We start from the raw sequence: 221188 nt of genomic DNA on the forward strand, positions 1-221188 counted from the left end.
GCAACCGCTCATGCATCTGGTCATGGCCGACATCGACGGCGATCACGTGCTCTGCGCCGCGTTCCAGCAGGACCTGGGTGAAACCACCGGTCGATGCGCCGACATCGAGACAGGTGAGCCCTTCCGGATCGAGGTCGAAATGGTCGAGCGCTGCAATCAGTTTCAACGCTGCGCGCGACACATAGGTGCTCGCCGGATCGTCGACGACGATCTCGGCCTCCGACGACACGGTCTGCGCCGGCTTGGTAACGATCTTGCCGTCGACCTTCACGGTACCGCGAGCAATCGCATCGCGCGCCCGCGAGCGGCTGTCGAAAAGGTTGAGCGTGACCAGCAACTGGTCGAGACGGACGGATGATGAATTGGACATGGCGGCAGTCAATGCCTGCGGAACGCTTGCAATGCAAGCGTTTCATGTAGCTCCAGTCCCTCATGCGCGCACTCGGGGTGTCCACTGTCCTTGGTCATGCCGCAGGGTCAGGTCTGGGCGCCGTCACGGCTTTTGTAAATATTTGCAAACGTACGAAGAAACTAAAACGAAACGTTTCTGCGGCATGTTCCAGTGACATGAATGCCGATATGAGATCGGCATGTAGGGATGGGTGTATGTCCGATAGTTTGCCATGTCATCGCACGGCGCCCGACGCCACGACGCAAGCTGATGCAGCTCTTTCCCTTCCATCGACCTCCGAACGCTTCAACCGGCTGCAGGAACTCTTCGACAAGTCGTTCAAGGCGGCACGCGTGGGGATCTGGGAATGCACCCTGCCGGACGAAAAGCTGACCTGGACGGATACTGTCTACGAACTCTTCGGCCTGCAGCCGCAAATGCCTCTCGTCAGAGAGGCGACCGTGGCGCTCTATACACCGGAATCGCGCCGGAAGCTGACGGAGATCCGCAGCGCCACCATCCGGAGCGGCGAAGGCTTCACGCTGGACGCTGAAATCATTACCGCCAAGGGCGATCTTCGCTGGATCCGGATCACCGCAATCGTCGAACGCGATAATGGCGTGCCGGTCCGTCTGTTCGGAATGAAGCAGGATATCACCGCCGAAAAGACCCTGTTCGATCAACTGCGCCGTATGGCGGAAACGGATTCGGTGACGGGCCTCGCATCGCGGACGAAATTCGAGATGGCGCTGGACGAACTGGTGGGGGCAGGTCCGTCGCCGCAGAAGGCGCTGTTGCTCATCGACCTCGACAACTTCAAGACCGTCAACGACACGCTCGGCCATCAGGCAGGCGACGAGTGCCTGAGGAGTGCCGGCGAGCGGCTTTCGCAGGCGCTGCCGCATGCCAGCCTGATCGGCCGTCTTGGCGGCGACGAATTCGCCATCATCCATGAATGCGCCTCGCCGCAGGCCTTGCATGACATTGGCCAGCGCGTCGTCGACAGACTGGAATGGTGGGTCTCTTCACCGGAGAACAGGATCAAGGTGAGCGCCTCGATCGGCGCCACGATGATCGTACCCGGCCGGCAGGCAAAGGACATCTTCGCCGAAGCGGACAAGGCTCTCTATGCGGCGAAGGCATGCGGCAAGAACAGCTTCAGGCTGCCGCCCGTTCCGGATCCACAGGTCGCAGATCCGCTGGCCGGCGATCCGATAGCATGCGTGGCCTGACCTGACCTGCCAGGAGGGAACAGGTTCCCTTAACCCGCAGCACCCACGCCCACGGCCGTCTTTCCGAGCGCGCCGAACACGGTCTTGACGATACCGGCGCGGTCGAGACCGGCCTTGGCATACATGACGTCAGGGCCTGCCTGTTCCATCCAGATATCCGGCAATACCATAGAGCGCACCTTCAGCCCGTGGTCGAGCAGGCCTTCATGGCTGAGGAACTGCAGCACATGGCTGCCGAAGCCGCCGACCGCACCCTCTTCGATGGTGATCAGCACCTCGTGGTGGCGGGCAAGCTGGCGGATCAGGTCATGGTCGAGCGGCTTGGCGAAGCGCGCATCGGCAACGGTGGTCGAAAGCCCGGCAGCATCGAGATCTTCGGCCGCAAGCAGACATTCCTTCAGTCGCGTGCCGAAGGAAAGCAGCGCCACCTTGGCACCCTGCCTGACGATCCGGCCCTTGCCGATCTCAAGGATCTCGCCGCGTTCCGGCAGCTCGACGCCCACACCTTCGCCGCGCGGATAGCGGAACGAGATCGGGCCGTCGTCATAGGCGACGGCGGTCCGCACCATATGCTTCAACTCCGCCTCGTCGGCGGCAGCCATCACCACCATGTTCGGCAGCGTGGCAAGGAATGTGGTGTCGAACGAACCGGCATGTGTCGGCCCGTCGGCACCGACGAAACCGGCGCGGTCGATCGGGAAGCGGACCGGAAGGCCCTGGATCGCCACGTCATGCACGACCTGGTCGTAACCACGCTGCAGGAAGGTGGAATAGATGGCGCAGAACGGCTTGAAGCCTTCCGCGGCAAGACCGGCTGCAAAGGTTACCGCATGCTGTTCGGCAATGCCGACATCGAACGTGCGTGCCGGATAGACGCTCTGCAGCTTGCCGAGGCCGGTGCCGTCGGGCATGGCGGCGGTGATGCCGACGATCTTCTCGTCGAAGCCGGCTTCCTGCACCAGCGCGTCGCCGAACACGTTCGTATAGGAGGGTGCGTTCGGCTTGGCCTTGGCCTGCGCTCCGGTGATGACGTCGAACTTGTTGACCCCGTGATACTTGTCGGCTGCCGCTTCCGCCGGCGGATAGCCCTTGCCCTTCTGGGTGACGACATGGATCAGCACCGGACCATGGGCATTGTCGCGCACATTGCGCAGCACCGGCAGGAGATGCTCGAACGAATGGCCGTCGATCGGCCCGATATGATAGAAGCCGAGTTCCTCGAACATCGTGCCGCCGGTCACGTAACCGCGCGCATGGCCAACCGCGCGGGTGATCGCCCGGTCGATCGAGCGGCCGAGATAACCCGTCAGCTTCTTGCCCATCTCGCGCACGCCCATATAGGCCCGGCCCGAGGCGAGACGCGCCAGATAGGCGCTCATGGCGCCGGTCGGCGGTGCGATCGACATGTCGTTGTCGTTCAGGATGACGATCAGCCGCGCATCGAGAGCCCCAGCATTGTTAAGTGCTTCGAACGCCATGCCGGCCGACATCGAGCCGTCGCCGATCACCGAGATGACATTGCGCTTCTTGCCGGCCAGCTCCGCGCCGACCGCCATGCCGAGACCGGCGGAAATCGAGGTCGAGGAATGCGCAGCACCAAAGGGATCATATTCGCTTTCCGCCCGGCGGGTGAAGCCGGACAGCCCATCCTCCTGGCGCAGCGTGCGGATGCGGTCGCGCCGGCCGGTCAGGATCTTGTGCGGGTAACATTGATGACCGACATCGAAGATCAGCCGGTCGTCGGGCGTGTTGAAAACCTTGTGGATGGCGATCGTCAGCTCGACCACGCCAAGCCCGGCACCCAGATGTCCGCCCGTCTTCGACACGGCATCGATCATCTCGTCGCGCACTTCGCGGGCAAGCTTGGGCAGGTCGCGGTCATCGACCTTTCGAAGATCTGCGGGAAGCTTGACGGTGTCGAGCAGCGGCGTCACGGGCAGGGAAGTCACGGAGGCTGGCTTTCTCTTCTTGTTTTCTGAAGGCTGGGTCTTCAGCCTGAGGACGCTTCGTCTCGAAAGATGAGCAGTAAACCGACTTTTTCAAGTTTTCTAAGGCAAGGTTTCTAATCGATTTTAGCTGGCGGGCAAGGGGGAAGGCAAAGGAACGAACTCCTCTTCGTCGCCCGGAACGATGTCGAATCGCCCCGTCCGCCATTCTTCCTTGGCCTTTTCGATCCGCTCCTTGGAGGACGAAACGAAGTTCCACCAGATATAGCGCTTCGAATTCAGGGCAGCGCCGCCGAACAGCATGACATGGCAGCCGAGTGGTCCGGCTTGCAGAGTTATCTCGTCTCCCGTGCGAAAAACGAGAAGCTGGTCAGGCGCAAACCGGTCACCCGACACCTCGAGCTCGCCGGCAAGGATATAGAGTGCCTGTTCCTCATGGCTGGCGGAAAAGGGAAAGCGCTTTCCCGGCTCTAGCCGAAGATCGACATAGAGCGTGTCGGTAAAGGTTGGCACGGGGGATACGAGCCCGCCGAACGAACCGATCACCACCCGGCCATGGGCACCTTCCCATTCGATCTCGGGCATTTGTTCCTTGCCCGTATGGGCAAAGCTCGGATCGATCTCCTCCTTCTCGTCCGGCAAGGCCAGCCAGGTCTGCAGTCCGGACATCGACAGGGGATGGCCCCTCAGGTTTTCCGGCGTCCGCTCCGAATGGGTAATGCCGCGCCCGGCCGTCATCAGGTTGATGTCGCCCGGCTTGATCACCAGTTCGGTGCCGAGACTGTCGCGATGCTTGATCTCGCCGTCGAACAGGTAGGTGACGGTGGAAAGCCCGATATGCGGATGCGGCTTCACGTCCAACGCCTCGTCGGGCCTGAGAATCGCAGGGCCCATCCGGTCGAAGAAGATGAACGGTCCGACCAGCCGCCGCTTGCGGCTGGGCAGCGCGCGTCGCACGGAAAATCCGCCGATATCGGAGGAGCGCGGAATGATCAGGTTCTCGATTGCATCACAGGCAAACGCATCGCCGGGTGCGGGATCGGTTCCGGGAAAAAACGACATGGGGCCTCGCTTAAAGCGTTTCCTGATCTTCTGGATATCTGGCGAGAAAGGTTTCGAGTTCAACGATGAGGGGAGGGAGGCGGTCGGTGATCGTTTTCCAGATGGTCTCATCCAGAATATCTGCGTAATCGTGCCTCAGCATGTTGCCGAGACCCCGCATGGCGGGCCAGTTATGAGTGGGGAATAGCTCCTGCGCAATTGGACCAAGCTTCACGCTGGCTTCCGAAACACGCGCAAAGCAGCGTTCGCACGTATCTCGCGTGATCTGGCTATCCAGATATGCCGCGAGATCCATCTCATGAGTGTATTCGAGAATGGCCTGGCCGTTCTCGACGATGTCACGAAGTCTGGTCAGAGGGCGCTTAGTAGGCAATGGCGCGATCTCGCTCAACGTTTCGGCGAAAGCGCTCCTTGCGCATTGGCTCCGGAACGATGTCCACACTGCTCGCGCCTGTTATGTGGCTGATCAGGCTGCGAAGATCTTCGACCGTCGTAACATAGTCCCAGCCCGATTGGATGACCGGATCGGAAAACTTCACCAGCACGTCGAGGTCTGAGTCATCTGTCGCCTCGCCACGCGCCACCGAGCCAAAGATCGACACCTGCTCCGCGCCCGCGGCGCGCAGTTCGCTCTCATGCTCTCTCAGCCTGGCGATGACCTGATCCTTGTCCATGTCGATAATATAGGAAGGAACAGTGTGACAGTCGAGTGAAACTCGCGACAACAATCCAGGGTTTAGTCTGCCGCGGGACGATGATTACTCCCCGTCGAGCGGTTCCACGCCCTGCACCTTGCCGGCGCGGTCGAGGCGTATCTTTTCGATCCGGTTTTCGGCGGCGTTGAGCAGCTTCTCGCAATGCTTCTTCAGGGCTTCGCCGCGCTCGTAGATGGCAATGCTTTCGTCCAGCGCCACGTCGCCGCGTTCCAGCCGCGCCACGATGCTTTCGAGTTCCGCCACGGCCTTCTCGAAGGAATAACCGCTCACATCGGCCACGGACTGGTTCGTCGCGGTGGTTTCGGTCATGTCCTTCATCCTCTCATCAGTCTTGCGATATGCATGCCGGCGGATTCTGCCAGCCCTTCCAGATCATAGCCGCCCTCGAGCAGGCTGACGACCCGGTCGCTTCCGTATTTCCCAGCAATTTCCATCAGCCGCCCCGTCGCCCAGTCGAAATCGTCGCCGACAAGGTTGATCTGCGCTAGCGGATCGCGGTGATGCGCGTCGAAACCCGCCGAGATGATGATCAGGTCCGGCCGGAAGTCGTGAAGCCGCGGCAGCACGCGATCCTTGAACGCATCGCGAAAATGGTCGCTGCCGTCATTGGGCGAAAGCGGCGCGTTGACGACGGTGTTCTTTGCTCCCGTTTCGTTCTTGGCGCCGGTACCCGGATACAGCGGCATCTGATGGGTGGAACAGAACAGGACCGAAGCATCGTCCCAGAATATGTCCTGCGTGCCGTTGCCGTGATGCACGTCCCAATCGACGATCGCGACACGCTCGACGCCATGTACCTGCTGCGCGTGGCGCGCGGCGATCGCGGCATTGTTGAACAGGCAGAACCCCATCGCCCTGGATTTTTCCGCATGGTGGCCGGGTGGGCGTGCGGCGACGAAGGCATTGTCCGCCTTGCCGGTCATCACATCGTCGACGGCGGCCATCGCCCCGCCGATCGCCGTCAGCGCCACCTGCAGGCTTTTTTGCCCGACATAGGTGTCGGCCTCGATCTGCCGGATCGTGTCTTCCTCGGGGATCTCGCGCATCACCTTGCGCAGGTGTTCTTCCGGATGCACCAGAAGCACGGCATCCTCGTTGGCCTGCGGCGCCTCTTTGCGGGCGAGATCTGCAAAATTCGGATGTTCCAGCGCGATCGCCAGCGAGCGCAGCCGGTCGGGCCGCTCCGGATGGCCTTCCGGTGCCGGATGGTCGAGGAAGATCTGGTGTTCGTAAAGGCGGGTGGTCATCAAACGGTCCCCGGCGGTCTTGCTGCCCACGACATGGCGCATCCGCGGCATTTTTTCAAGCGATTGCCCTTGCCCTCGGGCCTGTTTGGCCGGAAAGAATAGCAGCTCGAAAAACGACTGTTCAGAGGCTTTAAGTGGTCAGGGATACGATCAAGGCGTCGGATTTTCGCGTTGCATTCCGCGACGTCGACATGAACGGCCAGATGTTTCGCTCGGTCTATATCGACCGTGCCGAGGAGGCCGTTGCCGCCTTCTGGCGCCGCCGCAAGGGACGTGACGAGGATCCGATCTTCATCACCGGCAAGGTTGCCGGCACGTTTCACCTGCCGCTCAAGATCGGCGATATCGTCCACACCCATGTCGGCGTCAGCAAGATCGGCGGCAAGTCGGCGGGCTTTCTGGTCCGCATGACCCGCGGGGACGAACAGGTGGCCGAGGTCGAGATCGTCTGGGTGGCGACCGACAGGGAAACGGGCACATCCGTCGCCCTGCCGGAAGAACTTCGCGACTGGCTCTATTCGTTCCTCGACTGAGATTTAAGCCCGTTGCGGCAACAGCGGATAGCCGACCATGACGGCGCGGCCGGCAAGGGCTGCGATCAGCGACTTCAGCACGTCGCCGGGAATGAAGGCCAGCGATCCGAGGAAGGCCTTGCTGAAGCCGATGCCGGAGACCACCGCCAGATAGACGATGCCGCAGGCATAAAGCACGAGAACTCCGCCGAACAGCGCGGCAACGAAGAAGTTGACCGTCTGGACGAAGCCGGGCTGCCCGCGGCTGACCAGCAGTTGCGACAGGTAGCCGGTGGCCAGCGCCGCCAGCACCCAGCCGATCAGGTAGCCGGTGGTCGGTGCCATGAACACGGCAAGTCCGCCGCGTCCGCCAGAAAGTACCGGCAGGCCGATTGCGGCCAGAACGAGTACCAAGAGCACGGCAACCGCGCCGCGTCTTGCCCCGAGCACGACACCGGCCAGCATGACGCCGAGCGACTGGGCGGTGATCGGTACCGGGATGAAGCCCAGCATGATCGGCGGAACAAGCCCGAGGGCCACGATGATGGCGGCGAAGAGTGCGGCAAGCACGAGGTCGCGGGTGGCCATGTTTTTGATTCCCTATTCTGATCGTTTGTTAGTTTTGGCGGCGGATGCCGCGAGCGTCAATGGCCGAGGCGATCTCGTCCGCATGGCGCAAGGTGTTGATAATCAAAGGAACGATGATCGACAAGGGCCTGGGCTTCAACCCACGGGCGTGATGCGCGTCGCGGATGGCCTCGTATCGGCCGACGATCTCCGGCACGAAACGGATGACGAGGCCAATCGACAGCCCCACATCCGCAGCCCTGACGAGCCCCAGCCGTTCCAGCGGCATGGCGGCCCTGGTGAACACCGCGATGAACTCGCCGGTTGTGGTCGTCGCCGTGACGAGACTGGCAAAAAGCGCGAGCCCGGACAGCCGGAACAATGCCTCGAACCCTTCTGCAAGGCTGCCGAAGGCCGCCGTAAACAGGGCAACGACAAGAACGATCAGCGCATAGCTGCGCATCCGGCGCCAGATCTCGGCCATCGAGATACGCAGCAACGCATGGCCGACAAGGCCGATCGCCGCCGCAACGCCGAGCACGAGCGGCATGTGGAGGGTGAACAGGCAAAGGCTGATCACAGCCAATCCCAGGAGCTTCACCCATGCCGGCAACCGGTGGAGAAGGCTGTCGCCCTCGACATGCAGCGAGCGCATCATGCCGGCGCCTCGTGCCGGGCCCGGTAGAGCGAGATCACCTCCGCCGGTGTGCCGTCTGCCACGATCCGCCCGGCATCGAACATCAGCACCCGGTCGAACCCGGAAATCAGCTCAAGGTCATGGGTGATGACGATCACATCCTCGGGCAGCGAACGGATCGTCTGCGCCACGAGATTGCGGTTCCTGATGTCGAGCTGGTTGGTCGGCTCGTCCATGACGAGGATCTTCGGCTCCGTGACGAGAACCGAGGAAAGCGCGGAGAGCTGCAGTTCGCCGCCGGAAAGTTCGTGCGCCCTGCGATCGCGAAGATGTCGGATGCCGAGCCGGTCGAGCACCGCGTCCACCGCTGCCGCCACCTCTGCCTTCGAGAGTTTGCGCGATCTGAGCCCGAGCGCGATGTCTTCCGACAGGATCGGCAGGATGATCTGGTTCTGCGGGTTCTGGAAGATGAAGCCGGACTGTCCGCGCGCCGCATCCTCGGCCGTCACCGTATCGAAGCCGTTGACCGTCACCTTGCCGTTCGTCGGCTTGACGAGGCCGTTGATCATCCGCGCGAACGTGGTCTTGCCGGACCCGTTGAGCCCGATGATGCCGATGCGCCGCTCGCTGAGGGTCACCGTCAACGGATGAATGACGGTGCGCCCTTCGAAGCGAACCTCGACGTTGTCATAACGAATGTCCAAACCGGGTCCCCGCAATTCGACTGGCTCTATAGACCGAAATCGAGGATGAGGAAATTCGGAACAAAAAAAGAACATTGCAAAGACCTCAGGAAGGCCATAGTCTCCCTCAATGGCTATTCTGATCGACAATGAACAGGCGCGGCGCATTTTCCTCGAACGGCAGCAGCTTTCGGCCCCGCCCGGCCGGGCGCTCGCCAAGGCCGGCCTTTTGCAGTTGATCGATGATCTGGGCTTCGTCCAGGTGGATAGTATCGCGACCGTCGAGCGCGCCCATCACATGATCCTGTTCTCCCGCAATCAGACTTACAGGCGCGAACACCTGACGACTCTGCTGGAAAAGGACGGCGAGCTTTTCGAGCACTGGACGCATGATGCCTCGATCATCCCGGCACGGCTTTTCCGCTACTGGAAACATCGCTTTCGCCGGCGCGAGCCTTTGCTTGCCGAGCGCTGGCGCAAATGGCATGGCGAAGGCTTCGATTCCGCCTTCGACGAGACCTTTCGCCATATCGCCGAAAACGGTGCCATCATGTCCCGTGACATGAAGGTGGAAGATCACAAGTCAGGCGGCTGGTGGAACTGGCATCCCAACAAGACGGCGCTCGAATATTACTGGCACACCGGCAAGCTTTCGATCGCCGGCCGGGTGAATTTCCAGAAGATCTACGACCTGACCGAACGCGTCATTGCTACCCACCATCATGAGCCGGAGGTCAGTCATGACGAATTCGTCGATTGGGCCTGCCGCAGTGCCATGACGAAGCTCGGCTTTGCCACATCCGGCGAGCTTGCGGCCTTCTGGGATATCGTCACGCCGGAAGAGGCGAAGGCCTGGGTGGCCGGCCATCGCGACGAACTGAGCGAGATCGTCATCGAAACTGCCGATGGCAGTCGTCCGCGCGCCTCCTTCGCTTTTATCGGCTTTCCCGACCATCTTGGCGATATTCCCGATCCGCCGGCCCGCATCCGCGTGCTGAGCCCTTTCGATCCGCTGCTGAGAAACCGCGACCGTGCCGAACGCCTGTTCAACTTCTTCTATCGCATCGAGGTCTTCGTGCCCGAGCCGAAACGGCAATACGGCTATTACGTCTTCCCGCTTCTCGAAGGCGACCGCATGATCGGCCGCATCGACATGAAGGCGGATCGCAAGGCGGGCATCCTCGACGTCAAGCGGCTCTGGCTGGAAAAAGGCGTGCGCCCCTCCGCCGGGCGACTGGAAAAGCTCGACGCGGAATTGCAGCGGGTGGGCAGGTTCGCAGGCGTGGAAAAGGTGGTCTATCAGCAGGGCTGGCGGGGGGAGTAAACATGGAATTTCCTGATGTCAAATCATGTTTGCATTGACATTTTCACTTGGAATATGTACGGATATCCGTACGCTTGATTTATCCGAGGCAACGGAATGGCACATGTTCGTTTGACGGAGTTCCGCCAGAATATAGCAACCCACTATGAGGCAGTTCTCACATCCCGTGCTCCTTTGCTCGTCACTCGGCAGGGATCTGAAGGTCTGGTTGTGTTGGCGGAACGAGAATATGAGAGCATGCAGGAAACATTGCATCTGCTCTCGACCCCAGCAAATGCCAGCCGCCTGCGCGAAAGCCTCGAGCAGCTTGCCAGTGGGGACGTGATCGAGAGTGATCCGACGCTCTGACATGAAGCTCGTTTGGACGCCCAATTCCTGGGAGGAATACGAGTTTTGGCAGAAAACCGACATGCAGATGGTCGAAAAAATCAACGACCTGATCAGGAATGCCAAGAGAACACCGTTTCAAGGGCTCGGCAAGCCTGAGCCACTTAAGGGTGACCTGGCCGGTTTTTGGTCTAGGCGCATCTCAGGCGAACATCGATTTGTCTACCGCGTTGCGGGCTCGGCGAACGCTCAACAGATAGAAATCATCCAGTGCCGCTTCCATTACCGAAAATGGTAGCTACCTTCGCCACACCAGGAACACGGTAGACAGCGCCGGCAGGTCGAGCGTCACCGAGAACGGCTTCCCATGTGCCGGAACCCGCTCACCCCAGGCTTCCGCCTGCCCGAAATTCGATCCGCCATAGACCGCCGCGTCGGTGTTCAGCACCACCTGCCAACGGCCTTCCTCCGGCACGCCGACCCGGTAGCCGTGGCGCGGCACCGGCGTCATGTTCGACATGACCAGCACATGCGTTGATCGGTCCTGCGACGAACGCAGCATGCCATAGACCGAGTTTTCCGCATCGTCCGCCACCGCCCATTGAAAGCCTTCCGGGTGAAGGTCGCCGAACTGCAGCGCCGGCTCGGCCGCGTAAAGCCGGTTCAGATCGCGGATCAGCAACTGGACGCCGGCATGTTCCGGCCGGTCGAGCAGATCCCAGACCACCGATCCGTCATGGTTCCACTCGCCCTCCTGTGCGATCTCCTGTCCCATGAACAGGAGCTTCTTGCCGGGATGCCCCCACATGAAACCGTAATAGGCCCTGAGATTGGCGAGCTTCTGCCAGCTGTCGCCCGGCATCTTGCCGAGCATCGAGCCTTTGCCATGCACCACCTCGTCATGGGAGATCGGCAGCATGAAGCGCTCCGAATAGGCATAGATCATCCCGAAGGTCATGCCGCCATGGTGATATTTGCGATAGACCGGATCATCGGAAATGTAATGCAGCGTGTCATGCATCCATCCCATGTTCCATTTGAAATCGAAGCCGAGCCCGCCGTCTTCCGGCCGCTTCGTCACCCCCGGCCATGCGGTGGATTCTTCCGCCACGGTGAAGGCATGCGGGCAGCGGTCATGGATGATGCTGTTCAGGTGCTTGAAGAACTCGACGGATTCGAAATTCTCCCGCCCGCCATACTGGTTGGGGATCCATTCGCCTTCGTTGCGGCTGTAGTCGCGATAAAGCATCGAGGCCACCGCATCGACGCGCAGTGCATCCACATGGAAATGCTCGAGCCATTCCAGTGCCGAGGCGATGATGAAGCCCTTCACCTCGTTGCGGCCGAGATTGTATATCAGCGTGTTCCAGTCCTTGTGGAACCCCTCGCGCGGGTCTTCATGCTCGTAGAGCGCCGTGCCGTCGAAACGGGCAAGCCCCCACACATCGGTCGGGAAATGCGCCGGCACCCAGTCGAGGATGACGCCGATACCGACCTGGTGGCAGCGGTCGACGAAATAGGCGAAATCCTCCGGCGTGCCGTAGCGCCCGGTGGGCGCAAACAGGCCGAGCGGCTGGTAACCCCAGGAACCGCCGAACGGATGCTCCATGATCGGCAGCATTTCGATATGGGTGAAGCCGAGCGATTGCGCATAGGGGATCAGCCTCTGGCTGAGTTCCACCCAGTCGAGCGACCGGTTGCTCTCCTCGGAAATGCGCACCCAGGAGCCGAGATGCACCTCATAGACTGACATCGCGCCATCACGGCTGCGGTCCTGCGCCTGCTTCTCCATCCAGTCGCCGTCATGCCAGCGAAATGGCTTTGACGATGCGACGATCGAGGCGGTAGACGGTGCGGCCTCCGAAGACCGCGCCACCGGGTCGGCGCGCTGCGGCAGAAGGTTTCCGTGGCTGTCGAGCAGCTCGAACTTGTAGCGCTCGCCATGGGTGAGGCGGGGAATGAACAATTCCCAGATGCCCGCCTGAGGGCGAAGCCGCATCGGGTTGCGCCGCCCGTCCCAGGCATTGAAGTCGCCGACGACGGACACGCGCCTGGCATTTGGCGCCCAGACGGAAAACCGCACGCCCTCCACCCCGTCCACCTCCATCGGGATCGCGCCGAGCGTGCGGCCGAGCTCGTAATGGGTGCCCTGGCCGATCAGGTGCAGGTCGAGTTCGCCGAGAAGCGGGCCGAAGCTATAGGGATCTTCCGTCTCCTGCACCGCATCCGGCCATTCGATCCGCAGGCGATAGGGAGAAGGACTGCCGACGAGGCCGGCGAAGATGCCCGCCTCATGGATCGGCTCCAGCTCCGCCATCACGCGGCCGGTCTCGCTTTCGATCACCGAGACGGACAATGCACCCGGCAGAAGCGCGCGCACCACGGTGAGGTCGCCATATTGGTGTCGCCCGAGAATGGAGAACGGGTCGCCATGCCGTCCTTCGGCCAGCGCCTGCAGCCCTTCCTGCACCATTCCTGTCATCAGCTCTGCGCGTTCATATCTCATCGGTCAGTCTCCAGGAGTCGGGAGGCGATCGCCGAAAAACCGGCAAGCGGAAGCGGCAGCCAATGCGGGCGGCTGCGCACCTCATAGGCCACTTCGTAAGCCGCCTTTTCGAGCAGGAAGAGATCGAGCACCCGGTCGCGGTTCTCGTTCGACTGCATCAGCGGATCGGACTTTTCGACGGCGGTAAAGTAGGCGCCAAGGAAGGCGGCTTCCGCCAGTTCGGTAAAGCGCGTCGTCAACTGGCGATGGCGAATATCGTCCACCTCGCTCACCACTTCGCGGTCCATGTCGGCAGCGGCTGCCAGATAGCTCAGCGACCTGAGCAGCCCGGCAACATCGCGCAGCGGATTGGTCTTTGCCCGCCGCTCGCCAAGCGTCTTGGTCGGCTCGCCCTCGAAGTCGATGATATAGGCGTCGCTTTCCGCAACCAGGATCTGGCCGAGATGGAAATCGCCGTGATGGCGCGTCTTCAACGTACCACCGGTCGCCTCGGTCAGCCGGCTGGCAAGCGCCATCAGCTCGTCGCGGCGGGTAATCAGCGATCTGGCGATCTCCGCCATCTCGCCCTCCAGCCCCGGCAGCGTGCCTTCGAGAATGGTGAGGCTCTGGCCGATCTGGTCGGCGACCGCCCGACGTGCGGCTGCGACATCCTCCTTCGTGCCCCATTCGGGGCTGAAGGCCTCGTCATCGGTATTTTCGGCGAGCGCAACATGCAATTCGCCGAGCCGCGTTCCGATCGTTGCGGCAAAGTCGACGAGTGGCTTGAAATGCTCGTCGGCATCACCGTTTTCGAGGCCGGTGACGACGATCTCGTCGATCGAGCGACGCAGGTGACCCAGCATCCAGTTCCAGGCGTCACCCTGGTTGCGGATCGCCTTCTGCACGATGATCAGCGTGTGCCGCGTGCCATCCGGCCCGGTACGCGCAACCTCGCCGAGAAGCTGCGCCGTGTTGCGGTATCCGACCTTGGTAAGGTGCCGCGTCATCTCCACTTCCGGGTGGATGCCGGGGAAGATGTGGCGGATCAGCTTGACCATGGCGAGGTCGCCGACGATCAGCGAACTGTTCGACTGCTCGGCCGAAAGCCAGTGCACCGGCAGGTCGTCGGTGATGTCGAGCTTGTCGAGATGGTCGGTGCCGATGAATTCCAGGGCACCCGTCCGTCCGGTAATCACCGCCCGCTCCGACAGGCCGCGCAGGATGGCATGGGCAAAGCTCTCATGCGCGAACCCGTCGGTGAGGAAGCCGACGCGCCGACCTTGCCTTAGCCGCGCCATGGCAAGCTGCTGGGCAAGCGCCGTCGGAAAACTGTCGTCCCAGGAAACGGCAAGCGGCAGCAGGTAGCTGTCCATGCGCCCGGCAATATCCGCCTCCAGTTCCCCAAGCAGGATGTTGTTGGCAAAGGGCAGCGGCGTTGCCGAGACGAGCGAGGCATGGTTCAGGATCTGCCCCTTGGAGCCGAACCAGCGCCTCATGGTCAGATAACCGGGCAGCACCTCGCTCGACATCGTCTCGGCGAGCTTCGGCTGGTCGATCAGCTCCTGCAGGTCGCGGCGCACCACCATGGTCACCATGTCCTGCACCTGTTCCGGCGGTGCCTTGCGCCAGCTCGGGCCATCGGATTCCTGCGACAGCTGGAACCAGAAGAATCCGTAGGGCGGCAGCGTCAGGAGATAGGTCAATTGACCGACCGGCGGGAAGGGCGACATGCCGGTGAGCTCGATCGGCACCGATCCCTCGAACTGCGAAAGATCGAGCTCCACCGCCTGCGGCAGGCGCGAGAGATTGGCGACGCAAAGGATCGTCTCCCCGTCATGCTCGCGCAGATAGGCCATGATCTTGCGGTTGCCGGGGGTGAGAAATCTAAGCGAGCCACGACCGAAAGCCGGGTGCCGGTTGCGCAGCGCCAGCATCCGCCGGGTCCAGTTCAACAGCGAATGCGCATCCGCCCCCTGCGCCTCGACATTGACGGCCTCATAACCGTAGAGCGGGTCCATCACCGGCGGCAGCACGAGGCGGGCCGGGTCGCCCTTGGAAAACCCGCCATTGCGGTCCGGCGACCATTGCATCGGCGTGCGCACCCCGTCGCGGTCGCCGAGATAGATATTGTCGCCCATGCCGATCTCGTCGCCGTAATAGATCACCGGCGTGCCGGGCATGGAAAGGAGCAGCGCGTTCATCAGCTCGATCCGCCGCCGGTCGCGCTCCATCAGGGGCGCAAGACGTCTGCGGATACCGAGATTGATGCGGGCGCGACGGTCTGCGGCATAGGTGTTCCACAGATAGTCGCGTTCCTCGTCGGTCACCATTTCCAGCGTCAGCTCGTCATGGTTTCGAAGGAAGATCGCCCATTGGCAGTTTTCCGGGATTTCAGGCGTCTGGCGCATGATGTCGGTGATCGGGAACCGGTCTTCCTTGGCGATCGCCATATACATGCGCGGCATCAGCGGGAAATGGAACGCCATGTTGCATTCGTCGCCATCGCCGAAATATTCGCGCGTATCCTCCGGCCACTGGTTGGCCTCGGCAAGCAGCATCTTGCCGGGATGGCTTTCGTCCAGCGCCGCACGGATGCGCTTCAGGATATCGTGCGTCTCGGCAAGGTTCTCGTTATTCGTGCCCTCCCGCTCGATGAGATAGGGAATGGCGTCGAGCCGGAACCCGTCTATCCCGGTATCGGCCCAGTAGCGCATCACCTCGAGTAGCTCGTCCAGCACCGCCGGGTTGTCGAAATTGAGATCCGGCTGGTGCGAATAGAAGCGGTGCCAGTAATAGGCGCCGGCCACCGGATCCCAGGTCCAGTTCGACTTTTCCGTATCGAGGAAGATGATCCGGGTTTCGGGAAACTTCTGGTCGGTGTCGGACCAGACATAGAAATCCCGCTCGGGCGAACCCGCCGGTGCCTGCCGCGCCCGCTGGAACCACGGATGCTGGTCGGACGTGTGGTTGATGACAAGCTCGATGATCACCCGGATCCCGCGTTCATGGGCGGCATCGACGAAGGCGCGAAAATCCTCCATCGTGCCGTAGTCGGGGCTCACATTGCCGTAGTCCGCAATGTCATAGCCGTCGTCGCGCCGTGGCGAGGGGAAGAACGGCAGGAGCCAGATCGCATTGGCGCCGAGCGAGGCGATGTGGTCGAGCTTTTCCGTCAGCCCCCTGAAGTCGCCGATGCCGTCGCCGTTCGAATCGTGAAACGACTTCACATGCAGCTGGTAGATGATCGCATCCTTGTACCAGAGCGGATCGTTCGCCTCCGCCTGCGGCTGCTCGATCACCTCGGACAAGCTGTTGGTCATGAAATCCACGGCGCATTCCTCCCTTATCTGACGCGCCATATGGCGAACGGCAGTCCTGCCTGCGGATCGAGCCGCAGGCGCTGGATCTTTCCTGTCCAGGTGAACCGGTTGCCGGCGATCAGGTCTTCCAGTTGAAGTGAAGCGTGGTCGGAGAGGTTCCACGACCAGAGCGGAATTTCGACATCCGCCTCATGTGCATTGTATGGATCGAGATTGACGGCGATCAGCAGCACGTTTTCGCGTCCGGCACTCGCCTTCTCGAAGAACATGATGTTGTCGTTCCACGCGGTCAGAAGCTGCAGGCCGAGATGCGAATGCAGTGCCGGGTTCTCGCGGCGGATGCGGTTCAAAAACGCGATCTCGCCCTTGATATTGCCGGGCCGGTCGTAATCCCAGGCGCGGATCTCGTATTTCTCCGAATCCGCATATTCCTTGCGCTTCAAATCCGGCCGGCCTTCGCACAGCTCGAAACCGTTATAGACGCCCCAGAGGCCGGACAGCGTTGCGGCGAGAGCGGCGCGGATCAGATAGGCCGGACGCGGCGCGTTCTGCAGAAAGTCCGGGTTGATGTCGTGGGTGTTGACGAAGAAATGCGGCCGGAAGAACTCCTTCGGCTCTTCGGTGGTGATCTCGCGCATATATTGCTCGAGCTCCCACTTGGCATTGCGCCAGGTGAAATAGGTATAGGACTGCGAGAAGCCGACCTTGGCGAGCCGGTACATCACCTTCGGCTTGGTGAAGGCTTCCGACAGGAACACCACGTCGGGATGGCGCGAACGGATATCGGCAATCAGCCATTCCCAGAAGGGAAACGGCTTGGTGTGCGGATTGTCTACGCGGAACAGCCTGACCCCGTGATCGACCCACTTCTGCACCACGTCGCGCAGCTCGGTCCAAAGCGACGGCACGGCCTCGCAGGCGTAGAAATCGACATTGACGATGTCTTCGTATTTCTTCGGCGGGTTTTCCGCATAACGGATCGTCCCGTCCGGCCGCCACTCGAACCAGCCCGGGTGCGATTTGAGCCACGGGTGATCCGGCGAGGCCTGGATGGCGAGATCGAGCGCGATCTCCAGCCCGTGATCGGCCGCGGCATCCACCAGCCGGCGAAAGTCGTCGAACGTGCCGAGCTGCGGATGAATATCGGCATGTCCGCCTTCCGTCGATCCGATCGCATAGGGGCTGCCGGGATCGTCCGGACCGGGCGTCAGCGTGTTGTTCTTGCCCTTGCGGTTGGTCTTGCCGATCGGGTGGATCGGCGGGAAATAGAGGACGTCGAAACCCATCTCGCGAATGGCCGGTAGCCTTGCGATCACATCGTCGAACGTGCCGTGGCGGTTCTGGTCGCCGCTCTGCGACCGCGGAAAGATCTGGTACCAGCTGGCAAAACTCGCCGCCGTCCGCTCTGCATCCACGGGAATGATCTGCGAGCGCACCCGATGCGGCCGCCGATCGGCCCTGGCCATCAGCGTCGCCGTTTCCGGCAGAAGTAGGGTCTGGGTCCGCTGCCTGTCCTCTTCGGAGGTCAGCCGGTCGAACAGGTTTTGCAGCTTGGGCTTCAGCTCGCCGCTCGCATGATCCAGCGCGTCTAGCACCAGATTGATGCCCTCCTGGATCTCGAGCCTCAGGTCGAGCCCTGCCTCATGCTTCTTGGTGAACTCGTAGCGAAAAATCTGGAACGGGTTCCGCCATCCCTCGACGGCAAATTCGTGCCGCCCCATCCGCTTCAGCACGAACTCCGCCTGCCAGCGGTCGTTGGTGACGAGTTGCATCGGCGCTTCCTGCCAGTCCTCGTCATCGGCGCAGCGATAGATGAGCGCGGCGGAGAGCGGATCGTGACCGTCGCCGAAAATATCGGCCTCGACCTTCAACACGTCGCCGACGACGCGCTTCACCACGAAACGCCCGTTGTCGACTGAGGGCGTGATCTTCTCGATCGCCAGCCGCGGCGTAGCTGCGGCCTCGCCTGCAGCCGGCACCGGCACGGCATCGACGATCGGTTCCGACACATAGCCTTCGAAGATGCGGATCTCGCCAGGCTTGAGCCTCAGTTTCGCATCGAAGACCGCGCTTTCGTCCTCCGGTGCGATCAGCGGCAGGAAAGGGGAGGCAGCCACGCGCAGCAGATTGAAGGGCGCCGGAGCCGTCTTGCGCAGATCGCGGTTGAGAAGCACGACGCGCATCTTTTCTGACGCACGGCTATCCTCCTCGTCGGTCTGGAACAGCCCGACGACAGGCCCCTGGCTCGCCGAAACCAGCTTCAGCGGGCGGCGGGCAAACCCTGCGGCGCTCTTGTTGGTCTGGGCGGTGATCTCGCGGATATCCGCCGAGAGATCGTAGGAACTCTGGTCTTTGAGCCCGCGCAATCCCGAGCCGTCGCCATAAAGCGGATCGAGCGGCAGCGATATGCCATATTCAAACCCCATCGGGATCATCAGTCCGCTCGTAAAGGTCGAGGCGAGCTTGAGCGAACGGATCGCCTTGCGCTTGAGGATCTCGCAGCCATCCGTGCCATGCGCGATGCGCCTGCCGAACGGCGCCTCGGGAAAGGCGATCTGATAACCGAGATCGCGCTGGATCTGGTATTCGTCCATGATCCAGCGCTCCTCCATGTCCCACCAGGCAAGAGAGGAGAAACTGCCGTCCATGCCGGTCCCGGCAAGCGCCCTGCGCGCGGCAAACGGGCTGCCCGGTGTCCAGGCGACGAATATCGTATCCGGCTTGGCGCGCCTTGTATGGGCAATCATGTCATGCCAGACCTCCGATGCGACACGGCCGATGCCGAGGCAGCGGAAGCCGGCGACACCAGCGCCCGCAAATGCTTCAAGCCGGCCGCGCCAGCTGTCGATCTGCCGCGTCTCGGCGAGGAAATCGATCCTGCGGCCCCCATTTTGCTGCGGCTTCAGCCTCGGATCGGCGGCAATGGCGGTTTCGTGGGCGTCATCGACGGCAACCTGATCGATGACGAGGTCGAGCATGAATTTCAGCTCATGCCTGCCGGCTGCCGCAACCAGCGCCGCAATCGCCTCGACCGGATCGCGGCCGAGGCCAAGCGCGGGATCGAGGCGATCGAAATCCGCCGCCGTGAACACGCTCGTACCCTTGCCCCGATGAAACAGCGGCCCCGAGAGCACGGTATCGAAGCCGAGGTCGCGGGCATGGCCGAACATCTCCTCCCATGCAGTGATGCCGGCAAGCGCGAGCGGATGCACGTAATAGATCTGCGGTGGCAGGTCTGTCAGCGGAATTCGGGATACAAATTGCGGGCGCGTGTTCATCGGTCCTGCCTGCCTTTGAGGTTTGGGGCACTCGATCGGAGCCACGAAGTCCCTCGACTAACTGCGATCCGGCATGGCTGGTTCCGATAAAATTGTCTTGATCGGCCGCGCTTTGCGCTCACTGCTGCCGGATATCGAGCCGAACATGTTGAAGCGAAAGAGCAATCAAGGGTTGCTTTGATCCGGCCCTTCCAGCGCATTTTCGTCTCTGCCGCCGCAAAGCGTCCTTTCGCCACGCAGGTTTGTCCGATGCGGATAATCTTCCCGCTTCGCAAAACGCCGCCGATCCGGTTAAGTCATCCCGGTCGATTTCCAGAGGAGGAATGAGCATGGCGAAATTGCAGGTGGCGATGATCGGTCTCGGCATGGCGGCGGGCCACCACGCCCGCGCATTGCTCGATCTTGCCGATCAGGTCGAATGCGTCGCGGCCTATAGCCAGACCGAGGCACGCCGCCAGGCCTTTGCCGCGCAATACCCGATCCCGGTCGTCGACAGTCTGGAGGCGATCTTCGCCAATCCGGCAATCGATGCGGTGCTGATCCTGACGCCGCCCTCCAGCCATCTGGAACTGGTCGAGCGTGCGGTGGCGGCCGGCAAGCATATCCTTCTCGAAAAGCCGCTCGACATCAGCCTCGAGCGCGCCGAGGCGATCGTCAACCTTGCCGAAGAGGCCGGCGTGAAGCTCGGTGTTGTGCTGCAGAACCGCTTCCGGCCCGCAGCGCTGGCACTCGACCTTCTCGTCCTGACCGGCCGCCTCGGATCGCTGGTCGAGGCATCCGCCGCCATCCGCAACTGGCGGCCGCAGAGCTATTACGATGTCGAGGGCAGGGGAACGCGCGCAAGGGACGGCGGCGGGGTGCTGCTCACCCAGGGCATTCACACGATCGACCTGCTGCTGAGCTATGCCGGCACGCCGAAGGACGTCGCCTCCTTCGTCCGCACCACGCCGATCCACAGGATGGAGACCGAGGATCTGGTCACCGCCGCATTCTCCTATGAAAGCGGCGCGATCGGCACGCTCAACGCGACGACCGCGGCCTATCCGGGCCTGCCGGATCGCATCGAACTGATCGGCACGCAAGGCACGGCCGTGCTTTCCGGCGATACGCTGGATGCTTCCTTCATCGATGGCACGGTGGCGCAGGTGGGCGGCGAGACGAGCATCGGCAGCGGCGCCGACCCGATGGCCTTCGGTCACGACATGCATCGCGCCCTGATCGGCAATTTTCTCGCCTCAGTCAGGGGTGAGGACACTTTGCGCGTCACCGGCGGCGATGCCTTGCGCGCCCAGCGCTTCATCGAGCAGATCTTGATTGCAAGCCGCTGAACCGGCTTACAAACCGGCCGCCTTGCGCAACTCCTCGGCCATGCGGCTTCGCCAGTCCTTGCCCGAGGCCTTGAACCTGTCGAGCACGTCGGGATCGAGCCGCAGCGTCACCGCAACCTTCGGTGCCTCGATCTTCGGCCGGCCGCGCGCGGCAATCGCCTTCTCCATCTCTGCTGCCATTTCCGGGAAGACCTCGCGGAACGGGCGCATGCTTGCCAGTTTCGCGTCCGTCAAAGGCGGATTGTCCTGATCCTCTTCGGCAGCCTGATGGATTCGCGCCTCTTCTTCGTCGGTAATATCGGGGAAACGGGATTCAGTCTTCGGCATAGCGTTTCCTTTCTTTCCGGCTGGCGCGCCGTGCGCTGATGATCGAAATGGCCTCGCGACCCATCATCGAAAAGACGACCGTCGTCAGATCACCGCCCATCGGTCCGATCGCCGTATATCGCGGTCGTCCATCCGCAGCCGAATAACTGGGTTCGATCAATGCTTCCAAAAAGTCGAAGTCCGAAGCCACCACGGCAAAATCCAGGCCGTGCAGCCGGATGTTCCTCTGACGCTTTATCTCATCCCAGACAAACTTGACCATTATTCGTACACGAAAAATCGCCGCCCGACAACGAGCGACGATCCGATGAAACGAAGATGGTTACAATCCCGCGATTGTAGGGGTCAGCAGATGACCGTTTCGGCGATCCGGATGCCGAAGCCTTCAAGCCCGACATAGTGGCGTTCGCTGCGGGTCAGGAGCTTGATCGAGGTGACGCCGAGATCTTTGAGGATCTGCGCGCCGAGCCCGATTTCCAGCCATTCGCTTTCGCGTGCCTGGGCTTCCGCATGAGCTTCCTGGCCCTGGCGCACCTTGCGGCCGGTATCCGTCTGGCCAACGCCGACCGAGCCCTCGCGCAGATAGATGATGACGCCGCGGCCTTCCTTCTCGATGACCTTCATGTAGCGCTCGACGGAGCGCTCGGCACCGAACACGTCCTGTGCGACGTTTTCCAGATGCAGGCGGACCGGAATATCGACGCCATCGCGGATATCGCCGAAGATCACGGCGACATGCTGCATCGGGTCCCAGGGCAGCGAATAGGCGACAGCCTTGGCCTTGCCGTTCGCCGTGGCGACGTCGAAGGACGAAATCACCTCGATCAGCGTTTCCTTGCGCTGACGATAGGCGATCAGGTCGGCAACCGATACCTGTTTCAGGCCATGCTTGGCGGCAAACTCGGTAACCTGCTGGCCGCGCGTGACCGTACCGTCGTCATTGACGAGTTCGCAGATCACCCCGATCGGCGGCAGGTTGGCAAGCTTGCAGAGATCGACAGCGGCTTCCGTATGGCCGGAGCGCATCAGCACGCCGCCCTCGCGCGCGATCAGCGGGAAGATATGGCCTGGACGGACGAAGTCGGCCGGGCCGACATTCGGATTGGCGAGATTGCGAACCGTCAGCGTCCGGTCCTCGGCCGAAATGCCGGTCGTCGTGCCATGCTTGAAATCGACAGTCACGGTAAAGGCCGTCGTGTGGGCGCTGTCGTTCTCGGCCACCATGGCATTGAGGTTCAGCCGCTTGGCCTCGCCGCGCGGCATCGGTGCGCAGACGATACCCGACGTGTGGCGCACGATGAAGGCCATCTTGTCGGGCGTGCAATGGACTGCGGCGACGATCAGGTCGCCCTCGTTCTCGCGGTCGTCATCATCGGTGACGACGACGATTTCGCCGGCTTCGAAGGCGCGGATGGCGTCGACGACGCGTTTCTGATCGTATGCCATGAAAGTATTCCTAGAGGTTCATATCGGCCGTCTGACGCCCGGTCTGGGCACGGTCTCGGAGGTAATGATCGGCGATCGCGCATGCGACCATGGCTTCACCAATGGGGACTGCACGAATGCCCACGCACGGGTCGTGGCGGCCCTTGGTGCGGACATCGACATTGTGGCCGTCGGCATCGATCGACCGCCGCTCGGTCAGGATCGAGGAGGTCGGCTTGATGGCGAAACGTGCAATGATCGCTTCGCCGGTGGAAATCCCGCCAAGGATGCCGCCGGCATGGTTGGACAGGAAGATCGGCTTTCCGTCATTGCCCATCCGCATCTCGTCGGCATTTTCCTCGCCGGTCAGTTCCGCCGAGGCAAAACCTTCGCCGATCTCGACGCCCTTGACCGCATTGATCGACATCAGCAGCGAGGCGATATCCTGGTCGAGCTTGCCATAGATCGGTGCGCCAAGACCGGCGGGAACGCCTTCGGCAATGACTTCGACGACCGCGCCGATCGAGGACCCGGCCTTGCGGATGCCGTCGAGATACTCTTCCCAGACGGGAACCATAGCCGCATCCGGGCAGAAAAACGGGTTCTGGTCGACCTGCGCCCAGTCCCAGTTGCTGCGGTTGATCTTGTGCTTGCCGATCTGCACCAGCGCGCCGCGAACCTTGACGCCGGGAACGACGAGCCGGGCGATTCCGCCTGCCGCAACGCGCGCCGCCGTCTCGCGGGCCGAGGACCGTCCGCCGCCGCGATAGTCGCGGATCCCGTATTTGACGTCATAGGTATAGTCGGCATGTCCGGGGCGGTAGCTGCGGGCAATCTCGCCGTAATCCTTGGAGCGCTGGTCGGTATTCTCGATCAGCATCGAAATCGGCGTGCCGGTCGAGATCATCGTCTCGCCGTCCTCGTCGAACATCACGCCGGAAAGCACCTTGACGATATCGTCCTCGCGCCGCTGGGTGACGAAGCGAGACTGGCCGGGCTTGCGCTTGTCCATCCAGGCCTGAAGTTGCGCCAGTGTGAAGCGAAGGCCGGGAGGGCAGCCGTCGACGACGCAGCCGAGTGCAGGCCCATGGCTCTCGCCCCAGGTCGTAACGCGGAAAAGGTGACCGAACGTGTTGTGGGACATCAATGCTGCCTGACTGCTGGTTCGCCGCAATCCCTGGAAATGGCGACGCACGGATTTTGAGTGTCGCAGCGTCTTCGTGCACCATAGGTGGAATATGGCATCGCAGGCGTTGGGAACACCGTTTTTATGAGGGCTTTCATAGGCAAAAGGCCGCCTTCGGACAAGCTTTTCTTGCGCCCTTGCGGTACGGCGGCAGTGAACAGTCCGGTCAGTCGAACGCGATCATGCTGCCGGCTGCTTCCAGCCCTTGCGGGCGGCCTCCGCCAGCTGCTCGAAGGGCAGCGGCCGGGCGAAGGCATAACCCTGCAAAACGTCGCAGCCCAGCTCGCGCAGCAGGCGCGCATGGTCGAAGGTCTCGACCCCTTCTGCCACCGTCTCGACGCCGAGCGAGCGGGCGATATCGACGATCGATCGCACCAACGCCCGCTCCTGGGGAGCCCCAAGGATAGGCTGCACGAGCTGCTTGTCGATCTTCAGTCGCTTCGGCCGCAGTTTGAGCAGGCTGACGATCGACGTGTGCCCGGTGCCGAAATCGTCGATTTCAACGTCGATGCCGAGTTCCTTGATCTTTTCCAGATTGTCGACGACGCTGGTGTCGCTGTCGTCGAGAAATATCGATTCCACCAGTTCGAAGGCGATCTCGCCGGGAGATATCTGCAGGCCGCGCAGCATCTCGATCAGGTTCGTGTCGTGCAGTCGCTTGGCCGAGACATTGACCGAGACGCGGGGAATGACGATGCCCTGCGCCGTCCAGCGCATCTTGTCCTTCAGCGCCGTCTCCAGCACGATCTGGTCCAGTGTCGCCGAAACGTTGATATCGTCGGCGATCTTGAGGAAATGGTCGGGTGTCAGGATGCCACGGCGCGGATGGTTCCAGCGGATCAGCGCCTCGACGCCGGTCAGGATATTGGTTTCGGCGCAGACCTGCGGCTGGTACCAGGCGACGAATTCGTGGTTGTCGATGGCGCTCAGAAGCTCGTCGGCCGTGCGCTTGTGGTCGATGATCTCGGCATGCAGGTTCTGGGTGAAGAACTCGCTGCGATTTCGTCCCAGCCCCTTGGCCCGGTAGAGGGCGAGGTCGGCATTGACGAGAATGCGGCGCGCATCGACATGGAAGCCATTGGCCTCCGCAATGCCGATGGAAACGCCGCAGCGACAGGAGAAGCCCTCGAAGTCGACCGGCAGACGGAAGTCGGAAATGATCCGTTCGGCAAGCCTGGCAAGCTCCGCCTGGCTTGAGCGGCCATGGACGAGAATGACGAACTCGTCGCCGCCGATGCGGGCCACCAGGTCGCCGTCCTCGACATTCTGCGTCAGGATGCGTGAGGCGTGCACGAGCATCGCATCGCCCGCGGCATGCCCCAGCGTGTCGTTGATCTGCTTGAAGCGATCGAGATCGAGATGCAGCAGCGCGAATTTCTGCCGCCCGCCCGCCCGGCTCAGCGCATCGAGTTCGAGGTCGAGCTTGCGACGGTTGGCAAGCAGGGTCAGCGGGTCGTGCAGCGCGTTGTGCTCGATCCGGCTCTTGGCAAGTTCCAGCTCGCTGTTCTTGGCATCCGCTTCGGTCTTTGCCTTTTGCAGTTCGACCGTCAGGATGGCATCCTTGGTGACGTCGAAGGCCAGGCCGATCAGCTTCTTCGAGCCGTCTTTGCTGATATGCAACTGTCCGACGGAGCGAATGTAGCGGGTCGAACCGTCCGGCTGCGGCACGCGCACCACCAGCGCCTCGCGCGTGTTTCCGCCAAGATAGGTTCTCGACGCATTGATCGCGATCGGCCGGTCTTCGGGTAGGATCAGGTTGAGCCAGCGCTCCTGGGTCATGATGCCGTTGGTGAACGGTACTCCGTAGAGCTGGCACATGCGGGCATCCCAGGTTTCCACTCCGAGTGCCGGCGAATATTCCCAGATGCCGCAGCCATAGGAGGCGAGCGCGAGATCCAGTCGGCTGGACAATTCTTCGAGTTCCCGCTCGCGGTTGGACAACTCGTCCAGCGCCAGTTCAAGCTCCGCATTCTTGACGTCGGCATCCGTCTTGGCGTCGCGCAGGGTCTGCGCCATCAGCATGTCCGCGGTCGCATCCCAGACGATGCCGGTCATGCGCTGGCTGCCGTCGATATTCTCGTAGCGCGCGCCGGCCGATCTTAGGTGGCGGACGGTGCCGTCGGACAAGGCAACCCGATATGTCTCGCTGCAGGGCTCGTAGAGCTGCGCCCAGCGCAGCAGGTGTGCTTCCGCCTTTGCCCGGTCCTCGGGCATCACGAGACCCAGCAGGTCCTTGAGTTTCTGCATCTCCTGGCGGGAACTGGCCCCATGCAGCGCCCTTGCGCGCCGGTCGAGAAACAGCTGCACACCATCGCCGGCCACTTCCCATATGCCGATATTGGAAGCATCCATGGCAAGATTGAAGCGCTGGGACAGGTCGACGAGGTTTGCCTCGCGCATCTTGAGTTCGGCGATATTGCGATTGCGCTCCGACAGGAGCCCTGTCGCAACCAGGATCGGCCCGATCACGCCAAGAGCGCCGAGCGCCAGCAGAAGTCGAAAATTGCGCTGATTGGAGGGTGTCACCTCCCAGCCATTTTTCGGCGCCATCGCCAGCTCCCAGCGGGATCCGGCTACATCGATCGTCTTCGTCAGCGCCGATTTTCCATCGACGCCATCGTCGCCGAGAAAGGGCAGATATTCCGGCCTGGAGGCATCCCTGAGCGAAAAATTCGTCCAGCTCAGATCGGTCAGGTTCTCTTTCGGCCGGTCGCCGTCGAGCATCATTCCTGCGGCCCGCAGCAGGGCGGTCTTGTCGATGATCACGGCAAGCGCGTCACGGGTCGTGAGTGAACCGCCGTCTTCCGGCTTCATCGGAACGATGAGAGTGATGTGATTCTCCTGCGAGCCCGTCAGCAGGAACGGCTCGCTCATCCGCGCCGCCTTGCCGAGATCGGTGCGCAGGTGCTCGATGTTGAACGGACTTGGTTCGCCGGGTTTCAGCAGCCCCGTCGGGGTCTGGATCTGCGAGATCTGAAGCCCCGGCGCGATGGCAACGGCAGAAAAATGCCCATGGCTCTCGAATATCAGGCCGATCAGCTGGCGCAGGTGATCCGGCGAAATATTCGTTTCGTGGAACAGCTCGTGAGCCAGGATCTCGGTATCCTTGATGTCGCCTTTCAGATGCCACGCCAGCCTGTGCGACATGGAGGATGCGGTGTTTTCCACATTTTCCCGCAGTGCAGCCCGGCTCGCATCCGTATTGCGGCGGTCGAGATTGAAGGCGATTGCAACGATGCAAAGAGAGATTGAAAGGGCTATCAGCAGTGAGATCGGGTTGGGTGCAATGATACTCTGCCAGCTTAGGCGGTGCGGCGGCCTGAATTTCACTGTGTTGATGCCCGTCGTTAACTATCTTGAACGTCGAAATATTATGATTGTGTCGAGTTAATTTATCATTTCGCGAATTTCCGGACGTGGCCGCGCGGAAATCCATTGTTTAATACTATGTAAATCATGGCCTGTGCTGCATCGGAACAGGAAATTAAGGTATTGTATGAACATCCGTTAATAATAAAGCCCTGATTTGAGCGTAAAATGCCACGATCGCGGGCAATTTTTGCCACATTCGCGGGGCCATATTTGCATCGAAACGAAACACACCGGACCTCGGCAAAGGCCTCTACAATGCGCATGATCATCGCCACCCTGCTCGCAACCGCCAGCATCTTCTCCCCGCTCAACAGCTGGGCGCAGAGTGCCGACGTGGAAGCGACGATCAAGGCCGTTGACACCAAGGCGCTCTGCCTGACGCTCGACGACGGCAAGACCTACAAGGTTTCCGAGGAATTCAACTTCGAAGGCTTGAAGGCCGGCGTCAAGGTTCTGGTGTTCTACACCATGGTCGACGGAAGCCGCCTGGTCGACGATATCGAGATCGTCTGACGCATGTCCCGGCTATTGGGATGGCCGGTGCTGTTTGCGCGAACGCGACGGCCCGTTCAGATCCAGCCTATAGTCCCGGCCTCTGTATCGATGCGTACGATCCGGTCCTGATGGATCGGCATGGTGGAGGCTTCTTCCTCATCGACATTGCCGACGATGCGGAAAAGCGAGCGCACCACCCCGCCATGGCTGACGGCGACCGTCGGTTCCTTCACGGAAGAAAGCCATGCGCCGATCCGCCATGAGAGAATTTCATAGCTTTCTGCCTCCGCACCGGGCGGAATGAAGCTCCATTTGTTTTTGGAGCGCTCGCGCAACCGTTCGGGCTCGACCTTCTTGATCTCGGCCGTCGTATAGCCTTCCCAGTCGCCGAAGGAGAGCTCCTTCAGGCGGTCCTCGGTGCGGTATTCTTCAGGGGGAAGTCCCATCGCCGCGCGCACCCGTTCCATCGTCTCGCGGGTGCGCCCGAGCGGGCTTGCAACGAAATCGAACCCCTCTGCGGGGCCGAGGAGGGCGCCGAGCGCCTCTCCGTTGCTGGTTGCCTGGCCGCGGCCGATCGCATTGATCGGAATATCGCGCTGGCCCTGCAGCCGGCCTTCTGCATTCCAGTCCGTCTGGCCGTGGCGGATCACATAGATGAGCACGGCAAGCCTTCCTGCTTAGTCCTTGATGACGGAAATGTCGGGAGCGTCGACGGCCTTCATGCCGATCGTGTGATACCCGCTATCGGCGTGATGCACTTCGCCGGTCACCGAGCGCGACAGGTCGGACAGCATGTAAAGGCCGACATCACCAACCTCTTCGATGGTCACGGTACGACGCAGCGGCGCGTTATACTCGTTCCACTTGAGGATATAGCGGAAGTCGCCGATGCCGGACGCGGCAAGCGTCTTGATCGGGCCGGCCGAAATCGCGTTGACGCGGATGTTCTTCGGGCCGAGGTCGACGGCGAGATATTTGACGCTCGCTTCGAGTGCTGCCTTGGCAACGCCCATGACGTTGTAGTTCGGCATCACCTTTTCCGCACCGTAATAGGTCAGCGTGAGCATCGAACCGCCATCGGTCATCAGCTTTTCGGCGCGACGGGCAACCGAAGTGAAGGAGAAGACCGAGATCTGCATCGTCTTGGCGAAGTTTTCAGCCGAGGTGTCGACGTAACGGCCGGTCAGCTCGTCCTTGTCGGAAAAGCCGATGGCGTGAACGATGAAGTCGATCTTGCCCCAGTGCTTTTCGATGTTTTCGAAAACCTCGTCGATGGTTGATTCGTCGCTGACGTCGCAGTGACCGGCCATGAAGGCGCCGAGTTCGGCAGCCAGCGGCTCTACCCGCTTCTTCAGGGCGTCGCCCTGGTAGGTGAAGGCCACTTCACCGCCATTGTCGACGATGGCCTTGGCAATGCCCCATGCGATAGAGCGATTGTTCGCGACGCCCATGATAAGCCCGCGCTTGCCTGCCATAAGGCCGGATGCCTGAACCATTGTGTAATCCCTGACACGAAAAAATGAATGCTGCCTATGGCATAGGCCGCATCAGGGTTCAAGCTTCCGACAGATCATCAACTGTTAAGACCGCGTAACAAAGGGTGCGCGGCTGGGGATGACGTCATCCAGCCGTCATCTTTGCTTGGCCCAAACAGTCGACTACAAGTAGAGCCCGTCGCGCATCAGCCGCATCAGGTCGGTCACCTTGGCGTCCGGCGTATCCACCAGCACGATCCGCAGTTCCACCACCAGATCGCCGCGGCCGCCGGCATTGTCATGGAGGCCGAGCCCCTCGATCCTCACGGTCTTGTCGGAACCGGACCAACTGGGGATTTCGACCGTGCGGGGACCGGTCGGGGTCTCGACCCTGGCCTCGCCGCCGAGAACGGCGTCCTGGAGAGAGATCGGCAATATGGTGTGAATGTCGAACCCATGTACCGTGAAACGGTCGTCCTGGGCGGCCTTGAGCGTCACCACCAGGTCGCCCTGCTTCAGGCTCGCAAACTTGGTTCCCTGACTGGCAAGCCGGATCTGCTGCCCGTCTGATGCGCCCCGTTCGAGCGGCACGCGTACCTCGCGATCATCCGGAAGCTTCACCGTGACCGGCCTCAGGGCCAGGAATTCGGCAATGGTGATCCTTGCCTCGACCAGGAGATCAGGCGCCTTTTCCGGAACCGGTGCGGTTCCGCGCCAGCGCTTGACCAGGTTGCTGATCAGGTCGACCGCCATCATCGGCAGTGGCGAGCGGGCTTCCGCCGGGGCCTCGTCCTTGGGCGCAGCCTCGCCGCCCTTCTGCTCTGATGCAGCGTCCGGCTGATCCTTGGCATGGTCCTTGGCGCGCTCGCGCGCTTCCGGGCTGCCGCCGAAAATCCGCTCTATCGTGGCTTCCGGGCTCTCGCCCGGCTTCTTGCCGGCTTGCGGGCCCGCCTGGCCGCTTCCCGTCTGACTGCTTCCCGTCTTGGCAGCGCCGCCCTTGGCCGCCTGGGCCTGCGGCTGCGCCTGGGTCTTGGCCGCCAGCGCGGCCTGTGCCTTCGCCAGTTCCTCCATCACCTTTTCAGCCCTGGCCTTGGCCGCCTTGGCGCGCTCGGCATCCTCGCGCTGCTGCATGATCGTCTGGTGCATGTCGGCCGCACGGTCGTAGCGCTTGCGGCGCTCGGGATCCTTTAGCAGCTCATAGGCCTGCCCCACCTCGGCGAACCGGTCGGTCGCGTTCGGGTCGTCCCGGTTCTGGTCGGGATGGATCGTCTTGGCCTTGGTTCGCCAGGCCGCCTTTATTTCGTCCGCGTCGGCGTTCCGTTTGACGCCGAGAATGGAATAGGGATCGCGCATTGTGAGACCACCGGTTACGCTTCTTGCGGTGGGTACGGCAAAATCGCGCCCCCCCGATACTCGACACAATCACGGGCAACGCAGCGCCATCATGCGCCGCTCGCTGCTCCGATTTTTCTCGGATAGGGAGAGTAGGGGTGCAGTCCTGAATCAGTGGTTACAATCGGCCTGGGCGCCGAAGGCATAGTAAAGAGAGGGTAAATACGGTGTTTGCTTCGGGCACACATTGACGTGACCGCTGACGCCGTGGCGCTGACATGGCAATCCTGCCGGCCGATCAGGCAGGCGGGGTCAGGTGGGCCGGTGAAACGTTTGGGTCAGCCTTGCTTGTCGAAGGCAGTGAGCATCCAGTCGCCGCTGCCTGTCATGCAGGCCTGGCCGGCGAAGACCGCGATTCCCTCGTAGGAATGACGTGTGGTCCTGAAGGCGCGGCAGGTATGGCCCTGATCATTGTCTTCGCGGATCACGGAGACGACGCCGGCGCTGCCGGTGGCGGTATTGGCCCAGGGAAGGGGGGTATCGCCCATCTTGTTGAGATCGGCCGATGTCACGGCGTTGCGCACCGTCGCCTCGTCGGAAATGCTGGTGTCGGACTGCTGCTTGACCGGAATGGTGCCGGTGGAAATCGAGCGGTCCACCTTGTCGGTGCTGCCGAACATGTCGAGGCTGCTCGTGCATCCGCCGAGCGACAGCGCGAAAGTGGCGAGGCAAATTGCAGCGCCGCTCTTGCGGCACCAGCCCTTTGTCATGTCGGTCCACTTTGATATCACTGTCACCCTAATGTCCTGTCCGGTGAATAGTCTCGGGCATGTTCGAGCAGATTGGGAGCATTTAAGTCAATATGTCTTCAAGTGAGTTAACAACAGGTGACTTCACCGAAGAATCCGAGCCCTTCGCCCTCTTCGCCCGGTGGTTGAAGGATGCCGAAGCCTCCGAGCCTAACGATCCGAACGCCGTTGCGGTTGCAACGGTCGATGAACATGGTCTTCCCAATGTGCGGATGGTCCTGCTGAAGGGGTTCGACGAGCACGGTTTCGTCTTCTACACGAATTTCGAAAGCCAGAAAGGCCAGGAAATTCTCGGGCAGAAGAAGGCGGCCATGGTGTTTCACTGGAAATCGCTGCGTCGCCAGGTGCGCCTGCGCGGCCCGGTCGAAGTGGTCAGCGATGCCGAAGCCGATGCATACTACGCCTCGCGCCCGCGCGGCAGCCGCATCGGCGCCTGGGCGTCGAAACAGTCCCGCCCGCTCGAAGGCCGTTTCGCGCTTGAGAAGTCCGTGGCCGAATATACGGCGCGCTATGCCATCGGCGAAATTCCCCGCCCGCCGCACTGGTCCGGCTTCCGCATTCGCCCGACATCGATCGAATTCTGGCACGACCGCCAGTTCCGCCTGCACGACCGCATCGAGTTCCGCCGCGAGGATCCGGCAGGTTCATGGCAGAAGGTGCGCATGTATCCGTAAGCCGTTTCTGCTGAAAAAGCCTATCGTTTCAGTGCGAACGGAAGCCCCGAGGCAAGGGCCGCGACATAGCGGCTCTTCTGGTAATACCCGTTAAGCGAGACGCGCGGCAGGGCGGTCAGCCGGGACAGATCGGCCGCGGTCAGCATTCCCGGTTGTGTCGTCAGCCCGATCACAAAACCGAGATCGGTCGCCGTTTTGAACTCCCGCGGGCCGATCGCGTCACGGCTGCCATAGGGATAGGCGATTGCGGTCGGTCGTTTGCCGGTGAGATTCGCCAGCCATTCGGCCGAGCGGCGCATCTCGTCTTCCGCCTCCTCGGCACTCAGCCGGCAGAGTTTCCTGTGGGTAACGGTATGCGCCCCGAGGGTCACCAGCGGATGTTCGCCAAACCGCTTGAGCTCTTCCGGCCCCATGATCAGTTCGGTGGTCATCGACAGCGGATCGATGCCGTAACCCTTGGCGAATTCGCAGAGCGTTTGCGTGGCCTGCGCCTCGTTGTTGCGCCAGACATAGCTCGAAAACCGGAAGAACGTATCGAGCTGCTGCACCGGATTGCGCAGTTCCAGCACTTCCATGCCTCGGCCGAAATCGAAGCGGACCTGCTTTTCCTGTCGCAGAAGCCGGCCGATGATTTCCCACCAGAGCGGCTGGCTATGTTCCGAAAGCCCCTGTGCGATGAACACGGTGAAGGGCACGCCGTGCTTTTCGAAGACGGGCAGCGCGTGGTCGGCATTGTTCCGGTAGCCGTCATCGAGCGTGAAGGCGGCGAAGGGCCGCTCCGTCGGTCTGGCGAGCCGCTCGGGCACATCCGACAGCGCCACGAAATCGTAGCCGAGCGATTTCAATTCGCGGATCGCGGTATCGAGGAATTCCGGGGTCACTTCCAGATGCCGGTTCGGCCCGATGATCGAGGCCGATTCCGGCCGTACGTGATGCATGGTGAAGATGACGCCGGCCCCGCGCGCGGTCTTCATAAACCCTGCGCGGGTCGCGATGGCGGACGCCTCCAGCCCGGCGCCGATCAGCCAGCGCTTCAGGTTGCGACGCCAGATCGCTTTCGCTCGTTCCTTCATTGTTTCGATAGTCACCCCTGCCTGTCGATACCCAAGGGTAACGCGGGCCGGGTTAAGCCTTGTTGAACATCACGCCGATCAGGGGTTGTTCACGGCCGCAGGCCATCGAGCAGCGGCATGCCGACGATGGCGGCGGCCCCGATCAAAGTGAAGCAGATCCGCCGGAATGTCGTCTCGCTGGCAAGCCCGAACATGTGCGAGCCGAGCGTCAGGCCGATGCCATAAGCCGGTCCGGCGATGATCGCGATCAGCAGCACTTCGAGCGTCAGGATGCCGGTGACGATGTAGGATGTCGCCGAAAGCACCGTGCCGAGCGCGAAATAGAGAACGAGATTGGCGCGCACCGTGCCGCGCTCGATCGCGCCACCCAGCCAGTAGGCGACGATCGGCGGCCCCGACATCTGGGCCGCCCCGCCGAACAGGCCCGCAAGCGCGCCGACGCAGACGGTCAGCCATGTCTTCGGCCGGCCGTGATAGCGCCATCCGGACATCAGGAAGAGGAGCAGGCAAAGCACGACAAGCGAAATGATCCACCGCAGCGTGATCGACGGCAGAAGCGAAAGCACCGCCGTTCCCGCCGGCACGCCGACGACGGCGCCTGCCAGCATGGTGAAAACCTCGCGCCGGTTCGCCCTGCGCCATCCTTCCGGCACCATGCCGAGCGTCATCACCCCGTCGATGACGAGAAGCAGCGCCGAGGCGATGGCAGGGCTCGTCACCGCACTGGCGAGCGGCACGAAGATCAACGCGCCGCCGAAGCCGGAAAATCCACGTGCAAGCCCGGCGATCACTGCTGCGCAGAACACGAAGACGAGTTCGCCGATCGAGTGGCCTGGAAGCCAGGTGGCGAGAAAGGCGGAGATCGGATCGGGGGATGTCATGGGACTGCAGTCTGCGGGGTGAGGGGCGGTGCCGCAGGTGGCAATCTTTTGGTGTGGGAGTCAAGCGGCGTCGCGGGTCTCAGCAGGGATAACGTATGCGAATAAGACCCCTCCCAACCATGCCGGGGTTGAGCCACGGGTCTCAACCCGTCCTTCGGACCCCCACAAGGGGGAGGGCTTAACCCAGCCGCTCCGCCGAGGCCTGACTGAGGCCGGCGGGTGCCACGGGTCTTCTCCCCCCTTGTGGGGGAGATGGCCGGCAGGCCAGAGGGGGACTTTGGTCGCCGGAGTTGTTGTCGGTACATTTCGACCTGTCGCTGAAGAGTGAAAACCTTCGATCAGCCTCTCAAACCGCCCGTCTATAGAATTTCGTATCCACCGCCATCCGCGGAAAGCTTTCCGGCAGGTCGTCGGCCGGGATCTCGCTAAACCCGTTCTTTTCATAGAACCGGTGGGCGGCGAGAAATTTGGCGGTCGTGCCGAGCAGGATCGTCTTCAGTCCCGCATCGGCCGCATGAACAAACAGCGCGTCGAGCAGCCGGGCGGCGACGCCGAATTCCCTGCCACGCACCTCTGCCGCAACGAACATCTTGCGCAGTGCCGCCTCGTCATGGCCGATATCCTTCAGCGAAATCGTGCCGACGATCGCGCCGTCCTTTTCCGCCACCCAGAACCCACCCCTGGCGCTCTGGTAGAAGTCGGGGATCGACGCGAGATCCGGTTGGTCGGCAGCCGTGATCGCGACGCCGAACTCCTCCTGCTGGATCGGCAGGATGACGCCGAAAATGCCCTCTTCGTCGCCGGGCACGAACGAGCGGATGACGATGTCGCTCATCTGACTTACGCCTTCGTGCCGCCGACGGTGACCTGGTCCATCCTCAGATGCGGCTGGCCGACGCCGACAGGCACCCACTGGCCCGCCTTGCCGCAATTGCCGATGCCGGTATCGAGCTTCATGTCATTGCCGACCATCGACACGCGCTTCATCGCATCCGGCCCGTTGCCGATCAGCATGGCGCCCTTGATTGCCGGGCCGACTTTGCCGTTCTCGATCAGATAGGCCTCGGTGCAGCCGAACACGAACTTGCCCGAGGTGATATCCACCTGGCCGCCGCCGAAAGAGACGGCATAGATGCCCTTCTTCACCGAAGAGATGATCTCTTCCGGCGTCTTCGTCCCGCCGAGCATGTAGGTATTGGTCATCCGCGGCATCGGCACCGACGAATAGCCCTGGCGGCGGCCGTTGCCGGTCGGCTTCATGCCCATCAGCCGGGCATTCTGCCGGTCCTGCATGTAGCCGACGAGACGGCCGTTCTCGATCAACACGTTATAGGCCGAAGGCGTGCCCTCGTCGTCGACGGTGATCGAACCGCGGCGGTTGTCGATCGTCCCGTCATCGACGACGGTGACGCCGGGAGCAGCGACCATTTCGCCGAGAAGGCCGGCAAAGGCCGAGGTTTTCTTGCGGTTGAAATCGCCTTCCAGCCCATGGCCGACCGCTTCATGCAGCATCACGCCCGGCCAGCCGGAGGAGAGCACCACATCCATCGTACCCGCCGGCGCCTCGATCGCCTCGAGATTGACCAGCGCCTGGCGCAGCGCCTCGTCGGCGCCCGTCTTCCAGTTGCCGTCGGCGATGAAATCACCGAAGCCGATCCGCCCGCCGGTGCCGAATGTGCCGCTTTCCTGCCGGTCGCCTTCGCCGACGATGACGGAAATGTTGAGCCGCGTCATCGGGCGGATGTCCTGCACCCGGTGGCCGTCGGCGCGCAGGATGTCGACCACCTGCCAGCTTGCGGCGATCGACACCGTCACCTGCCGTACTTTCGGGTCCTTGTCGCGCAGATAGGCGTCCACCTCGGCAAGCAGCTTGGCCTTGGCCTCGAAGCTCGGTTGGCCGATCGGGTTCTCGTCGCCGTAATATTTCTTGTTGGTCCCCTGAGGGGCGGCCGCATAGGAGCCGGAATAGCCGGCGGTCACCGCACGTACGGCATCGGAGGCGCGCTGCAATGCGGCGGCGCTGAGGTCGCCCGCATGCGCATATCCGACCGCTTCGCCCGCAACCGCGCGCAGGCCAAAACCCTGGTCGGTATTGAACGAGCCGCCCTTCAGGCGTCCGTTGTCGAAGGTCAGCGATTCCGCCTGCGCATGCTCGACATAGAGTTCCCCGTCATCGGCGCCGGCAAGCGCTTGCGCCACGATGGCGCGCAGCTTTTCCTCGTCGCTGTCGAACAGGCTCAAGAGATCGGTGTTCATGAAAAGGCTCCTTGCCCACAGGCGGATGAAGGGCGGCCGTTTGCCCAAGCCTGGATATGTTGAAAACCGATGTAGGTCCGCAGCCGGGTCGGCGCAAGCCTGTCTTGTGTCGGTTATGCCCGTGGCGGCGTCGGCGCGGGGCCGAGGATCGGGTCGTGCATGTTCTCCTGCTTCGGCCGCGCCCGCAGATAGGCCTTGACCGGTTCCGGCATGGTTGCGCTGGGCAGCGTGGAAAATTCATTGTCCTCGGTGAAGATCATGAAGGCGCTCGGGCGCTCCCACACCTCGGTCACGTCGCTCCAGGCAATCTTCGCGCCGCCGAGCTCGGAGACGATGTCGATGCCGCCCGCATCGATGGTCATGTCGGCCTTCGGATCTGCCAGGCTCTTGTAACGGTTGAACGTGCCGTTCCAGCGGTTGCGCCAGACGACGGCCACGAAGATGAACGGGATCACGCCGAGAATGAGCGCGACGCCCGCCATCAGGGCGCTCTCGCCGGTCGCGAAGAGAACGATGGCAAACACCACCATCAGCCCGGAGATGATCCACATCATCTTCTGGTCGACCACGGTGCGACGCCAGACGAAGGTCTTTATCGCATCCCGAACCATGTCGTCGTTATAGCGGGCGGTGAAGTGGTGGCGGCCCTTGAGGTCCATTATCCTGTCGTCTTTCTGATGCGCGGCGTTGATCAGGGAAGCGCGTCGTAGCCTTCGCCGAAGCCGTTGAGTTCGACCGGAATGCCGACCCTGTCCTGATCGGAGGATTCACGCAGCGCGAACACGGCATTCTTGCCGGCCCTCAGAATGCGCATCAACTCGTCGTCGATATCCACTTCCACATAGCAGCCCTCGGAGAAGCAGCGGGTGAAATAGGCACGTCCGATATTGTTGTTGTCGACGTAAAGCTCCATGCCGTCCTTCAGAAGCACGCCGAGCGGCGCCAGGATGCGCAGGATGCGCGCCTTGCGGTCGGCCGTCTTCAGGACGACGACGGAAAGACCGACTTCCGGCCGGTCCTCGGCAATCACGTTCTGCATCAGCGCGCATTGCTCGGCATTGGCACCGGCAGGCTTGTCGCAGATCACCGACCAGGCGCCGTGGGTCTCCTTGATATTGCCGGGCTGCTGGGCCGAAGGCGACGGGCCGGGTTCGGCGCCGGGCGTCGGGGCGGGCGCCTGCAGTGCCGGTCCTTTCGGGGCAGCACCCGTCGCTGGCGCCTTCGGGGCAGCCTGCGGCACAGGCTGGGCCAAGGCCGGGGATACCGCGCCAAGCGCGAGGAAGGCGATCAGGCTTGCGCCGATGAGGGAGGGACGACCCATGGAGACCTCTGGTAAGAATCACTGGCGGCTATTGTTGTCGCCCGCCGGGCGAATGGAAAGCCTTGCCGACTTTTTGAGCGGAGTACGGCGAAAGTAGGACCCTGTTCAAGTCACAAGACGGGGTAGGACCTTAAAATCTGGTGGAATTTGCCCGGCGAAAAGGCTTATCCTCAGGTTTGAGGACGACTCTCTGGAGGGGGAGGACGTTCTTGGGAGGAAAAGGGTGCGCAACCGCAAGTCGGCACGCCTGTTTGATGCGCAAAATGCCGCAGGGGCATTTGTCGCAAGGCGTTGCGGATATAAGCAAACTGTGGTTGAACCCAACATACAGCTTGGAGAATGCGTAAGATTTGATCTGGATCACACGCATGGGGAGAAAGTTGGTGATGAACAGGGCTTATGCAGTGATGATGTCTATCATCTGTCGGCTCGCGGCCCCGCTTGCGGGGCTGGTGGGCGTTTCGGTCGCAGCGTCGGCAGCTTGGGCCGACCAGCCGCATGCCTGGCAGCTTGACCTTCAGGCGCCGGCAACCGAGATCATGCACCAGATCCGCTGGTTCGAGCACTACACGCTCTGGTTTATCGTTCCCGTCACGCTTTTCGTGCTGGCGCTGTTGATCGTCGTGGCGGTGAAATTCCGCGCGGCGCGCAATCCGAACCCGTCGCGGGTGAGCCACAATGCGATCATCGAGGTGGTCTGGACCTTGGCGCCGGTGCTGATCCTGTTTCTGCTCGCCATCCCGTCCTTCAATCTCCTGAACGCTCAGCTCGAGATCCCCAAGACCGACATGACGGTCAAGGCCACCGCCACCCAATGGCAGTGGAACTATGAATATGAGGGCTCGGGCAAGGGGGACAACGCGCAGCCGGTCGCCTTCGACAGCTATCTGTTGAAGGATCAGGACCGCGCCGCCGCCGGCAAGGAAGACAGGGCGGTCTATCCCCGCCTTCTCGCCGTCGACAACGAGATGGTCATCCCGGTCGGCAAGACCGTACGCCTTCTCGTGACCTCGGCTCCGACCGACGTGATCCATGCCTTCGCCATGCCCGCCTTCGGCGTCAAGATCGACGCCGTGCCGGGCCGGCTCAATGAAACCTGGTTCCGCGCCGAGCGCGAGGGCCTTTATTACGGACAGTGTTCCGAGCTCTGTGGCAAGGACCACGCCTTCATGCCGATCGCCATCCGGGTCGTCCCGCAAGAAAAATACGATGCTTGGCTCACCGCCGCGGCCAATGACCTGCCGGGTGCCTACAAGGCGCTTCTCGCCTCCACCGACAGCAACATCGCCGACGACCTGCGTGTCGCGGCAAACGACGTCAAGTAAGGGGAGGCGAGGACAATGGCTGACATGACCAACGACGATCATTCCCACGCCCGCGACACCCACGGTTCGGGGCATGGCGATGCCCATGCCCATGGGGATCATCACCACAAGCCGGGCTTTGCCGCCCGCTGGCTGTTTTCCACCAACCATAAAGATATCGGCACGCTCTACCTGATCTTCGCGATCATGGCCGGAGTCGTCGGCGGCCTCCTGTCGGTTGCCATGCGCATGGAGCTGCAGGAACCCGGCATCCAGATCTTCCACGGCCTGGCAGCCATGGTCTATGGTTTCGAGGGCGATGCCGCCATCGATGGCGGCAAGCACATGTTCAACGTGTTCACCACCGCCCACGCGCTGATCATGATCTTCTTCATGGTCATGCCGGCCATGATCGGCGGTTTTGCCAACTGGATGGTGCCGATCATGATCGGCGCCCCCGACATGGCTTTCCCGCGCCTGAACAACATTTCCTTCTGGCTGATCGTCCCGGCCTTCTTCCTGCTGATCCTGTCGATGTTCGTCGAAGGCCCGGCCGGTGCCTATGGCGTGGGCGGCGGCTGGACCATGTATCCGCCGCTGTCGACCACCGGCCAGCCGGGGCCGGCGGTGGATCTGGCGATCTTCTCGCTGCATATCGCCGGCGCCTCGTCGATCCTGGGCGCGATCAACTTCATCACCACCATCCTCAACATGCGCGCACCGGGCATGACGCTGCACAAGATGCCGCTGTTTGCCTGGTCGGTTCTGGTGACGGCCTTCCTTCTGCTCCTGTCGCTGCCGGTTCTTGCAGGTGCGATCACCATGGCGCTGACCGACCGCAATTTCGGCACCACCTTCTTCTCGCCAGAAGGCGGCGGTGACCCGATCCTCTACCAGCACCTGTTCTGGTTCTTCGGCCACCCGGAAGTCTATATCCTCATCCTGCCCGGCTTCGGCATCATCAGCCACATCGTCTCGACCTTCTCGAAAAAGCCGATCTTCGGCTATCTCGGCATGGCCTATGCGATGGTGGCGATCGGTGCCGTCGGCTTCGTCGTCTGGGCGCACCATATGTATACGGTCGGCCTGTCGCTCGATGCGCAGCGCTATTTCGTCTTCGCCACCATGGTCATCGCGGTGCCGACCGGCATCAAGATCTTTTCCTGGATCGCCACCATGTGGGGCGGCTCGATCACCTTCGCGACGCCGATGATCTGGGCAATCGGCTTCATCTTCCTGTTCACCGTCGGTGGCGTCACCGGCGTGCAGCTTGCCAATGCCGGCCTAGACCGTTCGCTGCACGACACCTATTACGTGGTCGCCCACTTCCACTACGTTCTGTCGCTCGGCGCCGTCTTCGCCATCTTTGCCGCCTGGTATTACTGGTTCCCGAAGATGTTCGGCTACATGTATAACGAGAAGATCGGCAAGCTGCACTTCTGGGTCATGTTCGTCGGCGTCAATCTGGTGTTCTTCCCGCAGCACTTCCTCGGCCTCGCCGGCATGCCGCGCCGCTACATCGATTACCCCGATGCCTTTGCCGGATGGAATTACGTGTCCTCAATCGGCTCCTATATATCATTCGTAGGTGTACTCATCTTCCTGTTTGGCGTATGGGAGGCCTTCGCCAAGAAGCGGGTTGCCGGTGATAACCCCTGGGGCGAAGGTGCGACGACGCTGGAATGGCAATTGTCGTCACCTCCGCCCTATCACCAGTGGGAACAGCTTCCCCGCATCAAATGAGAATTTGGCCGAGTGTCTGGGAGGAGCCCGGCATGTCGTCAGGATTTAAGTTGAAATGACCGTCATCGACTCGACCAGCGTGCTTGGCAACGAGGAAGGAAAACTCCTCTCCGAGGCGGATGCGCGCGACTATTTTGCGCTCTTAAAGCCGCGGGTCATGTCGCTGGTGGTCTTCACCGCGCTGGTCGGCCTGATTCTGGCACCGGGCCATATCAATCCGGCGCTGGCGATCATCTCGATCCTCTGTATCGCAGTCGGCGCCGGCGCATCCGGCGCGCTCAATATGTGGTACGACGCCGATATCGATGCGGTGATGACCCGCACCGCCAAGCGTCCCATCCCTGCCGGCCGGGTGGAGCCGCGCGAGGCGCTCGCCTTCGGCGTGACGCTGTCTGCCTTCTCGGTCGTTATCCTCGGCCTTGCGGTCAACTGGTTCGCCGCCGGCCTGCTCGCCTTCACCATCTTCTTCTATGCCGTCATCTACACGATGTGGCTGAAGCGCTCGACGCCGCAGAACATCGTCATCGGCGGTGCCGCCGGCGCTTTCCCGCCCATGCTCGGCTGGGCCTGCGTCACCGGCGACGTGTCACTGAACAGCACCATCCTGTTCATGATCACCTTCCTCTGGACCCCGCCTCATTTCTGGGCGCTGGCCCTGTTCAAGATGCGCGATTACGGTTCGGTCGGCGTGCCGATGATGCCGAATGTCGTCGGCGAACGCTCCACCAAGCGGCAGATGTTCCTCTATACGCTGCTGATGGCCGCCATCACCGTAGCGCCGACCTTTACCGGTCTGGCGAGCATCGGCTACGGCATCTTTGCCGCCGTCCTCAATGCCGTCTTCATCTACTATTCCATCCTCGTCCTTCGCATGCCCGATGGTGACGAGAAGATGGTGCCGGCCAAGAAGATGTTCTTCTATTCGATCTTCTATCTCTTCGCGATCTTCTCGGGCCTGCTGTTCGATCATGTCGCTGCCGATCTCGCCCACATCGTCGGGGGGCTCATGTGATCGACACGATCAAGCTCAGCGAGGCACAGAAGAAGTCGCGGCGAAACCGCAATGTCGCGCTCGGCCTTGTTCTCGCAGGGCTTTGCGTCCTTTTCTACGTGATCACGCTGGTCAAGGTGGGCGGGTTCTGGAACTAGGATTTTGCATATAGACTGACAATTTCAGCCGGATGGAGCTTGGGGAGGAGCGACATGGCAGGCGAGGTTCGAAGCGGCAATGACGGGCAGGGCGCACCTTCTCCGGTAAGGCGCGTCAGCAATGCCTCGATCTTCCTTGGCTGTGCGGTCTTCGTCGCCGGCATGGTCGGCGCGGCCTATGCTTCGGTGCCGCTCTACCGTCTCTTCTGTCAGGTCACCGGCTATAACGGCACCACCCAGCGCGTCGAGCAATATTCCACCAGAGTGCTGAACCGCACCATTGACGTCACTTTCGACGCCAACATATCGAGCGGGCTGAACTGGGATTTCCGCCCGGCCAGATCGGTCGAGCCGAAGATCGGCGAGACGGTGCAGGTGGAATTTACCGCCACCAACCATTCGCCGACCGCGACCACCGGCCAGGCGGTCTTCAACGTCACGCCCATGGAAGCCGGCGCCTATTTCAACAAGGTGCAATGTTTCTGCTTCACCGAGCAGACGCTGCAGCCGGGCCAGACCGTCTCCATGCCCGTCGTCTTCTATGTCGATCCGGAGATCGTCAAGGCGGAAGAGACGAAGAACATCAAGACCATCACGCTCTCCTATTCCTTCTATCCGAGCGAGCCGGCAAGGCCGGTGGCTGCGGCAAAGGCAGGGCAGGGAGCTGACGGCAAGCTTTGAGAGGCGCGTGCCGGAAGGGTTCCGGGACGTGGAGGAGAGGCATTCATCGGGGAGTTCGACATGGCAGACGCGCATCAGAAGAATCACGACTACCACATCATCGATCCGAGCCCCTGGCCGATCCTGGCGGCGATCGGCGCCTTCGTCATCACCTTCGGTGGCGTCGGCTACATGCGCTACATCAAGGGCAGCGAGTTCCACATATTCGGCCTCAACCTTGCAACGCCCTGGCTGTTCTTCATTGGTCTCGCCATCATCGTCTATGTAATGATCGGCTGGTGGACCGATACGGTCAAGGAAGGCCATGCGGGCCACCACACCCGTGTCGTGTCGCTGCATCTGCGCTACGGCATGATCATGTTCATCGCCTCGGAAGTGATGTTCTTCGTCGCCTGGTTCTGGGCCTTTTTCGATGCGAGCCTGTACCCCTCGGAAGCCATTCAGGCCGCCCGCGTTGCAGCAGTCGGCGGGCAATGGCCGCCCAAGGGCATCGAGGTCCTCGATCCCTGGCACCTGCCGCTCTACAATACCGTGATCCTGCTACTGTCGGGCACATGCGTGACCTGGGCGCACCACGCGCTGCTGCACAACGACCGCAAGGGACTGGTGACCGGCCTGTCGCTGACGGTCGCGTTGGGCGTCCTCTTCACTTCGGTCCAGGCCTATGAATACGCCCATGCTCCCTTCGAGTTCGCCAACTCGATCTATGGTGCCACCTTCTTCATGGCCACCGGCTTCCATGGCTTCCATGTGCTGATCGGCACCATCTTCCTCTTGGTCTGTCTGATCCGCGCCATCAATGGCGGCTTCACCCCCGAACGCCATTTCGGCTTCGAGGCCGCCGCCTGGTACTGGCATTTCGTCGATGTGGTCTGGCTCTTCCTCTTCTTCTCCATCTATATCTGGGGTGGCTGGGGCGCACCGCTGGCGCATATGTGATGGTAGACACCATGAATACATGGTAGGCGGACGCGCTCACGTGCCTGCCTTTGTCGTTTGTGATCGACCGCTGGGCCGCGGTGAAATGGAGAGTGCCCGCCCATGCGATGGATTGCCCTCGCGCTGACGATCTTCTGGTCTGCCGGCCTGGCTTTGGCTCAGCCGGTCGCTACCCGGGTTCTAGTGCTGAAAAGCGAGCGAAGGATGGAGATTCTGAGCGGCGGTACCATCGTCAAGACCTATCCGATCGCACTCGGTGGCTCGCCGGTAGGGCATAAAGAAAAGGAAGGTGACGGCCGTACTCCAGAGGGCAACTATGTTCTCGACTGGCGAAATGCCAGAAGCGGCTATCATCTCTCCATGCACGTGTCCTATCCCGGTCCGTCAGATACCGCACGCGCACGCGCTGCCGGGGAGGATCCGGGTGGCATGATCATGATCCACGGCCAGCGGAACTATTTCGGGTGGCTCGGCTCGCTGACCCAGTGGTTCGATTGGACCGATGGCTGTATTGCTGTGACCAATCCGGAAATGGATGAGATATGGGCGCTTGTCCCGGATGGGACGCCGATCGAGATCCGGCCATGAGCGCGTCAATGCAGTCGGCCCGCGGACGTGGAGCGCGGATTGTGACGGCGCTGCTCGTCCTTGCCGCTCTCGCCATCCTCCTCTCCCTCGGCACCTGGCAGGTGGAGCGTCTGCACTGGAAGGAAGGTCTGCTGGCCGATATTGCTGAGCGCCGTGCCGCAGCCCCGGTACCGCTATCGGAGATTGAGCGGAAAGCCGCGGCGGGCGACGACATCGAATATCGTCGAGTGACTCTCTCCGGCACCTTCGACCACGCGAAGGAACGGCATTTCTTCGCCACCTTCGAGGGGCAGACCGGGTTTTACGTCTATACGCCGCTGGCGCTGTCCGATGGACGCGTGGCCTTCGTCAATCGCGGCTTCGTGCCCTACGAGATGAAGGATGCGGCCACCCGACCAGCAGGCGAAGTGACGGGCGAGCAGACGATCACCGGCTATGCCCGCGCAAGACTGCCCGGCAAGCCTTCCATGCTGGTGCCGGATAACGACCTGAAGAAGAACATCTTCTACTGGAAGGATCTCGATGCGATGGTGACAAGCGACGGTCTCGATCCGTCCCGTGTCCTGCCCTTCTTCGTCGATGCCGATGCTAGGTTGAAAAATCCCGGTGGCTGGCCAAGGGGCGGCGTCACCCAGTTCGATCTTCCCAACAATCATCTGCAATATGCCATCACCTGGTATGGGCTGGCCTTGGCACTTGTGGCGGTCGTCTCTGGCATGTGGTGGCGGGGGCGCAGGCCGGGCACGGCACACGGATAACGACATTTTCTGTTGGCGCCTTCATGCCCGCTCGCCTATATGAGGCTCAGGACATCTTAACGACAGCGGACACGGAATGAATATCCAGGTCACCAAACCGGCTCTCACGATCAGGCTTTGCGGCCCGCGCGGCTTCTGTGCCGGCGTTGACCGGGCGATCCAGATCGTCGTGCTGGCGTTGAAACAATATGGTGCGCCGGTCTATGTCCGCCACGAGATCGTCCATAACCGCTACGTCGTGGAAGGCCTGGAAGCCAAGGGCGCCGTCTTCGTCGAGGAGTTGAACGAGATTCCCGCGGAACATCGCGAGCAGCCGGTCGTCTTCTCCGCCCATGGCGTGCCGAAATCGGTGCCGGAAGATGCGCAGGCGCGCAACCTCTTCTATCTCGATGCGACCTGCCCGCTGGTCTCCAAGGTCCACAAGCAGGCCATGCGCCACCAGCGCCTCGGCCGCCATGTGGTGCTGATCGGCCATGCCGGCCATCCGGAAGTCATCGGCACGATGGGACAATTGCCGGAAGGCACGGTATCGCTGGTCGATACGATCGCCGATGCCGAAGCCTATATGCCGGAAGATCCCGACAATCTCGGCTACGTGACGCAGACGACGCTCTCGGTCGACGATACGGCGGGCGTCATCGCCAAGCTGCAGGAGCGTTTCCCGAACCTTCAGGCACCGGCCGCCGACAGCATCTGCTACGCCACCACCAATCGCCAGGAAGCGGTCAAGGAAGCGGCCCCCGGCTGCGATCTCTTCATCGTCGTCGGCGCGCCCAACTCGTCCAATTCCAAGCGCCTTGTCGAAGTGGCGCTGAGGGCTGGCGCCAAGCGCTCGCTTCTGGTGCAGCGCGCTTCCGAACTGAACTGGGACGAGATCGGCACTATCCGCACACTTGGCCTTTCCGCCGGTGCCTCCGCGCCGGAGGTGATCGTCGACGAGATCATCGAGGCCTTCAAGCAGCGCTTCGCAGCCGAGATCGAACTGGCGATCACCGCCGAAGAGACGGAAAACTTCCTCGTCAACCGCGAGCTTCGCTCCGTGCCGCTGACCGTCGAGGACATGGCCTGGGTCAATGGGCGACGCCCGGTCGGCGTAGCCGACGAAACGATCCAGTGAATCGTTTCGAGGGAGGAGCGCCCGGAGCGTAAGCGCAGGGCCGGCGTCGGTTGCAACACGCGCCGAGGCAATAAAGCCTCTAGCGAATAAGTGCCGCCGCACATCCATTATGCGGGACATTCTCCTTCCCACAAGATGCCCCACAAGGCAGATGGGGTTACACTCCCGCCAGATGATTCTGTCCTTCTCTCGACTGTGAGACCGCCTTGGCCGTTTATACCGATATCACCGAAACCGACCTCAAGCGCTTCCTTGCCGAATATGATGTCGGCGAGCTGACCTCCTACAAGGGGATCGCCGAAGGCGTCGAGAACACCAATTTCCTGCTGCACACGACCAGGGACCCGCTGATCCTGACGCTCTATGAGAAGCGGGTGGAAAAGTCGGACCTGCCGTTCTTCCTCGGTCTGATGCAGCATCTTTCCGAACGCGGCCTGTCCTGCCCGCTGCCTCTGCCGCGCCGCGATGGCGAATTGCTCGGCGAGCTTTCCGGCCGCCCCGCCGCATTGATTTCCTTCCTCGAAGGCATGTGGCTGAGAAAGCCCGAGGCACGCCATTGCCGCGAAGTGGGCAAGGCGCTCGCCGAAATGCACCTCGCCGGCGAGGGATTTGGCATCCCCCGGCCGAATGCCCTGTCGCTCGAAGGCTGGAAGCTCCTGTGGAAGAAGTCCGCCGACCGTGCCGACGAGGTCGAGACCGGCCTCGAAGACGAAGTGTCCGCCGATCTGGCCTTCCTCGAAGCCCATTGGCCGAAGAACCTGCCGGCCGGCGTCATTCATGCCGATCTCTTCCAGGACAATGTCTTCTTCCTCGGCGACGATCTGTCGGGCCTGATCGACTTCTATTTCGCCTGCAACGATCTCTATGCCTATGACGTCGCGATCTGCCTCAATGCCTGGTGCTTCGAGAAGGATGTCTCCTACAATGTCACCAAGGGCTCGGCTCTGCTGGAAGGTTATTGCTCCGTTCGCCCGTTGACGGATGCCGAGCGTGATGCGCTTCCCGTCCTCTCACGCGGCGCCGCCCTGCGCTTCTTCCTCACCCGTCTTTATGACTGGCTGACCACGCCGGAAGGTGCGCTTGTGGTCAAGAAGGACCCGCTCGAATACTTGAAGCGGGTGCGTTTCCACCGCCAGATTACGCACGCCAGCGAATATGCACCGTCGATCATGGAGGCTGCACCATGAAGCAGGTCGAGATCTTTACCGATGGTGCCTGCTCCGGCAATCCGGGCCCAGGTGGCTGGGGTGCCATCCTGCGCTACGGCGATACCACCAAGGAGCTCAACGGCGGCGAGGCGGAAACCACCAATAACCGCATGGAGCTGCTCGCGGCCATTACCGCGCTCAACGCACTGAAGTCCCCCTGCGAAGTCGATCTTCACACAGACAGCAAATACGTCATGGACGGCATTTCGAAATGGATCTTCGGCTGGAAGAAGAACGGCTGGAAGACCGCCGACAAGAAGCCGGTCAAGAATGGCGAGCTTTGGCAGCAGCTCGATGCCGCAAACCAGCGCCACAAGGTCAAATGGCACTGGGTCAAGGGCCATGCCGGCCATCCGGAAAACGAACGGGCCGATGAACTCGCCCGTCTCGGCATGGCGCCGTTCAAGAAGCCCAATCTGGGGCGTTCCCTTCTGGTAAAATAGGCGCGATCAACAGATCGCTGATCGCGCCATATCGTCTGGAGGTTTAGTGACGGCGCGGGCCGTGACCGAAACCGCCGCGATGCGGGGCAAAGCGCGGGCCACCGTGGTGGTGATGGCCGCCGGACATAGCGGCTCCGCCAATCACACCGGCCGCAAGGCCGAGAACGCCAAGCGCAATCGCCGCATCGGCAGCCGAATTATCGTCATCCACGCGACCGACCAGCTGGTCGTCGCTGCGGCGACGGATCGGCGGCAGCGGCTTCGGCCGGGAGGCGAGCCAGCTCGGATATACGGTGGCCGAATCGTTGCGCAACCGGGCAAGCTGGTCATAGGAAAGATAGCCGCTCACCGGCGCCGAAATCACCGTCTGCCACTGCGAGATGGCGGTGCGGCTGCGCGGGCCCATCACGCCGTCCGTGCCTCCGGTATTGAAGCCGAGCGATGTCAGTCGGCCCTGGACTTCGCGTCGCGTGGTCACATCCGAAAGCATCACCGCTTCCTCGGCCGGCGTGCCGACGGTGAATTCCGGCTCTTCCGGCGCGGGCGGGGCGCTTTCCTGCTGCGGTGCCTGACCTGCCTGCTGCGTGTCCATCTTGTCGTCGGCGGTGGAAAGCTTGACGATCCGCGCCTGTGCGATAGAGGCGAACTTGCCGGTCGGATAGGCCGTCAGATAGCCCTGATATTCCTCGACCGTGTTGCCGGCGGCTGCCGCCTGCCAGACGGCAAATTCCTGCTGCCACGGGTCCTGCGCACCGGCCTGGGGGGCAACGGGGGCAACGGCTGCCGGCGCAACCACCACCGGTGCAACGGCAACCGGCGCGACTGCGACCGGGGCGGCTGGTGCGACCTGCGCGGCTGGGGCAGCAGCGACAGGGGCCGATGCTGCCGGAGCAGCAGGGGCTGCTGCTGGCGGCGTCGCAGCTGCGGGAGCGGCCTCCTGCGCCAGTACCGGCCCGGCTGCGATCGATGCGCTCACGACGCTGGCAATCAGAAGCCTCGCATAATGTTTGGTTGTCATGTCATGGACCTTCTTGTGTGTGCCCGACTGTCTTGATGTGGCCGATGCCGGCGACGTGGGGCGATCTGGATGGGACGCGAATGCTGGAAGAGAGAAAGAATGAAGCGCTGGCTCAGTCGCCGATGGCGGTATAGTAGCCGTTGAGATTGCGGCCGCAGGCCTTGGCCGGAATGCCGTTGAGATAGATGCCGCCGTCCGGCGTCGATACCACGAACACTTTCATGTCTGCCTTCATGGTGCCTGCTAGCCCGTTGGGCGTATCCTGCAATGTGCCGCTGACGGTGCAGGTCTTCTTGGAATAGTCGAGCCGATCGGCAACGATGACGGACACGGTCGTGCGGTTGGTGATCTCCACCGCACATTGGACGGCACCGTCGCAGCTGCCGCCGTAGTCTCCCGAAAGATCACGGGCCTGCGCGATGGCCGGGGCCATCAGGGCAGTAAGGGCAAGTAATTTTAAATAAGGCAATCTCGGTCTCTTTGGCTATTATGATGACACCGTGATGCCTCAATTCGCCCTAATCCTGCCTTAATTCATTTGGTAAATGCAAGCTAAAATAATCAGCCGGCATGCGATTTACTTGCAGAAATACTTTCTAAACTGGACGAATTCGGCGTTATTGGTGCGATATGGGCCGGTTTCGCCTCGGTTTTTGCGTCCACCGAAACAATCGCACATCGGCGAGAAATATGGCGGAGGTTGCACTTCGAGCCCCAGTTATTATTGTGCCGCAAGGCAGAAAACCGAGGTTTGAATTTCAATGATCCTTCATTGCGTCTTCGTCCGTTTCAAATCCGCGCTGCAGGCGGCGGAAAAGCAGGAACTCTACGAGGCCATTGCCGGCCTGAAGACCGTCGTTCCGGGTATTCTCGATCTCAAGGCAGGCCCGAATGTGTCGGCTGAAGGTCTGAACGGCGGCTTTCTCGACGGTTTCATCGTCACGTTTGAAAGCCCGGAGGCACGCGATGCCTATATCGCCGCGCCCGGCCATATCGCCGTCGCCGAACGCATCGTCGCGGCGGCCGAAGGTGGCCTGTCAGGCCTGATCGTCTACGATCTCGCGGCCTGACATGTCGTCCCCACTCCCGTGACATGCAGGGGAGTGGGGAAAAGGTTCAAAGCTGTTGAAGCTTCAAAGCTGTTGAAGCATCGCGTCGGCGGCCGAAACGGTGGCCTGGCCGGGGCTTTCCTCGATATTGAGCGATTTCACCACGCCGTTCTCGACCAGCATCGAGTAACGCTTGGAGCGCAGGCCGAGACCGCCGGCGGACAGATCGATGTCGAGGCCGACGGCTTTGGTGAAGGCGCCATCCCAATCGGCGAGGAAATGGATCTTGCCCATCGCGCCCGATTGCTGGGCCCAGGCGCCCATCACGTGCCAGTCGTTGACGGCAACCACCGCGATGTCGTCGACACCCTTGGCGAGAAGCGCATCCCGGTTTTCGATATAGCCCGGCAGGTGGTTCAGCGTGCAGGTTGGCGTAAACGCGCCCGGCACGGCAAACAGCACGACCTTCTTGTTGGCGAAAAGCTCGCCCGTGGTGATTTCCACCGGGCCATCCGCCGTTTTTTCCTTGAACTTTGCCTCGGGAAGCGTGTCGCCCACTGCAATCGTCATTCTCGTCTCTCCCACCATCGCAATCGCCCACGCGATTGCCTGCCCGGCACTATAGGGGTGACAGATGACAAGACAAGGATATCTGCATGCCGCGCAAAAGTGTGACGCGGTTTTGCGGTGAACGGCATGCGCAGCAAAGCTATGCCGCGCAAAAGTGTGAAGCGGTTTTGCGGGCTGACGACAGGTCGATGGGGCAGGTGGCTTCACTCGAAGGCGAGCGATGTCTCCATCGATCGCGCTCCGGCGACCACGAGAATACCCCAGCGCTTGCCCTTCATGTCGTAGCCCTTGGGAAGGTCGCCGACCGGCATGTCGATCTGGTAGCTGTCGCCGTCGCGCTCGCCCGCAGCATCGCCGAACAGCACATGGCCATCCGGCCCGGTGACGATCACCTGGGGCTTCTTCGTTGCATTCTGCGGCAGCCGCAGCCGAAGCCGCAACGTGTCGCCATCCGCCGAGACCGAGTAATGGGTGACGGCGAAATCGTCCGACGGGGCTTCCGGCAGCTTGGCCTCCGCATCGTTGATGATCATCGCCTCGGCAAATGACGTGCCGGCATCGGCCCTCAGCGACAGCGAGAAATCCGCCTGGAAGGGAATGCAGATATTGCGGCAAAGCCCGATGAACGCGGAAGCTGTCAATGTCGCCGGCTTGCTGAGGTCGTTCACCTTGAGTTCGAAGGGAAAGGTCACCGGCCCGCCATAGCCCACGTCGCGAACCGGTCCGTTGTCGATGCGGCGCGGCGTCGGATAGGACATGCGCGTCAGGCTGACCCCGGCCGTGTCGGCAAACTCGATATGCGGGGGAATACCGGCATCGCCCGGTTCCTTCCAATAGGTGATCCAGCCGGCCTTCGGCTCGATCTGCAATGCCCCGCGCACCACGCCGCGATTATCGGGCGTCAGCGCGACGATCCGCATCCGCCCGCCCTCGTTATTCGCCCAGTCGCTCGTTTCCGCCCGCGCAGCATGGCCATGCGTAAGAAAGGCGGTCATCAGCAGCGTGACGGAAGTCAGGTGGCGCAGGGCAGGGGCGATCGATGTCATGCAACGGGATTTAGCCCAGGCTGAAATGGCTGGCCACCCATCTGGGGTGAAATACGATCATTTTCGCTTGAATGCATTTTCGGTTGAATGATGGAGGGGACTGCTCCATCTTGACTAAAGATCGTCCGCGGCGGCGCCCCTGGGCACCCCTTGGAGCGCGTCCCTTTGGGTACCTGCGCGGACCGGGCTCAACAGCACTGGAGGCACGATGGGATTCACGGCACTGAGAGACAAGCGCGAACGCGGCTTTCTGGACGGCCAGTTCCTGATCGCCATGCCCGGCGTCCAGGATGGCAATTTTGCGCGTACCGTTGTCTATATCTGCGCCCATTCTCCCGCCGGTGCCATGGGCTTCATCATCAACCGACTGCAGGACCTGTCGTTTACCGACGTGGTCGACCATCTGAAACTGCTTGAGGGCGAGCATCGCGAGGTCATTCCCGATAGCGCCCGGCATTTTCCCGTGCTTTACGGTGGCCCGGTCGAGCCCGGTCGCGGTTTCGTGCTGCATTCGGACGACTTTTCCTGCGACTCCTCCATTCCCGTCAGCGACGAGATATCGCTGACCGCGACCCTCGATATCCTGCGGGCGATTGCCAGGGGAGAAGGCCCGGCGCGCGCCACGATGCTGCTCGGCTATGCCGGCTGGGGCGCCGGGCAACTGGAGGCGGAAATGGGCAATAACGGCTGGCTGAATTGCCCGCCGCAGGATGACCTGATCTTCGACCCGATGGTCGATACGAAATATGAGCGCGCCCTCGCCACTATGGGGGTCACGCCGGAAATGCTGTCCACCGAGGCGGGCCACGCCTGAAGTTTTTCGGGAACGATACTGCTTCGGCACCGTTCTATACCTGCAGGACGCAAGCAAAGCGTTTCAAGGTATAAAGGAGAACGAGTATGGGTAGCACCAGCGACAAGATGGCCGGCAAGGGCAATGAAATCGCAGGCAAGGTCAAGCAGGCTGCAGGCGATATGACCGATAACCCCAAGCTCAAGGCCAAGGGCAACGCCCAGGAAGCCAAGGGTCATGCCCAGCAGGCAAAGGGTAAGATCAAGGAAGCCGGCAAGGAATTCGTCGACCGCCTCTGAGGTCGCGAATGATGGCCTGGCGTGAGCGTCGGGCCTGGAATCTCCAGTCAGTCAGGAAACCTGTTTCGGCTTTGCCGGAGCAGGTTTTCTCTATGTGCCTTCCCGATGAGCTCAAACCCGGATCGATCCATGCGCCTTTACGACTGCGACCACTGCGGCCAGACCATCCATTTCGACAACAGGAACTGCGTCAATTGCGGATACCGGGTCGCCTTCGTGCCGGAGGCGCTGTCCATGCAGGCTTTGCAGCCGAGCGAGGCGGACGATACGTGGTCCCTGTTTGCAAGCCCCGACCACAAGGTTCGCCCATGCGCAAATGCTGCCATGGATATCTGCAACTGGACGGTTTTGGCCGATGACCCGAACACGTTCTGCCCCGCCTGCCGGCACAACCGCCTTGTCCCCGATGCCTCGACGGAAGAGGGGCTGAGGCAATGGCGCCGCATCAGCCAGGCGCAGCGCCATCTCTTCTATTCGCTGCTGAAATGGGATCTGCCGCGCATCAACCGCGACGAGGATCCGGTCGGCGGCCTCGTCTTCGATTTCCTCGTCGACGAGGTCCAGCCGGACGGCACGGTGAAGGCGGCCATGACCGGCCACGAAAACGGCCTGATCGCCATCCGTGCCGCGGAGGCAGACGACGCCACGCGGGAGCAGATCCGGGTCTCGATGAACGAACCCTATCGCACCATGCTCGGCCATTTCCGCCACGAGACCGGGCATTATATCTGGGACAAGATGGTCCGCGACGGCGGCAAACTCCATGCCTTCCGCGCGGTCTTCGGGGACGAGACGGTCGATTACGGCGAGGCGCTGCGCCGCAATTACGAGGAAGGCCCGCCGCCGAACTGGCAGGAATTCTTCATCTCCACCTATGCCAGTTCCCACCCCTGGGAAGACTTCGCCGAGAGCTTCGCCCACTATATCCACATCGTCGATACGCTTGAGACGGCACGCGCTTACGGCATGTCGATCGATCCGCGCAGCCATGAGGAACTGGCCGCCGAGATCGACTTCAACCCCTATGCGGCACGCGATGCCGAACAGCTTGTCTCCGCCTGGATCCCGTTCTCGCTGGCGATCAACAGCATCCACCGCTCGATGGGCGTGCCGGACCTCTACCCGTTCATCCTGACGCCGGCGGTCACCGCCAAGCTGCAGTTCATCCATGATCTGGTGCAGCGGCGGTAGAGGCGGCAAAGACCCCTCCCAACCCTCCCCACAAGGGGGAGGGCTTAACCCCGCCGCTCCGTCGGACCACAATTGTGGCAGGGAGCGGGCCACGGGTTTTCTCCCCCCTTGTGGGGGAGATGGCCGGCAGGCCAGAGAGGGTCTTTTTTTGGGGGCCTCAAGCCCGCTTCGTCAGCGGAAACCGTTCCTTCAGCAACCGCAGCATAGCCTCGCTCGAAGCCGGCGGGCCGAAGAGATAGCTCTGGCCGAAATGGCAGCCCATCTTGGCAAGTTCCATCGCGTCCTCGTCGGTCTGGATGCCCTCGGCAACCACAGACATGTCGAGCCCGCGCACCATGGCGACCACCGAGCGGAGCAGGATCGCGCCCTTTTCGCTCATGTCGCCGACGAGGTTCTTGTCGAGCTTGATCAGGTCGAACGGAAACTGGGTAAGGTGTGAAAGCGAGGAATAGCCGGTGCCGAAATCGTCGAGCGCCAGGCTCAGCCCCGTCTCCTTGATCTTCGCCAGAACCAGCCTTGCCTGTTCCGGGTTCTCCATCATCATGCTTTCGGTCAGTTCCAGCATCAACTGGGCCGGATTGACCTCCGTCTTGGCAAGCAGCGCCCTGACGTCGTTGTAGAGATCGGCATTGAGCAGCTGTGCGCTCGACAGGTTGACCGAAACGAAGATCGGCACCTCGCCGGTCTGTTCCTGCCATGAGGCGAGATCGGCTGCCGCCCGTTCCAGCGCGAACACGCCGAGCGGCCCGATGAGATCGGACATTTCCGCAATCGGGATGAACTCCGCCGGTGGTATGCTGCCGCGCTTGGGATGATCCCACCGCATCAGCGCCTCGAAACCGGCAATCTCGCCATCCTTCAGCCGGATGATCGGCTGGTAGGCAAGCGACAGCTCCTTGCGTTCGATTGCCCGGCGCAGGTCGGTTTCGATCTGCAGCCGGTCTGTGCCGGAGGTGCGGAAGATCGGCCGGAACGGCTCCACCTTGTTGCCGCCGCCGCGCTTTGCCCGGTACATCGCAAGCTCGGCATCGGCGAGCAGGCCGGCAGCGCTTTCCTGCTGGTCGACGAAGGAGGCAAGCCCGATCGAGGCGGTCAGCACGATCTCGCGTGAAGCATAATTGATCGGCACCATGATCGCCTGCGACACCGCATCGGCGAAATCGGCGATCTTGGCCGGGTCGCGCTCGGACACTAGAATGAGGCCGAACTGGTCGCCGGCAAGCCGCGCCAGCGTATCCTGCGGCTTCAACAGGCGGCGCAGGCGGCGCGTCAGCGCGATCAGCATGTTGTCGCCGGCCGCGATGCCGAGGCTGTCATTGACCTGCTTGTAGCGGTCGATATCGATCGCCATCACCGTCGGGCGCACGCTGTCGCCGCTTGCGGCAAGCGTCAGCACGCCCTGCAGGCGGTCGAGGAAGACCTGCCGGTTGGGAAGACCGGTCAGGTTGTCGTGCAGCGCATCCTGAAGCAGCCGTTCGACAGAATTCTTCTGGTCGGTCACGTCGATGATCGTGCCGACGCAGCGGATGATCTCGCCGTTCGAGCCGAGCACCGGCCGGGCGCGGATCTGCAGCCAGTGGAAATGCCCGTCTTCGGCGCGGATACGGAATTCGTGATGCAGCCGTCCGCGGCGATGTTCGAGAAGTACGTCGAGCGTCGCGCGGAACCGGTCGCGGTCGTCGGGATGAAGCCGCGGCACCCAGTTGCGCACCGGTCCGTGCATGGCGCCGGATTCCAGCCCGAGCCGTCCGGAAATATCCGGCGTGGTGATCACCCGGTCGCGCGCCACGTCCCAGTCCCAGACGGTATCGCCCGAACCCGTCAGCGCCAGCGACTGGCGTTCGAGATCCGAGAACAGGCCCTGCTGGTAGGCGCCGCCGGCAAAGGCGTGCTGCATGACGGTAAAGCCGATCAGCAGCACGATCAGCACCAGGCCGCCGCCGAGTGCCGGCTGGATGATGTCGTTGTCGAGCTTGCCCGTCACCGTCAGCCAGCCGCCGAACAGCCAGACGAGGATCAGCGTCCAGGTCGGCACCAGCAATATCGCTCGGTCATAGCGGTTGAAGCCGAGATAGATGATCAAGAGGATGCCGACGGTACCGGTGAGCGCGAAGGAGAGCCGCGCGATGCCGGCCGCGACCGAAGGATCGTAAACCGCGACCCCGCCGAGCAACAGAAGCCCGACGACCCAGGCAAGCGTCGCATAGCCGAGATGCACGTGCCAGCGGTTGAGGTTCAGATAGGTGAACAGGAAGATGACCAGCGACGAGGCAAGCGCCACTTCCGCGCCCGCGCGCCATATGCGCTGGTCGCTGGAGGTGATGGTGATCAGCTTGTCGAGAAAGCCGAAGTCGACGCAGATATAGGCAAGCACTGCCCAGGCGAGGGCCGCCGCCGCCGGCAGCATCGACGTGCCCTTGACGACGAAGAGAATGGTGAGGAATACCGCAAGCAGGCCAGCAATGCCGAGCACGATGCCGCGATAGAGTGTGAAGGCGTTGACCGTGTCCTTGTAGGCATCGGGCTGCCACAGATAGATCTGCGGCAGGGAAGGCGTCGCAAGCTCGGCAACGAAGGTGATCGTCGCACCCGGATTGAGGGTGATGCGGAACACGTCGGCATCCGGGCTTGCCACCCGGTCGAGCGCAAAGCCTTCCGACGGCGTGATGGAGATGATGCGCTGCGAACCGAGATCCGGCCAGAACACTTTCGAGCCGACGAGACGGAAATGCGGTGCCACGATGACCCGCTCGAGCTGCTCTTCCGAGACGTTGGATAGCGCAAACACCGCCCAGTCGCCCTGGTGGGTGGGAGAGCTGGCGCGCACTTCGATACGCCGGCGGATGCCGTCCGCACCGGCGGCGGTGGACACCTGGAAGGCCTCGCCCTGGTTGGTATAGATGTCGGTCGTCGCCGTCAGGTCGAGCGCCGTGTCGTCGCGGGAAATCTTCACCGGCTCCGCAGCACGTGCGGCTCCAAGCCCGACCGAAAATAGGGCCAGCATGGCGATGAGCAGGAATTTCAGGCCGCAGGCCCGGTACGCAATACGCAAATCTTCGGTCATGGCTTCATCATTTTCCCGAATTCGCCGTCTTCCGGCAACCGGGAAAACATCATGTGGTCGCGCCACTCGCCATTGATTTTGAGATATTTCCGCAAAAGACCTTCCCGCTCGAAGCCGGCCTTTTCCAAAAGCCGGATACTCTTCCAATTGTCCGGAATACAGGCTGCCTCGATCCGGTGCAACTGAAGTCCGCCGTAGATATAGGGGATTGCCACTCTCAATGCGGCCAACATATGGCCTTGGCCCGCATGTTTTTCGCCCATCCAGTATCCGATCATGCAGCTTTGCGCCGCACCGCGCCTGATATAGCCGATCGTCAGCCCGCCAAGCAGGGCCATATCATCCTTGCGAAACAATAGCATGGGGATGGCAAGCCCGGCCGCGCATTCCTGCGTGCTGCGCAGCACACGGGCCCGAAACGAGGCTTCCGTCAATTCGTCGCCGCGCCATGTCGGCTCCCATGGCTGCAGGAAGCCGCGGCTTTCCGAGCGCAGCCTGTACCACGCCTTGTAATCGGAATTATGCGGCAGCCGGAGCAGGTGCCCCGGCCCGGACAGCTCCGGCGTGTCCGCCTGACGGGACAGGAACCGAAACACCGACCTTGCCATTCGTCTCCCGCTCCCGCGCCCCTATTGCCGGATCAGCCGGCCGCTTTTGTCTTGATGACGGGGGAAGAAAGGGCCGTGGCGATTTCCGACATGGGCGCGAGCTTCTCGATCGGCCCGACGGCCGAAAGCGTCGGCACGGTGTCGAAGAACAGCCGGCCGGCAAGGTCGGTCAGCCGCTCGGTGGTAATCCCGGTCAGCCGTTCCATCATCTCTTCGTTCGGGATCGGGCGTCCGTAGAGCATCATCTGCCGGGCAATCTGGCCGGCGCGTGCGGCCGGGCTTTCCTGGCCCATCAGAAGCTGGGCGCGGATCTGCGCCCGCGCGCGGTCGATTTCCACCTGATGGATGGTTTCCGACGACTTGTGCAGTTCGTCGATGATGACCGGGATCAGCTTCGGCAGGTCGTCACTGCCGGTAGCCGCATGGATGCCGAAAATGCCGGTATCGGAAAAGCCCCAATGGAAGGCATAGACCGAATAGCAGAGCCCGCGATGCTCGCGCACTTCCTGGAACAGGCGCGACGACATGCCCCCGCCGAGAATGTTGGCGAGGATCTGCGAACAGTAGAAGTCGCGCATGTGATAGGCCTTGCCCTCGAACCCGAGCAGGACCTGAGTATCCATGAGGTCGCGTTCCTCGCGCACGTCGCCGCCGATATAGCGGGCCGGGTCGAAGACCGGAGGAGCGCTCGGTGTCGTCGGCAGGCCGGCAAAGCGTTCCTCGACCTGTTTGCAGAAGGTCTGATGATCGACGGCGCCGGCGGCCACGATGAACATCCGGTCGGTCGTGTAATTGCGCGAGAGATAGTTGCGGATCTGCGGCGGCGTGAAACTCATCACCCGTTCCGGCGTGCCCAGAATGGCGCGTCCGATCGTCTGGCCGCGATAGGCGATCTCGGAGAACTTGTCGAACACGACGTCGTCCGGCGTGTCGTTGGCAGCGCCGATCTCCTGCAGGATGACGTTCTTCTCGCGCCGCAGTTCTTCCTCGTCAAATGCGGATTCGGTCAGGATGTCGGCGAGAATGTCGACCGCGAGCGGAACATGGTCCTTCAGCACGCGGGCATAATAGGAGGTCGTCTCGGTCGAGGTGGCGGCGTTCAACTCGCCGCCGACATCCTCGATCTCTTCGGCAATGTCGCGGGCGCTGCGTCGCGCGGTGCCCTTGAACGCCATGTGCTCCAGGAGATGGGCAATGCCATGCTCCTCCTCGGTCTCGTTGCGAGAGCCTGATTTGATCCACACGCCGAGAGCCACGCTTTCCAGATGCGGCATGCTTTCGGTGACGACAGTAAGCCCGGAGGGGAGCCGGGTAATCTCTACATTCATATCAGAACTCTCTGGCGCCGTCGTTACTTGGCCCGGGTGCGGTCGCCGATGAAGGTCTCTACCGCCTTGAAGTCCGGTTCAAGAATGTCGAAGCGCTCCTCCCTTTGCATAAGATCAGACAACCATGATGGAAGTGCCGGATCAATTCCGCAAGCGGATTTTACCGCAGCCGGGAATTTGGCCGGATGCGCGGTCGAAAGCGTCACCATCGGGCTGCCGGCGCGGGCATTCTTTGCGGCGACGAACACGCCGGTCGCCGTATGCGGATCGATCAGGTAGCCGGTGGCGGCAAGCGTGTCGCGGATCGTGGCGGCAACCTGTTTTTCGGTCGCCCGCCCGGCGCGGAACTCGCGCTTGATCGCCTTCAAGGCCTTTTCCTTGATGTCGAAGGAACCGGATTGCTTCAGTCCGTCCATCGAGCGGCGCACGGCGGCATCGTCGCGCTCATAGGCTTCGAACAGAAGACGCTCGAAATTCGACGAGATCTGGATGTCCATCGACGGCGAGGTCGTCGCCTTGACGCCCTTCATCTCGTAGCGACCGGTCTTCAGCGTGCGGGCGAGAATGTCGTTGTCATTGGTGGCGATGACGAGCCGGTCGATCGGCAGTCCCATCTTCTTGGCGACATAGCCGGCAAAGATATCACCGAAATTGCCGGTCGGCACGGTGAACGACACCTTGCGATCGGGGCTGCCGAGCGAGATGGCGGAGGTGAAGTAATAGACGACCTGGGCCATGATACGCGCCCAGTTGATCGAGTTGACGCCCGAAAGCTTCACCCTGTCGCGGAAGGCGGCATCGTTGAACATCTCTTTGACGATGTTCTGGCAGTCGTCGAAATTGCCTTCGATGGCGATTGCATGCACGTTGGATGCGGTGGACGAGGTCATCTGCCGCTGCTGCACCGGCGAGACCTTGCCATGCGGGAAGAAGATGAAGATGTCGGTACGCTCGCGGCCGGCAAACGCGTCGATCGCAGCACCGCCCGTATCGCCCGATGTCGCGCCGACGATCGTCGCCCGTTCACCGCGCTCGGCGAGCACATGGTCCATCAGCCGCGCCAGCAGCTGCATCGCCACGTCCTTGAAGGCGAGCGTCGTGCCGTGGAAGAGCTCGAGGATGAAATCGTTCGGCCCGACCTGCACCAAGGGCACCACGGCCGGATGGCGGAACGTGGCATAGGCTTCATCGATCATCGACTTCAATTTGTCGTCAGCGATCTCGCCGTCGACGAAGCGCGAGAGGATCGCAAACGCGATATCCTGGTAGCTCTTGCCACGCAGCGCACGGACTTCTTTCTTCGACAGGGACGGCCATTTGCGCGGGACATACAGCCCGCCATCCTTTGCAAGGCCCGCCATGAGTGCATCACGAAAGCCGAGAGCGGGTGCGGTGCCCCGGGTAGAAATGTATTCCACGACGTTGAATCCCTGATCGATTTTTGTTCCGACCGCTGATATAGACTATCGAAATCGGCGGTGAAAGACCGGAATACGAAGGGTCGGTACCGTCTTCGATAACGAGGCTGCAAAGGGTTGAGTAACGTGGTTGGCAAGTTCTCTCGCGGTGTTTTGGCGGTATCTCTCGCAGTCCTTCTGGCAGGCTGCAACTCTGCTTCGCGGGGGCTTGATATGAGTGCCAACGCATCGTCCGCAGGCGCTCAGCCCGTAACTCCGGTGGTTCAGGCCTATTGCCCGCAGGTCGTCATGCTCGAGCAGGACGCCGTCTACCGCGTCTATGCCAAGGGCGGCCAGGACGATCCGACCAAGCTCCTCTACCAGGCATCCTTCGGCGACATGACCCGCCAGTGCACGGCAAACGAAACGACCATGACGATCAATGTCGTTGCCCAGGGCCGAATCGTTCAGGGCCCGGCAGGCACGCCCGGACCGGTCACCCTGCCGGTGACCGTCGACGTCGTCGATGGCGACAATGTCATCACCTCCCGCAAGGTCGCCTTCCCGGTCACCATGGAGGCCGGCGGCTCGCAGTTCATGTTCTCCAATGCTGACGTGCAGATCCCCAACGCTGCCGGTGGCGCGTCCCGCTTCACCCGTGTCCGCCTCGGCTTCGACAACGGCCCCGCCAAGGGTTCTGCCAAGCCGGCTGCCAAGAAGCTCAAGCGCGGCTGATTACGGCATAACCGACAGACTGACGGAAAATTGCGTGCGTTCCGCCCTCGGGACGCACGGCTTTAATCCTCCCTTAACCATAATTCCTTAACTCATATTAGCAGATCATTAAGGGCGCTTCGCGCCTAATCGGGTCTGGTGAGGTGGGAATGTCGGCTCGAGCGATTTCGGCAGGCGCAAGGCGGCGCCTCAAGCTCTGCACGGCGATCGTTTCGGTCGCCTGGCTGCTGCCCTTTGCTGCCTCCGCACAATCCGCCTGGACCGGCACCTCGGACAATGATTTTTCCAACAGCGCCAACTGGACGCCAACGGCGCCGGGCACGGGCGACGCCACCTCGATAAGCACCGGCACGCCGACCGTGTCGTCCGATGCGACCGTCGGCAGCGTCGATGTGAGCGGCGGCACCCTGCATGTCGATGGAGGCCTGACCGCTTCGGGCGGCACGACGCTCTCCGATCCCGGCCGCATCGAGATTTCGACAAGCGGCACGCTGTCCTCGAATGTCGAGATGATCGGCGGCAATCTCGCCAATTCCGGCACGCTGGACGGCAGCCTCAACATGACCGGCGGCGAAACCGTCAATGACGGCACGATCACCGGCAAGACGACGGTCGACGACGGCAAGCTCACCAACAATTTTGTCGTGACCGACGTCGATGTCGCCGCCGCGGCCGAATTCGTCAACAATTCCGCCGCGACCGCCGGCGCCGTGACCAATGCCGGGACGGCCTCGAATGCCGGCACGATCGCCACGCTCACCAATACCGGCGGCACCTTCACCAACAATGACGGCGGCACGATCACCGGCGATACGGTGATCACCGGCGGCACGGTGAACAACAATTTCGTCGTTACCGATGTCGATGTTGCTGCGGCGGCAATCTTCGTCAACAATTCGGGCGCGACCGCCGGCGACGTGACCAATGCCGGCACCTCGTCCAACGCCGGCACGATCGCCACGCTGACCAATACCGGCGGCACCTTCACCAACAATGACGGCGGCACCGTCACCGGCGATACGGTCATCACCGGTGGTACGGTCACCAACAATTTCGTGGTGACCGATGTCGACGTGATGGCGGCGGCGATGTTCGTCAACAATACCGGTGCGACCGCAGGCGACGTCACCAATGCCGGCAACAGTTCCAATGCCGGCACGATCGCCTCTCTGACCAATACGGGCGGCACCTTCACCAACAATGACGGCGGCACCGTCACCGGCGATACGGTCGTGACCGGCGGCACCGTGGTCAACAACTTCACCGTCACCGACGTGGATGTCGCGGCCGCTGCCAGCTTCGTCAACAATACGGGCGCAACGGCCGGCGACGTGACCAACGCCGGCACGAGTTCCAACGCCGGCACCGTCGCCTCGCTGACCAATACTGGCGGCACGTTTACCAATTCCGGCACGGTCACCGGCGATACGATCGTGACCGGCGGCACCGTCACCAACAATTTCACCGTCACCGATGTGGATGTCGCGGCAGCCGCTGCCTTCGTCAACAATTCGGGGGCGACGGCGGGCAATGTCGTCAATGCCGGTACGTCTTCCAACGCCGGCACCGTTGCCTCGCTCACCAATACCGGCGGCACCTTCTCAAACACTGGCACGATCACCGGCGATGCGACGTTGACCGGCGGCACGCTGGTCAACGACGGTTCGATCGGCGGCGCGCTCGATATCGGCGATGACGGTATGCTTGCCGGCTCGGGCGATCTCGGTGGCCTCGTCGTCGGCTCAGGCGGCACGCTTTCGCCCGGACCGGGCATCGCCACGGTGGCCGTCAATGGCAATGTCACCTTCGAAAAGGGCTCGACCTATCAGGTCGACGCGGATGCGACGGGAGCCTCCGATCGCGTCGATGCATCCGGCACGGTGACAATCGATGGCGGCACGGTCTCGGTTCTGGCCGGTGCCGGCACCTATGCGCTCGATACCACCTACACGATCCTGACCGGCGGCAGCGTCACCGGTGTCTTCGACGACGTGAACTCCGATCTCGCCTTCCTGTCGCCGATCCTCACTTATGATCCAACCTCGGTGACGCTCGATCTCTATCGCAACGACGTCAATTTCGCCGACGTGGCCGAAACCCGCAACACGCGTGCGACCGCCAATGCGGTCCAGTCGCTCGCCACCGACAATTCCGTCTTCCTCGGTGTGCTGCCGCTGACCGCCGCCGGCGCCCGCGATGCCTTTTCGCAATTGAGCGGCGAGCTGCACGCCTCGCTGAAAAGCCAGCTCATGCAGCAGGCAAGCCTTGCCCGCGAGGCTGTCATCGACCGCATGAAGGGCGATGTCCCGGTCAGGCAACAGGATGGCGGTCCTTCCTTCTGGATGACCGGCATCGCCGCCACCGACCGGATCGATGGCGATGGCAATGCGGCGGGCATGGACAGCCATGTGGCCGGCCTGTTCGCCGGTGTCGATGGCGACGTTGCAGATCACTGGAAGCTCGGCGGCATGCTCGGCTACACCAATGCCTCGGGCGGCCTCGACGCCGATTGGGACAGCTATCACGCCGGCCTCTATGCCGCCGCCGATTGGGGCGCGTTCAACTTCACCGGCGGGGCGATCTATTCCAAGAACGAGATCCGCACGACGAGAAACATCGCCTTCGGCACCTTCGAGGATGAGCTGGAATCAAATTATGCCAGCGCCACCCGACAGGTCTTTGCCGATCTCGGCTGGCGCCGGAAGGCCGGCCCGGTCACGCTCGAACCGTTTGCAAATCTCGCTTACGTCAATCTCGATACGGATGGCTTCCGCGAGAAGGGCGGGGCGGCGGCACTCTCGTCGAATGGCGGCACGGACGACGTGACGCTGACGACGCTCGGCCTGCGCTGGGCGGCCGATATCGGCAATCAGGATCTGCCGGCAAGCTTCTCCGGCATGCTCGGCTGGCGCCACGCGATCGGCGATCTGACACCGTCGTCGCAAATGGCATTCTCGACCGGCAGCCCGTTCTTCATTGAGGGCGTGTCGCTGCCGCGCGATACGGCGGTCGTCGAGGCGTCTCTTTCGGCGCAGGTGACCAAGGCCGCGCGGCTGAAGCTTACCTATTCAGGCGAATTCGCCAAATCCTTCGCAAGCCATGCTGCGAAGGCGAGCCTCATTGTCGATTTCTGAGGTTCAGAGCATGTCGCGCAAAAGTGTAAAGCGGTTTTGCGGCAACGACATGCGATAAAACAGAGGTTTAGATCGCTTCGGCCCACTCGCCGAGGGCGGCGACGACGGCCGGCAGGTCGTGCATGCGCGAGATTACCGTTTCGGCACCGGCATCGGTCAGCCGGTCGGCATGGCTCGGATAGGTATGCGATGCGCCGGTAAAGCCGACCACCCGCATGCCGGCAGCCCTTGCGCCGTGAATGCCATGGGTCGAATCCTCTATGACGAGGCAGCGCGACGGGTCGACGCCGAACTGCGCGGCGCCATGCAGGAAGATATCCGGCTTCGGCTTGACCCGGTCCGGCCCGAGATCCTTGGCCGAATAGATATGCGGCGCGAAATAGGGTTTGAGGCCGACTTTGGTCAGCATCATGTCGAGCCGCTTGCTCGAAGAATTGGAGCAGATGCAGCGCTGCGTCGTCAGGCGGGCGAGTGCGAACTTCACCCCGTCGATGACCTTCACGTCGCGTTCGAGCCGGGCATCGAGCAGCTTTTCCGACTTGTCGAGCAACGAGGCCGAAAGCGGAATATCGGCTTCCTTCTCGACGGCGAGCAGAATGTCCTTCCAGGTCAGCCCGGCAAAGCGCTCGCCCATTTCCTCGGCGCTGATCGGATAACCGGCTTCCGTCAACAGCCGCGATTCGACCTGCGCCGCGATGATTTCGGAATCGACGAGCACGCCGTCGCAATCGAAGATGATGAGGTCGAAACCGCTCATGGTGGTACCCTTTTAAGACGTCAGCCGCCTTCTATCGGAAGCAAGGGTGAAGCTCAACCGGGTGCAACCGCATGGCAGGGGCGAACAATATGGGAGGCTGGATGGGAGGCTATATGGGAGGCTGCGGCCCTCAGGCGTCGAGCGGAAACTGCAGCAGGAATTGCCGCTCGCCTTCGGGCGTGAAGATCACCGCCCGGCTGTTGTCGCTTCGCCGTGCCCAGCCCCTGTCGAACATATGGACAAGCAGCGCCTTGCCGAGCACGCCGGCGAGATGCGACCGCCTTTCGCTCCAGTCGAGGCAGGATTTGCACAGCGGCCGGCGGCTGGAGGTGAGAGAGGTCAGGTCGATGCCGAAGGCTTGCAATTGCTCGCGCCCCCTTGCCGTCAGCGACAGGTTGTCGCCATCCGTCTCGATCTCCCCGCGGCAGACGAAACTGTCGAGCATCCGCACGCCATAATCGCCGGCAAGGTGATCGTAGCAGACCCGTGCCTTCCTCAGCGCCGGGTCCTTTGGGCCCGGTCGGTAGCGCAGATGCCCGCGGCTCGCGGCAAATCCCATGATGGTTTCGACCAGTGCGCCGGTTGCCGCGTCGGCAAGGGTGAAATAGCGATGCCGCCCCTGTTTGCGCTGGGTAATCAGCCCGCCATCCTCCAGCTTGGAAAGATGCGCGCTCGCCGTCGGCAGCGTCACGCCTGCCGCCTGCGACAGCTCGGTGGCCGTCAGCGCCTTGCCGCCGATCAGCGCCGTCAGCATGTTGGCGCGGGCAGGATCGCCGATCAGCGTGCCGATGCGGGCTATGTCTGGTCCTTCTTTCATGCCGCGCAGTCTCGCACATCTTTAAGCTTCATACTTCGACCGTAGTCGAAGCATTCCGGCCGGGCAACATGACAGAAGGAGCGGGTCACGAGGACATAAGAGAGGAAAGACCCATGATCACCTGCTTCATCCGCTACGAGATCGACCCGTTCAAGAAGGACAAGTTTGCCGATTATGCCCGCGCCTGGGGCCAGTCGATTCCGCGCAACGGCGCCGATCTCATCGGCTATTTCGGTCCGCATGAAGGCTCGGCCACGACAGCTTACGGCGTCTACAATATCGAAAGCCTCGCGGCCTACGAGGCCTATCGCGCCAGGCTTTCCGCCGATCCGCTCGGCCGCGAGAACTATGAATTTTCCAGGCGCGAGCGCTTCATCCTCAGGGAGGACCGCATCTTTCTGAAGAACCTGTCTCTGCCCCACGGGGCGCAAGCGGGGGAAATCATCAAGCCATGATCGCGGTCATCTTCGAAGTCGTCCCCTATATGGGCGAGCGGCACCGTTACCTCGATCTCGCCGGCGACCTGCGCTCCGAACTGGAAAAGATCGACGGCTTCATCTCGATCGAGCGGTTCGAAAGCCTGACCATGCGCGGCAAGCTCCTGTCGCTCTCCTTCTGGCGCGACGAGGAGGCGGTCAGGGCGTGGCGCAATATCGAGGCACATCGCGCCGCGCAGCAGGCCGGTCGCAACGGCGTTTTTGCCGACTATAGGCTGCGCATCGGCCATGTCCTGCGCGACTACGGCATGTTCGAGCGCGACGAGACGCCGAAGGATAGCAGGGCTATCCATGGCCCCGGCGAAGCTCAGCTGCTGTAGCGCGTCTCGGCGAGGTCTATCTCGCGAATGAGCTTGCGGGCGATTTCTTCCGAGACCTTGCGGGCACGGCTCAGCCGGAAGATCTCGTCGCGCTCCGCCCTCAGCGCCGCAAGCCTCAGCCGTTTGTCGACCTCTTCCATGCGCCGTACTTCTTCGGCCTCGTCGCCGACCTTGGAGCGGCCGTCGATGCGCTCGCGGTAAAGCTCCATCAGCCGCGTCCCGACCTGGCCATAGAGGTCGGCATCGGTGCGGCCCTCGCTCATCGCGTGCTGCAGTTTCTCGATCATCCGGATCGCAGCCTCGGCAGAGGCGATCCGGGCGGTATCTTCTTCCTGGTGATGATCGGGTTCCGGCGGCAACTGCAGGTGCTTTAACAGGAAGGGCAGGCCGACGCTGGCGGCGATGAGCGAGAAGATGATCACGCCGGCAGCAAGGAAGATCGCCAGATCGCGGGCGGGGAAGGGGGTCACGCCATCGTCGAGGAAGAAAGGCAGCGTCAGAACACCGGCAAGGGTGATGGCGCCGCGCACGCCGGCGAGCGAAGTGGCGACAAGCAGCTTCCAGTGCGGCTTGCGGATATGCTGGCCGCGCCTCGCGGCACGGAACATGGTGAAATGCAGCGACACCCACACCCAGGCAAAGCGCAGAAGCGCAAGCGCGACATTGATGGCGATCACGTAGAAGATCAGCCACAGCGGATCCATGTGGCCGGTTTCCGTCACCACGCGCGCAGCACCCGAAACGATGCCCGGCAACTGTTCGCCAAGCAGCACGAACATCGTGCCGTTGAGTGCAAACTGCACCGTGTCCCAAACCGCATTGCGCCGCACGCGGGTGATCGCCAGCGCCTTGCCGCGCAATTCGCCATAGCTCATCGCGATACCCGCGGCCACCGCCGCGAGAATGCCGGAGCAATGGAGATGCTCGGCGATCAGATAGGCACCGAAAGGAATGAGCAGGCTGATCAGGATCTGCGAGCCCGGTTCCTCGCCGAGCTTGCGTGAAACGATGTCCTTGATCCGCACCACGAGCCAGGTACAGCCGGCGCCGATCACGATCCCGCCGACCGACACCCACAGGAACGTGCCCACCGCATCCGAGAGCGAGAAGCTGCCGCTGACGGCTGCGGCTACGGCAAACCGCATGCAGACGAGGCCCGATGCATCGTTGAGCAGCGATTCCCCTTCGAGAATGTGCATCAGCCGCGGCGGGATCGTCACGCGCTGGGCGATCGCCGAAACCGCCACCGGGTCGGTCGGCGAAACGATCGCCGCCAGCGCAAAGGCCACCGCCAGCGGCATGGCCGGGATCATCCAGTGGATGAGAAAGCCGACCCCGATCACCGTGAACACGACAAGCCCGAGCGCCAGTTCCAGAATCACCGCCTTGTCGCGGAAAAGCCCTTCCTTGGGGATGCGCCAGCCATCGAGAAACAGAAGCGGCGGCAGGAACAGCAGGAAGAATATATCCGGCTGCAATTCGACACCGCCGCCGGTGACGGCTGCGATCGCGGCACCGAGTGCGATCTGGATCAGAGGCATCGGAATGGCAAGCGGCAGCAGGCGTGAAATGGTACCGCTCAGGATGACGGCGAGCAGCATGACGAGCCCGATGGTGATGCTATCCAAGTCCTCAAATACCTCTTCCGTTCGCAATGTTTCCTTGAATAGGAAGCGAATGCGGGAGATGCAAGGCAAAGGGGCGGGAAAAGCGCGGGAGCGCGGCTTAGGTGCGAACCGAGATGATCAAGCTATGGTCTGGCGATCGTCATCATCCGTTCAATTGCCGATTTCAGTTGAGGCAGATCGTGCTGGATGGCGTCCCAGATCACGTCGCTGGCGATTCGATGATATTCGTGGCGCAATACGTTTCCCATGCCGCGGATCGAACTCCATGGGATGTTTCGCTCGGTATCAAGCAACTCCACTGGGATGTGCCGGCTTGCTTCCGAAATGATCTCGATAGCCCGCTGGATTCCCAGAAAGACCATGAATTCAGCCTCGATTTCCTCTCTGGTCCTTTGTTTTGCCGTTTCCTCAATCCTTGAAATGACATCGAGAATTTCAAGCAGAACGATCCTTGCATCGCGCGCCATCAGAATATCCGTATCGCTGAATTTTCGATCCGGTCCTTAAGCAGAGGATGCAGGCTGTCGCGGGTGGTCAGATCCACGTCGGCCGAAAGTTCCTCTTCGAGGAAAAGCTTTATTCCAACGAGATCGAACAGCGAGAATTTCTTCGTCCCATCATAATCGATGAACAGGTCGAGGTCGCTTTCGGCGCCTGCCTCGTCGCGGGCCACCGAGCCGAAAAGGTAAAGCGACGTCGCGCCGAGCGCCCTGATGGCGTCGGCCTGTTGCGTCAGCTTTTCGATCGCCTCGGTCCGTCTCATGCCTGCAACTCTAGCGCATTGCAGGCAAAAGCGGAATCGGTTTCGCCAAATCGCCAGCCATGCCGGCCTACGCGGCCAACCCGCTGGAACATTTTCCACAAATCGAACGCCGGCTTCAGCTTTTGGTAACCAGAATGAGTAACCATAACAGTCAGTAAATTCGTTTTATGTATAGCGTAGCGAGTGTGAAATGGCTGCTGTTCTTCCGCTGGCCGACCTGAGAAAACAGGTTCGTCCGGACGCATGGGTTAACTCCATCATCAAGGGTGATTGCGTCGCAGCTCTCGAAGCGCTCCCGGACCATTCGGTCGACGCGATCTTTGCCGATCCGCCATACAATCTCCAGCTCGGCGGCACGCTGCACCGCCCTGACCATTCGGTCGTCGATGCCGTCGATGACGCCTGGGACCAGTTCGCCTCGTTCGAAATGTACGATGCCTTCACCCGCGCTTGGCTGCTTGCCTGCCGCCGCGTCCTGAAGCCGAACGGCACGATCTGGGTCATCGGTTCTTATCACAACATCTTCCGCGTCGGCGCGATCATGCAGGACCTGAATTTCTGGCTCTTGAACGACATCGTCTGGCGCAAGGTCAACCCGATGCCGAACTTCAAGGGCCGCCGGTTCCAGAACGCCCATGAGACGATGATCTGGGCAAGCCGCGATGCCAAGGCCAAGGGCTATACGTTCAATTACGATGCGCTGAAGGCCTCCAACGACGACGTGCAGATGCGCTCCGACTGGCTGTTCCCGATCTGCTCGGGCGGCGAGCGGCTGAAGGGCGACGACGGCAAGAAGGTTCATCCGACCCAGAAGCCGGAAGCCCTGCTCGCCCGCGTCATCATGGCCTCCACCAGGCCGGGCGATATCATCCTCGACCCGTTCTTCGGTTCCGGCACGACCGGCGCCGTCGCAAAACGCCTCGGCCGCAACTTCGTCGGCATCGAGCGCGAGCAGGATTATATCGAGGCGGCGTCGGCTCGCATCGAGGCGGTCGAACCGCTCGGCAAGGCCGAGCTGACGGTCATGACCGGCAAGAAGGCCGAACCGCGCGTCGCCTTCAACGTTCTGATCGAGGCGGGCCTGTTGAAGCCCGGCCAGGTCCTGACCGACGCACGCCGTCGCTACAGCGCAATCATCCGCGCCGACGGCACGCTTTCCTCCGGTGGCGATGCGGGTTCGATCCATCGCCTCGGTGCCAAGGTGCAGGGCTTTGATGCCTGCAACGGATGGACATTCTGGCACTTCGACGACGGCCAGAGCCTGCGTCCCATCGATGAACTGCGCGTCGTCATCCGCAACGATCTGGCCAAACTCGACTGAGCCACCAGTCACACCGGATCGACCAATTCCTCTTCCGGTTTTGTACCTCTAGTCCCGGAAGGGGATCATCGGCGCCCGGGTGGCTGTACCCGGGCGCCATTTCTTTTTCTGCCGCCTCTCTTATCAGAAGAAGCGCGTCCGCCTGAGCCGAACGCGATCGGCAAGCAGCATGCGTGCGCTTGAGAGGTAGATGCCGCTCTCCATCACGCTGATCTTCACCGGCCCGTCCGCCTCGAATGTTTCCACGGTCGTGTCCGTCACTGCGCCGTCGAGATAGCTGGTCATGACGAAGAACTGCAGTCCGGCGCGCGACACCGTCACCGTCTTGCGCAACCCGTCCTCCATCTCGAAGGCGAAGCTCTCCTCGAAATCGTCTGACGGCGTTTCGAATACGTTTGCGATCCTGTCGGGATGCTGCATGGAAGGCTGCTCGAAGAACACAGTTTGCCTTATTCGCAAAGACCGCTTGCGGTTGCGGGTGAGCGGATTAAGCTGAACGTGTAAGCGCTCTTGGAATGGTGAAATCACACTGAGATTAGTAAAATGATTTTCACCTGTAAACTGATTTCTACTCAGAGTTACCTCTAGATGAAGATTCCACTTTCGGACGAAATTGCTGCTAGGGTAGAGGCGAGGCTGGCCAAGTTTTCACTCAGCTGGACAAAGCTCGATCTCGATCCCTTGCGGCGGGCGACATCCTTCAAGGTCGTGGTCCTCTGCGAAATGCTGGGCGGCAGGACCAAGGCTGCGGACGCGGTCGAGTTGACCGACAACACGCTCGACAATTACCGCCACGGCAAGCAGGATCCGACCTTTGCCACGCTCGAAATGCTGGCCGAAAAGGTCGGCATTGCCGGCCGCTATCTCGGCGGCGAATGGTCCTTCGAAAAGGGCAGCATCCGCATTGACCTCTCCGGTGATGGGGCTGCGGGCACGACGGCAACGAGTATGAGGCCGCCGGGCCTGATGGACAATCCGCCCGCGCCCTATCTGCATGGCTATGACGAGATCGGACCGTCCGCGGCCCTGATCGAGCACTATTGGAGAAGGCTCGGGCTGGATCCGGCATCGATGTCGGCGGTCCTTGCGGAAGGCGACAGCATGATGCCGACGATTGCCGACCAGTCGCCGGTCTTTGTCGATACTGCCGACCGCAATCTCGCCGACGGGGGGATTTATGCCTTGAGGGCGGAGGGCCGCCTCATCATCAGGCGGGTGCAGCGCCTGATCGGCGGCGGCGTGCAATTGCTGGCCGACAATGCCGCAGCCTATCCGCCGCAGGAAATCGGCGAAGCCACGCTCGCCGATCTGGAAATTCTGGGTCGCGTGCGAAGCGCTGCCGTCGCCTGCTGACAGCGGCAGCGCATGCGGCTGGCGATCAGATCGAAACGCCGTGGGCGATGAGATCCTGACGCAGCGTATCGGCATCCTTGAAATGCACCGCCTGCCAGCCTGCGGCCCGCGCGCCTTCCACATTCACCAGCGTATCGTCGATGAAGATCGACCGTTCCGGCGCAAGGCCGAAATCCTTGGCATGCCGTTCGTAGATCGCCACATCCGGCTTGATCAGCCCGATCTCGCCCGAAACGGTCACGCCGCGCGTCGCATTGAGGAACGGATAGATCTTGCGCGCCTCGACGAATGTGTCAGCGGCAAAGTTCGTCAGCATCGTCACGTCATGGCCCTTGTCGATCAGTTCGAGCATCAGGGCGACCGAGCCGTCATAGGCATGCGGCACCATCTCGTGCCAATGCTTGCGGAAGGCGCGGATATGCTCCTCGCGATCGGGATGCTCGGCAATCAGCAGCGCCTCGGCATCCTCCCATTTGCGGCCGCGATCCTGTTCCAGGTTCCAGTCATGGGTGCAGACATTCTGGAAGAACCATTTTCGCTCCTCCGCATCGGGAATGATGCGGCTGAAGGGCAGGTTCGGATCGTAATGGATGAGAACCTTGCCGATGTCGAAGACGATGTGGTCGATCTGGCCTGCCATGATGATTCCTGGTTCAGTGTTTTGCGAAGGCGGTGGGAATAGCCTGACTGATTACCTTTTTCATGACAGTCGGCAAGGCTTCTTCCGAAAGCCTCTCGACCGGCACCCACCAGCCGGCCGGTTCGCTGCCCGTCGCGACCCGCGCGCGATAGACCGAAAGCCGCAGTTCGAAATGGGTGAAGACATGCACGATCGCGCCGCATGCCTCCCAGTCTGCATCGAATGGCGCATGCTCGACGCCCGTACCGCCATCGATCCGCGCCGTCCAGTCGGTGGTCGGCACCTCTGTCATGCCGCCGAGCAGTCCTGTCTCGGCGCGGCGGCGCAAAAACACCGTGCCGCCGTCGGTGACGGCAACATAGGCCGCACCGACCCGCACCGGCTTGTCCTTCTTCGCTGCCTTGACCGGAAAACGCTCCGGATCATGTTCGGCCAGCGCCAGACAGTCGTCGCGGAACGGACAGAGCGCGCAGGCAGGGCGCTTCGGCGTGCAGATCGTCGCACCGAGATCCATCATCGCCTGGGCAAAATCTCCCGGCCGGTCGGCGGGCGTGAGTTCGCGCACTTTGGCCTTCATCACCGGCTTGGAGCCGGGCAGGGGAGCATCAATCGCAAAGAGCCGCGAGATCACCCGCTCGACATTGCCGTCCATGACGGCCGAAGGCCGGTTGAAGGCGATCGCCGCCACCGCCGCCGACGTATAGTCGCCGATGCCGGGCAGTGCCCGAAGCCCATCCTCGGTATCGGGAAAGACGCCGGCATGGTCGTTTGCCACTGCCTCGGCGCATTTCTTCAGGTTTCGCGCGCGCGCGTAGTAGCCAAGCCCGGCCCAGGCGGCCATCACATCCTCGGATGGAGCGGACGCCAGATCCGTCACCTTCGGCCAGCGTTCGAGAAACTTGGCGAAATAGGGTTTGACCGCCTGCACGGTCGTCTGCTGCAGCATCACTTCCGACAACCAGACACGATAGGGATCGGCTCTCTTTCCGGCCTTCGCAGCCGAGGGGCTGACGCGCCACGGCAGTTCCCGGTGGTGCCGGTCGTACCAGGAAAGCAGGCGCTCGGCATGGGATGGTGGCGCGACGCGGTTTTGAACGGGAGAGATACTCATCGGGGTCAAGATAGTGAGTGTGCGCCTGCCGGCCAATTGTTGTAAGCTGCAAAAGCTGGGGATTTTTCGCTTGCTTCGATATTGCCGGAGGTCCTGATGATAAACGTTCTTGATGCTCTTGTACGATTGTCCGACATCGCACGCTCGATGGCGCCGCCCGTGCCTTTGCTGGCCTTGAGTGCGGTTGTTCTCGCGGTGATTCTTGTGAACATGTCACTCGGTGAAATGTTGAAATCCAGGATACTGGCCTACAGAGACGCCGAGGACTATCACCATGTCATTCTGAGGCTGTACCAGCTTTTTGACTGGCCGGCTTTCTCGCTGTTCCAGCCGAGGCGGAGAGACCGGTCATCTGCGGTCGATGCGATTGGGCTGTTTGCAGGGGCAGTTCTCGGCCTTTTCCTCTTCGTTTTCGTTACCATCGCGCTCGTTATGTCGGGGGACGGTATTTCGAGGCCTCTCGGCCAAAGTGCCATCGCAATCGTCTATCTTGTGGCGACCGTCGCTTTCGCACGGGCTTCCATGATAGGTGCCGTTAAGCAGTGGTACGGAATTCGCTGATCACTTCCTGTCAGATCTGTTGTATGGAAATGGCCCATGAACAGTCAAAAAACCGCCAAACCCTTCATCCGCAAGGGCGCAAGCCAGATCGCCGAGATCGCCAATGGCATCATCGATCCGGTGCTGGCCAAGCGTGCCGGCATATCGACGGCACTGCTCGGCTCTTGGGACGAGATCGCCGGCGAGGAATTCGCCGATTGCACGCGGCCTGAAAAGATCACCTGGGCGCGCAATGACGGCTATCGTCAGGATGGCTATACGCCGGGCGTACTGACGATCGCCTGCGAGGGCGCGCGCGCACTTTTCCTCACCCATGCACAGGGCGAGTTGATCGGCCGCATCAACGCGTTTTTCGGCTTCCCGGCAGTGCGCCAGATCCGCATCGTCCAGAAGCCCGTTTCACCGCAGGTCAAGCATGCGCGCACGCCGAAACCCCTGAAGGGTGAACCTGCCCGCCGTCTCCATGAGATGATGGAGGGCATCGAGAGCGAAGCGCTGCGCAAGGCGGTCGAAAAGCTCGGCACTGCCGTGCTGCAGCAAAAGCGCGCACGGTAGGATTGAAATCGGCGATTGCTGCTGATTTTCCTGCTTTTGTCACAATTCTTTGAAGTAAGTTACCTATCGGCAACTTGCCGAGGTTGAGACACCGGGCTACGGAAGTTCCAACTGTATAAAAATCTGTCCTTAAACGGGTGTTCCATGCTTCTGAACGACATCACCACGACTCGGCGCGCACTTCTTGGTGGCGCAGCCGTGACCTCTCTGGGCCTCTCCCTGCCGCTCGGTGCCACTGAGGCATTCGCGCAGGAAGAAAAGCCGGAATCACAGGGCGATGTGGATATGGCCGCCGTGCTGAAGCCCGGCACGCTGCCGGAAATGTTCCTCGGCAAGGAAGATGCGCCGATCAAGATCGTCGAGTATTTCTCCCTGACCTGCCCGCACTGCGCCCATTTCCACACGACCAGCTTCGACGGCATCAAGCAGAAATATGTCGATAGCGGCAAGGCACAGTTCATCCTGCGCGAATTCCCCTTCGATCCGGTTGCCACCGCCGCCTTCATGCTGGCGCGTTCCAACCCGCAGAAGCCGGAGGAGCTTGCGACCTCCGAGCAGTATTTCGCCATGGTCGCCATGCTGTTCGAGCAGCAGCGTTCCTGGGCGGCCCCGGCCGACAAGGACGTGCGCAATGCACTGCTTCAGACCGTCAAGATTGCCGGTTACACACAGCAGACTTTCGAAGCCTGCTTGACGAACCAGAAGCTTCTCGATGAAATCAATGCCGTGGTAAAGCGGGCGTCGGACGAGTTCGGCGTCAACGCCACCCCGACCTTCCTGATCAACGGGAAGAAGTATTCTGGAGACATGTCGGTTGAATCCATGTCGTCGCTTCTCGACAGCATCTGATAACGCGCTTTCCTTCGAGAGTGCGAGAGGCGCGGCATGAAGTTCAACAAGCTGCGCCTCGTCGGGTTCAAGTCCTTCGTCGAGCCGACGGAATTCATCATCGAGCGTGGCCTGACCGGTGTGGTCGGGCCGAACGGCTGCGGCAAGTCCAATCTTGTCGAGGCGCTGCGCTGGGTGATGGGCGAAAACTCCTACAAGAACATGCGCGCGTCCGGCATGGACGACGTCATCTTTTCCGGTTCCGGAAACCGCCCGGCGCGCAACACCGCCGAAGTCGGGCTCTATCTCGATAATTTCGACCGCACCGCACCGGCCGCCTTCAACGATGCCGACGAGATCCAGGTCACCCGGCGCATCGAGCGCGAGAATGGCTCCGTCTATCGCATCAACGGCAAGGAAAGCCGCGCCAAGGATGTGCAGCTTCTCTTCGCCGATGCCTCTACCGGCGCCCGCTCGCCCTCCATGGTCGGCCAGGGCCGTATCGGCGAACTGATCAATGCCAAGCCGCAGGCGCGCCGCCAATTGCTCGAAGAAGCGGCCGGCATTTCCGGCCTGCATTCGCGCCGCCACGAGGCCGAGCTTCGCCTGCGCGCTGCAGAGACCAATCTGGAGCGGCTGGAAGATGTCGTCGTCCAGCTGGAAAGCCAGATCGAGAGCCTGAAGCGCCAGGCCCGCCAGGCAAACCGCTTCAAGGCGCTGTCTGCCGATATCCGCGCCCGCGAGGCCATGCTTCTGCATATCCGCTGGGTCGAGGCCGAGCAGGCGGAGCTGGAAGCCACCACCGCGCTGAACCAGATCACCTCCGTCGTCGCCGAAAAGGCGCAGGCCCAGATGCAGGCTGCGAAAGATCAGGCGGTCGCAAGCCTCAAGCTGCCGGAACTGCGCGAGGAAGAGGCCAAAGCCGGCGCCGCCCTGCAGCGCCTGCAGATCGCCCGCAGCCAGCTGGAAGAGGAAGCCGGGCGCCTGCTGAAGCGCCGCGACGAGCTGACCCGAAGGCTTGCCCAGCTTGCCGAAGACATTCGCCGCGAGGAACAGCTTGCGGCCGACAATACCTCGTTCCTGCAGAAGCTCGACGAGGAAGAGGCCGAGCTCAACGACATGCTGGCCGATAGCGGTGCCGAAAGCGCCGATCTGCGCGAAGCCTTCGAGGCTGCGGGCGCTACACTTGCAGAAAGCGAGCAGTCGCTGGCCGCCCTGACCGGCGAACGCGCCGAGGCTGCTGCCGGCCGCAACCAGCTCGAACGTCTGATCCGCGATCTTGCCGAGCGCCGCCAGCGTCTCGATCGCCAGCGCCAGGATGCGGCGGCAGAACTCGATGCCGTCACCGGTCGTCTGGCCACGCTCGACGATCCGGCGGAAAAGGCAGAACTCGTCGAGGCGGCCGAGATTGCACTGGAAGACGCAACCGCCGCCGCTGAGGAGGCTGACAGCGCTCTCGCCGCCACCCGTGCCGCCGAGCTTGCCGCCCGTCGTCCGCTCGAAGATGCGAGGACGGCGCTGAACGGGCTTGAGACCGAGGCCCGCACGATCAGGAAAATGCTCGCAGCCGGAGCAAGTGCGGGCGATTTTGTACCGGTTGCCGAACTGGTCCATGTCGAGCGCGGCTATGAGGCCGTCCTCGGCGCAGCCCTGGGTGACGATCTGGAAAGCCCGGTCGATGCATCCGCGCCGACCTACTGGTCGCTGAGCGGCGATGCTTCTGCCGATCCGCATCTGCCCGAGGGCGCAGAACCCTTGTCGACCCGCGTCACCGCCCCGCCGGAACTGGCGCGCAGCCTTGCCCAGATCGGCATCGTTTCCGCTGCACAGGCGGCAGCCCTGATGTCGTCCCTGAAGCCCGGCCAGCGGCTGGTGACGAAGGAAGGCGCCGTCTATCGCTGGGATGGTCACGTCACCGGCTCCGAGGCGCCCGGCGCTGCGGCGCTCAGACTGTCCCAGAAGAACCGGCTCTCCGAACTCGAAGCCGAGATCGACGAGGCACGCGACGTGCTGGCTGAATGCGAAAGCCTGCTCGCCGATGCCGTGGCCGAGATCGCCGCGCACGAGCGTGTGCTCTCCGACGCCCGCGACCGCGTGCGGCTCGCCACCCGCAGCGTTGCCGATGCCCGCGAGGCGCTCGCAGCCGCCGAGCGTGCCTCCGGCGACCTGATGCGCCGCCGCGATGTCGTCTCCGAAGCCCTGAACCAGGTCGACGCGCAGATCGAGGATGTCGAGGCGCAGGGCGAGAATGCCCGCATCGAACTCGAAAACGCGCCGGACCTGTCGGATCTCGACAACCGCCTGCGCGACCAGCAGGCCGCCGTTGCCACCCATCGCGGGGTGCTGGCCGAAGCTCGTGCAAGCTATGAGGGCCTGAGCCGCGAGCTTGAGGCGCGCAAGCGCCGTATCGCCGCGATTGCCCAGGAACGCTCGTCGTGGAAGGTGCGTGCCGACAGCGCCGCCCAACATATCGAAAGCCTGCGCGAGCGTGAGGAAGAGGCTCGCGACGAGATCGTCGAGCTGGAGGCTGCTCCCGAAGAGGTCGATGACCGCCGCCGCAACCTGTTGTCCGAGTTGCAGAAGGCGGAAGAGGCCCGCCGTCGGGCCGGCGACCAGCTGGCGATTGCCGAAACTCGCCAGCGCGAGGCCGACCAGAAGGCAGCCATGGCGCTTTCCGAACTGGCTGACATGCGCGAAAAGCGTGGCCGCGCCGAGGAGCGCCTCGTCTCCGCCGCCGAAAAGCGCCACGAGAGCGAGCAGCGCATCCGCGAGGCGCTGAATGTCGCGCCGCAGGAAGTGCTGCGCCTGACCGGCCTTCAACCCGGCCAGCCGGTGCCGGATATCCGCGCCATCGAGCGCGAGGTCGATCGGCTGAAGATGGAGCGCGAACGCCTCGGTGCCGTCAACCTGCGCGCCGATGAGGAGCAGAAGGAGCTTTCCGACAAGCTCAATGCCCTGATCCGCGAGCGCGATGACGTGGTCGATGCGATCCGCAAGCTGCGCGGTGCGATCCAGAGCCTCAATCGCGAAGGCCGCGAGCGGCTGATTGCCGCTTTCGATGTGGTCAACACCCAGTTCCAGCGGCTCTTCACCCACCTCTTCGGTGGCGGCACCGCCGAACTGCAGCTGATCGAATCGGAAGATCCGCTTGAGGCCGGTCTCGAAATCCTTGCCCGCCCGCCGGGCAAGAAGCCGCAGACCATGACGCTGCTTTCCGGCGGCGAGCAGGCATTGACGGCCATGGCGCTGATCTTTGCCGTCTTCCTCACCAATCCCGCGCCGATCTGTGTGCTGGACGAGGTGGATGCGCCGCTCGACGACCACAATGTCGAGCGTTACTGCAACCTGATGGACGAGATGGCCGCCTCGACAGAGACGCGCTTCGTCATCATCACCCACAACCCGATCACCATGGCGCGGATGAACCGCCTGTTCGGTGTCACCATGGCCGAGCAGGGCGTTTCCCAGCTCGTATCGGTCGATCTGCAGACCGCCGAGCTGATTCGCGAAGCGAGCTGATTCGCCTCGTCTCTTTTCAGCGACCGGCATCCATGCGCTTAACCACGTATCTGGTGATCTGTAGAGGTGGTCCGCTGCCCGTCATGCCGCGCCACAGGCCGAAATCTTTTCGCAACGGGATTGATCGGCGTCATATCTGCGTTGTTTCACCCATATAGGGGATGTACCCGATGTGGTATACGGCTACATGAAATGTTGAATTCGCTGGGGGCTGGGGGGCGCCTTTCGGACGCAAAAGCTGTCCTGGCGAATACTTACCCCCCGCACAGGTTTCCTGTCCTGTGCGGAAGGCTTTGCGGGGCCGTGTGATCCGGCCCCGCAAAGTCTTTAACTGCAACGCCTCCAAATTCATCCTTCCCTTGCGCCAAATTGCCGGTTGCGGATTGTTGCGCCGCACCATATTGCTGCCGTGTTGATTTCCCAACCTATTGCAAAACCTCTGGATTCAGAGAAGATTGGCCGGGGAGGAAGGCATGGTCAAACGGGTATACTGGTTCGGGGGCGGAAAGGCAGAGGGTGGCGCTGCCGATGTTGCGCTGCTTGGCGGCAAGGGGGCTCATCTTGCGGAGATGGCAAGCCTCGGCCTGCCGGTGCCTCCCGGCCTCACCATTACCTGCGACTGTTGCCACGAATTCTTCCGCAACGATGGCAAGCTCACCGACGATCTGATGGCCGATGTTCTGGCCGGCCTGACGTCGGTCGAGCAGGAGACCGGGCGCATCTTCGGCGGTAGCGAAAAGCCGCTGCTGCTCTCGGTCCGCTCCGGTTCGCGCGCCTCCATGCCCGGCATGCTCGATACGGTCCTCAATCTCGGCCTCAACGACGAGACGGTGCAGGCGCTCGGCCATGATGCCGGCGACGCCCGCTTTGCCTGGGACAGCTATCGCCGCTTCATCCAGATGTATGCCGATGTCGTCATGGGCCTCGACAACGAGATCTTCGAGGAAGTGCTGGAAGACGAAAAGGGCAGGCTCGGTCGCCAGCAGGATACCGATCTTTCCGCTGTCGAATGGCAGCATGTCGTCACCCTCTACAAGAACCTGATTGAGGATGAACTCGGCGAAAGCTTCCCGCAGGATCCGCATGTGCAATTGTGGAAGGCGATCGCCGCCGTCTTTTCCAGCTGGCACAATACCCGCGCCGTCACCTATCGCAGCCTTCACCGTATCCCTGATACATGGGGAACGGCGGTCAATGTTCAGGCCATGGTGTTCGGCAATCTCGGCTCCACTTCGGCAACCGGCGTAGCCTTCACCCGCAATCCCTCGACCGGCGAGAAGGCGCTTTATGGCGAATTCCTCGCCAATGCCCAGGGCGAGGATGTCGTCGCCGGCATCCGCACACCGCAATCGATCACCGAGGAAGGCAGGCTCGCATCCGGCTCCGACAAGCCGTCGATGGAAAAGCTGATGCCCGAGACCTTCGCCGAGTTTCGCCAGATCTGCGAACGGCTCGAGCGGCACTATCAGGATCTGCAGGATGTCGAGTTCACCGTCGAACGCGGCAAGCTGTGGATGCTGCAGACCCGCACCGGCAAGCGCACCACGCGTGCGGCCATGCGGGTGGCGGTCGAAATGGTCGACGAGGGGCTGATCTCGGAAGAACAGGCCGTCTGTCGCATCGATCCGCCATCGCTCGACCAGTTGCTGCACCCGACCATCGATCCGCGGGTCGAGCGCCACGTCATCGGCTCCGGCCTGCCGGCCTCTCCCGGCGCCGCGACCGGCGAGATCGTCTTCACCGCCGAACAGGCGGTCGAGGTCGAGGCGGAAGGCCGTCGCGCGGTTCTGGTCCGCATCGAGACCAGCCCGGAAGACATTCACGGCATGCATGCGGCGGAAGCGATCCTGACGACGCGCGGCGGCATGACCAGCCACGCGGCGGTCGTTGCCCGCGGCATGGGCATCCCCTGCGTCGTCGGCGCCGGATCGATGCGCGTCGACCTGCGCAACGAACTCCTGATCGGCATCGGCGGCATCACGCTCAGAAAGGGCGATACCGTCACCATAGACGGGTCTTCCGGTCAGGTGCTGAAGGGCAGCGTCGCCATGCTTCAGCCGGAACTCTCCGGCGATTTCGGCCGCCTGATGCAATGGGCCGACAACGCGCGCCGCATGCAGGTGCGCACCAATGCCGATACCCCGCAGGATGCCCGCTCCGCCCGCTCCTTCGGTGCCGAGGGCATCGGCCTCTGCCGCACCGAGCACATGTTCTTCGAGGATGACCGCATCCATGCGATGCGCGAAATGATCCTCGCCGAGGACGAGGCCGCGCGCCGCACGGCGCTCGCCAAGCTCCTGCCGCTGCAGCGGTCCGATTTCACCGAGCTTTTCACCATCATGCACGGCCTGCCGGTGACCATCCGCCTGCTTGACCCGCCGCTGCATGAATTCCTGCCCAAGACCGAGGCCGAGATCGACGACGTGGCGCGCGCCATGGGCATGCCGGCCGCCTTTCTGGCCCGCCGCATCGATGCGATCCATGAGTTCAACCCGATGCTCGGTCATCGCGGCTGTCGGCTGGCGATCTCCTATCCGGAAATTGCCGAGATGCAGGCCCGCGCCATCTTCGAGGCCGCGACTGCTGCCGCCACCGAAACCGGCGAACCGGTGGAGCTGGAGATCCTCGTGCCGCTCGTCGGCCTGCGCGCCGAACTCGACTATGTGAAAGGCGTCATCGATGCCGTAGCGCGCGAGGTCTGGACGGAGACCGGCATGCAGATCGGCTATCTTGCCGGCACCATGATCGAATTGCCGCGCGCGGCGATCCGCGCCCACGTGATTGCCGAAACTGCCGAATTCTTCTCCTTCGGCACCAACGACCTGACGCAGACGACATTCGGCATTTCGCGCGACGATGCCGCCACCTTCATCCCGACCTACCAGCGGAAGGGCATTATCGAGCATGATCCGTTCATCTCGCTCGATTTCGATGGCGTCGGCGAACTGATCCAGATCGCCGCCGAGCGCGGGCGCCGCACCAAGCCCGATCTCAAGATGGGCATCTGCGGCGAGCATGGCGGCGATCCGGCATCGATCCATTTCTGCGAGAATGCCGATCTGGATTACGTTTCCTGTTCGCCCTTCCGCGTGCCGGTGGCACGGCTGGCCGCGGCACAGGCAGCGATCGAGAAACGCAAAGGCTGAGGGCGTATCCTTTAGCGCGATGTGGCCGTCGGCCCGGCGGATATGCTAGCTTGACAACCTGGTGGAAAACCTTGGGAGGGGGCATGCCACGTCTGGACCATGTGAACATCGAAGCCCGTGACGCAGCGCCAATGGTCTGCTTCCTCAAGGCCGTGCTCGGCGCGGAGGAGGGGCCTCGCCCGCCATTTCCCTTTCCCGGCCACTGGCTCTATCTCGACGGCCACCCGGCCATCCATATCAATACCGTCGAGCGAGACGAGGATTTCCCCGCTGGCCTGTTCAACCACGTCGCCTTCGGCCCCTACGACCGCGACGAAGCCCTCGAGAGAGTGAAATCCACCGGCTTCCGCTTCAGGCAGGGCCAGATCCCCGGCACCACGATAGGCCAGATCTTCGTCCACGGCCCCGAGGGCATCCTGATCGAACTGCAATACCGGTTGTGAAGGCATCAATGCCGATGCACATAGACCGGGCGGGCGACGATCATCGGCGGACCCCAGAACATGTAATCGTTGCCATACATCATCGCGCGGCTCTGGGCGCTGCGGTCGAGGTCCAGGTCGAGCAGGCAGCGGGCCATCGCATCGGTCTTCGGCTTGAACCCGTAAGACGAGCAGGTGTGTTCGTCGGCCGCTCGCCGCTCTTCCGGTGTCATCGTCTGGCATGATGCCAAAAGTGCGAGAAGGGCGGAAGACAGCAGAAGACGATGAAGACGCATGGTCATGCTCCAGAAGAATCGGCGCAACGAAGCCGCTTGAAATCATCTAGGGCATCTTTCACCAAAATGCGCGGACATCACGAAAAAATGCATCGGAAAATGGAAAGCTCATCGACGATCGGCTCATGCGGCTGCACCGCAGCCTGACCGCTGGTTCTTGCCGCGCCCTCGTGACAGCCTTCCTGCCGCAGCTTTAAGATTCCATTTTTGCGCGCGCTGGCTTACACAGGTCATGACCGCCATCGCCCGGAGCTTGCTCAGCCTTCATGACCGTCCGTTTCGTCCGGCCCGTGTCCCATTCCGCCTATTTCGGACGACGCCTCGCCCTGTCCGCCTTCTTCCTGTTTGCCATCGTCACGCTGGCGCATCGCTTCGGCCCGCTTCCGGAGCCGACCTTTCTGGCGCTTCTCCTGCTGGCCGCGGCGATTGCCGCAGCATCGCTGCCCTTCCTCATCTTCGGCCTTGCACGGCTGTGGCAGGTCGGTGCCGCGGGCGGTATCGCTGCCGCCAAGGGCCTGATCTATGCGGCCTTGCCGCTCGGCGTCGTCGCCTATGGCGCGGTCCAGTATTACACGCTCCCGGGGATCTACGATGTGTCCACCGATATTGCCGACCCGCCGGCCTTCATCGCCGAGCCGCATGCCGATCAGCAATGGCTGCCGCGCCCGGCGCTGCCTGCATCCGGCGAGCGGCGGATCCAGCTTGCCGCCTATCCGGCTCTCGTCGGGCGGCGTTACGAGGGCGCGCTCGACCGCGTCTATGATGGCGTGCGCAAGGCGACGCTCTCGGCCCGCATCACCATCGGCAAGACCCAGGGCCTGTCTCTCGTCGAGCCCGACCTGACCGAACGCAGTGCGCCGAAGGACGATCAGGCGGCGGTGCCCGATGTCGCCCCGATCCCGATGGCGCGGCCGGAGCCGACGCTCGATACCGCTCTCGGCAATACCGGAGACGTGCTGCTTCAGGGCCAGACCCGTACGCTGATTGCCGGCCTTCGTTTCGATCTGGTGATCCGCCTGCGCGAGGAGGCCGAGACGACCTCGGTCGATATCCGCGTCGTCTCCCGCTATGGCCCGCATGATCTCGGTTTCGGCGCGGCGATCGCCGAGGATTTTCTCGATCGCCTCGATCAGGAACTGCTGGGGCTGGCCGGCGGCTGACGTCGACTGGTTGCCCGTCAGAACACCGGCCGGTAGATGCCGGCAAGCGAAGGCGGGCCGTCGGTCTCCACCCGGCCTTTCTCGATCAGGTCCTCGATATGGGCAAGCACCGAAAGCGCTGCCGCGCCATGCAGCCGCGGATCGGTCTTGGCATAGATGGTCTTCACCATCTCGGGGATCAGCCGGTCGCCGGCACGAATGCGCTCCATCACCGCCCGTTCGCGCATCCGACGGTGGGTTCGAAGCCCCCTCAGGAACGAGGCCGGCTCGCGCACCGGGCCACCATGGCCGGGAAAATAGATGCGGTCCTCGCGTGCCAGCAGCTTCTCGATCGAGGCCATGAAATCGGCCATCGAACCGTCCGGTGGCGCCACGATCGTCGTCGCCCAGGCCATCACGTGATCGGCGGAAAACACGATGCCGGTGCCGTCGAGCGCAAACGCCGAATGATTGGCTGTGTGGCCGGGCGTGTGGATCGCCGAAAGCGACCAGCCGTCGCCTTTGATCGCCTCGCCGTCGGCAATCGCGATATCCGGCCTGAACGCGCTGTCGGCGCTTTCGGCAAACGGGTTGACCTCGCCCTCGTGCAGTGGGCGTGCGGCGCGGTGAGGCCCTTCCGCCACCGTCAGCGCGCCGGTGGCAGCCTTCAGCCGGTCTGCAAGCGGCGAGTGGTCGCGATGCGTATGGCTGACAAGGATATGGCTGACGGTGCGGCCATCGAGCGCCCGCATCAGCGCCTCGAAATGCGCTTGGTCGTCGGGACCCGGATCTATCACCGCGACGGAAGATCCTCCGACGATATAGGTATTCGTGCCATGAAAGGTGAAAGGCGAGGGATTGTTGACTGTGAGCCGTTCGACGCCCTCGGCGATAGCCACCGGCACGCCGTAGGACGGCTGAAACTCGGTGTCGAAATCGATATCCTCTGCCATCCTGACCTTGTGCCTGCGCTCTACCTGCCTTGCCATCTCCATGCCTTAGCATCGCTTGATGCTGGCTGGCGATAGTCGCATGGGCAAAACAAAGCTTCGGGAAAATACCCTAATGAAGAAAGATAGACGTTGAGGGCAGGGGAAAGCTTTGCTAGAGGAGGCCCCTGCTGCCCGGCGCATCGAAGCTGCCGGTCATCTGTTGGGGCGTCGCCAAGCGGTAAGGCACCGGTTTTTGGTACCGGCATTCCCAGGTTCGAATCCTGGCGCCCCAGCCATATTTTATCGTCAAGACCACATTGGCACGATGAGCGGGAACTCGCTGTCGTTGCGTGCCATGGCAGGCCCCGGTGTTGGGCGCCGCTTGCCCTTTGATCCTCTCGCGTCGTGTGTTCGATCTTGTTGCGTACCCGCAAGTATCTTTGGCCGGTTTCTTCGGCCCTTCTGTGCGATGTTCTTGCAAGGCCCGTGGTCCTTGAAAGATCACGGGGATATTTGCTGTGGCGACGCTTGTGGAACAGATATTGATCAATATGATCATTGCCGTCGTGGGTGGTAACGCTGCGGCGAGGCGTTGATATCGAGACGAAAGCGAACGCGATTGCAGGATCGCGTCGGAGACGGCCTTCATAGGCCCGGATCCTCTCGGCGCTCAGTGTCGTCATCAAGAACCGAAGTGCTTAATGAGGAACGAAATGGCTCACAAGTTTGAAATCTACAAGGACAAGGCGGGCGAGTATCGCGTTCGCTTCAAGTACAACAACGAAGTGATGTTTGCGACCGAGGGCTATGCGTCCAAGTCCGGCGCAGAAAACGCCATTGCATCGATCAAGAAGAACGGACCGGACGCTCCGACCGAAGACAATAGCTGATCAGGACGCCCGCCGGGACTGTGACCCCACAATGCCGGCGGGCCTCCCGCACCACCTTGCTTTCCCGATGCGATAAACCTGCCTGCATCTGCGCGTGCATCACGGGTCGGGCCGTCCATCGTGCATGCGATCATTCATTGGTCGGATCTGCGCGCCGTCTCATCCGAATGCGTTATAGGCCGTCGGGTCCATGCGGCGGATCTGCCTCAGCACGCGATAGGGCATGCTGGACTTGGTCACGATATAGCGCGGTGCCGTCTTGCCGCCGAAGCCTGAAAACAGCAGGATCGAACCGGCATTGCTGATGCCGTCGAAATCGAACACATATCCCATCGAGGTCGCCGACTGGATGGCATTCCAGATCAACAGCGGTACCACCCCATTGCCGGCATCCGGTGCGCGCGTCGACATCAGATAGTAATAGGTGTTGGAGTCCCATACGCAGAAGATCGCGGCCTTGATGTCGCCGCTGTTATATTCCCGCGCGACCCAGACATGGCCGCGGCCTCGTTCCATAGCCTTGATCGCAAGGTCCTTGCAGATGTCGAAATCGACATTGGCCTGCATGTTTTTCTTTTGCAGATGCGCGGTGGCAAGATGGAAATAGGCCTCTGGATCAACGCTCTCATGGACCTTGAAGTTTTCGGACGCCCGGCGGATGACATTGCGCGTCTTGTCGCGCATGCCCTTCCAGATCATCAGGTCCGGATAAGGCTGGATCTCGAAGGTGAATTGCACCTCGACATTATAGCCCTGTGCCTGGAACGGCAGGGCGTCGCAGATGCCGCGATGCATCTTCTGGCGAAACGAGGAGAGCGGCGGCAGCTTGCGGATCAGTTCCTGCGTAATCGAATTGCGTTTGACATAGCGGTTGGCCTCGCTGCCCCCACCGTCATTGATGCCCGGCCCAAGGAAATGCGTCAGCGTCGGCATGTTGCTGCTCGACAGCCCGTAACGTGAACTGACCATGTAGGGAAGGCGCCCAACGGTGCGTCCTCCATCCTCGACTTCAACGAAGTCCACCCGGCCGCGTGTCGCGGTATCGAGCCACCAGTCTTCGTGAAATATTGTCGGTCTCAGGCAGTCGAAAGCATTTTCCGCAGCAGCTTTAAGTCGGCTCTGCTGGTCGATACTCGGTGTACGCGTGATCATAGAATCTAGGCCTCAATACTATAGATTCTGACGTTGTGCTGCGATGCAAACCTGTACTGATGCTTATTTACTCTTTGTTTACGATTTAATTTAGATGAAAATTCTGAAATGTGAATAAGCCGAGGAGTTTTTATTGAAGTTTCTGTCTTTGCAGAGATGTTCCTTCGTATAGAGAGGGAAATACATGGGTGTAATTCGGCTATAAAATTCAATGGTTTATAGAATTCTACCGAAAGATGTATTGCGGTCAAATTTTTGTGATGGTGCGTAAAAAATCACCTTGTGGTTGTTATTTCTGCGCAACCAACTGTCGTTTCATCGAGGGAGATACCTTCGGATGCATCCCGCAAAAGGAGATGTCGTGTGGTTTTCCGGTCGTGTGTGACCCTTGATCACCCGAGGGTCGCGAACCGGTTTGGCTGCCGCATATCGCCTCTGATACGTGCGTCAGCCAGTCTGACTTGCCGTCAGCGAGAGTTCCGGCTGTGCCATGGCAGAACGATAGACATTCGATGTCTCGCGCGCCACGCGCTCGATCGTCAGCGTCTCCAGCCGCATCTGGCTGCGCTGCTTCCATGTTTCGAGCGTATCGGGCTCTGCAAGCAGGTCTTCAAGCGTCGCAGCAAGCACGTCCGGTGCGCCTGGCGGCACCAGCAGCCCCGCCTCGCCGAATTCCAGCAGTTGCGGAATGCCGTCGACATGCGTGCCGATAATCGCGCAGCGCGCCTCCCGCGCCTCGGAAATCACCAGCGGTGCAGGATCGGCCAGCGACGGCAGGACGAATATGTCGGCCGCCAGCATGTAGGGGTAGGGGTCGTCGATCGCGCCGACAAAGGTGATCGCCTCACCGCCGCCGCTTTCGGCCGCAAGCGCCCGGTAGTCGTTCTCCATCGGTCCGCCGCCGATCACATAGAGCCGGGCTGCCGGGTGATCCCCATGAATGGTGTTGAAGGCGGCAAGAAGATCCGGCAGGCCCTTGCGTGGATGCAGGCCGCCGACGAAGACGATGCTGGGCTTGGCGAGGTCCGCCGGCATGGTGCTGCGGTTGGCAAACCGTGCGGCGCCGATCGTGCCGTTCAGGACGACACGCAGCTTGTCTGCCGAAACGCCGCGCTTTTGCATCGAGCGGCGGACGGATTCGCTGACCGCGATCACCCGCGTGCCGAGCCCCATCAGGATGGCGCTCTTCTCGAACTCGTTGTGCACGGTGGTGATCAGCGGCAGGCCGGAGAGCTTGCAGATCGGATAGGCCAGCACCGCGCTTGTCATCATATGCGCGTGGATCACGTCGGGCTTCCACTCTTTCACATGGCCTCTGAAGGCTAAGAGCGAGCGCAGGACGGTGAGCGGCTTCCGCTCATGGTCGAGATGCCGGGTCGCCACCTGGTTTGCCGCAAGCAGCCGGTCGAAATCTCCGCCGCCGCTGGCAATGCATACGTCATGCCCCTGCCTCTTCTGCTCGCAGGCCAGGTCGACCGCCGCATGGACATGGCCGTTCAGCCGGTTGGTATGGTTGAGGAGATGCAGGATACGCATGTTTTATTGACCCGCTGACACGATACAACTTTGCCCGAACGTCTTGCTGCAGCGTCACCCTTTTGCCGCCGGCCGTCAGGCGGGCTGCGCGTCGGGATGCCGGTAGTTCAATGCTTCCTCCGCCTCGAGCGTCGAGACCCTTGCCGTCGGCTGATAGTTGAAGGCGCCATGGCGGCCGAAGGATTCTATTCCGAACTGCTTCAATATATCGATCTGCTGCCGCGCATTGGCCGCAGCCCCATGGACATAGATCGGATAGGCATTGTCAAGCACATGGCCGCCTTCCAGCCTCAGGTCGCCGTCGAATATGCCGTTTTTAGCCACGTGCTGGCGAAACTCGGCCTCTGCCAGTTCGATACTGCTGATGATCTCGTTGGCGACCACCTCGACGGCAAAATACTCGCGCCCTTCATTGGAGCCGTAGAAGTCGGAATAGACGGTCAGCCGCTTCCACGCCGCCTCGTAGGAAAAGTTGTAGAGGATCGACTGCGCGAAACCGCGATTGCCGCTGAAGCTGAAATACAGGCTTATCAGGGTGATCGTCTGCAAAGGCTGGTTCTGGGCGAGGCCGCAAAGGCCGGAAATGATGTTGATCGGAATGGTCGAGATCACCCGTGCCGCAGCCATCGTCTTGCCGCAGGACGAGGTGACCACGAACCGTCCTGCCGATTTCTCGAGCTTTGCGATGTCGATACCGAGCCGGAATGCCACGCCGCTCTGGCTGAGCGTGTGCTTGACCGGCTCATAAAGTGCTGAATAGCCGGCCTTTGGCCGCGCCAGCTGCTTGTTGGGCGGCGCGATCTGCGCCGGCGAACGCCTTTTCCACATCTTGCGCAAGAGATTGGTCAGCGACGAATGCTCCTTGATCCAGAGCATGCGCTTCTGCGCCAGTTCGAGGTCGATATGGTCGGGGGCCACGCCATAAAAGCGTGCCATGTAGTTTTCCAGCCCCGAGCGCCTGAGAAGATAGGCGCCGATCCAGTAGGCGGCAAAGTCCTTGGCATTGCGCATCGTTTTGCGCTGGATGCGCGCAGCCAGAACCGACAGCATGATGCGGCAGATGACCAGCGGCCCTGCGGCGATGATGTCGTCCTTAACCGAGATCGGATAGGTCGTGATCTTGCGCTGCGGGTTCAGCCTGCCCCACGAGGGATGGATATGGACATAGTGTTCCAGCAACTCGGGAAAGTGCTTTACCAGCGGGGAATCGTCCTGGAAAATCAGGCTGCCGACATCGAAGGTGAAGCCATTGCGGGACCAGTCGAGGTGATTGCCGCCCACCCGGTCGTAGCTGTCGACGACCATGATCCGGCCACTGCTCTGTTTGACGAGCACGGATGCCGCAACCAGGCCGCTGACGCCGGCGCCTAGTATAATCGCATCGAATGCTTCCGTCTCCGGTGCCCTTTCCTGTTGCAACTCGTAGGAATCATTCATCGATTCTCCTTCACGGGCGCTGAAAGGCTGACAATACTGTATCGGAATATTGCGAGAAGTTAATATTTATAATAATTTTGTTAATAAATGCAATGGAGACGGCAGTATTTCTATAAATTATGCTAATTTATCCTGAAAATGCAACAAAAACATGTATTTAATATGTGAATATATTTTGTATTTACAAGTGATTTGCATGCTCTATGTATTGATGATCAACTCTGTCTTGGAGGGTGGAGAACAGGGGCGCGATTTGACGTCCTGTCTGGTGAATTCGCCTGCGCATGCATTCTGTACTTCGTCGACGCCGGAATTTGTATTTCTGCCGAAGGCGATGGGAGCAATCTATCTGATCGTGATGTGGCATGAGGAGGTCCCTGTCCTCGGCTTTTGTCGATAGGGATATGTCAGCGGTCTCAGTTGTTTGGGGTTTGGCCGTCTATGCTTGCATTAGCTACATTGAAGGGCGCGTCCTGGCTGATCTTTTCCAGGCTCATCGGCCGCTTCATCGACTTCGTGAACCTGCTCATCCTGGCGCGTCTTCTCGTCCCCGCCGATTTCGGCGTGACGGCACTCGCCATGGCGCTGGTGCTGATCATCGATACGGTGCTGGAAGTGCCTGTCACCCAGGCGCTGGTGCGCCTTTCCGAGATCGACAAGAAGCATCTCGATACCGGCTTTACGCTGGCCATGCTCAGAAGTGTCGCCGTGGCGGTGCTGACGATCGGTTGTGCCTGGCCCTATTCCCTCATCAACGGCGATCCCGCTCTTTTCCCGGTCGTCTGCGTTCTCGCCATCGGCACCTTTCTCAAGGGTTTCTACAGCCCCGCCATGGTCTATTATGCCCGCACGATCGATTTCCGGCCGACCTTCATCGCCGAGACGATCAGCAAGGTCTGCGGCCTGGTTGCCGCCATCCTGGTTGTCTTCACCGAGGGCGGTTACTGGGCGCTGGTGGCCAATTATGTCGTTGCCGCCAGCGTCACCACCATCATGTCGCATGTCTTTGCCCGATACCGGCCGGCCTTCTCCTTTGCGCGCATCAATGATTTTGCCGGTTTCATGGGCTGGTTCACCTCGTCGCAGATCGTCTCGGCGCTGAACTGGCAATATGATAGGCTGATGATCGGCGCATATGTTCCCGACAAGGCGCTGCTCGGACGTTATACCGTGGCGAGCGACGTCGCCAACCTGCCGACGCAGAGCCTCATCGGGCCGGCCCTGCAGCCGCTGATGGCGGCCTTCTCGCGAATGAACGGCGATCGCCATCGTATCGGCCATGCCTTCCTCAAGGCGATCCGGATCGCCATGCTGATCTGCGTCCCGGCCTGCCTTGGCATCGCGCTGACGGCGGATCTGGTGACCGATCTGCTGCTCGGGCCGAAATGGGCCGAAGCCGCCCCCTATCTGGCCTTGCTGTCGGTCTCCATGCTGCCCGTGCCCTATTACCAGACGCTGAATTCTCTCAGCCTCGCTTTGGACAGGCCCGACGTCCTGTTTCGCATAAACCTCATCGATTTCGTCATTCGTACGGTCGCCATCAGCATCGGCTTCTATTTCTTTTCGATCGAGGGTGTCGTCTATGCGCGCTTGGCCATGTCGGTCGTGATGGGCGGTGTTTACGCCATCGTGGTCCGGCGCCTGCTGGGGCTTGGTCTTCGCCGCCAGGTGGTCAATCTTTGGAAGGTCGCCGTGGCCGGCACCGTGATGGTGGTCGCGGTCTACTGGCTGCGCATGCAGATCTCGCACGTCACCCTGCCTGTCCTTGCCCAGATGGTGCTCGTGGCAAGCTTTGGTGCGGCGAGCTATGGCGCAACCCTGTTGGCGCTCGGCCTGAGATTCAGGCTCGGCGGCGGACGTTTCGAATTGTTCGACGCCCGCTGAGCCGCCACGCCTTCCTTCCTGTGTGTCCTCCATCAGGTCCTGCCCAGGCTCTAGCTCGGCCATGACGGTGTTCCCTGCCTCCGGTCAGCTGCAGGGCGGCAGCTTCATGTGATTGATTGTTCGAGAATCTTGCAGGCGTTCTGTGCTTAATTCTGCATCATCTGATTTTATTCTTTGCGGGTGTATTCGTAAATCTTAACAAGTAATAAAAAACCCTTGCCCATCCCCATGAATTATGTTTGTCTTCTTGTATCACGTGAAATTGCCGGCATTCGAGTAGGGTTTGTATTTCAATGCGGCATCCATCTTGATGGATCTCGCAGAGCGGGTGGCGTGTTTTACTATGAAGGCAGTTATTTTGGCTGGCGGTCTTGGAACAAGACTGTCTGAAGAAACGTCGACTGTTCCCAAGCCGCTGGTTGAAATTGGCGGCCAGCCGATCCTCTGGCACATCATGAAGATTTACGCCGCCCATGGCGTGAAGGACTTCATCATATGCTGCGGATACAAGGGGCATCTGATCAAGAAATTCTTCGAGGATTTCCGCATGCGCGGATCGAGCGTGACCTTCGATCTGTCGACTTCGGACGTCACCTATCTCGACCCGCCCTGCGAGGACTGGCGCGTGACGCTGGCGGATACGGGTGCGGAAACCATGACCGGCGGCAGGCTTGCCCGCATCCGGCACCTGCTCGGCAACGAGCCGTTCTTCATGACCTATGGTGATGGTGTCGGCGATATCGACCTGACGGAACTCCTGAAGTTCCACAGGGACCATGGCAGGAGTGCAACCGTCACAGCCGTGCAGCCGGTCGGCCGTTTCGGTGCCATGTATCTCGAAGACCAGGACCCGCGCGTCCATGCCTTCAACGAGAAGCCCGAAAACGGCGGAACCTGGATCAGCGGCGGCTTCTTCGTCCTCGATCCCTCGGTTCTCGGCCTGATCGAGGGCGACGAGGTGATGTGGGAGCGCGGGCCGATGGACGAGCTCGCCAAGCAGGGCGAGCTGATGGCCTATCGCCACCACGGTTTCTGGCATCCGATGGATACGCTGCGCGACAAGACCGTGCTGAACGAGATGTGGGCATCCCGCTCGGCACAGTGGAAAGTCTGGTAGTCTTCTGGGGGAGGCGACATGAACTTCACCTCTCTCGGCGGCTCGGATGCGAAGGTCATCAACCTCAAGGTCCATGGTGACAATCGCGGCAGTTTTGCCCGTGTCTGGTGCACGCAATTGTTTAAAGAGGCCGGCATCGAGTTTTCGCCGGTCCAGGGAAATACCTCGTTGACCAAGACCCGTGGTGCCGTCCGCGGCATGCATTTCCAGCGGGCGCCATATGCGGATGCCAAGGTGGTGCGTTGCAGCCACGGGCGCATCCATGACGTGATCGTCGATCTGCGCGAGGGATCGGCAACACTCGGAGAGAGCTTTCATATCGAGCTCGGCGCCGAGGATGGCAGGATGCTTTATATCCCCGCCGGCTTTGCCCACGGCTTCCAGGCGGTGAGCGAGGATGCGGTGGTCGAATATCTGATGGGCGTCGCCTATCACCCGGAATTTTACGACGGGGCGCGCTACGACGATCCGTTGATCTCGATAAAATGGCCGGAGCCCGTGACGGAAATTTCGGAGAAGGATCTGGCCTGGCCGGATCTTGCGGGCAGGATGCCCTTTCTCCGGCGGAGTGCTGCATGATGCTGGATGGCGTGTTCAAGATGGCCGACAATGACCATGGAGCTGACAATGGGGCTGACAGGGGAGGCGCAGCGCCGTCGCTCGACATGATGGCGCTGCTGCGGAACCTGTTTCCGCTGCCGCGCAGTCTGACGGGTGACGGCGTGCGTGCCACGCTCACGGCGCTCAAGGCCGATCTGCCGTCGCTGGAAATCCGCGAAGTATCGACCGGCACCAGGGTTTTTGATTGGGAAGTGCCGCGCGAATGGAACATCCGCGCCGCGACCATCAAGACGCTCGACGGTCGCGTTCTGGTCGATTTCGCCGATAACAACCTGCATGTCGTCGGCTACAGCATTCCCGTCTCCGGCACGTTTTCCCGCGAGGAACTGGCACGTCACATCCACACGCTGCCCGACCAGCCGGACGCCATTCCCTACCGTACCTCCTATTACGCCGAAAACTGGGGTTTCTGCCTGCCGCATTCCCTTTGGCAGGAAATGCAGGATGAAAGCTATCTCGTCGAGATCGACAGCACGTTGGCCGATGGCGCTTTGACCTATGGCGAACTGTTTGTGCCCGGCGATAGCAACGAGGAAATCCTGATTTCCGTCCATATCTGCCATCCGAGCCTCGCCAACGACAACCTGTCGGGCATCGTTGTCGCCGCCGCCCTGGCGCAGCATTATCTGTCGCAACCGTCGGGCAGGCTCGGCATCCGTTTTCTCTTCCTGCCGGCAACGATCGGCGCGATCACCTGGCTCGCCGAAAACGAGGACGAGCTGCACCGGGTCGTGCACGGTCTGGTCCTCACCTGCATCGGCGATGAGGGCCCGTTCCACTACAAGAGAACCGTCGAGGGCGCCGTCGTCGATCTTGCCGTCGAGCATGTGCTCGCCCATAGCGGCCACGCTTTCGAAATGATGGAATTCTCGCCATATGGCTATGACGAGCGGCAATATGGCTCGCCGGGCATCGCCCTTGCCGTCGGCTGCCTGATGCGCGCCGTCCATGGCACGTTCCCTGAATACCATACCTCGCTCGACAATTGCGACTTCGTCACCGGCACGGCACTCGCCCAGTCCTTCCGGGTGATCCTGGAGGTGATCGACCTCCTCCGGAACAACGTTACCTATCGGCGTGTCGACGGGCGCGGTGAGCCGCAGCTTGGCCGGCGTGGTCTCTACCGCGCCATCGCCGGGCAGAAGGAAGGCGGCGGCGCCTCACAGATGGACCTGCTCTGGGTGCTGAACCAATGCGACGGGCAGCGCTCGCTTCTCGACATCGCGGAACGCTCCAGAACGCCGTTCTCGCGCATACGTGCCGCAGCAGATTTATGTTTGGACGCTGAATTAATCACGGAGGTTCGGTCATGACCATTGCAAGCATTCAGGTGGAAGCATCGTCGCCGAAGTCCGGCCGCATCACGGCCTGCCGGTCCTGCGGCGGCAGTCACCTCGACACCATTCTCGATCTCGGCAACCAGCCGCTCGCCAACGCGCTTCTGGAGCCCGAACAGCTCGGCCTGCCGGAGCCGCTCTTCCCGCTCGAAGTCATTCTCTGCCAGGATTGCGGCCTGGCGCAGGTGAGTGAGGACGTGCCGCCGGAAATCCTCTTCGGTCAGGATTATCCCTATTTCTCCTCCTTCATCCCGGCTCTGCTCGTCCATAGCCGTGAACATGCGCTCGATCTGATTGCCGAACGCGGCCTCGGGCCGGATAATCTCGTCGTCGAGATCGCCTCCAATGACGGCTATCTGTTGAAGAATTTCGTCGAGAGCGGCATCCCGGTTCTCGGCATCGACCCGGCCTCCGGCCCGGCCAAGGCGGCGATTGCGATCGGTGTGCCGACCGTTATCGATTTCTTCGGCCGCGACGTGGCGACGAAACTGGTGGCGGAGGGCAAGCGCGCCTCCGTCATGCTGGCCAATAACGTGCTCGCCCATGTCAACGACATCAACAATTTCGTCGAGGGCTTCTCGATCCTGCTTGCCGATGACGGCATTGCCGAATTCGAATTCCCCTATGTGAAGGATCTGATCGAGACCTGCGCCTTCGACACGATCTACCACGAGCATTTCTTCTATTATTCGCTGGCCGCGCTCGAACCGCTGATGGGCCGCCACGGCCTCTACCTCAACGACGCCAAGAAGCTCGATATTCATGGCGGTTCGCTGCGCCTGCGGGTGTCGAAGACCGAGGGCAAATCCGAGCGGCTGCAGAAAATGCAGGCGGAAGAGGATGCGATGGGCCTCACCGGCTTCGATTGCTACCGCGATTTCGGCCTGCGCGTCGAAGGCATCCGCACCGATCTCAGGAAGATGCTCGGCGTCTTCCGCGAAGAGGGCAAGACGATTGCCGCCTATGGCGCCGCCGCCAAGGGCGCCACGCTTTTGAACTTTGCCGATCTGCCGGAAGGCACGATCTCCTATGTCGTCGACCGCAATACCCACAAGGTCGGCAAATACATGCCGGGCGTGCGCCTGCCGATCAAGCCGGTCGAGGAATTGCAGTCAGCACCCACCGATTACCTGCTGATTCTGCCCTGGAACTTCGCCGACGAGATCGTCGTGCAGCAGGCGGATTATCAGAAGAAAGGCGGCACCTTCCTCAAGGCGATCCCCTATCCTCAGGAGATCAAGATCGCCTAAGATTTCCGGCTCGCCCGGCCCATGAACCTGAACCTCCGGCTGCCGCCTGCGCGGCAGCCGGAAACCTCATCATCCTCGTGTCATCAGGGGTCCAGCATGCGTATCTTGATCACCGGAAATATGGGTTATGTTGGCCCTGTCGTCGCAGCACATTTTCGTTCCGTCTGGCCGGATGCCGAACTGATCGGCTTCGACAGCGGCTATTTCGCCCAATGCCTCACCGTGCCGGACGAGTTTCCCGAGCGCGTGCTCGACAAACAGGTGTTCGGCGACGTGCGCGATTTCCCGCTCGAACTCTTGGAAGGTGTCGATGCCGTCGTGCATCTGGCGGCCCTTTCCAATGACCCGATCGGCGCCCGCTTCGAAAAGCAGACCGAGGGCATCAATTACCGCGCCAGCGTCGATATCGCCGGTGCCGCGGCAGAAGCCGGCGTCAAGAGCTTCGTCTTCGCCTCGAGCTGCAGCGTCTACGGCTATGCCGAAGGCGGCCCGCGCAAGGAGACCGATACGCTGACCCCGCTTACCGCCTATGCCCGCTCCAAGATCGCCACCGAGCATGCGCTGGAACAGCTGGAAGCGCCGGATATGGCCATCACCTGCCTGCGCTTTGCCACTGCCTGCGGCCAGTCCCCGCGGCTGAGGCTCGATCTGGTGCTCAACGATTTCGTTGCGACGGCACTCTCGACCGGCGAGATCAAGGTCTTGAGCGACGGCACGCCCTGGCGGCCGCTGATCGACGTCAAGGACATGGCGCGTGCCATGGAATGGGCAATCAAGCGCGATGTCGACAATGGCGGCCGTTTCGTCGCCATCAATGCCGGCCGAAACGAGAACAACTACCAGGTCTTCGAACTGGCCGAAGCGGTGGCGCAGGCGATCCCCGGCACCCGCGTGTCGATCAACAAGGATGCGCCGCCGGACCTGCGTTCCTACCAGGTCGATTTCACCCGTTTCGCCAAGGCGGCCCCCGAACATCAGCCGGCAGTCTCGCTGACGGAATCGATCAGCCGCCTCGTCGATGGCCTGACGGCTGCAAAGGTCGCCGGGCGTGAAGTCGTGCCGGCCGCCGCCAAGCGACTTGCGACCCTGGAGCGTCTGATGGATGCGGGCCGCCTGTCCGATGACGTCCGCTGGGTGAACTGAACGGCCATAAGGAAATGACGATGGAGCATCAGGGATACGCGATCTTGGGCAGCGGCATGGCCGGTTTCGGCGCCGCCAATGTCCTGTTTGCCAATGGCATCAAGGCACGCATCTATGACAAGCGGTCGAGGCCGGGCGGCCTGACATCCAGCTTCGGCAATGGCGACGGCTTCGTCTTCGACGAGGGCGTCCACATTTCCTTCACCCGCAATCCGCGGGTAAAGGATCTGTTTGCGGAATCGACCGGCCAGCAGTTCGAGGTCGGTAATGTCTATTGCAACAATTACTGGCAGGGGCACTGGATCAAGCATCCGGCCCAGGTCAACCTGCATGGCCTGCCTGTGGATCTGGTGGTCAACTGCATCAAGGACTTCATCGAGGCCCGGCAGATCGAAAACCCGAAGATCGACAATTACGAGGACTGGCTGCTCGCCGCCTTCGGCAAGACCTTCGCCGAAACCTTCCCGGCCGTCTATACCCGCAAATATCACACGACCGGCGCCGAAAATATGTCGACCGACTGGCTCGGCCCGCGCCTCTACCGGCCGAACCTCGAAGAGGTGCTGCGCGGCGCTCTGGAGCACGAGCCGCTTGATGTCTTCTATGTCAACGAGTTCCGCTATCCGACGCTTGGCGGCTTCGAATCCTTCATCAGCGGCTTCTACGACAAGGCCGAGGTTCTCTGCGATCACGAGATCGCGGCGATCGACACGAAGGAAAAACGACTGACCTTCAAGGACGGAACGACGCATGATTACAAGAAGCTGATCTCGTCGCTGCCGCTGCCGATCGTCATCCCGCTGATCAAGGGCGTGCCGGACGATGTGCGTGAGGCGGCGGCCAAGCTTGCCTGCACCCAGGTGGTCGTCGTCAATATCGGTCTCAACCGGCCGATCGATACCAAGCCGCAATGGTCCTATTTCTACGACGAGGATATCCCCTTTGCCCGCGTCAGCTATCGCGGCAACCTGTCGAGGAAGAGCGTGCCGGAAGGCTGCGGCGCGCTGCAGGCGGAAATCTATTTCAGCGAGAAATACCGCCCGCTGACCGGCAGCCCGGATGCATGGATCGAGCCGGCAATCGATGCGTTGATCAAATGCGGCATCGTCCAGTCGCGTGCGGAGATCATCCACCAGAGCGCCATCATGCTGCCCTTCGGCAACGTGATTTTCGATCTCGACCGCAAGGCCGCGGTCGAGACGGTGCATGGCTATCTCGACGAGATCGGCATCGAATATTGCGGCCGCTTCGGCCAGTGGGGTTACATCTGGACGGATGCCGCCTTCCTGAGCGGTGAGCGGGCGGCACGTTCGGCGCTCGGTCTTGCCGGTATCGTCGAGGAATAGCGTGAGGGCGCGTGGCCATCACGCAGGGCAGGCGGGGGGAGTTCGATGAACATCCCGCCCGTCGGCATCTTCACGCTTATCGTCGGCATCATCTGCCTCATGTCCGGCTACCGGGCGACAGCGATCGCCTTCTGCACCATGACGGTGTTCGGTGGTGCCGCGGCGGTCCTGCTTGGCTCGGCCGGCATCCAGCCTGGCCACCTCTTCGTCGGCTTTCTGGCGCTTGCAACCCTGTCCTATCGGGAAAAGATGCAGGTCGCGCTGAATGCGCTGGCGCCTCCCAACCCGGCCTTCTGGCTGGTCTGCCTTCTGGTCTATGGCGGCATTGCCGGATATTTCGCGCCCCGCCTTTGGGCTCAGACGATGCAGATCATCCCGCTCGGCTCGTCTGAATATCCCGATACCGGCGGTGCCGTGCCGCTCGGTCCCGTCTCGAGCAACTTCACCCAGGTCGTCTATTACACCGCCGATATCGTCACCTTCGTCATGGTCGTGGCGCTCGGCTCGACCATGTCCGGCTTTCGCGCCGTCACGGTCGGCGTCATGGCCTTCTCGGCCGCCAATCTCTTCTTCGGCATCCTCGACATGGTCGGCGCCGGCACGGCGGTGCAGGACTGGCTCGGCTTCATCCGCAACGCGCCCTATGCCTTTCACGACGAGGACGTGGTTGCCGGTGTCAAACGCGTGGTCGGCTCATGGCCGGAAGCCTCCACCTTCGCCTGTATCAGCCTCGGCGCGGTCGGCTTCACCGGCACGTTGCGCATCTGCGGCCGCTACAGCCGGGTCAACGGCTTCCTGTTTCTCCTGTCGTCGATCATGGTCATCCGCTCGACCTCGTCATCCGGCCTCTTCGGCCTGCCGGTCTGCCTCGTCATCCTCTATTTCACCTGCCTGATGCGCTGCGGCGGCCAGTCCGGCACCCGCTTCAGCGCCGGAGTGGTGCTCTTCGCGCCGATCATCATCGTCCTGCTCGGCATGCTGATCATCATGGATCAGGCGATCTTCCACGCCCTCTATGCCTATTTCGACCTTCTCCTGTTCAGCAAGGCGACCTCCGCCTCAGGCGTCGAGCGCGGCATGTGGAACCTCTATGGCTGGAACAATTTCCTCGACAGCTACGGGCTCGGCGTCGGGCTTGGCACGTCGCGCACATCGAGCTTCATCTTCGCGCTTCTGTCGAATGTCGGCATACCCGGAACGCTGTTTTTCGGCCTGTTCTTCCTGACGGCCTTCATGACGCCGCGCGGTGAGGCGAGAACATTCGACGGGGATGTGCGGCTTGCCGCCCGCAATGGTTGCCTCTGCCTGCTGGTCGGGGCGGTTGTGGCCGTCGCAACGGTCGATACCGGGTTGCTTTTCTTCGTCATGGCAGCCCTTGCGACCGCCGTGCCGTCACACGAGGACGAAACCGCCATCGCCGCAATCCCGATGCGGGTCTGACAAGTCAGAATTCTCCAGTCGTATCAGCCCGGTTCACGAATAGACCTGGAAATAATCCACCCGCATCGACGTTTCCATATGCTCCGGTAAGAGCGGGTTCGGATAGGGCACATCGGCGCGCAGCGCCAGCGTCAAGAGCGGCCAGAAAACGTCGTTGTTCGCGGTCAGTTCGGCAGCGCGGGTGATGGTCCACACCGCCGGCTTGCCGGTCGCCGGGTCGTTGATCGGCTTGCGCTCGAAATAGGGCCGGCATTCGGTTTCCGTCACCAGCATGCCGTAGCGGCAATATTGCGTTGTCATGTCCACCGGCGTGTTGACCCCCACCACTTCGTGATGTTCGCCGGGCTGGCCCCATTCATGCAGATAGGCGCCATAGGTCGAGGGCTCGTAACCCTTCTGCTCGACCACGTCGATCTCGATACTGGTCTTCGGGAAGAGGATGCTGCGGCCGTTCATGAACCAGAAGGCCGGCCATGTCAGCGGATGCTTCGGAAAGATCATCCGCGCCTCGAAATAGCCGGTCCGCCAGCCTTTCATGATCGTGCCGTCGCCGCGGGCGGTCTGCAGATTGCCGGAAATCCACTGTGCATCGGCAGTCTCGTTGCCGAAATAATAGGGGACCGACATCTGTTTCCCGATATATTTGGCCGAGATCTGCAGCGCCCTGCCATTCGTCGCCGCACCGTCGTCGACGATCGAATAGGGATTGAACCCTTCTTCGCCGGTGCTGCGGGCAAAGGCGGAGCGCCCGTAAAAGCCGGGATCGAATGTCGTCGCCTTCCGGCCTGCCTCCCAGATCGTCCAGTCGATCGTGCGGAATTGTTCGTCGAAGGTGAGGCTGCGCCCCGCCGTCGGGTCCTCGGCCGCATCGGCCCTGCCGCCGAGCAGCGTGCCGGCACCGGCCAGAATGGAAGCCTTTACGAAAGTCCTGCGATGCAACGTCGACATATCGTTTCCTTCACCAGCGAAATCGGGTTTTCATGCGAGGATGTCATGTCTATGGGAAAGCATTATCCCGTAAACTCTCGGAATAACGATTATACTGTAGATGATATATTTGTTGCGTTCACTGTTTGTTGTGAATTGCAGTGATTGTTCATGCTATTGTTGTGTATTTCCAGAATAGTACGTGGCTGGACATGACGTCCATCGAAATAAAGATTGCAGGATAAATTTATCGCGTGGTGCAGCAACACATACCGGCATCCGTATCTATTCGGAGGCGTCGAATAGCGGCAGGTTGATCGCCGTTGAGGCGGGAAGCGGGGCGGTGCGGCCTGAAGCGCTCAGGGGCGTTGGCGGTCCCGCACATATTCCGGAGCAGCTTCCATGTCGGGCCGGACCGGCTTGGCCGCCTTCGCCCGCATGTGAATGGCATATCGCAGCAGATGGGATGCCATATAGCCAAGCGCGAGTGAGGTGCTCAGCATCAGCGACCAGAAGAGTGCGGAGAGAATGGCGAGCCCCGACATGGCGGTGGTGGCCAGGAAGACCGCTGCGATCAAGCTTGCCAGGATCGCGAAAACGACGACATGAAGCCAGATTCCACATAAGGCGCCGATGGCGGCGGAGAGGAATAAAGCCCAGATCACTGCGGTGTACTCACATTCCATTAGATATTGCTAATGTTAAGTATCGCACGCGCATGTGGTCGCGATCAAGGGTTGGGCGCCCTCAATCGCGATATTGTGCCTGTTATGGTTGATTCCGGCTATTGAGTTGTGGAAACCGCTGTGGACGAAACATCGAGTTGCGGCTCCACCCGGATCACGTCGCCGGGCTGCACCAGATCGTCGTCTTTGACCACCAAAGTCTCGGCCGTTCCGTTGACGGTACGGCTGATCTTGGTGATCGTCCGCGGCCGTCCCTCGGCATTCATCGCCGAAATGGCGGCGGGTACGCGCATCTGGATATTCAGCATCAACGCCTGCGCCGTCTTGGTCTTCTCGTCATTGGCGGCGATCCGGTCTCTCAGATCGGCGGCTTCCGTCAATGCGGAAGCCTTGTATTTCTCGCTGACCGCCTGTTCGTCCTGATCGAGCTTGGTCAGGTCCTGCTGCGTTGTCAGGATTGCCAGCGAAACGTCGAGATTGCGGCTCTCCAGATCGGCGACGTTCTGGGTGGCGCCGAGCGCGCGGGTCGAAACGGTCAGCCCCTGAGAGACCAGCTTGTTGACGGAACTCAGGTCTTTGTTGGCCATGTCGATCTGCTTGGTCAGGGATTCTTCTTTCTGCTTCAGCGCCTCCAGCTGGTTGCGCGCCAGGATCTTGGACTGTTCGAGCGCCGTCACATCCGATTGCATCGAGCGCAGGCGGCTGTCGAGCAGGGCCTGCTCGTTGCGCATCAGCTGCGCGATGGCCGGCTGCGCTGCCCGCTCCGTCAGCTCCCGCGGGAAATTGATCTTGGTGGCACTGGCAAGCATCGCATCGACACGCGCCTGGCGGGCGATAAGCCCGGTCCGCTCGGCATCGAGTTCGCGCATCGATCCCTGGTTCACCAGGGTTTCCCGCTGCACTTCCATGATCTTCGGATCGACGCTGCCGCTGCCGCCGGCCATGCTCAATGCCTGCGTCACCGTCAGGCCCGGCAGATAGTTGAACTTGCCGGGCGTCGCCACCGCGCCGGTCACGAAAAACGGCCTGTAGCTCGAAATCTCGATCGAGGCATTCGGCTTCTTCTGCAGGCCGATCTGCTGCTGCAACTGGTCGCCGATAATGTCGCCGACTTCCTCCGGCGTCTTGCCCGCAACCGGGATCGTCCCGACGATCGGCAGCGACAGCGTGCCGGAGGCCGAAACGGTGAATTCCCCCGTCAGAGGTACCCATTCATAGGCGACGCCGGCGCTCGGGCGCCACTCGAACACCCGGATCTTGAGCACATCCATGGGGCCGAGCAGGTAGGTGGAAGCCTGCGCAACCGAGAAGGTCGATGCGAACGCGCCGATTGCCAGCAGCAGGGCACGCGGCGCGTAAAGTGAAGCTATCCTGCGACGGCGGCGGAGTGCCGTTTCAGAAGAGGGTTGACCATGCGTCACGTCGCTATGCTCCTTCGCTTGTCGATTTCTCCAGGCGCCCCATGTCGATTGACTTGCGTCATGCGATCTGCGCCGGGCGAATGGCCGGCGGCGGTTCGGTTCCGAGCGCCTTGTAGGCGAATGCACTGAATTTGCGGATGAAAACCGGCGTGGCGAAATCCGCCGCCCGCGTCACGGCATCCGACGGATCGAGATCCATCCGCTCCAGCCGCTCGCAGGCATCGATCAGCGCCTCGATCGACTGGTCCTTGAAGAACACCCCGGTCTTTCCGTCGATCACCGTTTCGGTCGCCCCGCCGCGCCCGAACGCGATCACCGGCCGTCCGCTCGCCATTGCCTCGAGCGGAACGATGCCGAAATCCTCCTCGCCCGGAAAGATCAGCGCCCGGCAGCGGGCATAATGATACTTCAGCACGTCGAATGACTGTGATCCGAGGATCGTCACCGTCGGGCCGGCAATCTTGCGAAGATAATCCAGCATCTCGCCGCCGCCGATGACAACCAGCTTCTTCTTCGTCAGGTTGAACGCTTCGACCGCGAGATCCGGTCGTTTGTAGCCCACCAGTTCGCCGACCATCAGGTAGTAATCGCCGACTTCGGCGGTCGGCACCGGCCGGAAGGCCTGGGTGTCGACCGGCGGATGGATGACGTCGGCATCTCGCCGGTAATAGCTCCTGATCCGGTTCGCCACGGTCACCGAATTGGCGGCGAAATGGTCGACGCGGCTTGCCGTGCCGATATCCCATGCCCGCAGCCGATGCGCCAGCGGCGGCATCATCAGCCGGGTCATGATCCCCGACTTGCGATAGTATTCATGGTACATGTTCCAGACATACCGCATCGGCGAATGGCAGTAGCAGATATGCACTGCCGGCGAGTTCGGAATGACGCCCTTGGCCGGGCCGGATTCGCTGCTGATCACTAGGTCGTATTGGCTCAGATCCAGCTGCTCCAGCGCCATCGGCATCAACGGCAGGTATTTCTTGTACATCCTCTTTGCATAGGGCAAAGAATTGATGAATGTCGGATAGATCGTGTGCGAATTGATAGCAGCCGATATTGAATCCTTGTCATACACGTGAGTGTAGATGTCTGCCTGCGGATAAATCTTGCAGATTGCTTCGAGGACTTTTTCACCGCCCCGCATGCCAACAAGCCAATAGTGTATGATTGCAACGCGCATGAGTAACCTCGTGAGAGATGTTATATTCACGAAATGCGTTATCGTCTGCTGACCGAGATTTTATATTCAGGCTATTGATTTGTTCCAAAGAAGAACTAAGCGAGAACGGCCCGAATAGCCTATATAAAGACTGTCTGTAAGGTGTGCCAATTTTAGGTAGACTACAAGCAATAAATATATTGTCAAACTTTTAACCATTTGTTAGCAATAATTAACAGTGCAAGCAGTGCAGTAAGATACGCTGATCTTAGATCACATTTGCTGACATGGAGTGCGTCGATGGGTGACGTTAATGTAAACGCTGGCGAAGCTGGCGTTCAGCGACTGTTCGTGCCTGAAAATGCAAAACTGAGAACGTCCCCGAGACTGTCATCTTTTGCAAAACGATCCCTGGACCTTTTTGTCTGCGTGGTCGCCCTTTTTGTCCTTTCGCCGCTGATGCTGATCACGGCATTGATGCTGCTTATCATTCAGGGAAAGCCGATCTTCATCGCTCACCGGCGTATTGGTCGGCGTGGCGCCTCGTTTCCCTGCCTGAAATTCAGGACGATGGTAAATAATAATCAGGTGTTGCTTGAGAAATACTTGGCGGCCAATCCGTCCGAGCGTGCCGAATGGCTCGCCACCCGCAAGCTCAGGAACGATCCCCGCATCACGCCTTTCGGGATATTCCTGCGCAAAAGCAGCATCGACGAGCTGCCCCAGCTGATCAACGTGCTCGTCGGACACATGAGCATTGTCGGCCCGCGGCCGATCGTGCAGAGTGAGGTCGAGTTCTATGGCCAGCACTATGCCGATTACATGCGTGTCCGCCCTGGTCTCACCGGGCTCTGGCAGGTCAGTGGGCGCAGCGATACCGATTTCAACAAGCGGGTTCTTCTCGACGCTCACTATGTCACGAACCGCAGTCTGATGGGTGACATCGTCATCATCGCCAAGACAGTTCCCGCAGTATTGAAGGCACGCGGAAGCTACTGAACCGTGATCGGCCCGACACGCGGATCGATAGTCTGAATATATACTTAGATTTCACGCAGTACTTGAAGAAATACACTCCCGTCGGGAACCGGATGAGCCGGGGCCATATGAGCCAGCGGAAGCGAACGAGGCCCTCGGGGGTGGAATTGCGAAAGGACGCATGGGGCCTGCCGGCACCCGCTTCCGTCGGAATGGATCCGACATGGTGACCGGCACGGCCTCTGCAGGGGTGGCGTTACGCCAGCCGCGCTACACGGGTGTCATGGACTGCAGCGGAGTAAGGCATGATCTTGAATATGCTCGATCTGGTAAAGAGTACGTGTCGAGATGGAAGTATTGCAGATCGTTGCTCTGTCTATTCTTCATCGGTCCTTCATCCGATCCTTGAAGCGATGACGCGCGTCTCGATCGTGGGGTCATCGCCGGCTGTACCCGTCCTCGCGTTTGCCGCGCGTGAACTCGAATCCGTGCTGAAATTCGTTCCAAGTGCCGTCATGGCACGCAATGTCCGCAAGCGAAGCGGGATCAGCCGATGAGCCTTGGTCGCCCCTTTGCCGTCAATGGCCGCTTCCTCACCCAGACCCCGACCGGTGTGCAGCGCTATGCCCTGAACGTGCTGAAGGCAATGGATGACGCCGCGGGTATCGGTTCGCCCATGCCGCTTCTGGTGCCGCAGGGGGCTGACGATCCCGAACTCGCATCGCTGGAACTCTTCGAAGTGGCAAGCCCGTTGAAGGGGCATGCCTGGGAACAGCTGGTTCTGCCGCGGCGCTGGCAGGGCCCTTTGCTCAACCTGTGCAATACTGCACCGGCGCTGAAGGCAGACCAGATCGTCTGCATCCACGACGGCAATGTGTTTGCCGCCCCCGAGAGCTACAGCCGGGCATTCCGCACCGTCTACTCGACCCTGCATCCGATGCTGGCCAAGCGCGCCGCAAGGATTACCACCGTATCGCATGCCTCGGCCCGTCAGCTCGCTCGCTACCTGCCGATCCGCGCCGCCGATATCGCGGTTCTGCCCAATGGCCATGAACACGTCTTCAGCTGGAATGCCGCCGCCGCGCAGGTGGCGCCGCCCATCGTTGATGCCATTCTGACCCGCTCACGCCGCTATGTCTTTGCCCTCGGCTCCCGTGCCCGCCACAAGAACCTGGCGCTGCTGTCGAAGATTGCCGCCGATCTCGACGCTCTCGGCATCGATATCGTCGTGGCCGGCGGCGATTCCGGCATTTTCAGCGAAAGCATCACCGAGAACCATGCCAACATCATCATGGCGGGCCGCGTTTCGGATGATGATCTGGCCTATTTTCTGCAGCATGCCCTGTGCCTTGCCTTTCCCTCGCTGAACGAAGGCTTCGGCCTGCCGATCGTCGAGGCCATGGCGCTTGGCTGCCCGGTCCTGTCGTCCTCCCATTCCAGCATGGCGGAGGTCTGTGGCGATGCGGCACTTCTTGCCTCTCCCTTCAACCCGGCGCAGTGGTTGGCACATATCAAGACGCTCGCCGCCTCGGCCGATCAGGCAGAAGACCTGCGTGGTCGTGGTCGCGAGCAGGTCAAGCAATTTTCCTGGGCGAAGACCGCCGACGGATACCGGCAATTGCTGGAGGAGCCGAAGCGTCGCCTCGCGCCCTCTGTCGTAGTCCGGCCTCCGGCCACCAAGATCGCGGTGGCGATCGCCACCCGAAGCCGTCCGACCGTCGTGTCAGAGACGGTGCGCCATCTACTTGCGACCCAGATGCACGCACCCGACGCGGTGATCGTCTCCTGCGTCGAGCGGGCCGATGCGGGCGATCTCGTCGACGATGGCCGTGTCACCATTCTGACCGGCAAGATGGGATCCTCGGTGCAGCGCAACAATGCTCTGGATCATCTGCCCTCGGGAATTGACGTCGTCGTGTTTCTGGACGACGATTTCGTTGCCGACCCGAAATGGCTGTCGACCGCATTGCAGGTCTTTACCGATGAAAGCCGGGTCGTCGGGTTTACCGGCCGTGTTGTGGCCGATGGCATAAAGGGCCCTGGCATACCGTTTGGCGAGGCAGTCAGACTGGTGGCGGCAGCCCCGGTAACGGCTGATGCGCATTGGGAACGACCGTTCAGTCCCTATGGCTGCAACATGGCATTCCGGGTCTCTGCAATCGGCAATACGCGCTTCGACGAACGTCTCGTTCTCTACGGCTGGCTGGAGGACCGGGATTTCGGCGCATCCCTCGCCAGGAAGGGCGGGGACCTGGTGAAATGCGCGGATGCCTATGGAGTACATATGGGCGTGAAGGTGGGCCGAACGAGCGGCCGCCGCTTGGGATATTCGCAGGTAATCAATCCACTCTACCTACGTCGGAAGGGAACGATGACGACCAAACAGGCGATCGGCCAGATCTGGCGGAACATGTCCATGAACGTTGCAAAGTCGCTCCGCCCCGAACCGTTCATCGATCGGCGGGGCAGGGTGATGGGCAATATTGCCGCCCTGTCGGATATCCTGCGCGGGCGGGTCAATCCCGAAAACGCAGCCCTGCTGGAAACCCAACCGGCCAAGCTGGAAAAACTCGGGGGAGGCGTCGTCCGATGACATTCGACAGACCCGGCCCGGTCGAGCGGGCCTCGCGCATCTGGCCGCTCGACAACATGCCCAAGGATGGCAGGGCCGATGGCCCGGTCGTTCTGCTCAAGCAGGTCATGGCGATTGCCTGGCGCTACAAGATCAGGCTGATCGGTTGCATCGCCACCGGCATCGTCCTTGCGGCGCTCTATGCCCATTCGCTCCCGCGTACCTACAATGCCACGGCGACCATGCTGCTCGAGCCGCGCCAGTTCGCCAACAACAGCACGGCGGTGCTGCAGCAGGGGCTCGACCTCAACAGCGCCGAAAGCGAGCTGCAGATCCTCCTGTCCGAACGGCTTCTCTCCGCCGTGTTCGAAAGCCTGCGCCTCTACGAAAGCCCCGAGCTTGGGCCGCATGAGAGCGGCATGGTTCGCAAGGTTCTCGATGACGTCATCGCCTTCGTCCGCGGCGCCTTTGGCTCCGAGCCCGCTGTCGGCGATCCGGATGCACCCGATCGGCCCACCGCGCCGAGCGCCGAGGAAAACCTCAAGCGCATCGCCTTCGCTAATTTCGTCGACCGCGTCTATGCCCGTCGCGTCGGACAGTCCTATGTCGTTGAAGTGGGCTATTGGTCGACCGACCCGGCTGAGCCCGCGCGCGTCGCCAACGCCATCATTTCAGGCTATATCCTCCAATCCGTCATCGCCAAGGAACAGACGGCCCAGGCGGGTACGGAAACCCTGCAGGGCCGGCTTGATGCCTTGGCGAGCCAGGTGAGCGCGGCAAGCGAGGCGATGGCGGCGGGTACGCTGCCCAAGGTGCCGACGCCGGATGCCGATGCCAAGATCACCGGTGCCGCTCTTTATCCGCTGAGCCCGTCCAGCCCGCGTACCTCCCTGATTGTCGCTTTCGGCGGCGTGCTTGGGCTGTTCTGTGGCATGACCGCGCTTGCCATGAGCGTCGCCTTCGACAGAAAGGTCCGCCTGCCAAAGGATCTGCAGCTCGAAACCGCCCTCCCGTGCCTTGCCACCATTCCCGAAACATCGGCCGGCGCTGCGATGGCCCGCATCGGCGTGCGCAGCCGCAATATCCAGCGGCAGGCGGGAGCACTGCGGGATCTCAGAACCCTGATCGATATCGCCTGCGTGCCGAAAAAGGGCGAGAGGCACGTTGTCATTGCACTCGCCGGATGCTCGCGGGATACGGGGGCTTCCGCCCTGTCGCTCAGCCTTGCGGATATGCTGGCCCGTTCCGGCCGGCCGGCCAGCGTCTTCTGGTGCGAACCCCAGGCGCAAGGCTCTGCCGGCGCTCCGGCATCGCTGCTGGACATCGCCGGCGCGGAGAGAAACGACGGCGAGCTGAATTTCGAGTATCACGCAGGCGTCGGCGTATTGCCGATCCTCTCACGCGAGCCGCTGGTCAACGCCTATGCCAACTTCCGCAGCCCGCGCATCCGCGAAATCATCGATGCCGCCCGCTTCAAGGGCGACGTGATCATCGAGCTTCCCGCACTCGATACCTCGCTCGATGCTCTGGCGCTGGCATCCCACGCCGATGCCGTGCTGATCGTCGCCCGCTGGGGCCGCACAACGCGGGAAGCGGTGAAGGAGGCCGAGCATCAGTTCCGCCGCGCAGGCGTCAATCTCATCGGCTATGTGATCAACAGGCGAAAATCATGACGGAGGGCGGCGCCGCATATCGAGATGGAATGGCGCCGTTGGACGAGATCGACGAGGCTTCCCGCCCGCGGCAGATAGGGTCGGTTCCGAAAATTGCCGTGATCATCACCTGCTGGAACTACGAGGACTATGTCGCCCGCGCGATCGGCAGCGTGATCGGGCAGGGCAGGGCGGATTGTGAACTGGTGGTCATCGACGACGGTTCGACGGACCGCTCCTGGGAAGTGATCGCGGCGACCGGGGTCAAGGCCTGCAGCATCCGCAACGGCGGCCAGCGGCTGGCTTGCCTCGAGGGGCTGAAACGGACGACGGCGCCTTTCGTGCTTTTTCTCGATGCTGATGACGAGCTGATGCCGGGATCGCTGGACAAGATTGCCGCGCATCTGGACGAGGATGTTGCCAAGCTGCAATTCCCGCTGATCAGGATCGATGCCGCAGGCGACGTGATCAGCGGGCCGGTTCCACCGCTGTCTGATTTCCGCGGGCGCGAACTTGCCGACAATGTCTTGAAGACCGGCGCCTATATGAGCCCACCGACATCGGGAAACGTCTTTCGCCGGGATGTCGCCGGGCTGATCGAGGGGGCCGGCTATGAGCGTGCCGTCGACGGCGTCATCTTGTTTGCCGCGCCGTTCTGGGGAGATATCGTCAGCCTGTCGGAGCCGCTGGGACGCTATCGCGTACATGGCCGCAACGATTCAGGCTTCAGCAGCCAGCTGAACCCGCGTCCGCTGCAGCAGGAGGTCACGCGGTTTGCCGATCGGCTCGAACATCTGCGCTCATTGCTTGCCGACAAGGGCATGGGCTCGCGGTTGGTGACCACTGATCACGCCTATTTCTTCCAGGAGCGAAGTTTCTATCTGGCGATTGCGGAAGGAAAGCCATTCGCAATGCGCCGCTTCCTCCACCTTCTGTCGCTGCTGTGGCGCGATCCGCAGGGCGTGAATTTCAAACTGTCCATGACAGTCTTTTTCCTCATCGCCTTCCTGCTGCCGAATGTATCCGCAAGACGGGTCGTCAATTACCGGCTTCAGGCCGGAAAGCGCTCCTTCTCCGGGCTCATCAAGGCAATATTCTAGAAAGGGTCGTGATCTTTCAGATCCGTTTGTCGTGCTTCTGCTCTCTGCTTTTTGCCCATGTCTTTATCCGCAACCGGTGGCAACTTTCGGCAGACATGCTGGAGGGGACATGAAGCCGCTATGGGGTAATAGAAGATGCGCTGCGGGCGCAAGCGCCCTCACACCATCTGCCATATGTCTTTGCTTTCACGATATATTTTCGCGACGACCGAGGCGGTGGTCATGTCGTAGGCCTGGTTGGTTGTTCTGCTGCCGTTCTTCCGGGGATCACGGCACGCGGGCACGTAGGGAAGTGGTATGACGAATATTTCTGTTCCGCTTCCTTACGCTTGTGATCCGTCCGCCCGACGTGCCGTGGCCCTGCGCCCCCACATTGGTGGCAAGGCCTTGGGAAGGCCTTGCTCCAGTTGCGTCAGGCAGGCTTTTCCGGCCCCGGTAGGGTAATGTGCTGCGGCCGGTATTTGGCAAGCGTGAATGCGCGGACGAAGGAACCGATGGCGACACGGATAGAGCCCTGCTTGTTCCGCACCCAGGGGATCACCGAAAGCATGTAGAAGCCGCTGACGATACGCGCCACGATGCCGTTCACCCGCATGCCGCTTTTCAGAACGCCGCCATAGACGACCATCCCGACGATGCCCGTCTGGAAATCCTTCAGGATATTACGGCGTTGCTGATGCGGATCGACCTTCATTTCCTTGAAGGCATCATAGATGGCACCGGTCTCGAACGGACGCGTATGGGTCACCGCAACGCTGTCGATGATCGCAGCCTTGCCCACCGGGTCGTCCATCAGTTGGGTCCAGATATTGTCGATGCCCCAGCCGGTAAAATGCTTCTCGATCACCGGCATGATCTCGCGAAGATAGGCGCTTTTGATGCAGGGCCCCATCGGCTCGATATAGTTGATGTACCGGATCTCGAACGGCGCGCAGCGCAACAGGATCGGGTGCCAGTAATAGCTCTTCGGCGTCAGCGCCGGCTGCGCGATGTAGAGGTCGTATTTCCCGCAGGCAGCAAAGATCCGCTCCACGCCGTCACAACCCATGTCGAGGTCGTCGTCGGGAAAGAAGATGTGATCATAGTGGTCGAGAAGATCGGGATTTTTCTGGAAATAGCGGACGATGCTGTCCCACTTGGTTCCCTTGTCGATATAGACCGGGAAATCACCTTCGCTGAAGGTGCTTATATCGTCGAGATAGGTGCTGAGCTGGATGTCCCAGCTACGGTCCTGGGGAGCCGGGCCGGCCCATTTTTTATGGAGAGATCCCCTGCCCACGCGAGCGAAAACGAGATTGCGGCGGGCAGGCTGTATTGCATCATGCATGGCAGCTCCATTGTCGCTCGTATAAGGCTATTTGTAATGCGGGAAGTATTTCTACGAATAGAAAGCAATTTACGCCGCATTTTTAAGGTGGGCAATAATGCGGCCGTGTAATTCAACATCGAAATCGAGAGAAAAATGAGAATCGGGAAGAATTCGCAACACTTCCATGTGAGGTCGATTCTCGTTTGTCGTGTTATTTGGATTACCTCGGTCGCAGCAGTCTATTCGCGAGCGCGGGCAATGGGAAAGAAGGTAAAAAGTGCCATTCCGACGAAGAGAAGAGCACCGGAGGTGGTGACAAGGAAAGCCATGTCGAACCCGTTATCGCCGTGCTGGATGTAAAAGCCTTCGCGAAAAAGGATCACTACCTGAGTTACCGGATTGGCAAGCAGGACATCCGAGAAGGGGTGCGGCATGTGCGATGGCACGTAAAATACGCCTGACAACAAAAAAAGTGGCCGCATGACGATGTCGAAGATCTTCTGGTAAAGCGGGAACTTGAAGAAAAGTACGGTGTTTCCGAGCGCGACGCCCAATGCAAGGATCCAGGCAAAGGCGATCGCCTCGACAATATTCGCCCATTGTATGTCAATAGGCTGGCTGGTGGTCCACATTGCCCCGTAGATGATAACAAACGTGACGACGCATGAAGTCATCCCTTGTAGAACGAGACGAGCGATAACGGCGTCGAAGGGCGAAACTTTGGGATAGCTCATCAGGCCCTTATTTCCGGCCACCGCCGAGACCAGATATCCCTCCATGCCCTTGTACATGCTGAAAGCCAGGTAGCCGGTAGCATAAAACAGCGTGAAACTGTCACCCTGTGCCGGCAGTCTGCCGAGAGAGCCCATAAGGAAGGACATGATCGCAATAAATGCTACGGGCTCCAGCAGCGCCCAGACGTAACCGCCGGGGCTTCGTCCATAGCGCGTGGCGATCTCGCGGATTACGAACGCCGTAACGATACGGACATGGGTGCTCAGATAGTTCAACGTCGTGCCCTGCCAGGAAACGAAGGGTAGTGGGCCCCGGTAGGAACGACTTGTCTCCTGTTGCCGGGGAATTTATTCTCAATGCCGATCGCGAATATTGTAGAAGATCATCACAGCAACGCCCCACATCAACAGCCCCCCCAGCGTCACCAGGATCGGGTTCAGCAGACGACTGGGATATTGTGCCATTTGCGACAGCGTCGGCTTGATGAAGACGGCCAGATAGCGCTGCTTTGAGCCGGCATCGACGCGTGCTTTCTCGAGCGCGGCAAGCGATGAGGTGTAAGCACGCTCGGCGAATTCGTTCTGCGTCTGGATCGATTCGTAAAGTGCGATACGGCCAGCGACGTCCGTCGCCGAACCTGTGGCTCGCCCGCCCTTTGTAGCAGTACCGGTGCCGAAACGCTGACGTTCCTTGGTGAGCTGGTCCTCAAGGCTGGCGATCTGGGTTCTCATCAGACGCACGCGCGGCGTGTTCTCACCCATCTGGGTAAGCGCCGTCGACAGATCCGTCTTCAGCTTGACGAGTTGTTCTTCGAGGGAGCCGACCAGCTGCGTTGCGAGCTTGGCGCCTTCGACGGGGTCGGCTTCCTGCGCGGCATCCCGATAGCTTCTCAGAGCGGCCCGAGTCTGCGTCAGTCGATCTTCTGCAGTCTGAACCTCGCTCTGCGCTGTTTTCAATACTTCGTCGCGTGCTGTTATCGACAGATCGTTGATCAGTTTTTCGCTCTGCGCAAGAACGAATGTGGCTACCTTTTGGGACATTTCAGGGCTGAACGCCTTGACCTGAAGGTCCATGATGCCTGACGACGAATCGAAATTGACCGTCACCATGCTGCGCCAATAGTTGAGCTTGTCTTCGATCGGCATGCCCGGCGAAATGCCGTAGAAGAAATCGGCGCCCTGGCGGGCAAAGACCTTGTCCATGCCGAAGGCCTCGTCGACCATCTGCACCATGCGTTCGCTGAGGATGAAGTCGACCAGCACATAGGAATCGCCGGCCGTGCTGCCGCTTGAACTCTGGGTAAACATGCCGAGCAGGTCGCCGGAAGGCGCCGCGGTAATGCTGCGCACCGAGAACGAAGAGAAGCTGTGATACTGGTCTGCGGCGATGAAGGCCATATACGTCGTGCTGACCGCCGCCGGTATCGCGACCATGGCGACAAAGCCGCCTACGATTGCCATGTGGCGTGTTTTGAGCGCTTTTAGCCAGCCATATTTGGTCGGCTCAGTGATTGGCACATCAATGGTGACTGCAGGCGCGTCCGGCTGTGCCGGGCGCACAGGCTCGACCGGTTGCACTGTCGCCGGAGCCCGTTGTTCCAGAAGCGATTCCAGGAGCCTCAGATTACGGCTCTTGGGCTGTCCGGTGGACGCAGCGGTGGGAGCCTCAGCAATATGTCTGGCTGATACGGTGTCGGTTGCCGTCTGGTTCACTTCAGTGCCTCTTCATATTGCTTTCATGCACGACGATGGCCTCGTTGATGTCATCGTAATAGGTCATCTGTCCATTTTCCAGCACGATACCCGTCTGGCAGTAGTCGCGCAGCGTGCCGGTACTGTGCGATACCATGATCACATCGGAATTGCTCAGCTTTTCCTTGAAGGTTTGCTGGGATTTCCGCTTGAAGTTGGTGTCGCCGACGGCCGTGATCTCGTCGACGAGGTAATAGTCGAAATTGATGCCCATGCTGACGCCGAACGCCAGTCTCGCCTTCATGCCGGAGGAATAGGTTCGCACTGGGGCGTGGTAGAACTGCCCGAGTTCGGCAAATTCCGCGACATAGGCAACCAGCTCGTCCGTATCCACACCATAGATGCGGGCGACGAAACGGACATTCTGTTCGCCGGAAAGATTGCCCTGGAAACTGCCCTGGAAACCGAGTGGCCAGGAAATCTTGCCTTGCCGGATGATGCGTCCCCGGTCGAGTTCGAGCGTCCCGGCGATGATCTGCAGCAGGGTCGATTTGCCGGCGCCGTTGCGCCCCAGCAACCCAATGCTCTTGCCGCGCGGAAACGTCACCGTCACATTGTCGATGATGGTCTTCCGGACGCCCTTCATGCGCACCTCCTTGAAGGCGCGTTCGAGTTTGATCATCGGTCTCTCAGCCTCGCTTTCGACGTCGTGAAAAGCATCAGCCCCACGAAGATGCAGAGTGCCGCCACGCTCCAGACGTAGAAGCGGTCATAATCTGCCGCCCTGTATTGCGGGTAAAATCCCGTCCTGAATTGCATGACAATATGCGCCAAAGGGTTAAAGAGTATCACATCCTTGGCGATTGGCGGCAATGTGTCGGGAATATAGAATACCCCGGAAACCAGGAAAAGCGGGCGGGTCACGATGCCGAACAGCTTTTCGTAGATGGGGTACATGGTAAACAGCACCGAGTTGGCGAAACCGCCGCCGAGCGCGATGAGGCTTGCGGCAAACATCGCTTCGAGCAGCGGCGGTACGTCGATCACCACCGCGTGGCGGGCCGTGGCGATAATGTAGCCGAGCACGAAGACGGCAACGATGATGGTCGTGGCAAATTGCAGCATATAGCGTGCGGCCATCGTATCGATCGGCGCGACATTCGGATAACTGAGCAGCGCCTTGTTGCCGCTCACGGCACTGTTCAGATAACCCGCCATCGCCTGGTAGAACTGAAACCCGATATAACCGGTCGCAAAGAACAGCGGGAAGCTCGTCCCCAGCGGCGGCATGTGGGCGATCGCCATGAAGATGATCGAGAGAAAGGCGATATGGCTGACGGGATCGAGCAATGCCCAGAGATAACCGCCCGGCTTGGCTCCGAATCGCGTCGACATCTCGCGCATGACAAGCGCGCTGACGACACGAGCGTGAGTGGCTAGGTAGGACAAGCGCGCCTGTAGATCCCAATTGACATACGGAAACCGAAACTGCTTCCAAATTACGTCAATTCCGCGATTGATGCCACTGAAAATGAAGATGATGGCGGCGGGCCGGCCCGGTGCCGGGGAAATCCCGGCTTCCAGATGCACTGACGGCGGGCTTTGCCCGCCGCTCGTCGTTTGCCGTGATTGCGGCTCGGAGACTGTCCGGCTCAGGCGCCGGCCAGCAATTCCTCGCAATAGCTCGGGCCGGTCGCACCCGGGCGGTCGGAGGTGATGGTGATGTCGCGGATCACGTAGCTATCGGAAACCGTGAGCTTCGCCGAGCAGCTGACGCTGGCATTGGAACCATTCTGCAGCTTGATGCGCTTGTAGCCGCCGCGCCAGCTGAAGATCGTGTCCGATCCCGAGGCGGTATCCTCGATCGGCGGGTTGTACTTGGCGAAAAACTCGCCCGCGGGACGGCCGACCCAGCGCTTGTTGATCGGATTGTCGGCGATGCTGACGGTCGTGCAGCTTGCAAGCGCTGCGGTCAGGGCAAGAAGGGTGGTCGATGCGATGAGGCGACGGCTCATGATCCTTGGAAATCCTTTTGACGGTGGTACTGCCGCGGGCAAGGCGGGCTTCGCGTTCCAGCTAGCAGATTTTTTCGCTGCGCCGCGAGATCAATGCTGCACACGGCCATCAAAATCTGCGAGCGCCGCTTTTTTGCAACGGATTCCCGCGTGCTCGTCCACAGGCATCCCCGCAAAATTTCACCTGTCGCATTTTTTTCAAAAACGGGGATTGTCGAAAAAAAAATGCTGTTCTATAGAGGCGCCACTGGTCACGGAGTGTAGCGCAGTCTGGTAGCGCACCACGTTCGGGACGTGGGGGTCGAGTGTTCGAATCACTCCACTCCGACCAGTCGAACCCTTGTGGTGCAAGGGTTTTCATCCCGAAAGACTTCCTCCGCGAAAGCCCTTTTTAAATAAACGGACCGTTTGCGGACCGTTTCGTCATCCGGACGGTTTCCGGACGGCCTCTAGAACGCGTTCGCAGCAGCCTGTTGGAAGTCAGGGCTGGCGTGTGAATAGGTGCGCTCAAACTCTTCCGCCGTCATGCCGAGAGATGCTGCGGCCTGTTCTGTTTCTACTCCGGCCTGCGCAAGCCAAGTCGCGCGAGTGTGGCGCAGAACATGCGGCGTTACGTCATCGCCGAAACCGGCGGCGTCTCGGACGGTCCGAAATGCCTTGTGCGGCTTCGTGATTTTTTCGCCGCGATAGGTAACGGCGTATCGAAGGGTCACGGCATTGCCGGCCTCGTCGATAGCAGTATCCTTCGCCTTCCAATGGTGAAGGAAGCGGAGAAGGCGAGGGGGGATCTTAACAGGTGTGCGACGCTTGTTGTGGGCGACCCTCTCGCCTTCGGCTCTCCGATAGATCACGCCTCGACCGAGATCGATATGGCCGCCGGTCGTGTTCGGCATCCATTGCAGGTTCAACGTCGCCGATAGGCGCGTTCCGGTGTAGAGGCCGATCATGATCAATCGGACAATGTGACGGCAATTCCGCTCTCGCCGCGCGGCGCGCAGCAATTTCGCAATATCCTGGCGCGTGAGCCACTTTTGGCGCGGCGTGCCTTTCTCCGGAAGGCTTACCTTGGGCACCATGTCGAGCGTGTTCTCGGCGTGATAGTAGTTGATTGCCGCGCGGAGAACCTCCAGATCGCGACGGGCGCCGCCTGAATTTTCCCGATCCTCAACGTAGTCCCTATGCGTCTGACCCTTGATCTCGGTCAGCAGCATGTCGGCATAGAAGTCGGCAAGCCGGTCGATCATGGCGTCCGTCTCTTTCGGACGCGCCGTCTTTGGGCTCTTTTCCTCTGCATAAACCATCAGAACGTCTGATACGGTTACCTCAGAGGAACGACTGCTGCGGTGCGGTCGGTACTGCTCGTTGATGTATTCTGCGAGTTTTTCCTGCGCTGCGCCAACATCTGCTTCAGCGCAATCTGTGGCGAAACGCTTTTTTCCGTCCTTGATGAACCATGTGCCTGTGTCTGGTCTGAGCCAGAGGCGGGCCGGTCTTCGCTTTTGCGGCATTTTTCAATCATCCTTTTGATCCCGTTGCGGGTGACAAAGTCCTTGTTGGCAATCTGGATGATCTCCAGATTGCCTTTTGCAGCTTCTGTGCGAAGCGAGGATTTCGTCAAGTGGCCGTGGAAGAACAGCTGCGCGGCCTTAGCCAGTGGGATCGGGTCATCATCGCCGATTTCAGGCATGATCATTTTTCTCCCCCGATGCTTTTCGCAATATCTTTGAGTCGCTCGGCAACTTTCGCATTTATGTGGCTTTCCAAGAGGCGCGCTATTTCCGGATCGATTGGCGCCGAAGATCCAAGGGAGGCTTCAAGTCTTGCTACAATTTCGGAATTCATTGATCTGCCATTCAGTTCGGCAACTCGCTTCAAGCGATCTCTGAGGCCGTCTGGAAGTCTCAGGTGCACACGCTCGGCGTCCTGCCCCCACGGAAGCTTGGCGCGGCGTTCGGAATCAGATGCCATTATTTCGATACCTCTTTGCGTGCAGCGAGCGCTTGGCGGACACCTTCTTCCACGATCGAGCGAATATACTCATCGCCTGATGCGTCGCTCATGCTTACGTTGATCGTGATCGTTCCGTGGGAATTGTAGTGAGCTTGTGCAGCATACTCTGCTTCGGTCGAGCTGAAGCAGTGCCGGGACTTCCCTTCGCAATCTGGAGTAAAGAGTTGGTACCCCGGAAGCACGGATATGATTGTGTAGACACCTTTGTCAGTTACTGCGACCCGCGTAAATGGACCCTCTGGAGTCCACACCAGCGCTATTGGTACATGAACTTGAGTTGGTCCCGGTGGGTCAGGCCGCGAGATCACATTGCTAGGGTACGAGTTGATTCCGCCCTTGCGAACCATTCCCTCACTCACCCGAAAATTCGACGGCACGGCGAGGTTTTTAGCGTCCCAGCACAGGCAGTCATTCGGATGGCGCGGGCAACGCTCATCGGGATCATCAAAGCCTTCGCAATCGTCGACGCTCTTCATGAGAGGAATGAAGTGGGTAGCCCCATGCGATCCGCAATGGACGCATTCGCTCTGCACCCAATGTCGATTACGGACAGGTTTCCAAAGGTGCTTGCCGAGTTTGCAGCGGATTGACTGAAGCAGGCTCATCGGCGGCCCTCCGCCTTCGTTTGCGGGGCGGGGTTCTGTTCATTCGTCATCGGCTTCATCCTCCGCAAACTCTTCGACGCCCCATAGGAGCTTGTGCAGGCGACGATGCTCCGGCGAGCCATCCGCTATCTCTTCGTCGATCCAGCGGATTTCCCCCCACTTGTCTTTCACCACGTATTTCTCGACGTGCCCGGCCCAACCGCCTTCGCTAAGCCAGCTCGCCGTCATGTCGCACATGAGGGTGTTGAACAGGGCGCACACCCAGCCGCGAGGATGGTTCCAAGCCGACTGGAACTGGATCACGACGCCGGCTTCCGTTTCCTCTGCCGTTGGTTCGCCGTAGGCGTCCCATTTCGTTCCCCAGACTTCGCGGGCCGAATTCAGGTGCGTGCCCGGAAAGGCTTTCTCGTGCTCCTGGCCAACCGATCCTGCCCAGAAGTTGAGCGGCAAGGGCAAAAGAACCTCGAAGCTCATCCGGCCATCTTTGTTAAACAGGTGCTGGCGCACGTCGTCGAGCTTGGCGCCATGAAGGACGATTTCATTGATGACGTTATTAGGCATTGGAAGAACCTTTCGCCGCAGCGATGGCAGCATCGATACTCTTGACGACGGCCCACAAAACAAGATTGCGATGGAAGACAGAGACCATGCGCTCTGGATTGGTCTCTCCCCAAGTCTGAAGTCGGCGGTGGATGTCCCGCAATACGCTATCGTCGATGGCCTCTTCCGGGTTCAGATTGGCCACGATCGTGGCCAGCACATGCGGTGAGGGTGGCGCTGCGTTCGCCTTTTTCAGGATGTCATCGCCGTGGCACCGCTTCGGCGCGCAGAAGCAGACGAGATCCTTTCCGGCGAGTGCGCTGACATCGAGGTTCGGCAGGACTTCGCACCGGAAGCGTTCGCAAACCTCGTCACGATCGCCGTCTCGTCCGATGACGAACGGGTTGCCGTATGGCGATCCGCGACCGATGTAGACTGCATCTGCAGGGGCTGTGCGATGATGGCGGTTGTGGAGCTTAGGCATCGTCCTGACCCTCCGTGGGTTCCTGGGGCGGCGCGACCGGTGTGCGGTCAACCGTAGCGATGCTGTCGGTCGCTTTGCCGCCGCCGGCGATATGCTCGTCGAACCATGCGCTGCACTGCTCGGGCGTCAGAGGCTCGCCATCGGCATTGACGAAGCCTTCTGGCTCGTCGATCAGCGCCTGATAGGTTGGCGCGCATTCTCCGCAGAGATCCGTTTCCGGCCCCCACAGGTATGGCTCGCCTTCCTGAATGTGCTTGCCGCATGCCTCGCATGTTGCGATGGCGGTTTCTTCTGGGCTTAGGTCTTCCGCCTTCGTCTGCCGGGCGGGGTCGCAGCGCTGCCGATCGGAAAGGATGGCGCAGGCGATCAGATCGCGAACGTACTCGTATGACCCTCTGCTTTCATGAGGGTCATACACGTGCCCCGCGGCGTCACGTGCCGCTTCCATGATGTCTTCCGGTATGGAGCCACAATTGCCCACCAAATTCGGTGAGGGGGATGGCTCGGCGTCAACCTTACGAAGATCAGAAGGCTTGAAGCCATCCGTTAGCGTGCCGTCTTCCAGCAAGGTGATGCTCGGCGTGAGGATTTCTGAGCCGTACAATCGCTGAAGCTCTATGCCGACAACGACCCCTTCGAAGCGATCATAATGGACAGTAGCATCGCAGATGACCTTATCACCAAGCTTGAACTTGTTGAGGTCAGGGATATCGAACGTTTTGTTTTCGACGGAGAGCTTAAGCATCTGGCTGGCCCTCCGTGGTTCCCGGCATTGGCGGGATCGGCATCCAGTGCGTCGGCGTGAACGAGCATCCTTCCGGCGAAGGGTTCTCACGCCACTTGCCGAACGCGAAGCTGCCGACGAGGATATCGCCGTTCCAATCTGTGGATGTCATGATTAGGTCGCGGCCATCGGTCGGGGCTGTGGCGATTGGTTGCCAGCCCGCCAAATGTCTAGCAGCCAAGCGGGCGAACTTCCGCATACGTTCACACCAGATCGAGTAGTCAGCCGGCGTCATGTACTTCCGATTGTCAAAGTCGCATTCACGCGCAAGCGCTTCAACCTGATCATCGGTATCTATAGGCCAGCCCGTCATTTGTGGTGAGGGTGTCGCCAGACGTAGGGCATCTTCGGCGATGGAGGCTGCAACGCCATAGCCGGCGACCCTGCCCATGTCCTCACCCTGGTAGCCACGTAAAGCGACTATCTGCTCCAAGGCTGCGCGGAACCTGCCTTCCAAATGTTCCTGCGGGGCTGGGCCTGATCCGGTCGGGCCACTGAGAGCATCGCAATATGAGAGGATGGCGGTGATCGCTTCCGGGTTGACCGCCGCGAGGTATCGGGCGTTAGAGTGCGCAGGCTCATCCTGACGCCCGATCCGGTGGACGCCAGCAACGCAAACGTCTCCGGCTTTCACGCGGACAAGATCGCCAGTTGTGTACGACCAAGGGCCGGGAGTGACGCCGGGCAAAGCATTGCGGATATTATCGATCTCGGAAACCGGGATCGTTGGATATGGCGCATCAGTCCCCGTCATTTGTTCCTGGGGCGAGGCGGCCAGCACCTTCCGGATGCTGGCAAGCTCGATGCGGGCGTGTGCCTGCACGTCGTCGAGTGTCATCTCGATATCGTCGGGCAACAACAGCGGATCGCGCGTCAAGCTCTCGATAAAGTCGATGGCCTTTTCCAGTGCAAGTTTGTCGGTCATGATCCGCTCCTCGATTTGATGCTCGGCAACGTGCGATCGTCCCGCAGGGCGCGATAGGCGAAGCGCTGGTTCCAGCGTGAATGGGTAGAAAAGCCGAATGCGTGCTGGCCGATGTTCTGCCGCGCCTGGCGTTCTGCCATCTGAATGCGCAGGGTCATGATGGCGATGTCTCGCCGGCACTGGCCGCTGTTGCGCAGGATGTCCACAAGCAAGCCCCATCCGGGTTCCTCGGCCTTCGACAGGCGGGGCGGCCGCTTCACGACGCGCCATGTGGAACCGTCCCACTCGATGAGGCCGGCCCACGACGGCACATCTAGCTTTGTCAGGAGGCCGGGCGGGGTCACGTAGATGAAGCGGTCGGAGTAGCGTAGCGCGCCTGCCTGCTTCTCTTCGCTGTCCCGCTTGAAGTCCTGCCGGGAAACCTTGATCTCGTAGCTCGTAGCGCGAAATCCGGCGGATCGGGTCGGCTCCAAGGTCCAGAAGTCGATGCGCGTCGTCGAGCCACGAAATGGAACCTCGGTCGCCCAGATCTTGTCGCCGCTGATGGAAACCAGCGCATCAAGGATATGATCGGCGGTGAGGCTCATGGCTGACCCTCCTTGGTGGCCGCTAGCACATCGCGAGCGCGACGAAGGTCGCCAAGGGTAATTTCGTAATTGGTGATGCTGCCGATCACCATCGTTTCGGGGGATGGTGCGCGGCGGTTCCATGTCTCAACCGCCTCGTCGCGGCCAAGTGAAGCTGATGGGCCAGCGTCGCAGTTCTTGCAATGCAGCGCCCATAGCTTGTTGGCATGCTTGGATTGAATGATGAGTGGCTCGCCGCCGCAAAACGGGCAAGGTAAAAGATTATCGGTCATGCTGCCTCACTTTCGGCCGTGAGCCGCTGTTCTGCGATTGCGAAAAATCGGGCGTTCTTCTCGATGCCAATGAATTGCCGGCCGGTGAGCTTGCAAGCCACGCCGGTCGTGCCGCTGCCCATGCAATTGTCGAGAACGACGTCGCCGGGATTGGTGTATGTGCGAATGAAGTATTCCATCATCGCAACCGGCTTCTGGGTCGGGTGCAGTTTCGACCGCTGTTTGTCGCTCGAGAAGAACAGAACACTCCGAGGGTACCGCTCGGTGGAGTCGTAAGGCGCCTTTTTTTCGACGCGTCCATAGTTACTGCTCTGCTTTGCGTTAACTTCGCGAAGAGCCGTCTTTCGCTCGTGGCCGAAAGTCTTTTGCGGGTTATAGGTAGGCAGTCGGCTATAGAAGACGAGCACGTTCTCATGTGCCTTCATTGGCATCTTGCGGGCGTTCAAGTGACCGGTCGCGTTGCCTTTCTCCCAAATCCACTCATAGCGGAGCATGCGAAGGTTCGATGCCCCGAGGGTTTTGTCAAAAGGCGTCTGCGCCGTGAGAACGATGGCGCCACGGCAGATGCGCTTGTAGTGTGTCCAGAGCGCCGGCAGGTGGACTTCAAAGTCCCACTCGTTGCGGGTCGTCTCATAGGGCAGATCGCAGAGGATCATATCGACGCTGGCGTCTTCGATCTCATGCATCAGCTCGAGGCAGTCGCCAAGCATCAGCCTCATTCTGCCACCTCTGTCGAACGAAGAACTTCTTGAGCCTTGGTCATCGCGTTACGGATCGTCGACTGCAGCCTGTTCCCATCGAGAGCTGCAACAATCTCAAGCTCAAAGTCGGTGAACCGCTCGACAGCCTTTCGAAGCGATGAGATCACCTCCTTGTCACCCACCAAATTCGGTTCGTGCGGTGTATTAGCGTCTTGCGGTGCAACCGGTACGTTTGGCGAACGCAAATTCGTCTGGCGGGCGGGGCCAGCCGGCGCGCAAACGAACATCTCGGAAATGCCCGCAGCTCGGCATGCTTCCTTGCAGGCATCGCAGATGTAGGTGTGGCCCTGCAGGTAGATCGACGAGCCTCGCGCACGGTCGCCGGCCTTCGCAAGCGCGACGATTTCGGCATGCCCGACCTGCTGGCAGACCTCCTTGCAGAGGTGGTAGCCTTCGCCGGTCGCCATGCCTTCACGCGGGCAGATTTCCTGCGCATCAAGGCAGTCGTTCTCCCCGATGAAGCTGGCCCCATCAGGCGTGACGATGGTGGCTATCACGCGCTGTTTTGCACATGAGCCTATCATGCTGCGATCCTTCCATAGACTTCGGCCAAGGCGCGCTCCGTGCGGAGGATCGCCAGCCCTATTGCTTCGGGGATTTGCGGGACGACGGCGTCTCCGAACGCTTCGACGATGAGACTTGCTGCAGAAGTCCCTTTTGGAGTGCCGAGCGCAATGCGCGTGCCAGCCACCCAGGCGGAAAGCCCATCATCCAGTTGTAGGTGACTGGCAAGCTCATCGATTGACCAGTCAGCCCGCCATTCTGCAGGGTTGCCGCGATCTCCCGGGCGTACTGCCATTTGTCGGACGCTCGATCCGTCATCGCTCCGTCCAGCACCGCGTCCATCGTCGGTGATTTCCGCTTGTCGTAGGCTGGCGACCATGCATCCATCCGCTTGTCCCGCTTGGTCGGCGTCGGAAGGGTCTCGAATTTCGATGCTCCGTCCATCAGCGCATCTAGTTTCGGCGATCGACGACGGGAATACGCCTCCGACCACGGCTCCATTTTCCGGTCGTTCTTCACCGGCGTAGGGAGCATCGCTGTCTCCGACAGGATCTTCCGAAACGGATAGGTCGATCCGGCTCCGCCGCCCGCTCCATCCTTCATGCCGTCCGACGCCATAGGGGTCGGAAGCATCTGGAATGCATGTTTCAGCATGTTCGGCGTGTCGATCTGGGCTTTGGCGCCATTGGCCCGCTTTCCAGTCTCGATTGCTTCCACCGTGAGCGAACGACCACCATTCGGTTTTACCGGGGTCGGCAACCTGTTCGAGGTCGCATCCGATGAGCCAGCATCTGGGTCGCTCGTGATTTGCTCCGATGTCGCCAGCACGAACCACGAACGACCAGCAGGCGTAGCCGAGTGCTTCCAGCGCAGCGAGGACGGCGTCAGCGCCCCGAGTTCGGAGATTAGAGCTGTTTTCAAAAGCGAACCAACGAGGGCGGCATTCTCCGACGAGGCGGACGGCGTCGAAGTAGAGGCCGCTGCGCTCACCTTCGACGCCTTTACCTTTGGTGTTGGCGCTGCTGATGTCTTGGCACGGCGGGCTGCCGACGATGACGTCGGGTAGACCGTGACCATCCCGAACAAGTCTATCTGCTGAAAGGGTTCGGACGTCATCGTAAACCGGCACTCCCGGGTTGTTCTGGGAATAGAGGGCGCGCCGCCATTCGACGAACTCGCAAGCGGCCATGGTTGTGAAGCCGGCGCGGTGCATGCCGAGCGACCAGCCGCCCGCCGCGGCGCTGAAAAGATCGAGGACGCGGATCATTCTGCCAAGCTCTCTTGCTCGGCATCCGAGATCGGAGCTGCGTCTATCATGTCCGTCCAGACTTGTTCCGGCAGTGGAGACCATCTTTTGCCGGCCTCGACCATCTCGGGCGAAGGTTTAAACGGGACCAATGCCCATCCGTCCGGCACCCGCAAATGTGCCGGCGGCGCTGGCGCGAGGTCATCTAGGATCGAGATGACGTCAGCGGCGCGGTATTCTTCGCCTCCATCAGCAAGGTCGTACTTCACAAGCCAAGACAAGACGGCATCCGCGATACGCTGGCCTTCCGTGTTGAACGGAAAGTTCGGCGCAGAATTGATGATCTCAGCCGGAAAGGTATCTCGGAAAGCCTTAGCGGACTTGATCTCTGCGAAATGCAGCGTGATTGAATTGCCCTGATAGTTGACGGAGAATACGTCCTGCGGCCCCGTCGTTTGTGGTAAGGGCGGCTGGCGGCACTCCAAGGCAGCAATGATCTCTTCGAGTTCATCGCCGTCGAACGTTGCTTCGTTGTCAAATGACGATCCGAAGCGCTCCCGCATCATCTCGATCAGGTAGGCTGCTGGCGTTGCCTTCGTCGTTTGTGGTGACGGTGGAGGGCTGAGCGCCTGCGCCAGGGCGTGCAGGATGACTGGAACGTCACGGGCGCTGGCGACGTAATGAGAAGCTGTAAGAGACTTTCTTACCCGCCGCTGGACCCGTTCAAGGTCTCTCATGTCCACGCCAAAATCGGCGATTTTCGGTCTTTCAGCCATTGGTCTGGCCCTCCTTGGTGTCTGGCGAGAGACCGGGCAGCGGTCCGCGACCGTGCCGGGTGGCACGTTTGGCGCGAATGCGGGCGATAGTCTCCGGTTGCTGCAGCTTGGTAAGGTCGGCCTCGGCTGCAGCCGTTACGTCGATGCCCGCGACGACGCCCAAGGAATACGCCGTGAGCACCATGGAGCCGATTTCCTTGGACGGATCGCCAACTGGCCGGCTGAAGGTGTAATCGACAAGCTGGTGAGCTTCATCGGCCGTCATTCCGAAAGCCTGCGCTGTCTCCAATGCCTCTTCAAAGTTCCGATCGCGGCGTTCGGCAATATCGGTCGGGTCGCCGTCGAAGAGATCTATGTGGGCCGCTGCAACGCGCTCTTGAAATCCCACCATTTGCGTCGCAGGAGCGGGTGTAATTAAGTCAACGCGCACAAACTCGACGGCCTCGTCGCCCCATACGTTGTCCTGGCACCAGCATCGGTCCGGAGCGCCTGGCGGCTCAAGCCAAATGCGCTCGTGTTCAGTCGGGAGGAGGTGACAAGCCTCCTCCCTAGCCGTCCTTCCGGTTATGGTTTCGTTTCCCGGCGACGGCTTATCTGTTGAATTCTCTGTCATCGTGTGCGCCTCCAGGCGTCAAAGTCGCCGCGCAGATTTTGCCAACGGGCAGCTGCGGCAGGATCCTCGTTCAATTCCTTCATGCTGCTGATGCCGAGCACCGAGCGGACGCGGGTCTTGATCCGTTCGGCGTCGGCGGCGTCCTGTAGCTGATGGGCTTCCATCAGGTAGACGGAGAACAGCCGGTCATTCTGGCACTTCATGGCGCATTCGGCGGCGAAGTCTTTCGGCTTGTTTTCCTTGGGTTTTAGCCTGCGGATTTCCTCGAAGGACCGCTCGCAGAGTGCGACCAGCGCTCGAACCAGCATCGGGGCCTTGCTCATCAAGAGCCGGTCGTCGTAGCTGCAATCGGGTGTGAGGTGTGCGATCGGGATGATCTCGCCCGTCGACATATCGCGCGCACAGATCTCCGGGCGTCCATCCTTCTGATCGAAGCTGACCGTCCATTCCTCACTGGCAAGGCCGGCGAGTTGCTTGGCTTCCGGATAAAGCTTGCGCGCGGTCTCGATATTCACTCAACCCTCCATGCGCTTCATGTGCATCGACAGAAGCAGCTGGCGCAGCGGCATGGTTTCGTTGCGGCATCCGTCCAGCGTCAGGGCGTGGAAGAGCGCGGCCTGTAGCGCTATGCAGCCTTCGGTAATGGCGCTGTTGCCGACAGGCTCGGTTGCGAGCATGCCGAAATGACCGGTAGCCTCATGCAGGCGGCGGGCGATCTCGCGGAGCTCGCGCTCGAAGTGATCCTCGGTCAGCTGCGGAAGGTTCTTTTCGCGCGGATCGACCGGGCGCGGCTTCGGACGAACCGGAAAACGATGGATGGTCGCGGTCATACGATCTCCCATCCGTAACGGGTTTCGAGTTCGGCAACGCGCTGGCCGGCGATGGCAGTTGCTCCGAGCAAGGCAATCGCCAGGGCTATGAATGCACCGATCAAGACGCCGCGCGATGGCTTATGCTCCGCGCGCGTCTTCCCGGCGCCCATAACGCGTATCTCGATGGGCTTTTCGTCCGGCTTGACGAGCCGGAGATGGGGATGGGCGCGGCCGGATCGAATGACAGCGAGAGACCGGCGAAGCCGCTCCGCGTGGATCTCGTCGATCGCCTGCAAGGCAACCTCGGGCGTGTCGCCCCAACGATTGCGGCAAGCAAGGTCAACGTACCACTCGGCCAGAGCGGCATCCAACTGCTCGTCTGTCAGAGACGACAGTGGTTTTGGGTGTAATTGTGCGATTGCGGCTGACATAATGGCCTCCGATCAGGTTCGGATGCCGGTCGGTGTGATCGCTCTCGGCGGAGAGCCCGACCGGTCACCGAAACCGATCAAGCTGCCCGTCGATCGCTTTCGCGGGCATAGATTTCCGCAGCGCGCTGGATCGTGGCTTCGGAAAGCTGGTCATCCTTGTAGCCGAGAGCCTTGAAGTCGGCCTTGGTCATGCCTGTGCCGCGCTCGCGCTGGATCTGTGCCAGCTCGTTGGCAATGTTGCGGCCAATTACCGAGTTATGCTGTTTCATGGGGTTCTTCATCCGTTTGCTTGGCCGGATGGCTGACGCGCACAGGGCATTGACGCGTCAGCCTGCCGGAGGGCAATCCAAGCTCCGTGCGGCTTGGATGGAGCCAAAGTTAAGTGATACTGAAATTTATGGCAAGAGAAAAATTCAGTGTGAGTGAAGTTGGCTCGCGAGCATCAGCGAGACTTGAGCGCATTGCGAATCAAATCGGCTTTAATCCGAGCGTTTTTGAAGTTTCTCTAAGCGCTCTAGGAGCTCTTCTTGCTTCCTGCCTCTGGCTACCTTTTGGCCAGCAAATCTCTGAAGGAGAGCTAATTCTTCATCTATCCGCTTCTGTTTGCGGTAAAGCATAGCTAAAGGGAGGAACGTTCTGGCTGTAACCCCTAAGCCGGCGCGCTCTTCGGCGAGGATCGCCGCTAGAAGGTCTTTCTCGATGTCTCCACCAGCTTCGCCCGAGACGGCGATCTGTTTGCTGAGTGGTTCGGGCTTCGGTTTATATCTACCGTAATCAGAAGAGGGCCCGAGGATTTGATATTCTATATCGACAAAACCATCGCGGCCAACATATGTCTTTAACAGTCGGGGATTGACGGAATGAGTGAGCTGCGTTTCCGATAGGCGTGCTGCCACTTCCCTTGGTACGTAACCTAAAAGGGCTTGCTTTGAAAAAAGCCAACCTTTCCAGGTAGCGATGACAGCGATGGCGTTGGGATCGTGCTTATTGTTTGGCTCTGGCCGGAAAGAGAGAGACCGGTTTTTACCTTTACAGAAGGCGGCCCCATCACTCTTTCTCCGAGATAGCCCCATTACTTCTAGGCGAGGCTCATATATACGCATATCAGCCGGAATAGGCTGGCCATGAAGATGAAATTCCTTACGCCAGCCGCTCATATCTACCTGTCTGTTCCGGTCTTCATCAGGTAGTTTGCATAATCGACGATCTGCTGTCGCGTTGCCTCCGGCGCTTTTTGAAGAGTGTCCAGGATCGACCATGGTGCATCGTGATCTAGAGGATTACGCATGAGCAAGTCGCCCGGCTTACAGCTAAGTGCCTCCGCAATTGCCTCTAACGTTGAATCTGTAAACCCTTGCAACCCCCGCTCTAGCTGCGAGATGCTCGAAGTTGAAACGCCGACCCTTTCGGCAAGGTCCTCTTGCGTCAAGCCCCTGTGTTTCCGCCACTCTTTGAAGAAATAGCGGGCCTTTGGCTTTTTGAAGTTTGGTTTGACCTTTTTCATATCGTTGATCTTGTGCTTGTTGCGGAATAAGCGCCACGGTCCCGCACTGAAAATTTCAGCTTGACTTAACTTCAGTGTGGCTGAATATTGCCGCTCATGGAAAAGCTCATCGCATGGCTAGACGAAGAACGAGGACGCAGGGTGTTTCTTGCCAACGAGCTTGGCGTTGAACCATCTGCTATATCTCAGTGGAGAGTGATCCCGCCTGGACGCGTTTTATCGGTCGAGCGAGTAACCAAAATATCTCGTCATCACCTTCGTCCCGACCTGTATGGGCCTGTGACAGAGGCTGCCGAATGATGCGCCTCCTCTCCATTCCCCGTGGCGTCGGCTCTTCCTCCCTGCCGTTCGCCGCTCACCGCGCGGCGCCTGTACTGCGTTCGCGACGCGCGGCAACTCGGCCGGGACAGACCCTGTCTGGCGGACCGTCCCGGCCGATTGCTTTCCTGATGTATGCATGTCGGCCTCCATGAGTTGATGGCCGCACCATAGGCGGGCCTTCGCTCGACCTCACGGAATCCATTTCAGTCTTCTTTTTCCTTGACCAACTCAGGGCCGAATTCGTGCGCGCTATTTCAGACATCAATGCTTCCATCATCAAGGCAGCGACCGCTGCGGCTTACGAGGCCATGGGCGGCGTCAGCCGTGCGGCCGAAGCTCTTGGCGTCGCATCGTCGACGCTGACGAAATATGCGTCACCATCCGACGAGTGGCGTGAAAGCTTTATTCGGCTGGATCTTGCCGTCGAACTCGACCGCCGCTGCGAGCATCCTTTTCTGCTTTCCGCCATGACGCGGATCGTCAAGGATGAGAAGCCGGCGAGCTTCGGCGCTGTCACCGCAAGTGCAATTCTCAAGCTGGATGGCGTGCTCGACGATGTCGTTCGGGCTGTCGCCTCCGCGATCGAAGACAATCACATCGATGCTGCCGAGCGCCTGGCGATCCGCAACCGGATCGTCGCGGCCAAGCAATATCTCGCCAGCCTCGACGCCATGATGATCGGAGGAGTTGATGGCGGAAGGACCTAAGACAGATTCCGAGACGATCGCGGCACTGTGCCTGATGCTGCCGGATGATCCGATGCGGGCGGTCGATATCGCGACCGTGGCATGTGCTGCGGCGGTGCTGACTGCCGGCGTCGACGATGAAACGGCGGTGGTGGGGCTCAAGGTGGCGCTGGCGGGAATGCGTGACGGCGGCTTTGGACAGGAGCGGCACTGATGGCGGTCTATGTCGACGCTTCGTCCTATCGCATTGGCCGCATGATGATGTGCCACATGGCGGCGGATACGCTTGATGAGCTGCACGGCATGGCCGACCGGCTGGGCGTAAAGCGCTGGTTCCAGAACAAGCCGGGTGCTCCGCACTATGACATATGCAAGGCCAATCGGGCGAAGGCTGTCCGGTTTGGTGCGGTCGAAGTTTCTCGCCGCGTACTCCTGAAAAAAGCTCAGGGGTGCGCGGCATGAGCGTTTTTGAACATCCGATGAGCCAAAAGCTCTTTGATCAGATCGACGCCGCACATCGTCGCAATCCACGTGTGGTGACACTCCATTATCGGGCTGAGGCTTCATGTGAGCCCGGACAAGGGGCGATCTGCCGGGATCGTGACACCTATGATTTCTACGTCAACGAAATGATTGAACGCGGCATCTGCTGGCGTGATCCGCACGCGCGGAGGCTGTCATGAGCGATATTTTAGTTCGCGACCAGTCCGACCTTGCCGCAACCGTCGACCGCGCTCGGGCTTTGCTCGACGAAGGCGATTATCAAGCGGCGTTGATGCTATCTTCCGGCGCCTATGACCAGGCCAAAGCGGCGGCGAGTTTTGCTAGCCGCGTGAAGGCGGGCGAGCAGCTCATCGGCAAGGCGCGACGGATGCAAGCAGATGCGCTTCTTATTGAAAGCCGCGCCAAGATCGCGCTTGCTGATCAGGTCGACGAGGCGCAGGCGGCGGGTACCGTTGCCACGGCTGGTCGGCCGAAAAAGGTGGAAGGTGATCACCATTTTCGGCTTGAAGATGTCGGCCTCTCGAAAGAGCAGGTTTACGAGGCGCGCAAGCTGCGAGACGCCGAAAAACACGAGCCGGGTATTGTCGAGCGAGCAATACAGGCGCGCGTCGAAGCAGGGGTGGAGCCGAGTCGGGCTGCACTGAAAAAAGCGGCAGGCCATGCTATCGGCACCAAAACCGCTTCGAAAGAGGAGCGTGGCGACGATCTTTATGAGACGCCTATCGAGGCCATGCGAACGCTGCTGGCGCTGGAAAGCTTCGGCCTTAATGTGCTGGAGCCCAGTGTCGGGCGCGGTGCCATCCTGCGTCCGCTTGAGGATGCCGGATATGAGGTGACGATCTCTGACCTTGTCGATCGCGGTATCTCCACGCGCCATGGGGAGTGCCAGGGCGTAGGTGATTTTCTCACCTCGATTGCTATCGAGGGTGGCTGGGATATCGTGACGAACCCGCCTTACGGGGTGGCTAACGCCTATGCTGCCCATGCGCTGCGCGAACATAAGCCACGCAAGATGGCGCTGCTTCTCAACCTCAATTTCCAATGCGGGTACGAGGATGCGGACAGGCGGTTCGTTATGGACGAAAATCCGCCGAGCCGGATTTATGCTTTTGCGCACCGGCTGCCGATGATGCACAGGGATGACTGGCAGGGCAACAGGGCATCCAGCCAGATGAATACTGGCTGGTTCGTGTGGGAGCGCAACGAAGACGGCAGCTATGGTGATGGTCATCCGCGGTTGATCCGTGTGGTTTATGACCATTACGAAACTGCCGAGGCATTGCCTCCTGGCGCTGGTGGGCATGTCTCGCCGATCACCTTCGCCGTTGCCAAGCCGGACGAAGAATTCACCCGCACCACGCCGCGCAAGACATCTGAAGAGCGCGTGGAAGAGGAAATTCATCGCGCCATCTTGTGGCTGAAAGAGCTTGAGCCTTTCGACGCGGTAAAGCTGAGGCGTGGTATCGGCGTGCGTGACAGTGTCGCCGTCGCCCTCATTGAAGCCATGTCTGCGAACGGTCTCATCCACCAGGTGGATGACGGCATGTGGATGCCAACGGCAGAGGGTATGCACCTCACAGCCAATGCCAATGCGGCCGACATGGTGCAGGCATGGCGCGCCGGGAAGGCGGTGGCGGCATGAGTTGGACCACCGAAGAAACCCGCCAGATCTTCCGTAGCGGAAAGCTGATTGTCGGCGCGATATACCCTCCGGTTCGGCCGGGGCTGCGCTGGCGCTGGTCGATATGGGTGACCGGCCGCCGCAAGCCGACCGATGGATGGGCGGACAACGAGGCAACGGCGCATCGTGCCGTTGAGGCCAAATATCGCGAATTTCTCAAACTTGCCGGGCTGACGCGCTCGGAAGGCGGTGTCTCATGATACCCGATTTCTCCCCGAAAATGCTGCGCGGCTTCCTCAATGCCCGCATCGAGATGGCCGGATACCGGGCGGAATTCCCCGACGAGCGCAAGAGCGTACGGCGGAAGGCGATGACGTTCGATGAAGCCCGCGTTGCTGAGCGCTCGGCCATCATGAAGCGAGCCAGGGTGACGGCGGAACAGTTCGAGCTTGCTCTGGCGGGCCGGATTGTCTCGCTCGATGCGCGCGCGCGGCTGTGGAAGGCGCTGAACGCTGATCCAGCCTCGCACGGCATTCGCCTGCTTGGCGGATCTGGACAGGAGCGGATGATATGAGCGGTCTGCAAAATTCCAGAAATCCTTCGCTGGCCGATTACGATCTTCGAAAGTTCGCATCTGCGCTGCGGGCGCATCGGGCGAATGATAGTCGTGGCCTTAGCGTCATAGGTGATGAGATCGGCGTGACCATTAGCGACCTTTCCCGCGCCATGGGCGGCCAGATGGTCAGTGTCGGCAAGGTGATCGCCTTGTGCCGCTGGCTCGGGGTGTCCGTCGAAAAGTTCTATCTCGAACCGGAAAAGCCAAGCGAAACAGAGGTTTGCACCGGCGCAAACGTGAAACGCTTGGGCGAGTCGGAAGGGGCGCGGGCATGAGTAGTTGTCTCCCTATTGTCGACATTCTCATTTCGGCCAAGAGCGACAGAGAGCGAGCGGAATGGCTCTCCCGCGTGCCGCTCGGCGTGATCAAGCGAGACTCGCTGGATATTGGCGCAATCCTGAAAAGCAGCGGCTTTGCAGCCGGATATGACCATTTCTCGGCGCTACTTGCCGAGATTGATGCAACGCGGACGGCAGACGGCTTGCCGACGCAGACCGTGCGGATGGCGACCGAATATACGCGGCTCGCGATGTGGGGCGCGGTGCGTAAGGGGGAGGAAATGCCCGTGGACGGTGCGGCATGAGCCATGATTTCAGGTTTTCGATCATCCCCGGCTGGATCGTCACAGATCCTCGGCTGAAGGGGAAGGATCTGCAGGTATTGTGCCTTCTCGGGCGCCATGCCGACAAGCAGGGCTGGTGTTGGCGTAGCCAGGTCAAGATGTCCGTGGAACTGGCCTGCGCCCGCTCCACGGTGCAGTCGTCGATTGATCGCCTGATCGATATCGGCGTTCTGGAAAAGCACGCTCGGGACACGAAGGATGGGAGCGATACGGCTCACTTCTACCGCGTGCTTTATGACCGCGCGCCGCCTTCTGGCTATGACTTTGACGCATACCAGAATGCGTACGAGAAGGAAAATGATCCTATTCAGGCATACAATGTAGGGGGTACTCCTGCCGGTATACCGGCACCCCCTGCCGGTCCAGAGTCGGCACCCCCTGCCGGTTCTGGATCGGCACCTATTAAGGACCCAAGTTTAACCACCCAAGAAAAACCAGAAGAGAGAGAGCGCGAGCGCGGGATTGAAGGGGAAGAAAATCCCAAGGCGCTGGAGAAGCGGTTTCGCACATGGTGGAAGACTTGGCCGACCTATGCCGTTGATGCTGAAGCGCCGACACGACGGGCTTGGTTCGATCTTACCGAAGAGCAGCGGTCGGCTTGCGAGGTGAAGACGCCTGATTATCTGGCTGCCGCGAAGGCGAGCGGGCGCAAGTTCTCCAAGGCTGCGGCGACCTATCTGGCGGAGCGGGCATGGGAGCGGCTTGACGGGAAAGCGATCGGGAATTCTGTGTCTGCCGAACGGCATAATCCGTATTCGAGACCGTGGTCAGCGTTGCGCATGGCTGAGCTTTCGAAAAATCCTGTCTCGCTGACGTTGTCGCCGCTGGAAGAGCGGATACTCGATAACAAGCCTGAAAAGGCTGATGTGATCTGGCGCGACAAGCGCGAGAAGGAAGGCTGGCCAGAGGCAGTTCGGCTCAACGAGGCTGCGCGAGATCGCCGGCCTGTTCACGTTCCTGCACATATTGTTGCCATCAGCCAAACCTTCGACAAGGTTGCCGTAGGTGGCGATATCTGGGAGGCGTGGAAGCGTTTGCACCATGAGCGTTGCTGGCCATGGATGCCTGAGCCGAACGGCCTTCCCTTCGTGCAATTCCCGGCTCTGCCGGATGGCATCGACGATCCAGACGAGGCGGTTGCTCAGGCGCTTCGAAATTTCCAGAGACAGCTTATCGAGAGGCGGGACAATGATGCAGCTTAAAAACCCCTTTGCCGGTCAGATAACGGACAAGGGTTGGGATCTGCTTCGGAAGAAGGACGACGAGAGGAAGAATCGTCAGTACTGCATTCGTATGGCTGGTTCCGACTGGATTGCCGAATCAGGGCTGAAAGCGGGATGGTTCTGTATCGCAGTTGAGTTTGGGAGGGAAAACGATGTGGAAAACCTCATGCAGAAAGAGGGTATTCATGCCTTGGTTCCGATGAGGATGGGACCGGAGCGTAAGCGCCGTGGGAAGGTATTGCCGCCTCAGCCGATGCCTGTCTTGCTTGGATATATGCTCGTTCGGTGTGTATTTTCAGGTCATGCGGCGAGTGCTCTTCAGAGCTTCAAGGGTGTCAAAGGAATGGTCGGAGGATGGTGTGGGCAACATGTATTAAGTGACGAAAAGGTCAACCGATACATGGACATGGCGGCTTCTGGGCTATTCGACTGGGAAAGGTCTAAGGAGCCATCTTCATTGTTTCGCCAGGGCGTTTCGGTACGTGTGATTGAAGGTCCGTTTGTTGGTTTCTCGGGACCGATAGTGTCGATGGGTAAGGGCGGCGCTATCGTAGAGGTTCATATCTTCGGGAAGTTGACGCCATGCATTTTCCCTCTTGAAATGATCGAGCCCTTGTGAGTAGAAATCTGACCATGACGACCCCGTTCTTAGTGGATTTGATCTCACGCCGGGACCTTGCCCTGACTGCCTTCGAATGATGAGGCACCGATTCAGGGCAGAAGCTGCCGCTATGTCTGGATGATTGCTGAGGCGACCGAGAGGTCGCCTTTTGTGTATATAGGTTATGGCACGTTCTCGCCTCACCACTCTCAAGCCCAAGCTCTCGACCCTTCCTCCTCGCCTTGGCCGTATGGCTGGTGATGAGCAGGCGCGACACCGCGAGCGTGATGCCAACCTCGAACATCGGGGTTGGTACAAGACGGCACGGTGGCAGAAGCTTCGGCATCAGATCCTGATCAGGGATAACTACACCTGTCAGCGAACCGGCGTCCTCTGCATCGGCAAGCACCCGGCAGACAACAGCCCGGTTGTCGACCACAAGCGTCCGCATCGTGGCAATCCCGATCTGTTCTGGGATGAGAGCAACCTGCATTGCGTGAGCAAAGCGTTCCACGACAGCGAGAAGCAGAAAGAGGAGCGGGCTCGGCCCGTGTGGTGATGATGAAGAGTGCACCCAAGCCTGAGCAGTTCGGCGAGCTGATGTCTATGCCGGCGGATAAGATCTTCGCGGCGATCGTCGTTCTCTATGGCGAGAAGCTTGCGAATGAACTTGCCGACGAATTGTTGAACGGTGGGAAGCTCCCCACCGTTCAGTGGCCGCGGTTCTGACTACTTGCCGTAAGCGGCTTGTAGCTTGGCAACCAAGGTTGGGATGCGAGCAGCTGCCAAACCATCCCAATAGCCATCGCCCGCTAAGGCGCCTGGCTTGTCGCTAGGCGGAAGCAGCTTAGCGCGAGCGTCGAAGTCCCGAGCGACGTTCGCTTTGATAAACTCTTTGGTCTTGGGATCATTTAAGTCGAGCGTGATGCCTGCCTCCTTTGCAGCAATGTAGATCATCAACCCATTGATCTGCGCCTCCAAGTCGAAGATGCGAGTGGTTAGTTCTCGATTGTCCATGCAGCCCTCCTGATGTTTGAGCAACCCATGAGAGCAGAGCATGGAACCGATGTCGAGGTGGCATAAGCGGCGCGCGCCTACCCGGTGCGATAGCTCACAAGGCGGCAACAACCCCGTAAGCGACCGATAACCACACAAGGCCGATTTCGTGGGCCGGGGGGGCGGTCAAAACTTCAAAATGCCTCTCGCGCCTAGACCCGCGCCCCTCTCACGGACAGATTTTTTTTCTGATGCCTCAGGATTTTGACCTCTTCGGCAATCCCCTGTCCCACGACGATCCCAAGCTTGGGAGGCCGGAGCATGTGCCATCGGAGGAAAACATCATATTCGTCATGGTGTTACTGGCTGGCGGTGCGACCAATAACGAGGTGGCGAAAACGTTGGGCATCTCTGTCCCGACTTTTCGCAAACATTATTTGCATTTGATCAAGCAGCGCGACCTGATGATGACCAGGCTGACCACAAAGCTTCGTGTATCCCAGATCAAGCAAGGCATTGCCGGAAACGCCTCCGCCCTCAATGCAGCACTCAACACGCTCGATAAGGTTCGCGCCGAAAGCGCCGAGGCGCGGATCAAAGAACGTGAGAAGGCCAAACCGGAGAAGGCGAAAAAGCTTGGCAAGAAGGAAGAGAAGCAGCTCGCCGCGCAGAACGTGTCCGGCAAGTTCGCTCCGCCCTCCGGTCCGAAGCTGATCGTCGATAACCGCACATGAAGTGGTCGACCGCATGTCCGGATTGGGAGGACCGTATCGTCGAGGGGCGATCGCTGATCCCCATGGCGCCGCTGTTCCAGACCGAGGCGGACGCGGCGCTTGAGGTCTTCAAGTCGCTCCGGATCGTCGATGTCGCAGGGCAGCCCACATTCGGAGAGGCCTGCGGCGAATACGTCTTCGATTTCGTCCGTGCCGTGTTCGGCGCCTACGACGCCGAAACGGGACACCGCCTGATCGAAGAGTTCTTCCTCCTGATTTCGAAGAAGAACATCAAGAGCACCATGGCCGCTGGCATCATGCTGACGGCGCTGATCCGCAACTGGCGACATTCTCAGGAACTCCTGATCTTGGCGCCAACGCAGGAAGTTGCGGGCAACTCTTTCAATCCGGCTGCCGACATGGTCGAGGCCGATCCAGAACTTAAGGATCTTCTCGACGTTAACCGGAACCTGAAGACGATCACCCATCGTCGCACCAAAGCGGTTCTCAAGGTCGTGTCGGCGGATTCGAATTCTGCGGCCGGCAAGAAAGCCGCCTTCGTCCTGATCGAGGAGTTGTGGCAGTTCGGCAAGCGCGCCGGGGCCGCCTCGATGCTGCAGGAAGCGACGGGCGGCTTGATTTCGAGGCCGGAAGGTTTCGTAATCTATATCACTACCCAATCCGACGAACCGCCGGAAGGCGTGTTCCGCGAGAAGCTGAATTATTTCCGCGACGTGCGCGACGGCAAGATCGACGATCCGCGCAGCCTCGCGGTTCTGTATGAGTTCCCGGAGCGAATGGTCGAGGACAAGAGCTATCTCGATCCGTCGAATTTCTACATCACCAACCCGAATATGGGGCGTTCTGTCCGCCAGGATTGGCTGGAGCGAAAACTCGCTAAGGTTCAAACTGGTGACGACGAGGATGGCGACACGATCCAGTCGTTCCTCGCGAAGCACCTTAATGTCCAGATCGGCATGCGCAACCGCGCGAACCGGTGGGCAGGCGCTCCTCTCTGGACCTCAGGGACCGACAAGGCGCTCGCGGCGCTTCCGCATCTCGACGCGTTCCGCGAGGTAGTTCGTCGATCCGAGTGTGTCGTGGTCGGTATCGATGGAGGCGGGCTGGACGACCTCTTCGGCTTTTCGGCTCTCGGCCGCGAGCCGGGTGAAATCGAAATAGAGATCGAGGTGGATGGCGTGAAGCGGCGCGTATCCATGTCGCGCTGGTTGTCATGGTCGCATGCATGGTGTGATGAGGATGTCTTGCGTATCCGCAAGAAGATCGCACCGAAGCTCCTCGATCTGAAGGCAGAAAAGAGCCTCACGATTGTCAGCGATGGTCTGACGGATATGGGTGAGATCGTCGAGCGCGTCGATTATGTGAAGCGTGCCGGAAAGCTCGGCGGCGTTTCCGTCGACCCTGCCGGCCTCGGCGACCTGATGGATATTCTTGCCGATATAGATGTGACCATAGACAATGGCCTGCTTGTCGGCGCCCCTCAGGGGATTGGCATGATGAATGCCATCAAGACCGTCGAGCGCCGCCTGAAAAGCGGTTTGTTTCGCCATTCCGGTGGCGGCTTGATGGAGTTCTGTGTGTCGAACCTCAAGATCGAGCCGACTGCCACCGCCATCCGCGCAACCAAGCAAACGGCCGGCGACGCGAAGATCGACCCGGCCATGGCGATGTTCAACGCCGCCACATTGATGGCGCGCAACCCAACGCCTCACCAGGCGGAAAAAGCCTACCAGATGCTGGTCTTCGGCTAACAGGAGCCTTCAATGAATAGGATGTATTCGGTCCTGACGGTCAAGGCCGTCGAGGAGGAGAGCCGCATTATCCGTGGCGTGGCCACCACACCCAATCCGGATCGTGTGGGAGACATCGTCGAACCCCTCGGTGTCCAGTTCAAGAACCCGATGCCACTGCTGCATCAGCACGATCACGACAAGCCTGTCGGGTCGGTCACCTTCGACAAACCCACGGCAGAAGGTATCACCTTCGAGGCTAGGTTGCCGACGATCGAGGAGGCAGGGCCGTTGCGCGATCGCATCGAGACGGCGTGGGGCGAATTGAAGGCTGGCCTTGTTCGTGCCGTTTCGATCGGCTTTCGCGCCCTCGAATATGCCTGGATGGATGACGGCGGCATTCGCTTCACCAAGTCCGAGGTTCTTGAGCTTTCTCTCGTCACCGTCCCGGCCAATGCCGACGCGGTGATCTCCACCATCAAGTCGATCGACCGTCCCTTGCTCGCCGCGACAGGCAAAGAGCCGGGCGCAAATGATCGACCTGTCCGTCCCGGCGCTTCGGGAAAATCCATCAAACCCGTCAATTTGCGCCCGAAGGAGGGCACTGACATGAAAACCATCGCCGAGCAGATTGCTGCTCTTGAGGCCTCCCGACAGGCAAAGGCCGCCCGCATGGCGGAAGTCATGCAGAAGTCCATCAACGAAGGCCGCTCGACCGATGCTGCCGAACAGGAAGAATTCGATACGCTCGAAGGCGAAGTCGATGCGATCGACGGCGACCTGAAGCGCCTTCGCGCGCTCGAAAAGGCCCAGGCCGTCAAGGCTGCCCCAGTCGTGCCGGCTGCCATCGCCAACGCTGCCGCCGGGACGGCGGTTCGCACCGGCAACGTCGCGTTGAAGTCCGAACCCGGCAAGGGCATTCGCTTCGCCCGTTATGCCAAGTGCCTCGGCATCTCCCACAAGACGCATCAGCCTCTCGATCGCGTCGCGGAAATGCTTTACGGCAAGAGCGACCCGGATCTCGTCGATATCGTCAAGGCTGCTGTCTCGGCCATGACATCGGCGAACACCGATGCTCTGATCGGTAACGAAGGCGGTTTCGCCGATTTTGTCGAGTTCCTTCGCCCCATGACCGTGCTCGGCCGTTTCGGGACCGGCAACATCCCGACGCTGACGCAGGTGCCGTTCCGCGTGCCGCTGATCTCGGAAACGAGTGAAAGCGACGCGCAATGGGTCGGGGAAGGCAAGGGCAAGCCGATCACCAAGATGGGCGCCGGCCGTACCGAATTGACGCCGCTCAAGATCGCCACCATCGCCGTGCAGACGATGGAGCTGATCCGCGACAGCTCGCCATCGTCCGATGTGCTGATCCGAAATTCTCTGGCCAAGGCCATCGCCAAGCGCTCGGATATCTCCTTCATCGATCCGACCTCCGCCGCAAGCACCGGCGTTCGTCCGGGCTCGATCCTGAACGGCGTCACCGCCACGGCAAACAGCAGCGCGACTGGCGCTGATGGCGTGCGCGAGGATGTCCAGGCCCTGATTGGTGCATTCGTTGCTGCGAACAATCCGCTCCAGTCCGGCGTCTGGGTCATGAGTGCCACCTATGCTCTGCGTCTCATGATGATGCTCAATCCGCTCGGCCAGCGGGAATTCCCCGGCATCACCATGCAGGGCGGAACGTTCTTCGAGCTTCCGGTGATCGTCTCCAATTACCTGAGCGACTATGTCGCGCTGGTCAATGCCGAGGATATCTGGTTCGCCGACGAAGGCGGCATCGACATCTCCATGTCCACAGAAGCATCGCTCGAAATGTCGGATGCCCCGACGCAGGATGCCGGTGCGGCGACGCCCGTCGATACCGAACTCGTCTCGCTGTGGCAAACGAACTCTGTCGGCTTCCGTGCGGAGCGGACGCTGAACTGGGCGCGCCGCCGTTCCAGCGCCGTGGCCTGGATGGACAACATCACCTGGGGTGATCCTGTCGCCGCCGAATAACCGGCTCAAGCAATGCCCGGCCGCACGCTACTGCGGCCGGGTACTCGATTGCAGGGAGTGATGTCGATGAAATCCAGCACCTATATGACCCGCGCACTGCGATCGAAAGACGGTCGGTATGCGATCGCACTCGCCCGCCTCGGATATGCCGAACCCTTAAAGAATGCCACACCGACTGCAGATCCGCTCGACCATGATGGAGATGGTCGCAAGGGCGGCAGCACTGCGCCTGAGCCGGATGAAGCTTTGACGGCTTTGCGGGCTGAATACCAGGCGCTGGCCGGCAAGCGCGCATTCTCGGGGTGGGATGCGGAAGCACTCCAGGCGAAGATCACAGACATGAAGGGCGCTGAATAATGCGCGTTCCACAGGTCCCGCTGGCATCATCCACGGTTGCTGTCGCGGAGCAAAAGGCCATGTCCCCCGTCGCGCGCGGTCGGGGTGGATGGTGGAGCATTCTCGAATCCTATGCTGGCGCATGGCAACGCAACGTCGAAGTCCGCTATGACAGTGTGCTTTCGAACCATGCCGATTTTGCCTGCCGCACCCTGATTGCCTCCGACATCGCCAAGCTGCGGATCAAGCTGGTTGCCAAGGACAGGAATGGCATCTGGCTCGAAACGACGAATGCGGCTTATTCGCCGGTACTGCGCAAGCCGAACCATTTCCAGACCCGCATCCAGTTCATGGAAAGTTGGGTCCTGTCTAAACTGCAGCGCGGAAACGCCTATATCCTGAAGCAGCGCGACGGGCGCGGCGTCGTCGTCAAGCTGTTCGTGCTCGATCCGCAGTTGGTTACGCCGCTCGTGTCTGACAGCGGCGATGTCTTCTACCAGCTGAATGCCGACAATCTGACCGGCGTGACGGAATCCGTCATCGTGCCGGCGCGCGAGATCATCCACGACCGGTTCAACTGCTTTTTCCATCCGCTTGTTGGCTTGTCGCCGATCTTTGCCGGCGGCCTGGCCGCAATGCAGGGTCTGGCAATTCAGAACGACAGCACGCTGTTCTTTCAGAATGGAGCGCAGCCCGGTGGCGTGCTGACGGCGCCCGGTGCCATCGGTGACGATACGGCGGCGCGGTTGAAAGAGCACTGGCAGGCAAACTTTTCCGGCAAGAATGCCGGCAAAGTCGCGGTGTTGGGTGACGGCCTCACATACGAACCTATGAAGGCGAAGGCCGTCGACGCGCAGCTGATCGAGCAGCTGAAGTGGTCGGCGGAGGTGGTTTGCTCCACCTATCATGTTCCGCCCTACAAGGCGGGCGTCGGCACGATGCCGACGAACAACAATGTCCAGGCGCTGAACATCGAATATTACACCCAGTGCCTGCAGCGCCTGATCGAGGATATCGAGGTCTGCCTCGATGAAGGTCTCGGCATGGGCGAGAGCGTCGGGACCGAATTCGACACGGACAATCTTCTGCGTATGGACAGCGTCACGCAGATGGATGTTCTCGACAAGTCGAAGGGCATCATGGCGCCCAACGAGCAGCGTCTCAAGCTTGGCCTTCCACCGAAGGCGGGCGGCGATAGCCCGATGCTGCAGCAGCAGAACTACAGTCTTGAGGCGCTGGCAAAGCGCGACGCTCAGGCTGATCCGTTTGGAACCGCTCAGCCGTCCACTCCTGCGGCAGACGAGCCCGCAAACGACAATGCCGATGAACTGCAGGCGGCGAAAGCGCTTGTTGAGATCCATAAGGGGTTTTCTCTATGAGCTTTGACGGCAAGGCTTTCGGCGCTGAAATCGTGGGCGTCGTCAAGGGCTATATCGCCAAGGAAATGGCGACGCTGCTGACAAGACTGGATGCGCTGGAGAAGCGTGTCGAAGCGCTTCCTCCACCGGTCGATCTATCGGCCGACCTTGTTGAGCTGAAGACTGCGGTCGGGGCGATCGTTATGCCGCACGCACCGGAATTGCCTGATGTCGGCAAGATGATCGAAGTGGCAATTGCGGACTCTGCGTCCGAAGGTCGGATACGCACCATTGTTGAAGAGAGCGTGCGGCGTTATTTTTCCGAGATCCCGAAACCGAAAGACGGCAAGGACGGCGCTAGCGTGACAGCGGATGATTTGGCGCCGATGATCGCGACCGAGGTTGAGCGGCGCTTTGCAGCTTTCCCGAAGCCTAAAGACGGTAAGGATGGTCTCGATGTTAGGGAAATGCTTCGAGCCGAAGGCGGTCACCTGATCGCGGTGATGAGCGACGGAACCACGCGCGACCTCGGCGTTTTCGTTGGCAAGGACGGCGAGCCGGGGAAGCCCGGCAAGGACGGTTTCAACCTCGAAGACTTCGAGGCTGCGGTCATGGATGATGGTCGCACGGTTCTTCTATCTTTCGATCGCGGTGACCTTTCCTACAAAGTCGAGCTTGGTTTCGACGTGATGTTGTATCGCGGCGTATTCAAGGACGGCCACGACTATGTGCGGGGCGACACAGTCACATGGGGCGGCTCGCTCTGGCATTGCGATCAGCCGACTTCGGAAAAGCCGGGCGATGGTTCGAAATCATGGACGCTCTGCGCAAAGAAGGGTCGTGACGGCAAGGATGGGGAAGTGAAGGAAGCCAGGGCCGTGCAGTCGGTGCGCGTTGGCGTTCCGGCGGAGGGCGTGTGATGGCCCTTGTCAGCGTCGATCAGGTCAACCTCGCGCTCCGGCTCGATCTTGCGGAGAACGATGCCCGCATTTCCGATGTTGAGCTCAAGATCGGGCAGGCGGAAGACATCATGTATGACTTCCTGAAGAGCCGAGATCAGGGGTGGACCTCGGGAAATGTACCTGGTCGCGTCTCTGCCGCGATCATCATGATCGTGCAGTCTTTGTTTGATGAGACAGACACGGCGAAGATGCTCTCAGATCTGGCAAGTGGAACCGCATCCAACCCGATTGTCGGGCTTCTTTACCGTCTTCGAGATCCGGCGCTTGCATGATCAACGCAGCGAAACTCAACCGTCGCGTTGCCTTTGATGCGCCATTGTCAGGTGATGATGGGCATGGTGGCCAGCTTCTGGGCTTTGCGCCCGACGAGGCTGCGACGAGATTATGGGCGAATATCCGTTATCTCAGGGGTGGCGAAACCGTGCAGGCAGCGCGGCTTGAAGGCCGGCAGCCGGTTGTTGTCACTCTTCGCGATGCCGCGGCCTCCCGCGCAATTGATGCCTCCTGGCGTATGCGTGATGAGAGCGGCACGATTTATAACATCCAGTCCGGCCCGGTCCCGACGGACGACCGGCGGTTTCTGGAATTCACCATGGAAAGCGGCGTTGCCACATGAGTGTATCCGTCGCGCTTCAGGATCTCGCCCTCTCGCTTCTGCGCAATAGCGGGGAGGTTACGGCCATCGTCGGGGACAGGATCGTCGATGGGAATGCCGATCTCGCCTTCCCGAACATCACCCTCGGCCTTTCCGATTTCCAGCCGGATGATGCCGATTGCATAAAGGCCCGTCAGGAAACTCTTCAGATCGATTGCTGGACGCAGGAGGCTGGCAAGAAGTGGCCCTGCCGCGCGCTTGTCGATGCGGTCAAGGGTGCTTTGCATGACGCGGAAGGCGAGCTTGCCAGCGGGGCGCTTGTCCAGATCGTCGTCAGCCTCGCCCGCATCATCGACGACCCGGATGGCATCACCATGCACGGGGTCGTTCAAATCACCGCTTTGATAGAGGAATAGCCATGGCTCGCGTCACGTTCAAAAAAGACTTCGACTACAAGCCCGTGCATCACACGACGATCGGCTACAAGGCTGGCTGGACCGGAACGGTCAGGCGCGAATGCGCCGATGCTGCCGTCGCTGCCGGTGCTGCGGAAGAGATCGACAAGGATGCGCCGAGCACCGAACAGGCCTGATGCCTTCGTCCATACGCAATCTGGAGCGGCTGCAGAAAAAGCTCGATCGCCTGCCGTCTGTCGCCATGGCGCGGATACGGGAGGCGATGGAACAGGCAGCGGGCGAGATCGTCGCTTTGGCGAAATCTCTTGTCCCGACAGATACCGGGTCTTTGCGAGACAGTATCGGCTGGACCTGGGGGCGGGCGCCACGCGGTGCCATGTCGCTCGCTTCGGTCCAGATGATCGGCGGTGACCTGACCATCACCATCTATGCAGGCAACGACGAAGCCTATTATGCGCGCTGGATCGAATTCGGCACCAAGGAACACATTGCCGGCGGCAAGTTCAAGGGGGCGACAATACCGGCGCAGCCTGCGCGTCCCTTCTTCTACGTGAGCTTCAGGGCTCGGCGGAAATCCACCAAATCCCGTATTTCGCGCGCCATAACCAAGGCGGCGAAGGAAGTCGCCAGCGGCGGCTGACCATCACCTTGTCATAGGAGAAAATCATGGCAACTCCAGTCACTGCCCGCTTTGGGAGATACAGTATTCTCCTGGGGAATACTGCTGATCCAATTGTCTACTCCGCCCCTTGTGGGCTGACGTCGAAAACTCTCACTCTGGGAAAGTCGCTTTCTGAGGTCAGTATTCCAGACTGCGACGATCCTGATGCTCCTATTGTCTTGGGGCGCGATGTCGAAAATATCACGGCGTCCATTTCCGGCGAAGGTGTGCTTGCTGCGTCGGCCGTGCCAACTTGGCTTGATGCCTACGAAAGCACCGAGTCGGTCCCCGTCAAGATCGAGATCGAGTTTTCGACTGGCACTGTCACGTGGACAACTCGGATGCACATAGAGTCTCTCGAGATTGGTGCGGAGGTTGGCGGACGTGTGCAGATCACCGTCTCCATGCAGTCTGACGGCGAGATGGTGCGTACGGATACGTTCGCCTGATGCGCAACGCCAGGATTGAACTTGATTGGGCGGACGGTACATTTTCGTTCCGCCTGGGGTGGGGTGAACTTGCCGAGCTGCAGGAAAAGACTGATGCGGGGCCATATGTGGTGCTGCACCGCCTGCATTCGCAGCAATGGCGGATCGAGGACATTTCGAGTGTCATCCGCCTCGGTCTGATTGGCGGCGGAATGTCGCCAGTAGACGCGCTGCACAAGGTTCGTACCTATGTCGAGGACCGGCCGCCGCTGGAAAGCCACCCCTATGCTGTCGCCATTCTTTCGGCCGGTCTTCTCGGCGCGGAGGACGAGCCAGTGGGGGAGCTGGAAGCGCCGACTCCCGAAGCCCAGTAGATGATCTGCCGAATAGCAAGATCCGGTTTGCTTCGATTTATGGCGTTGGCGCTGCGATGGGATTCACACCACAAGACGTAAATGCAATGTCCATGTGGCAGTTTATGGCTGCCCTTGACGGATACGTGAGGGCCAACACCGCAGATGACGGAAAGATGTCCTCGGCTGAAGCGGATGACCTGTGGAAGTGGATGCAGGAAAAGGGCGGCGGTTGATTATTGAAAGTATGACTCCGGTAAACAAGTCACGGAGCCATATCCAGCCTTCTCGTTGTGCACACCAAGAGCTTCAGAGACAGCGATAAGTTCTTTTTTCCGAATGTCGCAGTCTGCTTTTGATAGGCCCCGCGCTGTTTCCTGCTCTGTATTGCCTATGGCGTGAATCAGTCTGTAAGTCTCCGTTACTGGCTGACGGGTCGCGGCTGTTTCGCTACTCGGCGGAATTTTGCTCACAAGAGCCATCCCGCCAAAAATCCCAACAATAGCCAGCGCCACCCGGCCAAACCCTGGCTTTGCGCCCGCTTTCTTTGCCACGCCTATCCTCGCTCCATCATGATGGTCACTTTTTATCAGGAAGCCAATAATGGCCGCAACTGACCTTGAGCGTCTGGTTGTACAGCTGTCGGCTGATATTACCAAATTTGACAGGGCGCTTTCGCGTGCGCAGGGGATTTCCAACCAGCGCGCTCGCCAGATCGAGACGCGCTTCTCCCGGATGAGCAAGGCTATCAATTCCGGCATCTCGTCGGCGGCTGTGGGCTTGGGAAAGGGGTTTGCGCTAATCGGCGGCGCCCAGGGGCTGAAAACCCTGACGGATAGCGCGACCCGCATCGACAATGCGCTCAAGGTGGCGGGCCTTTCGGGCGAAGATCTGGAGAAGGTTTATCAGAAGCTTTTCGCGGACGCGACGAAGAACGCTGCGCCAATCGAGACTTTGGTTGGGCTCTACGGGAGATTGTCTCTCGTTCAGGGCGAGCTTGGTATATCCTCAGACCAGATCGTCGGGTTCACCAATAACATCGCCCTTGCGCTTCGTGTCGGTGGATCTTCTGCCGAAGAAGCATCCGGTGCATTGCTGCAGCTTAGCCAGGCGCTCGGCAGTGGAACTGTTCACGCGGAGGAATTCAATTCCATCGTCGAAGGTGCTCCGACCATCCTTCAGGCCGCAGCGGCAGGCATCAAGCAGGCAGAGGGGTCGGTCGCGAAACTGCGCCAGATCATGCTTGCCGGCAAACTGTCATCCAAGGCATTGTTCGATGGCTTCCAGGCGGGCGCTCCGATTTTGGAGCAAAAAGTTGCTGGCGCGGTCCTGACGATTGACCAGAGACTGACCAATCTGCAGACATCGCTGATCAATGCTGCTCGTGAGTTCAACAATTCGTCGGGTGCAGCCAACACCTTTGGGTCGGCCATCGATAATATGGCGACCTTCATCAATTCCGTTGATATGGACGGGTTGGCGCAGGAAATCGGCAGCATCATCAATGCCCTTAATCAGGGATCGGCTGCAGCGCAAAATCTTGCCAACTGGATTGGTAAACTGTCCGGCCTGCAGAATGTCGGGCAGAGCGTCATAAATGCATTCGACACCGATGGCGACGGTAAGATATCTGCCTTCGGCGGTGCGCTGACGATTGAATCGACGGTGAGCGCATCTGAAAAGCTCGCGTCGATTTCCCAGAAGCGTCTCGATCTCGAAAAGGAAATCACCGATCTCCAGTCGCAGCCGGAACGGCGGGCGCGGGCCAATGGGTCTCTGCTCGACAGCAAGAAAGCGCAGCTTGCGGCATTGCAGAGCCAGGCAGACAAGGTTGCTGGCAATGCGATACAGGACACGCTCAACAACACAAAAATCGAATATCCGACTGCTGCGCCGAACCTCGGGGTAAGCCCCTCGGCCACGGCTGCCAAGCCTGGCACTTCGGCGAAGTTCACGCCGATTGACATCAGCGATCCGAAGTACAAGCCGGTTTCGACCGGGTCTGGCGGTGGCGGTCGTAAAGGCCGGGGTGGCAAGAGTGATGATCTTCAGCGCGAGGTCGCGCAGATCAAGGAGCGAACGGACGCGCTGAACGCCGAAACAGACGCTCAGTCCAAGATCAATCCTCTGCTGAACGACTATGGCTATGCTGCCGAATATGCCCGCACCCGCCAGGAGCTGCTGACCGCTGCGCAAAAGGCCGGCACGACGATCACGCCTGAACTTCAGGCGAAAATCGATCAGCTGGCCGCGTCCTATGCCAACGCCTCCGCAAAGTCGGAGATGCTGGCCGATAAAAACGAGCAGCTTAAGCAGACCAAGGACGATGTGAAATCCTTCCTCGGCGAAATCCGCCAGGGCCTGACCAATGGCGAGGACTTCTGGAAGTCCTTCGGCGATGCCGGTCTTTCCGTGCTCGACAAGATCATCTCGAAGATCGAGGACCAACTGGCGAGCGCCATTGTCGGCGCCTTCTCTGGTGGGGGTGGTGGCAGCAAGGGTGGGCTGTTCGGTGGCCTGCTCTCGATCTTCGGCCTGAAGGATGGCGGCGTCGTCAAGGCTGCGACCGGCGGCAAGGTAAGTGGTCCTGGAACGGGACGCAGCGATAGTATCCCGGCCATGCTGTCCGATGGCGAATATGTGGTGAACGCGGCTGCGACCAAAAAGCATGCGGCGCTGCTGCAGGCCATCAATTCCGGCAAGGCGATCAAACTTGCTAATGGGGGCGCGGCGAACGGCCTGTCCCTGCCCAACATCAAGCGCGCCTCGGGCGGCTCTTCGTCGCCTTCGCCGATGGACGTTCGGGTGACAGTCGAGGATGACAAGTTTCAGGCCTATGTCACGAAGCGCAGCAACGAGGCTGTCTCGTCGGCGTCGCCTGGCATCGTCAGCAAGTCGGTTAGCTACGCCAACACCACCGCTCCCTCCGCTGTCTCGCAGGCGCAGGATAAGCAGGTGCGCAACTGGAGGCAGAAGTGACGATCATTCCTGTTTGGCCGGTCGGCGTCCTCAGGCCGCAATCCTCAAGCGTGAACCCGGTGCCCTTTTCGCGCGGCAACACGACATTGGGCGGCCAGCACGTTTCGACCAATACGGATGCCGGTTTCTGGTCGATCAAGCTGGAGAACATTCCGCTCCGCAACCGAGACCGGGATCAGTGGCGCTGCTGGAATGCTATCCGCTCCATCCTAAAGGGCACTCCGGGGCGTATCGCCGTCCCGGCAATGTCCTCCCATTCCGCGCCCTATGTCAGCGGAAAATGGGAAGCCTCGCCGGAGGTGCCGCACGACGATGACACGCTGTTCGATGACGATACACCCTATGTTCAGGGCGCCATATCGGTCGTGTCAGTCGGCGTGACGGACATCAATGCTGGCACGATGAAGATGCGCATTATCAACGGCTATGACGATCTCTCTGGCGTGCGTTTTTCCTATGAACACGCACTTTATGAAACAGGCCGTATCTTGAGCGAGGAGGACGGTGTCTGGGAGGTGGAGATCACGCCGCCTGTTCGCGCCGTCATTCCGGCTGGCGCGGATCTCGAATTTGACGAACCGACTTGCCTTTGCTGCCTTGAAGTGGACAGTGGGATGGATCTCGCCAACGCACTTGTCGGCAAGTCAGTGCTGGCGACGGTCAATTTCATCGAAGACACCGACTACTGGAACCGGCTCGCGCTCGGGCTGGAGGTCTGAGTGGCATCCGGCCGCGCACTGCGCATCCTGCTGGATTTCTATCTGCCGGCGGGAACGATAAGGGTATGGGACGGCTCCGGCGGTCCCTTCATCGATCCTGACGGAAACGTCTATCGGGCCTGCCAGCTTGCCGACGGTGCCTTGCAGTCGATCCAGACGGCAATGAACTCGGAGGCCTATTCGCTCAGCCTGTCGCTGATCGGCGTCGACGAGACGATGGCCAACAAGGCCTGGGAGGATGACGAAAACGAGACGGTCATCGGATCGAAGGTCGTCATCAAGATCCAGTACCTGACTGATCGAGGCCAGCCGATCGGTGATCCAGATGTGAAATTCACCGGCCGGATCAACGATCTGTCCTTTTCCGACGAAGCCAGCGACGACGGGATCAAGTCGACCATAACTGTCGACATTGCCAACCGGTTCACGCTTTTGACCCTGACAAGCGGCGTGGTCCTGTCTGATGTCGACCAGCGGGCCCGGTCGAAAAAGCTGAACCCGACGCAGACGGCCGATGATCGCTTCTGTGAACGTGTACCGATCATGCGCGATAAGACTGTCAAATGGCCGAAGTGGTGAAGGCTTGTGGCGGCGATGCCCTATCTGCCTTTCTCGCCCATAACGCCAGCCAGCCCTGGTCCCCTGGATCTGAGATTGATTGCTGTCTGGTGTTGGCGGAGTGGGCAATCTGGCTCGGTCATCCTGACCCGGCCGCCTGGCTGCGGGGAACATATGAACAGGGGCAGGGTCAGATAGACGCACTGATCACGGGCGGCGGCGCCGTCGCGTTGGTCGAGCGCTGCGCCATGTCGATCGGCGGCGTGCCGGTCGATTGCCCTCGGCGCGGCGATATCGGTGTCGTTGGAAGCTCGAAGCTCATTACCCGCCAGTTCGGCGTCATCCATGATGGCAATGGCTGGCTGACACGGACACGGGATGGATTCGTCCCTGTGACGGCAAAAACCCTTTCGGCTTGGAAAATCTAAATGGGTCTTGAATGGATTGCGCTGGCGGTCTCGTCGATCGCCACGACACAGCTCGCCGCCACGGCGCTGTATCTCGGCACCTATGCCCTAGCCTATACCGGCCTCGCCTATGGCTCGATGCTGCTCAATGGGCTGGTGAACAAGACCGAGGTACCGAAGCCTGATGACGGGTCGTATAACCTCAAGCAGAACGTGCCGTCGCTCGCCTATGTCCTCGGCAAGACGAAGAAGGGCGGGGACTATGTCTTTCTCGAAGAAAAGGACGGGTGGGCTTATCACATTATCGTCTGGGCAGGCCATCGCATCAACGGCTTCACGCAGCACTACCTGCATGATGAACCCGTAACGCTTGGATTGGACGGATGGATCGCCAGCCCGGATCACTTCGAGGACCAGGTACAGATTCAGACGCGGCTGGGGACGAATGTCGGCGTTCCGTACAGCGACATTGTCACCAAGTTCCCCGACCTATGGACGAATAACCACCGTGGTGACGGGCTTGCCTCGATCATGATGGTGGTGACCGGCGTCCCGGCGGAGGATTATAGCGATGTCTTCCCGAACGGCATGCCGGAACATTCGGCGGTCGGCGAAGGCAGGGCGCTCTATGATCCACGCAAGGATAGCACGCAGGGCGGTTCGGGAAGCCATCGTTACGACAATGAGGCTACCTGGCAATATTCGTCGAACCTCGCATTGATGCGCCTTTGGCATCTGTGCAATCCGGTCGGCGGCAAGCTGTCTTTCGAAGACATGTATATGCCGGAATGGATCAACGCCGCGAACGTCTGCGACCAGCAGGTGACCAATCGCAGCGGCGGGTCTGAGAACCGGTATCACGGCGGCTTCTGGTTCCGGGCCGAAAACAGTCCGACCGATGTCGGTGCCATCATGGACGATGCCGGCGAGATGGTCGTCTATGAGCGCGCTGATGGTCTGGTCGGCGTGCATGCCGGTGAATTCTTCGAGCCTGATATCCGGCTGGTGAAGTCCGACATCATCTCGATTAACATCAACAAGAACAAGGCGGATGCGAACACAGTGCTTGCCGTGCGCGGGCAGTATGTCAACCCCGACAATGCCTACAACACCGAAGACGCGGCGATCTATGGCGATCCCTATGCCGAAGCCGACGACCTGACGGAGAGGACGAAGACCTATCAGAGTGAATGCGTCCAGTCCCACAACCACTGCCAGCGCAAGCAGAAGCTGACCTTTATCCGCACCAACGCGCGCAAGATCTCGCTGGTCGCGACCTATGAAGCGGCCAAGAATGCGCCGTACCGCCGTTTCATCAAGGTTCACTATCCGCCTAAGGCTATTGAGGCGACCATCGAGATCATCGAGACGCCGCAGATTGATCTGCAGGCAATGACGATCTCGCTTTCGGGCATCATCGTCGATGCGAGCCTTTATGATTTCGACGCCGCGACCGAGGAAGGGACGCCTGGCAATATTGTCGAGATCAACGACAGCAGCGGCGTCCCGGAACCGGTCGGCGTCAGCATCTCGGTTATCAACGAGGTCGTTTCGGGCGGCTCCACGGCGGCGCGGATCAAGGCCACGTGGACGCATTATTCGGACGCGCTGACATATCAGCTTCAGTGGGTCAGAACGGATGGGTCTTCCGCTGCCGAATCGGTCTACTCGACCGCTGGTGATGACGAGGTGTCGTCAGGTTATCTTGTCGATGGAGCCGAATACAAGGCGCGGCTGCGAGCGTGGGGGAGTACCACTAGTTCCGACTGGACGGACTATGTCCCTCTGACCGCGACGGCTGATCCGGTGCCTCCGGACTCGGTGACGAATGCCTCGGTATCTGTCGATGACGACGATGCAACCTTCATCTGGACAGCGCCGAACAGCAGTAACTATTACGCCTGCCGGATCTATATCGGCCTGTCGGATACCTTCGCCAACGCGACCTTGATGGCCACGGAATACGGCGGTCCCGGTCTGGCTGATCAGCGGACCATCCTCAACATCGAAGACGGCCACGATTATTACGGTTGGCTCGTCGCCATCAATGCATCTGGCGTGGCAGCGCCGGCTGTCTCTGTCGGCATGTTCACTATCGCCGCCTGATCAACTCTGAAAATCTGAACCTTTGCCCTGCGTTCTCGCGGGGCGCTTTTGCATGGGGAATGGCATGGTCGATATAACCGCAGCCGAAGTGTGGGACGATTATGTCTCCAGCGGCATTCCGTCTTCCGGGAAGAAAAAGCCGAAAAAGTCGGAGATCCGCAAGTGGGGTGCCTGGGTTGAATCCATTATCGGTGCTTTCACGTCGAATGGCGGTCTGATTTATACCAGCCTTACGACGTTGAACGCCGACCTCGCCCATGACGCCAACACAATGGCGTGGGTTATTGATGGCACCACTAGTGGCATCTACATGAAGGTTGGCGCCTCTGGTACTGGTTCTTGGCTCCGGGTATCGAACCTTCCTTTTTCGTTCATCATTGGGTCGGACGTAGGATCTGGAACGGCTAATGCTATCTTGATCACTACAGATGTGCCGGTATCTGATGGTGCGATTATCGCATTCAGCCTTGCCAGAAGCACCACGTCTTCCCCTGTAACTGTTTCCATAAACAGCGGCTCCATTCTCACCATCAAGAGCAACCGTGGCTCAGATGTGTCCGGTCTATCGGCAGGCATGGAAGTTTGGGGCCGAATTCACTCATCCGACAGCACCTTCAGACTGATCAGCGATCAGGACGTATCGCTCCTAATCGATCAGGCCAAAGCCGAATTGATCGATGCCGCCGAAGATATCCGCGACCAAGCAGCCGCTAGCGCAACCGCAGCCGCCGCATCCGCCACCCAAGCCCAGACTTACGCGGAGATGGTCGGCGCTGCTGTCTACGACTTCAACTTTGATAGCGACCCGGAAACTCCCGGTTACGACTGGAACGAGGAATAATAAAGATGACACGTGTACCCAGACAGTTGGCAGGGCTTGGCGCCTCCGACATCGCTGACGCTACGGCTTTCGATGTTTATATTGGTCCTTCGCGTGAGGTGACAGTTGATCCAACCCGTGGAATTTTGGCCCTTCATGACGGGTCTACGGCCGGCGGCAAGCAGTTCAGCATCAGTGATGACCTGCCAGACCCTGTCGCGTCCACCCTTTTGCGGCAGAAGTCTGACCTTTCTGGCTACGAGCCTATCACTGCTACACAGCTTCAGGATTTCACCACGAGCCTCTCATTCGCGGCTACGGCAGGCGGACTGCGTCAGTGGGGCACGCGAGTTGCAATCGGGCAGGGTGCGCTGGCAGCTATGCCGCAGTCCAGCGTCGGAAGTCAGGCACTCGTTGTTTTGGGAATGAATGCAGCGCCTGCTGCGACCGACGCAAACGGCGGGGTGGTGATAGGTCATGACGCGCTGAAATACGCGGCAATCATCCCGTATCAGATTGTGGCGATCGGCCATCGCGTTATGCGTGATCTTATGGCGTCGAGCACCAGTCTTAGCTCGGAGCCAGGGAACCGAAACACGGCGGTCGGCGCCCTGTCCTCGGTTTTCATGACGACTGGCTATCAAAACGTCTCTTATGGCCGGAACTCAGGTGGTGGCGTCTCCACCGGCTACCAGAACACTGCGCTTGGAACGGACGCATTGGGCGGCTACGGCCCCACTGGTCTCTCTGGCGAAATCCAGAATTACGCGCCTATTACCGGCTATCAGAATACTGCGGTGGGCTATCGGGCAGGTAAGAGCCAGCTTGGGGCGAATGAGAACACCCTCATGGGTGCCCGTGCCGGGAGCGCGCTCAAGAATGGCGGACTTAATACGGTAATTGGGTCGGGAGCCCTTATCAACGGCGAGTCCGCGAATGGCATCACAGGCAATGTAATCAAGAGTTCTACCGTTCTTTCGTCGACATATGTTGTGTCTGGTTCCACGGTAACCCTTACAACGCCTTCGGCGCATGGGGCGGCGGTCGGCGATACAATTCTTCTGACTTACGCATCCGGCCCCTGCTATGACAAAACGGCAGACACGGATGTTCCGGCTGTCGTTGTTTCTGTTCCGTCCACAACGACACTGACGTTCGCTGCTGAGGCAGCAGCAGCGGGTAGCGGTAACTGCACCCTTAACCAGGTCATTGGTCAAACCGCAGGCAGCACGGTTACACAAGCTACAGTAGTGGGCCGGGGCGCCTTGTCGGCCTATCTCAACGGTCAGGGCGTCGTCGCAGTTGGGTATAGTGCATTCAACAATCTCCAGACAGGTAGCAATGGGGTTGCTGTCGGGCGTTTCGCCGGCTCGGTCAATGTCGATGGCACCAATAACACGAGTTATGGCGACAACGTTTCCTGCATCGGTCAGGGCTCTCGCGTATCGGGCACCAACCAGTTGCAGTTGGGCGACACGGCCACCACGGTATACGCTCAGGCAGCCGTGCAGGTTAGATCCGACGAGCGCGATAAGGCAGATATCCGCGACACGGTGCTGGGGCTTGACTTCCTGATGAAGCTTCGCCCGGTCGATTACCGATGGGACATGCGCGAAGACTATATCGAGCCGTTCCGCGATCCGCCTTCTCTGCCGGATATTGACCGTCCTGAGGGTCTTGAATCCCCGGGTGCTGAGCCCACCGACAAAACGAGCGAAGCCTATCAAGAGTGGGCCGCTCGCAGCGCAACGTACTCGGAAGACCTTGCCGCTTACAAGGAACTTCAATCCGCCTACGAGGCGGCGATGGCGTCCTACAACGAGGAACTTGCCGCTTGGCAGACCGAGAAGGATGCTTATGACGCAACTTGGTCGGAATGGTTCAAGAACCCTACAAGGGACGGCTCGAAGAAGCGCGAACGCTTCCACCATGGCCTGATCGCGCAGGAGGTCAAGGCTGTGATGACGGATATGAGCGTTGATTTCGCTGGCCTGCAAGATCACTCAGTCAATGGCGGCAAAGACGTTCTGACCATGCGTTATGAGGAGCTTATTCCGGCACTGCTCAAGGGCATGCAGGAACAGCAGGCGATGATTGTGGAACTTCAGGCGCAGGTGGCTGCGGTTCAGCAAGGGAGCCAAACGCCTCCCATAGATTGATCCGCTTCGGGTTCCACGGCCTGAGATCCGGAGCGCGCTCTCTCAGTTGATCAGCGAAGCGGTCAGGCTCATCAAAATCCATTCCGGCGAGATCCTTGAAGCTAAAACTCCACCACTTAAGGTCGAGAAGGTTCTCGAATATGTTAGGTGAGAACCTGTGCCTGATGAATCTAGCGGGTACGCCGCCTACAACAGAATAAGGTGCGACATCCTTCGTAACAACGGCACCTGTGGCAATGATGGCGCCGTCGCCGATAGTTATCCCACGCGCTATACGTACGTCGGCGCCAATCCAGACGTCGTTTCCTATTGTCGGCATTAGCTTCTGTTTATTACGCACCGAGACAAACTCGCCAATGCCGAAATCTTTATATGCCTGTCGAACCCATCGAGTTTCGGCGTTGCATACCATTAAACTGGTTGTTACCGCCTCGGCTGGGTGACCCCACCCAAAAACTTCGACGTTTCTGGCAATCGAACAATACCTTCCAACCTTGATGTCAAGTGGAAGACCGGAGGCGCTGTAAGAAAACGCGCCAAAATTAAGGATCGAAAAACCAACTTCACGGAACGTGACGTATGGCTCTACAACAGTTTTCTTGTGGATCGTTAGTCTGTCGCCGACCTTCCAGCGGCGCTTAGCCCCTGGCTTCTTTTGCTCGTCATCGTAGACACGTATGCGATCAAGAAATTGCAAAACTTCGTCGTCAACTACGACTTTGAAAACCTTACCTTCGTCTTTTAAATGCATCTCACACAACTAGCCCCCAGGTTGTGCTGGCACGCTAGACGAGTTCATGCGGGTGGCGCAAGTACAACTTTTCCTAATTAATTTCGGAGGAGCCCATGAACCGGGAGAAGCCCGCGCCTGTGAAGGCAGCGGTGAAGCGGAGCTTTGTCTCCTCGCTGGATGTGTTCGGCCTTGAGCCGGTGGAACACTTCGGCCGCGTCTTCAAGAAAGCGTGGTCGATCCGGCTCAATCTTCTCGCCGGCTTCTTCGCCGGCTTGGAAATCGCTCTCCCCATCCTCGATCAATGGATCGTCATTCCTCGCGGCCTCTTCGCCGCCATGTCGGGCTTCACCGCCATGGCCAGCACCGTCGCGCGCCTCGTCGCCCAACGCTCTGTTTCCAATCCACCCAAGGACGAACCGAATGCCGACACAGCCCCTCAACCAAAAGTCTAAGCGCGCCGCCGCTGCCATTGCCGGGATTGCGGCCGTCTCCGTTGGAGGGATGGTGGCTCTCTTCGGCGGTGAGAAGCCTGTCCATGATGATGTTGCCCTTGCCAGCGCGGCGCTCGTCCAGCCGTGGGAAGGGCGATCGCTGAAGGCTTACCTCGATACGATCGCAAAGCCGCCCGTCTGGACGATCTGCGACGGCGACACGACGAACGTGAAGGCTGGCACTATCGAGACGCCACAGGGCTGCAACAGGCGCCTGGCTGTGAAGATGGAGCGGGACTACCGGGCGCCGCTCACTCAGTGCATCAACGGATGGGAAGGTCGGCCGATCGCATGGCGGGCGATGATGCTTTCCCTTTCCTGGAACATCGGAACCGGTGCTGCCTGTAATTCGACGGCGGCAAAGCTCGGTCGGGCCGGGCAGTACCTTGCCAGCTGCAACGCTGCCACGGCGTTCAACAAGGCTGGCGGCAAGGTCATCATCGGCATCGTCCGGCGCCGGGAGAACGGGGACGCTACTCGGATCGGGGAAGGCGAGCTTTGCGCAACCGGGGTGAGCGGCTGATGTTCAAAAACCTCTCCGACATCATCAAGATCCCACTGGCGGTTATCGCCGGCATCATCATCGCTGCTGTCTTCCTCCTGTTCTTCTACGAGGGCCTGAGCCTGCCGATCATCGGTCAGGTGATTGATGGCCGGGTGGCGAGGGCTGAGAAGGCCGCGACGGCCGACATGGTCAAGCAAGCCGATCTCGACACGGCAAACGGCCTCCTTCTCAAAGCTCAGCGGGAAGCCGCGTTCAACGCCTCCATGGCGCGCTCTGCTCAGCAGCAGGCCAGCCAGGCCCAATCCGATCTCCAGACAGCAATGGAAAAGCACGATGCTGCAGCAGCCAAAGACGAAGCCGAACACCCTGACGACGGCGGCCGCTGGTCTCCTGCTGATAGTGATTGGCGGATGCGCCACTGATCAGCAGGCCTACAGCACGGCAGTGGTGACGAAGGCCATAGCCGAAGCGCCTACCAATCTACCCGACTGGCCGGCGCAGTGCAGCGCCGACATGCCGGTGGTAGTGCCGAAGGACGGCGAAAAGTTCCGGTTCATTCAGGATCGGTGGGAGATCGTCCGCGATAACGAGAACAAGAAGAACGCCTGGTGCAGCCAGTTCTACGCCGATGCCAAGGCCAATGCGGCGGGTGGCGTCCAGAAATAATCGTCTCCAGCAAAAGAGGATCGCATGGCCAAGAAAGTCTACCTCATTACGAGGCGCGGGCTTGCGTACCGCGTTTCTACATCGCCGCCCGCAGAGGGTGAGCATGGCGTCCTTTTCGAAAGCGAGAATGGTATCGCTTGGGATGCCTCCGAAATACAGGGCGGTGGGGTGATATACCCATCGTGGGTCTCTGTCGCCGACGATGGATCGAGACCGTTGGTTTCGGCTAATCCGACGCTCGGGCAGTATTGGGTCAACGGTATCACCTACACCAGCAAGGCGGAGTTCGAAGCTGCCGAACTGGCGGCAGTACTCGCCAACGGATACCAGTCGATGACGTTGGTCGCTTGGTATACGACCCCCGCCAATCACTCTGCTGTGCAGGTGATCTGGACGCTCTCAGATGGAACGACATCCAACCGGATCGCCAATAGGCGTCAGGTGTCTCCGAATATAGCCCTCAACGTAGGTTTCGGTGGTGTCGAACAGGCCGGCACCTCCGGCATATCTGTCGGTAATGCGGCTCAGTCTGCCGATAGCACTGCGATCAGAACAGCATTTGGTTGGGCGCTGAATGACCTTATAGTTTCAGTTGCCGGTGCTGGTACCTCCGATCTCTCTGCATCGATCCCAACGGGGCTCAATAACATCGTCCGCCTATCGAACTATGACACGGTTTGCACGCGCTACGATATTTGGCCCTCCAAACTATCGACTCTTGAAACGCTATCTTGGACAGCGGCAGATAACGCTCTGATGGCCAACGGTGACAGCTTCGTTGAAGGTGGCGTAAATGGCGGTCCTGTCTTCCCGTCAATTTTGCAGTCTACGTCCGGTCGAACCGTTCTGAATTATGGCAAGGGCGGCAACACCATCGAGCAAATCATGGCACGGCAAACGCGCTCTCCGCGTGCCAAGAACTTTACGCAGATCATCTGGGATGGCGATCAGAACGGGATTGTTTCAGTCTCCGATTACATCGCCAAGATCAAGGCTGGCATGGCGGGATACGGCAAATTCATCATCCTCCCGCCATTTGTCGATCGGGGGCAGACCGATGTCTCGCAGGAAGTCGCAATTCGTGACGCCATGGTAGCTGAGTTTGGCAGCAAGGTTCTCGATTGGCGAGATTTTGCAACTCTCGACGGTAACGGCAACCCGACAGACGCGATGTACTTCAAAACCGATGGTACGGACAACATCCACGGTTCGACCGCCCTGATGAACGCTGCTGCAACAGCGGTCGTGAATAAGCTTACGGCTTTGAGCTATTAACCCACCGCCCTAACATCAAAAGCGATATCGGTTATTCCTTCGGCGGCGTTTCTTCTCGCTGCCGAAGGGCTTCAAGAACAGCCTCGCGGATGAACTCGGCACGCTTCTGCTTGCCGACGATCGCATCGATACGATCCGGCACGTCAGCCGGGAGCCGGACTAGAACCGGTGTTACGTTCAGTGGTGGTCGCCCCATTCTTGCTGGCGTATCCGATATCGGAAAGTTCGTCAATTTGGCCTCCAAAGCGATATCGCTTATTGACGGAGTAACCGATATCTCTTATATCGGCAATGTGAGGACGGCGAGCTTTCATCCTTCGGGATGAATGATAGGACTTTTCGAGATTGATCTATCGCCTAGATCTCGTGCCGACCGAAGCGGAACAAGGGCATGCCGGGTGGCCCAGACTTCGGACCCGGCAACAATTCGCCCGATCGGGTACCGGAAACAACACCCGCCACGCCTCTCAATGATGCGCACCCTGGCGGGTTTTCTTATCCCCCGTCGCCCTAGAACCAAACGCGAGGCGACAAACCGTTCGCCTCGCGCATCCGATCATACCAATCTTCGACTGCCTTGGCTGCCTGCCAGTGTTCTTGCTCCCATCCTCGATGTGGCATGATGATACGGTGCTTGAAGCCGTCCTTCCCATGAGCGCCGCCTGACCACATGAATTCATTCTTGTGGGTGTGTGTCGTCAGGTCTCGCATGACCCGGCCGATATAGATCGAGCCGTCATAGCCGCTCCAGTCCTCATGGCCTTCTCCGGGCCACGTAACCCGCCATTCATATTTTCTCTGCCACGCGTCCGTCATCAGCGGACGGAAACCCATATCCACTCCCCAGTCAAGGAAATCGAAATGAGCGATGGCTATCGAGGGACCGGCGTCTGGATAAGGCTCCAGCATCGCTTCGGCCCTCGCATGATGGAGTGGTTCTATTCCATTCATATGATCGTCTTCGGTGGCGTGCTTCTGCTGCCATCGCAAACGTTCAACCAACCCGCCTTCATGTCGTTTCGCGACCTGGTGCCGTCTGAAGACGCGTTGGGCTGGACTATGCTTATTGTCGGCTGCATTCGGATTATTGGGCTTGTCATCAATGGCGCCCGAAAGCAGGTGACGCCCCAGATCCGGCAATTTTCGGCCGCTGTTGGATGTCTCATCTGGACAGGCATAACTTATGGCTTCGCATCCTCTGACGTCGTCAGCACATGGATTGCCATCTACCCGTTCTTCGCGATTGGAGAGCTGGTGAACATCAATCGCGCTGCTCGTGATCAAGGGGAAGCACACAATGGCACAACAACTGTCTGAGCTACCGCCGCTTGCTCTGATCGCATTCGGCGTCACCGTCGCAATCATTTTCGTTGTTCGTTACGCCGGGATCTCCGCCGGCGCCAATTCATCGCCCCAGAAAAGCGCGACGACGGCCGAAGTCGCCGCTGTCATCGTAGACCCGACCGCCCTCAATAATGCGACGGCTGCCGTTAAGGAGCTTGCCGCAGAGCTGAAGGTGGATCGGGAGCAAAAGGATGATCATGTCCATATGCTGTGTCGGCGTCTGGAAACGCTTGCCAGCGAGATGGAAGGGCTTACCCGTTCAATCGGTGCTCTCGTTCTTGAGATGGCGCGGAAGCGCTAGAGTTCGTTCTCGAACAGGTAGAGGTTGTGGCGATCGGCAACAACCCTTCCGGCGTTTCTGGGGTTGGCGTATGTGCCGAGGAAGACAGCTGCGCTACGCCAGCCTCCGGCATCCATGATGGATTTGATGTCCATGCCCATCGCCAGCGTGTTGTTGGCGAAGGCGTGCCGGCCGCATGTATGCGATGGCTTATAGGTCAGTCCCGCGCGCTTGCAGACGGCCTGAATGCGCTCGTTGACCGAGTGCCGGCACTTGTAGCGGAATACCCTGGCGTCTGGCTCGGCGATCTCCGATAGCTGATAGAGCCGTGCGACGAGCTGGTCCGTCAAATACCGCGTCGAATTTCTTTCTGTCTTGGTCTTGACCAGCAACGCAGTCCTTCCGACGAGATCCACATCCTTCCACCTGAGGCCGATTGCCTCGGAAACGCGCGCGCCTGTCTAGCTCATGAACATGACCAGCGCCGCAACATGCGGCAGGCCATCTTCCGCGCACTGCCGAACGAAAGCATGCAGCCAAGCCTGCGATGCCGCCTTCTTCCTCTTCGGCCTTTCCTCCTTAAAATTCCTGATCCGGACGACTGGTCCCCATCCTCGATCGTAGGCATGGTTGCAGGCGGCTCGGACCGGCGTGATGACGCAACGGTTTCGCGTCGCGTTGGTCTGCGTCGGATATAGCTCTTTCGCAAGCTCGCGGATGTCGAAAGGAAAAATCTCGGTCAGCATCTTCGTGCCGATCAGGGGCAGGATCTTCGGCAGATACTTCTTGTCGCCGCCGTGCAGCATATAGCTGTCAGCTGCGTCGGCGAATGTCTTTGCTGCTGGAAATGGCTGGATCGATGTGGCCGGAATGTTCGGCCTGAACGTCATGTTCATTGTTGGCTCCGGTACTCAGAACAAACCCGGAAGCGGACCGTTTGCGGACCGCTTCGATGAAAAAGCCCGGAACAGACTGTGATCAAATGGTGTTGCCTGTCCCGGCAAAGGTGGGTTTTCGCGAAGCCATCGCCGTTCGGGACGTGGGGGTCGAGTGTTCGAATCACTCCACTCCGACCAGTTTGAACACTTTCCCGAAAAATCCCCTTCATGTTTTCATGATCAATATCAGATGCGCCTCGCACGGCTCGCGGCGTGATTCTGTATCGTGATGTGTTTTCCTGTTTATGTAATCTGAGGTTGCTTTATCATCTCGCCGGGACCGGCGGGGGATGAACCATGCGCACTGGCAGGATGAGCGGCAATGCACCGTTATCGCATTGCATCGGCGGTGAAGTGATCGGGGAGGGGCGGCCATGAGTGTCGGCATCCGCTTCTCCGAGGTCCGAAAGCAGGAATACCGCGCGATCCTTGCCAGGCGAAGGCGATTGAAGAGCGCCGGTCTTGAGACATCAGGCAAGGATGGGCGCCCAGAGGATCTTTTGGGGATAGCCCTGTCGGGCGGCGGCAACCGATCCGCGGTCTTTTGCCTGGGCGCGCTTCAGGCGCTCGACGCATTCGGGCTGATCAGGAGGGCGGACTATCTCTCCACAGTGTCCGGCGGCGGCTATATCGGTGCGGGCATGGTCGCGGCGATGACCCGCGGCGATGTCAAATCTCACGGCTTTCCCTATGCGGCAGGAAACGGCCCGAAGACGGGCAGCGGTGAGGGAAGCGACCACGGAAACGATATGAGTGATAGCGAGGCAGTCAGCCATATTCGCGATCACAGCCGTTATCTCATCCCCCACGGGCTTTCGGACGTCCTGGTCTCGGCGGCCATCCTTCTTCGCGGCATTGCGGTCAATCTGTTCCTGATCCTGTTTCTCATTGTCCCGCTTGCGACCGTCAACGTCCTCAACAATCCGACCGTCGACCACCTCGGCAGAAGCGCCTTTTATGATGTCGCGGCCTACTACCTGTCCAATATAGTGCCATTGCCACAGTTCTCCGGCCTGAAGACCGAGCCGCTCTTGGCAACAAAGGCTTTGGGTCTGGCGCTTCTTGCCTACCTGATCGGCTGGGGCCTGTGGAAATCATTGCCTGAGCGGCAGGGAATGAGGCCCGAGAACCGCGGCAGGGGCGAGTTGTCTTCAACCGGCATGACAGTCGCACGGTTTATGATCGTGCTGTTCCTCGGTGTCGCCATGCTGGAATTGCAGGGGCCGATCCTGACCTGGCTGGCAACGACCTACGAAAAGACGGAGGGGGGCCAGACCTCCTACCGGGCCTTTTACGTCCTGCTGGCTGGCATTGTCGCGGCCACGGCCAGCCAGCAGAAGCGCCTTGCCGGCTGGATCGAAAAGGGTTTCGACAGTCCGCAGTTCAAGATGAAGCTGAGAGCGGTTCTGTCTCACGTCCTGTTGTTCATCGCCGCCCTGATCGTGCCTTTGCTGATCTATGGCGCCTATCTTCAGATATCGCTCTGGGGCATCCAGTGGGCGACGTTCTGCCTGCATGCGCGCATCGCCATCGAAGCCTGCCTCCCACCGGATTCTCCGGCCTTCGTATCCTCGGCCTGGGCCGCCTATGTGCTGCTCGCGGCCATTCTCGTTATGCTCGTCTGGGAAGTGGTCGTCTTCGGATTTACCGTCAGGGGCCGCGATACCCTTCGTCTGCTGGGCAAGAGGTTGCGCGAACCTGACAACTGCACGCCTCGCATTCTCTGCGCGTGTCTTGCCCTGATCATATTTCTCCTGCTGTCGACCGTGGCCACACGCGGATTTGGGCCGGGTGGCGACGCCCATGTCCGTGCCGTCGCCTATCAGGTCGCCATCAACTATGTGCTCGCATCCGTGCTGGTGGTGCTGCTGACGATGAATTTCGCCAACAACGCCAATTCGCTGCATCGGCTCTACCGCGATCGCCTGAATGTCGCTTTTCGCCTCGGCGGCAAGGGCAAGGGCCAGCCGCTCCTGCTGCACGAGCTGAACGATGCGGCACCCTATCTGCTGATCAATGGCACGCTGAATGCGCGCCTGTCGCAGGATACGCTCGATGAGGTGAAGAGGAGTGCCGGGCAGGCGGGTCTTTCCACCCGCACGGCCGATCCCGCCATGCGCGGCCGCAATGCGGAATTCTTCCTGTTCTCCCGTTTTTTCGTCGGCAGCGACACGACCGGCTATACGGATGCGAAGCTGATGTGGGAAAGGGACAAGGAGCTCAACCTTGCCAGTGCCGTTGCCATTTCCGGCGCGGCCGTCTCGTCCGCCATGGGCCGGATCAAGCTCGGCCTTCTCAGCCCGACGCTGGCACTCTTGAACCTCAGGTTGGGATATTGGCTTGGCAATCCGCGTTATGCCGAAACCCCCACCGCCGAACTGCCGCCCAATCTGCCCTGGCACGATTTTTTCAATGCCTATCTGATCGCGGAATCATTCGGCCTTTTGCGGTCGGACAGTTCCAAGGTCTACGTCACCGATGGCGGCCATATCGACAATATCGGCCTCTACCAGCTGCTGAAGCGCAAATGCGAGCATATCATCATCATCGATGCCGAAGCTGATCCGGCGATGAATTTCGGCGCGCTGGTCGACGTCCAGCGTTTCGCCCGCATCGATCTCGGCTACCGGATCGTTCTCGACTGGCAGCACCTGCGCGATGCCGCCGCCGCGCGCCAGTCGGCCAAGGGGCAGCGTGTGCCGGCGAGCCAGACGGCTCTGCACGACTGCCATTTCGCCACCGGCTATATCGACTATGGCGACGGCAAGCGGGGAACGCTCCTCTATATCAAGGCCATCGTGACCGGCGATGAATCGGATTATGTGCTGGATTATGAGCGGCGCTTCCCGGCCTTCCCGCATGAGGCTACCAGCGATCAGTTCTTCTCCGAAGAGCAGATGGAGGCCTACCGCGCCCTCGGCTTCCACGCCGTGCGCCGTGCGCTCTCCGTGCCCAGTGACGAGCCGCCTCTGCCGGAAACGTCAGACAGCGAAAATACCCGCTGGAGCGGTGTTGCCAGGATGCGGCAGGCCCTGCACGTCACAGTGGGCAATCTCGAATGAGATCCTCACAGGCTCCCGCTGGCGGAAGCCTGTGAGGTGCTACGATTGGACGGGCGTCAGATATCGCTGCCGGCGCCCGAGAAGAATTCGGCGGCTTCCGCGGCCGTCATCCGGCGGATTTCCGTCTCGTCGCGCCGGTTGGCGAAGAGTTCGCTCGCCATCAGCTGTTCGGCGAGATCGGCCGGCAGCGACAGCACGACGCGCTGCTCGCCATCCTTGCTGCGATGGATACCGCCCAGGCCACCGCGCTTGGCGGTCACCATGCCGCCGGCCACCGTGTTCAGCGTATCCGGATCGATCAGGATGAAGGCACCGGTCGAGCGGTTCTGGTCATAGGCGTCGAAGACTGCCTGTTCCTCGAAGGAAAGATGCACCTTGCCGATGGCGTTCATGGCAAGCGCAGAGGCATGCGGCTTCCACTGGCCGGTGGCAAGTTCAAGCTGCGAGACCGGCTCGATGGTCACCCGCTGGCGCCGCGCACCGCTTTTCAGCCAGTAGCGCTTGCCAGGCTCGATGCCGCCCGGCTGCAGCGAGACGAGCTGTGCGTCGAAGGATGCGCCGGTCATCGGCTGGCCATCGATGGAGACGATCATGTCGCCGCGCGCCACATCCACCTGACGGTCGAGCACCAGCGTGATCGCGTCACCGGCGACGGCTGCATTGCGCACCAGATCGAAGGTGACGATCTGCTTCACATTGGCAACCGTGCCGGACGGCAGGATGGCAACGGAATCGCCCGGCTTGATCGACCCACCCGAGACGGTGCCCTGATAGCCGCGAAAGCTTTCGCCCGGACGCACGACGCGTTGCACCGGCAGGCGGAAACCGCCGGCCTGGGTGGAGCGGCTGGTGGCAAGCTCCAGCGCCTCGATCAGCGTCGGGCCTTCATACCAGGGCATTGCCTCTGCGCCGGAAAGCACGACGTTCTCGCCCTTCAGGGCCGACATCGGGATCGCCGTGATCTGCTTGACGCCAAGGGCCAGCGCAAACTCGCGGAATTCGTTGGCGATCTTCTCGAACACCGCCTTGTCATAGTTGATCAGGTCGATCTTGTTGACGGCGAGCACGAACTGGCGAATGCCCATCAAAGCCGCGATCGTCGCGTGACGGCGGGTCTGCTCCAGAAGCCCGGCGCGCGCATCCGCCAAAAGGATGGCGAGATCGGCGGTCGAGGCGCCGGTCACCATATTGCGGGTATATTGCTCATGGCCGGGCGTATCGGCGACGATGAACGAACGCCGGTCGGTGGAGAAATAGCGATAGGCGACATCGATCGTGATGCCCTGTTCGCGCTCGGCCTGCAGACCATCGAGCAGCAGGGCGAAATCCGGCAGGCCGAGATCGTTCTGTTGTCCGCTGTCGCGGGCAAGCGTTGCCGCCTGGTCTTCCTTGACCGCCTTGGTGTCCCACAGAAGCCGGCCGATCAGCGTCGACTTGCCGTCATCGACGGAGCCGCAGGTGATCAGGCGCAACGGACGCGTATCGCGCGACGAGACGCGGGCCGCGGTTTCGGCGAAGGGGATGACATTGGCCGAAGCGGCCTGTGTCGCGGCGGGTGCTGGTGCGGATGCGCTCATCTCAAAAATATCCTTCGCGCTTCTTCTTTTCCATCGAGCCGGACTGGTCGCGGTCGATCGCGCGGCCCTGGCGTTCGGAAACGGTGGCAATCTCGAGTTCGGCAATGACTTCTTCGAGGTTCGATGCCGTCGAGCGGATCGCGCCGGTCAGCGGGAAGCAGCCGAGCGTGCGGAAGCGGATCATGCCGTGCTGGATTTCCTCGCCGGGCTTCAGTTCCAGGCGCGGGTCCTCGGCAAGGATCATCATCCCGTCGCGCTCCACGTAAGGCCGCTCGGCGGCGTAATAGAGCGGCACCAGCGGAATGTCTTCCGCCTGGATGTAGCGCCAGATATCCACCTCGGTCCAGTTTGACAGGGGGAAGGCGCGAACGCTTTCGCCCTTCTTGATCATGCCGTTATAGATGTTCCACAATTCCGGCCGCTGGTTGCGCGGATCCCATTTGTGGTCCGGCGTGCGGAAGGAATAGATGCGCTCCTTGGCACGCGAGGCTTCCTCGTCGCGCCGCGCGCCACCGAAGGCCGCATCATAGCCGCCGGCATCGAGAGCCTGCTTCAACGCTTCCGTCTTCATCACGTCGGTATAGAAGGCCGAGCCGTGGGTGAAGGGCGTGATGTTCTCTTCGCGACCGCGCTTGTTGGTATGGACCACGAGGTCGAGATCGTATTTCTCGGCGATCTGGTCGCGGAACTCGATCATCTCCTTGAACTTCCAGGTCGTGTCGACATGCAGAAGCGGGAAGGGGACGCGGCCCGGGAAAAACGCCTTGCGCGCGAGATGTAAGAGGACGGAGGAATCCTTGCCGATCGAATAGAGCATGACCGGGTTATCGAATTCCGCCGCAACCTCGCGGAAGATATGGATCGCTTCGTTTTCGAGAGCCTTGAGATGCGGATCGAGTGGCGGGCGGGAAACGGGTGGGTTCTTGAATTCCGTTTCCTGTACAGACAGGGACATTTCGGTCTCCGGTAGGTCTTTAGACAAACACAAAACTGGTGGCGTGGTTTTCGACTGTGGGACTGCCCCTCATCCGCCTGCCGGCACCTTCTCCCCATAAACGGGGCGAAGGACGCAAGCGGCGCCCTTTCCGTGCCTCGCCGCGGTAAAGCGGGCCACGTCCCCTCTCCCCGCATGCGGGGAGAGGTGGAGCGCAGCGAGCTGCGCTCTGGGTGAGGGGCCGTCACATTCGGCCGTTGATGGGCGTGGATTGATCGGCGCTTTCAGAAGCATGGCTGTCGGGCACATGCAGGCCGCATTCGCGCTTCTCGTCTTGTTCCCACCACCATCGGCCGGCCCGTTCGGGTTCGCCGGGCTTGATGGCGCGGGTACAGGGTTCGCAGCCGATCGAGGGATAGCCTCGGGCATGCAGCGGATTGACCGGGATCGCCTCGGCCGCCACATGCGCCCTGATCGTCTCGATATCCCAGTCGGCCAGCGGGTTGACCTTGATGAGATCGCGCTCGGCATCATATTCGGCAAACGGGGTGGAAGCACGGTTGCCGGACTGGCCGCGGCGCAAGCCGGTCACCCATACCTGAGCACCCGAAAGCGCCTTGGCGAGCGGGATCAGCTTGCGCACATGACAGCAGGCATGACGGGCTTCGACGCTGTCATAAAAACCGTTGAGGCCATATTTCGCGGCATAGGCATCGATATCGTCCTCATCCGGATAAAACCGGCGGATCGTCATGTCGTAACGGTCCTCGGTCTCGGAAATCAGCTCGACGGTTTCCTTGAACAGGCGGCCGGTCTGGAGTGTGGAGACCTCGATCGGCAGACGGTGGGTGCCGATCGCCGCAGTAATCACCTGATCCTCGATACCGAGCGAGGTGGTGAAGACGGCATGGCCTACATCCGAGGCCAAGGACAGGCGCTCGGCAAGGTCGAGGTTGGCAAGCTTCCTGTCCAGTTCGGCAGCCAGGATCGCGGAACGGATCGTGTTGCCTTCACCATATGCGCTCAGCTCAATCACATCATGCGGTGTCATTGTTCTTCTTTCATCAGCAAGTACTGGATTATTGCCAGTTCACCCGCGCGATGACAGGAAAAGCCGTTTCTTCCGCTCCAGCCTGAGAGCAAATATCTCTAGAAAGAGCCGCTCACACAGAAAACTCGCCGCCTTAACCAAAAGTGACTGTTTTTCAGTCCCCATATGCCCGCATAGGTTTGTAATTTCTCGTCATTTGCGCTACTTCAGGGTCAGGTGTGCAATGCAGTATCCGTGCTTGTACGCATGCGACCGCGAATGTCGCTTTCAGGCTATTCGTGAGCGCAGGGAATGCAAGGTGTTGAGCGGCGGCGTGAGGACGAAATCGGCCTCGCGGCGGCGTTGTCGTTGATGGTTGCGTGATGATATCCCAGAAAGCGAAATATGCGTTGCGGGCACTGGCCGCCCTGGCGCAGGCCGACCCGGACGAACCGATGCTGATTTCGGAGATCGCGGTCCAGCAATCTATCCCGAAGAAATTTCTGGAACAGATCCTGCTTGACCTGAAGCGCTCCGGCATCGTCGTGAGCCGGCGCGGCAAGCAGGGCGGGTATCTTCTTCTGAAGCCCGCAGACGCGATTTCCTTCGGTGAAGTCCTGCGTCTCGTCGACGGCCCGATCGCTCCGCTTCCCTGCCTCTCCCAGACCGCCTATCGCAAATGCGACGATTGCGATGGCGAACATCTCTGCGAGATCCGCCACGTCTTCGCCCGCGTCGCCGACGCCACCCGCGACGTCCTGTTCAACACCACGATCGCCGACGCGATCGAAGGAGCAGGCGAGGGCACGCAAAAGCCCGCCCAGGTGCGCGAACTGCTGACGGCCTGAGGGGGCTTGGGGCCGGTACCAGATTTTGGTACATTGCACCCTACGAGGTATCCCATGGCGCGCAATACATCCGTTTCTCTCGGAGACCATTTCACCGTATTTGTCGACCGTCAGGTCGAAAGCGGACGCTATGGCTCGGCAAGCGACGTGGTTCGAGCAGGCCTGCGGTTGCTTGAGGAGCATGAGGCAAGGATAAAGGCATTACAGGACGCGCTGATCGCCGGCGAAGAGTCCGGAGAGCCTCAGCCGTTCGACAACGAAGAATTTATGAAGCGCATGCGCGAAAAGCATGGGCGCTGACGGCGAACAAGAGTTTCGAATTTCCCCAATCGCACAACGCGATCTGGAGGATATCTGGTCGTTCACGGTCGAAAAATGGTCGTGGGAGCAAGCCGGCAAATACCACGCCGATTTGCTCCGGGTATTTGCGCAACTCGTCAGCGGTCAGGTAAAGGGGCGCGAAGTCGATGTGCGGACCGGATATCGCAAATATCCCGTCGGTTCACACTTCGTTTTCTATCGGCCGCGTTCCTATGGAATCGAGATCATCCGCATCCTGCATCGGCGAATGGAAGTCAGTCGCCACCTCTGAGCTGCACTGCTAGTATTGGATGTGATATCATATTATCGCAATCCAGGAGCGTGGCATGCTTTCCGTATCCGTTGCGAACTCTCCGGAGGATTTCAACGCCGCTGGTGTGCTGTGCGGCGCGCTCGGCGATTGGGATGCGGCAACCCATCAGGCCAATGGCATCGCGCCGGAGATCGTCACCGGCCTGTTTCATAGCCAGACGCCGGCAAGCCTCGCGGACCGTTTTTCCGGTCCGCATTCGGCCATGCTGCTGGCCAGATGGGATGGAGCGCCTGCCGGCTGCATCGCTTTCGAGCCGTTCGACGAGACCGCTGACGAGATCCATAAATTCTATGTCGATCCTGCCTTTCGCCGAAAGGGCATAGGCGGCCGGCTGATGCAGGATCTGCTCGCGGTGCTGAACGCGAGAGGCAAGCCGCGCACCCTGCTTCAGACATCGCTCTATATGTCCGATGCCATTGCCACGTATCGGGCCTTCGGCTTCGGTCTCTGCGCTCCGTTCCGGCCGGTGCCCGATATCCTGCGCCCGACGGAAATCTTCATGAGCCGGCCCGCTTGACGGCCGAAAAGGGCGAACACAAGCCGGATTGCGTTTTTGCCGATCGGGGTTTTCCCGAAGCAGCCGTTCTGCCGACTTGCCCCCGCAGAACCCATTCTTTGCCCGCCAAACCCGTCAAAGGGAAACAGTTTTGCCTTCTTTTTGCCGTCAATTGACTAAGACGACCTGACCGATAGAGTTTAGCCACAGAACACGGGACCACAGGAGGGAACCCCATGCTGAACTTTACCGACGGGATTGGCAGAAGGCTGGCGGCGCTGGCGATCGGCGTGACGCTCGCCGCAGGAAGCATCGCGCCGGCCTTTGCCGCGACCCAACTCTTGAACGTGTCCTATGACCCGACGCGCGAGCTCTACAAGGATTTCAACGCCGCCTTCGCCAAGCACTGGAAGGCCGAAACCGGAGAGGACGTGACGATCCGCCAGTCGCATGGCGGCTCCGGCGCGCAGGCCCGTTCCGTCATCGACGGGCTCGAGGCCGATGTCGTGACGCTGGCGCTGGAAAGCGATATCAACGCGATCGAGAAGACCGGCAAGATCAAGGCCGGCTGGAAGGATCGCCTGCCCAACCACGCCTCTCCCTATACGTCGACGATCGTCTTTCTCGTCCGCAAGGGCAATCCGAAGAACATCCATGACTGGGGCGATCTGGTGAAGGGCGATGTGTCGATCGTCACACCGAACCCGAAGACATCCGGCGGTGCCCGCTGGAACTATCTTGCCGCCTGGGCCTGGGCCAATCAGGAATACAAGGGCGATCAGGACAAGATAAAGGCCTATGTCGGCGAACTCTACAAGCGTGCCCCGGTTCTCGATACCGGCGCCCGCGGCGCAACCGTCACCTTCGCCCAGCGCCAGATCGGCGACGTGTTGCTCGCTTGGGAAAACGAGGCCTATCTGGCGCTTGATGAATTCGGCAAGGATTCCTTCGACATCGTCGTGCCGTCGATTTCCATCCTCGCCGAGCCGCCGGTCGCCGTGGTCGACGCCAATGTCGACGCCAAGGGCACCCGCAAGGTGGCGGAAGCCTATCTCAACTATCTCTATTCCGACGAAGGGCAGAATATCGCAGCCGCCCACTTCTATCGTCCGTCGAAGCCCGATGTGGTAAAGCCGGAACTGTTGAAAGCACTGCCGCCGATCAAGCTCGTCACCATCGACGATCCGATCTTCGGCGGCTGGAAGAAGGTGCAGCCGGAACACTTTGGCGATGGCGGCATTTTCGACCAGATCTATAAGCCTGGTAAGTAAGTCGGGACCGTTTATGACCTCAACCACTGCCGCCATTCCGGCGCGGTGGCGGGTAAAACAGCCGAGCATCATCCCGGGTTTCGGGTTGACGCTCGGCTTTTCGCTCGCCTACCTGTCGCTGATCATCCTCATCCCGATTGCCGGTCTTCTCTGGCGCACGGCCGAACTCGGCTGGTCGGGCTTCTTCGCCATCCTCACCGATCAGCGCACGCTGCGGGCGCTTTATGTTTCCTTCGGCTCCGCCTTCATCGCCGCTCTCGTCAATGTCGTCTTCGGCACCGTGCTCGCCTGGATCCTCACCCGCTACCGCTTTCCCGGCCGCCGGCTGATCGATGCCATGGTCGACCTGCCGTTTGCCCTGCCGACGGCAGTGGCCGGCATTGCCTTTGCCTCGCTTTATGCGCCGAATGGCTGGATCGGCTCGCTGTTCATGCCCTTCCGCATCGCCTTCACCCCGCTCGGCATCGTCATCGCGCTGATCTTCATCGGCCTTCCCTTCGTCGTGCGCACCGTGCAGCCGATCATGGAAGAGATCGACCGCGAGGTGGAGGAAGCGGCGGCGACGCTCGGTGCCGACCGTTTCCAGACGATATTCCAGGTGCTGCTGCCGGGGCTCACCCCCGCGATCCTCACCGGCTTCGCGCTCGCCTTCGCCCGCGGCGTCGGCGAATACGGCTCGGTCATCTTCATCGCCGGCAACATTCCCTATGTCTCGGAAATCGCGCCGCTCCTGATCGTCATCCGGCTGGAAGAATTCAACTATGCCGGCGCCACCGCGATTGCCACCATCATGCTGCTGATCTCCTTTGCCATGCTGCTCGTCATCAACCTCATCCAGGCCTGGAGCCGCAAGAGGTATGGCAATGCGTGACACCTTCGTAAATTTCGCAAAAGACCCCTCCCAACCCTCCCCACAAGGGGGAGGGCTTAACCCTGCCGCACTGTCTGTGCCCGGATTGGGCAGGAGTTCGCCGCTTGTCCTCTCCCCCCTTGTGGGGGAGATGGCCGGCAGGCCAGAGGGGGACTTTTTCCGTGTCTGAAACATCCCATCGAAAATTCCGCAACCCCGCCGACGAGAGCTTCGCCACCAAGCTGGTCCTCCTCGCGGTCTCGCTCGTCTTCCTTGCCTTCTTCCTCTTCCTGCCGCTCGTCTCGGTCTTCTTCGAGGCATTCCGCAAGGGGTTTGTCACTTATGAGGAATCGCTCACCGAGCCGGACGCCTGGGCGGCCATCCAGCTGACGTTGACGGTGGCGGCGATTGCCGTGCCGCTCAACCTGATCTTCGGCCTTGCCGCCTCCTGGGCGATCGCCAAGTTCGAGTTCAAGGGCAAGGCCTTCCTGATCACCCTGATCGACCTGCCATTCTCCATTTCGCCGGTCATTTCCGGCCTCGTCTATGTGCTGCTCTTCGGCACCGGCAGCGTTCTCGGGCCACTCCTGAAAAGCTGGGGCATCGAGATCCTGTTTGCCGTGCCGGGTATCGTGCTTGCCACCGTCTTCGTCACCTTTCCCTTCGTCGCCCGCGAACTCATCCCGCTGATGCAGGATCAGGGCACCGGCGACGAGGAGGCGGCGCTGTCGCTCGGCGCGTCCGGCTGGCAGACCTTCTGGTATGTGACGCTGCCCAATATCAAATGGGGCCTGCTTTATGGCGTGCTGCTCTGCAACGCCCGCGCAATGGGCGAGTTCGGCGCCGTCTCGGTCGTCTCCGGCCGCATCCGGGGCGTGACGAACACCATGCCGCTGCATGTCGAGATCCTCTATAATGAGTATAACATGGTCGCGGCCTTTGCCGTGGCATCGCTTCTGGCGCTGCTTGCCCTTGTCACGCTCGCATTGAAAACCCTTCTCGAACTTCGGTTCGGTGCCGGCGCCGCCGGCGGCAGACATTAAAGGCTTGAACGCGCATGGAAGTTCGCATCAACAATATCCGCAAGGAATTCGACCGGTTCGCCGCGCTCAACGATGTTTCGCTCGACATCGGCTCGGGCGAGCTGATCGCGCTGCTCGGCCCATCCGGTTCCGGCAAGACGACGCTGCTGCGGTTGATCGCCGGTCTCGATTATCCGACGGCGGGCAAGATCTTCTTCGGCGACGAAGACGCCTCGCGCCATTCGGTGCAGGAGCGTCATGTCGGCTTCGTCTTCCAGCATTATGCCCTGTTCCGCCACATGACGGTGGCGCAGAATATCGGCTTCGGCCTTAAGGTCCGCCCTGCATCGAGCCGCCCCCCGAAGGCCGAGATCAAAAAGCGCGTCTCCGACCTGCTCGACATGGTGCAGCTCTCGGGACTCGAAAACCGTTATCCCAACCAGCTGTCGGGCGGCCAGCGCCAGCGTGTGGCGCTTGCCCGCGCCATGGCGATCGAACCGCGTATCCTGCTGCTCGACGAACCCTTCGGCGCACTCGATGCAAAGGTGAGGAAGGAACTGCGCCGCTGGCTGCGCGAGTTCCATGATCGTACCGGCCACACGACCGTCTTCGTCACCCACGACCAGGAAGAGGCACTCGAACTCGCCGACCGCGTCGTCGTTATGAGCCAGGGCAAGATCGAACAGGTGGGTTCGGCCGATGACGTCTATGATCGTCCGGGCTCCCCCTTCGTCTTCTCCTTCATCGGCGAATCCTCGCATCTGCCGGTCGAGGTCAAGGATGGCACGGTCCTGTTCCAGGGGGAGCCTATCGGCATCTCGCAAGGCGCCGATCAAGCCGGCGATCTGTTCTTCCGTCCGGAAGATGTGGAACTGACCGACGAGCCGCATGCGCTGTTCGGCAAGGTCACCGCCTGTCGCCGTCTGGCCGGCACGAGGATTGCCGAGATCGACATCGCCAACAATGGCCACGATCCCTATCACGTCGAGGTCGAGGTGCCGCTGCATGCGCCGATCGAACTGGGCGCCGAAGCCCGCTTTCGCCCGACCCGCTGGAAGATATTCCAGAAGTAGTCAGGCCGCCCGTTCTTCCGCCCGCCGGGCACGGATCCCGGCGGCTATGAACGGCCGCGACAGCGCGTGATAGAGCGGTTCGGGCGAGAGCAGCCGCGAGGTGATATAGCCGAGCATCGCTGTCGCCATGACGGGAATGACGGCCTCGTGGTTGCCGGTCATCTCGATGATGATGACGAAGGCGGTCATCGGCGCCTGTACCACGCCGGCGAAATATCCGGCCATGCCGAGCAGCGCCGAGAGCGTGATGCTGGCGCCGAGAAGCGAACCGATCGTCGCCCCCATGCCGACGCCGACCGAAAGCGACGGGGCGAATATGCCGCCGGGAATACCGGACACCATCGACAGGAGCGTGCTGGCGAACTTTTCGGCAAAGAACATCGGCGAGATCGTCGCGCCCTCCAGCATTTGCCGGGCTTCCTCGTAGCCGGTGCCGAAGGTGCGGCCGCCCGAGATGATGCCGATAGCCGCGACGGCGAGGCCGCAAAGCGTTGCAAGTCCGATCATCCGCTTCAGCGGATCGGGCTGTGCCCAGCGGCGGATCCGCCGGGCGGCGCTGATCGCACCGGCGCTGAATGCGGCTCCCAGCGCACCGCCGCCGATGCCGCAGATCGCCACCAGCGCCCAGTCGAGGCGGGTTGCCACCATCACCGAGGTTTCGCCGAAATAGGTATAGCTGCCGACAAGCCCGAGTGCCGCAAGGCCGGACAGGATGACCGCCGTCAGTACCAGCCCGTTCGCCCGTGCCTCATAGGTGCGGCTCATCTCTTCTATGGCAAAGACGATGCCGGCAAGCGGCGTGTTGAAGGCCGCCGCGATGCCGGCCGCCGAACCGGCAAGGATCAGCCCGCGCGCCTGTGCCATGCCGCCGATCCGGGCGGCAGCCAGCATAATCGACGCCCCGACCTGAACCGTCGGTCCCTCGCGTCCGATCGAGGCACCGCAGAACAGCCCGACGACAGTCAGCACGATCTTTCCGGCCGCTACCTTCAGTGACAATAGCGCCGAGCGGCTCGTCTCTTCGCGCAGATGGCGGGCGGCGATCGCCTGCGGAATGCCGCTGCCCTGCGCATTGGGAAATACCCGGATGGCAAGGAAGGCACAAAGCGCAAAGCCGGCCGGCGTCAGGACCAGCGGGATCAGGAACGCATAGGGGCCGCTCGCCGTCATCGCCTGAAACAGCGCATGCGCCTTGTCCGCCGCCGCCGCAAAGCCGACGCTGACGACGCCGATCATCAGCGCGCCGATCCAGAACACGATCCTTCGCTTCCACACCGTCCACGAGCCTCGCATCACGCGGGAGCGACGGAACATCTTGGATCTGCGATAGGACATGCTGGGGTGCCGGGCTTGGAAATGAGACTTTGCTTATTCGCCTCATTGCCCGGCTTTGCAACCCTTTCGGCAGGGAAAACCCGGCCTGCCGGCCTTTATCCGGTCGCTGTTGCGCACTTGTCTATGCAGGCCCGTCGAAGTCCGGCCCATGTGTCGCAGCCGCTACATCTTTGAGGCGTAAGAAACGCTAAATGAAACTGCGGTAAGCAGGAACGGATCCAACGTCTTTACAGGCACTCCATGTCGGCTCAAGTCGATGAAATCGGCCATCAGGAAGAGCATCGGCGTGTGCCGCGTGCTATGGCCTATTCGTTTGCCAGCCTGGGGAAAAATGGGACCCGACCTGCCTTTCTGGCACGGCTTGTCGCTCCCCGGTCGCGAACGGCAATACGCAAGGACGTCCGCAGGGGGCCGTCGCCGGAAGAGATGGAAAAAGCACTCGCCATCCTTGCGACCCAGGCCAATGCCAGTGCCGGTCTCGTGCGTCTCGGCGACAAGCGCATCCTGTTTTCCGATTGCGAGCAGGCTTTCATCATGTATGCCCAGCACGGCTATTCCATGGTGGCGCTGTTCGATCCGGTCGGCCCCCGCGAGGTCTGGCCGCATCTCCTGGAAAAATTCCTCGCCGCGGCGCAGGGTGAGGGTCGTCGGCCGGTCTTCTATCAGGTGTCGAAAGATTTTCTGCCGCATGCCTTCGATGCCGGCCTGCGCCCCTACAAGCTCGGCGAACAGGCGGTTGTCGACCTGACGCGGTTTGACCTGAAGGGTGGTGCCTGGCTGAAGTTGCGCCGCTCGATCAATCGCGCCGAGCGTGACGGGCTGCAGTTTTCCATGCTGGCGGCCGATGAGGTGCCGGAGGTAATCGACGAGCTTCTTTCGGTCTCGCGCGCCTGGCTCGCCTCCCATAACGCATCCGAAAAGGGCTTTTCGCTCGGCACCTTCGATCCGGCCTATGTCAAGGCCGGTCCGGTCGCCGTGATCCGCCTCGATGGCCGCATCGTCGCCTTTGCCAATATCCTCGAAGCGGGCGGCCATGGCGATGCCTTCATTGATCTGATGCGCCATGTGCCCGATACCCATCGCGGCATGATGGACCTCCTGTTCGTGCGCATCATGGAACACATGAAGGCGAAGGGTTTCCTCACGCTCAATCTCGGCATGGCGCCGCTTGCCGGCCTTGCCGATCACCATTGTGCCCCGCTCTGGAACCGGCTTGGCCGCGAGATCTTCGAATTCGGCGAGCGCTTCTATAATTTTCGCGGCGTGCAGGCCTTCAAGTCCAAATTCGATCCGGTCTGGCAGCCGCGTTATCTCGTCGTGGCGGGCCGCGGCCTGCCGCTTGCGTCGCTCTTCGATGTCACCATGCTGATCGGCGGCGGCCTGCGGGGAATCTTCCGTCGATGAAGGCCCTTCCGGTCGCGCTTGCCATCATCACCGTCATTGTTGCTGCCACCGAGTTCTGTCGCGGGCGCCCGGCCGACCATGCGATCGTCAGCCTGCCGACCACCCGCATCAGCGATCCCGGCGCCAAGCAGAAGGGCATCGTCGTGCTGCTGTCCGATGATAACGGCTGGGACGCGCCGGAAGAGCGCATGTCGGCGGCCCTGACGGATGACGGAGCGGTCGTCGTCGGCGTCGACCTGCCGCAATATTACGCGGCGCTTGGCGCAGAGAAGCGCGACTGCCTCTATCTCGTCTCCGATATCGAGGAGTTGAGCCGCCGCATTCACCGCGACCGCGCCATGACCAGCTACCGGCCGCCGCTCATTGCCGGCATCGGCGGTGGTGGATCGCTGGCGTTGGCAATTGCCGCCCAGACACCGTTATCGACCATCGGCGGCACGCTCGCCGTCGATCCCGAGGCATCGATCCCGCTGTCGAAGATCCTCTGCACCCCGGCGCCGAAGACCGCCACCGCCGATGGCATGACCTACGGCCTCACGGAAGGCGCATTGCCGAATGCGGTGGATGTCGTCTTCACCGCGACCGGAGACGCTGCCGGGCGCAGCCATGTCGACGAGCTGAAGCGCTCGCACCCCGCCATCGAGGTGACTTCCGATACGCAACGGCCCGACGAGGCGTTTCTGGCCGCCACCCGCAATGTGCTGAGCCAGGAGGCGACAAGCCGCTCTCCGCTCGACCTGCCGATCATCCCGATCGAGACGAAGCCGACCCGCAACACGATGGCGGTCATCTATTCTGGCGATGGTGGCTGGCGCGACATCGACCAGAAGCTCGGCACCCATCTGCAGGCCGAAGGTATCCCGGTCGTCGGGGTCGATGCGTTGCGCTACTTCTGGAACGAGAAGACCCCGGACGAGACCGCCGCCGATCTCTCTCGCATCATCGATACCTACAAGGCGCTCTGGAAGGTCGAGAACGTCGTGCTCATCGGCTATTCCTTCGGCGCCAACATCCTGCCGGCGACCTATAAACGGCTTCCCGAAGGCGACCGCAGTTCCGTCCGCCTCGTCTCGCTTCTCGCCCTGTCACACCAGGCCGATTTCGAGATCGCCGTCACCGGCTGGCTGGGTTATGCCGGTGCCGGCAGGCACGGTGATCCGGTGGACGATCTTGCGGGGATCGAGCCGGCCAAGATCCAGTGCATCCATGGCGTCGAGGAGGAAGACAGTGCCTGTCCCGCGGTCGAGGCCATCACCGGCGCCGAGGTCCGCTCATGCCCCGGCGGCCATCATTTCGACGGTGACTACGAGGCGCTGACCGGGCTGATCATCGACAGGCTGGACGGGCTTCCGCCGATGATGTGAACGGCGCTCGAACCGGCCCGGCAGGCGGTTGCCCTTGCCAACAACCGCGCTCACGCGCATCATGCATCGCAATTGCAACGCGGGAATTGATGCCATGGCAAAGTCGACGAAAACAGCAACCATTCCCTCGCTCCGGGTCGAACCGGAACTGCGTGCAGCGGCGGAAAGCGTGCTTGAAAGGGGAGAAACACTCTCTGCCTTTGTCGAGAACGCTTTGAAGAAGCAGGTTCAGTACCGGAAAACCCAGGCGGAGTTCATTGCCAGAGGTTTGGCTTCGTTGGCCGAGGCAGAGAAAACCGGAGTCTACTATACGTCGGACGAAGTCCTCGGCGAATTGAAGGAAATGCTGGAGGCCAAGCGGGCCAAGAAGCATGATTCATGACCTACAGGGTTCAGCTCACCAAAGATGCCCGCCAGGATCTGCGACGCCTTTATGCCTACTTGCTGGATTGGGACGAGCACGCTGCCGCGCGGGCGCTGGAGGCCATCACCGGCGCAATGAGGATGCTGGAAACATTTCCGTTTTCGTGCCGCAAGGCCGCAGACGGAGATCCGCTGCTGCGTGAGCTCATCGCTCCCTTCGGCGCTTCCGGCTATGTCATTCTCTTTCGCATCGATGGAAGCGATACGGTTACTGTCGCGGCCATCCGCCACCAGCGCGAAGATGACTACCACTGACTACCGGTCGCTCACCATCGCCCGCGGATTGACCCAGGGCTCCTGGTTGCTTCGGGGCAGGGGCGTCTTGCCGAGAATATGGTCCGCCGCCTTTTCCCCTGTCATGATCGATGGCCCGTTGAGATTGCCATAGGTGACATGCGGGAAGATCGATGAATCCGCCACGCGCAGGCCCTCCACACCAATGACCCGGCATTCGGGATCGACCACGGCCATCGGATCATCAGCGCTCCCCATCCTACAGGTGCCGCAGGGGTGATAGGCGCTCTCCAGATGCTCGCGCAGGAAGGCGTCGATCTCGTCGTCGCTCTCAACCTTTTCGCCCGGCTGGATTTCCGGTCCGCGATAATCGTCGAATGCTTTTTGGCTGAAGATCTCGCGGGTCAGCCGCACGCAATGACGGAATTTGATCCAGTCTTCCTCGTGGCTCATGTAGTTGAAGCGGATCACCGGATCGTCCTTCGGATCTGCCGAGCGCAGCGTCACGGCGCCGCGCGATTTCGACAGGTTGTAGCCGACATGCACCTGGAAACCATGGCTTTTCGCCGCCGCCTTGCCGTCATAGGAGATTGCGACGGGCAGGAAGTGATACTGGATATCCGGCTGCTTCAGCCCCGGTTCGGAACGCAGGAAGGCACAGGCCTCGAACTGGTTGGAGGCGCCCAAGCCCCCCTTGGTCATCAGCCATTGTGCGCCCGCGACCCCCTGCCAGAACCATGGCAGCCAGGAATAGAGCGACACCGGTTTGGTCGAGACCTGCTGGAAATAGAATTCCATATGGTCCTGCAGATTGGCGCCGACGCCCGGCCGGTTGACCTTCACCTCTATGCCGAGCGATGTCAGATGCTCCGCCGGGCCGATGCCCGACAGCATCAACAGTTTCGGCGAGTTGAACGACGAGGCGGCAACGATCACCTCGCGATTGGCCGTGATCACCTCCGGCACGCCGCGCCGCAGCACCTCGACGCCGGTCGCACGGCCGTTTTCGATGACGATCTTCTGCGCATGGCCATGGACGATCTCGACATTCTTCCGCTTCATCGCCGGCCGCAGATAGGCATTGGCGGCAGACCAGCGGCGACCCTGATGGATCGTCTGCTCCATCAGCCCGAACCCTTCCTGCTTCGAACCGTTGTAATCCTCGGTCGTCTCGAAACCCGCCTGCGCGCCCGCCTGGATGAAGGCGTGGAACAGCGGGTTGTTGACCGGCCCGCGCTGCACATGCAGCGGCCCGTCCGTGCCGCGCCAGCCCTCTTCGCCGCCGTGGCTATGTTCCATCCGCTTGAAATAGGGCAGCACGTCGGCATAGGCCCAGCCGCGGGCACCGAGTTCTTCCCAGCGATTATAATCCTCCGCATGGCCGCGCACATAGACGAGCCCGTTGATCGACGACGAACCGCCCAGCACCTTGCCGCGCGGCGCGGTGATGCGGCGATTGTTGAGCTTCGGCTCGGGCTCGGACAGATAACCCCAGTTGTAGCGCTTCATGCTCATCGGCCAGGCGAGAGCCGCCGGCATCTGGATGAACGGCCCGTAATCCGACCCGCCCGCCTCGATGACGATCACCGAATGCCTGCCATCTTCCGACAGGCGGTAAGCCATGGCAGACCCTGCCGAGCCGGAACCGATGATGACGAAATCTGCCTGCATTATCTGCTGTTCCCTTTATTATGGCATTCGGCATAAACGCGTCGTCGCTGACCCCTCACCAAGCGCGTCCAGCGATCGGCTTCGCCTCTCGCGGACTTGCTATCCTCTCCCGCAAGGGGAGAGGAAAAACTCGCGGCACTCTCATGCCCGAAGTCGAGCCGGCGCTTGGGGCACCCTTCCTCTCCCCTTGCGGGAGAGGATACGAAGGCCGGGTGAGCGCAGCGAACCCTTGGCCGAAGTTGGTGAGGGGGCTATCCCACTCACTTGTCTCAATACGGTGCCTCGACCTTGCCCATGCCCACATAGACCGTCTTCAGCTCCGAATAATGCTCCAGTGCCGCCAGCGAGTTTTCCCGTCCGAAGCCGGATTGTTTCGAGCCGCCGAAGGGGATTTCAACCGGGCAGAGATTGTAGGTGTTGATCCACAAAGTCCCGGCTTCCAGTTGATCCACCACCCGGTGCCCGCGCGTGAGGTCTGCGGTGAACACGCCGGCCGACAGGCCGAATTCGGTGGCATTGGCCCGCGCGATGACTTCCTCTTCATCGTCGAAATCGAGCACGCACATGACCGGCCCGAAGATCTCTTCGCGCGCGATGGTCATCTCGTCGGTCACGTCGGAAAACACGGTCGGCTGGATGTAGTAGCCTTCGCCCGTTACATCGTTCGGAATGCCACCGCCGGTCAGAAGCGTCGCACCTTCCGCCTTGCCCTTGTCGATATAGCTCATCACCTTCTGGCGCTGGTCGAAGGAGATCAACGGCCCCATCTGGGTCTCTTCGTTCATCGGCTCGCCGATGACGATCTTTTCCGTCCGTTCCTTCAGCTGCGACAGGAACTGATCCTTGACTTTCCGCTGTACAAACACGCGGGTACCGTTGGAGCAGACCTGTCCGGTCGAGTAGAAATTGCCGAGCATCGCCCCGCCGATGGCACTGTCGATATCCGCATCGTCGAACACGATCAGCGGCGACTTGCCGCCAAGTTCCATCGTCACATGCTTGAGGCTACCGGCCGCTGCTGCCGCCACCTTGCGGCCGGTCGGCACCGAGCCGGTGAGCGAAACCTTGGCGACATCCGGATGGTTGACGAGCAGCGGCCCGGTCGTCCGGTCACCCTGGATGACATTGTAGAGCCCCTTCGGCAGGCCCGCCTCGATCAGGATTTCGGCGATCTTCAAAGCGCCAAGCGGCGTGTTTTCCGATGGCTTGAACACCATCGCATTGCCGGCCGCGAGTGCCGGCGCACCCTTCCAGCAGGCGATCTGTTGCGGATAGTTCCACGCGCCGATGCCGACGCAGACACCGAGCGGCACCCGCTTAGTATAGGCAAAATCACCGCCGAGCGGGATATAGCTGCCATTCATGCCTGCCGCGATCACGCTGCCGAAGAATTCGAAACTGTCGGCGCCTGAGGTCGGGTCGGCGACGATCGTTTCCTGGATCGGCTTGCCGGTATCGAGCGTTTCGAGTTCCGAAAGCTCGCGGTTGCGTTGGCGCATAATCTCGGCGGCCCGCTTCAGGATACGGCCGCGCGCGGTCGGGCTCATCGCCGCCCATTCCGGCTGGGCGCGCTTTGCCGCCGCGATCGCCTTCTCGACGATCGCGGGCGTTGCCGCATGCAGCCTTGCAATCACCTCGCCGGTGGCTGGGTAAAGGCTCTCGATGACGCTGCCATCGGTGTCTTCCACATACTCGCCATCGATGAAGTGGCTGGCTTTCGGCTGTGCTTTCATTATCACTCTCCGTCCTCACTCCCCACGCGGGTAGCGCTTGGACTCTTCCAGATTGTCGAGGTTCATGTGGTTGCGCATGTAGCGCTCTGATGCTCGTTGCAAGGGCTGGTGGTCCCAGGGGTAATAGGCGCCGTTCCTCAACGCCTCATAGACCACCCAGCGCCGCGCCTGGCTTTCGCGCACGGCTGCGTCGAAAGCGGCCATGTCCCACTTGGCATCCCGCTTGGCGCGGAACCCTGCCAGAACCTCCGCATGGGCGGGGTCGCCTGCAAGGTTGGTCAATTCTTGTGGATCGGCGTCGAGATCGAAAAGCTGCTCCGGATCGAGCTCGCAATGGACATATTTCCACTTGCCCTCGCGAATGCCGACCAGCGGCGCATAGGAGGCTTCGGCGGCATATTCCATCAGCACCGGCGTGGTGCGCGGTGCCCCGTCGATCACCGGCTTCAAGCTCTCGCCATCCGTCCAGGGGCCGATCTCGCCCATGGAGATCCCGGCGAGATCGCAGAGCGTCGGGGTGACGTCGAGATTGGAAACCGGTGCCGTGTGCAGGGCAGGGGTGACGCCCGGTCCCGCCACCATCAGCGGCACCCGCGCCGAGCCCTCGAAGAAGTTCATCTTGAACCACAGCCCGCGCTCGCCCAGCATGTCGCCATGGTCGGAACAGAACAGGATGAACGTGTTGTCGAGCATCCGCGTGCGGGTCAGCGTATCGATCAGCTCGCCGACCTTTTCGTCGATATAGGAGATATTGGCGAAATAGGCCTGCCGCGAGCGGCGCACATTCTCTTCCGTAATATCGAAGCTCGCATAATCGCAGGATTTGAGGATACGCGCAGAATGCGGATCCTGGCTTTCAAGCATGCCGATCTCCGGCATCAGGTGCTCGCAGTCGTCATAAAAATCCCAGAACTTCTTGCGTGCCACATAGGGGTCGTGCGGATGGGTAAACGATACCGTCAGCGCCCATGGGCGGCGATCCTCGTCGTCGTTCTCGCGCGAGAGATGATAGAGCTTCTGGTTGGCAAGGAAGGCGACTTCGTCGTCATATTCCATCTGGTTGGAAATTTCGGCCACACCGGCGCCGGTCACCGAACCCATATTGTGATACCACCAGTCGATCCGCTCGCCCGGCTTGCGATAATCCGGCGTCCAGCCAAAATCGGCTGGATAGATATCGGTGGTCAACCGTTCCTCGAACCCATGCAACTGGTCCGGCCCGACGAAATGCATCTTGCCCGACAGCGCGGTGTAATAGCCGGCGCGGCGCAGGTGATGCGCATAGGTCGGGATCGAAGAGACATATTCGGCGGCATTGTCATAGACCCGCGTTCGGCTCGGCAATTGCCCGGCCATGAACGAGGCGCGCGCCGGCGCACAGAGCGGCGAGGACGTGTAATTGTTGGCAAACCGCGCCGAACGGGCGGCAAGCGCCTTGAGGTTCTGCGCATGCAGCCAGTCCGCCGGGCCATCGGGAAACAAGGTCCCGTTCAACTGATCGACCATGATGATGAGGATATTCGGACGGGGCATGATCGCGGCGGGCTCTCTGGATGCGGGAAATCGGCACAGTCAACGAGTTATTTTTGATCGCGCTTTCAATCAAGCGGCGATTGCGAACCGGGCTGTCTCAAAAGCGTAGATGCTTGCCGGTTGTAACACCTGGTGGTACATTGGGCCATGGAGGGCGACGATGATCGCAGGCTTCCGGGATACCTGGCTTGAGGATTTCTTCGTCTCCGACATCCGGAGCAAGAAGATATCCGCGGACATCGAGGATCGCCTGTTTCGTAAGTTGCAGATGATCGATGATGCGAGGACGGATCGGGACCTTCGGGTGCCGCCCAGCAATCACTTTGAAAAGTTGCGGGGCTCGCTTGAAGGCTTTTGTTCCATCCGGGTGAACCGGCAGTGGCGCTTGATCTTCCGTTGGGATGGTTCGGTGGGCGAGGCAAGCGAACTTTATCTCGACGACCATAGCTATCGATAGGTGCAGCATGTTGATGACAAAGCGAAAGCCGGCCGGCATCGGTGAAATTCTGGTGGAAGAATTCATGCAGCCGATGGGGCTCACCCAGGCGACCTTGGCCGAGGCGATGGGCGTGCCGCGCAAGCATGTCAACGAGCTTTGCAATGATCGCCGCACGGTAACCGTGCCGACGGCGCTCATTCTGGCCCGCGTCTTCGGCAACAGCCCGGATTTCTGGCTCAACATCCAGCGCCGCAGCGATCTCTGGTTGGCCATGAACGACCCGAAGGAACTGCAGCGTATCGAACGGGCCCGCCCCCTGAACGACGCGGCCTGAGGCGACGCTGAAAAGGAGCGCCCGCTATGAACCCGACCGCGCCCGATAGTTTTCCGATGGTCACCTGACGACCTCGTTCGGACCATGGTCAGGCCCGCGCCATGACCCCAAAAACTCTGGAAATTGCCAGTTAATACATTGATTTTTAAGCAAATACATAGTGCGCGTCATAAAACCTTCATGCAACTTTCATAGACGGGAAACGGATTGTTGACGGGTGGCGGTTGAAGCTGCGCCCAGTCAAATTTTAGGCCCCGGCGGAAAACGGCTCGGGATTGAGTGCAGTGGAGTAATGCGTATGTCGTCTGCCGCCCTTCTGGAGCCGGATGTTGTCCGGCGTTATGCAGGCGATCAGCTCGTGTCCCTCGGAAAACTGGTTCTGGAAAACGCCTTCCAGCCGATTGTCGAAATGGCGACGGGCACGGTGTTCGGCTACGAGTCTCTGCTGCGCGGCCATGAGCGGATCGGCTTTTCCTCGCCGCCGGAACTGCTGGACGAGGCGCAGAAGGCGGGCCAGCTCTTGGCACTCGAACAGACCATGTCCGGGCGAGCGCTGGCGAAATTTGCCACGCTGCCGGATTATTCTTCGACGACGCTTTTCCTCAATCTCGATGTGCGGCTGATCCGTGAGGGGCACGAGTTTCTCGAAAAGGTGCTGCATCACCTGCGTGCCGCCCGCATTGCGCCTTCGTCCGTCTGCTTCGAATTCTCCGAGCGTTTCGACAATACCAGCGTGCCGGAATTCGCTGATCTGGTGGCCGAGATGCGCAAGGCCGGTTTCAAGCTGGCGATCGACGATTTCGGCGTCGGTCATGGCGAGATGAAGCTGCTCTGTGATTTCCCCGTCGACTATCTCAAGATCGACCGCCACTTCATCTGCGATATCGACGGCAACCCGCGCAAACGCCATCTGGTCAAGAATATCGTCAATATCGCCCACACGCTCGGCATCAGGGTGATCGCCGAAGGCATCGAGACGGAAGCCGAATTCCTCGCCTGCCGCGAATATGGCGTTGACCTCGTCCAAGGTTATTTCATCGCCCGCCCGACGACATTCCTGACGGAGCTGCAGCCGGCTTTCCCGCATCTTGCCGATATCGGCCGTTCCAAGCGCTCCAGCCAGTCGCTCGATGAAATCCTCATCCGCAAGCAGATCGAGAAACTGCCGTCGGTCTACGAGAACGAGAGCATCGATTCCGTCTTCGAGCTTTTCCGCCATAACCCGCGTCAGGCCTTCTTTCCGGTTCTGAACGCCAATGGCGAACCGCGCGGCGTTATCAACGAATATCATCTGAAGGAATTCATCTATCAGCCCTTCGGCCGCGACCTGTTGAAGAACAAGGTCTATGAGCGCACCATCGCCCATTTCGTCGAACGCGCTCCGATTATCGGCCTGGATGCCGAGGCGGAAGAACTGATGAGCCTGTTCGCCAACATGGAAAACAGTGCCTGCGTCATCCTCACCGAAAACATGCGCTATGCCGGCGTTGTCTCGGCCGCCTCGCTGATCAAGGTGGTCAACGAGAAGCAGCTGAAGATCGCCCAGGACCAGAACCCGCTGACCAGCCTGCCGGGCAACCGCGCCGTGCGCGACTTCATGCAAGAGGCAGGTCGCGACGACGACGAGACGCGCTTCTTCTGCTATTGCGATTTCGACAATTTCAAGCCGTTCAACGATCATTACGGCTTCCAGAAGGGCGACCATGCGATCTCGCTGTTTGCCGCGCTGATGAACCGCTATTTCTTCTCCGAAGATGACTTCCTCGGCCATATCGGCGGTGACGACTTCTTTATCGGTGTGCGCGACTGGACGCGCGAAGAACTGAACGAAATCCTCGAACGGCTGCTCTCCGATTTCCACGGAGACGTGATCGAGCTCTATTCGGAAGAAGAGCGCGCCTGCGGCCGCATCCGCGGTCATGACCGTTCCGGGTTCGAGCGTGACTTTCCGCTGCTGCGCTGTTCGATCGGCGTACTGGAATTGCCCAAGGGCCTTCTTCTCGACGATATCGGCCGCATCAGTGTCGAGATCGCCGCGGTCAAGGCGGCGGCCAAGGACAGCAGCAAGGGGCAGGCGAGGCCGGATGATGGCGGACTGGTCTTCTCCGTCTTCGGTGAGACAAAGTGACCGCCCGGACAGTCCACCCGCCCGCGCTACGCGATCGGCCGGACAATGTGATCGGATTGTTCAAGGTGATGCCTTTCTAACATCGGGAACCTGTCCTAAGTCAGTCACCTCATGCTGACAGGAGTTCTCCATGCCTATGTCCCCAAGGCCTCTTCCGACAGAGATGCGTTTCGTTGACCTGCCCACCTTCGGCGCCCCCGAAGTGATGACCCTTTCGCGCGGGCCTCTGCCGGTCGCGAGACTCGGTGAAATTCTGGTCAGGGTCGAGGCCGCGGGCGTCAATCGCCCGGATGTCGCCCAGCGTCAGGGCATCTATCCGCCGCCGAAAGAGGCAAGTCCGATCCTCGGGCTGGAAATTGCCGGCGAGGTCGTGGCGCTTGGTGATGGCGTGACAGGCTTCAATATCGGCGACAAGGTCTGCGGGCTGGCCAATGGCGGCGGCTATGCGGAATATTGCGTCCTGCCGGCCGGTCAGGCGCTTTTCTGGCCCAAGGGCTATGATGCGGTGAAGGCTGCCGCATTGCCGGAAACCTTCTTCACCGTCTGGGCCAACCTGTTCCAGATGGCAGCGCTCACCGAAGGCGAGAGCGTCCTCATCCATGGCGGATCGAGCGGTATCGGCACGACGGCGATCCAGCTTGCCCGCGCCTTCGGTGCCACCGTCTATGCGACTGCGGGCTCCAAGGAAAAATGCGACGCCTGCGAAAAGCTCGGTGCCAGGCGCGCCATAAATTACAAAACGGAGGATTTCGCCGAGGTCATCAAGGCCGAGACGGAAGGGCAGGGCGTCGATATCGTGCTCGATATGATCGGTGCCGCCTATTTCGACAAGAACCTGTCGGTGCTCGCCAAGGATGGCTGCCTGTCGATCATCGCCTTCCTCGGTGGCAATGTCGCCGAGAAGGCCAATCTTACGCCGATCATGGTCAAGCGCCTGACGGTGACCGGCTCGACCATGCGCCCGCGCACCGCAGACGAAAAACGCGCCATCCGCGACGATCTGCTGGCCGAGGCCTGGCCGCTGTTGGAAGAGGGTAAGGTCGCCCCGGTCATCCATTCCGTCATGGATTTCGAAGATGTCGTCGAGGCCCATAAACTGATGGAAACCAGCAGCCATGTCGGCAAAATCGTGATGAAACTGGGCTGAAAATCGCGTCTCTGAAGAATCTCACCGTCTTCAGGCTGGCGAATGTTAAGGCGAGGCCGGTAATTTTGCAACGCACATATATCGGCAGTGCGTTACATAACTTGCCTTGCAAGTCATGCGTTTGGCTCCTACCTTTTACTCATCGTCAACGTAGTGAAAGGAAGGTGATCCAATGTCTAATGAGATTTCGGTCTGTGTAACGGGCAATGGAAAGGTGGCGGTTTTGACGGGGCAGCCCTCGGCCTGAACCTCATCTTCCTTCGGACTGTCGTGAGACGGGCCGGGTTCGTTCAACCGGACCAGATTTCATGGAAGGGTCGCCTTGGCGGCCCTTTTTCCTTTTGCGGGCGAGGCCCGAAAGCCGCTGGCATCGACCATTGTGGCCTGCAGCATTCATGCATGTTTTTTCGGCGTAATCCCTTTATTGATGCTCATTTATGATGCGTTCGCTTTGATCGAGATCAGAAAATACCCTGCTCATTCGGCATGGGTGTGCTGCCGATCCAATGCTACCGGCAATCGGTCCCCAGGCCTATAACCTAGTCATCGAAGCAAGAGGGCGCCACCAGCCGGCCGCCGCTTCGAAAGCCCAGGAAAGGGGGACCATCATGAACGTAACCCGCACTCTCAAGAATTGGCGCAACTACCGTCGGACGGTTGCCGAACTGGAGCGTATGACGACACGCGAGCTCGCCGACCTCGGGATCAACCCGTATGAGATCCGCAGTTTCGCCAAGACGGCCAATGGCCTCTGATTGAAAAATAGGCATACTCTCCGATGAAAACGCCCGCCATGCCGCGGGCGTTTTGCTTATGCGTTCTGCACTGCGAAATCGGATATCGGACCGCCGCGGCTTTCCCGGTCAGGAATAGCAATTGATCGCCTGCAACGCCGAGCGAATCTGAAAGATGGCGCTGTGCTTTAAAGCGAGGCCCCGACCAGGTCGGGCAAGGAGCCGGGCAGGGCCGGGCGACGAAAAAGCCACGATAAACGGCTGCCTTACCGATTTCATAAGCATTTCCCGTGCAAGTCTTCCGCGAACCGGTTATGAGACCGCCACCCGTTTTTCGGTAAGTGAAGACTTCCAGAGCCAGGACTGACCATGCAAAATCCCGTTACCGTCGAAGTGACCCGTGGCAAACTCGTCGAAAGCCGGCATCGGGGATTGGGCGTCGTGGTTGATGGTGCCGGCAAGACCGTCTTTTCCTTCGGCGATGCCGATGCCGGCGTGTTCCCGCGCTCCTCCTGCAAGGCGATGCAGGCGCTGCCGCTCGTCGAAAGCGGTGCTGCCGACGCCTATGGCTTCGGGAATGCCGAGCTCGCCTTTTCCTGCGCCTCCCATTCCGGCGAGGATCGCCATGTCGAGATGGCGAAATCCATGCTGGCGAAGGCCGGTCGCGATGTCTCGGCGCTCGAATGCGGTGCCCACTGGTCGTCGGAACAGTCGGTGCTCATCCATCAGGCCCGCACCATCGACAGGCCGACCGCGCTTCACAACAACTGTTCCGGCAAACATTCCGGCTTCATCTGCGCTTGCGTCCATTCCGGCACGCCGGTCGAAAACTATGTCGGCTATGACCATCCGCTGCAGCGCGAGATCTGCGATGTGATGGGCAGCCTCACCGGCGCGATACTGGGCGAGGACAATTGCGGCACCGATGGCTGTTCGATCCCGACCTATGCCGTGCCGCTGCGAGGCCTCGCCCATGGTTTTGCGAAAATGCTGACTGGCGAAGGCCTGTCTGCCTCGCGTGCGAAAGCCTCGCGCCGGCTGATCGATGCCTGCATGGCCGAGCCCTTCTATGTCGCCGGCACCGGCCGCGCCTGCACGAAACTGATGGAGCTCGCGCCCGGCAAGATCTTTGCCAAGACTGGCGCCGAAGGCGTGTTCGTCGCAGCCCTTCCCGACCAGGGGCTCGCCATGGCGGTCAAATGCGAGGATGGTACCACCCGTGCCGCCGAGGCGATGATCTTCGCCCTGATTGCCCGCTATTTCGAAAAGGGCGGCGAGATCGAGACGAAGCTGATGGCCATGGCTAACCGCCAGATGAAGAACTGGAACGGGATCCATGTCGGCGATGTACGCGTCACCGACGCGATGTTCGCCTGATCGTCATTCTTTTTCATAGCAAGGGCTTTTTCGATGCTGACACTCTACATCACTCCCGGCACCTGCTCGCGCGCCAGCCATATCGCGCTGGCCGAATCCGGACTGCCTTACGCCGTCTCGCGCATCAGCTTCGCCGATGGCGGCCAGCGCTCGGAAAGCTACCTGAAGATCAACCCGAAAGGTCGCGTGCCGGCTCTTGTTACCGACAAGGGCGTGCTGACGGAAACGGTGGCACTGCTTGCCTATATCGCCAGCCTCGTGCCGGAAAAGCATCTGGCGCCGCTTGCCGATCCCTTCCTGTTTGCGAAGATGCAGGCCTTCAACGCCTATCTGGCCTCGACCGTCCACATCAACCATGCCCATGGCCGGCGCGGCGCCCGCTGGGCCGATGACGAGACTTCGCATGCCGACATGATCCGCAAGGTGCCGCAGACCATGCGTGATGCCTTCGTGCTGATCGAAAACGGTTTCCTCGAAGGACCCTATGTGCTGGGCGAAACCTATTCGGTGGCCGACGCCTATCTGTTCGTGATGGCCGGCTGGCTCGAAAGCGATCATGTCGATATCGCCGAATTCCCGCGCGTCCATGCCCATTACAGGATGATGCTGGAACGCCCCGCGGTGCAGCGGGCACTGGCCGAGGAGAAGGAGGCGGCCTGAGGGCCGCCCTGCATAACTATCAAGCCGGTTCGGCGTTGCGCTTGGCCCACATCGACTGGTAGGCCGGGCGGTGGGTGCAGGCCTCGTACCAGGCCTTCAGCGACGGGCGGGCATCGAAGAGCGGATGATAGCCGCGCGCATAGCGCAGGATCTCGATGACGTTGATATCGGCGGCGGTAAAGCGGTCACCGACCATGTAATGCGTCGTCACCAGATGCTTTTCCAGGACGTCGAACGGACGCACGAGGGCCGCAGCCGCATCGTCGATCGCAGCGATCCCTTCCGGCGTATCGCCCTTGGTCGACTGGATCTTCAATGCCGGCGTCTCGATGCTGGTTGCCGCAAACAGCGCCCACTGCACCATCTGCGCCGCTTCCTCGATATTCTTCGGGCCGAGATCGCCGCCATATTTGCGGGCGAGATAGATCGAGATGGCGAGCGATTCATGCAGCACGAACCCGTCGTCGTCGATGGACGGGATCGAGCCCATCGGGTTGACCGCCAGGAACTCGTCCGAGCGCGTATGCACCGGGCAGCCGGGAGCCGAAGTATCGGGCAGGCGATAGGCTTGGATGATCGGAATATGCTCGAAGGGCAGGCCGATTTCCTCGACGAGCCAGAGCGGCCGTGTCGCGCGCGAACGATAAACCCCGTAGATCTTCAGCATGGCAGTCTCCATTGATTTCGTCGCGAAGCTAAACAGGTTCCGTGACGAACGGAAGATCAACCGCCATTGGACGACCATCAAAGTTTTCGATAGGATTTAATCGTGTCGGACGATCTAAAGGAGAACACCCATGCGCACCACGCAGTCGCTCAGCATCACCCTTCCGATCGAAATGGCCGAGATGGTCAAGGCCAAGGTCGCCTCCGGTGAATATGCCTCCGAAAGCGAAGTCATCCGCGAAGGCCTGCGCACCCTGCTCGCCCGCGATGCGGCGATCGAGAAATGGCTGGTGGAGGAGGTCGTGCCGACGATGAAAGAGATGGAGGAACACCCGGAGCGGCTGCTTACGCCGGAAGAGGTCGATAGAAGGCTTGATGCCAGAATGGCCGTACTTGTCGCGGAGCGGCGAAAGTCATGAGTTACAAGGTCGTCTTCTCGCCTGCTGCAAGTGATGACCTGGAAGATCTTTATATTTACCTCGCGATCGAAATGGGAATTGAGCCCGCCCGAGAATATGTCGGGAAAATCAAAGCCTATTGCCTGGGCTTTTCGACCTTCCCGCAGCGCGGTGTCTTGCGAGACGACATATGGTACGGCCTGCGCCTTGTCGGATATCGGCGACGGGCCACGATTGCCTTTCAGGTCAGAGGCGATGTTGTTCGTATCCTTCGCATCTACCACCGCGGCCGCGATATCGATCCCGATGACTATTCTTCAGGATCCGAATCCTAACTCACCCGGTTGTTCTCGATCGTCAGATGGCCGAACGCCTGCGCCCCTGCCTTCGCAAGGTCCCCGGTCGCCGCATCGCGCCAGCGATAGCCGATAATGCCGCCGCGCGTTGCCGACTGAAAGATGTTGTTGGCGATGATCACATCGCCCGAACCCTCCACCACCGTCACCGCGCAGCCGACGCCCGCCTGGCGGATGATATTGCCGGTCGCCGTCACATTGCGCAGATAGGGTCCAAAGCCGAGCGCCAGCCCGGCATAGGGCGCATTCTCGATCACATTGCCGCTCACTGCCGTATCCGCTTCCGCACTGATGCCGACACCGAAGATCGGATCGTCCACCGTATAGGGGCCGGAAAGGCGCAGATTGCGGACGATATTGCCGGCAACCGTCGCCAGCCGTCCTCCCGCGTTGAAATTGACGACCGATATCCCGTTTGCCGCGCCGTCGACGAGATTGCCGGAAATCACCGCGCCTTCGAAGGAAAATTCCGCATAGATCGCCGTCTCGCCCGAGGCGATGCAGTGGTTGTCGGTAATGATGGCATTGGAGGCACTGTTGGCACGGATGGCGGAAAAGGCGCTCTCCGAAACTTGGTTGCCCGATACGGTCACGTCGTCGGCGCGATAGAGATTGATCGCATTGCCATATTGGCCGGTGCCGCCGGAGGAGGCGCCTGTGCTGGATATGCGGTTGCCGGACACGATCGTCCCGTCATGGCCCTTCTCCCAGCGATGGATGAGGATGCCGCCATCGCCGCAAGCCGAGACGATGTTATTCGCAACCGACAGGCTGCTGCTCTGAACTGCATAGAGCGCATAGTCTTTGGCACGCAGGATATGGCATCGCTCGATCCGCCCGCCGCATCCTTCAAGCCGCAATCCGCTTGCGCCCGAATTCGTCACTTCGCAGTCCTCGATCGCAAGGTTCGCGACGTTGCGAAACTGGATAAGTCCCGCCGTGTCTCCGGCAATCGGTCGATTGACACCGTCGAACACTAGCCCGGCCAGCACGGTGCGCTGCACGTCGCGGGCCTCAAGCAGCGGTTCGGATCCCGCCTGGACGAGCCGCGACGCGCCGGCAATACCGCTCAGCCTTGCGCCGTCCGGCAGCATCAGGCCCGAGACCGGGTAGTCGCCGGGCGGCAGGAAGACGGGCAGGTTCTGCCGCGCGGCATCGGCGATCAGCCGTTCCAGCTTGCGCTGCATGGCGCTGCCGCCGCCGGGCTTCACGCCGTGGGTTCCGGCATCGATCGCCCCGCGCAGACCGGTGCCGGAAATCGCGGGCGATTGGGCATTGCCGGAACGTGGAACTGCCACGGCTACCGCCGTTCCGCAAAGGCTGGCCAGCAGCGCCCGTCTCGAAATCATCCAGTTTTCTCCCGCCTTCAATAAAAGATTTTCTATGGCAGTATCTTTGATCGGGTTGCATCATAATTCTTTGCGCGTCCGGGTAAAAACTTTGCCATCATCTGCACATCGACTGTATTCGCCTCCACTTTAAGCAAGATGAAGGGATTGTGTCCTAAGGTGCGCGGCGAAGGGGAATGAAATTCCTGGACGTTTCGGGGGCTCGGAGGCGGACAATGATAGGTCCTGCAATGATTGGCACGGCGCTGGGGACGCCGCTGCAGACGCTTGAAGATTTGACGGATCGATTGCGACGCGTCTCGCTGGAAAACGCCATCGCGCCCGAACTGACCGAGGCGCTGAAGGAACTGACCGGTCTGAGGCTTCTCGACCAGTTGGGCGATTTCATTTCGATCAAGGATCGGCAGGGCCGTTACCTTTTTACCAATCAGTCCGCTTGTCGCGTCGTCGGCATCGATGACTGTTCGGTTCTTTCCGGCAGGACCGATTTCGATTTTCTACCGCGTGCCAGCGCCGAGCAGGTCTCGGATCTGGAGCGGCAGGTGGTCGAAACCGGCTCTCCCATCGAGAAGAGGGAGGAGCGGCTGGCCTTCAACGATGGCCGGATGCTCTGGCTTTCCATCTCCAAGACCGCGTTGCGGAATGGCGCCGGGGATATTGTCGGCATCGTCACCGTCGCGCGCGACATTACCGAGCGCAAGCGGCAGGAACAGTTGCGCCATGGCCATGCCCGCTTGTTGGAAATGATCGCCCGCGGCCAGCCCCTGACGGCGGTCCTCGATGCGCTTGTGCTTCTTGTCGAGGCGCAACTGAGCGACATCAGGGGTGCAGTCATGCTGCTGGAAGAGGGCGGAACGCACCTGACGGGCGGCATTGCCCCAAGTCTGCCCCCCGCCTATGTCGCATTGATTGATGGTATCGAGATCGGAGCCTCGCGAGGCTCCTGTGGCACGGCGGCATGGCGCCGCGAGGCTGTTCTTGTCGAGGATGTCCAGAGCAACCCGCTCTGGGAGGATTTTCGCGAACTCGGCACGCTGTTCGGCTTCCGCTCCTGCTGGTCCACGCCGATCATCGGTGCCGAAGCGCATGTGCTTGGCACATTCGCGCTCTATTCGTCGTCGGTCCGTGCGCCGACGGCGCCGGAACTGGAACTGATGAACATGGCGACCGACCTTGCCGGCATCGCCATCGAGCGCGCCGAGAGCGAGCGCCGCATCCGCCATCTGGCGCATCATGATCCGCTGACGGGCCTGCCCAACCGGACGCTGTTCTGGAGCCAGTTCAATCGCAGCCTGCACGAGGCCAGACGGGAAAACCGCAAGGTCACCGTGGCCTATATCGACCTCGATAATTTCAAGTCGATCAACGATACGCTCGGTCACGCAGCCGGCGATCACGTTCTCAAGGTGCTGGCCGACCGCATGGCGCGCTGCATCCGCGCCAGCGATCTCATCGTCCGGCTGGGCGGTGACGAATTCGCCATCGTCTTCTCTAATCCCGATGGTGACAGGAGCGGCGTGCTGCGCCGGCTGGACAAGCTGCGTGGCGTGATTGCCGAGCCCGTCTGGGCAGAGGGAACGAGCGTCGAGGCGACCTGCAGCATGGGCGTCGCCTTCTATCCGGAGGACGGCGAGCTTGCCGAGGATCTGCTCGCCAGCGCCGATCACGCCATGTACGAATCGAAGGAACTGGGGCGCGATCGGCTGACCGTCTGCGCCTGAAGGTCTACGATGCCGTGGCGAGGCTGCGCATAGCGGCAGCCCCTTGCGACTTTTCGCTGGGATAGGTCTCCTCGAACTTGCTGACGAACTTGTCGAACAGCACGGCGAAGGCGGCAAGGTCGTCCTCGCCCCAGCCGTCCAGCATTTCGGCCAGAAGGCGCCTCTTGGTCTCCTCGAACTTACCCATCAGCTCGTCGCCGAGTTCGGTGCGCACGACGATCGAGCGGCGCCCATCGGCTTGCGAGGCGGCGCGTCGCAATATCCCTTGTGCCACCAGTTCGGCCACGATCCGGCTGCCGCGCGAAGGGTCGAGCCGCATCACGTCGGCGATCGCTCCCACCGTCACCTCGCCGTCGATCCGGCTCATCGCCCTCAAGGCATCGAGATGCGAAATCTCCAGGCTCGGTGCGAGACTGTCGACCAGCGTGCGGCTGATGACCCGCCGGCCGATCATCAGGCGCATTCGTCCCATGACCTCGCTGATATGGTCTATATCAGCGGCAGCTTTGGCGGAACGGGTCTCGGAAATCGTCTGTGTCATGACGAACGACAATAGCAGAGCTATCGGCACGGGCAAGAATTATATGCCGTAAACATTGGAGTGCGATTGACAATTATATGCTGAAGGCACATAAGTTCGTCTTCACATTGGATTTGTCATGACCCCTCCCACGCCTCCCGTCGTACCGCTGGTTTCCGATCCCCGCCAGCGGCTCATCGTCTTCTGCTTCCTGATGGCGGCCTTGTTCATGGCGACGCTCGACAACCAGATCGTCGCGACCGCGCTTCCGACCATTGTCGGCGAATTCGGCCAGATGGAGCGTTTCGGCTGGGTCAGTTCCGCCTTCCTCTTGGCGACGAGCTCCGTCATGCCGATCTACGGCAAGCTCGGTGATCTCTTCGGCCGCAAATATGTCATGCTGGCGGCGATCATCATCTTCACGCTCGGCTCGCTGGCCTGCGGCTTTGCCTGGTCGATGGACAGCCTGATTGCCGCGCGTGTCCTCCAGGGGCTGGGCGGCGGCGGCATCATGGTGTCGATCTTCTCCATCAATGCCGATCTCTTCGAGCCGCGCGAACGCGCCAAGTACCAGAGCTACTCCAGCCTGATGATCATGGCTTCGGGCAGCCTCGGGCCGGTGCTCGGCGGCACGCTCAGCGATCTGTTCGGCTGGCGCTCGATCTTCCTCATCAACCTGCCGCTCGGCGTCATCGTCGTCGGTGGCCTGATCGCCATGCTGCCCTATCGCCGCCCGACCCGCCGCCCGAAGATCGATTATGTCGGCGCCGTCGTGCTGGCCACGACGATCACCTGCCTCGTCGCCTTTGCCGACAGCCGCCAGATCTTCGGTTCGCTCGTAGCGACGGCCTCACTCGCGCTTCTGGCAGGCGGCATCGTCTGCGCCTCGATCTGGGTCTTCGTCGAAAGCCGCGTGCCCGAACCCATCGTGCCGCTCAAGCTGTTCCGCGATTCGACCTTCCCGCTCTACCTCATCGTCTCGCTCTGCTCCGGCGCCGTCGGCATTGGCCTCGTCAACTATTATGCGCTCTTCCTGCAGACCACGACCGGCCTGTCGCCCTCGGTCGCCGGCCTGTTCTTCATCGCGCTGACCGGCGGCATCGTCACCGGCTCGATCTCGGCCGGCCGCCTGATCTCGATCACCGGCCGCTACAAGCCCTTCACCGTCATGGGGCTGGCGATGAGCTGCGTCATGCTCTTCTGCTTCTCGCGGGTCGGTCACGACGTTTCGCTCTATGTCGTGGCGACGATCATGTTCCTGCAGGGGCTCTCGGTCGGCTTCGGCCAGCAGGCGCCGATCATCGGCGTGCAGAATTCCGTGCCGCGCGGCGATATCGGTGCCGCAACCGGCGCCGTGACGCTGATGCGCATGGGCGGCGCCTCGATCGCGATTTCGCTCTACGGCGCCATCATCGGCACCGCGGTCAAGGCATCGCATGTCTCGATCCCCGGCCTTGCCGATATCGAGACGCTGACGCCGAAAATCCTGGCAGGCCTGCCGGAAGCGTCCCGGCAGACCGTTGCCGTGGTCTATCACGATGCGTTCTCGCCGCTCTTCGTGACGGCTGCGGCAATCACCGTCATAGGCCTCATCGCCGGCCTCTGCCTGAAGCCGGTCCGGCTTCCGGTGGCAGAAACAGCGCCCGCTACAAAGCCGGAAAAGGCCGCCGCCTGACATCTCGAAACTTCGGGTTTGACGCCTATCTTGTAAGGCATGAAACCCGAAGCCCTGCTTCATCCGACCCCCGCCGGGCTTTATTGCCCCATCGGTAATTTCCACGTCGATCCCGTGCGCCCCGTCGGGCGGGCGCTGATCACCCATGGCCATTCCGACCATGCGCGCTCCGGCCATGGCAGCGTGCTGGCCACCCGCCAGACGCTCGACATCATGGCGATCCGCTACGGCGAGGATTTCGCCGGCGCGCGGCAGGCGGCCGGATGGGGCGAGGAGATCATTATCGATGGCGTCAAGGTCATGTTCAGGCCTGCCGGCCATGTGCTCGGCTCCGCCCAGATCCTCATCGAGAAGGACGGAATGCGCATCGTCGTCTCCGGCGATTACAAGCGCGGCATCGATCCGACCTGCGATCCCTTCGAGCCGGTCGCCTGCGATGTCTTCATCACCGAGGCGACCTTCGGCCTGCCGGTCTTCCACCACCCCGACCCGAAGACCGAGATCGAAAAGCTGTTCACCTCGCTGAAACAGTTTCCCGAGCGTAGTCATCTCGTCGGCGCCTATGCGCTGGGAAAGGCGCAGCGCGTCATCAGGCTGATCCGCGACAATGGCTATTCGGAACCGATCTATATCCATGGCGCGCTCTCAAGGCTCTGCGATTATTATCAGGAAGAGGGCATCGCGCTCGGCGACATAAGGCCGGCGACGATCGAGAAAAGCAGGCCTGCGGAATTTGCCGGTGCCGTCGTCGTCGGCCCGCCCTCGGCCTTCCAGGATCGTTGGGCCCGGCGTTTCAACGAGCCGCTGATCGCCTTCGCCTCCGGCTGGATGATGGTCCGCCAGCGGGCCAAACAGGGCGGTGTCGAACTGCCGCTCGTCGTCTCCGACCATTGCGACTGGCCCGAACTTCTCGCCACCATCGAGGAAATCGCCCCGCAGGAGGTCTGGGTCACCCACGGTCGGGAGGAGGCGCTGGTACGCTGGTGCGAACTGAAAGGCATCCCCGCCCGCCCGCTGCATCTCGTCGGCTATGAGGATGAGGGGGATTGATGATGGCTTGTCGTCCGAATACCCCCTCTGGCCTTCCGGCCATCTCCCCCACAAGGGGGGAGAAGACCCGTGGCGCCGGCCTGCCCAAATTGTGCTGCGGCGGCTGCGGCTGGGTTAAGCCCTCCCCCTTGTGGGGAGGGTGGGGAGGGGTCTTTTTAACCTCTCGGCAGTCCGGCTCCCACAGCGGGATCACCGGCAGGCCAGAGGGGGACTTTGCGAGGGCGAGGACATGAAACCCTTCGCAACCCTTCTCGATCGCCTCGTCCTCACCCCCTCGCGCAACGGCAAGCTGACCCTGCTTGTCGATTATTTCCGCACCACGCCCGATCCCGACCGTGGTTATGGTCTCGCTGCCCTTGCCGGCGTGCTCGACCTCAAAAGCGTCAAGCCCGCCATGCTGCGCGAACTGGTGATGGAGCGGATGGACGAGGTGCTGTTCCGCTATTCCTATGATTATGTCGGCGATCTGGCCGAGACCATCTCGCTCGTCTGGGATGGCGGCGCCAAGGATGCCGCGGGCGACGGCACGCAGCCACGCCTGTCCGAGGTCGTCGCAAGAATGAATTCGCTCGGCCGCACCGAGGTGCGAGGTGCCGTGCGCGATCTCCTCGATCAACTCGATACGTCCGGCCGTTTCGCCTTCCTGAAACTCGCCACCGGTTCTCTCAGGATCGGCGTCTCCGCCCGCCTCGCCAAGCAGGCGCTGGCAGATATGAGCGGTAAAGAGATAACCGAGATCGAGACGCTCTGGCATGGCCTGACGCCGCCCTATGAGACGCTCTTCGCCTGGCTGGAGGGCAGGGCGGAAAAGCCGGTCCTTGCCACCCCGGCGATCTTCCATTCCGTCATGCTCGCCAACCCGGTGGAGGACGGCGATCTCGAAAAGCTCGACCCTCAAGACTACGCCGCCGAATGGAAATGGGACGGCATCCGCATCCAGATGTCGAGTTATAGTGGCACGCGAAAACTCTATTCCCGCTCCGGTGACGACATTACCGGCGCCTTCCCCGATATCGTCGAGGCGATCAATTTCGACGGCGTCATCGACGGAGAACTGCTGGTCGGCGGCACAAGGCGCAGCAACGCTCCGACCCGTACCTTCTCCGATCTGCAGCAGCGTCTGAACCGCAAGACGGTGACGGCGAAGATGATGGACGAATATCCGGCCTTCGTCCGCGCCTATGATCTTCTGTTCGAGCGCGAGGCCGATATCCGTGGCGAGGGCTTTCTCGCCCGCCGCGACCGGCTTGCAAGCGTGATCGACCGCGCCCCGCATGACCGCTTCGATCTTTCCGACCTCGTGCCTTTTTCAAACTGGGCGGAGCTCGACCGGCTGCGCATCGATCCGCCCGATCCGGTCATCGAGGGGGTGATGATCAAGAGGAAGGACAGCACCTATCAGGCCGGCCGGTTGAAAGGCCCGTGGTTCAAATGGAAGCGCGACCCTTACAATATCGATGCGGTCATGCTTTACGCCCAGCGCGGCCACGGCAAGCGGTCGAGCTATTATTCCGACTTCACCTTCGGCGTCTGGACGAAGACGCAGGAGGGCGATGTGCTCGTTCCTGTCGGCAAGGCCTATTTCGGCTTCACCGATGCCGAACTTGAAGTGCTCGACAAGTTCGTCCGCGACAACACGGTGGACCGCTTCGGCCCCGTCCGCGCCGTCAGGGCGACGCCCGATTTCGGCTTCGTGCTGGAAGTCGCCTTCGAAGGGATCGCCCGCTCCACCCGCCACAAGTCCGGTGTCGCCATGCGCTTTCCCCGCATCGCCAGATTACGCCAGGACAAGCTCCCCCGCGATGCCGACCGGCTGGAAACGCTCACCGCCATGATCGAGACGAGGGAGGCTGGCGGCTGACCAGCGTCTGATATGTCCGGTTGCACTTAAATTGTGGGTACCATCATTTTTATGCTGCCGCTGATCGTCACATCACTATGGTGCGGCCAGCGGATCAGCCTTGCATATGTTCGACATCCGCTCATCCCGCCGGTGGCGTTGTCTCGCCGCCTTGCTTTTTCAAAGCTCCGATCGCGCCTTTCGTGCACTCGCATATTTGAGAAGAACGATGACATTTCCCAATCTTTCGCTTCCCGCCCGCCCGCTTTCCATAAATTCGAACGCCGTCTCGCTGCCCCGCCACTTCTTCCTGTTCACGCCGGTCATCTTCGCCATCACCATCTTCATGATCTGGTGGCAGGCGCCCGACCTGTTGCGCGACTACCAGATCAGCCGCAATCCGGTCGTGTTGCAGGACGGTGATATCCAGGACGGCAAATGCACCACCCGCAAGGCGGTGATGACCGATTGCGAGGCAAAGCTTTCCTACACCTATCAGGGCCGCGCCTATCAGACGGAAACGCATTTCTTCTTCGTCGATATCCACACCGGCGACTACCTGACCGATCTCGTCATCTCGGCCGATCATCCGGAACTTGCGACCCTCAGCCTCGGTCTCGAAAAACTCTGGAACCGGGTGATTTCGCTGGTGATTGTCGCCGGCATTCTCGCCGTCCTGAGCCTCGCCATGGTCTTCCTGGCATTCCGCGTCTGGCGCGTGCGCGCGGCACTTCGCCGCCCGGCCGGCGTGACCCTCATCCCGGTCGATATCACCACGGTCAACAGAAGCGGCAAGCGCCAGTTCCTCACCTATGTCGACAAGCTCGCCGCCGACAGGACCAAGCGCACCGCCTATACGATGTTTTCCCGCGGCGAGGATCCGCTGGTCCTGGCCGATCCCGCCGGAAAAGCGGTCGGCATCGCCGCCCGCCACGGAAGGACGGCGCTTCCGGTTCTGCTCGATGCGGGGCTGGAAAGGATCGATCTTTCGCCGGAGGAGCGCACGGTTGCCCTTGCTTCCGTGCGTGCGGCGCAGGCCGAAACCGGCGTGATTACCCTTCAGGCGGCGGCCAGGAAACCGTTGCAATGGATGCGCGGGCTGAAAGTTCTGCTCGGCGGCATCCTTCTCGTCATCGTCGCGGGCCTCGGCTACTGGGCTTGGTACGTTACCACCGCGCCGTCGCAGTTCGACCAGATCGGCATGCAGATCAACAACATCCTGCCGAAGCCAATGAACGACTGGGGCTGCGGCGAGCTGAAAAAACGCTTCGGTAACGACAGGGCGCCCTATGGCTGTGCCGCAAGCGACTATACGAGCTGGAAATAGTTTCGGTTGCAGCGCAGGACCGCGTCACGCCCCATTGACGAACATGTGACACGGTGCATCTTACGATCTGCTAAAAGTGCCGTGTTTTGATTTGTACCCGGATGTTTCGCTAATGAAAATCACCCGTCGCACGATCCTCGCCGGCCTTACCGTCGGCGCCGCTTCGAAAAATGCCTTCGCAGCCCCTTCCTTCGTCACCCCGGACATTCCGCCACTCGATCCGCGGGACTATGCGGAGGCTCGCCGGCATTTTTCCACCGGGCTCATCAAGCACCACCCGGCGCCGGAAACGGCGCCGCCGCTCGGCACGCCACCCGGTGCGGTGCGCATCACCTATCCGGGCGGGCCGGACGGATCGATCCCACTGATCGCCTGGCATTCGCAATACGAGCCCTCACAGAAGCTCAAGCCGGCGGTTCTCTTCCTGCATGGCGGCAATGCCACCGGCGACGGCCACTGGGCGCTGATGAAGGCCTATTGGGAGGCCGGCTTCGTCGTCCTGCTGCCCTCGTTTCGCGCCGAAAACGGCCAGCCCGGCAACTATTCCGGTTTCTACGACGAAACCGCCGATGCGCTTGCCGCGGCAACCTATCTGGAAAACATGCCGGGCATCGACCGCAACCGGTTCTTCATCGCCGGCCATTCCAATGGCGGCACACTGACGCTTCTCGCTGCCATGACACGAAAGTTCCGCGCCGCCGCGCCGATTTCGGCCGGCGTCAGTGCCTGGCGCTATTTCGGCCGCTATTCCGACGAGATCTGCTTCGATCCGGAAAATCAGGACGAGTTCATCATGCGCTCGTCGGTCTGCTTCGGCAAAAGCCTGAAATGTCCCGCCTTCCTTTTCCGCGGAAACCAGGAACAGCCTTTCGATCAGGATCACCAGCTGCTGATCGATCGCGTCAGGGAAGCCGGCATCTCGATCGACCGGAAGCTTCTGCCCGGCACCCATAACGGCGTCGTACCCGGTGCCATCGGTGAGAGCATAAAGTTCTTCAACCAGTTCACCTGATGTCCCGTAAAGGATGATCCTGCACCGTAGACCATAAGAAAAGGCGGGGTTTTGACCCCGCCTTTTCGGTGTTGCAATGATCCGGACGGATCAGAATTCTTCCCAGTTGTCCGCCGAAGGAGCCGCTGCTGCGGCCTTGCCGCCGCCGAAGGCCTGGGCGAGCTTGCCGACCATGCCGCGGGCAGGGGAGGCAACCGGTGCCGAACGGGTGGATGCACTTCTGACCGGCGCCGCCATGGCGGATGCCGTCTGGCGAAGTGCCGCACTCTGTGCGGCCGGCCGGTAGCCTTCGCCGCCATTCTGCTGGAACTGGCCGAGCTGGAACTGCGAGACGAGTTCGCGCAGGCGGCCGGCTTCGGTGGCGAGTGTGGCACCGGCGGCATTGGCTTCTTCCACCATGGCCGCGTTCTGCTGGGTCACCTGGTCCATCTGGTTGACCGCGGTGTTGACCTCGGCCAGACCGACCGACTGCTCGCGCGAGGAGGTGGCGATCGAATCCATGTGCTGGTTGATGGTGACGATATAGTCCTCGATCGTCTTCAGCGCCGCACCGGTATCGCTGACCAGCTTGACGCCGGTCTCGACCTCGACGGATGACTTGCCGATCAGGTCCTTGATCTCCTTGGCAGCCTGGGCCGAGCGCTGGGCAAGTTCGCGCACTTCCTGGGCGACGACGGCAAAGCCCTTGCCGGCCTCGCCTGCGCGGGCGGCTTCGACGCCTGCGTTCAGGGCCAGAAGGTTGGTCTGGAAGGCGATATCGTCGATCACGCCGATAATGCTGGAGATCTGGCCGGACGATTCCTCGATCCGTCCCATCGCATTGACCGCATTCGCAACCACCGCGCCGGACTGGCGGGCGCTTTCATTGGCCTGGATGGCGACCTTGCGGGCCTCGTCGGCACGCTTGGAGGAATTGCCGACATTGACCGTGATCTGATCGAGCGCGGCGGCGGTCTCTTCCAGCGAGGCGGCCTGCTGTTCGGTCCGCTTGGAAAGATCGTCGGCGCTCTGGCTGACTTCGCGCGAGCCCGAATCGATCGCGCTGGTGGCCTGGGCGACCGAGCCGAGCGTGCCGCGCAACTGGCCGACCGTGGCGTTGAAATCGGCCCTGAGGCTTTCGAATTCCTGGGCAAAGGCGTGGTTGAGCTGGAAGGTCAGGTCGCCCGCCGAAAGATGCTTGAGGCCGGTGGCAAGGCCGTTCGTCGCTTCCGCCATGGCTTCGGCGCGGATACGTTCCTGCTCGGCATTGCGGCGGCGCTGTTCGTCGGTGAGGTTGCGCTGCTCTTCGGCGTCGCGTTCCAGCGCCTGCGTCTTCAGCGCATTGTCCTTGAATACGTCGACCGCCTTGGCCATCGCACCGATTTCGTCCGGGCGGTTGCCGCCTTCGACGGTCGCAGACAGGTCACCGGATGCCAGCTTCGACATCGTGCCGGTCAGGCGGCCTATGGCACCACCCAGCGAACGGGCGAATACCATGAAGCCCACAAGTGTCAAAAGACAGATCACGGCGGTACCCATCAGGGTCCGCCACAGAGCTGTGTTGTTTGCGTCCACGATCTTGGTGGCATTGGCACCGATCTCGAACACGCCGATTGTTTCACCGGAGAAGTTCTTGAATGGCGTCACCTTGACCGCGACGTCGCGATCGCCGATCTCGATCTGTCTCAGGACATCCTTGCCGTTGAAGCCTGCCGTGAGGTCTTCATCCGGCAGCATGGACTTGCCGTCCCTGGTCGAGGCCTGCGTCGTCAGCTTGCCGTTGACCATCACATCGACGGCGATCTCGCTGCCGAGCTTCTCGCCCAGCGGATTGAAATAGGCAGCACTGAGATTGGTGCCGATATCGACTGCGCCGACAACCTTGCCATTGTCCTTGATAGGAGCGACGGCATAAAGGCCGATGTCCCCGCTCTGGCCGATTTCGATACCGGCCGCCATGTCCCCGCTTGCAATAGCGGTCTGAACCGTCTTGCGTCGGCTCAGCACGTTGTCGCCGAACTTGCTCGGATTGTGCGCGCGCGCGATGGCCGTCCCGCTTGCGTCGAACACGGTCGAAAGAGGCAGGCTGAACTTCTGCTTCAGTTCCGCGACACCGGCCGAGTATTTCTTCAGAATGGCGTCGCGATCACCTTTCTCGACCAGGCCGGCAATCTCGGGGTCGTTGGCGAGCTGCACGGCAATCGCCGCTGCGGCGCGCTGCAGGCCGTCCATGTCGCTATGGATAAGAGCAATATCGCCGCTGACCTTGGTTTGCAGCGCGTCGGAACTCATGTTCGCCTGAGCGTACCATCCCATCCCGCCGATTGCGGCACTTGCAAACAATACGGCGGCAAAGCCATATCCGCTGATCTTGATCCACAGAGGTCGTTTGATAGTTAGTTCAGTCATGTCATGCCCTAAAGAGAATTGCTGGTTGTGGGCGAATATCGATGCTAATCCTCAATATTGATTAAATGTTTCAAATATTGGCGCCATTGCGGTGCAATGTTTCTTGATATCCCGAGCCGGTCACCCTTAGCGGTTGTTTTTGACGGCTTTTTCAATGCGATACTTACGCCGGGGGTGTGTCCGGCCCCGCCGTTGACTGTTCGCCCCGGCTCTCCGGCCCCAAGCCTCCAGTTTCGCGCCAGCGCCATCTGCCACAGTGGTCGAGACGTCATCTGACCCCGCGGGTATTCATGCCGAACAAAATCACATCGCTTCGCCGTGCCACAGGCCTGACGGCGGCCCTCATTGCAACGACCGCGCTTGCGGGCTGCCAGATCCCGCTCGTGCCCGATACCAGTCTGGTCAATCCCAATGTCTTCGTCCAGCAGACGGCGCCGGTCTTCTACATCCCGCCCTATCAGGATCCGCCGTCCAACCAGCCGCCGCCGACGCCGGGCGCAATACCGCACAAGCGCCAGCTCTATCCGACGGATTTCCACCAGACCTACGATCATGCGGCGAGCTACGGCCTGCCGGTCTCCAATCCGGTCTACCGGACCATGTATGATATCCGCCATGACGACGACCACACGCTGCCGGCCATTCCCTATTCGCGCATCGATCCGCGCTTCCTGAGAACCGAGGTCGACTATCGCACCAGCGAGGCACCCGGCACGATCGTCGTCGATACGCATGCCCATTATCTCTATCTGGTTCAGGCGGGCGGCAAGGCGATTCGCTATGGCGTCGGTCTCGGCAAGGCAGGCTTCGCATGGTCCGGTCGCGGCGTCATTCAGCGCAAGGCGAAATGGCCGCGCTGGACCCCTCCGGGTGAAATGGTCGCCCGCGATCCGGCCCTGCGCCAGTTTGCGGCCTCCGAGGGTGGCGCGTCTCCTGGGCTCAACAACCCGCTCGGCGCCCGCGCACTCTATATCTTCAAGGACGGCAAGGACACGCTGTATCGCGTCCACGGCACGCCGGACTGGCAATCCGTCGGCAAGGCAACCTCTTCCGGTTGCGTGCGCATGCTCAATCAGGACGTCATCGACCTTTTCGACCGCGTGCCGAACGGAACGCCGATCGTCGTTTCCTGACCGCTTTCGAATGCCCTGTAAACGCTGCCTTTCGGGGCGGCGTCGGCGTTTTTGTGGCCTGCATGTCTTAGTCCGATCGTTGCCGATTTGCCGCAGGCCTGTCGTTTAGACCGTGGTCATGACCACTCGGAACCTTTCGCCGCGAAGAGCGTTCGATTAAGCTTTGCGCAATCGCGTTCTTCTGGATGGTTCTTCCCGATATGAAATTCGACACCTCTTTTTCCCGCCGGAGCTTCCTCACTGTTCTCGGCGCCGGTGCTGCCTCGACGCTTGCCGGCTGTGCTTCCACCACGCCCTATGGCGGCCAGGTCGTCACCTACCGTGACGGCATTAGCACCCAGCCGCCCGAAACCATGGTCGCCGGCGATGATGGCGCGCAGGTCGATCCCGCCCAGATGTACGGCTCGATCGCCGATGGCGGTTTCGTCATCCCGGCCATTCCCTATCAGCGCATCAACCCGCGCTACTATCGCCAGCGCGTCGTCGATCCGACCGGCGAAACCCCCGGCACGATCGTAGTCGATACGCCGTCGCGTTTCCTCTATCTGGTCGAGCCCGGCGGTTACGCCATGCGCTACGGCGTCGGCATCGGCCGCGAAGGCTTCGCCTGGTCCGGCGAGGGCGTCATCCAGTGGAAGCAGAAATGGCCGAAATGGACGCCGCCGGACGAAATGGTCGCCCGCCAGCCGGAACTGGTCAAATATTCGTCGAAGAACGGCGGTATGGCCCCCGGCCTGATGAACCCGCTCGGCGCCCGCGCCCTCTATATCTTCAAGGACGGCCAGGACACGCTCTACCGCCTGCACGGCTCGCCGGAATGGAACTCCATCGGCAAGGCCGTCTCTTCCGGCTGCGTGCGCCTGATGAACCAGGATATCATCGACCTCTACGACCGCGTACCGGCCAAGACCCGCATCGTCGTCTGGCAGTAATAATCGTAGCTGTCTGAAAAAAGACGCCTGCCAATTGTCGGGCAAGCCTTATATCTTGCCCCTTCCAACCCTCCCCACAAGGGGGAGGGTCTGATCCGGTCGTAGCGCCGGCACTCACTTCATCGCGGCATCGAGCTTGGCCTTCCAGTCGCCATCGGCAAGCGCTTTGGTCACGAAGGCATCGACGGCCTGTTTGAGCGCGTCGTCCTTCTGCATCAGATAGGCATTGTCGAAATGGGTGAAGGGCTCCTTCACCGGAACGGGGCACAATACGCCCGCATGCAGCTTCGACTGCAGGTCGGCCTCCACGCCGTCCGTCACCATCACGTCCGCCTTGTCGGCGGCGATCTGGTCGAAGATCGTCTTGTTGTCGGGAAACACCTCGATCGTCGCATGCGCCAGCTTTTCATGCGCGAACTTGTCGTTGGTGCCGCCCGGATTGACGATGACGCGGGTCGAAGGCTGGTCGATCGCCTCGAGCGTCGTGTATTTGTCCTGGTCGATGCAGCGGGCGATCGGCCGCTTGCCGTCGCTGACATTGGGCACCGAGAAATTGCCGACTTCCGCCCGCGCCGGATTGACGGTGATGCCGCCGACGACGATGTCGAACTTGTCGGCCTTGAAGTCGTCGAGCATCGTCTTCCAGCTTGTCATGACGAATTCCGGCTTGACGCCGAGCGTGTCCGCCAGTTCCTTCGCCATGGCGATATCGGCGCCCACCAGCTCACCATCGGCACCCTTGTAGCTGAACGGCTTGTAATCGCCCGTCGTGCCGATCTTCAGGACGCCCGCCTGCTTGATTGCGGCAAGGCTGGTTCCGTCGGCCAATGCCGGCCCGGCCACGGTGCCGGCCAGTGCCGCAAGGCCGAATGCCGTAAGTGCCATGCGTGCTCTTTTGTTCATTCCGCTGTTCCCTCTGTATGATCCATTGTCTGATCCGTTGTCTGATCCGGTCTCCCGCGGCAAAACGTAGCCGGGCACTGCGACAAGTCAATCGAGATGGTCCAGCCATTTTCCGGCCATTCGGCGCTTTGGAAGCAGGCGGCCGGCATGAAGACGGCTGGGATCGCGCCGAAACATGTGTTAAGCGCCAGCCGAATAAAAGCAGGAGCGCAACCGTGACCGAGCCGACCGTAACCGACGCAACCAACCGCATCTATGAATCGCTTCATGCGGATAATGCCGATATCGACACGCATATCGCATCTCTGAAGGCGGCGATGGCGCGCGAAGGCGTCAAGGAAGCCGTGTTCGATCCTGCGAAGATCTCGCAGAACAACCGCTCCGGCCGCAAGCTGATGCAGGCCTATTTCCGCCAGCGCGGTGTGACGGTGAAATTCGCCGGCGCGTGAGCCGCGTCAGTCGAACCGGCAGGCGGGCCTGATCCCTCCTGCACAAAGACATGTCCGGCCTGAAGGAGGATGAGCGCAGAAAAGACGGCAAGGGCTTTGATCACATGTCGTCCAATCATCTCGTCAGGCGCGGCATCCGGGCTCTGGCGGGATGGATAGGTGAAGGCACGCGGATGGCAACCGTGGGCCTTGTCGGGATGGGGTGTGGCCTGCGGTCCTGGCAAACGCTATTGGCGTAAGGCGCCCGTCACAGCCATCGGCCCTTTGCAGACAACGCATCAGATCAATTGGGTTGAGTAAGTTGAAATCGCAAAGAAAATCCAGCTCGCGCCACGCTGATTGCAGCCATTTGGAAGAAAGATTCCGCCCGGCTGCTCATAGGAAATTTTCCTACAAGAATGATGACAATCCTCCGCCCATTTGAGCTGGGGACTTTACTATGCACCTCGCCGCTCTCGATGAAACTGAGATATGTGTTTAGTTTGTCTTGGAGGATAACGAGATGGTTCCCGTCATCAATATCCCAGGGCATGTGATCGGATATCGTAAGCCACAGATCGCCAGATATTCGATCTATGGAGTAGAAATCGATTTGATCCACTTGATCGATTGCCATTGCGACGCTCCCCCTTCAAGCTGCGAAGTGACGCTATGCTATGTCCATGTCCGCTTGTGGCGCAAACCGGCAGTTGCCAAGAGCGGCATTGAGCGCGAAACTCGCGTCATGCTCAGGCCCTATTGGATAAAGATGGATAAGCCTTCGGGGCTCGGCTTCGGCATCACCGCCTGGTCGAAGGAGGATGCGGAAACCTTGCTGCGCCTCGTGCTGCCCGACGATTGCGCCATCATTTCGATCAATCCGGTCAAGGACGCTGCCTCGCTGGATCAGGGACATGTCATTCCCAACATGGGGAATATGTTTCGCCGAGGCATTTGGTATCCGCTCGGATACCAGCATCTGACGAACTAAGCCTTCGTCCGCTTCCCCCGCCAAGCCGAAGCCTGCCCCCGCCCCAGACGAAAGCAGGCCAGTATGGCGATGCCATCATCAGAGGCTCAGGTCGAGACCGAGCATGCTGGTGAGGGCGAAGGTGACGGCCCCCAGGCCGGCGAGTGCGACCACGAAGACTGCGGCGAGCTTGCCGCCCGTGCGCAGCATCTCACGGCGCTTCTGCTCCCCCTGATCGTAGTGCCACTTGATGGCAAAGAACATGGCCGTGCCCAGGGCGAGAACCTTGAACGTGATAAAGACGATTGGGACCCATTCCATGACGGAGACCTCTATATGCATTTGTTATGTGCGTTATGATCCGATTTTAGGCAGTCGTGTACCAGCGATTGTGCAATGCTGACATGTGATCGCAGATGGGAAACTGGGCCACACTAAGGTCAGGTGCCAACGGGTTGGGCGGCGTCTTGAACGGCTTCCCGCCAGATCCGCTGAGCCGGAGAGCACCCCGACCAAGCCTCCCGTAAGCGCGCGCCACCGCCCGCCGCGACCACAGAAACCGGCAGGGGCCGCTCCGTCTACCCTTCCTCCGCCTTTTCGAGCCTTTCCTTCAGCCCCACCAGCGCCTCGCGCAGTGTCATCGCTTCTTCGAGATTGCAGCCGGTGGCGCGGCCGATGGCTCCCATTACATTTGTGGATCGCTGCCGCAGTTCCAGCCCCTCAGCCGTAAGCGTGATGATCACCTGCCGCTCGTCTTCAAGGTCGCGCTTGCGGCTGACGAGGCCGGATTGTTCGAGCCGCTTCAGGAGCGGCGACAGCGTGCCGGAATCGAGCCCCAGCCGCTCGCCGAGCGCCTTCACCTTCTGCCCGTCCTCGGCCCACAGCGCCATCATGACGAGATATTGCGGATAGGTGAGCCCCAGCGGGTCAAGCAGCGGCTTGTAGGCGCGGTTGAAGGCATGCGCCGCGCCATAGATGGCAAAGCACAGCATGTCGTCCAGGCCGAATTTATCTGCCGCCACGCCGGTGGCGCTCCCTGCATCCATCGGCATGCCCGGCTGCGCGAGTGCCTGCCTGCCTGCCTGCGTCGCCGACTTTTTCTTTGTCTCTGCCCCTGTCATCACGAAACCGTGCTCTATCTCTTCGATAATGCATAATCGCAGGCTTGACGCCGAAACGCAATGCGCATAAATATATTGTACGCAATTGAATTGCGATCAATTAAACGAAAGGAGATCGATCATGGCTATTCTCTACACCACCAAGGGTTCTGCAACCGGCGGACGCGCAGGCCACGGCGCATCTGAAAACGGCGTTCTCGACGTCACGCTCACCGTTCCGAAGGAACTCGGCGGCGATGGCGCCACCGGCACCAATCCCGAACAGCTTTTCGCCGTCGGTTATTCCGCCTGCTTCCTCGGCGCGCTGAAGGCCGTCGCAGCCAAGGAAAAGGTGAAGATCCCGGAAGACGCCAGGGTGACGGCTACCGTCGGCATCGGTCCGCGCGATGACGGCACCGGCTTCGGCATCGAGGTTTCGCTCTCGGTCTCCATTCCCGGCATGGATAAGGCTGAGGCCGAAGGCCTCGTTGCCAAGGCCCATATCGTATGCCCCTACAGCCACGCCATGCGCACCTCGACCGAAGTTCCGGTCACCGTCGCCTGATCGCGACCTGACCACAACAAAAAAAGGCTGGAAACGAGCGCGTTTCCGGCCTTTTTCATGTCTGGGATTTCGTGCCCTCGATTTCGTTATCCGCGATTTCGTTGGATCTCAGTTCCGCTGCAGGGCGAGATGCGTGCCGAGCCCGATCAGCACCGCCCCGCCGGCGCGCTGCACCAGCTTCTGGGCGCGGCCGGATCGCTTCAGCCGCTCGACCACGGCACCCGCCATCAGCACGCAGACGAGATCGGCCGACGAAAAGACGAGGTTGACGATCGCGCCGAGGATTGCAAGCTGCAGCCAGACCGGAAAGGCCGCCGAGGCATCGACGAATTGCGGCAGGAAGGCCATGAAGAAGATCGCCGTCTTCGGGTTCAGAACTTCCACCGTGATGCTTTGCAGAAACGCCCGTCGCGCCGACGAGGGGCCGACCACAGGCTGCGTGGTGTCGCCGGCAGCCCGCGCCCTGAACAACGATATCCCGAGCCAGATCAGATAGACCGCGCCGACCAGCTTCACCGCCAGATAGAGCGGCGGCACCGCATGAAACAGCACCGAAAGGCCGGCCGCCGCCGCAATCACATGCACATAGCAGCCGAGATGGATGCCGAGCGCCGCCATCAGCCCGCCGCGCCGCCCGCGCGCCAGGGTCTGCGCCGCCGCATAGAGCATGGCGGGGCCGGGTATATAGGCAAAGAGCGCGGTGGTGACGAAAAATGCGATCAGCAATTCGAAAGACGGCATCGGACGACCTGTGAGGATGATGGTGCCGGAAACGTTACCGCCATCGCCGCACAAAAGCCATCGCATCCCCCCGCTGCACGCTGCGCCAATCCCTTGTCATCGGAAAGAGATCAGCTATATTCTTTCTTCAGAAAGGATCGATCCATGGCTCATGCATCGAAAAATCCCGATCTCGTCATATCCGAGGCGCAGGTCGTGACCAAGGCCACCGTCGCCGCGGCCGATCGGCTGGGGCTCAGCGCCCGCGCGCTCGCCGGCATTGTCGGCGTTTCGGAAGCCTCCGTCTCGCGCATGAAACGGCTCGATCATCTGCTCGAAAAGGGCACGAAACCCTTCGAGCTGGCGCTGCTCCTGATCCGTCTTTTCCGCTCGCTCGACGCGATCACCGGCGGCGACGAGCAGGTGGCGCGTGCCTGGCTTAAAAACCAAAACACGGCGCTCGCCGGCATTCCTGCCGAAAAGATCCTCACGATTTCCGGTCTGATCGATGTCCTTACCTATCTGGATGCCCGCCGCGCTCTCGTCTGAGTTCCGGCGGCTCGGCGCGACGGTCTGGCGGCTTGTCGAGGCCCAGCACCGCGTCTCCACCATGAAGCTTGTCGATCACGTCGACGAGCAGGAATTGCTGGAGCAGGTTCTGGAAGAGACCAAGCCCGCCTATCCGCCGGAATGCGAAGGGCTGGATTATCTGCTCAAGACCCCGTTCCGCTATGGCGCAGCCTATCCGCACGGTTCCCGTTTCCGCCGTGCCGGCAAGACGCCGGGCGTCTTCTATGCCGCCTTTGAAATTTCCACGGCGATTGCCGAAATGGCCTTTTACCGGCTGCTCTTCTTCGCAGAATCTCCTGCCACGCCTTTGCCGCCCAATGCGGCCGAATATACTGCCTTTGCCATACCCGTCGAAACCGCAAGGGTGCTGGATCTCACGATGCCCCCCTTCGACCGTGACCATACGGTCTGGGAGGACAGGCTGGACTATGCCGCCTGCCAGAATTTAGCCGAGGCGGCCCGCAGCGTAGATGCGCAAGCGATCGTCTATCGCTCCGTTCGCGATCCTGCAGGCGGGCTCAACATCGCCCTGCTGTCGGCATCGGCCTTTGCGTCAACCGAGCCTTCGGAAAGACAGACATGGCGAATTCGCCTCTCCCGTGCCGGTGTGCAGGCCATGCGCAATCATCCGCTGCTGCGGCTCGGCTTTTCCGTCGCCGATTTCGCCGATGATCCACGCATTGCAGCGATGATGAAGCGCTGATCGGCCCGATGGGTCTCGAAGACAGGCATAAAAAAAGGCCGGCGCAATATTGCTCCGACCTCTCTTATCGCTGCTTTGTCCACTCGTGCCAGTACATCCGTGGTCAAAAGCTGAAAGCAGCGGCGGCACTTGCGAGCGGCGAATGTCTCAGCGCTCATCAGCAATACCGATGGACACGATGTAATCATCGATTGTGTTTAAATCAAGTCAGAATAGTCGCAGCGACGATAATTCGCGTTTTGCGGGCAGCCTCTTCACCGCCCCGCGCCATCCATGCGGATGAAATCGACGAAGGCGCGCAATGCCGCCGGCATCTGGCGCCGGCTCGGATAATAGAGATAGAAGCCGGAATAATAGGGGCACCAGTCCTCCAGCACCCGGATCAGCCGTCCATCGGCCACGAGATCCTTGACCTGGTCCTCGAAGGAAAAGGCGATGCCGGCGCCGGCCAGTGCCGCATCGGCCATCATGTCCTGGTCGTCCAGAACGAGCGGACCATCCACCTCGACCGACAGTTCCACGCCGCCGCGCTCGAACTCCCAGGCATAGAGCCGTCCCGATCCGAAGCGGAAACCGATGCAGGGCAGGGACTTCAGGTCTTGCGGCGTCACGGGCCTGGCATGCTCGTTAAAAAAGCCGGGCGTCGCGACGATGGCCGTGCGTTGCCTCGGTCCGAGCGGCACCGCGATCATGTCCTGCGCCAGCGTCTCGCCGAACCTCACCCCGGCATCGAACCCTTCCGACACCATGTCGACCAGATCGTTGTCGATGACGATCTCGATCGATATGCGCGGATGCCTGGCGAGAAACCGGGCGACGACCGGCAACAGCACCATCCGCGCCGAAGGCCGCGAAGCGTTGATCTTCAGCCGCCCGACCGGCGTGCCGCGAAAATTGTTGAGATCGTCGAGCGCATCCTCGATGTCGCGAAAGGCCGGTGACACGCGCGCAAGCAGCGTCTCTCCCGCCTCCGTCAGCGCCACGCTGCGGGTGGTACGGTTGAATAACCTCAGGTCCAGCCGTGCCTCCAGCGCCTTCACCGCATGGCTGAGCGCGGACGGCGTGCAGCCCAGTTCGTCGGCGGCACGGCGAAAGCTCCGGTGCCGCGCAAGCGCCAGAAAAGGGGAGAGATCGGTCGGGGCAATGGTCCTCATTGTTGAACTATATTCATTAACGCGACAAGAATCGAGCGGATTATCTCAGGAACGCGAGCGGCGTAGAAATCTCCTCAGCCGCCGATGACCGGTCGGCACCAACAAGAGGAGACTTCAATATGCGTACATGGTTCATCACCGGGGCATCCCGTGGTTTTGGTGCTCTCATCGCCGAAAAGGCGCTGGCCAAGGGCGACAATGTCGTGGCCACCGCCCGCAATCCGCAGACGATCAACGCGCGTTTCGGCGAGCATGAGAACCTTCTCGCCGTCGCCCTCGACGTCAATGATGAAGCTGAGGCCCATGAGGCGGCAAGGGCAGCGGTGTCCCGCTTCGGCAGCATCGATGTCCTCGTCAACAATGCCGGTTTCGGCCTGCTCGGCGCCATCGAGGAAGCAACGGCAGCGGAAATCGAGGCGATCTACCGCACCAATGTCTTCGGCCTTCTCTCCGTCACCCGCGCCGTGCTGCCGCATATGCGCCGCCAGCGCTCCGGTCACATCTTGAACTTCTCCTCGGTCGGTGGCTATCGCAGCGCAGCAGGCTTCGGTGTCTATTGCTCGGCCAAATTCGCCGTTGAAGGTCTGACGGAGGCGCTCGCCGATGAACTTGCCCCTCTCGGCATCTTTGCCACCGCCGTCGAGCCCGGCTATTTCCGCACCGATTTCCTTGAAGGCAATTCGCTGAGCGTCAGCCCAACCGTGATTGCCGACTATGCCGAAACCTCCGGCGTGGTGCGCGAAAAGGCCAAAATCATCAGCCGTAACCAGCCGGGTAACCCGGTAAGGCTTGCCGAAGTCCTGGTCGATTTCGTCGACATGGAGAACCCGCCCGTCCGCCTGCCGCTCGGCAGCGACACGGTGGTCGCCATCGAAGCCAAGATCGCCTCCGACATGGCGCTTCTGGAAAGGATGCGGACGATCTCGCTCTCGACAGATTTCGCCACGACCGAAGCCGTCTGAAAGCATATCGGCCAGACAAAGCGCCCGGCGATGAGCCGGGCGTTTTGCCTTCACGGCTTGGGGCGTGGCGGCGCAGGGCCGATCACCGCCTTAGGAACCGCAAAACTGGCACCCGAGCAGGCTTGAGGATCCTTGAGACGGACCGTCCACCAATCTTCGAACGGGCTATCTGCCTTGCCCTCGGCGGAGATCAGGCCGCTGCTGGTGGGACAGGCCGCTGCAAGAGCGGTGGTCAATGATGTCCATCCGGGGCCGGGGCTGAATGTAATCGGCACATAACCTTCCGCTTCCGCCTTCTTGGCCATGCCCTGAAGATAGGAAAGATATCCGATCCCCGCGCAGGCGGCGACGAACAGATAGAGGATCGTCATGTTGGTTTCCCGCACCTTGACTCTGAGATCGAGAAAGGCCGCAAAACTCGTGACCTTTTCAAGCACGGCGCGTGCCCGTTGCCTGTCCGCCGGACTGTTACCCGGAGCACGCTTGGCCCGCGCGTCCTGTATCGTGGGCATGTCATACGGCATGAGCTGGACGAGATAGGGCGCGATCATCTGCTTGACCGCCTCGTCATCCAGTTTTTCCTCGCTGAAAGGCTGGGGAAAAAGGATTTCGGAAATCTTTGTCACGGCAATCAGGATTGCTGCGAATACGCCAGCGCCGACAAACAGTCCGGTCCTCAGATTCTCGCCGGAAAGGTCCGGCAATATTCCGAAGGAAAGACCGCCGGCAAGTGCAGCTCCCACGGCCCCGAGCGAAGCCGTATACCACTTCGCGGTCTCTCTCAGCCCGTCACGGGCCTCGGCATATCGATCTTTCTCTTCTGCCATCCCGCTCCGGCCTCGTCCGCTACGGCGCTAATTGCGCCTTACCGGGATGCGCAGTTGGATCACGACATGGCCCCCCATATCGCCATCGGCTTCGTAATCGTCACTGCCTTGTTCCGCATCATCTTGCCCATGATGGTGTGGTCGAGGCGGTGGGAGGCTGCCTTGAAGCTGGTCGAGCAGATCGCGCAACGCGTCGTCGCGATTGCGGTAGCTACCTCGCTCGACCAATTCGTCCAGAAAGTCGATCAAGCGTTGCTCTAGATCTTCACGCAGTCGGGGCATCGTGAACCCTCCGGTAGCAGAACCACATCTTACAAAAGTTGCGCTTACGAGAAAAGACACGTCATGCGGGATTTTTTCGTTTGCTCGCCGTGCCGCTGTGCAAGTTAGCTTGCGGGTCCATGCCGCTCGTGGAAAGCCCGCACTTCCGCGCAGTTGGGGTTCGCCCGGGTTTGACAACCAGACATAATGGCGTTGATATCGATGTCGTCCGTCAGCGACGAGGAGGTCGTTCTGCGGCCCCTGCAGCCAGGCGCCTGGTTAGCTTGAGACTTCGCCTGCAGGCCCCATGGCAGGAAGCATGCTGCGGCCGGATCATTTTCCTGCCGCCTGATCGCAGTCGCACATATGCATGGAGAGGAGACCATCATGCTGCAGACCGCTTCGAAATCCCGATCAACCACCCATGGCAAGTTCATCTGGTGCGAGCTGATGACGTCGGACACCGCGGCGGCCGGTGCCTTTTATTCCGCCGTCATCGGCTGGCAGGTCAACGCTATCCGGCTTCCCGATCTGCCGCCCTATTTCCTGTTCGAGATCGGCGAGGGCGACAATTGCCCCGGCATCGGCGGCATGATGGGCTTTCCGCCGGAGCTTGACGGCAAGCTGCCGCCGAACTGGACCGGCTATGTCGCCGTCGACGATGTCGACGAGACCTGCGTCGAATATGAAGCGCTCGGCGGCCGGATACAGCGCCAGCCGGACGATATTCCCGGCATCGGCCGGTTTGCCGTCGTGGCCGATCCGCATGGCGCGGTCGTCTGCATCATGACGCCGATCCCGCCGGAAAACCCGCCGCGCGAACCGGGACCCAACGATGTCGGCAATGTCGGCTGGCGCGAGCTTTATGCCGGCAATGGAGAGGAGGCCTTCGATTTCTATGCGAGTGTCTTCGGCTGGACCAGGGACCACGATTTTCCCATGGGGGACATGGGCGTCTACCGCATCTTTGCCCATGCGGGACAGGCGATCGGCGGCATGATGACCAAGCCGCCGAACGTGCCCGTGCCCTGCTGGAGCTATTATTTCAACGTCGAGGCGATCGATGCCGCGATCGGGCGGGTCAATGCCAATGGCGGCACGGTGGTGTTCGGCCCGCAGGAAGTCCCCGGCGGCAGTTTCATCATCCAGGCCACCGATCCGCAGGGGGCTTTCTTCTGCCTCGTCGCGCCAAGGCGGTGAGGGGCGCCGATTCGTTTGGCTGTGGCCGCGATCTGCCCTGACTGTCAGCGGCGGGTCGTGCCGTTGCGTGGGATCGAGGCCATGCCGCTGTCGCGCCGCTGGATATTGCCTTCGACATAGGTGATGAACTGCTCGGCCGGCATCGGCTTGCCGTAATACCAGCCCTGTGCGTATTCGGCGCCGCGTTCGATCAGGTATTCCGCCTGTTCCTTCGTCTCGACGCCTTCCGCGATGACCGAGAGCCCCAGCGCCTTGGCCATGTCGATGATATGGGGAACGACGGAGCTCGTGGCGCTCTCGCGGTTGATCGTGTCGACGAAGGACTTGTCGATCTTCAGGGCGTCGAACCGCAGCGACTGCAGATATTGCAGGCTGGAATAGCCGGTGCCGAAATCGTCGATCGCCACGGCATAGCCGCGCGCGCGGGCCTCGGTGATCGTCCGGCTTGCTTCCTCGATATCCATCAGGCCGCGCTCGGTCGCCTCCAGCCAGATCTGGCGATATTCGATGCCGCTATGGGCAAGTCGCGTCTCGAGAACGCCGAGAAGGCGGCCGGTCCTGAAATCGTCGGCGCAGAAATTGATCGACATATGCAGGTCGCGATGGCGCACCAGCGTCACCTGCATTTCCTTCACCACCGCCTCGATTACCAGGTCGGTGATCGGTTCGATCAGCCCGCTCTGTTCCGCCAGTGGAATGAACTGGTCCGGCCGCACCAGGCTGCCATCCGGGCGCTTCCAGCGCACCAGCGCTTCCGCACCGATGCAATTGCCTGTCTGCAATTCGACGATCGGCTGGTAATGCACGATAAATTCGCGTCGATGGATGGCGATCTGCAGGTCGCCCAGCGGCGAAAGCCGCTTGCGCGACAACCGGAAGATCACGGCCAGGATGAAGATCGCCCCCAATGCCCCGAAGGGCAGGAACAGCCAGATCTGCTCGTGAAAATTCTCCTGCAGCCTGGCTCTGTCGCTGGTTGCGACCGCGGTCCAGCCACCATGTGAGGTCACGGCATAGACATAGTCGTCGTCGACGCCGCTCTGACCTGCCTTCACCAGTTCCTGCACCCGCTTTTCATCCATACCCTGCAGACCGGCGGTCAGCGCGCCGTTCGGCGCGACGAGCGAGACATGCACGCTCCTGTCGGCCAGCACGTCGATGGCTCCCAGGGGATCGATCAGTGCGTTATGCTTGCCCACCTGCACGACGGTCATGGGATCGGCACCGCTGAGCCTCGGGGCGACCGCCGCCCATGCCTCAATGTCCCGGCCGATGGTGAAGTCCGCCGGCTTTTTCTCGATCTTCGTGGTGACCTGCCCCCAGGAGGTGCAGCGCAGCAGTCCGTCGTTGATATAGCCGATCTCTCTTATGCTGCGGGAATTCATCGTCAGCCGCCGCATTTCGGCGATATGGCCGTCCGAGCACGGCATCATCACCGATCGGTCCAGACCGCGAAGGGTCTCTGCCGTCGTGTCGATCACTTTTTCCGTCCGCGAAATGGCAAGAGTGGCAAAGCCGTCGAGCCTCTCCTTCTCTGCTTTCACGGAAAGCGCCCACGCCGCATAGATCGCTACGGAGAGCGGAAGAAGCACCCCGACAATGGCAAGGGCGGTGGCTTCGACTATGACCCTGGATCGGTTCAACTGCGTCCCCTCACGGAACATGTCACGACAATATGGTCACAGCCTTAATGCCTATGGGTTAAGGTGATCTATTCGAAAAGCACTGAAATGCAGGAATTTCCGATCATATATCGGAAAAGTGACCGAAATTGGAAAGGCAGCCCAAAGGGCTGCCCTCCGTCGTCAATCAGCGCTTCAGGCTGCCGAGGATGCCGCGCACGATGGCCTGGCCGACCTGGGTGGCGACGGTGCGCGCCACGCTTTTCATCGCCGCTTCGACGATCGTCTCGCGCTGGTAGCCGGACCGGCCGCCGGTCTTGCGTCCACGCTGGTCCTGTTCTTCGTCCTTGTCGCCGAAGCCGGGCAGCGTCCAGCCGCCGATCGAGATCGATCCGGTCGCCTTGGGCTGTTCCGGGTCGAGATCGTCGCTGGCATTCTTCGCCGCTGCGCCATCTGACGCCTGCTTGGCCTTGGCCGCCAGCATCTCGAAGGCGCTCTCCCGGTCGAGATCCTCGTCATAGACGCCGAGAACCGGGCTCTTGTCCATCACCTGCTGCCGCTCGGCATCGGTGAGCGGCCCGATCCGGCCCGACGGCGGGCGGATCAGCGTGCGTTCCACCATGGAAGGCACACCCTTCGCTTCCAGCGTCGAGACCAGCGCCTCACCGGTGCCGAGCTGTGTGATCGCCGTAGCGCAGTCGAAGTCCGGATTGGGGCGGAACGTGTCCGCCGCCGTCTTCACCGCCTTCTGCTCGCGCGGTGTATAGGCTCTGAGCGCATGCTGCACCCGGTTGCCGAGCTGCGCGAGAACCGTCTCCGGCACGTCGAGCGGGTTCTGGGTGACGAAATAGACGCCGACGCCCTTGGAGCGGATCAGGCGCACCACCTGTTCCACCCGGTCGAGTAGCACTTTCGGCGCCTCGTCGAACAGAAGATGCGCCTCGTCGAAGAAGAACACCAGCTTCGGCTTGTCGGGATCGCCCACTTCCGGCAGCTCTTCGAACAGTTCTGACAGCAGCCACAGGAGGAAGGTCGCGTAGAGACGCGGGTTCATCATCAGCTTGTCGGCGGCCAGGATGGAGATCTGGCCATAGCCGTTATTCGGGTTGATCCGCATGATGTCGGAGATCTTCAGCGCCGGCTCGCCGAAGAAATGTTCAGCACCCTGTTGTTCCAGCACCAGCAGTGCCCGCTGGATCGAGCCGACCGAGGCCTTGGAGATCAGGCCGAATTCCTTCGAAAGCTCCGAGGCATTCTCCGCCATGTAGTTGAGCAGCGATGTCAGGTCCTTGAGGTCCAGAAGCGGCAGCCCGGCCTTGTCGGCGAGCTTGAAGGCGATGTTGAGCACGCCTTCCTGCGGCTCGGATGCATCCATCAGCCGGGCCAGCAGAAGCGGCCCCATCTCGGCGATCGTGGTGCGCACCCGATGGCCTTTTTCGCCATAGATATCCCAGAAGATCACCGGAAAATGGTCGAACTCGTAGTCGGTCATGCCGATCTGTTCGGCGCGCTTCAGCAGAAAATCCTTGGCCTCGCCCTTGGCCGCGACACCCGAGAGGTCGCCCTTGATATCGGCGGCGAAGACCGGCACGCCGGCTTTGGAAAAGCCTTCCGCCAGCACCTGCAGCGTTACCGTCTTGCCGGTGCCGGTCGCGCCGGTGACGAGCCCGTGGCGGTTGCCGAACTTCAGGTCCAGATATTCAGCCTTGTTCAGCGTATCGTCAGGCTTGCGGCTGCCGCCGATGAAGATCTTGCCTGTCTCGTCCGTCATGCCGATACGTACTCCCTCGCGACGCGCTTTATTTGTCAATTGCTTATAAGGCGCGGCGGGGCGGGCGGCAACGGTTTCGGCCACCGCTCGTCCAGCCCCTGGAAAAATAGCGCAGATTGCAGCGGCAAGGCTTGCGCTCGGTCGCACTCCTCGCGGATAAGGTTCTGCCGGAACAGTCAGCAGGCAATAGGCCGGGGGCAAACCGTCCATGACGACGCGCGACTGCTCCTCGAGCGTTTTCCGTTACACGGATACGCGACTGGCATTGTCCGGCGAAAAGTGTATTACTTTGACGTTAACGTCAAATA

At 60.8% G+C, this 221188-nt stretch carries 235 protein-coding genes, 2 tRNA genes and 1 pseudogene (1 of these 238 only partly in view); 131 read left to right on the forward strand and 107 right to left on the reverse strand.

The window, feature by feature from the left end:
- Positions 1–370: the start of a TlyA family RNA methyltransferase gene (locus NCHU2750_RS02415; protein ID WP_119942853.1), read on the reverse strand. 383 nt of this gene lie to the left of the window's left edge; 370 of the gene's 753 nt are visible here — the first part of the coding sequence; its start codon is at positions 368–370; its stop codon lies off the left edge, out of view.
- 236 nt (positions 371–606) lie between these two features.
- On the opposite strand from NCHU2750_RS02415, the gene NCHU2750_RS02420 reads away from it, so the two are divergent.
- Positions 607–1623: a GGDEF domain-containing protein gene (locus tag NCHU2750_RS02420; RefSeq protein WP_119938998.1), complete on the forward strand. Its 1017-nt coding sequence runs from the start codon at positions 607–609 to the stop codon at positions 1621–1623.
- A gap of 29 nt (positions 1624–1652) precedes the next feature.
- On the opposite strand, the gene dxs is transcribed toward NCHU2750_RS02420, so the two are convergent.
- From dxs to NCHU2750_RS02450, 6 genes are all read right to left on the reverse strand, one after another.
- Entirely contained in the window at positions 1653–3572 is a 1920-nt protein-coding gene (gene dxs, locus NCHU2750_RS02425; RefSeq protein WP_162939453.1) for a 1-deoxy-D-xylulose-5-phosphate synthase, read from the reverse strand.
- 123 nt (positions 3573–3695) lie between these two features.
- Positions 3696–4631, reverse strand: coding sequence for a pirin family protein (locus NCHU2750_RS02430; RefSeq protein ID WP_119938999.1), 936 nt, complete (start codon positions 4629–4631; stop codon positions 3696–3698).
- A 10-nt stretch (positions 4632–4641) separates the two neighbouring features.
- Positions 4642–5022, reverse strand: coding sequence for a HepT-like ribonuclease domain-containing protein (locus NCHU2750_RS02435; protein WP_245480312.1), 381 nt, complete (start codon positions 5020–5022; stop codon positions 4642–4644).
- On the reverse strand, positions 4994–5305 hold the full coding sequence (locus NCHU2750_RS02440; protein ID WP_119939000.1) for a nucleotidyltransferase family protein: 312 nt from the start codon (positions 5303–5305) through the stop codon (positions 4994–4996). The genes NCHU2750_RS02435 and NCHU2750_RS02440 overlap by 29 nt, the downstream gene beginning before the upstream one ends.
- Before the next feature lie 84 nt (positions 5306–5389).
- Positions 5390–5656, reverse strand: a complete 267-nt coding sequence (locus tag NCHU2750_RS02445; RefSeq protein ID WP_119942859.1) for an exodeoxyribonuclease VII small subunit — start codon at positions 5654–5656, stop codon at positions 5390–5392.
- 5 nt (positions 5657–5661) lie between these two features.
- Entirely contained in the window at positions 5662–6594 is a 933-nt protein-coding gene (locus NCHU2750_RS02450) for a histone deacetylase family protein (protein ID WP_119942861.1), read from the reverse strand.
- Positions 6595–6728: 134 nt separating this feature from the next.
- Here NCHU2750_RS02450 and NCHU2750_RS02455 point away from each other — a divergent pair, with 134 nt between their 5' ends.
- Positions 6729–7127 (forward strand): acyl-CoA thioesterase, encoded by a 399-nt coding sequence (locus tag NCHU2750_RS02455; RefSeq protein WP_119939001.1) that lies wholly within the window; start codon positions 6729–6731, stop codon positions 7125–7127.
- Positions 7128–7130: 3 nt separating this feature from the next.
- Here NCHU2750_RS02455 and NCHU2750_RS02460 read toward each other — a convergent pair whose 3' ends face one another.
- Genes NCHU2750_RS02460 through NCHU2750_RS02470 form a run of 3 tightly spaced genes read right to left on the reverse strand, consistent with a single transcriptional unit; the run spans position 7131 to position 9014 of the window.
- On the reverse strand, positions 7131–7694 hold the full coding sequence (locus tag NCHU2750_RS02460; RefSeq protein ID WP_119939002.1) for a biotin transporter BioY: 564 nt from the start codon (positions 7692–7694) through the stop codon (positions 7131–7133).
- Positions 7695–7722: 28 nt separating this feature from the next.
- Complete coding sequence (locus NCHU2750_RS02465) at positions 7723–8328, reverse strand: energy-coupling factor transporter transmembrane component T family protein (protein ID WP_119942863.1); 606 nt, start codon at positions 8326–8328, stop codon at positions 7723–7725.
- On the reverse strand, positions 8328–9014 hold the full coding sequence (locus NCHU2750_RS02470; protein WP_119939003.1) for an energy-coupling factor ABC transporter ATP-binding protein: 687 nt from the start codon (positions 9012–9014) through the stop codon (positions 8328–8330). Before NCHU2750_RS02470 ends, NCHU2750_RS02465 begins: the two co-directional genes overlap by 1 nt.
- Before the next feature lie 109 nt (positions 9015–9123).
- Between NCHU2750_RS02470 and NCHU2750_RS02475 the strand changes: the two genes are divergently transcribed.
- The 3 genes from NCHU2750_RS02475 to NCHU2750_RS02485 all read left to right on the forward strand — a co-directional run bounded on the left by NCHU2750_RS02475 (position 9124) and on the right by NCHU2750_RS02485 (position 10942).
- A complete protein-coding gene (locus tag NCHU2750_RS02475) occupies positions 9124–10317 on the forward strand; it encodes a winged helix-turn-helix domain-containing protein (protein ID WP_119939004.1) in 1194 nt (397 codons plus the stop codon).
- Positions 10318–10413: 96 nt separating this feature from the next.
- Positions 10414–10665: a type II toxin-antitoxin system Phd/YefM family antitoxin gene (locus tag NCHU2750_RS02480; protein ID WP_119939005.1), complete on the forward strand. Its 252-nt coding sequence runs from the start codon at positions 10414–10416 to the stop codon at positions 10663–10665.
- Between the two features lies 1 nt (position 10666).
- Entirely contained in the window at positions 10667–10942 is a 276-nt protein-coding gene (locus NCHU2750_RS02485; RefSeq protein ID WP_119939006.1) for a Txe/YoeB family addiction module toxin, read from the forward strand.
- Here NCHU2750_RS02485 and glgB read toward each other — a convergent pair whose 3' ends face one another.
- From glgB to NCHU2750_RS02500, 3 genes are read right to left on the reverse strand one after another with little or no spacing between them, the layout of a single operon-like run.
- A complete protein-coding gene (gene glgB / locus NCHU2750_RS02490; RefSeq protein WP_119939007.1) occupies positions 10943–13150 on the reverse strand; it encodes a 1,4-alpha-glucan branching protein GlgB in 2208 nt (735 codons plus the stop codon).
- On the reverse strand, positions 13147–16449 hold the full coding sequence (gene treS / locus NCHU2750_RS02495) for a maltose alpha-D-glucosyltransferase (protein ID WP_119942865.1): 3303 nt from the start codon (positions 16447–16449) through the stop codon (positions 13147–13149). The genes glgB and treS overlap by 4 nt, the downstream gene beginning before the upstream one ends.
- A 23-nt stretch (positions 16450–16472) precedes the next feature.
- On the reverse strand, positions 16473–19727 hold the full coding sequence (locus tag NCHU2750_RS02500) for an alpha-1,4-glucan--maltose-1-phosphate maltosyltransferase (protein WP_119939008.1): 3255 nt from the start codon (positions 19725–19727) through the stop codon (positions 16473–16475).
- 329 nt (positions 19728–20056) lie between these two features.
- Between NCHU2750_RS02500 and NCHU2750_RS02505 the strand changes: the two genes are divergently transcribed.
- Entirely contained in the window at positions 20057–21055 is a 999-nt protein-coding gene (locus NCHU2750_RS02505; RefSeq protein WP_119939009.1) for a Gfo/Idh/MocA family protein, read from the forward strand.
- Between the two features lie 6 nt (positions 21056–21061).
- Here the strand turns inward: NCHU2750_RS02505 and NCHU2750_RS02510 are convergent, their stop codons facing one another.
- From NCHU2750_RS02510 to NCHU2750_RS02530, 5 genes are all read right to left on the reverse strand, one after another.
- Positions 21062–21382 (reverse strand): BrnA antitoxin family protein, encoded by a 321-nt coding sequence (locus tag NCHU2750_RS02510; RefSeq protein WP_119939010.1) that lies wholly within the window; start codon positions 21380–21382, stop codon positions 21062–21064.
- Complete coding sequence (locus NCHU2750_RS02515) at positions 21369–21644, reverse strand: BrnT family toxin (RefSeq protein ID WP_119939011.1); 276 nt, start codon at positions 21642–21644, stop codon at positions 21369–21371. The genes NCHU2750_RS02510 and NCHU2750_RS02515 overlap by 14 nt, the downstream gene beginning before the upstream one ends.
- Before the next feature lie 83 nt (positions 21645–21727).
- A complete protein-coding gene (gene ribB / locus NCHU2750_RS02520; RefSeq protein ID WP_119939012.1) occupies positions 21728–22828 on the reverse strand; it encodes a 3,4-dihydroxy-2-butanone-4-phosphate synthase in 1101 nt (366 codons plus the stop codon).
- Between the two features lie 10 nt (positions 22829–22838).
- On the reverse strand, positions 22839–23951 hold the full coding sequence (aroC, locus tag NCHU2750_RS02525; RefSeq protein ID WP_119939013.1) for a chorismate synthase: 1113 nt from the start codon (positions 23949–23951) through the stop codon (positions 22839–22841).
- 222 nt (positions 23952–24173) lie between these two features.
- Positions 24174–27323: a putative bifunctional diguanylate cyclase/phosphodiesterase gene (locus NCHU2750_RS02530; RefSeq protein ID WP_119939014.1), complete on the reverse strand. Its 3150-nt coding sequence runs from the start codon at positions 27321–27323 to the stop codon at positions 24174–24176.
- A 297-nt stretch (positions 27324–27620) separates the two neighbouring features.
- Between NCHU2750_RS02530 and NCHU2750_RS02535 the strand changes: the two genes are divergently transcribed.
- Entirely contained in the window at positions 27621–27878 is a 258-nt protein-coding gene (locus tag NCHU2750_RS02535; protein ID WP_119939015.1) for a DUF1344 domain-containing protein, read from the forward strand.
- Between the two features lie 56 nt (positions 27879–27934).
- Here NCHU2750_RS02535 and NCHU2750_RS02540 read toward each other — a convergent pair whose 3' ends face one another.
- From NCHU2750_RS02540 to NCHU2750_RS02555, 4 genes are all read right to left on the reverse strand, one after another.
- A complete protein-coding gene (locus NCHU2750_RS02540) occupies positions 27935–28522 on the reverse strand; it encodes a histidine phosphatase family protein (protein WP_119939016.1) in 588 nt (195 codons plus the stop codon).
- Between the two features lie 15 nt (positions 28523–28537).
- Positions 28538–29356: an enoyl-ACP reductase FabI gene (fabI, locus tag NCHU2750_RS02545; RefSeq protein WP_119939017.1), complete on the reverse strand. Its 819-nt coding sequence runs from the start codon at positions 29354–29356 to the stop codon at positions 28538–28540.
- 162 nt (positions 29357–29518) lie between these two features.
- Entirely contained in the window at positions 29519–30688 is a 1170-nt protein-coding gene (locus NCHU2750_RS02550) for a DnaJ C-terminal domain-containing protein (RefSeq protein ID WP_119939018.1), read from the reverse strand.
- A gap of 317 nt (positions 30689–31005) precedes the next feature.
- On the reverse strand, positions 31006–31464 hold the full coding sequence (locus tag NCHU2750_RS02555) for an RT0821/Lpp0805 family surface protein (RefSeq protein ID WP_119939019.1): 459 nt from the start codon (positions 31462–31464) through the stop codon (positions 31006–31008).
- Between the two features lie 65 nt (positions 31465–31529).
- Between NCHU2750_RS02555 and pdxH the strand changes: the two genes are divergently transcribed.
- Positions 31530–32150 carry a pyridoxamine 5'-phosphate oxidase gene (pdxH, locus tag NCHU2750_RS02560; RefSeq protein WP_119939020.1) on the forward strand — a complete coding sequence of 207 codons (621 nt, stop codon included), beginning with the start codon at positions 31530–31532 and terminating at the stop codon, positions 32148–32150.
- Positions 32151–32170: 20 nt separating this feature from the next.
- Here the strand turns inward: pdxH and NCHU2750_RS02565 are convergent, their stop codons facing one another.
- The 6 genes from NCHU2750_RS02565 to NCHU2750_RS02590 all read right to left on the reverse strand — a co-directional run bounded on the left by NCHU2750_RS02565 (position 32171) and on the right by NCHU2750_RS02590 (position 37681).
- On the reverse strand, positions 32171–33223 hold the full coding sequence (locus tag NCHU2750_RS02565; RefSeq protein ID WP_119939021.1) for a polysaccharide deacetylase family protein: 1053 nt from the start codon (positions 33221–33223) through the stop codon (positions 32171–32173).
- A gap of 89 nt (positions 33224–33312) precedes the next feature.
- Entirely contained in the window at positions 33313–34104 is a 792-nt protein-coding gene (locus tag NCHU2750_RS02570) for a sulfite exporter TauE/SafE family protein (RefSeq protein ID WP_119939022.1), read from the reverse strand.
- A gap of 346 nt (positions 34105–34450) precedes the next feature.
- Entirely contained in the window at positions 34451–34939 is a 489-nt protein-coding gene (locus tag NCHU2750_RS02575; RefSeq protein WP_119939023.1) for a GNAT family N-acetyltransferase, read from the reverse strand.
- A gap of 5 nt (positions 34940–34944) precedes the next feature.
- Positions 34945–36360 carry a metalloprotease TldD gene (gene tldD / locus NCHU2750_RS02580; protein ID WP_119939024.1) on the reverse strand — a complete coding sequence of 472 codons (1416 nt, stop codon included), beginning with the start codon at positions 36358–36360 and terminating at the stop codon, positions 34945–34947.
- A 113-nt stretch (positions 36361–36473) separates the two neighbouring features.
- The gene (locus NCHU2750_RS02585; protein WP_119939025.1) at positions 36474–37019 is read right to left on the reverse strand and encodes a YcxB family protein; all 546 of its coding nucleotides are present in this window, start codon (positions 37017–37019) and stop codon (positions 36474–36476) included.
- A 32-nt stretch (positions 37020–37051) separates the two neighbouring features.
- Positions 37052–37681: an invasion associated locus B family protein gene (locus tag NCHU2750_RS02590; protein WP_119939026.1), complete on the reverse strand. Its 630-nt coding sequence runs from the start codon at positions 37679–37681 to the stop codon at positions 37052–37054.
- A 386-nt stretch (positions 37682–38067) separates the two neighbouring features.
- Here NCHU2750_RS02590 and coxB point away from each other — a divergent pair, with 386 nt between their 5' ends.
- The 11 genes from coxB (at position 38068) to rnhA (ending at position 47611) form a co-directional block, all read left to right on the forward strand.
- The gene (gene coxB, locus NCHU2750_RS02595) at positions 38068–39006 is read left to right on the forward strand and encodes a cytochrome c oxidase subunit II (RefSeq protein WP_119939027.1); all 939 of its coding nucleotides are present in this window, start codon (positions 38068–38070) and stop codon (positions 39004–39006) included.
- A gap of 15 nt (positions 39007–39021) precedes the next feature.
- On the forward strand, positions 39022–40728 hold the full coding sequence (gene ctaD / locus NCHU2750_RS02600; protein ID WP_119939028.1) for a cytochrome c oxidase subunit I: 1707 nt from the start codon (positions 39022–39024) through the stop codon (positions 40726–40728).
- A gap of 55 nt (positions 40729–40783) precedes the next feature.
- On the forward strand, positions 40784–41740 hold the full coding sequence (gene cyoE / locus NCHU2750_RS02605; RefSeq protein ID WP_119939029.1) for a heme o synthase: 957 nt from the start codon (positions 40784–40786) through the stop codon (positions 41738–41740).
- Complete coding sequence (locus tag NCHU2750_RS30295; protein ID WP_092998476.1) at positions 41740–41877, forward strand: cytochrome c oxidase system small membrane protein; 138 nt, start codon at positions 41740–41742, stop codon at positions 41875–41877. The genes cyoE and NCHU2750_RS30295 overlap by 1 nt, the downstream gene beginning before the upstream one ends.
- 54 nt (positions 41878–41931) lie before the next feature.
- Positions 41932–42558, forward strand: a complete 627-nt coding sequence (locus NCHU2750_RS02610) for a cytochrome c oxidase assembly protein (protein WP_119939030.1) — start codon at positions 41932–41934, stop codon at positions 42556–42558.
- Between the two features lie 60 nt (positions 42559–42618).
- Positions 42619–43497 carry a cytochrome c oxidase subunit 3 gene (locus NCHU2750_RS02615; protein WP_119939031.1) on the forward strand — a complete coding sequence of 293 codons (879 nt, stop codon included), beginning with the start codon at positions 42619–42621 and terminating at the stop codon, positions 43495–43497.
- 102 nt (positions 43498–43599) lie between these two features.
- Complete coding sequence (locus NCHU2750_RS02620) at positions 43600–44085, forward strand: L,D-transpeptidase family protein (RefSeq protein ID WP_119939032.1); 486 nt, start codon at positions 43600–43602, stop codon at positions 44083–44085.
- The gene (locus NCHU2750_RS02625; RefSeq protein ID WP_119939033.1) at positions 44082–44843 is read left to right on the forward strand and encodes an SURF1 family protein; all 762 of its coding nucleotides are present in this window, start codon (positions 44082–44084) and stop codon (positions 44841–44843) included. Before NCHU2750_RS02620 ends, NCHU2750_RS02625 begins: the two co-directional genes overlap by 4 nt.
- A gap of 76 nt (positions 44844–44919) precedes the next feature.
- Positions 44920–45960 (forward strand): 4-hydroxy-3-methylbut-2-enyl diphosphate reductase, encoded by a 1041-nt coding sequence (ispH, locus tag NCHU2750_RS02630; RefSeq protein WP_119939034.1) that lies wholly within the window; start codon positions 44920–44922, stop codon positions 45958–45960.
- A 206-nt stretch (positions 45961–46166) separates the two neighbouring features.
- Entirely contained in the window at positions 46167–47147 is a 981-nt protein-coding gene (locus NCHU2750_RS02635; protein ID WP_119939035.1) for a homoserine kinase, read from the forward strand.
- The gene (rnhA, locus tag NCHU2750_RS02640) at positions 47144–47611 is read left to right on the forward strand and encodes a ribonuclease HI (protein WP_119939036.1); all 468 of its coding nucleotides are present in this window, start codon (positions 47144–47146) and stop codon (positions 47609–47611) included. Before NCHU2750_RS02635 ends, rnhA begins: the two co-directional genes overlap by 4 nt.
- 43 nt (positions 47612–47654) lie before the next feature.
- Here the strand turns inward: rnhA and NCHU2750_RS30300 are convergent, their stop codons facing one another.
- Together NCHU2750_RS30300 and NCHU2750_RS02655 are read right to left on the reverse strand one after the other, a co-directional pair.
- Positions 47655–48629, reverse strand: a complete 975-nt coding sequence (locus NCHU2750_RS30300; protein WP_162939454.1) for a peptidoglycan-binding domain-containing protein — start codon at positions 48627–48629, stop codon at positions 47655–47657.
- A 112-nt stretch (positions 48630–48741) separates the two neighbouring features.
- Entirely contained in the window at positions 48742–49098 is a 357-nt protein-coding gene (locus NCHU2750_RS02655; RefSeq protein WP_162939455.1) for an HAD family hydrolase, read from the reverse strand.
- A gap of 292 nt (positions 49099–49390) precedes the next feature.
- Between NCHU2750_RS02655 and NCHU2750_RS02660 the strand changes: the two genes are divergently transcribed.
- Positions 49391–49699: a Dabb family protein gene (locus tag NCHU2750_RS02660; RefSeq protein WP_119939039.1), complete on the forward strand. Its 309-nt coding sequence runs from the start codon at positions 49391–49393 to the stop codon at positions 49697–49699.
- A gap of 63 nt (positions 49700–49762) precedes the next feature.
- On the opposite strand, the gene NCHU2750_RS02665 is transcribed toward NCHU2750_RS02660, so the two are convergent.
- Positions 49763–50248: a peroxiredoxin gene (locus NCHU2750_RS02665; protein ID WP_119939040.1), complete on the reverse strand. Its 486-nt coding sequence runs from the start codon at positions 50246–50248 to the stop codon at positions 49763–49765.
- Positions 50249–50451: 203 nt separating this feature from the next.
- Positions 50452–51294: a protein-disulfide reductase DsbD domain-containing protein gene (locus NCHU2750_RS02670; RefSeq protein WP_119939041.1), complete on the reverse strand. Its 843-nt coding sequence runs from the start codon at positions 51292–51294 to the stop codon at positions 50452–50454.
- Positions 51295–51502: 208 nt separating this feature from the next.
- On the opposite strand from NCHU2750_RS02670, the gene NCHU2750_RS02675 reads away from it, so the two are divergent.
- The 3 genes from NCHU2750_RS02675 (at position 51503) to NCHU2750_RS02685 (ending at position 53577) form a co-directional block, all read left to right on the forward strand.
- A complete protein-coding gene (locus NCHU2750_RS02675) occupies positions 51503–52108 on the forward strand; it encodes a YqgE/AlgH family protein (protein ID WP_119939042.1) in 606 nt (201 codons plus the stop codon).
- 86 nt (positions 52109–52194) lie between these two features.
- Positions 52195–52386, forward strand: a complete 192-nt coding sequence (locus tag NCHU2750_RS02680; protein ID WP_119939043.1) for a CsbD family protein — start codon at positions 52195–52197, stop codon at positions 52384–52386.
- 129 nt (positions 52387–52515) lie between these two features.
- Positions 52516–53577: a zinc-binding metallopeptidase family protein gene (locus tag NCHU2750_RS02685; protein WP_119939044.1), complete on the forward strand. Its 1062-nt coding sequence runs from the start codon at positions 52516–52518 to the stop codon at positions 53575–53577.
- Between the two features lie 157 nt (positions 53578–53734).
- On the opposite strand, the gene NCHU2750_RS02690 is transcribed toward NCHU2750_RS02685, so the two are convergent.
- Genes NCHU2750_RS02690 through thrC form a run of 4 tightly spaced genes read right to left on the reverse strand, consistent with a single transcriptional unit; the run spans position 53735 to position 59995 of the window.
- On the reverse strand, positions 53735–56581 hold the full coding sequence (locus NCHU2750_RS02690) for an EAL domain-containing protein (RefSeq protein ID WP_245480381.1): 2847 nt from the start codon (positions 56579–56581) through the stop codon (positions 53735–53737).
- Positions 56582–56637: 56 nt separating this feature from the next.
- Complete coding sequence (locus NCHU2750_RS02695) at positions 56638–57249, reverse strand: GNAT family N-acetyltransferase (protein WP_119939046.1); 612 nt, start codon at positions 57247–57249, stop codon at positions 56638–56640.
- A gap of 32 nt (positions 57250–57281) precedes the next feature.
- On the reverse strand, positions 57282–58577 hold the full coding sequence (locus NCHU2750_RS02700; protein ID WP_119939047.1) for a M16 family metallopeptidase: 1296 nt from the start codon (positions 58575–58577) through the stop codon (positions 57282–57284).
- Positions 58578–58600: 23 nt separating this feature from the next.
- The gene (gene thrC / locus NCHU2750_RS02705) at positions 58601–59995 is read right to left on the reverse strand and encodes a threonine synthase (protein ID WP_119939048.1); all 1395 of its coding nucleotides are present in this window, start codon (positions 59993–59995) and stop codon (positions 58601–58603) included.
- A 213-nt stretch (positions 59996–60208) separates the two neighbouring features.
- Between thrC and NCHU2750_RS02710 the strand changes: the two genes are divergently transcribed.
- Positions 60209–60709: a PilZ domain-containing protein gene (locus NCHU2750_RS02710; protein ID WP_245480313.1), complete on the forward strand. Its 501-nt coding sequence runs from the start codon at positions 60209–60211 to the stop codon at positions 60707–60709.
- Positions 60710–60858: 149 nt separating this feature from the next.
- Positions 60859–63843, forward strand: a complete 2985-nt coding sequence (locus NCHU2750_RS02715; RefSeq protein WP_119939050.1) for an autotransporter outer membrane beta-barrel domain-containing protein — start codon at positions 60859–60861, stop codon at positions 63841–63843.
- A gap of 67 nt (positions 63844–63910) precedes the next feature.
- Here NCHU2750_RS02715 and NCHU2750_RS02720 read toward each other — a convergent pair whose 3' ends face one another.
- Entirely contained in the window at positions 63911–64600 is a 690-nt protein-coding gene (locus NCHU2750_RS02720; protein WP_119939051.1) for an HAD family hydrolase, read from the reverse strand.
- Between the two features lie 130 nt (positions 64601–64730).
- On the reverse strand, positions 64731–65417 hold the full coding sequence (locus NCHU2750_RS02725; RefSeq protein WP_119939052.1) for an ArsR/SmtB family transcription factor: 687 nt from the start codon (positions 65415–65417) through the stop codon (positions 64731–64733).
- A gap of 113 nt (positions 65418–65530) precedes the next feature.
- On the opposite strand from NCHU2750_RS02725, the gene NCHU2750_RS02730 reads away from it, so the two are divergent.
- A complete protein-coding gene (locus NCHU2750_RS02730) occupies positions 65531–65872 on the forward strand; it encodes an NIPSNAP family protein (RefSeq protein ID WP_119939053.1) in 342 nt (113 codons plus the stop codon).
- Entirely contained in the window at positions 65869–66234 is a 366-nt protein-coding gene (locus tag NCHU2750_RS02735) for an antibiotic biosynthesis monooxygenase family protein (protein ID WP_119939054.1), read from the forward strand. Before NCHU2750_RS02730 ends, NCHU2750_RS02735 begins: the two co-directional genes overlap by 4 nt.
- Here NCHU2750_RS02735 and NCHU2750_RS02740 read toward each other — a convergent pair.
- The 3 genes from NCHU2750_RS02740 to NCHU2750_RS02750 form a co-directional block, all read right to left on the reverse strand.
- Complete coding sequence (locus NCHU2750_RS02740; RefSeq protein WP_119939055.1) at positions 66222–67862, reverse strand: Na+/H+ antiporter; 1641 nt, start codon at positions 67860–67862, stop codon at positions 66222–66224. The genes NCHU2750_RS02735 and NCHU2750_RS02740 overlap by 13 nt on opposite strands.
- Positions 67863–67984: 122 nt before the next feature.
- Entirely contained in the window at positions 67985–68329 is a 345-nt protein-coding gene (locus tag NCHU2750_RS02745; protein ID WP_119939056.1) for a HepT-like ribonuclease domain-containing protein, read from the reverse strand.
- A complete protein-coding gene (locus NCHU2750_RS02750) occupies positions 68329–68625 on the reverse strand; it encodes a nucleotidyltransferase family protein (RefSeq protein WP_119939057.1) in 297 nt (98 codons plus the stop codon). The genes NCHU2750_RS02745 and NCHU2750_RS02750 overlap by 1 nt, the downstream gene beginning before the upstream one ends.
- A 190-nt stretch (positions 68626–68815) precedes the next feature.
- On the opposite strand from NCHU2750_RS02750, the gene NCHU2750_RS02755 reads away from it, so the two are divergent.
- Positions 68816–69946 (forward strand): site-specific DNA-methyltransferase, encoded by a 1131-nt coding sequence (locus NCHU2750_RS02755; protein ID WP_119939058.1) that lies wholly within the window; start codon positions 68816–68818, stop codon positions 69944–69946.
- A gap of 123 nt (positions 69947–70069) precedes the next feature.
- Here NCHU2750_RS02755 and NCHU2750_RS02760 read toward each other — a convergent pair whose 3' ends face one another.
- Positions 70070–70366, reverse strand: coding sequence for a hypothetical protein (locus NCHU2750_RS02760; protein WP_162939456.1), 297 nt, complete (start codon positions 70364–70366; stop codon positions 70070–70072).
- 168 nt (positions 70367–70534) lie between these two features.
- On the opposite strand from NCHU2750_RS02760, the gene NCHU2750_RS02765 reads away from it, so the two are divergent.
- Positions 70535–71299 (forward strand): S24 family peptidase, encoded by a 765-nt coding sequence (locus NCHU2750_RS02765; protein WP_119939060.1) that lies wholly within the window; start codon positions 70535–70537, stop codon positions 71297–71299.
- 25 nt (positions 71300–71324) lie between these two features.
- On the opposite strand, the gene NCHU2750_RS02770 is transcribed toward NCHU2750_RS02765, so the two are convergent.
- Positions 71325–71939 carry an HAD family hydrolase gene (locus NCHU2750_RS02770; protein WP_119939061.1) on the reverse strand — a complete coding sequence of 205 codons (615 nt, stop codon included), beginning with the start codon at positions 71937–71939 and terminating at the stop codon, positions 71325–71327.
- Between the two features lie 13 nt (positions 71940–71952).
- Positions 71953–73050 carry an A/G-specific adenine glycosylase gene (mutY, locus tag NCHU2750_RS02775; protein ID WP_119939062.1) on the reverse strand — a complete coding sequence of 366 codons (1098 nt, stop codon included), beginning with the start codon at positions 73048–73050 and terminating at the stop codon, positions 71953–71955.
- Positions 73051–73146: 96 nt separating this feature from the next.
- On the opposite strand from mutY, the gene NCHU2750_RS02780 reads away from it, so the two are divergent.
- The 6 genes from NCHU2750_RS02780 (at position 73147) to NCHU2750_RS02805 (ending at position 82102) form a co-directional block, all read left to right on the forward strand.
- Positions 73147–73611 (forward strand): hypothetical protein, encoded by a 465-nt coding sequence (locus NCHU2750_RS02780; protein ID WP_119939063.1) that lies wholly within the window; start codon positions 73147–73149, stop codon positions 73609–73611.
- A 36-nt stretch (positions 73612–73647) separates the two neighbouring features.
- Entirely contained in the window at positions 73648–74166 is a 519-nt protein-coding gene (locus NCHU2750_RS02785; protein ID WP_119939064.1) for a DUF721 domain-containing protein, read from the forward strand.
- 144 nt (positions 74167–74310) lie between these two features.
- Entirely contained in the window at positions 74311–75015 is a 705-nt protein-coding gene (locus NCHU2750_RS02790) for a DsbA family protein (RefSeq protein WP_119939065.1), read from the forward strand.
- A gap of 36 nt (positions 75016–75051) precedes the next feature.
- Positions 75052–78513 carry a chromosome segregation protein SMC gene (gene smc / locus NCHU2750_RS02795; RefSeq protein ID WP_119939066.1) on the forward strand — a complete coding sequence of 1154 codons (3462 nt, stop codon included), beginning with the start codon at positions 75052–75054 and terminating at the stop codon, positions 78511–78513.
- Between the two features lie 473 nt (positions 78514–78986).
- Complete coding sequence (ppdK, locus tag NCHU2750_RS02800; protein ID WP_119939067.1) at positions 78987–81659, forward strand: pyruvate, phosphate dikinase; 2673 nt, start codon at positions 78987–78989, stop codon at positions 81657–81659.
- A gap of 83 nt (positions 81660–81742) precedes the next feature.
- On the forward strand, positions 81743–82102 hold the full coding sequence (locus tag NCHU2750_RS02805) for a VOC family protein (RefSeq protein ID WP_119939068.1): 360 nt from the start codon (positions 81743–81745) through the stop codon (positions 82100–82102).
- A 5-nt stretch (positions 82103–82107) separates the two neighbouring features.
- On the opposite strand, the gene NCHU2750_RS02810 is transcribed toward NCHU2750_RS02805, so the two are convergent.
- The gene (locus NCHU2750_RS02810) at positions 82108–82377 is read right to left on the reverse strand and encodes a hypothetical protein (protein WP_119939069.1); all 270 of its coding nucleotides are present in this window, start codon (positions 82375–82377) and stop codon (positions 82108–82110) included.
- Between the two features lie 266 nt (positions 82378–82643).
- On the opposite strand from NCHU2750_RS02810, the gene NCHU2750_RS02815 reads away from it, so the two are divergent.
- Positions 82644–83537: a DUF1499 domain-containing protein gene (locus tag NCHU2750_RS02815; protein WP_119939070.1), complete on the forward strand. Its 894-nt coding sequence runs from the start codon at positions 82644–82646 to the stop codon at positions 83535–83537.
- A 17-nt stretch (positions 83538–83554) separates the two neighbouring features.
- Here NCHU2750_RS02815 and NCHU2750_RS02820 read toward each other — a convergent pair whose 3' ends face one another.
- Positions 83555–84469 (reverse strand): MBL fold metallo-hydrolase, encoded by a 915-nt coding sequence (locus NCHU2750_RS02820; protein WP_119939071.1) that lies wholly within the window; start codon positions 84467–84469, stop codon positions 83555–83557.
- Positions 84470–84669: 200 nt separating this feature from the next.
- Between NCHU2750_RS02820 and NCHU2750_RS02825 the strand changes: the two genes are divergently transcribed.
- Both NCHU2750_RS02825 and NCHU2750_RS02830 read left to right on the forward strand, forming a co-directional pair.
- Positions 84670–84744, forward strand: a tRNA-Gln gene (locus tag NCHU2750_RS02825).
- 417 nt (positions 84745–85161) lie between these two features.
- Positions 85162–85338 (forward strand): YegP family protein, encoded by a 177-nt coding sequence (locus NCHU2750_RS02830; protein WP_119939072.1) that lies wholly within the window; start codon positions 85162–85164, stop codon positions 85336–85338.
- Between the two features lie 159 nt (positions 85339–85497).
- On the opposite strand, the gene NCHU2750_RS02835 is transcribed toward NCHU2750_RS02830, so the two are convergent.
- The 3 genes from NCHU2750_RS02835 to NCHU2750_RS02845 all read right to left on the reverse strand — a co-directional run bounded on the left by NCHU2750_RS02835 (position 85498) and on the right by NCHU2750_RS02845 (position 89463).
- Positions 85498–86490 carry a GNAT family N-acetyltransferase gene (locus tag NCHU2750_RS02835; RefSeq protein WP_119939073.1) on the reverse strand — a complete coding sequence of 331 codons (993 nt, stop codon included), beginning with the start codon at positions 86488–86490 and terminating at the stop codon, positions 85498–85500.
- Positions 86491–86937: 447 nt separating this feature from the next.
- On the reverse strand, positions 86938–88026 hold the full coding sequence (locus NCHU2750_RS02840) for a glycosyltransferase family 4 protein (protein ID WP_119939074.1): 1089 nt from the start codon (positions 88024–88026) through the stop codon (positions 86938–86940).
- Positions 88027–88101: 75 nt separating this feature from the next.
- Positions 88102–89463 carry an FAD-dependent oxidoreductase gene (locus tag NCHU2750_RS02845; RefSeq protein ID WP_119939075.1) on the reverse strand — a complete coding sequence of 454 codons (1362 nt, stop codon included), beginning with the start codon at positions 89461–89463 and terminating at the stop codon, positions 88102–88104.
- 441 nt (positions 89464–89904) lie between these two features.
- Between NCHU2750_RS02845 and NCHU2750_RS02855 the strand changes: the two genes are divergently transcribed.
- From NCHU2750_RS02855 to NCHU2750_RS02890, 8 genes are all read left to right on the forward strand, one after another.
- A complete protein-coding gene (locus NCHU2750_RS02855; protein WP_119939077.1) occupies positions 89905–91347 on the forward strand; it encodes a lipopolysaccharide biosynthesis protein in 1443 nt (480 codons plus the stop codon).
- Between the two features lie 343 nt (positions 91348–91690).
- Positions 91691–92464, forward strand: a complete 774-nt coding sequence (rfbF, locus tag NCHU2750_RS02860; RefSeq protein ID WP_119939078.1) for a glucose-1-phosphate cytidylyltransferase — start codon at positions 91691–91693, stop codon at positions 92462–92464.
- Between the two features lie 18 nt (positions 92465–92482).
- On the forward strand, positions 92483–93043 hold the full coding sequence (locus NCHU2750_RS02865) for a dTDP-4-dehydrorhamnose 3,5-epimerase family protein (protein WP_119939079.1): 561 nt from the start codon (positions 92483–92485) through the stop codon (positions 93041–93043).
- Positions 93040–94398 (forward strand): DUF4910 domain-containing protein, encoded by a 1359-nt coding sequence (locus tag NCHU2750_RS02870; RefSeq protein WP_245480314.1) that lies wholly within the window; start codon positions 93040–93042, stop codon positions 94396–94398. Before NCHU2750_RS02865 ends, NCHU2750_RS02870 begins: the two co-directional genes overlap by 4 nt.
- On the forward strand, positions 94395–95672 hold the full coding sequence (locus NCHU2750_RS02875; protein WP_119939080.1) for a class I SAM-dependent methyltransferase: 1278 nt from the start codon (positions 94395–94397) through the stop codon (positions 95670–95672). The genes NCHU2750_RS02870 and NCHU2750_RS02875 overlap by 4 nt, the downstream gene beginning before the upstream one ends.
- A gap of 96 nt (positions 95673–95768) precedes the next feature.
- Entirely contained in the window at positions 95769–96815 is a 1047-nt protein-coding gene (locus NCHU2750_RS02880; RefSeq protein ID WP_119939081.1) for an NAD-dependent epimerase/dehydratase family protein, read from the forward strand.
- Between the two features lie 20 nt (positions 96816–96835).
- A complete protein-coding gene (locus NCHU2750_RS02885) occupies positions 96836–98161 on the forward strand; it encodes a protoporphyrinogen/coproporphyrinogen oxidase (protein ID WP_119939082.1) in 1326 nt (441 codons plus the stop codon).
- 45 nt (positions 98162–98206) lie between these two features.
- On the forward strand, positions 98207–99601 hold the full coding sequence (locus tag NCHU2750_RS02890; protein WP_119939083.1) for a hypothetical protein: 1395 nt from the start codon (positions 98207–98209) through the stop codon (positions 99599–99601).
- Between the two features lie 33 nt (positions 99602–99634).
- Here the strand turns inward: NCHU2750_RS02890 and NCHU2750_RS02895 are convergent, their stop codons facing one another.
- The 4 genes from NCHU2750_RS02895 to NCHU2750_RS02910 form a co-directional block, all read right to left on the reverse strand.
- The gene (locus NCHU2750_RS02895; protein ID WP_119939084.1) at positions 99635–100549 is read right to left on the reverse strand and encodes a family 16 glycosylhydrolase; all 915 of its coding nucleotides are present in this window, start codon (positions 100547–100549) and stop codon (positions 99635–99637) included.
- Between the two features lie 338 nt (positions 100550–100887).
- A complete protein-coding gene (locus NCHU2750_RS02900; RefSeq protein WP_162939457.1) occupies positions 100888–101193 on the reverse strand; it encodes a hypothetical protein in 306 nt (101 codons plus the stop codon).
- 119 nt (positions 101194–101312) lie between these two features.
- Positions 101313–102635: a polysaccharide biosynthesis/export family protein gene (locus tag NCHU2750_RS02905; protein WP_119939086.1), complete on the reverse strand. Its 1323-nt coding sequence runs from the start codon at positions 102633–102635 to the stop codon at positions 101313–101315.
- Positions 102636–102693: 58 nt separating this feature from the next.
- The gene (locus NCHU2750_RS02910; RefSeq protein ID WP_245480315.1) at positions 102694–103818 is read right to left on the reverse strand and encodes a glycosyltransferase; all 1125 of its coding nucleotides are present in this window, start codon (positions 103816–103818) and stop codon (positions 102694–102696) included.
- A gap of 261 nt (positions 103819–104079) precedes the next feature.
- Between NCHU2750_RS02910 and NCHU2750_RS02915 the strand changes: the two genes are divergently transcribed.
- The 5 genes from NCHU2750_RS02915 to NCHU2750_RS02935 all read left to right on the forward strand — a co-directional run bounded on the left by NCHU2750_RS02915 (position 104080) and on the right by NCHU2750_RS02935 (position 110099).
- Positions 104080–104796 (forward strand): sugar transferase, encoded by a 717-nt coding sequence (locus tag NCHU2750_RS02915; RefSeq protein ID WP_502703837.1) that lies wholly within the window; start codon positions 104080–104082, stop codon positions 104794–104796.
- A 284-nt stretch (positions 104797–105080) separates the two neighbouring features.
- Positions 105081–105332, forward strand: coding sequence for a hypothetical protein (locus NCHU2750_RS02920; RefSeq protein ID WP_119939088.1), 252 nt, complete (start codon positions 105081–105083; stop codon positions 105330–105332).
- Positions 105329–107368 (forward strand): glycosyltransferase, encoded by a 2040-nt coding sequence (locus tag NCHU2750_RS02925; RefSeq protein WP_119939089.1) that lies wholly within the window; start codon positions 105329–105331, stop codon positions 107366–107368. Before NCHU2750_RS02920 ends, NCHU2750_RS02925 begins: the two co-directional genes overlap by 4 nt.
- Complete coding sequence (locus NCHU2750_RS02930) at positions 107365–109020, forward strand: Wzz/FepE/Etk N-terminal domain-containing protein (protein WP_119939090.1); 1656 nt, start codon at positions 107365–107367, stop codon at positions 109018–109020. Before NCHU2750_RS02925 ends, NCHU2750_RS02930 begins: the two co-directional genes overlap by 4 nt.
- Positions 109017–110099 (forward strand): glycosyltransferase family 2 protein, encoded by a 1083-nt coding sequence (locus NCHU2750_RS02935; protein ID WP_245480316.1) that lies wholly within the window; start codon positions 109017–109019, stop codon positions 110097–110099. Before NCHU2750_RS02930 ends, NCHU2750_RS02935 begins: the two co-directional genes overlap by 4 nt.
- 412 nt (positions 110100–110511) lie before the next feature.
- Here NCHU2750_RS02935 and NCHU2750_RS02940 read toward each other — a convergent pair whose 3' ends face one another.
- From NCHU2750_RS02940 to NCHU2750_RS02965, 6 genes are all read right to left on the reverse strand, one after another.
- Positions 110512–111426 carry a DUF707 domain-containing protein gene (locus tag NCHU2750_RS02940; RefSeq protein WP_119939091.1) on the reverse strand — a complete coding sequence of 305 codons (915 nt, stop codon included), beginning with the start codon at positions 111424–111426 and terminating at the stop codon, positions 110512–110514.
- A 221-nt stretch (positions 111427–111647) separates the two neighbouring features.
- On the reverse strand, positions 111648–112418 hold the full coding sequence (locus tag NCHU2750_RS02945; RefSeq protein WP_162939458.1) for an ABC transporter permease: 771 nt from the start codon (positions 112416–112418) through the stop codon (positions 111648–111650).
- 78 nt (positions 112419–112496) lie between these two features.
- Positions 112497–113603, reverse strand: coding sequence for a KpsE/RkpR family capsule polysaccharide export protein (locus tag NCHU2750_RS02950; protein WP_245480317.1), 1107 nt, complete (start codon positions 113601–113603; stop codon positions 112497–112499).
- A gap of 253 nt (positions 113604–113856) precedes the next feature.
- Entirely contained in the window at positions 113857–114516 is a 660-nt protein-coding gene (locus tag NCHU2750_RS02955; RefSeq protein ID WP_119939094.1) for an ABC transporter ATP-binding protein, read from the reverse strand.
- A complete protein-coding gene (locus NCHU2750_RS02960; RefSeq protein WP_119942873.1) occupies positions 114513–115283 on the reverse strand; it encodes an ABC transporter permease in 771 nt (256 codons plus the stop codon). The genes NCHU2750_RS02955 and NCHU2750_RS02960 overlap by 4 nt, the downstream gene beginning before the upstream one ends.
- A gap of 203 nt (positions 115284–115486) precedes the next feature.
- Complete coding sequence (locus tag NCHU2750_RS02965; RefSeq protein WP_119939095.1) at positions 115487–115849, reverse strand: hypothetical protein; 363 nt, start codon at positions 115847–115849, stop codon at positions 115487–115489.
- A gap of 254 nt (positions 115850–116103) precedes the next feature.
- Here NCHU2750_RS02965 and NCHU2750_RS02970 point away from each other — a divergent pair.
- Positions 116104–116180, forward strand: a tRNA-Pro gene (locus tag NCHU2750_RS02970).
- Between the two features lie 118 nt (positions 116181–116298).
- On the opposite strand, the gene NCHU2750_RS02975 is transcribed toward NCHU2750_RS02970, so the two are convergent.
- The 21 genes from NCHU2750_RS02975 to NCHU2750_RS03070 form a co-directional block, all read right to left on the reverse strand.
- The gene (locus NCHU2750_RS02975; protein ID WP_119942875.1) at positions 116299–117093 is read right to left on the reverse strand and encodes a tyrosine-type recombinase/integrase; all 795 of its coding nucleotides are present in this window, start codon (positions 117091–117093) and stop codon (positions 116299–116301) included.
- A gap of 74 nt (positions 117094–117167) precedes the next feature.
- Positions 117168–117536, reverse strand: a complete 369-nt coding sequence (locus tag NCHU2750_RS02980; RefSeq protein ID WP_245480318.1) for a hypothetical protein — start codon at positions 117534–117536, stop codon at positions 117168–117170.
- Positions 117537–117538: 2 nt separating this feature from the next.
- A complete protein-coding gene (locus NCHU2750_RS02985; protein ID WP_119939097.1) occupies positions 117539–117817 on the reverse strand; it encodes an Arc family DNA-binding protein in 279 nt (92 codons plus the stop codon).
- Positions 117817–118464: a hypothetical protein gene (locus NCHU2750_RS30305; RefSeq protein ID WP_162939459.1), complete on the reverse strand. Its 648-nt coding sequence runs from the start codon at positions 118462–118464 to the stop codon at positions 117817–117819. The genes NCHU2750_RS02985 and NCHU2750_RS30305 overlap by 1 nt, the downstream gene beginning before the upstream one ends.
- A 39-nt stretch (positions 118465–118503) precedes the next feature.
- Entirely contained in the window at positions 118504–119025 is a 522-nt protein-coding gene (locus NCHU2750_RS02990) for a hypothetical protein (protein ID WP_119939098.1), read from the reverse strand.
- Positions 119018–119488, reverse strand: coding sequence for a DUF4326 domain-containing protein (locus NCHU2750_RS02995; RefSeq protein ID WP_119939099.1), 471 nt, complete (start codon positions 119486–119488; stop codon positions 119018–119020). The genes NCHU2750_RS02990 and NCHU2750_RS02995 overlap by 8 nt, the downstream gene beginning before the upstream one ends.
- Positions 119481–120233, reverse strand: a complete 753-nt coding sequence (locus NCHU2750_RS03000) for a hypothetical protein (RefSeq protein ID WP_119939100.1) — start codon at positions 120231–120233, stop codon at positions 119481–119483. The genes NCHU2750_RS02995 and NCHU2750_RS03000 overlap by 8 nt, the downstream gene beginning before the upstream one ends.
- Positions 120226–121197, reverse strand: coding sequence for a hypothetical protein (locus tag NCHU2750_RS03005; protein ID WP_119939101.1), 972 nt, complete (start codon positions 121195–121197; stop codon positions 120226–120228). Before NCHU2750_RS03005 ends, NCHU2750_RS03000 begins: the two co-directional genes overlap by 8 nt.
- Positions 121194–121784, reverse strand: coding sequence for a hypothetical protein (locus tag NCHU2750_RS03010; protein ID WP_119939102.1), 591 nt, complete (start codon positions 121782–121784; stop codon positions 121194–121196). Before NCHU2750_RS03010 ends, NCHU2750_RS03005 begins: the two co-directional genes overlap by 4 nt.
- Positions 121781–122056: a Lar family restriction alleviation protein gene (locus NCHU2750_RS03015; protein ID WP_119939103.1), complete on the reverse strand. Its 276-nt coding sequence runs from the start codon at positions 122054–122056 to the stop codon at positions 121781–121783. Before NCHU2750_RS03015 ends, NCHU2750_RS03010 begins: the two co-directional genes overlap by 4 nt.
- Complete coding sequence (locus tag NCHU2750_RS03020; RefSeq protein ID WP_205583872.1) at positions 122053–122775, reverse strand: DNA-methyltransferase; 723 nt, start codon at positions 122773–122775, stop codon at positions 122053–122055. The genes NCHU2750_RS03015 and NCHU2750_RS03020 overlap by 4 nt, the downstream gene beginning before the upstream one ends.
- The gene (locus tag NCHU2750_RS03025) at positions 122772–123314 is read right to left on the reverse strand and encodes a hypothetical protein (protein WP_162939460.1); all 543 of its coding nucleotides are present in this window, start codon (positions 123312–123314) and stop codon (positions 122772–122774) included. Before NCHU2750_RS03025 ends, NCHU2750_RS03020 begins: the two co-directional genes overlap by 4 nt.
- A gap of 23 nt (positions 123315–123337) precedes the next feature.
- Complete coding sequence (locus NCHU2750_RS03030; protein ID WP_502703815.1) at positions 123338–124672, reverse strand: DNA cytosine methyltransferase; 1335 nt, start codon at positions 124670–124672, stop codon at positions 123338–123340.
- Positions 124585–125343, reverse strand: coding sequence for a hypothetical protein (locus NCHU2750_RS03035; protein WP_119939107.1), 759 nt, complete (start codon positions 125341–125343; stop codon positions 124585–124587). Before NCHU2750_RS03035 ends, NCHU2750_RS03030 begins: the two co-directional genes overlap by 88 nt.
- Positions 125336–125956 (reverse strand): hypothetical protein, encoded by a 621-nt coding sequence (locus tag NCHU2750_RS30310; RefSeq protein ID WP_162939461.1) that lies wholly within the window; start codon positions 125954–125956, stop codon positions 125336–125338. The genes NCHU2750_RS03035 and NCHU2750_RS30310 overlap by 8 nt, the downstream gene beginning before the upstream one ends.
- Entirely contained in the window at positions 125953–126471 is a 519-nt protein-coding gene (locus NCHU2750_RS03045; RefSeq protein ID WP_119939109.1) for a hypothetical protein, read from the reverse strand. The genes NCHU2750_RS30310 and NCHU2750_RS03045 overlap by 4 nt, the downstream gene beginning before the upstream one ends.
- Complete coding sequence (locus tag NCHU2750_RS03050; protein ID WP_119939110.1) at positions 126472–126786, reverse strand: hypothetical protein; 315 nt, start codon at positions 126784–126786, stop codon at positions 126472–126474.
- Entirely contained in the window at positions 126783–127199 is a 417-nt protein-coding gene (locus tag NCHU2750_RS03055; protein WP_119939111.1) for a hypothetical protein, read from the reverse strand. Before NCHU2750_RS03055 ends, NCHU2750_RS03050 begins: the two co-directional genes overlap by 4 nt.
- A gap of 77 nt (positions 127200–127276) precedes the next feature.
- The gene (locus tag NCHU2750_RS03060) at positions 127277–127468 is read right to left on the reverse strand and encodes a hypothetical protein (protein WP_119939112.1); all 192 of its coding nucleotides are present in this window, start codon (positions 127466–127468) and stop codon (positions 127277–127279) included.
- A 210-nt stretch (positions 127469–127678) separates the two neighbouring features.
- Entirely contained in the window at positions 127679–128356 is a 678-nt protein-coding gene (locus NCHU2750_RS03065) for an HIRAN domain-containing protein (protein WP_162939462.1), read from the reverse strand.
- Positions 128357–128358: 2 nt separating this feature from the next.
- The gene (locus tag NCHU2750_RS03070) at positions 128359–128703 is read right to left on the reverse strand and encodes a helix-turn-helix domain-containing protein (RefSeq protein WP_119939114.1); all 345 of its coding nucleotides are present in this window, start codon (positions 128701–128703) and stop codon (positions 128359–128361) included.
- 96 nt (positions 128704–128799) lie between these two features.
- On the opposite strand from NCHU2750_RS03070, the gene NCHU2750_RS03075 reads away from it, so the two are divergent.
- From NCHU2750_RS03075 to NCHU2750_RS30315, 14 genes are all read left to right on the forward strand, one after another.
- On the forward strand, positions 128800–129003 hold the full coding sequence (locus NCHU2750_RS03075; protein WP_119939115.1) for a transcriptional regulator: 204 nt from the start codon (positions 128800–128802) through the stop codon (positions 129001–129003).
- 263 nt (positions 129004–129266) lie between these two features.
- Positions 129267–129731 (forward strand): hypothetical protein, encoded by a 465-nt coding sequence (locus tag NCHU2750_RS03080; RefSeq protein WP_119939116.1) that lies wholly within the window; start codon positions 129267–129269, stop codon positions 129729–129731.
- Positions 129715–129924, forward strand: a complete 210-nt coding sequence (locus tag NCHU2750_RS03085; RefSeq protein ID WP_119939117.1) for a hypothetical protein — start codon at positions 129715–129717, stop codon at positions 129922–129924. The genes NCHU2750_RS03080 and NCHU2750_RS03085 overlap by 17 nt, the downstream gene beginning before the upstream one ends.
- Positions 129924–130172, forward strand: coding sequence for a DUF4031 domain-containing protein (locus NCHU2750_RS03090; RefSeq protein ID WP_119939118.1), 249 nt, complete (start codon positions 129924–129926; stop codon positions 130170–130172). The genes NCHU2750_RS03085 and NCHU2750_RS03090 overlap by 1 nt, the downstream gene beginning before the upstream one ends.
- Positions 130169–130393 (forward strand): hypothetical protein, encoded by a 225-nt coding sequence (locus tag NCHU2750_RS03095; RefSeq protein WP_119939119.1) that lies wholly within the window; start codon positions 130169–130171, stop codon positions 130391–130393. Before NCHU2750_RS03090 ends, NCHU2750_RS03095 begins: the two co-directional genes overlap by 4 nt.
- A gap of 59 nt (positions 130394–130452) precedes the next feature.
- Complete coding sequence (locus tag NCHU2750_RS03100) at positions 130453–131856, forward strand: hypothetical protein (protein ID WP_162939463.1); 1404 nt, start codon at positions 130453–130455, stop codon at positions 131854–131856.
- Complete coding sequence (locus NCHU2750_RS03105) at positions 131853–132095, forward strand: hypothetical protein (RefSeq protein ID WP_119939121.1); 243 nt, start codon at positions 131853–131855, stop codon at positions 132093–132095. The genes NCHU2750_RS03100 and NCHU2750_RS03105 overlap by 4 nt, the downstream gene beginning before the upstream one ends.
- The gene (locus NCHU2750_RS03110; RefSeq protein ID WP_119939122.1) at positions 132092–132409 is read left to right on the forward strand and encodes a hypothetical protein; all 318 of its coding nucleotides are present in this window, start codon (positions 132092–132094) and stop codon (positions 132407–132409) included. The genes NCHU2750_RS03105 and NCHU2750_RS03110 overlap by 4 nt, the downstream gene beginning before the upstream one ends.
- Complete coding sequence (locus tag NCHU2750_RS03115) at positions 132406–132726, forward strand: hypothetical protein (RefSeq protein ID WP_119939123.1); 321 nt, start codon at positions 132406–132408, stop codon at positions 132724–132726. The genes NCHU2750_RS03110 and NCHU2750_RS03115 overlap by 4 nt, the downstream gene beginning before the upstream one ends.
- Positions 132723–133034, forward strand: coding sequence for a hypothetical protein (locus NCHU2750_RS03120; protein ID WP_119939124.1), 312 nt, complete (start codon positions 132723–132725; stop codon positions 133032–133034). The genes NCHU2750_RS03115 and NCHU2750_RS03120 overlap by 4 nt, the downstream gene beginning before the upstream one ends.
- Positions 133031–134275: a helix-turn-helix domain-containing protein gene (locus NCHU2750_RS03125; protein WP_119939125.1), complete on the forward strand. Its 1245-nt coding sequence runs from the start codon at positions 133031–133033 to the stop codon at positions 134273–134275. The genes NCHU2750_RS03120 and NCHU2750_RS03125 overlap by 4 nt, the downstream gene beginning before the upstream one ends.
- A complete protein-coding gene (nusG, locus tag NCHU2750_RS03130) occupies positions 134262–134915 on the forward strand; it encodes a transcription termination/antitermination protein NusG (protein WP_162939464.1) in 654 nt (217 codons plus the stop codon). Before NCHU2750_RS03125 ends, nusG begins: the two co-directional genes overlap by 14 nt.
- A 166-nt stretch (positions 134916–135081) precedes the next feature.
- Positions 135082–135456, forward strand: a complete 375-nt coding sequence (locus NCHU2750_RS03135) for an HNH endonuclease (RefSeq protein ID WP_119939127.1) — start codon at positions 135082–135084, stop codon at positions 135454–135456.
- Positions 135456–135626, forward strand: a complete 171-nt coding sequence (locus tag NCHU2750_RS30315) for a hypothetical protein (RefSeq protein WP_162939465.1) — start codon at positions 135456–135458, stop codon at positions 135624–135626. Before NCHU2750_RS03135 ends, NCHU2750_RS30315 begins: the two co-directional genes overlap by 1 nt.
- On the opposite strand, the gene NCHU2750_RS03140 is transcribed toward NCHU2750_RS30315, so the two are convergent.
- Positions 135627–135914: a hypothetical protein gene (locus tag NCHU2750_RS03140; RefSeq protein WP_119939128.1), complete on the reverse strand. Its 288-nt coding sequence runs from the start codon at positions 135912–135914 to the stop codon at positions 135627–135629.
- A 230-nt stretch (positions 135915–136144) separates the two neighbouring features.
- Between NCHU2750_RS03140 and NCHU2750_RS03145 the strand changes: the two genes are divergently transcribed.
- The 13 genes from NCHU2750_RS03145 (at position 136145) to NCHU2750_RS03200 (ending at position 145485) form a co-directional block, all read left to right on the forward strand.
- Complete coding sequence (locus tag NCHU2750_RS03145) at positions 136145–136627, forward strand: helix-turn-helix domain-containing protein (RefSeq protein WP_119939129.1); 483 nt, start codon at positions 136145–136147, stop codon at positions 136625–136627.
- Positions 136624–138378 carry a terminase large subunit gene (locus NCHU2750_RS03150; RefSeq protein ID WP_119939130.1) on the forward strand — a complete coding sequence of 585 codons (1755 nt, stop codon included), beginning with the start codon at positions 136624–136626 and terminating at the stop codon, positions 138376–138378. Before NCHU2750_RS03145 ends, NCHU2750_RS03150 begins: the two co-directional genes overlap by 4 nt.
- A gap of 12 nt (positions 138379–138390) precedes the next feature.
- Positions 138391–140355 (forward strand): phage major capsid protein, encoded by a 1965-nt coding sequence (locus tag NCHU2750_RS03155; RefSeq protein ID WP_119939131.1) that lies wholly within the window; start codon positions 138391–138393, stop codon positions 140353–140355.
- 66 nt (positions 140356–140421) lie between these two features.
- On the forward strand, positions 140422–140712 hold the full coding sequence (locus NCHU2750_RS03160; protein ID WP_119942877.1) for a hypothetical protein: 291 nt from the start codon (positions 140422–140424) through the stop codon (positions 140710–140712).
- A 59-nt stretch (positions 140713–140771) separates the two neighbouring features.
- Positions 140772–142070, forward strand: a complete 1299-nt coding sequence (locus tag NCHU2750_RS03165; RefSeq protein WP_245480320.1) for a phage portal protein — start codon at positions 140772–140774, stop codon at positions 142068–142070.
- Entirely contained in the window at positions 142067–142969 is a 903-nt protein-coding gene (locus NCHU2750_RS03170; protein ID WP_119939133.1) for a hypothetical protein, read from the forward strand. Before NCHU2750_RS03165 ends, NCHU2750_RS03170 begins: the two co-directional genes overlap by 4 nt.
- Positions 142969–143283 (forward strand): hypothetical protein, encoded by a 315-nt coding sequence (locus NCHU2750_RS03175; RefSeq protein WP_119939134.1) that lies wholly within the window; start codon positions 142969–142971, stop codon positions 143281–143283. The genes NCHU2750_RS03170 and NCHU2750_RS03175 overlap by 1 nt, the downstream gene beginning before the upstream one ends.
- Positions 143280–143627: a head-tail adaptor protein gene (locus NCHU2750_RS03180; RefSeq protein WP_119939135.1), complete on the forward strand. Its 348-nt coding sequence runs from the start codon at positions 143280–143282 to the stop codon at positions 143625–143627. Before NCHU2750_RS03175 ends, NCHU2750_RS03180 begins: the two co-directional genes overlap by 4 nt.
- Positions 143624–144022 carry a DUF3168 domain-containing protein gene (locus NCHU2750_RS03185; protein ID WP_119939136.1) on the forward strand — a complete coding sequence of 133 codons (399 nt, stop codon included), beginning with the start codon at positions 143624–143626 and terminating at the stop codon, positions 144020–144022. Before NCHU2750_RS03180 ends, NCHU2750_RS03185 begins: the two co-directional genes overlap by 4 nt.
- A gap of 2 nt (positions 144023–144024) precedes the next feature.
- Complete coding sequence (locus NCHU2750_RS30320; protein WP_162939466.1) at positions 144025–144198, forward strand: hypothetical protein; 174 nt, start codon at positions 144025–144027, stop codon at positions 144196–144198.
- Entirely contained in the window at positions 144198–144662 is a 465-nt protein-coding gene (locus NCHU2750_RS03190) for an HK97-gp10 family putative phage morphogenesis protein (RefSeq protein WP_119939137.1), read from the forward strand. Before NCHU2750_RS30320 ends, NCHU2750_RS03190 begins: the two co-directional genes overlap by 1 nt.
- Before the next feature lie 26 nt (positions 144663–144688).
- The gene (locus tag NCHU2750_RS03195; protein WP_119939138.1) at positions 144689–145132 is read left to right on the forward strand and encodes a phage tail tube protein; all 444 of its coding nucleotides are present in this window, start codon (positions 144689–144691) and stop codon (positions 145130–145132) included.
- Positions 145132–145485 (forward strand): gene transfer agent family protein, encoded by a 354-nt coding sequence (locus NCHU2750_RS03200; RefSeq protein WP_245480321.1) that lies wholly within the window; start codon positions 145132–145134, stop codon positions 145483–145485. Before NCHU2750_RS03195 ends, NCHU2750_RS03200 begins: the two co-directional genes overlap by 1 nt.
- Positions 145486–145700: 215 nt before the next feature.
- Here the strand turns inward: NCHU2750_RS03200 and NCHU2750_RS03205 are convergent, their stop codons facing one another.
- Positions 145701–146018, reverse strand: coding sequence for a hypothetical protein (locus NCHU2750_RS03205; RefSeq protein ID WP_119939140.1), 318 nt, complete (start codon positions 146016–146018; stop codon positions 145701–145703).
- A 49-nt stretch (positions 146019–146067) separates the two neighbouring features.
- On the opposite strand from NCHU2750_RS03205, the gene NCHU2750_RS03210 reads away from it, so the two are divergent.
- The 7 genes from NCHU2750_RS03210 to NCHU2750_RS03240 all read left to right on the forward strand — a co-directional run bounded on the left by NCHU2750_RS03210 (position 146068) and on the right by NCHU2750_RS03240 (position 155212).
- A complete protein-coding gene (locus tag NCHU2750_RS03210) occupies positions 146068–148443 on the forward strand; it encodes a tape measure protein (protein WP_119939141.1) in 2376 nt (791 codons plus the stop codon).
- Complete coding sequence (locus tag NCHU2750_RS03215; protein ID WP_119939142.1) at positions 148440–149162, forward strand: hypothetical protein; 723 nt, start codon at positions 148440–148442, stop codon at positions 149160–149162. The genes NCHU2750_RS03210 and NCHU2750_RS03215 overlap by 4 nt, the downstream gene beginning before the upstream one ends.
- Positions 149163–149741 carry a hypothetical protein gene (locus tag NCHU2750_RS03220; protein WP_119939143.1) on the forward strand — a complete coding sequence of 193 codons (579 nt, stop codon included), beginning with the start codon at positions 149163–149165 and terminating at the stop codon, positions 149739–149741.
- Positions 149726–150148: a DUF6950 family protein gene (locus NCHU2750_RS03225; RefSeq protein WP_162939467.1), complete on the forward strand. Its 423-nt coding sequence runs from the start codon at positions 149726–149728 to the stop codon at positions 150146–150148. Before NCHU2750_RS03220 ends, NCHU2750_RS03225 begins: the two co-directional genes overlap by 16 nt.
- Positions 150149–152233 (forward strand): phage tail protein, encoded by a 2085-nt coding sequence (locus NCHU2750_RS03230; RefSeq protein WP_119939144.1) that lies wholly within the window; start codon positions 150149–150151, stop codon positions 152231–152233. It abuts the gene before it with no gap.
- Between the two features lie 64 nt (positions 152234–152297).
- On the forward strand, positions 152298–153074 hold the full coding sequence (locus tag NCHU2750_RS03235; protein ID WP_162939468.1) for a hypothetical protein: 777 nt from the start codon (positions 152298–152300) through the stop codon (positions 153072–153074).
- A gap of 5 nt (positions 153075–153079) precedes the next feature.
- Positions 153080–155212, forward strand: a complete 2133-nt coding sequence (locus NCHU2750_RS03240; RefSeq protein ID WP_119939146.1) for a tail fiber domain-containing protein — start codon at positions 153080–153082, stop codon at positions 155210–155212.
- Positions 155213–155306: 94 nt separating this feature from the next.
- Here the strand turns inward: NCHU2750_RS03240 and NCHU2750_RS31260 are convergent.
- A pseudogene (locus tag NCHU2750_RS31260) lies at positions 155307–155522 on the reverse strand (DapH/DapD/GlmU-related protein); the annotation flags it as partial.
- 536 nt (positions 155523–156058) lie between these two features.
- Here NCHU2750_RS31260 and NCHU2750_RS03250 point away from each other — a divergent pair.
- Genes NCHU2750_RS03250 through NCHU2750_RS03270 form a run of 5 tightly spaced genes read left to right on the forward strand, consistent with a single transcriptional unit; the run spans position 156059 to position 158882 of the window.
- On the forward strand, positions 156059–156397 hold the full coding sequence (locus NCHU2750_RS03250) for a DUF7940 domain-containing protein (protein ID WP_245480322.1): 339 nt from the start codon (positions 156059–156061) through the stop codon (positions 156395–156397).
- Positions 156366–156959 (forward strand): lysozyme, encoded by a 594-nt coding sequence (locus tag NCHU2750_RS03255; RefSeq protein ID WP_119939148.1) that lies wholly within the window; start codon positions 156366–156368, stop codon positions 156957–156959. The genes NCHU2750_RS03250 and NCHU2750_RS03255 overlap by 32 nt, the downstream gene beginning before the upstream one ends.
- Complete coding sequence (locus NCHU2750_RS03260) at positions 156959–157363, forward strand: hypothetical protein (RefSeq protein WP_119939149.1); 405 nt, start codon at positions 156959–156961, stop codon at positions 157361–157363. The genes NCHU2750_RS03255 and NCHU2750_RS03260 overlap by 1 nt, the downstream gene beginning before the upstream one ends.
- A 25-nt stretch (positions 157364–157388) precedes the next feature.
- Positions 157389–157607, forward strand: coding sequence for a hypothetical protein (locus tag NCHU2750_RS03265; RefSeq protein WP_162939470.1), 219 nt, complete (start codon positions 157389–157391; stop codon positions 157605–157607).
- Between the two features lie 24 nt (positions 157608–157631).
- Positions 157632–158882 carry an SGNH/GDSL hydrolase family protein gene (locus NCHU2750_RS03270; RefSeq protein WP_119939151.1) on the forward strand — a complete coding sequence of 417 codons (1251 nt, stop codon included), beginning with the start codon at positions 157632–157634 and terminating at the stop codon, positions 158880–158882.
- A 31-nt stretch (positions 158883–158913) separates the two neighbouring features.
- Here the strand turns inward: NCHU2750_RS03270 and NCHU2750_RS30325 are convergent, their stop codons facing one another.
- Together NCHU2750_RS30325 and NCHU2750_RS03275 are read right to left on the reverse strand one after the other, a co-directional pair.
- Positions 158914–159114, reverse strand: coding sequence for a ribbon-helix-helix domain-containing protein (locus NCHU2750_RS30325; protein ID WP_162939423.1), 201 nt, complete (start codon positions 159112–159114; stop codon positions 158914–158916).
- 278 nt (positions 159115–159392) lie between these two features.
- Complete coding sequence (locus tag NCHU2750_RS03275) at positions 159393–159716, reverse strand: hypothetical protein (RefSeq protein WP_162939471.1); 324 nt, start codon at positions 159714–159716, stop codon at positions 159393–159395.
- 27 nt (positions 159717–159743) lie between these two features.
- On the opposite strand from NCHU2750_RS03275, the gene NCHU2750_RS03280 reads away from it, so the two are divergent.
- Both NCHU2750_RS03280 and NCHU2750_RS03285 read left to right on the forward strand, forming a co-directional pair.
- Entirely contained in the window at positions 159744–160199 is a 456-nt protein-coding gene (locus NCHU2750_RS03280) for a hypothetical protein (RefSeq protein ID WP_162939472.1), read from the forward strand.
- Positions 160180–160527 carry a hypothetical protein gene (locus NCHU2750_RS03285; RefSeq protein WP_119939154.1) on the forward strand — a complete coding sequence of 116 codons (348 nt, stop codon included), beginning with the start codon at positions 160180–160182 and terminating at the stop codon, positions 160525–160527. Before NCHU2750_RS03280 ends, NCHU2750_RS03285 begins: the two co-directional genes overlap by 20 nt.
- Here the strand turns inward: NCHU2750_RS03285 and NCHU2750_RS03290 are convergent.
- Both NCHU2750_RS03290 and NCHU2750_RS03295 read right to left on the reverse strand, forming a co-directional pair.
- Positions 160524–160922 (reverse strand): tyrosine-type recombinase/integrase, encoded by a 399-nt coding sequence (locus NCHU2750_RS03290; RefSeq protein WP_245480323.1) that lies wholly within the window; start codon positions 160920–160922, stop codon positions 160524–160526. The two genes, NCHU2750_RS03285 and NCHU2750_RS03290, sit on opposite strands and share 4 nt — an antisense overlap.
- A 45-nt stretch (positions 160923–160967) precedes the next feature.
- A complete protein-coding gene (locus NCHU2750_RS03295) occupies positions 160968–161402 on the reverse strand; it encodes a hypothetical protein (protein WP_119939156.1) in 435 nt (144 codons plus the stop codon).
- A 416-nt stretch (positions 161403–161818) separates the two neighbouring features.
- On the opposite strand from NCHU2750_RS03295, the gene NCHU2750_RS03300 reads away from it, so the two are divergent.
- Entirely contained in the window at positions 161819–164506 is a 2688-nt protein-coding gene (locus NCHU2750_RS03300; protein WP_119939157.1) for a hypothetical protein, read from the forward strand.
- Positions 164507–164562: 56 nt separating this feature from the next.
- Here NCHU2750_RS03300 and cysN read toward each other — a convergent pair whose 3' ends face one another.
- The 3 genes from cysN to NCHU2750_RS03315 form a co-directional block, all read right to left on the reverse strand.
- Complete coding sequence (cysN, locus tag NCHU2750_RS03305) at positions 164563–166083, reverse strand: sulfate adenylyltransferase subunit CysN (protein WP_119939158.1); 1521 nt, start codon at positions 166081–166083, stop codon at positions 164563–164565.
- A 1-nt stretch (position 166084) separates the two neighbouring features.
- Positions 166085–167038, reverse strand: a complete 954-nt coding sequence (gene cysD / locus NCHU2750_RS03310; RefSeq protein ID WP_119939159.1) for a sulfate adenylyltransferase subunit CysD — start codon at positions 167036–167038, stop codon at positions 166085–166087.
- Positions 167039–167261: 223 nt separating this feature from the next.
- Positions 167262–168068 carry a phosphoadenylyl-sulfate reductase gene (locus NCHU2750_RS03315; RefSeq protein ID WP_119939160.1) on the reverse strand — a complete coding sequence of 269 codons (807 nt, stop codon included), beginning with the start codon at positions 168066–168068 and terminating at the stop codon, positions 167262–167264.
- A gap of 362 nt (positions 168069–168430) precedes the next feature.
- Here NCHU2750_RS03315 and NCHU2750_RS03320 point away from each other — a divergent pair, with 362 nt between their 5' ends.
- The 8 genes from NCHU2750_RS03320 (at position 168431) to NCHU2750_RS03355 (ending at position 174241) form a co-directional block, all read left to right on the forward strand.
- Entirely contained in the window at positions 168431–168895 is a 465-nt protein-coding gene (locus tag NCHU2750_RS03320) for an RrF2 family transcriptional regulator (protein WP_119939161.1), read from the forward strand.
- A 54-nt stretch (positions 168896–168949) separates the two neighbouring features.
- Entirely contained in the window at positions 168950–169195 is a 246-nt protein-coding gene (locus tag NCHU2750_RS03325; RefSeq protein WP_119939162.1) for a type II toxin-antitoxin system ParD family antitoxin, read from the forward strand.
- Positions 169185–169487, forward strand: a complete 303-nt coding sequence (locus NCHU2750_RS03330; RefSeq protein WP_119939163.1) for a type II toxin-antitoxin system RelE/ParE family toxin — start codon at positions 169185–169187, stop codon at positions 169485–169487. The genes NCHU2750_RS03325 and NCHU2750_RS03330 overlap by 11 nt, the downstream gene beginning before the upstream one ends.
- A 55-nt stretch (positions 169488–169542) precedes the next feature.
- A complete protein-coding gene (locus tag NCHU2750_RS03335; RefSeq protein ID WP_119939164.1) occupies positions 169543–170046 on the forward strand; it encodes a GNAT family N-acetyltransferase in 504 nt (167 codons plus the stop codon).
- A gap of 215 nt (positions 170047–170261) precedes the next feature.
- Entirely contained in the window at positions 170262–171296 is a 1035-nt protein-coding gene (locus NCHU2750_RS03340) for a sulfate ABC transporter substrate-binding protein (RefSeq protein WP_119939165.1), read from the forward strand.
- A gap of 13 nt (positions 171297–171309) precedes the next feature.
- Positions 171310–172167 carry a sulfate ABC transporter permease subunit CysT gene (cysT, locus tag NCHU2750_RS03345; protein ID WP_119939166.1) on the forward strand — a complete coding sequence of 286 codons (858 nt, stop codon included), beginning with the start codon at positions 171310–171312 and terminating at the stop codon, positions 172165–172167.
- Between the two features lie 161 nt (positions 172168–172328).
- Positions 172329–173189 carry a sulfate ABC transporter permease subunit CysW gene (cysW, locus tag NCHU2750_RS03350; protein WP_119939167.1) on the forward strand — a complete coding sequence of 287 codons (861 nt, stop codon included), beginning with the start codon at positions 172329–172331 and terminating at the stop codon, positions 173187–173189.
- 14 nt (positions 173190–173203) lie between these two features.
- A complete protein-coding gene (locus tag NCHU2750_RS03355) occupies positions 173204–174241 on the forward strand; it encodes a sulfate/molybdate ABC transporter ATP-binding protein (RefSeq protein ID WP_119939168.1) in 1038 nt (345 codons plus the stop codon).
- On the opposite strand, the gene NCHU2750_RS03360 is transcribed toward NCHU2750_RS03355, so the two are convergent.
- Positions 174242–175576 carry a chloride channel protein gene (locus NCHU2750_RS03360; protein WP_119939169.1) on the reverse strand — a complete coding sequence of 445 codons (1335 nt, stop codon included), beginning with the start codon at positions 175574–175576 and terminating at the stop codon, positions 174242–174244.
- A 240-nt stretch (positions 175577–175816) separates the two neighbouring features.
- On the opposite strand from NCHU2750_RS03360, the gene NCHU2750_RS03365 reads away from it, so the two are divergent.
- The 4 genes from NCHU2750_RS03365 to NCHU2750_RS03380 all read left to right on the forward strand — a co-directional run bounded on the left by NCHU2750_RS03365 (position 175817) and on the right by NCHU2750_RS03380 (position 179022).
- Positions 175817–176980, forward strand: coding sequence for a GNAT family N-acetyltransferase (locus NCHU2750_RS03365; protein ID WP_119939170.1), 1164 nt, complete (start codon positions 175817–175819; stop codon positions 176978–176980).
- Positions 176977–178344 (forward strand): virulence factor family protein, encoded by a 1368-nt coding sequence (locus NCHU2750_RS03370; protein WP_119939171.1) that lies wholly within the window; start codon positions 176977–176979, stop codon positions 178342–178344. Before NCHU2750_RS03365 ends, NCHU2750_RS03370 begins: the two co-directional genes overlap by 4 nt.
- A gap of 94 nt (positions 178345–178438) precedes the next feature.
- On the forward strand, positions 178439–178726 hold the full coding sequence (locus NCHU2750_RS03375; RefSeq protein WP_119939172.1) for a YlcI/YnfO family protein: 288 nt from the start codon (positions 178439–178441) through the stop codon (positions 178724–178726).
- Positions 178723–179022 carry a type II toxin-antitoxin system RelE/ParE family toxin gene (locus tag NCHU2750_RS03380; protein ID WP_119939173.1) on the forward strand — a complete coding sequence of 100 codons (300 nt, stop codon included), beginning with the start codon at positions 178723–178725 and terminating at the stop codon, positions 179020–179022. Before NCHU2750_RS03375 ends, NCHU2750_RS03380 begins: the two co-directional genes overlap by 4 nt.
- Here NCHU2750_RS03380 and betA read toward each other — a convergent pair whose 3' ends face one another.
- From betA to betC, 3 genes are all read right to left on the reverse strand, one after another.
- Positions 179023–180672 (reverse strand): choline dehydrogenase, encoded by a 1650-nt coding sequence (betA, locus tag NCHU2750_RS03385; RefSeq protein ID WP_119939174.1) that lies wholly within the window; start codon positions 180670–180672, stop codon positions 179023–179025.
- Between the two features lie 269 nt (positions 180673–180941).
- Entirely contained in the window at positions 180942–182405 is a 1464-nt protein-coding gene (gene betB, locus NCHU2750_RS03390) for a betaine-aldehyde dehydrogenase (RefSeq protein ID WP_119939175.1), read from the reverse strand.
- Positions 182406–182420: 15 nt separating this feature from the next.
- Positions 182421–183938, reverse strand: a complete 1518-nt coding sequence (gene betC / locus NCHU2750_RS03395) for a choline-sulfatase (protein WP_119939176.1) — start codon at positions 183936–183938, stop codon at positions 182421–182423.
- 160 nt (positions 183939–184098) lie between these two features.
- Between betC and NCHU2750_RS03400 the strand changes: the two genes are divergently transcribed.
- From NCHU2750_RS03400 to NCHU2750_RS03430, 7 genes are all read left to right on the forward strand, one after another.
- Positions 184099–184395 (forward strand): type II toxin-antitoxin system RelE/ParE family toxin, encoded by a 297-nt coding sequence (locus tag NCHU2750_RS03400; protein WP_119939177.1) that lies wholly within the window; start codon positions 184099–184101, stop codon positions 184393–184395.
- A 7-nt stretch (positions 184396–184402) separates the two neighbouring features.
- Complete coding sequence (locus tag NCHU2750_RS03405) at positions 184403–184711, forward strand: HigA family addiction module antitoxin (protein ID WP_119939178.1); 309 nt, start codon at positions 184403–184405, stop codon at positions 184709–184711.
- Positions 184712–185009: 298 nt separating this feature from the next.
- Positions 185010–186839, forward strand: coding sequence for a bifunctional diguanylate cyclase/phosphodiesterase (locus NCHU2750_RS03410; RefSeq protein WP_502703816.1), 1830 nt, complete (start codon positions 185010–185012; stop codon positions 186837–186839).
- Between the two features lie 136 nt (positions 186840–186975).
- A complete protein-coding gene (locus NCHU2750_RS03415; RefSeq protein WP_502703838.1) occupies positions 186976–187986 on the forward strand; it encodes an NAD(P)H-quinone oxidoreductase in 1011 nt (336 codons plus the stop codon).
- A 608-nt stretch (positions 187987–188594) separates the two neighbouring features.
- The gene (locus NCHU2750_RS03420; RefSeq protein WP_119939181.1) at positions 188595–188741 is read left to right on the forward strand and encodes a DUF1127 domain-containing protein; all 147 of its coding nucleotides are present in this window, start codon (positions 188595–188597) and stop codon (positions 188739–188741) included.
- 348 nt (positions 188742–189089) lie between these two features.
- The gene (locus tag NCHU2750_RS03425) at positions 189090–190097 is read left to right on the forward strand and encodes an asparaginase (RefSeq protein ID WP_119939182.1); all 1008 of its coding nucleotides are present in this window, start codon (positions 189090–189092) and stop codon (positions 190095–190097) included.
- A 33-nt stretch (positions 190098–190130) separates the two neighbouring features.
- Complete coding sequence (locus tag NCHU2750_RS03430; protein WP_119939183.1) at positions 190131–190757, forward strand: glutathione S-transferase family protein; 627 nt, start codon at positions 190131–190133, stop codon at positions 190755–190757.
- 19 nt (positions 190758–190776) lie between these two features.
- Here NCHU2750_RS03430 and NCHU2750_RS03435 read toward each other — a convergent pair whose 3' ends face one another.
- Positions 190777–191424, reverse strand: a complete 648-nt coding sequence (locus tag NCHU2750_RS03435) for a glutathione S-transferase family protein (protein WP_119939184.1) — start codon at positions 191422–191424, stop codon at positions 190777–190779.
- A gap of 130 nt (positions 191425–191554) precedes the next feature.
- On the opposite strand from NCHU2750_RS03435, the gene NCHU2750_RS03440 reads away from it, so the two are divergent.
- Positions 191555–191842 (forward strand): ribbon-helix-helix domain-containing protein, encoded by a 288-nt coding sequence (locus NCHU2750_RS03440; protein ID WP_119939185.1) that lies wholly within the window; start codon positions 191555–191557, stop codon positions 191840–191842.
- Positions 191839–192156, forward strand: coding sequence for a type II toxin-antitoxin system RelE/ParE family toxin (locus NCHU2750_RS03445; protein WP_119939186.1), 318 nt, complete (start codon positions 191839–191841; stop codon positions 192154–192156). Before NCHU2750_RS03440 ends, NCHU2750_RS03445 begins: the two co-directional genes overlap by 4 nt.
- On the opposite strand, the gene NCHU2750_RS03450 is transcribed toward NCHU2750_RS03445, so the two are convergent.
- Positions 192153–193526 carry a TIGR03808 family TAT-translocated repetitive protein gene (locus NCHU2750_RS03450; RefSeq protein WP_119939187.1) on the reverse strand — a complete coding sequence of 458 codons (1374 nt, stop codon included), beginning with the start codon at positions 193524–193526 and terminating at the stop codon, positions 192153–192155. The two genes, NCHU2750_RS03445 and NCHU2750_RS03450, sit on opposite strands and share 4 nt — an antisense overlap.
- A 215-nt stretch (positions 193527–193741) precedes the next feature.
- Here NCHU2750_RS03450 and NCHU2750_RS03455 point away from each other — a divergent pair, with 215 nt between their 5' ends.
- Positions 193742–195247, forward strand: coding sequence for a diguanylate cyclase domain-containing protein (locus NCHU2750_RS03455; protein WP_162939473.1), 1506 nt, complete (start codon positions 193742–193744; stop codon positions 195245–195247).
- Positions 195248–195251: 4 nt separating this feature from the next.
- On the opposite strand, the gene NCHU2750_RS03460 is transcribed toward NCHU2750_RS03455, so the two are convergent.
- The gene (locus NCHU2750_RS03460; protein WP_119942883.1) at positions 195252–195788 is read right to left on the reverse strand and encodes a MarR family winged helix-turn-helix transcriptional regulator; all 537 of its coding nucleotides are present in this window, start codon (positions 195786–195788) and stop codon (positions 195252–195254) included.
- Positions 195789–195906: 118 nt separating this feature from the next.
- Here NCHU2750_RS03460 and NCHU2750_RS03465 point away from each other — a divergent pair, with 118 nt between their 5' ends.
- The 5 genes from NCHU2750_RS03465 to NCHU2750_RS03485 all read left to right on the forward strand — a co-directional run bounded on the left by NCHU2750_RS03465 (position 195907) and on the right by NCHU2750_RS03485 (position 202671).
- Positions 195907–197442 (forward strand): MDR family MFS transporter, encoded by a 1536-nt coding sequence (locus tag NCHU2750_RS03465; RefSeq protein WP_119939189.1) that lies wholly within the window; start codon positions 195907–195909, stop codon positions 197440–197442.
- Positions 197443–197481: 39 nt separating this feature from the next.
- Entirely contained in the window at positions 197482–198492 is a 1011-nt protein-coding gene (locus NCHU2750_RS03470) for a ligase-associated DNA damage response exonuclease (protein ID WP_119939190.1), read from the forward strand.
- Between the two features lie 229 nt (positions 198493–198721).
- Positions 198722–200353, forward strand: coding sequence for a cisplatin damage response ATP-dependent DNA ligase (locus tag NCHU2750_RS03475; RefSeq protein ID WP_119939191.1), 1632 nt, complete (start codon positions 198722–198724; stop codon positions 200351–200353).
- A 208-nt stretch (positions 200354–200561) separates the two neighbouring features.
- Positions 200562–201659 carry a hypothetical protein gene (locus NCHU2750_RS03480; RefSeq protein WP_119939192.1) on the forward strand — a complete coding sequence of 366 codons (1098 nt, stop codon included), beginning with the start codon at positions 200562–200564 and terminating at the stop codon, positions 201657–201659.
- Positions 201660–201771: 112 nt separating this feature from the next.
- A complete protein-coding gene (locus NCHU2750_RS03485) occupies positions 201772–202671 on the forward strand; it encodes an alpha/beta hydrolase family protein (protein ID WP_119939193.1) in 900 nt (299 codons plus the stop codon).
- Between the two features lie 90 nt (positions 202672–202761).
- On the opposite strand, the gene NCHU2750_RS03490 is transcribed toward NCHU2750_RS03485, so the two are convergent.
- Positions 202762–205059, reverse strand: a complete 2298-nt coding sequence (locus tag NCHU2750_RS03490) for a methyl-accepting chemotaxis protein (protein ID WP_119939194.1) — start codon at positions 205057–205059, stop codon at positions 202762–202764.
- A gap of 302 nt (positions 205060–205361) precedes the next feature.
- Between NCHU2750_RS03490 and NCHU2750_RS03495 the strand changes: the two genes are divergently transcribed.
- Both NCHU2750_RS03495 and NCHU2750_RS03500 read left to right on the forward strand, forming a co-directional pair.
- Positions 205362–206192: a L,D-transpeptidase gene (locus tag NCHU2750_RS03495; RefSeq protein ID WP_502703839.1), complete on the forward strand. Its 831-nt coding sequence runs from the start codon at positions 205362–205364 to the stop codon at positions 206190–206192.
- A gap of 200 nt (positions 206193–206392) precedes the next feature.
- Complete coding sequence (locus NCHU2750_RS03500) at positions 206393–207124, forward strand: L,D-transpeptidase family protein (RefSeq protein ID WP_119939196.1); 732 nt, start codon at positions 206393–206395, stop codon at positions 207122–207124.
- A 114-nt stretch (positions 207125–207238) separates the two neighbouring features.
- On the opposite strand, the gene NCHU2750_RS03505 is transcribed toward NCHU2750_RS03500, so the two are convergent.
- A complete protein-coding gene (locus tag NCHU2750_RS03505) occupies positions 207239–208027 on the reverse strand; it encodes a transporter substrate-binding domain-containing protein (protein ID WP_245480324.1) in 789 nt (262 codons plus the stop codon).
- Positions 208028–208242: 215 nt separating this feature from the next.
- Here NCHU2750_RS03505 and NCHU2750_RS03510 point away from each other — a divergent pair, with 215 nt between their 5' ends.
- Complete coding sequence (locus tag NCHU2750_RS03510; RefSeq protein ID WP_119942887.1) at positions 208243–208476, forward strand: hypothetical protein; 234 nt, start codon at positions 208243–208245, stop codon at positions 208474–208476.
- A 283-nt stretch (positions 208477–208759) separates the two neighbouring features.
- Here the strand turns inward: NCHU2750_RS03510 and NCHU2750_RS03520 are convergent, their stop codons facing one another.
- Entirely contained in the window at positions 208760–209092 is a 333-nt protein-coding gene (locus NCHU2750_RS03520) for a DUF6572 domain-containing protein (protein ID WP_119939198.1), read from the reverse strand.
- A 132-nt stretch (positions 209093–209224) separates the two neighbouring features.
- Here NCHU2750_RS03520 and NCHU2750_RS03525 point away from each other — a divergent pair, with 132 nt between their 5' ends.
- Positions 209225–209446 carry a hypothetical protein gene (locus tag NCHU2750_RS03525; RefSeq protein ID WP_162939474.1) on the forward strand — a complete coding sequence of 74 codons (222 nt, stop codon included), beginning with the start codon at positions 209225–209227 and terminating at the stop codon, positions 209444–209446.
- A 78-nt stretch (positions 209447–209524) separates the two neighbouring features.
- Here NCHU2750_RS03525 and NCHU2750_RS03530 read toward each other — a convergent pair whose 3' ends face one another.
- Positions 209525–209746, reverse strand: a complete 222-nt coding sequence (locus NCHU2750_RS03530; RefSeq protein ID WP_205583873.1) for a hypothetical protein — start codon at positions 209744–209746, stop codon at positions 209525–209527.
- Positions 209747–210003: 257 nt separating this feature from the next.
- A complete protein-coding gene (locus NCHU2750_RS03535) occupies positions 210004–210471 on the reverse strand; it encodes a MarR family winged helix-turn-helix transcriptional regulator (protein WP_119942889.1) in 468 nt (155 codons plus the stop codon).
- Between the two features lie 196 nt (positions 210472–210667).
- Between NCHU2750_RS03535 and NCHU2750_RS03540 the strand changes: the two genes are divergently transcribed.
- The gene (locus NCHU2750_RS03540; RefSeq protein WP_119939201.1) at positions 210668–211090 is read left to right on the forward strand and encodes an organic hydroperoxide resistance protein; all 423 of its coding nucleotides are present in this window, start codon (positions 210668–210670) and stop codon (positions 211088–211090) included.
- A 108-nt stretch (positions 211091–211198) separates the two neighbouring features.
- On the opposite strand, the gene NCHU2750_RS03545 is transcribed toward NCHU2750_RS03540, so the two are convergent.
- The gene (locus NCHU2750_RS03545; RefSeq protein ID WP_119942891.1) at positions 211199–211831 is read right to left on the reverse strand and encodes a LysE family translocator; all 633 of its coding nucleotides are present in this window, start codon (positions 211829–211831) and stop codon (positions 211199–211201) included.
- A 144-nt stretch (positions 211832–211975) separates the two neighbouring features.
- Between NCHU2750_RS03545 and NCHU2750_RS03550 the strand changes: the two genes are divergently transcribed.
- Together NCHU2750_RS03550 and NCHU2750_RS03555 are read left to right on the forward strand one after the other, a co-directional pair.
- Positions 211976–212359 carry an MbcA/ParS/Xre antitoxin family protein gene (locus NCHU2750_RS03550; RefSeq protein WP_119939202.1) on the forward strand — a complete coding sequence of 128 codons (384 nt, stop codon included), beginning with the start codon at positions 211976–211978 and terminating at the stop codon, positions 212357–212359.
- Complete coding sequence (locus NCHU2750_RS03555; RefSeq protein ID WP_119939203.1) at positions 212319–213083, forward strand: RES family NAD+ phosphorylase; 765 nt, start codon at positions 212319–212321, stop codon at positions 213081–213083. The genes NCHU2750_RS03550 and NCHU2750_RS03555 overlap by 41 nt, the downstream gene beginning before the upstream one ends.
- 254 nt (positions 213084–213337) lie before the next feature.
- Here NCHU2750_RS03555 and NCHU2750_RS03560 read toward each other — a convergent pair whose 3' ends face one another.
- Positions 213338–214237, reverse strand: coding sequence for a LysR family transcriptional regulator (locus NCHU2750_RS03560; RefSeq protein WP_119939204.1), 900 nt, complete (start codon positions 214235–214237; stop codon positions 213338–213340).
- A 119-nt stretch (positions 214238–214356) separates the two neighbouring features.
- Here NCHU2750_RS03560 and NCHU2750_RS03565 point away from each other — a divergent pair, with 119 nt between their 5' ends.
- The gene (locus NCHU2750_RS03565) at positions 214357–215199 is read left to right on the forward strand and encodes an oxidoreductase (RefSeq protein WP_119939205.1); all 843 of its coding nucleotides are present in this window, start codon (positions 214357–214359) and stop codon (positions 215197–215199) included.
- A gap of 50 nt (positions 215200–215249) precedes the next feature.
- Here the strand turns inward: NCHU2750_RS03565 and NCHU2750_RS03570 are convergent, their stop codons facing one another.
- Complete coding sequence (locus NCHU2750_RS03570; protein ID WP_119939206.1) at positions 215250–216026, reverse strand: hypothetical protein; 777 nt, start codon at positions 216024–216026, stop codon at positions 215250–215252.
- Positions 216027–216092: 66 nt separating this feature from the next.
- On the opposite strand from NCHU2750_RS03570, the gene NCHU2750_RS03575 reads away from it, so the two are divergent.
- Positions 216093–216287: a hypothetical protein gene (locus NCHU2750_RS03575; protein ID WP_119939207.1), complete on the forward strand. Its 195-nt coding sequence runs from the start codon at positions 216093–216095 to the stop codon at positions 216285–216287.
- A gap of 387 nt (positions 216288–216674) precedes the next feature.
- On the forward strand, positions 216675–217487 hold the full coding sequence (locus NCHU2750_RS03580) for a VOC family protein (protein ID WP_119939208.1): 813 nt from the start codon (positions 216675–216677) through the stop codon (positions 217485–217487).
- 44 nt (positions 217488–217531) lie between these two features.
- On the opposite strand, the gene NCHU2750_RS03585 is transcribed toward NCHU2750_RS03580, so the two are convergent.
- Both NCHU2750_RS03585 and NCHU2750_RS03590 read right to left on the reverse strand, forming a co-directional pair.
- Positions 217532–219130 carry an EAL domain-containing protein gene (locus NCHU2750_RS03585; protein ID WP_119939209.1) on the reverse strand — a complete coding sequence of 533 codons (1599 nt, stop codon included), beginning with the start codon at positions 219128–219130 and terminating at the stop codon, positions 217532–217534.
- A 166-nt stretch (positions 219131–219296) separates the two neighbouring features.
- Positions 219297–220880, reverse strand: a complete 1584-nt coding sequence (locus NCHU2750_RS03590) for a helicase HerA-like C-terminal domain-containing protein (RefSeq protein ID WP_119939210.1) — start codon at positions 220878–220880, stop codon at positions 219297–219299.
- Between the last annotated feature and the right edge of the window lie 308 nt (positions 220881–221188).

Origin of the sequence: Neorhizobium sp. NCHU2750 (genome assembly GCF_003597675.1) — a bacterium.
Lineage (GTDB): Bacteria > Pseudomonadota > Alphaproteobacteria > Rhizobiales > Rhizobiaceae > Neorhizobium.

Coding starts and splice junctions, on each gene's coding strand:
- NCHU2750_RS03170 (WP_119939133.1), top strand. CDS start 142,067: ATGAGCTTTGACGGCAAGGCTTTCGGCGCTGAAATCGTGGGCGTCGTC.
- NCHU2750_RS02610 (WP_119939030.1), top strand. CDS start 41,932: ATGGCAGGCGAGGTTCGAAGCGGCAATGACGGGCAGGGCGCACCTTCT.
- NCHU2750_RS03055 (WP_119939111.1), bottom strand. CDS start 127,199: ATGTCAGCCGCAATCGCACAATTACACCCAAAACCACTGTCGTCTCTG.
- NCHU2750_RS03280 (WP_162939472.1), top strand. CDS start 159,744: ATGAGCGATGGCTATCGAGGGACCGGCGTCTGGATAAGGCTCCAGCAT.
- NCHU2750_RS02760 (WP_162939456.1), bottom strand. CDS start 70,366: ATGCAGCATCCCGACAGGATCGCAAACGTATTCGAAACGCCGTCAGAC.
- NCHU2750_RS02420 (WP_119938998.1), top strand. CDS start 607: ATGTCCGATAGTTTGCCATGTCATCGCACGGCGCCCGACGCCACGACG.
- NCHU2750_RS02695 (WP_119939046.1), bottom strand. CDS start 57,249: ATGGCAAGGTCGGTGTTTCGGTTCCTGTCCCGTCAGGCGGACACGCCG.
- NCHU2750_RS03325 (WP_119939162.1), top strand. CDS start 168,950: ATGGCGCGCAATACATCCGTTTCTCTCGGAGACCATTTCACCGTATTT.
- NCHU2750_RS03420 (WP_119939181.1), top strand. CDS start 188,595: ATGAACGTAACCCGCACTCTCAAGAATTGGCGCAACTACCGTCGGACG.
- NCHU2750_RS02735 (WP_119939054.1), top strand. CDS start 65,869: ATGATCGCGGTCATCTTCGAAGTCGTCCCCTATATGGGCGAGCGGCAC.
- NCHU2750_RS02615 (WP_119939031.1), top strand. CDS start 42,619: ATGGCAGACGCGCATCAGAAGAATCACGACTACCACATCATCGATCCG.
- treS (WP_119942865.1), bottom strand. CDS start 16,449: ATGACCAACAGCTTGTCCGAGGTGATCGAGCAGCCGCAGGCGGAGGCG.
- NCHU2750_RS02450 (WP_119942861.1), bottom strand. CDS start 6,594: ATGACCACCCGCCTTTACGAACACCAGATCTTCCTCGACCATCCGGCA.
- NCHU2750_RS03485 (WP_119939193.1), top strand. CDS start 201,772: ATGAAAATCACCCGTCGCACGATCCTCGCCGGCCTTACCGTCGGCGCC.
- NCHU2750_RS03000 (WP_119939100.1), bottom strand. CDS start 120,233: ATGCTTAAGCTCTCCGTCGAAAACAAAACGTTCGATATCCCTGACCTC.
- NCHU2750_RS02475 (WP_119939004.1), top strand. CDS start 9,124: ATGGCTATTCTGATCGACAATGAACAGGCGCGGCGCATTTTCCTCGAA.
- NCHU2750_RS03550 (WP_119939202.1), top strand. CDS start 211,976: ATGGCTCATGCATCGAAAAATCCCGATCTCGTCATATCCGAGGCGCAG.
- NCHU2750_RS02440 (WP_119939000.1), bottom strand. CDS start 5,305: ATGGACAAGGATCAGGTCATCGCCAGGCTGAGAGAGCATGAGAGCGAA.
- NCHU2750_RS02975 (WP_119942875.1), bottom strand. CDS start 117,093: ATGATCGACCGGCTTGCCGACTTCTATGCCGACATGCTGCTGACCGAG.
- NCHU2750_RS02460 (WP_119939002.1), bottom strand. CDS start 7,694: ATGGCCACCCGCGACCTCGTGCTTGCCGCACTCTTCGCCGCCATCATC.
- NCHU2750_RS03520 (WP_119939198.1), bottom strand. CDS start 209,092: ATGGCAATCGATCAAGTGGATCAAATCGATTTCTACTCCATAGATCGA.
- NCHU2750_RS02500 (WP_119939008.1), bottom strand. CDS start 19,727: ATGAACACGCGCCCGCAATTTGTATCCCGAATTCCGCTGACAGACCTG.
- NCHU2750_RS03580 (WP_119939208.1), top strand. CDS start 216,675: ATGCTGCAGACCGCTTCGAAATCCCGATCAACCACCCATGGCAAGTTC.
- NCHU2750_RS02995 (WP_119939099.1), bottom strand. CDS start 119,488: ATGCCTAAGCTCCACAACCGCCATCATCGCACAGCCCCTGCAGATGCA.
- NCHU2750_RS03435 (WP_119939184.1), bottom strand. CDS start 191,424: ATGCTGAAGATCTACGGGGTTTATCGTTCGCGCGCGACACGGCCGCTC.
- NCHU2750_RS03010 (WP_119939102.1), bottom strand. CDS start 121,784: ATGAGCCTCACCGCCGATCATATCCTTGATGCGCTGGTTTCCATCAGC.
- NCHU2750_RS02985 (WP_119939097.1), bottom strand. CDS start 117,817: ATGGCATCTGATTCCGAACGCCGCGCCAAGCTTCCGTGGGGGCAGGAC.
- NCHU2750_RS30300 (WP_162939454.1), bottom strand. CDS start 48,629: ATGACAACCAAACATTATGCGAGGCTTCTGATTGCCAGCGTCGTGAGC.
- NCHU2750_RS02730 (WP_119939053.1), top strand. CDS start 65,531: ATGATCACCTGCTTCATCCGCTACGAGATCGACCCGTTCAAGAAGGAC.
- NCHU2750_RS03110 (WP_119939122.1), top strand. CDS start 132,092: ATGATACCCGATTTCTCCCCGAAAATGCTGCGCGGCTTCCTCAATGCC.
- NCHU2750_RS03090 (WP_119939118.1), top strand. CDS start 129,924: ATGGCGGTCTATGTCGACGCTTCGTCCTATCGCATTGGCCGCATGATG.
- NCHU2750_RS03355 (WP_119939168.1), top strand. CDS start 173,204: ATGGAAGTTCGCATCAACAATATCCGCAAGGAATTCGACCGGTTCGCC.
- NCHU2750_RS03095 (WP_119939119.1), top strand. CDS start 130,169: ATGAGCGTTTTTGAACATCCGATGAGCCAAAAGCTCTTTGATCAGATC.
- glgB (WP_119939007.1), bottom strand. CDS start 13,150: ATGAGATATGAACGCGCAGAGCTGATGACAGGAATGGTGCAGGAAGGG.
- NCHU2750_RS02665 (WP_119939040.1), bottom strand. CDS start 50,248: ATGACGATTGCAGTGGGCGACACGCTTCCCGAGGCAAAGTTCAAGGAA.
- NCHU2750_RS03285 (WP_119939154.1), top strand. CDS start 160,180: ATGGCACAACAACTGTCTGAGCTACCGCCGCTTGCTCTGATCGCATTC.
- NCHU2750_RS02755 (WP_119939058.1), top strand. CDS start 68,816: ATGGCTGCTGTTCTTCCGCTGGCCGACCTGAGAAAACAGGTTCGTCCG.
- NCHU2750_RS03475 (WP_119939191.1), top strand. CDS start 198,722: ATGAAACCCTTCGCAACCCTTCTCGATCGCCTCGTCCTCACCCCCTCG.
- NCHU2750_RS03185 (WP_119939136.1), top strand. CDS start 143,624: ATGAGTGTATCCGTCGCGCTTCAGGATCTCGCCCTCTCGCTTCTGCGC.
- NCHU2750_RS02585 (WP_119939025.1), bottom strand. CDS start 37,019: ATGGACCTCAAGGGCCGCCACCACTTCACCGCCCGCTATAACGACGAC.
- NCHU2750_RS03295 (WP_119939156.1), bottom strand. CDS start 161,402: ATGAACATGACGTTCAGGCCGAACATTCCGGCCACATCGATCCAGCCA.
- ribB (WP_119939012.1), bottom strand. CDS start 22,828: ATGGCATACGATCAGAAACGCGTCGTCGACGCCATCCGCGCCTTCGAA.
- NCHU2750_RS02770 (WP_119939061.1), bottom strand. CDS start 71,939: ATGGCAGGCCAGATCGACCACATCGTCTTCGACATCGGCAAGGTTCTC.
- betB (WP_119939175.1), bottom strand. CDS start 182,405: ATGAAAGCACAGCCGAAAGCCAGCCACTTCATCGATGGCGAGTATGTG.
- NCHU2750_RS02700 (WP_119939047.1), bottom strand. CDS start 58,577: ATGAATGTAGAGATTACCCGGCTCCCCTCCGGGCTTACTGTCGTCACC.
- NCHU2750_RS02570 (WP_119939022.1), bottom strand. CDS start 34,104: ATGACATCCCCCGATCCGATCTCCGCCTTTCTCGCCACCTGGCTTCCA.
- NCHU2750_RS03410 (WP_502703816.1), top strand. CDS start 185,010: ATGTCGTCTGCCGCCCTTCTGGAGCCGGATGTTGTCCGGCGTTATGCA.
- NCHU2750_RS03455 (WP_162939473.1), top strand. CDS start 193,742: ATGATAGGTCCTGCAATGATTGGCACGGCGCTGGGGACGCCGCTGCAG.
- NCHU2750_RS03015 (WP_119939103.1), bottom strand. CDS start 122,056: ATGACCGATAATCTTTTACCTTGCCCGTTTTGCGGCGGCGAGCCACTC.
- NCHU2750_RS02920 (WP_119939088.1), top strand. CDS start 105,081: ATGATCTTGAATATGCTCGATCTGGTAAAGAGTACGTGTCGAGATGGA.
- NCHU2750_RS03060 (WP_119939112.1), bottom strand. CDS start 127,468: ATGAAACAGCATAACTCGGTAATTGGCCGCAACATTGCCAACGAGCTG.
- NCHU2750_RS02680 (WP_119939043.1), top strand. CDS start 52,195: ATGGGTAGCACCAGCGACAAGATGGCCGGCAAGGGCAATGAAATCGCA.
- NCHU2750_RS02965 (WP_119939095.1), bottom strand. CDS start 115,849: ATGAGCCGTCGCCTCATCGCATCGACCACCCTTCTTGCCCTGACCGCA.
- NCHU2750_RS03190 (WP_119939137.1), top strand. CDS start 144,198: ATGCCTTCGTCCATACGCAATCTGGAGCGGCTGCAGAAAAAGCTCGAT.
- NCHU2750_RS03465 (WP_119939189.1), top strand. CDS start 195,907: ATGACCCCTCCCACGCCTCCCGTCGTACCGCTGGTTTCCGATCCCCGC.
- NCHU2750_RS02885 (WP_119939082.1), top strand. CDS start 96,836: ATGGAGCATCAGGGATACGCGATCTTGGGCAGCGGCATGGCCGGTTTC.
- NCHU2750_RS03125 (WP_119939125.1), top strand. CDS start 133,031: ATGAGCCATGATTTCAGGTTTTCGATCATCCCCGGCTGGATCGTCACA.
- NCHU2750_RS03210 (WP_119939141.1), top strand. CDS start 146,068: ATGGCCGCAACTGACCTTGAGCGTCTGGTTGTACAGCTGTCGGCTGAT.
- NCHU2750_RS02890 (WP_119939083.1), top strand. CDS start 98,207: ATGAACATCCCGCCCGTCGGCATCTTCACGCTTATCGTCGGCATCATC.
- NCHU2750_RS03445 (WP_119939186.1), top strand. CDS start 191,839: ATGAGTTACAAGGTCGTCTTCTCGCCTGCTGCAAGTGATGACCTGGAA.
- NCHU2750_RS03235 (WP_162939468.1), top strand. CDS start 152,298: ATGGTCGATATAACCGCAGCCGAAGTGTGGGACGATTATGTCTCCAGC.
- NCHU2750_RS02980 (WP_245480318.1), bottom strand. CDS start 117,536: ATGCCTGAAATCGGCGATGATGACCCGATCCCACTGGCTAAGGCCGCG.
- NCHU2750_RS03365 (WP_119939170.1), top strand. CDS start 175,817: ATGTCGGCTCAAGTCGATGAAATCGGCCATCAGGAAGAGCATCGGCGT.
- NCHU2750_RS02510 (WP_119939010.1), bottom strand. CDS start 21,382: ATGCCGAAGACTGAATCCCGTTTCCCCGATATTACCGACGAAGAAGAG.
- NCHU2750_RS02930 (WP_119939090.1), top strand. CDS start 107,365: ATGACATTCGACAGACCCGGCCCGGTCGAGCGGGCCTCGCGCATCTGG.
- NCHU2750_RS02750 (WP_119939057.1), bottom strand. CDS start 68,625: ATGAGACGGACCGAGGCGATCGAAAAGCTGACGCAACAGGCCGACGCC.
- smc (WP_119939066.1), top strand. CDS start 75,052: ATGAAGTTCAACAAGCTGCGCCTCGTCGGGTTCAAGTCCTTCGTCGAG.
- NCHU2750_RS03020 (WP_205583872.1), bottom strand. CDS start 122,775: ATGAGGCTGATGCTTGGCGACTGCCTCGAGCTGATGCATGAGATCGAA.
- NCHU2750_RS02875 (WP_119939080.1), top strand. CDS start 94,395: ATGACCATTGCAAGCATTCAGGTGGAAGCATCGTCGCCGAAGTCCGGC.
- NCHU2750_RS03400 (WP_119939177.1), top strand. CDS start 184,099: ATGATCGCAGGCTTCCGGGATACCTGGCTTGAGGATTTCTTCGTCTCC.
- NCHU2750_RS03155 (WP_119939131.1), top strand. CDS start 138,391: ATGAATAGGATGTATTCGGTCCTGACGGTCAAGGCCGTCGAGGAGGAG.
- NCHU2750_RS03140 (WP_119939128.1), bottom strand. CDS start 135,914: ATGGACAATCGAGAACTAACCACTCGCATCTTCGACTTGGAGGCGCAG.
- NCHU2750_RS02880 (WP_119939081.1), top strand. CDS start 95,769: ATGCGTATCTTGATCACCGGAAATATGGGTTATGTTGGCCCTGTCGTC.
- NCHU2750_RS02935 (WP_245480316.1), top strand. CDS start 109,017: ATGACGGAGGGCGGCGCCGCATATCGAGATGGAATGGCGCCGTTGGAC.
- NCHU2750_RS03560 (WP_119939204.1), bottom strand. CDS start 214,237: ATGAGGACCATTGCCCCGACCGATCTCTCCCCTTTTCTGGCGCTTGCG.
- NCHU2750_RS30310 (WP_162939461.1), bottom strand. CDS start 125,956: ATGACAGAGAATTCAACAGATAAGCCGTCGCCGGGAAACGAAACCATA.
- NCHU2750_RS03575 (WP_119939207.1), top strand. CDS start 216,093: ATGGCCCCCCATATCGCCATCGGCTTCGTAATCGTCACTGCCTTGTTC.
- NCHU2750_RS03050 (WP_119939110.1), bottom strand. CDS start 126,786: ATGACCGCGACCATCCATCGTTTTCCGGTTCGTCCGAAGCCGCGCCCG.
- NCHU2750_RS02840 (WP_119939074.1), bottom strand. CDS start 88,026: ATGCGTATCCTGCATCTCCTCAACCATACCAACCGGCTGAACGGCCAT.
- NCHU2750_RS02865 (WP_119939079.1), top strand. CDS start 92,483: ATGAACTTCACCTCTCTCGGCGGCTCGGATGCGAAGGTCATCAACCTC.
- NCHU2750_RS02910 (WP_245480315.1), bottom strand. CDS start 103,818: ATGCGCGTTGCAATCATACACTATTGGCTTGTTGGCATGCGGGGCGGT.
- NCHU2750_RS02625 (WP_119939033.1), top strand. CDS start 44,082: ATGAGCGCGTCAATGCAGTCGGCCCGCGGACGTGGAGCGCGGATTGTG.
- NCHU2750_RS03415 (WP_502703838.1), top strand. CDS start 186,976: ATGTCCCCAAGGCCTCTTCCGACAGAGATGCGTTTCGTTGACCTGCCC.
- NCHU2750_RS03240 (WP_119939146.1), top strand. CDS start 153,080: ATGACACGTGTACCCAGACAGTTGGCAGGGCTTGGCGCCTCCGACATC.
- NCHU2750_RS02745 (WP_119939056.1), bottom strand. CDS start 68,329: ATGGCGCGCGATGCAAGGATCGTTCTGCTTGAAATTCTCGATGTCATT.
- nusG (WP_162939464.1), top strand. CDS start 134,262: ATGATGCAGCTTAAAAACCCCTTTGCCGGTCAGATAACGGACAAGGGT.
- NCHU2750_RS02575 (WP_119939023.1), bottom strand. CDS start 34,939: ATGAGCGACATCGTCATCCGCTCGTTCGTGCCCGGCGACGAAGAGGGC.
- NCHU2750_RS03565 (WP_119939205.1), top strand. CDS start 214,357: ATGCGTACATGGTTCATCACCGGGGCATCCCGTGGTTTTGGTGCTCTC.
- NCHU2750_RS03425 (WP_119939182.1), top strand. CDS start 189,090: ATGCAAAATCCCGTTACCGTCGAAGTGACCCGTGGCAAACTCGTCGAA.
- NCHU2750_RS02710 (WP_245480313.1), top strand. CDS start 60,209: ATGAGTGCCAACGCATCGTCCGCAGGCGCTCAGCCCGTAACTCCGGTG.
- NCHU2750_RS02505 (WP_119939009.1), top strand. CDS start 20,057: ATGGCGAAATTGCAGGTGGCGATGATCGGTCTCGGCATGGCGGCGGGC.
- NCHU2750_RS02815 (WP_119939070.1), top strand. CDS start 82,644: ATGACCGTCCGTTTCGTCCGGCCCGTGTCCCATTCCGCCTATTTCGGA.
- NCHU2750_RS03590 (WP_119939210.1), bottom strand. CDS start 220,880: ATGACGGACGAGACAGGCAAGATCTTCATCGGCGGCAGCCGCAAGCCT.
- NCHU2750_RS03320 (WP_119939161.1), top strand. CDS start 168,431: ATGATATCCCAGAAAGCGAAATATGCGTTGCGGGCACTGGCCGCCCTG.
- NCHU2750_RS03470 (WP_119939190.1), top strand. CDS start 197,482: ATGAAACCCGAAGCCCTGCTTCATCCGACCCCCGCCGGGCTTTATTGC.
- NCHU2750_RS03525 (WP_162939474.1), top strand. CDS start 209,225: ATGGATAAGCCTTCGGGGCTCGGCTTCGGCATCACCGCCTGGTCGAAG.
- NCHU2750_RS03120 (WP_119939124.1), top strand. CDS start 132,723: ATGAGTAGTTGTCTCCCTATTGTCGACATTCTCATTTCGGCCAAGAGC.
- NCHU2750_RS30320 (WP_162939466.1), top strand. CDS start 144,025: ATGGCTCGCGTCACGTTCAAAAAAGACTTCGACTACAAGCCCGTGCAT.
- NCHU2750_RS03375 (WP_119939172.1), top strand. CDS start 178,439: ATGGCAAAGTCGACGAAAACAGCAACCATTCCCTCGCTCCGGGTCGAA.
- NCHU2750_RS03065 (WP_162939462.1), bottom strand. CDS start 128,356: ATGAGCGGCTGGCGTAAGGAATTTCATCTTCATGGCCAGCCTATTCCG.
- NCHU2750_RS03275 (WP_162939471.1), bottom strand. CDS start 159,716: ATGGGTTTCCGTCCGCTGATGACGGACGCGTGGCAGAGAAAATATGAA.
- ppdK (WP_119939067.1), top strand. CDS start 78,987: ATGGTCAAACGGGTATACTGGTTCGGGGGCGGAAAGGCAGAGGGTGGC.
- NCHU2750_RS03230 (WP_119939144.1), top strand. CDS start 150,149: ATGGGTCTTGAATGGATTGCGCTGGCGGTCTCGTCGATCGCCACGACA.
- NCHU2750_RS02765 (WP_119939060.1), top strand. CDS start 70,535: ATGAAGATTCCACTTTCGGACGAAATTGCTGCTAGGGTAGAGGCGAGG.
- NCHU2750_RS02480 (WP_119939005.1), top strand. CDS start 10,414: ATGGCACATGTTCGTTTGACGGAGTTCCGCCAGAATATAGCAACCCAC.
- NCHU2750_RS03035 (WP_119939107.1), bottom strand. CDS start 125,343: ATGGCTGAAAGACCGAAAATCGCCGATTTTGGCGTGGACATGAGAGAC.
- NCHU2750_RS03500 (WP_119939196.1), top strand. CDS start 206,393: ATGAAATTCGACACCTCTTTTTCCCGCCGGAGCTTCCTCACTGTTCTC.
- NCHU2750_RS02515 (WP_119939011.1), bottom strand. CDS start 21,644: ATGGTCAAGTTTGTCTGGGATGAGATAAAGCGTCAGAGGAACATCCGG.
- cyoE (WP_119939029.1), top strand. CDS start 40,784: ATGACCGTCATCGACTCGACCAGCGTGCTTGGCAACGAGGAAGGAAAA.
- NCHU2750_RS03135 (WP_119939127.1), top strand. CDS start 135,082: ATGGCACGTTCTCGCCTCACCACTCTCAAGCCCAAGCTCTCGACCCTT.
- NCHU2750_RS02925 (WP_119939089.1), top strand. CDS start 105,329: ATGAGCCTTGGTCGCCCCTTTGCCGTCAATGGCCGCTTCCTCACCCAG.
- NCHU2750_RS02675 (WP_119939042.1), top strand. CDS start 51,503: ATGGGATTCACGGCACTGAGAGACAAGCGCGAACGCGGCTTTCTGGAC.
- NCHU2750_RS03300 (WP_119939157.1), top strand. CDS start 161,819: ATGAGTGTCGGCATCCGCTTCTCCGAGGTCCGAAAGCAGGAATACCGC.
- NCHU2750_RS03545 (WP_119942891.1), bottom strand. CDS start 211,831: ATGCCGTCTTTCGAATTGCTGATCGCATTTTTCGTCACCACCGCGCTC.
- NCHU2750_RS03405 (WP_119939178.1), top strand. CDS start 184,403: ATGTTGATGACAAAGCGAAAGCCGGCCGGCATCGGTGAAATTCTGGTG.
- NCHU2750_RS03115 (WP_119939123.1), top strand. CDS start 132,406: ATGAGCGGTCTGCAAAATTCCAGAAATCCTTCGCTGGCCGATTACGAT.
- NCHU2750_RS03460 (WP_119942883.1), bottom strand. CDS start 195,788: ATGACACAGACGATTTCCGAGACCCGTTCCGCCAAAGCTGCCGCTGAT.
- NCHU2750_RS03440 (WP_119939185.1), top strand. CDS start 191,555: ATGCGCACCACGCAGTCGCTCAGCATCACCCTTCCGATCGAAATGGCC.
- rnhA (WP_119939036.1), top strand. CDS start 47,144: ATGAAGCAGGTCGAGATCTTTACCGATGGTGCCTGCTCCGGCAATCCG.
- NCHU2750_RS03430 (WP_119939183.1), top strand. CDS start 190,131: ATGCTGACACTCTACATCACTCCCGGCACCTGCTCGCGCGCCAGCCAT.
- NCHU2750_RS02685 (WP_119939044.1), top strand. CDS start 52,516: ATGCGCCTTTACGACTGCGACCACTGCGGCCAGACCATCCATTTCGAC.
- NCHU2750_RS03030 (WP_502703815.1), bottom strand. CDS start 124,672: ATGGTCTCCACTGCCGGAACAAGTCTGGACGGACATGATAGACGCAGC.
- NCHU2750_RS02955 (WP_119939094.1), bottom strand. CDS start 114,516: ATGATCAAACTCGAACGCGCCTTCAAGGAGGTGCGCATGAAGGGCGTC.
- betC (WP_119939176.1), bottom strand. CDS start 183,938: ATGCCCCGTCCGAATATCCTCATCATCATGGTCGATCAGTTGAACGGG.
- NCHU2750_RS03330 (WP_119939163.1), top strand. CDS start 169,185: ATGGGCGCTGACGGCGAACAAGAGTTTCGAATTTCCCCAATCGCACAA.
- NCHU2750_RS02485 (WP_119939006.1), top strand. CDS start 10,667: ATGAAGCTCGTTTGGACGCCCAATTCCTGGGAGGAATACGAGTTTTGG.
- coxB (WP_119939027.1), top strand. CDS start 38,068: ATGAACAGGGCTTATGCAGTGATGATGTCTATCATCTGTCGGCTCGCG.
- NCHU2750_RS02690 (WP_245480381.1), bottom strand. CDS start 56,581: ATGCTGGCCCTATTTTCGGTCGGGCTTGGAGCCGCACGTGCTGCGGAG.
- NCHU2750_RS02940 (WP_119939091.1), bottom strand. CDS start 111,426: ATGCATGATGCAATACAGCCTGCCCGCCGCAATCTCGTTTTCGCTCGC.
- NCHU2750_RS03200 (WP_245480321.1), top strand. CDS start 145,132: ATGCGCAACGCCAGGATTGAACTTGATTGGGCGGACGGTACATTTTCG.
- NCHU2750_RS03075 (WP_119939115.1), top strand. CDS start 128,800: ATGGAAAAGCTCATCGCATGGCTAGACGAAGAACGAGGACGCAGGGTG.
- ctaD (WP_119939028.1), top strand. CDS start 39,022: ATGGCTGACATGACCAACGACGATCATTCCCACGCCCGCGACACCCAC.
- NCHU2750_RS03260 (WP_119939149.1), top strand. CDS start 156,959: ATGTTCAAAAACCTCTCCGACATCATCAAGATCCCACTGGCGGTTATC.
- NCHU2750_RS02465 (WP_119942863.1), bottom strand. CDS start 8,328: ATGCGCTCGCTGCATGTCGAGGGCGACAGCCTTCTCCACCGGTTGCCG.
- aroC (WP_119939013.1), bottom strand. CDS start 23,951: ATGTCCCACAACACGTTCGGTCACCTTTTCCGCGTTACGACCTGGGGC.
- NCHU2750_RS02620 (WP_119939032.1), top strand. CDS start 43,600: ATGCGATGGATTGCCCTCGCGCTGACGATCTTCTGGTCTGCCGGCCTG.
- NCHU2750_RS02535 (WP_119939015.1), top strand. CDS start 27,621: ATGCGCATGATCATCGCCACCCTGCTCGCAACCGCCAGCATCTTCTCC.
- NCHU2750_RS03315 (WP_119939160.1), bottom strand. CDS start 168,068: ATGACACCGCATGATGTGATTGAGCTGAGCGCATATGGTGAAGGCAAC.
- mutY (WP_119939062.1), bottom strand. CDS start 73,050: ATGAGTATCTCTCCCGTTCAAAACCGCGTCGCGCCACCATCCCATGCC.
- NCHU2750_RS30315 (WP_162939465.1), top strand. CDS start 135,456: ATGATGAAGAGTGCACCCAAGCCTGAGCAGTTCGGCGAGCTGATGTCT.
- cysN (WP_119939158.1), bottom strand. CDS start 166,083: ATGAGCGCATCCGCACCAGCACCCGCCGCGACACAGGCCGCTTCGGCC.
- NCHU2750_RS02785 (WP_119939064.1), top strand. CDS start 73,648: ATGAACAGTCAAAAAACCGCCAAACCCTTCATCCGCAAGGGCGCAAGC.
- NCHU2750_RS02445 (WP_119942859.1), bottom strand. CDS start 5,656: ATGACCGAAACCACCGCGACGAACCAGTCCGTGGCCGATGTGAGCGGT.
- NCHU2750_RS03370 (WP_119939171.1), top strand. CDS start 176,977: ATGAAGGCCCTTCCGGTCGCGCTTGCCATCATCACCGTCATTGTTGCT.
- NCHU2750_RS03530 (WP_205583873.1), bottom strand. CDS start 209,746: ATGGAATGGGTCCCAATCGTCTTTATCACGTTCAAGGTTCTCGCCCTG.
- NCHU2750_RS03335 (WP_119939164.1), top strand. CDS start 169,543: ATGCTTTCCGTATCCGTTGCGAACTCTCCGGAGGATTTCAACGCCGCT.
- NCHU2750_RS30305 (WP_162939459.1), bottom strand. CDS start 118,464: ATGAGCCTGCTTCAGTCAATCCGCTGCAAACTCGGCAAGCACCTTTGG.
- NCHU2750_RS02565 (WP_119939021.1), bottom strand. CDS start 33,223: ATGAAGGAACGAGCGAAAGCGATCTGGCGTCGCAACCTGAAGCGCTGG.
- NCHU2750_RS03160 (WP_119942877.1), top strand. CDS start 140,422: ATGAAATCCAGCACCTATATGACCCGCGCACTGCGATCGAAAGACGGT.
- cysT (WP_119939166.1), top strand. CDS start 171,310: ATGACCTCAACCACTGCCGCCATTCCGGCGCGGTGGCGGGTAAAACAG.
- NCHU2750_RS02780 (WP_119939063.1), top strand. CDS start 73,147: ATGATAAACGTTCTTGATGCTCTTGTACGATTGTCCGACATCGCACGC.
- NCHU2750_RS03145 (WP_119939129.1), top strand. CDS start 136,145: ATGCCTCAGGATTTTGACCTCTTCGGCAATCCCCTGTCCCACGACGAT.
- NCHU2750_RS02835 (WP_119939073.1), bottom strand. CDS start 86,490: ATGATCACGCGTACACCGAGTATCGACCAGCAGAGCCGACTTAAAGCT.
- NCHU2750_RS02550 (WP_119939018.1), bottom strand. CDS start 30,688: ATGCGCGATCCCTATTCCATTCTCGGCGTCAAACGGAACGCCGACGCG.
- NCHU2750_RS02430 (WP_119938999.1), bottom strand. CDS start 4,631: ATGTCGTTTTTTCCCGGAACCGATCCCGCACCCGGCGATGCGTTTGCC.
- NCHU2750_RS02990 (WP_119939098.1), bottom strand. CDS start 119,025: ATGCCTAATAACGTCATCAATGAAATCGTCCTTCATGGCGCCAAGCTC.
- NCHU2750_RS02855 (WP_119939077.1), top strand. CDS start 89,905: ATGCTTGCATTAGCTACATTGAAGGGCGCGTCCTGGCTGATCTTTTCC.
- pdxH (WP_119939020.1), top strand. CDS start 31,530: ATGTCTTCAAGTGAGTTAACAACAGGTGACTTCACCGAAGAATCCGAG.
- NCHU2750_RS03070 (WP_119939114.1), bottom strand. CDS start 128,703: ATGAAAAAGGTCAAACCAAACTTCAAAAAGCCAAAGGCCCGCTATTTC.
- NCHU2750_RS03535 (WP_119942889.1), bottom strand. CDS start 210,471: ATGGATGCAGGGAGCGCCACCGGCGTGGCGGCAGATAAATTCGGCCTG.
- betA (WP_119939174.1), bottom strand. CDS start 180,672: ATGCAGGCAGATTTCGTCATCATCGGTTCCGGCTCGGCAGGGTCTGCC.
- NCHU2750_RS02810 (WP_119939069.1), bottom strand. CDS start 82,377: ATGCGTCTTCATCGTCTTCTGCTGTCTTCCGCCCTTCTCGCACTTTTG.
- NCHU2750_RS03105 (WP_119939121.1), top strand. CDS start 131,853: ATGAGTTGGACCACCGAAGAAACCCGCCAGATCTTCCGTAGCGGAAAG.
- NCHU2750_RS02590 (WP_119939026.1), bottom strand. CDS start 37,681: ATGGGTCGTCCCTCCCTCATCGGCGCAAGCCTGATCGCCTTCCTCGCG.
- NCHU2750_RS03480 (WP_119939192.1), top strand. CDS start 200,562: ATGACATTTCCCAATCTTTCGCTTCCCGCCCGCCCGCTTTCCATAAAT.
- NCHU2750_RS02845 (WP_119939075.1), bottom strand. CDS start 89,463: ATGAATGATTCCTACGAGTTGCAACAGGAAAGGGCACCGGAGACGGAA.
- NCHU2750_RS03180 (WP_119939135.1), top strand. CDS start 143,280: ATGATCAACGCAGCGAAACTCAACCGTCGCGTTGCCTTTGATGCGCCA.
- NCHU2750_RS03540 (WP_119939201.1), top strand. CDS start 210,668: ATGGCTATTCTCTACACCACCAAGGGTTCTGCAACCGGCGGACGCGCA.
- NCHU2750_RS02870 (WP_245480314.1), top strand. CDS start 93,040: ATGATGCTGGATGGCGTGTTCAAGATGGCCGACAATGACCATGGAGCT.
- NCHU2750_RS02790 (WP_119939065.1), top strand. CDS start 74,311: ATGCTTCTGAACGACATCACCACGACTCGGCGCGCACTTCTTGGTGGC.
- NCHU2750_RS02725 (WP_119939052.1), bottom strand. CDS start 65,417: ATGAAAGAAGGACCAGACATAGCCCGCATCGGCACGCTGATCGGCGAT.
- NCHU2750_RS02670 (WP_119939041.1), bottom strand. CDS start 51,294: ATGACATCGATCGCCCCTGCCCTGCGCCACCTGACTTCCGTCACGCTG.
- NCHU2750_RS03360 (WP_119939169.1), bottom strand. CDS start 175,576: ATGTCCTATCGCAGATCCAAGATGTTCCGTCGCTCCCGCGTGATGCGA.
- fabI (WP_119939017.1), bottom strand. CDS start 29,356: ATGGTTCAGGCATCCGGCCTTATGGCAGGCAAGCGCGGGCTTATCATG.
- NCHU2750_RS03490 (WP_119939194.1), bottom strand. CDS start 205,059: ATGACTGAACTAACTATCAAACGACCTCTGTGGATCAAGATCAGCGGA.
- NCHU2750_RS02820 (WP_119939071.1), bottom strand. CDS start 84,469: ATGGCAGAGGATATCGATTTCGACACCGAGTTTCAGCCGTCCTACGGC.
- NCHU2750_RS03340 (WP_119939165.1), top strand. CDS start 170,262: ATGCTGAACTTTACCGACGGGATTGGCAGAAGGCTGGCGGCGCTGGCG.
- NCHU2750_RS03570 (WP_119939206.1), bottom strand. CDS start 216,026: ATGGCAGAAGAGAAAGATCGATATGCCGAGGCCCGTGACGGGCTGAGA.
- NCHU2750_RS02805 (WP_119939068.1), top strand. CDS start 81,743: ATGCCACGTCTGGACCATGTGAACATCGAAGCCCGTGACGCAGCGCCA.
- NCHU2750_RS02720 (WP_119939051.1), bottom strand. CDS start 64,600: ATGAGCGGTTTCGACCTCATCATCTTCGATTGCGACGGCGTGCTCGTC.
- NCHU2750_RS03195 (WP_119939138.1), top strand. CDS start 144,689: ATGGCAACTCCAGTCACTGCCCGCTTTGGGAGATACAGTATTCTCCTG.
- NCHU2750_RS02660 (WP_119939039.1), top strand. CDS start 49,391: ATGATCCTTCATTGCGTCTTCGTCCGTTTCAAATCCGCGCTGCAGGCG.
- NCHU2750_RS03150 (WP_119939130.1), top strand. CDS start 136,624: ATGAAGTGGTCGACCGCATGTCCGGATTGGGAGGACCGTATCGTCGAG.
- ispH (WP_119939034.1), top strand. CDS start 44,920: ATGAATATCCAGGTCACCAAACCGGCTCTCACGATCAGGCTTTGCGGC.
- NCHU2750_RS03555 (WP_119939203.1), top strand. CDS start 212,319: ATGTCCTTACCTATCTGGATGCCCGCCGCGCTCTCGTCTGAGTTCCGG.
- NCHU2750_RS03225 (WP_162939467.1), top strand. CDS start 149,726: ATGGCCGAAGTGGTGAAGGCTTGTGGCGGCGATGCCCTATCTGCCTTT.
- NCHU2750_RS03250 (WP_245480322.1), top strand. CDS start 156,059: ATGAACCGGGAGAAGCCCGCGCCTGTGAAGGCAGCGGTGAAGCGGAGC.
- NCHU2750_RS03450 (WP_119939187.1), bottom strand. CDS start 193,526: ATGATTTCGAGACGGGCGCTGCTGGCCAGCCTTTGCGGAACGGCGGTA.
- NCHU2750_RS03175 (WP_119939134.1), top strand. CDS start 142,969: ATGGCCCTTGTCAGCGTCGATCAGGTCAACCTCGCGCTCCGGCTCGAT.
- NCHU2750_RS02715 (WP_119939050.1), top strand. CDS start 60,859: ATGTCGGCTCGAGCGATTTCGGCAGGCGCAAGGCGGCGCCTCAAGCTC.
- NCHU2750_RS02895 (WP_119939084.1), bottom strand. CDS start 100,549: ATGTCGACGTTGCATCGCAGGACTTTCGTAAAGGCTTCCATTCTGGCC.
- NCHU2750_RS02830 (WP_119939072.1), top strand. CDS start 85,162: ATGGCTCACAAGTTTGAAATCTACAAGGACAAGGCGGGCGAGTATCGC.
- NCHU2750_RS03005 (WP_119939101.1), bottom strand. CDS start 121,197: ATGACCGACAAACTTGCACTGGAAAAGGCCATCGACTTTATCGAGAGC.
- NCHU2750_RS03505 (WP_245480324.1), bottom strand. CDS start 208,027: ATGAACAAAAGAGCACGCATGGCACTTACGGCATTCGGCCTTGCGGCA.
- NCHU2750_RS02950 (WP_245480317.1), bottom strand. CDS start 113,603: ATGGCAATCGTAGGCGGCTTTGTCGCCATGGTCGCGATACCGGCGGCG.
- NCHU2750_RS03165 (WP_245480320.1), top strand. CDS start 140,772: ATGTCCCCCGTCGCGCGCGGTCGGGGTGGATGGTGGAGCATTCTCGAA.
- rfbF (WP_119939078.1), top strand. CDS start 91,691: ATGAAGGCAGTTATTTTGGCTGGCGGTCTTGGAACAAGACTGTCTGAA.
- NCHU2750_RS03270 (WP_119939151.1), top strand. CDS start 157,632: ATGGCCAAGAAAGTCTACCTCATTACGAGGCGCGGGCTTGCGTACCGC.
- cysD (WP_119939159.1), bottom strand. CDS start 167,038: ATGTCCCTGTCTGTACAGGAAACGGAATTCAAGAACCCACCCGTTTCC.
- NCHU2750_RS03255 (WP_119939148.1), top strand. CDS start 156,366: ATGCCGACACAGCCCCTCAACCAAAAGTCTAAGCGCGCCGCCGCTGCC.
- NCHU2750_RS03380 (WP_119939173.1), top strand. CDS start 178,723: ATGACCTACAGGGTTCAGCTCACCAAAGATGCCCGCCAGGATCTGCGA.
- tldD (WP_119939024.1), bottom strand. CDS start 36,360: ATGAACACCGATCTCTTGAGCCTGTTCGACAGCGACGAGGAAAAGCTG.
- NCHU2750_RS03085 (WP_119939117.1), top strand. CDS start 129,715: ATGGCGGAAGGACCTAAGACAGATTCCGAGACGATCGCGGCACTGTGC.